Below are 230,686 nucleotides of genomic sequence, written 5' to 3' on the forward strand. Positions count from 1 at the left end.
TCAAACTCTTCAATTTAAGTTTGATTTGCTTAAACAAGTTAAGCGATGCTCATCTGTAAAACGTCATAATGAATTTCATTATGTGTTCACTCGTGAGACTTGATATTTTTTGCGTCCGGAGACGCTGATATCAATCCTGCGAGTGCCCACACAGATTGTCTGATAAATTGTTAAAGAGCGTTGCGAGCAGCGGGTTAACCGCCTGTCGCGAGGTGGCGTATATTACGCTTTCCTCCTTCAGAGTCAAACACTTTTTTCAGCGTTTTCATCCGGCGGGATGAATTTCTTCACTCCCTGCTGAGCCGCCCGCGTTGCCGCTTTGCCGTCTCAGTGGTGGCGCATTATAGGGAGTTATTCGGAGGTGACAAGTGCAAATTTCAACTTTTTTACCGTTCGATTGAAATTTGCACAAAACGACCGTTTTTAGGCCTTTTTAATGCGTGAAGGTAGTTCTGCCAGACTATTAATTACCCAATCCGCCGCGGCTTCACCTTCTGCCGTTACCGGCTTACCGCTACGTACCAACACTTTTGTACCAACACCTGCCGCTTGTGCCGCCTGCATATCTTCTATTTTGTCACCTACCATATAAGAAGAAGCCATATCGATATCCAGATGCTGCTGCGCCGAAAGCAACATGCCTGGCTGCGGCTTACGGCAATCACACTGCTGGCGATATTCTTCTACTGTTGCATCGGGTAAATGTGGGCAGAAATAGATGCCATCCAGATCAACATCCCGATCGGCCAGTGACCAGTCCATCCATTCGGTAAGCTGCATAAACTGATCTTCGGTAAACATCCCCCGCGCAATGCCCGACTGATTGGTCACCAGCACCAGCGCAAAGCCCATCTTCTTCAGCGCCTGTAGCGCTTCGATGGTGCCATCAATAAATTCGAAATTATCGATTTCATGAACATAGCCGTGATCGACATTCAAGGTGCCATCACGATCCAGAAAAATAGCCGGGACTTTGTTCGCCACGTAGAAACTCCTGCTGAAAATGTGTCGCTAAGTATCGCATGATTGCGTATAGCGAGAGAATGGCAGATTGAATGACTTCGATTGATTTAGCCGTCTGGATGCCTTAACATCCATTCAAATTTCGCGCAGCACTGCTGAGCGAAGCCCGATACACCACGGACCATGCAACACGATAATAAATAACCTAATGATTAAACTCGAAAATATCACCAAAGTGTTCCAGCAAGGTTCACGCAGCATTCAGGCACTGTCGAACGTCAGCCTGCATGTGCCTGCTGGACAGATTTATGGCGTCATCGGTTCATCCGGTGCCGGTAAAAGTACATTGATTCGCTGCGTCAATCTGCTCGAACGCCCAACATCCGGTCGCGTACTGGTTGATGGCCAGGAGTTGACCACCCTCTCTTCAGGCCAATTAACACTGGCACGCCGTCAGATTGGCATGATCTTCCAGCACTTTAACTTGATGAACTCGCGCACGGTGTCCGGCAACGTGGCGCTGCCACTGGAATTAGGCAACCTCTCTCGCGAGCAGATTAAAAAGCGCGTAACCGAGTTACTTGAATTGGTGGGTTTATCCGACAAGCATGATAGCTGGCCGGCGAATCTCTCTGGCGGACAAAAGCAGCGTGTAGCGATTGCGCGCGCGCTGGCAAGTAATCCGAAGGTGCTGCTGTGTGATGAAGCCACCAGCGCGCTGGATCCAGCCACAACGCGTTCCATTCTGGAGTTGCTGAAAGACATCAACCGCCGTCTCGGTATTACCATTCTATTGATCACCCACGAAATGGATGTGGTGAAACGCATCTGCGATCAGGTTGCGGTCATCAGCAATGGTGAGCTGATCGAGAAAGACAGCGTAAGCGAAGTGTTCTCACATCCAAAAACACCGCTGGCGCAGCAGTTCATCCAATCCACGCTGCATCTGGATATTCCGGACGACTATCAGCAGCGCATGGCGCCACAGGCCTCCGCCGAAAGCGTGCCCCTGCTGCGTCTGGAGTTCACCGGTAAGTCAGTCGATGCTCCGCTGCTGTCTGAGGCGGCACGTCGCTTTAACGTGAATAACAATATTATTAGCGCGCAGATGGATTACGCCGGCGGCGTGAAGTTCGGCATCATGTTAGCCGAAATGGATGGCAGTGAAACAGATACCCAAGCCGCAATTGCCTGGCTGAAAGAAAATCATGTGAAAGTAGAGGTGCTAGGTTATGTCTGAAGCGATGATGTGGTTACTGACGCGTGGCGTCTGGGAAACGCTGATGATGACCTTTGTCTCCGGTTTCTTTGGTTTTGTCCTCGGTCTGCCGGTCGGCGTGCTGCTGTATGTTACGCGCCCGGGTCAGATTCTGGCTAACAATGCGCTCTATCGCGTGCTGTCAGCGCTGGTGAATATCTTCCGTTCGATTCCATTCATTATCTTATTGGTGTGGATGATTCCCTTCACTCGCGCCATCGTCGGCACGTCCATTGGTTTGCAAGCCGCCATCGTGCCGCTGACTGTTGGGGCCGCGCCATTTATTGCACGTATGGTTGAGAACGCACTGCTCGAGCTGCCAACCGGTTTGATCGAGGCTTCCCGCGCTATGGGCGCCACGCCGCTGCAGATTGTGCGTAAAGTCCTGCTGCCAGAAGCCCTGCCGGGTCTGGTGAATGCCGCTACAATTACTCTGATTACGCTGGTCGGCTACTCTGCCATGGGCGGAGCAGTTGGCGCGGGCGGTTTGGGCCAGATTGGCTACCAGTATGGTTACATCGGCTATAACGCCACCGTGATGAATACCGTGCTGATCCTGCTGGTTGTTCTGGTGTATTTAATCCAATTCTGTGGCGACCGCATCGTGCGTGCTGTGTCCCATAAGTAAGCAAGCAACATCAATAGTCCTCTATTAAGGAAGGGATATGTCTTTTACATTTAAAAAGATTGCCGCTGTGGGTGCTCTGATTGGCGCAATTGCGCTGGCAGGATGCGATCAAAAAGCAAAAGATCCAAACCACATTAAAGTGGGTGTGATCGTGGGTGCTGAGCAGCAGGTTGCTGAAACTGCGGTGAAAGTTGCCAAAGAAAAATATGGCCTCGATGTTGAGCTGGTCACCTTTAACGATTACGTGCTGCCTAACGAAGCGCTGAGCAAAGGTGATATCGACGTTAACGCCTTCCAGCACAAGCCGTATCTCGATCAGCAAATTAAAGATCGTGGTTACAAGCTGGCTATCGTAGCGAACACCTTCGTTTACCCAATCGCGGGCTACTCGAAGAAAATCAAATCACTGGATGAACTGCAGAACGGTGCACAGGTCGCTATCCCGAACGATCCCACTAACCTGGGTCGTTCATTGCTGCTGCTGCAGAAAGTGGGCCTGATCAAATTGAAAGACGGCGTGGGTCTGCTGCCTACCTCGCTGGATATCGTCGGGAACCCGAAAAACCTGAAGATTGTTGAGCTGGAAGCGCCGCAACTGCCACGTTCCCTGGACGATCAGCAAATCGCGTTGGCGGTGATCAACACCACTTACGCTAGCCAGATTGGCCTGACGCCAGCGAAAGATGGCATCTTCGTGGAAGACAAAGATTCACCGTATGTGAACCTGATCGTTAGCCGTGAAGATAACAAAGACGCTGAGAACGTGAAGAAATTTGTTCAAGCCTACCAATCAGACGAAGTGTCTGAAGCGGCCAACAAGATCTTTAACGGCGGTGCAGTGAAAGGCTGGTAATTTTTACCTTTCATGCCATGCAGGGCGGCTTCGGCCGCCCTTTCTTTTGCCATAAATTGCACCTGACTTGTTATTTATTGTCGTCCTTGTTTCAATAACGCCACTTTTTATTACTTGAGGATGTTGCCATGCGTTTTTTACCGCTCTGCTTGTTGGCATTGATGCTAACCGGGTGCGTGCGTGAATATCACCCGATAAGCAGTGCTCCTTCTCGTCCGCAGCAGGCATCCAGCGAGCCAGAACGCAAACCGACACCACGTCCTGCGCCGGTGAAGATTTACACCGATGCGACCGATTTGGTCAGCAATCCGTTCCGCGATTTAGGCGAAGTCTCCGCTGAAGATTGCCAAAGCAGCAGCCAGGATTCACCGCCGAATATCAACACCGCGCGTAAACGCCTACAGATCAGAGCGGCCGGCATGAAAGCCAACGCGGTATTGCTGCATAAGTGCGAAATTGTCACCAGCACGCCGGGATGTTATCGCCAGGCCATTTGCCAGGGCTCCGCCCTGAAAGTCTCCAATCAATGAGTGAGTTTGCCTTCGCGCAAATCGGCGTGATTCGCTCACCGTGGAAAGAGAAATTTGCCGTCCCGCGCCAGCCCGGTCTGGTGCAGGATGGTGGCGGCGAGTTGCATCTGTTGCCGCCCTACAATCAGCCGGAAGCGGTACGCGGTCTCGAAGACTTTAGCCATCTGTGGGTACTATTCGTCTTTCACCAAACGATGGAGGGTGGCTGGCGTCCAACGGTGCGTCCACCGCGCCTCGGTGGCAATGCGCGTATGGGAGTGTTCGCCACACGGTCGACCTTCCGTCCCAATCCCATCGGCATGTCGCTGGTTGAGTTAAAAGGTATTCGCTGCGAGAAGCAGCAGGTGATCTTGCAGCTCGGCAGCCTTGATTTAGTCGATGGTACGCCGGTGGTGGATATCAAACCCTATCTGCCGTTTGCCGAGGCGTTACCGGATGCGCGTGCCGGCTTTGCGCAGGCCGCTCCGGATGCCACTATGCCGGTACGCTTTTCGCCACTGGCGCAGAGCCAGCTTCAACAGCAGCAGAAAACCTATCCCCAGCTGGCGCGGTTTATCACCGACGTGCTGGCGCAGGATCCGCGCCCAGCCTATCGTAAAGGTGAGACGCAGGATCGCGAATATGCCGCGTGGCTCCTCGACTTTAATGTGCGCTGGCGCATTGATGACGCGGGAACCGAAGTGATCGCCCTCGATCCACGCTAAAACTCGCTTTTGAGTGATTGATCTCGCTGGTACACTAGCCGCCAGAAAAATTTTGTCAGTTTCCTTCCGTATAACTGGAATCGTAATCAATGCGTACTACTCAATATCTGCTCTCCACTCTGAAGGAGACACCTTCCGATGCAGAAGTGATCAGCCACCAGCTGATGCTGCGCGCCGGCATGATCCGCAAACTGGCTTCGGGTCTCTATACCTGGTTGCCGACCGGTATTCGCGTGCTGCGAAAAGTTGAAAACATCGTGCGTGAAGAGATGAACAACGCCGGCGCGATTGAGATCTCCATGCCGGTGGTTCAGCCTGCCGATTTGTGGGAAGAGAGTGGCCGTTGGGAGCAGTACGGCCCGGAACTGCTGCGCATTAAAGATCGTCATGAGCGTCCATTCGTATTGGGTCCAACCCACGAAGAAGTGGTGACCGATTTGATCCGCAACGAGCTGAGCTCTTACAAGCAGCTGCCGCTCAACCTGTATCAAATCCAAACCAAATTCCGCGATGAAGTACGCCCGCGTTTTGGTGTGATGCGTTCACGCGAGTTCATCATGAAAGATGCTTACTCGTTCCATACCACGCAGGAGTCGCTGCAGGAAACTTACGACGCGATGTACCGCGCCTATAGCCAAAGCTTCAGCCGCATGGGTCTGGATTTCCGTGCCGTACAGGCCGATACCGGTTCTATCGGTGGCAGCGCCTCACACGAGTTCCAGGTATTGGCGCTGAGCGGTGAAGATGACGTGATCTTCTCCAGCGAATCGGATTACGCGGCCAACATTGAAAAAGCTGAAGCCTTAGCGCCGGCTGGTGAACGTCCACAGGCCACACAGGCGATGACGCAGTTCGATACGCCGAACGCGAAAACCATTGCTGAATTGGTTGAACAACATCAGTTGCCGATCGAGAAAACCGTTAAGACACTGTTCGTCAAAGCCACCGAAGAGAGCGGCCACACGCTGGTTGCCCTGCTGCTGCGCGGCGATCATCAGCTGAACGAAATTAAAGCCGAAAAGCTGGATATCGTGGCTGAACCGCTGGAGATGGCAAGCGAAGAAGAGATTCGCGCATTGTTAGGCGCAGGCCCAGGTTCACTCGGTCCGGTTGGTTTGACTCTGCCAGTGATCGCCGATCGTACCGTGGCGAAAACCAGCGACTTCTGTGCAGGCGCGAACATCGATGGTAAGCATTTGAGCGGCATCAACTGGGGACGCGATCTGCCAGAACCGCGCGTGGAAGATATCCGTAACGTGGTCGAAGGTGATCCAAGCCCGGACGGTAAAGGCACGCTGCAGATTAAACGCGGTATTGAAGTTGGCCACATCTTCCAGCTGGGTACCAAGTACTCCGAAGCAATGAAAGCGGCGGTACAGGGCGAAGATGGCCGTAACCAAGTGATGACTATGGGTTGCTACGGCATCGGTATCACGCGCGTGGTGGCGGCAGCGATTGAGCAGAACAACGATGAGCGCGGCATCATCTGGCCTGCGGCGCTGGCGCCGTTCGAAGTCGCCATTTTGCCAATGAACATGCACAAATCTTTCCGTGTACAACAGCTGGCAGAAGAGCTGTACAACACGCTGCGTGCTAAAGGCATCGACGTAATTCTGGACGATCGCAAAGAGCGTCCAGGCGTGATGTTCGCGGATATGGAGCTGATTGGCGTGCCGCACACCATCGTGATTGGCGATCGTAATCTCGATAACCAAGAGATTGAGTACAAGGCGCGTACCGCCAGCGAGAAGCAGATGATCAAGCAGCACGATATCGTCGACTTCCTGGCGAAAGCCCTCAACAAGTAACACTGAAACGCCTCCGACTGGAGGCGTTTTTTATTGCACTTTCCCGCGCATCGCTTTTACGTTACTGCGCCTTGTTTTGCCTTCCAGCCGCCTCACTTTAGAACCGTGCGTCGGTTTCGTCGCGCGCCGGACTTTTTCCACCGTAGTTAACTCCTGAATCAGATTGATCAACCGCTGCACGGCCGCTTCACGATTCATTTCCTGGCTACGGTGCTCCTGTGCTTTGATAATCACCACACCTTCCGCAGTGATCAAATGATGGCTCGCCGCCAGCAGTCGCTCCTTATAAAACGGCGGCAGCGACGATGCGTTGATATCAAACCGCAGGTGAATGGCCGTAGAGGTTTTATTCACGTGTTGGCCGCCCGCACCTTGCGCACGGATGGCACTAAGCTCTACTTCATTATCGGCCAGTGAAACCGAGCGAGACAGTACAATCATCTGTCACCTGCCGTTTGGTTCGACGTTGTGTCGCGTAATAACCTGTTCATCAACTTAACCTTTTGTGCGCACGCTGAGTGCATGAGACCAGCGCGAAATGTCACTTTTGCTCTTTTCCATGCGTCAAACCCGTGACGACCGGGCTGATTTCCATGAATTTCCTGTGATATAGTCGCCTATCATCCAGAGTATCAAGCTCTGCTGAGGAGGTGTATGTGCAAAAGTATTGTGAGTTAGTTCGCCAGAAGTATGCCGAAATTGGTAGCGGCGACCTTGGGTATGTGCCAGACGCCATAGGTTGTGCGTTGAAGGCTCTCAACGATATTGCCGCTGATTCTGCGCTAAACTCTTCTCTCAGGGAACAAGCAGCGTATGCCGCTGCAAACTTATTGGTGAGCGACTATGTTGACGAATGAAGCCTACAAACCCATCAACTGCGATGACTACGACAACCTCGAACTCGCCTGCCAAAAAAACTGGACGCTGTCGTTAGAGTTAAAAAACGGCGATCAGCTCAAGGCGAAAGCCGTGGACATGGTCTCACGTAAAAACGTCGAGTACCTTGCCGTCGATCTCTCCGGCGAGACCCGCGAAGTGCGGCTCGACCACATCGCCAGCTTCACGCATCCGGAGCTGGGCACCGTCGTCGTTAGCGAAGAGTAAACCCTATCTCGGGCGGGAATCCCATCCCGCCCCCCTCGCTTAAGGCTTTAACGAACTGTAATACGCCGACAAATCTTCCATATCCTGATCGCTCAATCCCGCCACAAATGCTTTCATCACTTCTGCCTGACCGCCGCTGCGTTCGCCTTTTTTGTAGGCCTGCAGTGAATGCAGCAGATAAGGCGCATGTTGTCCCGCGAGATTTGGATAAAGCGGCACCGCGCTTTTGCCCTCCGCGCCGTGACACGCTATGCAGCTTGCCGCTTTTTGCGCGCCGGCATTGACATCACCATCGGCAAACGCCGGCAGCGTCGCAGCGCATAAAAGCGCGGCAATCAAATACTTCATCATTGCTCTCCATTTTATTGTTGTGGTAGCCAAATCGCCTGCCAGCCTTGCGCATTGCCAGCCGCGCCTTCCCGGGTGATAAACAGTCCCGGCGCGCAAATTAACGTCTGGTTGTAGTAAATCAAGGGGATACGTTCACGCTGCCAGGGCGCAACGCCCAACTCTTGCCACAGCTTCTTCATCTCTCGGCCACCGGCGCGCCCCAGCAGGTGATAATAGCCTTGCGCCCTGAAGCGAATATTGATCTCTTCATCCGCATTAGGGTGACGTAACTCAGCAATCTCGCCGTTAGCCTGCAGCATGCCTACACCTGCCGGTAAATCGAGTGGCTGGCTGCGGTCTTGCCAGGTTAGCGAGTGCTGACTCAGAGATGGCTGCGGCCTGAGCCAGTAGAGTTGCTGGCGATAGCGTCGCAGTTCAAAAGCGCCGAAGCGCAGACAAGGTTTAGCATCATCCCGACTGTTAATGACTTCATCGGTGATACGTTTGAGCGCTTCGCGCGCAGGCATCGCGCCGCCCTGTTGAGCGATCCAGCGGCGCAACAGCGCATGGCGGCGCGCTTCGCTCATGTCGAGTAACGGTGGAAAATGCAGTGCGCCATGCGCATCGGTAAGCTGTATCAGCTGTTCAGCCAGCAACTCATCCAGCAGTTGCTCCTGCTCGCCACAGAGTGCTGCACTGCGTGCGCTGGCGGCGCTGAAGTGCGGCCAGCGCGCCTGCAGTAGCGGTAAAACCTGCTGGCGCAGGAAGTTGCGGTCATAGCGGCTATCGGCGTTGCTTTCATCCTCAATCCAGCTGAGCTGGTGCTCGGCAGCATAGTTTTCCAACTGCTGACGGCTGACGTCGAGCAACGGGCGCAGATGCAGACGATCGTCAACGCTGCGCTGCAGCGGCATCGCCGCCAAACCCGCCGGTCCGCTGCCGCGTTTTAATGCCAGCAGCAGCGTTTCCGCCTGATCGTCGAGGTGCTGCGCAGTGAGTAAGTGCTCACCGGGTTGTAGCTGCTGGAACAGCGCTTGATAGCGCGCCTCGCGGGCCGCCGCTTCAATACCGCTATCGCGCCCATCAACCTGCACCTGCAGAACCGCACAAGGAATCTGCCACTGCATGCAAATCTGCTGACAATGTTGCGCCCAGCGATCAGCATTGGGGCTTAAGCCATGATGAACATGTAACGCGCGCACGCGCAGCTGCGGCTGCTGACGTTGCCAGCAAACCAATTGATGCAGCAGCACGGTAGAGTCAAGTCCGCCGCTGAACGCCAGCACATAGCCAGCGTCGGGTGTCAGCAGCGAAGCAAGATGAGATAAAGACATGAGCGCGTTCCGTCCAGGCGAGCCACCGAATTGCGGCTCGCGGCGGACGCTAGTTTACGCCTGATACAGCTCCAGCGGCAAACCGTCCGGATCGGGGAAGAAGGTGCAAGCTTTGCCGGTTAACGCATCGATACGAATCGGTTCGCAGGTCACGCCCTTCTCCGCTAGCGCGGCTATCGACTGCGCGACATCCTCAACGCAAAACGCCAGATGGCGCAGACCGCAGGCTTCCGGTCCGCTGACACGTGGCGGCGGCGACGGGAACGAGAACAGCTCGATAGTGTAAACTCCGTTCAACCCAAGATCGCCTTTCCAGGAATCGCGCTCGGCGCGGTAATATTCACCCAAAAGTTCAAAACCCAGCACATCACAGTAAAACGCCTTACTGCGCTGATAATCGGTGGCAATAATGGCAATGTGGTGGATCTGTTTTATCTGCAGCATAGCGGCTCCGTTTTTCACATAAGCCGCTTACCCTACGTGGCATAAGCGGCGATGGAAAGGGGGGATTATCCTAAGTTAGCGATCGTCTTCATCACGCAACACGCGCACCAAATAGCGGCCATCTTCGGTCAGCGTCGCGCCGTGAATATCGGTTTCGAAGCCCGGATAGTGGCGACCAATGGTGCAGAGCATCAGCAGAAAATCGAGTACTGAACGGCTCTCTTCGGTGATCATCTCACCCGGCATCACCACCGGTACGCCCGGCGGATACGGCAAAATCATATTGGCCGAAATGCGCCCCACCAACTCACGAATATCAACGGTTTCAACCTGGCCTTTTACCTGGCGCTGAAACGCCTGATGCGGCGTCATCTTCATCTCTGGCAGCACGTCGAACGCCTTCAACATCAGGCGCGGCAAATCGTGCTGCAGGATCAGTTGATGAATGCCCTGCGCCAGCGTCTGAATACGCATGTTGCGATAGAAGTCAGGATCTTCGGCATACAGATCCGGCAGCATGTTTTTCACCCGCAGGTTGAGATCGTAGGCACGCTTAAATTCCGTCAACCCGCGCAACACGCTCATCGCTTTGGTTTTATCGATACCGATGCTGAAGAGGAACAGCAGATTGTAGGGCCCGGTTTTCTCCACCACGATACCGCGCTGATCAAGGAACTTCGCCACCAGCGCGGCAGGAATCCCCTCTTCCGCCATGTTACCCAGTTCACTCATGCCCGGCGTCAGGATGGTGACTTTGATCGGATCGAGATACATGTGATCGCGATCGGCATGGGTGAAGCCGTGCCAATCCTCTTCGCCCGGCTGGATGGGCCAGCATTCAGCTTGATCAACCTGCTCCGGCTGCCAGATATCAAAGAACCAGCCGTCGGACTCTTCACGCAAACGCTGAATCTCACGGCGGAAATGCAGCGCGCGTTCGACCGAGCGGTTAATCAGTCGCTTACCCGGATTACCGCGCAACATCGCTGCCGCCGTTTCAATCGATGACACGATCGCATAGCTTGGCGATGTGGTGGTGTGCATCATGTAGGCTTCGTTGAAGGTGTGCTCGTCGTAATCGCCTTTGATGTGAATTAGCGAGGCCTGTGAAAATGCCGCCAGCAGCTTGTGGGTTGATTGCGTTTCATAGATCACTTTGCCTGGAGTACGATCGCCACTCATGCCGCTTTTTCCGGCGTAGATCGGATGGAAGTTAGTGTAAGGCACCCACGCTGAATCAAAGTGGATCGAGGGTACATCCAGCGTCTGCTTGATGAACTGTGTGTTATACAGCAGGCCGTCGTAAGTCGAGTTAGTAATGACTGCATGCACCGGCCAACTGGCGCGCGGCGTGGCGTTAACCTTTTGCTGAATGTTGTCGCGCGTAAATTCACGCTGCGGAATACCGCCGAGAATTCCCAGCGCATTACGCGTCGGCTTGAGCCAAATCGGAATGATGTCGCTCATCATCAGTAAATGGGTCAGCGATTTATGGCAGTTACGGTCAATCAATACCGTGCTGCCGGCGGGCGCCGCGTACATGCCGACGATTTTGTTCGAGGTCGAGGTGCCGTTGGTCACCATGTAGCTTTGCTCTGCACCAAAGGTACGCGCGACATACTCTTCCGCTTCCAGGTGCGGGCCGGTGTGATCGAGTAACGAACCCAGTTCTGTCACCGAGATCGAAACGTCCGCCTTTAAGGTGTTCGAGCCGAAGAAGTCGTAAAACAGGCTGCCAACCGGGCTCTTCTGAAAGGCGCTACCGCCCATGTGCCCTGGCGTGCAGAAAGTGTATTTGCCCTCTTTCACATAATTGAACAACGCTTTGGTCAGCGGCGGTGTGATGTTGTCGATGTACTCATCGGTGTATTGACGAATATGCAGCGCGATGTCATCGGCGGCGCTTAGGGCATACTCAAAGAAGTGCAGCGCCATGCGCATCTCGTTGATACTGACATCCATTTGCGAATGGGTGTTGATGAAGGCATACAGCGGCAGATATTCGTTGAGCTGATTGATATCGCTACACAACGACAGACTGTAATCGTCCCAGTCAAAAATCACCCCGCAGATGCGCGGATTGTGTTCAATCAACTTCAGCAGGTCGCTGGCATTATTGGGGTAGACGGTCTGGAAGCCTTGCAGCTTGAGTGTGGCGTCCAGTTCGCGAATAGGCTGATCTTTATAGAAAGCGCCGTGCGGTCCCATGATCGCAATAATATTCAATGCTCACCTCCTGTGGTGTTGTGGCACTGAATAAGGATAGCGAAAAGCGGACGTGGATAAACCTGGAATGCTCTGCTGTTAAGTTACATCGCTGGCGGCTGGCGGCTGAGGCCAGGAAAGGCCAGCCCGATCGCAAAGAAGGCCTGCATCCATGCAGATCGGCCTCGCCATCCTGGCTCGGACGCTTTGCTCTTCGGGCTGGCCTTTCCTGGCCCTTCCGACATTTTTATTGCTGCAAGTGTGTCGGCTCGCCATTAATGGCGACCAATGCGAATTCACCCATTAACAGGCATAAAAAAAGCGGACCGAAGTCCGCTTCTTCTTATACAGCATCGCTTATCACGCGTAGCCGTAGTTCATCAGGCGCTGATAGCGACGGTTAAGCAACTCTTCGGTGCTCAACACATCGAGATCGGCCAGATCAGCCAACAGCTGCTGCTTCAGACTGGCAGCGATATCCAGCGGATGACGATGTGCACCCCCCAGCGGTTCTGGAACGATGGAATCAATCAGCTTCAGCTCTTTCAGACGTTCAGCGGTGATGCCCATCGCTTCTGCGGCCAATGGCGCTTTATCGGCGCTTTTCCACAGAATCGACGCACAGCCTTCCGGTGAAATCACTGAATAGGTGCTGTACTGCAGCATGTTCACTTTGTCGCCCACGCCGATGGCCAACGCACCACCGGAACCGCCTTCGCCGATTACGGTACAAATCACCGGAATTTTCAGGCCAGACATTTCACGCAGGTTGCGAGCGATCGCTTCAGACTGACCGCGCTCTTCTGCACCGACGCCCGGATAAGCACCCGGCGTGTCGATAAAGGTGATCAGCGGCATCTTGAAACGTTCCGCCATTTCCATCAGGCGCAGCGCTTTGCGATAGCCTTCCGGTGCCGGCATGCCGAAGTTACGACGGATTTTCTCTTTGGTTTCGCGACCTTTCTGATGACCAATGATCATCACCGGACGGCCGTCGAGACGTGCAATACCACCGACAATCGCTTTATCATCGGCATAAGCGCGGTCGCCAGCCAGTTCGTCGAAATCATCAAACGCGTTGCGGATATAGTCCAGTGTATAAGGACGCAGCGGATGACGCGCAAGTTGCGCCACTTGCCAGGCGCCTAAATCGGAGAAGATTTTACGGGTCAGCTCAACGCTTTTTTCGCGCAGGCGCTGCACTTCCTCATCCAAATTAATATCGTGTTTCTCATCCGAACGGCCAATCGATTTTAACGAGTCGATTTTCGCTTCAAGCTCTGCGATTGGCTGTTCAAAATCCAGGTAATTAAGACTCATAATGTTCCTGTTTTAGTCAAACTCCAGTTCCACCTGCTCCGATCCTACTAACGACCGCAAATCGTTGAGTAAACGATCGCTGGGCGAAATTCGCCACGCTGCACCAAAGCGTAGCTTCGCTCGCGCATCGGCTCTCTGATAGTAGAGATGCACCGGAATGGTCCCGGAGCGATGGGGCTCCAGAGACTGGCGGAGACGGTTTAAAAGCTGGTCATCAATTTGCCTGTCCGTCAGCGAGATAGCAAGTCCGCGCGCGTATTTTTCCCGCGCTTCGTCGATGTCCATAACTTCTCGAGCGGTCATTTTAAGGCCACCGCTAAAGTCATCAAAGCTGACCTGTCCACTGACGATCAGGATACGGTCCTTCTCCAGCAACTGCTGGTATTTATCTAACGCATCGGTAAATAACATCACTTCAAGACGACCAGAACGATCGTCAATCGTACAAATACCAATTCGGTTGCCGCGCTTGGTGACCATCACGCGGGCGGCAATCACCAGCCCCGCCGCGACGGTTACTTTACCACGATCTGTTGGATGCATGTCTTTCAGCCGCATGCCGCCAACGTAACGCTCAATTTCTTTCAAATACTGATTAATAGGATGGCCGGTGAGATACAGGCCAAGCGTCTCACGTTCGCCATCCAACTGAACTTGTTCCGGCCATGGCGTAATGCTGGCGTAGGATTTCTCCACCTGCTCCGGCTCTTCCGCCAGCACACCAAACATATCGGCCTGGCCAATGGCTTCGGCTTTAGCGTGCTGATCGGCGGCTTTTAATGCATCGCCAAGCGCACTCATCAATGCTGCACGATGCGGACCCAGACGATCGAACGCGCCCGACATGATCAGTTTTTCCATCACGCGACGGTTGATCTTCTTGGTGTCAGTGCGCGCACAGAGATCGAACAGCTCTTTGAAGTAGCCGCCCTCGTTACGCGCATCAATGATCGCTTCAATCGGACCTTCGCCCACGCCTTTAATCGCGCCAATGCCGTAAACGATCTCGCCTTCGTCATTGACGTGGAACGGATACAAACCTGAGTTGATGTCCGGCGGCAGCACTTTCAGGCCCATGCGCCAGCACTCATCGACCAGACCAACCACTTTCTCGGTGTTATCCATATCGGCGGTCATTACCGCCGCCATGAACTCTGCCGGATAGTGCGCTTTCAGCCACAGCGTTTGATAGGAAACCAGGGCGTAAGCGGCGGAGTGCGACTTGTTGAAGCCATATCCGGCAAACTTTTCTACCAGATCGAAGATTTTCATCGACAGTTCGCCATCGACGCCCATCTTCTCCGCACCGTCCTGGAATACCGAACGCTGCTTCGCCATCTCTTCTGGTTTCTTTTTACCCATCGCACGACGCAACATATCTGCGCCACCCAGCGTATAGCCGGACAGCACCTGCGCGATCTGCATCACCTGTTCCTGATACAGGATAATGCCGTAGGTCGGCTCCAGTACCGGTTTCAGGGTTTCGTGCTGCCACTGAATATCCGGATAGGAGATCTCTTCGCGGCCGTGCTTACGGTCGATGAAGTTATCTACCATGCCCGATTGCAGTGGGCCCGGACGGAACAATGCCACCAGAGCGATCATATCTTCGAAGCAGTCAGGCTTCAGACGTTTGATCAGATCTTTCATGCCGCGCGATTCAAGCTGGAACACTGCGGTGGTTTCCGAGCGCTGCAGCATGTCGAAGCTTTTCTTGTCATCCAGCGGGATGGCAGCGATATCGATCGGCGGCAAACCCTGCTTTTCACGGCGCGGGTTAATCATCTTCAGCGCCCAGTCGATGATGGTGAGCGTACGCAAGCCGAGGAAGTCAAACTTCACCAGCCCGGCGTACTCCACGTCATTCTTATCAAACTGGGTTACCGGGAACTGTCCGTTTTCATCGCAGTACAGCGGCGCGAAATCGGTAATTTTGGTTGGCGAGATCACCACACCACCGGCATGTTTACCGGCGTTACGCGTGACACCTTCCAGCTTGCGCGCCATGTCGATCAGCGCTTTAACCTCTTCGTCTGCTTCGTAGATCTCCGGCAGCTGCGGTTCAGCCAGGAAGGCTTTTTCCAGCGTCATGCCCGGATCCGGCGGGATCAGTTTGGAGATACGATCGACGAAACCATACGGATGACCCAGCACGCGTCCCACATCGCGGATTACCGCTTTCGCCGCCATGGTACCGAAGGTGATGATCTGCGATACCGCTTCACGTCCGTACATCTCGGCAACGTGATCGATAACCTGATCGCGCTTCTCCATGCAGAAGTCGACGTCGAAGTCGGGCATCGACACACGTTCTGGATTAAGGAAGCGTTCGAACAGCAGGTCAAACTCTAGCGGATCAATATCGGTAATCTTCAGCGCATACGCCACCAGCGAGCCCGCACCCGAGCCGCGGCCAGGACCCACGGGGATGCCGTTATCCTTGGACCACTGAATAAACTCCATCACGATCAGGAAGTAGCCGGGGAAGCCCATCTGGTTGATTACGGTGAGTTCAATATCCAGACGTTCATCATATTCCACGCGTTTCTCAGCGCGCTCCGCCGGATCCGGGAAGAGAAATTCCATACGCTCTTCCAGACCTTCACGTGACTTCGCCACGAGGAAGTCTTCGGTGCTCATCTCACCGGTGGGGAACTGTGGCAGGAAGTATTCGCCGAGGCGCACGGTTACGTTACAACGCTTAGCAATCTCTACGCTATTTTCCAGCGCTTCCGGGATGTCCGAGAACAGCTCGCACATCTCCTCTTCACTGCGCATATATTGCTGAGGACTGTAATTGCGCGGGCGCTTAGGATCATCCAGCGTATAGCCGTCATGAATTGCGACGCGGATTTCATGCGCATCAAAATCTTCTTCATTCAGGAAGCACACTTCGTTAGTGGCCACCACCGGTACGCCTTCGGCGATCGCTAACTCAACCGCAGCGTGCAGATAAGCTTCCTCATCTGCACGACCGGTGCGGATGAGCTCGAGGTAATAGCGATTGGGGAAGTGTTCCTGATAGAAGCTCAAACACTGCGCCACCATGGCGCTGTTGCCACGCAGCAGGCTACGACCAACATCACCGCGGCGTCCACCCGACAACAGAATCAAACCTTCGCCTAATTCCAGCAGCCAGTCACGATCGATGATTGGCCCATCGATGCCATAACCGCGCTGGTAGGCACGTGAAATCAGCAGCGTCAGGTTTTGATAACCGGTGTTATTCGCGGCCAGCACGGTGAGTTGCGTCAACTCGTCACCCATCAGTTCACTGGCGACGTGGAAGTCAGCCCCCACAATCGGCTTGATCCCCGCTCCGTGCGCGCTGCCGTAAAAACGCACCAACCCACACAGGTTGATGTAGTCGGTCATGGCAATCGCTGGCATGCCAAGCGCGGCCGCCTTTTTGACTAAAGGTCCGGTTTTCGCCAGACCATCAACCATGGAGTAATCGCTATGGACGCGCAGATGTATAAAACGAGGTTCAGCCATATCAGTTTCCGGTTAAAACAGCGTCAGGCTATTAAAGCGTAGTTGGCTGATGTGCAGCCCGCACATCGGCATCAATCAGGGCGTTACGCACCGGCGCAAAGCTGCGACGATGGTGAGGTGTGGCACCGTGCTGCGTTAGCTTTTCCATATGCAAAGCAGTCGGATAACCTTTGTGCTGCGCGAAGCCATATTCAGGGAATAGCAGATCCAGCTCGGCCATTTCCCGATCGCGCGTCACTTTAGCGATAATCGAGGCCGCACTGATCTCTTTCACCAGGCTATCGCCCTTCACCACTGCCAGCGAAGGCATCGGCAACGCTGGGCAACGGTTGCCATCGATCAGTACGAAGTCTGGCGCAACGGGTAGACCTGCTACCGCGCGCTGCATCGCTAGCATGGTAGCGTGCAAAATATTGAGCTGATCGATCTCTTCAGGTTCAGCACGGCCAAGGCTCCAGGCCAACGCCTTCTCTTTGATCTCGTCATACAACGCCAGACGACGCTTCTCTGACAACTTTTTTGAGTCGGCCAGGCCTGCAATCGGGTTGTCGGGATCGAGAATCACCGCAGCGGTGACAACGGCGCCAACCAGCGGGCCGCGCCCAACTTCATCAACGCCAGCAATCCGCTGCGCGTTGGGATAGATAAATTCAGCCATTGATGATCTCCAGTACCGCATCCGCCGCTTGTTCGTCGGCATTCCAGCGAATCTGTTGATGCAGTTCGGTGAAGGTGTTCAGTAACGCTTCGCGCTCAGGCCCGGCGTGCAGCAAGGGTTCTAACGCCGCAGCTAAAGCTTCAGGTTGGCACTCGTCCTGCAACAGCTCTTTCACCAGTTCGCGACCAGCCAGCAGATTCGGCAGCGAAACATACGGCGTTTTCACCAGACGTTTGGCCAGCCAGAAGGTAAACGGCTTCATACGATAGCCCACTACCATCGGGCATTTCGCCAGCATACACTCCAGCGCGGCGGTGCCAGACGCAAGAATAGCCGCGTCACTGGCCAGCATCGCCTGGCGGCCTTTGCCATCCAGCAAATGCATCGGCAGTTCCGGCGCCACCTCAGCTTTGATCTGCTCAAACTGTTCGCGACGTTTGGCATTGACCAGCGGCACCACGATTTCCAGCGTTGGATAGCGCTGACGCAAAAGTTGGGCAGCGCGCAGGAAATCGGCGCTGAGCATTTCAACTTCTGCACCGCGACTGCCGGGCAATAAGCCGAGGCAAATCGCCTCTTCGTCTATGCCTAACTCGCGGCGCGCCGCCAGTTTATCAGGCTGTAACGGCATCGCATCGGCCATGGTATGGCCAATAAAGCGGCACGGCACGTTGAAGCGATCGTAGAAAGCTTTTTCAAACGGCAAAAAGGCCAGCACCAAATTGGTATTACGGCCGATTTTAAACACGCGTTTTTGACGCCACGCCCAAACCGAAGGGCTGACGTAATGAATAGTGCGAATGCCTTGGCGCTTGAGGCTGCCTTCCAACGTAATGTTGAAATCCGGCGCATCAATGCCAACGAAGACATCCGGCTTGAGTTCGGTAAAGCGCTGCGTGAGGTCGTGACGAATTTTAAGCAAGCGGCGCAAGCGGCCTAGCACTTCGACGATACCCATCACCGCCAGCTCTTCCATCTCGTACCAGGCTTCACAGCCTTCGGCCTGCATCAGCGGGCCAGCCACGCCAACAAAGCGTGCATTGGGATGACGCGCTTTTAACGCACGGATGAGACCTGCACCAAGAATATCGCCGGAGGTTTCTCCGGCGACCAGGGCAATCGTGAGGGGACGCGCTGACATGGATTAACGAATCAATCCACGCGTTGAACGGGCAAAGAAATCATAGAAAGGCTGTACTTCGCTGTGTTGCTTTGCCAGCTCTTCAATCTCTGGTTTCACTTCATCCAGCGTTTTGCCGCTGCGGTACAGCAGTTTGTACGCGTTGCGAATGGCATGCAGCGCTTCTTTGCTAAAGCCGCGACGCTTCAGACCTTCGATGTTAATACCGTACGGCGTTGCATGGTTACCCTGTGCAATAACGTAAGGCGGCACATCCTGCGCGACACCTGAACAACCGCCAACCATCACATGCGCACCAATGGTGCACCACTGATGTACCGCTGTCATGCCGCCAATAATAGCGAAATCATCAACGGTTACGTGACCGCCCAGCGTGGCATTATTGGCAAAGATGCAGCGATTGCCGATCACGCAGTCATGGGCAATGTGCGCATTAACCATCAGCAGGTTATCGCTGCCGACTTTGGTCACATTGCCGCCCTGGGTGGTACCACGATGAATCGTGACGCTCTCACGGATGCGGTTGCGATCGCCAATTTCAACGCGCGTCGGTTCGCCAGCATATTTCAGATCCTGGTTAACTTCACCGATGGAAGCGAACTGGTAGATCTGATTATCTTTGCCGATACGCGTATGGCCGTTCACCACCACGTGTGATTTGAGTACGGTACCTTCACCAATTTCCACATGGGCACCGATAAAGCAGAACGGGCCGATATGAACATTGGCACCGATAATGGCACCTTCTTCAATAACTGAACTGGGATGAATATTGGCGGTTGAATCAATCACTTATTATGCCTCCCGGCTACGGGCACACATCATGGTCGCTTCACAGACAATTTTGCCGTCAACGGTCGCCACGCCTTTAAAGCGCGTCAGGCCACGACGGGTTTTCTCGAATGTCACTTCCATGATCATCTGATCGCCCGGTACTACAGGACGTTTGAAACGGGCTTCATCGATACCGGCGAAGTAATACAGTTCGCCTGGCTCCAGTTTTCCAACGCTTTTAAACGCCAGGATACCGGTCGCTTGCGCCATCGCTTCCAGAATCAGAACGCCTGGGAAAATCGGCTTACCAGGGAAATGTCCCTGGAAAAACGGTTCGTTAACAGAAACGTTCTTAACCGCGCGCAGGTATTTATGCTCTTCAAAATCCAGCACGCGATCAACCAGCAAGAAAGGATAGCGGTGTGGCAGCAGTTCTAAAATCTCTTCAATTTTCAGAGTATGCGTTTCAGTAGTCAAAATACTCTTCCTGTCCTAAAAATCTGATGGCAACAATAACACGGCCTGCACCGATCAAAATGATCTTCCGCAGGCCGCAAATTAGTTCGGGGCGTTTCGCTTTCTTACCATACCTGCTGCCATGTTCGGCTTAACCGACGGTGGAAGAAAGTACACTTCTTGTTATGAAAGCGAGTAGCGTGGGATGCGTTTAGTCGTCTTTGCCGACCTTACGTTCGATGGCTTTTAAGCGTTTGCTTATTTCATCGATGTTCATCACCAGCGCTGCAGTTTTACGCCAGGTTTTGTTGGGTTGCAGTGGAATACCCGACGAGTATACCCCAGGTTCTGTGATGGGGCGCATTACCATGCCCATGCCCGTTACGGTCACTTTGTCACAGATTTCCATATGGCCGTTAATGACGCTGGCGCCGCCAATCATACAGTAACGTCCAATCTTCAGACTACCCGCCATGATCACACCGCCAGCAACTGCGGTGTTATCACCAATGATCACGTTGTGGGCAATCTGACACTGGTTGTCTATGATAACACCATTGCCGATCAGAGTGTTATCCAGCGCGCCGCGATCGATAGTGGTACAGGCACCAATTTCTACCCGATCACCAATCACTACGGTACCCAGCTGCGGAATTTTCACCCAGTTGCCGCGATCGTTAGCATACCCGAAACCATCAGCACCGATTACCGTGCCGGACTGAATCAGACAATCCTGACCAATCTGGATTTCGTGATAAATCGTGACGTTAGCCCACAAGCGTGAGCCGCGACCGATACGCGTCTGCTTACCAACAAAACATCCTGCGCCAATAACGACGTCATCACCCAGCTCAACGCCGGACTCAATCACCGCATTTGCGCCTACCGAAACATTCTTACCCAGCTTAGCAGTTGCATCGATCACCGCGCTGGGCGCGATATTCTGCGCGGGCTGCGGCGTAGTGTCCAGCAGTTGTGCCATGTGGGCATAAGTTAGGTAAGGATTTTTCACCACCAGGGCGGCCGTTTTACACCACTCCAGATCCGCTTCCGTCAGCACCACGGCTGAAGCCTGGATAGTAGCGAGCTGCTCGCGGTAGCGGCTGTTTGCAAGAAAAGTGATTTGGCCAGTTGTGGCGGATTGCATAGAAGCAATGCCGGAGATGACGATATCGCCATCTCCGTGCAATTCTGCATCCAACTGCTGGGCTAAATCAGCCAGTCGAATTGATGACATCAATTATTTAACCTGTTTTACAACGTCAGCAGTGATGTCTTTAGCATCAGAAGAAGAGTACAGCACGGCCTGAGAGTCCAGAACCAGATCGTAACCTTCGCTTTTCGCTACAGACTGCACAGCGGTCTGGATTTTAGCCAGCAGCTTGTTACGTTCCTGCATCTGACGGGTTTGGTTGTCTTTGTCAAAAGCCTGTGCTTTTTGTTCAAAGGCAGCACGCTCAGAAGAAATCTGCTTCTCTTTCTTGGTACGGTCGCTCGCTTTCATGGTCGACGCATTACGCTGCAGATCCTGAATTTCTTGCTGGATCTTCTGCTGCTGAGACTGGAGGTCAGAGGCGCGGCTCTGGAATTCACCTTCCAGTTGCTTAGCAACAGCGGCACGCTGCGGAGACTGCTGGAAAACCTGGCTCAGGTTCACGACGGCAACTTTATCAGCCGCTTGGGCACCCGCAGAAGCAGCTAATGCAACACCCAGAGCAGCAGCACAGAACAACTTTTTCACTATAAACTCCTTACCTCAACGTGTGTGTTTGCAGCGTGTCGCATCTTTAAACGGCACGCGTGCAAGACGGTATTTTCACTTCCTTGTTCAGAGCCTTACCAGGTTTTACCGATGTTAAACTGGAATTGCTCTGACTTGTCTCCCTCGACTTTCTTCATCGGCTGGGCGTATGAGAATACCAACGGTCCTAATGGTGACATCCACTGCAGTGCCACACCGGCAGAGACGCGAATGTTGTTAGGATCGCTGTAGTCCGGCACACCCGCCGCACGTGTTTCTGCGGTGTTCTGCCATTTGGTATCCCAAACGGTACCGGCATCCATAAACACCGAGGTACGCACAGAGTTTGCATACTTTTCGCTCAGGAACGGCGTAGGCGTAATCAGCTCAAGGCTGGCAATCGCCATAGCATTACCCCCTACCGCATCATCTGACTTACAAACCCCGTTCGGGTTGGTCAGATTACAGGTAGATGAGCCATCGTTAAGATATGCAGCTTTAGGACCAATGGTATTGGACTGGAAGCCACGAACCGTGCTTGAACCACCGCCGTAGAAGTTCTCATAGAACGGCATCTCTTTTCCACCGAGTCCGTCACCATATCCAACACGACCACGACCTAATACCACCCACGTACCATCGCGGTTCAGCGGCACATATTGCTGGCTATCTAATGTCGCTTTGTAGAACGCGTTATCAGAGCCCGGAATGGTCACTTTACCGTTCAGGTTGGTACGGTTACCGCGCGTTGGGAAGAAGCCGCGATCTAAGGTGTTATACGTCCAGCCATAGTTGAAGGTGAAATCATCTGCGGAGAAATCGCCTTCATCATTCAGGCCCTGATGACGCCCCACCGAATCAAGATAACGCCACATAGCAATCTGCGGACGCATGTTGGACAGGTCGTTATGTACGTATCCTAAACCAACACGCAGCGTGTTATTTTCATTGACCGGGAAGCCCAGCGTTCCATCGAGACCATAACTTTTGTTGGTATAGTCGGACAGATCCGCGTCATCAGCTTTAAAATCGTTGTAGAACAAACGACCGCCAAGGCTCACACCATCAACCGTAAAGTACGGATCGGTCATGGAGAGCTCAGCATAGGTCTGGTAATCATTTTTGGTACCACTGATGCCAACGGTGTTACCGGTGCCGAGCCAGTTTTCCTGAGTCACGCCAACCTGGAAACTCACTCCACTTTCGGTACCGTAACCGACACCAAAGTTGAAGGTACCGGTGTTACGCTCTTTCACCTTGTAAACCACATCAACCTGGTCTGGTGCACCCGCAACGCGCTGTGTATCAACGTCAACGGTTTCGAAGTAACCCGTACGATTCAGTCGCTCTTTACCTTGATCAACGAGGTCGCTGCCCAACCAGGCACCTTCCATCTGACGCATTTCACGGCGCAGTACTGAATCTTTCGATGTGTCGTTGCCTTCGAAGCGTACCTTACGCACGTAATAACGGTTGCCCGCATCAACGTTGATATGCAGCTTGACGGTTTTGTCAGCATCGTTGATTTCAGGCTGTGTCACGACACGCGGATAGGCGTAGCCATAACGACCCAGCAATTTCTTGATGTCATCTTCCATCTGGGTAACTTTGGTGCCGTTGTACAGCTCACCCGATGGAATTCTGGTCATCTTTTCGATTTCCGCAGAATGGCCCGCCATGCTGCCGTTCACAATCACGCCGGCAATCTTGTACTGATCGCCTTCGTTAATGTTCACGGTGATGTAGATGCCTTTCTTATCTGGCGTCAGGCTCACCTGCGTGGAATCGATATTGAAACGCGCATAACCGCGATCCAAATAGAAGCTGCGCAGGGTTTCGAGATCGCCCGCTAACTTTTGCTTCTGATATTTACGATCGCCCACCACGTTCCACCACGGCACTTCATCACGCAGTGAGAAGCGTGAGATCAGTTCGTCAGAGCTGAAAGCTTTATTGCCGACGATATTGATCTGTTGAATCTGCGCAGAGACGCCCTCCTGGAAGACGAATTTCAGGTCAACACGGTTACGTGGCAGCGGCGTAGCAATCGCTTTGACGCTGGCGGTGTATTTACCGACGCTGTAGTAGAAATCTTCCAGACCCTTTTCAATTGAAGAGAGCGTGGTGCGATCCAGCGCTTCGCCAACGCGCACGCCAGAAGCCTCGAGGTTCTGTTTCAGCTGATCTTCTTTCACCGCTTTGTTACCGGAGAAAGTGATGTTGGCAATGGTTGGACGCTCTTTCACCTGAACAATCAGGGTTGTCCCGTCACGCAGAACCTGCACATCTTCAAAGTTACCGGTGGCGAACAGTGAGCGAATGGTGTTTCTGACATCATCATCATTCACCGTATCACCGACACGTACCGGCATGCTGAGCAGAGCCGCGCCGACGGCGACTCGTTGTAGACCTTCGAAATGAATGTCCTTCACTACGAAATCGTCTGCACCGTAAACGGTGGCGCTGCTAAACAGCAGCGACGCTATGAGCAACTTTTTCATCGCCATCGTTGTTATGCGTTTTCCTAACACATCCCGCACCTGTATGCGTTCCAGCTATTACAGACGAGAGAAATCATTGAAAAGTGCAAGCCCCATTAACAGCACCAGCAAGATTGAGCCAATGCGATAACTAAAGTCCTGAACTCGCTCGGACACCGGTCTACCTTTGATCTTTTCGATCGCCAGAAAGAGCAGATGACCACCATCTAAAACCGGCAGAGGGAACAGGTTAATGATGCCCAGGTTGACGCTGATTAGCGCCAGGAACATCAGGTAATAAATCACCCCGTACTCTGCTGATAACCCGGCACCTTGCGCAATCGAAATCGGCCCGCTCAGGTTATTCAGCTTCACATCCCCGGTTATCAACTTGCCCAACATGGAAACTGTTAGCTTCATCAACTGCCAGGTTTTTACACTGGCTTCGCCGATAGCCGCAAAGGGCCCATATTGCCTTACCGTTTTGTACTCATCAGGCAGTGGAATTACGCGCGGTATAACACCCGCGAAGCCTTCCGCTTCATTGCCCGGTTTCGCTTCCGGCGTGAGCGATAACGCCACAGGTTCGCCGTTGCGCTCAATATCTAGCGCCATGTTTTTGCCCGGGTTATCCCGCACCTGCGCCGCAAAAGTCTGCCACTGTGTTAATGGCTGACCATCGACTTTAACGATCCTATCGCCCGCTTGCAAACCAGCATTGCTTGCCGGCGAGTTTGCCTGAACGTCAGCTAAGGTCGTTTCAATCTGCGGCCCACGTGGACGAATACCTAAAGCGACCACCGGGTCCTGTTTATCAGGCTCAAATTGCCATTCGCGCAAATTTAATTGCTTTTGCTGCGTAGCCTCTTCGCCAAATTGCGAAACAGTAAGCGTGGCATCGCTGTCACCGATTTTACCGATCAGCGCCATACGCACAGCATCCCAATCAGGCGTTTCGATACCATCTACCGCTTTAAGTTCCATGCCGGAGGTAATTTGCGCTTCAGCAGCGACGGAACCGTTCAGAATTTCGCCAACCACCGGACGTACGCCCGGTACGCCGTGGATAAACACCACCCAGTAGGCAAATATGGCAAAGATGAAGTTGGCGATAGGACCGGCTGCAATAATGGAAGCACGCTGCAGCACGGTTTTATTGTTGAAGGCTTGATGACGAAGTTCAGCGGGAACGCTCTCAACGCGTTCATCGAGCATTTTAACGTAGCCACCGAGAGGAATCAGCGCAATGACATATTCGGTGCCCTGGCGGTCGGTGCGCTGCCACAGCGCTTTACCAAAGCCAATGGAGAAACGTTCGACTTTGACACCGCAACGACGAGCGACCCAAAAATGACCAAATTCGTGCACGGTAATCAGCACGCCCAGCGCCACGATAAAGGCGACAAAACTCCAGAGTATACTCAACATCGTCGGCGATCCTCAGAGGGTTTGGAACACCAGCAGCAGCAGGCAGGCAAATACCGGCACCGCAGCTGTTAGGCTATCAATACGATCGAGAATACCACCGTGCCCCGGAATCAAGTTACCGCTGTCTTTAATGCCTGCCTCACGTTTGAACATACTCTCTGTGAGGTCACCGAGTACTGATGCAAGTGTCGCAATGACCGCACAGATAATCAGTGTGCCTGGCGCAACTGAAAGCGGTGCCAATAGCGCAAACAGCCAGGCAATGATGGCAGACGACAGCAGCCCACCAAAGAAACCTTCCCAGGTTTTACCCGGAGAGACTTTCGGAGCCAGTTTGTGTTTACCAAACAGACGGCCAAACATATAAGCACCAGAGTCTGCGCCCCAGACGAGGAACATCACGAACAGTAGCCACCACGCACCCGCGAAGTGGTCGGTATCGTAATGGTATTGACGCAGCGCCATCATGCCCCAGAAAAACGGAATGACGGTGAGAAGGCCAAACACCAGACGCAGCGTACGCGAATTACGCCACAGCGCAGCCGAAGCAGGATAGAACAGCACTAAAAATAGCGCGACAATCCACCATCCCAGCGATGCCCAGAGCGAGCCTTCCATCTGGAATTGATGCAGATTGCGTTGATAGGGTTGCAGGGTGAAGAGCATCGCGGACAGTAACAAACCGCATAGCACGGCCAGCCAGATACGTTGCTGGCGCGTTTTCATGCCCGCAAACTGCCCCCATTCCCAGGCGGCAAGCATGCAGATGATGATAGTGGTGATCGCAAAACCGGACAGTGGTAACCAGAACAGTGCAGCGATCACCAGCGGAATCAAAATTAACGCGGTAATCAGACGAGACTTCAGCAAAGGTTACCCCCAAATTGCTTAGGCGCCGCCTGGTGCAGTACCGCCATAGCGTCGCTCCCGCGTAGAGAATGCATTCAGTGCACCTTCAAAAACGTTTTCATCAAAATCAGGCCAAAGAACATCGGTAAACCAAAACTCAGCATAGGCGATTTGCCACAGCAGGAAGTTGCTAATCCGATGCTCTCCCCCGGTCCTTATCACTAAATCCACTGGCGCCAGCTCCTGCATACACAGATACGGAGCCAGGCTTTCTTCGGTAATCTGGTCAGGACGCAGTAAACCTTCCTGAACCTGTTCGGCCAATTTTCTGGCACCCTGGATAATATCCCAACGGCCGCCATAGTTGGCAGCAATGTTGAGGGTCAGTCCATTATTTTGCTGAGTCAGTTCCTCGGCGCGGCGAATGCGTTCCTGAATACGGTTATTGAAACGGCTGATATCACCAATAATGCGCAGACGCACATTGTGCTTGTGCAGGCTTTTAACTTCGCTGTCGAGCGCCCAGACAAACAACTCCATTAATGCTGTCACTTCCTGAATGGGTCGGCTCCAGTTTTCACTGCTGAACGCATAAAGCGTGAGCGCTTCCAGTTTGTGGCTGACCGCAAAGCTGACAGCCCGGCGTACTGATTTTACCCCGGCTTTGTGGCCTGAAATACGCAGTTTGCCCTGATTTTTTGCCCAGCGACCATTACCATCCATAATGATGGCCACGTGACGTGGCGTGCAGTACGACTCGTCATCGATTGTATTGTGATTGTTGGACGACATAACGCGTAATAATTCCTTTCATCAGAAATGCTGTGGTTTCTGAATACATTGCGCCTGCAGCAAACTCCGGCAAACACGCCAGATGACATCGAAACAATGTCGGGCTGTGAAACGCGAGCGAGCGACTATACCATTTTCACCCAGAGCGAACAAATAGCGGGAACTATCAACCTGCTAAACGAAAGCGTGGCAACAATTCTCTGGCACGAACTCGCGCTAATCGGTCGATCTCCATCACTTCGTCAATGCTGCCCGGCTCCTGACACTTCAGGGAGGCCAGCACTTCGCTGTTGATGGCGGCGATATCGGTAAAGCGAATCTGGTGCTGCAGAAAAGCCTCAACCGCCACTTCATTCGCTGCATTCAGCGTCGTAGTGGCGGCCTGGCCTGCTGCGCAGGCATCAATTGCGAGCTTCAGACAGGGATAGCGCTCGTAGTCCGGCTCGGCAAACGTCAGCGACTTCATGCGAGTGAAGTCGAGCGGCGTCACGCCCGCAGAGATACGTGCTGGCCATGCCATGCTGTGCGCTATTGGCGTTCGCATATCCGGTGAACCCAGTTGCGCCAGTACACTGCCGTCGCAATAACGCACCATCGAATGGATGACGGACTGCGGATGCAGGATCACCTCCATCTGCGCGTCGGTTGCATTAAACAGCCAGCGGGCTTCAATGTATTCAAGACCTTTATTCATCATGGTGGCCGAATCAACGGAGATTTTACGTCCCATTGACCAGTTCGGATGCGCACATGCTTGATCCGGCGACATAGCGGCTAAATCCGCTAATGGCGTGTCACGAAAAGGACCACCCGATCCCGTAAGGAGAATCGACTCGATGCCGTTCCCCTGCAGATCAGCGTACCCCAACTGATGCTGTATGGAAGCGGGTAAACTCTGAAAAATGGCATTGTGCTCGCTGTCGACCGGCAGCAATTGCGCCTGATGTTGACGTACAGCCTCCATAAACAGACGGCCGCATGTGACAAGCGATTCTTTGTTAGCGAGCAGCACCGTTTTACCCGCACGAATCGCCGCCAAAGTGGGCTGCAAGCCGGAGGCGCCGACAATCGCTGCCATTACCTGATCCACCTCATCCAACGCGGCCAGTTCGCAGGCTGCCTGAACGCCGGAGAGCACTTCGGTATTAACGTTGAGTGCTTTCAGTCGCTCACGCAGCGCCTGAGCGGATGTCTCGTCGGACATCGCGGCATAGCGTGGCTGGAATTGCTGGCACTGTTCAGCCATGAGCGCAACGTTTTGGCCGGCAACCAGCGCAGTCACTTGATAAAGTTCAGGATTCGCGGCAATTACCGCCAGCGTACTGGTGCCAATCGAGCCGGTAGATCCCAGCAGAGTTAATCGCTTCATCATGCTATCCCTGTGAAGTCATGGATCGTTCCCGCAACGGCGCCGGGCACAATGTAAAACGCCGCCAGAGTCGACTATCTCTCGTCTCTGAACGGCGTTTTAAAAGTAACTGATGGAATTAGAAGTCCATCAGTTCCTTTTCTTTGTCGGCCAATGCCGCATCAACACTCTTGATGTGCGCATCAGTCATTTTCTGGATTTCGTCCTGCGAACGACGTTCGTCGTCTTCGCTGATCTCTTTGTCTTTCAGCAGCGCTTTGATCTTGTCGTTGGCATCACGGCGGACGTTACGCACAGAGACACGGCCCTGCTCAGCTTCGCCACGTACGATCTTGATCAGGTCTTTACGACGCTCTTCGGTCAATGCTGGCAACGGCACACGAATATCGGTACCGGCCGAGCTTGGGTTCAGACCCAGATCAGACGTCATGATCGCTTTCTCAACCGCAGCGCTCAGCGAGCGATCAAATACGTTGATTTTCAACGTACGTGAATCCTCTACCGTCACGTTAGCCACCTGACGCAGCGGCGTAGGTGTACCGTAGTAAGGAACCATAATGCCGTCGAGCAGTGAAGGCGAAGCACGACCAGTGCGCACTTTGCTGATGTTGTTTTTGAATGCATCCACACACTTTTCCATGCGCGTGTCTGCATCTTTTTTAATGTCGTTAATCACGTTGAAACCCTTGAATTCGGTTGACCTGGCCATTTCCGGGCTAACCGGAAGCGGTATCGATAAACATCGATCATCCTAATTGCTGCGCGATGACAGCGCATCGCGGCAAAAGAATATACCTTATTTTAACCTGCGTCGGGTATTAATGCGTAATCAGGGTGCCTTCTTTTTCACCCATCACTACGCGACGCAGTGCGCCAGGCTTGTTCATATTGAAGACGCGGATAGGCAGTTTATGGTCGCGTGCCAGCGTGAAGGCCGCGAGATCCATCACTTTAAGCTCTTTATCCAGCACTTCTGCATAGCTCAGCTGATCATACAGCGTTGCATCCGGGTTTTTCACCGGATCTTCAGAGTAGACGCCGTCTACTTTGGTGGCTTTCAGTACCACGTCGGCTTCAATTTCGATGCCGCGCAGACAGGCTGCAGAGTCGGTGGTAAAGAACGGGTTGCCAGTACCGGCCGCAAAGATGACGACGCGGTTATTACGCAGCAGACTGATCGCTTCTGCCCAGCTGTAGTTGTCGCACACGCCATTCAGCGGAATCGCTGACATCAAACGCGCATTGACATACGCACGGTGCAGCGCATCACGCATTGCCAGGCCATTCATCACCGTCGCCAGCATGCCCATATGGTCGCCGACCACACGGTTCATCCCGGCCTGGGCCAGACCTGCGCCGCGGAACAGGTTACCGCCACCAATAACCACACCCACCTGGATGCCCAGTTCAACCAGCTCTTTCACCTCTTGCGCCATGCGGTCAAGCACGCTCGCGTCGATGCCAAAACCTTCGGCACCTTGCAGTGCTTCGCCACTCAGTTTTAGCAGGATACGTTGATATACAGGTTTTGCGTTGGTCGCCATGGTCGATTCTTCCTGGAAGATATGATGAAAAGGAGAAGTAAAATCTGATCGATCATCCGCTTAGCAAGCAAGAAAAGCTATTGGGATGAGACTGAAAAGTGCTGCACTAAATTGCAGACAAAAAAGAACCGCCTTGTGGCGGTTCTTTCGGACCATTAAGACTGTTTAGACATTGCAGCAACTTCTGCTGCGAAGTCAGATTCAACTTTCTCAATGCCTTCGCCCACTTCGAAGCGGATGAAGTTGATGACGTCAGCGTTTTTCTCTTTCAACGCCTGGCCAACGGTTTTGCTTGGGTCGATAACGAAAGCCTGACCGGTCAGAGAAACTTCACCGGTGAATTTCTTCATGCGGCCTTCAACCATTTTCTCTGCGATTTCTTTTGGCTTGCCAGACTGCATGGCGATGTCCAGCTGAACCTGGTACTCTTTCTCAACCACATCTGCAGACACGTCTTCTGGCTTAACGAATTCTGGCTTGCTCGCAGCAATGTGCATAGCAATTTGCTTGCTCAGCTCTTCGTTAGCACCGGTAGTAGATACAACGACACCGATACGTGCGCCGTGCTGATAGCTGTTCAGCTCAGTGCCTTCCAGGATAGCAACACGACGGATGTTGATGTTCTCACCGATTTTCGCAACCAGCGCTACGCGTTCTTCTTCGAACTGCGCTTTCAGAACTTCCACATCGGTAACTTTGCCAGCAACAGCTGCATCCAGAACCTTGTCAGCAAACGCCTGGAAACCGCCATCTTTAGCAACGAAGTCGGTCTGGCAGTTTACTTCCAGGATCACCGCGAAGCCGTCAGCGATTTTGGTTTTGATCACGCCATCAGCAGCTACGTTGCCTGCTTTTTTAGCGGCTTTGATTGCGCCAGATTTGCGCATATTCTCAATCGCCAGCTCGATGTCGCCGTTCGCTTCGGTCAGCGCTTTTTTGCAGTCCATCATGCCTGCGCCAGTACGCTCACGCAGTTCTTTTACCAATGCAGCGGTAATATCAGCCATTCCAGAATCCTCGATTCGTCTCTGTGTGTTCACACACTGCCAGAAACTTGTTGCGGAAAATTTACTCTGCCCCGCTCGCTCTGAAGTGAGCGTGACAGACTTAGATAAAATAAAGGGGCCTGAACGGCCCCCTTAACAGATAACATCTGATGTCTAAGGGCTCTTAGAAAGAGCGAACCTTATTAAGCTTCAGCAGCTTCTTCAGCCTGCTCAGCTAGGTCCTGTGAACGGCCTTCGCGCACGGTAGTGGCAACGGCAGTCAGGTACAGGCTTACAGCACGGATCGCATCGTCGTTACCTGGGATAACGAAGTCAACGCCGTCTGGATCAGAGTTGGTATCAACGATAGCAAATACTGGGATACCCAGGTTGTTTGCTTCTTTGATAGCGATGTGCTCGTGATCAGCGTCAACAACGAACAGTGCATCCGGCAGACCGCCCATATCTTTGATACCGCCCAGGCTGTTTTCCAGCTTGGCCAGTTCGCGAGTGCGCATCAGCGCTTCTTTCTTGGTCAGTTTGTCGAAAGTACCGTCCTGAGACTGAGACTCAAGATCTTTCAGGCGTTTGATTGACTGACGAACGGTTTTCCAGTTAGTCAGCATGCCACCCAACCAGCGGTGGTTTACGAAGAACTGGTCGCAGCTCAGAGCTGACTCTTTTACCGCTTCGGCAGCAGCGCGCTTAGTACCAACGATCAGGATCTTACCTTTACGGGAAGAGATCTTTTTCAACTCAGCCAGCGCGTCGTTGAACATTGGCACAGTCTGCTCGAGGTTGATGATGTGAACCTTGTTACGTGCGCCGAAGATGAATGGCTTCATTTTCGGGTTCCAGTAACGGGTCTGGTGACCAAAGTGAACACCAGCCTTGAGCATGTCGCGCATTGAAACAGTTGCCATGATTACCTCTAAAGTTTGATTTGGGGTTGGGCCTCCATGTATCCCATACGACCGACCTCTTTCAAGGCACCCCGGCGTATGTGTCGATACATGTGTGTTTTAGTACACATAATGAGTTTTATGCGTTTCCTGTCAGCCAAACGTCGGTGACAGAGAATCGTCGGCGCGCTTTATACCACAATGCGCAGGAATACGCCAATAGTAGTTAGCGGCAGCAGGCGCAGACAATCGCCATTTGGCAGCCCATTTGCTGGCTGCTAACATGATCGCCACAGAACTCATTATTGTCGAAAATTTCGACGATTGCGGATTAATTTAATGGCTATTTCAATTAAAACCCCTGAAGAAATCGAAAAAATGCGCGTCGCCGGCCGTCTTGCCGCTGAAGTGCTGGAAATGATCGCACCGCACGTGGTGCCTGGTGTTACCACCGGTGAACTCGACCGCCTCTGCCACGAACACATTACGCAGAAGCAACAGGCAATTTCTGCCTGCCTCGGTTATCACGGCTTCCCGAAATCAGTATGTATTTCGGTGAATGAAGTGGTTTGTCACGGAATCCCAAGCGACGATCGTGTGTTGAAAGAGGGCGATGTGGTTAACGTGGATGTCACGGTGATCAAAGATGAGTACCACGGTGATACCTCTAAAATGTTCATCGTCGGGAAACCTACCATTCAGGGCGAACGCCTGTGTCGCGTCACTCAGGAAAGCCTGTACATCGCGCTGCGCCTGGTGAAACCGGGCATTCGTCTGCGTGAGCTAGGTCGGGCGATCCAGCAGTATGTGGAAGCGCAGGATTTCTCGGTGGTGCGCGAATATTGCGGTCACGGTATCGGCAAAGGCTTCCATGAAGAGCCGCAGGTGCTGCATTACGACGCTGACGACAGCGGCGTGGTGCTGCAAGCAGGTATGACATTCACCGTTGAGCCGATGGTCAATGCCGGTGATTACCGCATCCGCACCATGAAGGATGGCTGGACCGTGAAAACCAAAGATCGCAGCTTGTCCGCGCAGTATGAGCATACTATTGTGGTGACAGAAAACGGCTGTGAGATTCTGACGCTGCGTGAAGACGACACCATTCCAGCGGTGCTCGAAAACGTCGCGTAATTATCTCCCTGACAGTACCAGGCCGGCTTATAGCTGGCCTTTTTTATGTGCGTAATGATGAGGCATGTTGATGAGTGGTAGCGTGACCGAAGCAGTACACAAAGGCCTGACCGATTCCCCCGCCAGCTGGCCCGATGAAGCCCTGACGCGCGACAAGCTCAAACAGTATCTTGAGCAGTTTCACCAGCATCTCGGCATCGCGTTTGATGCGGGCACCGATATCGAATCATTGATTGATGCGCGCACATTGTTTATCGATCGCCTATTACGTCGCTTGTGGCGCTTTTTTGGTTTTGACCAGCTGAAAGAGATCGCGCTGGTTGCCGTAGGCGGCTACGGTCGCGGCGAACTGCATCCGCTCTCGGATATCGATGTGCTGATCCTCAGTCGCCAGCCGCTGGACGAAGCCGCCGCGCAGCGCACCAGCGAACTGTTAACACTGATGTGGGATCTGAAGCTGGAAGTCGGTCACAGCGTGCGTACGCTGGAAGAGTGTTTGCTGGAAGGCTTATCCGATCTGACTGTCGCGACCAACCTGATCGAATCACGCATGCTAACGGGTGACGTGGCGCTGTTTCTCGAACTGCAAAAGAACATCTTCAGCGATGGTTTCTGGCCGTCGTCACGCTTCTTCGCCGCGAAAATCGAAGAGCAGCAGGAACGACATCAGCGCTATCACGGCACCAGCTACAATCTTGAACCCGATATCAAAAGCAGCCCCGGCGGCCTGCGCGACATTCATACGCTGCAGTGGGTAGCGCGCCGGCATTTTGGCGCCACGACCATGGATGAGATGGTCGGTTTCGGCTTTATTACCGAAGCGGAACGTAATGAAATCAATGAGTGTCAGGAATTCCTGTGGCGCATTCGTTTTGCCCTGCACTTAACGCTGCCGCGCTATGACAACCGCCTGCTGTTCGATCGCCAACTTACCGTTGCCCAGCGCCTTAACTATCTGGGCGAGGTCAACGAGCCGGTTGAGCGCATGATGAAAGACTTTTATCGCGTCACGCGTCGCATCGGCGAACTCAATCAAATGCTGCTGCAACTGTTTGATGAAGCCATTCTGGCGCTGTCGACGACGGAAAAACCGCGCGCCCTTGATGATGACTTCCAAATCCGCGGTAATTTAATTGATCTGCGCGATCCCACGCTGTTTGAGCGTGAGCCGCAAGCCATCCTGCGCATGTTCTATGTGATGGTACGCAATGAAAATATCAAAGGCATATACTCCACCACGCTGCGCCAGCTGCGCTATGCACGTCGCCACCTGAAACAGCCGCTGTGCCATATTCCTGAAGCGCGTGAAACCTTTATGGCCATTCTGCGTCATCCGGGCGCCGTCAAGCGCGCGCTGGTGCCGATGCATCGGCACAGCGTGCTGTGGGCCTATACGCCGCTGTGGGGCAATATCGTCGGCCAGATGCAGTTCGATCTGTTCCACGCTTATACCGTGGATGAACACACCATTCGCGTGCTGCAGAAGCTGGAGAGTTTTGCCGATGAAGCCACGCGCCCGATGCATCCGCTGTGCGTAGAGCTCTGGCCGCGCCTGCCGCAGCCAGAACTGTTGCTGATGGCCGCGCTGCTGCACGACATTGCCAAAGGTCGCAATGGCGATCACTCTATTCTCGGCGCGCAGGATGCGCTGGATTTCGCCGAATTACACGGCCTGAACTCACGCGAAACGCAGCTGGTTGCCTGGCTGGTGCGCCATCATCTGTTGATGTCTGTCACCGCTCAACGCCGTGACATTCAGGATCCCACCGTGATTCAGCAATTCGCTGAAGTGATGCAGAATGAAAACCGTCTGCGTTATCTGGCGTGCCTGACGGTGTCTGATATCTGCGCCACTAACGAAAGCTTGTGGAACAGCTGGAAGCAAAGTCTGTTGCGCGAGCTGTTCTTTGCCACCGAAAAACAGCTGCGTCGCGGCATGGAAAACAGCCCGGATCTGCGCGAGCGCGTGCGCCATCATCGGCTACAAGCGTTGGCGCTGCTGCGCATGGAGAACCTCGACGAAGAGCGCCTGCACCATATCTGGAGCCGCTGCCGTGCCGACTATTTCCTGCGCCACACGCCGAATCAGCTCGCCTGGCACGCGCGTCATTTAATTCATCACGATCTCAACAAGCCGCTGGTGTTGGTTAGCCCACAGGCCACGCGCGGCGGCACCGAGATCTTTATCTGGAGCCCGGATCGCCCGCACCTGTTTGCGGCGGTGGCTGGCGAATTAGATCGTCGCAATCTCAGCGTGCATGATGCGCAAATCTTTACCAGCCGCGACGGCATGGCGATGGATACCTTTATTGTGCTGGAGCCCGACGGCAGCCCGCTGGCAGCCGATCGCCATCCGCTGATCATCCAGGCGCTGGAACAGGCCATCACGCAAACCGAATGGGTGCCGCCGCGCACGCGCCGGCAGTCAGCGCGTCTCAAGCATTTCAGCGTTGATACCGAGGTCAATTTCCTGCCAACGCACACCGATCGCCGCAGCTATCTGGAGTTAGTCGCGCTCGATCAGCCCGGCTTGCTGGCGCGCGTGGGTGAAGTGTTTGCCGATCTCGGCGTGTCGCTGCACGGTGCGCGCATCAGTACAATTGGTGAGCGGGTTGAGGATCTTTTCATCCTCGCCGATAGCGAGCGACGTGCGCTGGGGGTCGAAATGCGCGATGTGTTGCAACAGAGGTTGACAGAGGCCCTTAATCCAAACGATAAACTCTAATCTCCCCGTCATCATTCAAACCGCAGGGGCGTTGGCTTTCCTCGCTCGACCTGGTCACATACTGATGTATGCTCCCAGGCTCTCGCTGCGTCGCCGCCTACCTGCAGCTTGAATGATTTAGGGGAGATATTTTAATCATGTCCGTATTTACGGACATCCGCTATGACAGAATCAGGAAATAAATATGCAACAGTTACAGAGCGTTATCGAATCTGCCTTTGAGCGCCGCGCCGACATCACGCCATCTAGCGTAGACGGTGCAACCCGTGATGCTATCAACCAGGTTATCGGCCTGCTGGATAGCGGTGAACTGCGCGTTTCTGAAAAGATCAACGGAGAATGGGTAACGCATCAGTGGCTGAAGAAAGCTGTGCTGTTGTCGTTCCGCATTAACGACAACCAGGTGATGGAAGGCTCTGAAACCCGTTTCTACGACAAAGTGCCAATGAAATTTGCTGGCTGGGATGAAGCGCGCTTCAAGAACGCCGGTTTCCGTGTGGTGCCACCGGCTGCCGTGCGTCAGGGCGCATTCATCGCACGCAACACCGTGCTGATGCCGTCTTACGTCAATATCGGTGCGTACGTTGATGAAGGTACCATGGTTGATACCTGGGCCACGGTCGGTTCATGTGCGCAGATCGGTAAAAACGTGCACCTGTCTGGCGGCGTGGGCATCGGTGGCGTGCTGGAACCGCTGCAGGCCAACCCAACTATCATCGAAGATAACTGCTTCATCGGTGCACGTTCAGAAATCGTTGAAGGCGTGATCGTAGAAGAAGGCTCAGTGATTTCGATGGGCGTGTACATCGGCCAGAGCACCAAAATCTTTGATCGCGAAACTGGCGAAATACATTACGGCCGCGTACCCGCGGGTTCAGTGGTGGTTTCAGGTAACCTGCCGTCAAAAGACGGTAGCTACAGCCTGTACTGCGCAGTCATCGTGAAAAAAGTTGATGCTAAAACCCTTAGCAAAACAGGCATTAACGAACTGCTGCGCAGCATCGACTAAGTTTCTTCTGCCGCAAAACTTTCCCAACGGGCCTGTATTCAGGCCCGTAATTTTTTGTTTACACTCCCACCTGAATTACCTGTTTCGCGCCGCGAATTAACACGTGCGTTTATTTTTCAAACAGTTCATAATCCGCGCCAAGTTAACTCCGGTCGCGCACTGTTCATCCCGGTTTTTGTGTCTACAGTTGATTAAGTATGCCGTAAGCGTTCCGGTTGCCGCGTTTCTGCTGCATCCCGAATGATGATGATAGTCCTGCGCGCTCACCCACTCTTAGATGGAATATAAACGCTATGTACGACAACCTGAAAAGCTTAGGTATCAGCAACCCTGACGACATCGACCGTTACAGCCTGCGTCAGGAAGCTAACAACGACATTCTTAAAATCTACTTCCGCAAAGACAAAGGTGAATTCTTTGCGAAAAGCGTGAAGTTCAAATACCCGCGTCAGCGTAAAACGGTTGTCGCCGATCACACCAGCCAGGGTTACAAAGAAGTTCAGGAAATCAGCCCGAACCTGCGTTACGTGATCGATGAGCTGGACCAGATTTGCCAGCGCGACCAGGTTGAAGTGGATCTGAAGCGTAAAATCCTGGCGGATCTGCGCCATCTGGAAAGCGTGGTCTCTAACAAGATCGCTGAAATCGAATCTGATCTCGATCAGCTGACCCGCAACAACCGTTAATTTCGCGCTTTAGATAAGAGGCCAGCTAATGCTGGCCTTTTTTTATTGCTGCTGATAAGGCAGCGAAAGCAGCCAGCTGTCACGCTGCGCCTGCATTACCGCGCCACGCTTGTTATTAGTCCATGTTTCCTGCGTGATCCACCGCTGATAACGCGGCTGCTGCAAGCTGTTGTCGGCCGCTGAAAGCAATGGAATCAAACGTTCACTAACACGATCACGATTTTTCCACGGCCAGACTTTGCTGGCATCGCTGTACGGTGCCATCGCGTCTAGCGCATCCAGCAGCGAACCGCTTTGCTGGCGGCTATGCCATAAATCCCCCAGCCCCGCTTTCCTGGCCAACTGTGCCACTGCGGTCAGCGCCTGCAGATTGAAATAGCTGTAATGGAACGAACGCGTGCGCGCCAGCTCGGCAGGTTGGCTGCCATCGGCGCGGATTTGCAGCGCGATTTTACTGCGCGCCAGCTCAACCATCGCTTTTACCGTCTCACGATCGTCCAAATACCACGCGATCCCCGCCACCTGTGTGCAATACCAACTGCCATGATTATTCGCCGCCGCCGCTTCTTTCTGTGCTAACGGATTGTGCAGCAGCCAGTGCAGATAGTCGCTGAACCACTGCTGCATCGCTTTCTCATCGGAAGGCTGCCAGCCGGGCGCGTGACGCAATAAAGTGAGCGCATCCACCACGCGCGTGGCGAAATAACGCCCGTCCAGAACACCATCGTGGCGGCCCGCAGAACGGCCCGGAATGCCTTGCGCAAAATTAAGGTTGGGATGCATGCGGCTGGAGGGCGTAATGAACCAGTGGCGCATCATCGCCAGCGCTTTATCGGCATAGCGTTGATCGCCGGAGAAGTACCAGGCCAGCGCCAGCGCCTGGAAATCGGCGGTAAAGCGCGCCAGCCGCACGCCATCGCTCTGGTTGTTCTTGCTGGCGGGATTCACTTCCCCATCGCGGCGCTGCCACGGCAGGCCATCAGCTTTGCTGGCGTCCGGCCACCAGTAGGCGCTTAAGCTGAGATAATCCTGCTTTGAACCACTCGGCGGCAGCATACCTTTGTCGGTGACGCTGGGATTAGCATGTTTTAGCGCCCTATCCGCCTGCTGTTGCAGTTGATGCCAGGCTTCGAGCGTCGGCGGCGCAGCCTGCTGCTCAGCGAGTTGTTGTTTAACCCGTTGCAGATCGTTTAAAGAGAGAAAAGCCGGATCATTGGCAAAACTAAGCGCGCTAAACAGCCACAACAACGCAATCCACGCCCTGGTCATTAACTCTGCTCATCCAGTTGTAGCGCCACGTACAGCAGTAGCCGATCGTCAAAGTTACCCAGATCGAGTCCGGTTAGCTCGGAAATACGGTTGAGGCGATACTCCAGCGTATTACGATGAATAAACAGCGCGCGCGCGGTCGCGCTAGGTTGCACGTTGTGGCTGAACCATGCCACCAGCGTACGCCGTAATAAACCGTTGTTATCCATACTTTTTAGTTTCGCCAGCGGGCGCGCCAGCTCATTGGCCTGCCAGCCGCCGCGTAAACTGTCGAGCAGCACCGGCAGCACCAGATCCTGATAAAAATAGCTGCGCTGATCGGGCATGCGTTGTTTACCCACCATCATGGTGGTACGCGCGGTGCGGTACGAGCGTGCAATGCTGCCGGGGCCGGTAAAGTAGTTGCCAAGCGCGATGCGCATGCGCACCTGCCCGCTCTCCTTCATCCGTTGCAGCAGTTGATCCACTCGCCGGCGATGATCGTCCTGATCGTAGCGGCCATGCGCATTGAGCGCCGGCTTGAGCACCACCATTTCGGTCAGCGAAACAATCGCAATCAGGTTGTCGCGTTCCGGCGTAGTCAACAACGTTTGCAGCTGCTGCAGTTCTGACATAGCGCTATCGACGCCAAGTTGACCGCTATCCACTTCCACCACCGCGACCACGCGCGGCTGATTGAGATCGATGCCCAGCCGCTGCGCCCATTCGCTCAGCGCCGGCGATAAGGTTTCACTGCGCACCAGATTCAGCACCAGCTCTTCACGCAGGCGGCTGTCCTGCGCCAGCATATGCAGCAAACGCGCCTGCTCCAGCATCATTTCGGCGGTCATACACACCAGCTCGCCGTAATGACGCAGCGTGGCCGGTTGACCGGTCAAGCCGATTACGCCGACGATATCGCCATCAATGCGCAGCGGTAAATTAATCCCGGGACGCACGCCGTGCAGATGTTTTGCCACCGCCTCGTCGATGTCCACTACGCGACCCTGCGACAGCACCAGCAGCGCGCCTTCGTGCAATTCGCCAATACGCTCACGATCGCCGCTGCCGATGATGCGACCGCGTGCATCCATCACGTTGACATTGCTATCAATAATTTGCATGGTGCGGGCAACAATATCCTGAGCCAGTCGCGCATCGAGATGATAGGTGGCCATCAAACACTCCGGAGGTAAGGACGAACCGACAGAATACGCATCCATTAAGGCGCTGACATTGTGCAACTGCACATAGCCGGAAGGATTATGCGGGATTTGCGGTGGACGTCACATTCAGTACCGGACATTTGCCCAGGCGTAAAAAAGGCGAGCCGAAGCTCGCCTGCCATTAACAACCTTAAACTTACTGCATCAGCAGATACAGGCTGCTATCTCCGCGCTGCACGTTCAGTGCTAGCACTGAAGGCTTGGTGTCGAGCACCTTACGCAGTTCGCCGAGATTAGCCACCGCTTGCTGGTTCACACCGAGGATGACATCACCTTTCTTCAGGCCGATACGCGCCGCTGCGCTACCCGCTTTCACATTATCAACTCGCACGCCTTTCTGGCCGTTTGTGTCGATATTGCTGAGATCGGCGCCTTCAATACCGGTGTAAATGGTGGCGGATTGTACCTTCTCCTGCGAGCTCTGCTGCAGTTCAACCGTGACGTTCACCGGTTTGCCCTCACGCAGCAGACCCAGCTGCAGCTTAGTGCCCACCGGCAGCGAGCCGACTTCAGCACGCAACGCCGCGAAGCTGGTCAGGGCTTTACCGTTCATTGACACCACCACGTCACCGGCTTTCACGCCAGCTTTCGCCGCGGCAGAGTTTGGCAGTACCTGGCTGACAAAGGCGCCGCGCTGCGCATCAACTTTCATCGCTTTCGCCAGTTCGGAGTTAAGCTCGGTGCCCATAATGCCCAGCTCGCCGCGTTTCACCTGACCATATTCCACCATCTGCGCGGTCAGGTTTTTCACCATTGAGCTTGGGATAGCAAAGCCGATGCCGATGTTGCCGCCGTCCGGCGCCAGAATCGCGGTGTTAATACCGATTAGCTCACCGTTGAGGTTAACCAGCGCACCGCCGGAGTTACCGCGGTTAATTGCTGCATCGGTCTGGATAAAGTTTTCATAATTCTCAACGTTCAGGCCGCTTCGACCCAGCGCGGAAACGATACCTGAGGTGACCGTTTCGCCAAGACCATACGGGTTACCAATCGCCACGGTGTAATCACCGACGCGCAGGTTGTCAGAATCGGCAATCTTAATTGCGGTAAGGTTTTTCGCATCCTGCAGCTGAATCAACGCGATATCAGATTGCGGATCTTTGCCGATCACTTTGGCATCGTAGCGACGACCATCGCTCAGCTGAACCTGAATTTTGGTGGCGTTGTCCACCACGTGGTTGTTGGTAACGACATAACCTTTATCTGCATTGATCACCACGCCGGAACCCAGCGCACGGAACTGCTGTTTCTGCGCGTTGGCACCGCCCTCTGCGCCACCACCCTCACCGCCGCCGTTCTGGCACATCGGTGAGCTCTGGAACGGAGAACCGTCCTGGCAGAACGGTGAATTATCACCAAAGAATTGCTGGAACTGCTGAGGCATGCGCGGGGTTTTAACCGTGGTGCTGCCTTCAACGCTGATGCTCACCACGGAAGGCATGACTTTTTCCAGCATCGGTGCCAGGCTTGGCAACTGTTGGCTCGAAGAAGACGCTGTCTCCGCTGCGAATGCACTCACAGGACCCATTGCCGCGCCGAAACTCAGCGCCAACGCCAGCATAATTGTGTTTTTTTTCATTTATCTGTGTCTCTCTAAGAAGTACGGCCAGACCATTGCTGTGGTCGTGATGATGAGATTAAGTTTTTAGCGCGAAGTTCCTAATAAAGTTTTAGGCAAAGGTAAAAAATTGTTCTTCGTCTTTACAAATCCGCGCTTATTCCACCGCCATCAAACGACGATATTCATCCCAGGCATAATTGTCTGTCATTCCACTAATGTAGTCCTGAATCAGGCGCGCACGATAATAACGTTCCCACAACAAACGCTGATATTTATGCTCAACGATTAATGAACGCATGTGTTGTTGATAAGCTTTACGGTGTTTTCCGGAAAGCTTATGAAACAGACGGGTTTCAATCGGATGCTTCGCCAGGAAATCATCGTTCATTAACGTGGTAAATTGCTCATAATCCAGTAACAGCAAGGATTGATATATCTCCAGCAGCCCTTTAATCACGCGGTAGCCCTGCAACTCCAGCTGCTCGACTTCCGGATGATTAAACACCTGCTGCCGTGCAACCGTCTTAAATAAGTTCAGCAAGCGTCCTTCTTCACCGTCATCTTCCAATAATGCATGATTGAAATTGCCTTCGAAAATAGCGGGCAGATTATCGATAAAACGCCGTACCGCATGGCTAACTAATACGTTCTGCACATTAACCCGCAGCGACATAAAGAATTGATCGCTGATACTGCGACGCTTTTTCTGATTGGCCTCTTTCCATGCATCACCGATGGTGCGGCTGAAGACATCACCGTTTTTGACCGTCCCCCAGGCCTCGAGCAAATGCTTATACAGCGTTTCAACATGGAAGATATCTTTTTCCACCGCGTCATCAAGATCGGCGATGCAATAAGAGATATCATCGGCGGCTTCCATTATCCAGGTCAGTGGAAAACGATGATGCTCTTTAATATTTGTCGCGTCACGTAACTCGGCAACATATTCGCGTTCGGATAAGTAGAAACCCGGTTTCTTCATTAACACGCTAAACTCAGCCGGTTTATCACCTTGCCACCACGCTGGTGCGGTATATTTCAAAATACAGGCAACCTGCGCGTAGCTGAGATTAAGTTGCAGCAGCGTATGCACCAGGCGAATCGCTTGCGCATTGCCTTCAAAGTGGCATAAATCCTGGCGGATCATGGCATTTAATTGGTCGAATGCTGAGCGTGCAATATCGTCGCCAACCCCCGCTACCAGCGGATCGACTAATTCAGCAGGCAGGTTATCATCGAACCAATCATTGATCGCCGCTTCACCGAAATGACCAAAAGGCGGATTGCCGACATCGTGTAGCAGACAGGCCATTTCAATCAGGCTTTCAAACGCGCCTTCAAACTCATCCAGCCCATAATTGGCCAGTCCGCCGCCCTGCGTTTTCAGCGCTTGCAGAATCTCTTTAGTGATATAACGCCCGGTTTGCTGCACTTCCAGTGAATGCGTCAGACGCGAACGCACTGCGGCATTGCGTTCCAGCGGGAATACCTGAGTTTTCTGTTGCAGACGGCGAATGGCAGCGGAGTTAATAATGCGTCCACGATCGCTCTCAAAATGGCGGGTAATATAGTATTCCCCTTCGGGATCTTTGCGGCTGGTATAAGGGCGGGTGAAACTGATCTTCTTCCTGAAATTGATCGTCGCCATAATTACCCCTTATTTTTTCGTGAATTCTTCCTCAATCAGCCATGTTAGACTATGCCTCACTTTTGCGGGTTACATCCATTAAATTAGCGAGATTCTTATGAAAGTAGGCATTATTGGCGCGATGGAGCAGGAAGTTACCCTGCTGCGTGACAAAATTGAAAACCGCCAGACACTTACGCTGGCTGGCTGCGAAATTTACACCGGCACGCTGAACGGTGTTGAAGTGGCGCTGCTGAAATCAGGCATTGGCAAAGTCGCTGCCGCGCTGGGTACCACGCTGCTGCTTGAACTGTGCAAACCCGATGTGGTGATCAATACCGGTTCTGCGGGCGGATTGGCATCAACGCTGAAAGTGGGCGATATCGTGGTATCAGATGAAGTGCGTTATCACGATGCGGATGTTACCGCCTTCGGCTATGAACCAGGCCAAATGGCCGGTTGCCCTGCTGCCTTCGCTGCAGATGACAAACTGATTGCGGCCGCCGAGCAGGTTATTAAGCAACTCGATCTCAACGCAGTGCGCGGTTTAGTGGTGAGCGGCGATGCGTTTATCAACGGTGCCGAGCCATTGGCGCGCATCCGTAGCACCTTCCCGCAGGCGATTGCGGTAGAGATGGAAGCCACGGCGATTGGCCATGTTTGCCATCAATTTAACGTGCCATTCGTGGTGGTACGCGCTATTTCTGACGTTGCCGATCAAGAGTCTCATCTCAGCTTCGATGAGTTCCTCAGCGTTGCGGCAAAACAATCTTCGCTGATGGTAGAAAACCTGCTGGCGCAGCTGGCGCGTGGCTAAACATCTTCTGCTCGGGCTATTGCTGCTGTGCAATAGCCTGTTCGCCGCCGCACCACGCGTTATCACCCTTTCACCTCATTTAACCGAGTTGGCCTTTGCTGCCGGCATTACGCCGGTCGCGGTCAGCGCTTTCTCTGATTATCCGGCGCCAGCCAGGGCGCTGGAACAGGTAGCAAACTGGCAGGGCATCAACGTTGAACGTATTCTGCAACTCAAGCCGGATGTGGTGCTGGCGTGGCGTGGCGGTAATCCGCAACGGCAAATCGAACAGTTGCAACGTTTCGGCCTTAAGGTTGAGTGGATTGATCCGCAAACCCTCGATCAAATGATTGATGCGCTGGCCGGATTACAGCAGTGGAGTCCGCAGCCGCAGCAGGCCATTGATGCCGCCCAGACATTACGGGCACAGGAGGTGGCGCTGCGGCAACAGTATCAGCACGGCGCGCCGATAGCGCTATTTTTGCAGTTTGGCCAGCAGCCGCTGTTTACCGCTGCGCGCAACACCATGCAGAATCAGGTAATTGAGTTGTGTGGCGGAAGGAATATTTTCGCTGATAGCGCCGTTAGCTGGCCGCAGGTAAGTCGTGAGCAGGTGCTGATGCGCCATCCGCAGGCGATTGTCATCGGCGGTGACGCGACGCAGGCCGTCAGCATCGCCAAATTCTGGCAGCCGCAGCTTACTGTGCCGGTGATCGCCATCAATGACGACTGGCTGAGCCGCCCCGGCCCACGCATGCTACTGGCAGCGAAACAGCTCTGTGCGAATTTACATCCGGCGAAAAATGACACTAAAAAAGATTAAAGATCCGGCAGAAATTGTCGTTGATCATAATACAAGGCGCAGCGGCCACGTATGCTCTGTGCCCATTTTAGCGCTTAGCGCAATTTTGTCTTCACCAGGAACTATTCATGACCAGAGCTCTGCTGCTGGCCATAGGGCTCGTGATCGCTGCGCCATTGAATGCGGCTACCTCAACCGGCTCTATTGCCGTCACCTTGACGTTATTCTCACGTTGCGATATTTCGCGCCAGAATGAACATACTCTGCCGAGCATTGACTGCGGACGCCACTTTAGCGCGCAACCACGTATTACCGAAAGGGTACTAAAACGCGATGCACAACGCCGCGAATCGGCGCGCTTAGTGACTATTGAGTGGTAGGAATCTGGCTACCAGAATGGCAGCCAGAAGCAGCATTAGATGCTGAAGGAAGAACCGCAACCGCAGGTGGTTTTGGCATTGGGGTTAGTTACGATAAAACGTGAACCTTCCAGACCTTCAGTGTAATCCACCGAACCGCCCACCAGATATTGCAGGCTCATTGGATCAACCACCAGCGCCACACCCTGTTTTTCGATGGTCATGTCGCCGTCATTCATTTGATCGTCAAACGTGAAGCCGTATTGGAAACCGCTGCAACCGCCGCCGGTAATATAAACGCGCAGTTTCAGCTCCGGATTCTCTTCATCAGAAATCAGGTTTTTCACTTTTTTTGCTGCTGCATCAGTGAATTGCAAAGGCAGCGCTGCTAAGTCGTCACTCATCTTTTACTCCGGGTAAACGTCGAGGTCAGAAAACGACCTTAATTTCGCTATTATCTGCCAGCCGTGCAGTGCAATCAAGTCTCAAGCTTGGCAGTGTGTGCCGCCGCATGCGCATGAAAGTATATACCCTAAACTTTAGCGCAAGCCGTTCTTCCCGTAGAATGGCGCCAGATTTTTTCCCGAACAGCAGGAGCAGAACCATGAGTAAGTCAGAAAACCTGTATACCGCAGCGCAACGCCTGATCCCCGGCGGTGTGAACTCCCCGGTACGTGCTTTTACCGGTGTAGGCGGTGTGCCGCTGTTCATCGAACGTGCTGACGGTGCGTATCTGTACGACGCCGACGGCAAAGGTTATATCGATTATGTCGGTTCGTGGGGCCCGATGGTGCTCGGTCATAACAATGCCACTATCCGTAATGCGGTGATTGAAGCCGCCGCACGCGGTCTGAGCTTCGGCGCTCCCACCGAGATGGAAGTGAAAATGGCCGAGCTGGTGTGCGAGCTGGTGCCAAGCATGGACATGGTGCGCATGGTGAACTCCGGCACCGAAGCCACCATGAGCGCCATTCGCCTGGCGCGCGGCTTCACCCATCGCGACAAAATCATCAAGTTCGAAGGCTGCTACCATGGTCACGCCGACTGCCTGCTGGTGAAAGCCGGTTCCGGCGCGCTGACGCTTGGCCAGCCAAACTCGCCGGGCGTACCGGCCGATTTCGCCAAACACACGCTGACCTGCACCTACAACGATTTGAGCACGGTGCGTGCTGCTTTCGAGCAATATCCAGAGGATATTGCCTGCATCATCGTTGAACCGGTGGCGGGCAACATGAACTGTATTCCACCGCAGCCGGACTTCCTGCCAGGCCTGCGCGCGCTGTGTGACGAATTTGGCGCGCTGCTGATCATCGACGAAGTGATGACCGGTTTCCGCGTGGCGCTGGGCGGTGCTCAAGCCTATTACGACGTAACGCCAGACCTGACCTGCCTCGGTAAAATCATCGGCGGCGGCATGCCTGTTGGCGCCTTTGGCGGTCGTCGTGATGTGATGGAGGCGCTGGCACCGACCGGCCCGGTTTATCAGGCAGGTACGCTGTCCGGTAACCCGATTGCCATGGCCGCCGGCTTTGCTTGTCTGTCGCAGATTGCGCAGCCGGGTACGCACAGCACCTTGACCGACTTAACCACGCAGTTGGCAAAAGGTTTGCTGGCCGCCGCAAAGGCAGAGAACATTCCGTTGGTGATTAACCACGTTGGCGGCATGTTCGGTATTTTCTTCACCGATGCTGCTGAAGTGACCTGCTATCAGGACGTGACGCAGTGTGACGTAGAGCGCTTTAAGCGCTTCTTCCACCTGATGCTGGAAGAAGGCGTTTATCTCGCGCCTTCCGCCTTCGAAGCAGGCTTTATGTCGCTGGCGCACAGTCAGGAAGATATCCAACGCACCATCGATGCTGCACGCCGCAGCTTCGCGCAGCTGTAAATGACAAGGGCGCCAACTGGCGCCCTTTTGCTATGCCCGCCGCAGTAACCAGATAAAGTACGGCGCACCGAAGAAGGTGGCCATCAGGCCAGCTGGAATCTGATCCGGAAATGCCAGCATTCTGCCGCACCAGTCAGCGAAGATCATCAATCCCCCACCCAATAAGCCGGCCATCAACACCTGCGGTAATGCACGGCGGAAACCGAGCATGCGCACAATATGCGGCGCCATTAGCCCGACAAAACTCAGCGGCCCGATGGTTAAGGTTGCCGTGGCGGTCAGCGCTGCCGCCAGCAGCAGCAAACTGAGGCGTGAGGTGGTGAGCGCCATGCCCGCCGAACGCGCGGTAGCGCTGCCAAGCGGCAGCAGCGTTAACCAGCGGCTCGCCAGCGGCGCCAGGGCAATCAGCACCACGCCAACCACTGCGCTTTGAACGGCCTGCTGCATGTTGATGTTGTAGGTCGAACCAGAAATCCAGCTCAGTAAGCCGCCCATACGCGGATCGCCGCTCGCCAACAGCACCATCAATAACGTCACGAATGCGCTATTGAGCGCCATTCCCGCCAGCAACATACGCTCTGGCGAGAAACCGCCGCGACTCGCCACCAGCATGATGACCAGCAGCGTGAGTGCTGCGCCAAGTGCGCCAGCCGGTAGCAGCCACGCCACCGCATCGCCCGGCACGAAGAACATCATCACCACCACACCACACGCCGCACCCGAGCTAATGCCTAGCACTTCCGGACTCGCCATCGGATTGCCGGTGAGGCGCTGAATCAGCGCTCCCGCCACGCCGAGCATCATGCCGACGACCAGCGCCGCCAGCACGCGCGGCGCGCGCCACGGTAGCAGCTGCTGTAGCATGTCGCCGCCCACCCACGCAAAGCCGTGTGCATCGCGCCCAAAGGTGATGCCAATCCAACTGAACACGCCAAGAATTACTAATCCGATCAGGCACCAGCGCAACACGTTCTGCCGCTCTGCCGGCACCTTATCGCCCTGATTGAGCGCCGGCGGGACTGAGCCCGTCCGCAAGCGCGGCAAAAGCCACAGCAGAATCGGCACACCGATCAATGCGGTCGCGGTCCCGGTGGACACTTCGCGCCAGTGGCCGGTGAGCCACAGCACGCATTGATCCGCCAGCCACAGCAGCAGCGCACCAATTAGCGGAGCAAGTAACATGCGGCTGATCAGCCGACGTCCACCGAGCAGCTTCGCCAGCAGCGGCGCAAACAGGCCGATAAAGCCGATGATGCCCGCGACATTGACCAGCTGCGCGCTGAGCAGAATGGCCAGCGCCAGCGCAGCAATCCGCGCCGCCGACAGCGCCAGGCCGAGATTTTTCGCTACGCCATCATCCAGCCCCATCAGCGTCAGCGGACGCAGCAGCGCCAGCGCCACCACAAATGCCAGCAGCAGGCGCGGCCACAGCTGCGCCACGTTGTGGCCATCCAGCTGGTTAAGCGCACCGGTGCTCCACAGGAACATGTTCTGCAGCTGATCGTGATTAAAGATGGCGAAAATCTGGTTAACCGAGCCGGCATACAGGCTCAGCACGAGACCAGCAAGAATCAGCGTCACTGGCGAAAGACGTTTCCCCCAGGCGACCCCAAACACCAGCACGCCGACAATCACCGCGCCGCCCATCGCGGCAAACTGCTGCGTTAGCTCGCCACCCGGCAGTTGCCACAGCGTGGCCACGGTAATACCGAGTTGCGCCCCCGAAGAAACACCAAGCGTGGTGGGCTCGGCCAGCGGATTGCGCAGCACCTGTTGAAACAGCAACCCAGCTAAGCCGAGGCCTGCGCCGACCAGCAGCGCCAGCGCCAAGCGTGACAGCAAACTATGATGAAACACCACCTGCTGGATATTGTTGATATCCGGCGCAAACAACGCCTGCGACCACTGATCGATCGGCAACGCGTTACGCAGATTGATAAAGGTTAACGCCAGCGCCAGCAGGAACACGGCACTCAGCAGCGCGACGGGAAAAAGACGATTGCGCATCAGTGCGACTCCAGCGCGTGTTCCAGCACGCGCACAAATTTCAGTGCCGAGTAGGTCGCGCCGTAATACCACACCGCCGGCACGCGCTGAAAACGCTGGGCGCGCACGAACGGCAGCGCCTGCCACAGTGCGGTTTTCATCACTTGCTGCATGTCGCGATCGTTATCGTGATCGAAGCAGATCACCTGCACATTACCGACCTCCGCCAGCCGCTCCAGCCCGACGACCGCACTGCCCCAGAAGTTAGTTTCGCCCTGCCACGCATTGCGCAACCCAAGAATCTCCATCACTTCAAGGAACAGGCTGTTTTTGCCGAAGGTGATGGCATGGCGGCTATCCATCAGCGACATCAGCAATAGCGGACGATCGGCCCAGGGTTTAAGCCGTTCACGCGCCGCCGCCAGCTGCTCGTCAACATCCTGCAGATGCTGCACGGCCTGCGCTTCACGTCCAATACGCGCGCCGAGCGCCTGCAGGGAATGGCGTGCGGTGCTAAGCGGTTTGCCGTCACCGCTGTTGAGATCAAACCCCATGGTCGGAGCAATGCGCTGCAACTTATCCAGCGCCGGACCGTAACCATTGGAGTGCAGAATCAGCGTAGGTTCGAGCTGCGTCATCAGCTCCAGATTGGGTTCGGTGCGCAGACCGAGATCGATAACGCTGGACGGTAGCAGCGGGTCGCCCACCCAAATGTTGTAGTTGTGCATATCGGCTACGCCAAGCGGCGTCACGCCGAGCGCCATCAGCAGCTCGACCGGCAACCACTCCAGCGCCAGAATGCGCTGCGCATCGGGTAGTGCGGCACGCAGTGGCAATGCCGACATCAGAGGAGAGAGCGCCAGCGCCGTCAACAGGCGGCGGCGGGAAATATCTAACATGGCGCGGCCTTAGTAAACGAAACTGACGGGAGCGCCGCCGAGCGGGTGCGGCAAAATTCCCATTGGGATACCGTAAATATTACCCAGCACATCAGCCTGCATGATCACCTCGGGACCACCTTCGGCAATCACTTCGCCACCGCGCAGCGCCACCAGCCGATCGCAATAGCGCGCCGCCATGTTGAGATCGTGCAACACCGCAATCACCGTTAATCCGCGTTCGCGACTAAGACGCTGAATCAGCGCCAGCACATCAACCTGATGGGCGATATCCAGCGCTGAAGTCGGTTCATCCAGCAGCAGGCAGCGGCTGTTCTGCGCCACCAGCATCGCTAGCCAGGCACGCTGGCGCTCACCGCCGGAAAGGCTATCCACCAGTCGACCGGCAAACGGTTTCAATCCCACCAGCGTAATCGCCTCTTCGACACGGTCGCGATCTTCCTGCCCATAACGGCCCAGCGCGCCGTGCCACGGATAACGACCAATCGCCACCAGTTCACGCACCGTCATCCCTTCCGCCGCGGGCAATTGCTGTGGCAGATACGCCACCTGACGCGCAAAATCTTTGCTGCCCCAGTTATCTACCGCATCCTCATTCAGCAATACGCGTCCTTCACTCGCCGCATGGTGACGACCGAGCATCTTCAGCAGCGTGGATTTACCGGAACCGTTATGCCCGATCAGCGCCGTGACTTTGCCTGGCGCAAAAGTAAGAGACAGCGGATGAAGTAGCGTGCGGCCTGGCACACGAAAACTGACGTTATCCAGCCGGAAGGTGGTTTCTGCATGGTGCGGATGCTGCATGATAATCCCTGGTAAATGGGCGCTGTAAGGTCGCCTTAATGGCGACCAGAAACTCAGGTGCGCATAAATGCGCACCCTACAAACGCGTTAGAAGCGGAAAGTCGCGGTTCCGACAATCTGCCGCTCAGCGCCCCAATAGCAGGCGTATTCGCGGTAGCAGCTGGCAACGTATTCACGATCGAACAGGTTATTCACATTCACGCCGATGGTTGATCCCGGCATGCCAAAGCGTGCGAGATCGTATTTCAGCGCGGCATCAACGGTGGTGTAACCGGCAACGTCGAAGTTTTGGTTGGCATTGTCGCCGCTAGCGTACAACCCTTTACTTTCACCCACGTAACGCACGCCAGCACCAACCGTTACGCCAGACAGCGCGGTTTCATGGAAGGTGTAATCGCTCCACAGCGAGGCCATGTGTTTTGGCACCTGCACCGGCGTTTTACCCTTCAGCAGCGTGTCATGGGTGTACTCCGCATCCGTGTAGGAGTAAGCGGCAGTCAGGTTGATATTGGCATTAACTGCCGCTTTGGCTTCTAACTCCACGCCGCGTGAACGAATCTCGCCACCCTGCACGCTAAATTGCAGGCTGTCAGGATCGGCAGTAAGGTTTTTGGTCTTCGTTAGCTGGTAAACCGCACCTGTAATGACAATCGGACGATCTTTTGGCACATATTTCACACCAGCTTCATATTGTTTGGCACGTGAAGGATCAAACGTTTGGCCACTGGATGTAGTACCTGCCGTAGGAATAAATGATTCGCTGTAGCTGAAGTACGGGGCGATACCATTATCAAACACATAGTTCAAACCACCGCGCCAGGTGAAAGCCTGATCGTGATTTTTCTCTTCTGTATTGCCGTTACGGTTTAGCGCTGAGGTCATCGCGTAGTCATAGCGACCGCCCAACGTTAGCACCCAACGATTCCAGTCCATCTGGTCCTGCGAATAGAGGCCCGTCTGTTCCTGACGATTCAGATATTGGTATGGGAAAGGCGTGCCAATATCCGCATCATTGCCGTATTGCGGGTTAATGGCACTGATGGGTGCCGCGCTACCAAAGGCCGCATCGATATCATTGCGAGTACGCTGGTAATCCACTCCCATCAACAATGTATGGTCAACTGCGCCAGTCGCGAACTTAGCTTGTACCTGGTTATCCAGCGCAAACTGATTGAGCTTTTCATTGGAAACCGCTGAACCGCGGGTGATTTGCTGCGTAGCGGGAATAAAGCCATTGCCATAAATACTGCGATAATCCGTTCTCAAATCCGCATAGCGCAGATTCTGTCGCACCGTCCAGGTATCGTTGAAACTGTGCTCGAAGTTGTAGCCCACCATCTTGGTGTTGCGCGAGATCTTGTTGCTGTCTTCGCCTTCATCAAAATTGGTCGGTAACTTATAGCTGCTGCCGTCCGGGCGCGTAATGCCCACCACCGTGCCCTGACGCGGCAGCCAGCCGTAATAACCGGTTTCCGGTTCGTTCTGGAAATAGGTCAGCAGATCGAAACGCGTATTTTCATCCGGACGCCAGCTGAACGATGGCGCGATGGTGTAGCGCTTCTCTTTGTTCATCTCTTGCTGCGCATCGGCGCTGCGTGCCAGGCCGGTCAGGCGATAGCTGTATACGCCATCATCATCCAGCGAGCCGCCAAAATCGAAGCCGGTGGAGAACAGATTGTCAGTGCCCATCTGGAACTGTACTTCACGCAGCGTCTCCTGGGTTGGACGCTTACTCACCAGCGACACCACGCCGCCTGGATTGCTCTTGCCGTACAGTACCGAAACCGGGCCGCGCAACAGCTCGGCGCGTTCAAGGAAGTAGGGATCGATAGCGAACTCAGAGTAGTTATCACCCTGCAGTTTCAGGCCATCAAGATATTGGTTGGTATTGGTTTCGCTGAAGCCGCGAATCGATAGCGCATCGATGACGTTGGAACTGCCACGGTTGCCGGTTAATACGCCGGGCGTGTAGTTGAACGCCCCTTTCACGCTGGTGACGTTTTTCATCGCCATCTCTTCCTGCGTGACCACAGAGATTGACTGCGGGTTTTTCTCAATTGGCGTATCAGTTTTGGTACCGGTGGCGCTGCGTTTGGCGGCGATTGTTGGCGACGGCCCCCACGCTTTTTCCTGCGCCACGCCGCTGCCGCCATCGGCGCTCACGACTACGGTATCTTCGGCCAGCGCCTGTGCGCTAAGGGTGCCCAGCGTTAAAGAGATTAGCCATGCCAGCGGACGACGGGATGAGCTCGGGTGTAAGAAACAAGGATTGGTGTTTCGCGTATTCATAAGTGAGATCTCTCGAAAAAAGTCGATGCAGGCGAATACAAACGAGAATGATTATTATGACGCACGGATTTTAGGCGAAATCCCGTCATAATCGCAACGACTAATGGCATATTGCGGGTCGTTAGCGCCCAGAACGTGCATATCCATGATCGCGCTTAACAAAGGTACAGACGAAAAAAAGGGCGCCGCAGCGCCCTCTGTTTTCTCAGCACACTATTTGCTGCCGAACATATCCTTGATCCAACCTGCAACGCCGTCAGAATCTTTCTGCTCATTCTGTGGCTGCTGCTGCTGTTGCTGCTCTTGTTGTTGCTGCAACTGTTGCTGCTGTTGCTGAACCTGCTCTTGCTGCTGCTGGCACAGCGCATTCGGATCCAGCGACCACACCGGCAGCGAACGCCACGTGCTGCTACCGGTACCGCAGATGAAGTTACCGGCAGAATCGACGTTCATCTGCGTGATATCTTCCGGCGGCGTCAGCACCAGCGGCATCGGCGCCTGGTTGTCGAGATAGCGGCGATAGAGTTGCATCGCCCCGCTCGCGCCATACAGCTTCGAAGTCTGGTTGTTATCACGGCCAACCCAGGTAATCGCCACTTCTTTGCCGTCAACGCCAGCAAACCAGCTATCAATCAGGTCATTGGTGGTACCGGTTTTGCCCGCCAGATGGGCTTTAGGGTAGCGCGCACCCAGCGCACGCGCGGTACCGTGATCCGCCACCTGCTGCATGCTGTAAAGCGTCAGATAAGCGGCCTGCGCCGGTTCAACGCGCTGCGCCTGCGGATAGCTCTGATACAGCACCGTGCCATCTTCAGCAATCACCGAACGCACCGCTGACAGCTGCGCACGGTTACCGCCGCTGGCAATCGACTGGAACGCCTGCGCCACTTCAATCGGCGTCAGGTTCAGGGCCCCCAGCAGCATGGAGGGCACCGGATGCAGCTGATCTTTCGGCACGCCCAGCTTGGTCCAGGTATCCACTACCGCATCCAGACCCAGCGTCATACCGAGGTTAACCGTTGGCACGTTCATCGAGTTGGTTAACGCATCAACCAGCATCACTTTACCGCTGAAGCGACGATCGTCATTCATCGGTTTCCAGATGGTGCCGTTCGGCTGCTTCAGCGCAATTGGTTCATCAGCGATCCAGCTGTTAAGGCGATAGCTGTTCGGCTGGCTGAGCGCCGTCAGGTAGGTTGCCGGTTTCGCCAGTGAGCCAATTGAACGACGCGCCTGCAGCGCACGGTTATAACCGGCAAACTGCGGATCTGCCCCGCCGACCATGGCGCGCACTTCACCGCTAAAGCGGTCAACCACCACCATCGCAGTTTCCAGATCTTTCAGGCCCCGCTGTTTTTTCAGCGTTGGAATACCTTCAACCACCGCTTTCTCGGCGGCATCCTGCGAAATCGCATCCAGCGTGGTGAAAATCTTCACGCCAGAGAGATCTTTCATTTTGTCGCCGAGCTTAGCCTGCAGCTCATTACGCACCATCTGCATAAATGCCGGCTGTGGCGTGATCACGCCGCCTTTCGGCTGCACGCCAAGCGGACGCGCCGACAGCATGTCATACAGCTCCTGATCGATAACATTCTGCTGCTGCAGCAGACGCAGCACCAGATTACGTCGCTCCAGCGCCAGTTTCGGGTTACGCCACGGGTTATACAGCGACGCGCCTTTCACCATGCCGACCAGCATCGCCTGCTGATCGAGGCTCAGCTCATCCACCGGACGACCAAAGTAGTACAAACTCGCCAGCGGGAAACCGCGGATCTGATCGTTACCGGTTTGGCCGAGGTACACCTCGTTGAGGTAGAGCTCAAGAATGCGATCTTTGCTGTAGCGCGCATCCATGATCACCGCCATGTAGGCTTCACGCGCTTTACGCCACAGCGAACGTTCGTTGGTGAGGAACAGGTTTTTCACCAGCTGCTGCGTCAATGTACTGCCGCCCTGCACCGCTTTACCGGCGGTGATGTTGGCGAGGAACGCACGACCAATCGAGTACGGGCTAATGCCGTCGTGCTCATAGAAGTGGCGATCTTCGGTGGCGATCAGCGTGCTGACCAGCAGATCCGGGAAACCGGCGCGTGGCACAAACAGGCGTTGTTCACCGTTCGGCGACTGCAACATGGTGATCAGCCGCGGATCGAGGCGGAAGAAGCCAAAATCGCGGCCGGTATCGAGGTTTTTAATCTCGCTCAGCTCATTGTTGCTAAACGTCAGGCGCGCGTTAATCTGCCCTTCTTTACTGTCCGGGAAATCAAACGGACGGCGCAGCAGATCAATGGTGTTGCCTTTAACGCTAAACTCGCCGGGACGGGTGATGCGCGACACTTCGCGATACTGCGTGCCTTCCAGCAGCGCAATCATCTCTTTTTTGTCGTACGACATGCCCGGTTCGAGGCTGACCATACGGCCATACACGGTTGCCGGCAGTTGCCACACTTTACCGTCAATGCGGCTGCGGATTTCCGAGTCGAGATAGACGCCCCAGGCGGCCATCACCACGACAAAGACCAGGAAGAGCTTAATCAACCAGCCTAACCAACGACGCTTGCCGCGTGGCGGTCGTTTTCCTTTACCTTTACCTTTTGGTGGCACCGGTCCACTCTCCTCATCTTCTTCGTCAAAATCGTCCTGATCGATATCATCATCAAGTTCCCTGCGGCGACCCCGACGCGCAGTGCTGCGCGGCGGCTTTGGCGCTTTTCCTTTGCGCCCAATAGGTTCGCGATCGTTCCCAGACATGCTTTTATTCTCCAGGCATTGCTACGGCAGCGGCCTTTAGTCTACAACTGCTTTCTCGTGCTGCGCATGGCAGAACCCTCTGAATTCGATCCACAGCGTTTCACGATGAAAATTTCTTGGTCCGCCTTGTGGGTAAGGCGTTGGCCGGATCGTCCGGCCACGGATGCTTTGGATAGCGCCCTTTCATCTCTTTCTGCACCTCAGGATAGGCACCGCGCCAGAACGCCGCGAGGTCGCGCGTTATCTGCAGCGGACGGTGCGCTGGCGAAAGCAGTTCCAATACCAGCGGTACGCGGCCCTCTGCCACCGCCGGATTTTGTGCTTCGCCAAACATCTCCTGGATCCGCACCGCCAGCGCGGGAGGCTTCTCGGCATCGTAGCGAATGGGCAGGCGGCTTCCGGTCGGCACAGTGTAATGAGTTGGCAGCACACTATCCAGCCGCTGACGTTGTGACCATGTCAGCAAATGTAATAATGCGCTGACAAGATTGATGCTCTGCAATCCTTTCAGGTCGCGCACCGCGCTCATCTCCGGCAGCAGCCAGCTCTCCAGCGACTCCAGCAAGCTGTCATCATCCAGCTGCGGCCACGCCTCTTGCGGCAGCCACTGCGCCGCACACTGCACCCGCAAGCGTAGCTGTTCAGCGTCCGCTTTCCAGCCCAACACCGACAATCCTTTTTCGCGGATCCAGCGCAGCATCGCCGGATGCAAAATTTCAGCGTCCGGACGCGCCTGCGGTTGGGCTTTTAGCACCAGCGCACCGATAAGTTCGCGTTTCCAGGCACGCAAGGTGCCTTTCTCTTCATCCCACTCCACGTCGGTGCGCTGCTCAACCAATGTCGGGCACTGCTGGCGCAGCGCATCAATCTCCACCGGCAGCGCCAGCAGCATGCGCGCGTCGGCGCTGCTGGCCCCCTGCAGCAGCGTGGGCGCAATCAGCCACTCGTAGCGGCTCAAACCGTCCTGCTCATTGAGCATCGCGCCAATACCGTTCGCCAGCTGATAACGTGCGCTGTCACCGCGTCGCTGCGCCAGACGGTCGGCAAACCCGGCGGCCAGCAGTTGCGGAAACAGATCGGGATTAATCCTGCCGCCGCTGGCGTTGAGGCGTTTTTGCCACTGACGCGCGCGGCGCTGCCAGTGCGATTGCGGATGATTGAGCGCATCACGCAAATCAACGCTGCCGCTGCGCGGCGGATCTTCCAGAATCGCCACCAGCAGCGCGGCGCTGGCGATGGCATCATTGTTTTGCCCGGCGGCGACCAGAATGGCGCTGAGACGCGGATCGCTGCCCAATGCAGCCATTTTGCGGCCACGCGCGTTGAGCTGGTGATTCTCCAGCGCGCCCAGCTGTGTTAAGCGCGCGCATGCTGCGCGCAAATTACGCGGCGGCGGTGCGTCGAGCCAGCTCAGCTGCGCCGCCTCCCGGCAGCCCCACTGCAGCAAGTCGATCTGCAGCGAAGTCAGATCGCTGTTGAGGATTTCAGGTTCGCTCTGCGCCGCAGCCCGCAGCGCCTGCTCCTGCGGCAGCAGATGCAGACAGATGCCGGGCTCAAGACGTCCTGCACGCCCGGCTCGTTGCGTCATTGAGGCCTGGCTGATGCGCTGCGTTTGCAGCCGCGTTACGCCACTGCGTACATCAAACTGCGCCGAGCGTTCCAGCGCGCTGTCGACCACCAGACGAATGCCTTCGATGGTCAAACTGGTTTCCGCGATATTGGTCGCCAGCACCACTTTGCGACGACCTGGTGGAGAGGGCAGAATCGCGCGGCGTTGCGCATCCAGCGAAAGCGCACCATATAAAGGAGAGAGATCAACCTCTTCGCCGACCCGCGCCTCCAGCTCGCGCTTCACGCGCTCAATTTCTGCCACGCCAGGTAAGAACAGCAGCAGCGAACCCGGCTCTTCGCGCAGCAGGTGCGTGACTTCGCGCGCCACCGCTTCTTCAAAGCGTTGCTGACTATTGAGCGAGGCATAGCGCCGCGTAACCGGGAAGCTGCGGCCTTCAGACACCACAAAGGGCGCGTCCGGCAGCAGCTGACGCAAACGCTGATTGTCGAGTGTCGCCGACATCAGCAGGATTTTCAGATCGTCGCGCAGTCCTTGCTGCACATCGAGCAGCAGCGCCAGCGCAAGGTCGGCCTGCAGGCTGCGTTCGTGGAATTCATCCAGAATCACCAGCGAGACATCCTCCAGCATCGGATCGCGCTGCAGCATGCGCGTCAGGATGCCTTCAGTCACCACTTCGAGACGCGTGTTGGCACCGCAGCAGTTCTCTCCGCGCATGCGATAACCCACCGTTGCGCCCGGCTGTTCGCCGAGCAGCTCCGCCAGCCGTTGCGCCACGTTACGTGCAGCCAGGCGGCGCGGCTCCAGCATGATGATGCGGCCGGGCAGTTTGGCATGTTGCAGCAGCTGAAGCGGCAGCCAGGTGGATTTACCTGCGCCGGTCGGCGCCGCCAGCAACACCTGCGGCGACTGCGCCAGCGCGGCCAGCAGCTCAGGCAGCACCTCGCTTACCGGTAACTCACTCAAACTCATCTCCCAAAATGCCTGTGCTAAGATGGCGCGCATTGTAGCACTCTCAAGCGCGGTTTACCGGAGGCCAACCTGGCAATGCAACGTCTGTTTTTTGCTCTTGAACTGCCCGCTCCGCTCCAGCAACAGCTGGTGCAGTGGCGCGCAGATAACTTTGCGGCTGAGGCGGGTAAACCGGTCGAGGCGGCCAATTTGCACCTGACGCTGGCCTTTCTCGGCGAGGTAGGCGACGAGAAATCACGCAAGCTGCAGCTGTTAGCCTCGCGCATTGTGCAGCCTGGCTTTGCGCTGGATTTGGATGATGCCGGACATTGGCCGCGCCCCGGCGTGGTGTGGCTGGGTTGCCAGCGTGCGCCGCGCGGCCTGCTGCAGCTCGCCAGCCTGTTGCGTGCGCAAGCCGCGCGGCACGGTTGTGCGCAAAGTGCGCAGCCATTCCATCCGCACGTCACGCTGCTGCGCCATGCGGCGTCACAGGTCGCGCTACCCGCGCGCGGCTTTCACTGGCGCACCGATATCCATCATTTTGCACTGTTCGCCTCCAACGTGACGCGCGGCCGCACGCGTTATCAGGCGCTGGCCCGCTGGCCGCTACTATCATCAGGAGAGTAAATGCAGTTCGATCCGCCGCTCAAACCCGCCCGCTTGATCGCCCGTTACAAACGTTTTTTAGCCGATGTGATCACGCCGGAAGGCGAAACGCTAACTATTCACTGCGCCAACACCGGTGCGATGACCGGTTGTGCCACGCCGGGTGACACGGTGTGGTACTCAACCTCCGAAAGCGTTACGCGAAAATATCCGCACAGTTGGGAGCTCACCGAGACCCAACAAGGCCACTGGATCTGCGTCAATACGCTGCGCGCCAACCAGTTGGTACGAGAGGCGCTAAGCCACGATGCAATTCCGGAATTATCCGCTTACAGCCACTGCCAGCCTGAAGTGAAATACGGCACGGAAAAAAGCCGAATTGACTTTCTGCTACAAGCGGAGGGTCGATCGAACTGCTATATTGAAGTCAAGTCCGTCACCCTTTTACATCTAGGTAAAGGCTATTTTCCGGATGCCGTGACGACTCGAGGTCAGAAACATCTGCGCGAACTCAGCACTATCGTGGCAGAAGGTCATCGAGCCGTTTTGTTGTTCGCGGTTTTGCATACGGGGATTGAGGACGTTTCCCCGGCACGCCATATCGACGTGCAATACGCAGAACTACTGGAACAGGCGCAGCGTTGTGGTGTAGAGGTGTTAGCGTATCAAGCTCAGATATCACCGCTAAAGATGTTACTAACGCGTCCGATTAACGTAGCGTTGTAATATTTATAGCAATTTGGTGTGCCAGGATTGTTCTCGGCGAGGCGCTGAATACGCGATTCTTCAGAGGCTTGTCAAGCAGTGGTCAGGAATAATTGCCAACCTTGATTGCTTCTGCTATTTATAGCGGCCTGTTTTTTTCCCCTTTATGGGAATCGATAAGCCCTAAATATTTCGGGTTGCAGGAAGATGGCAACAGAATGAATCTCCGGTGCTTACCCACGTAAGTTACGAAGATGAATGAACGCAGCCAGTGCACAAGCAACTTGAAGCATCTAGGGAAGTGCGTGTTATCCAGGAGAAACAACATGCAAGAAGGGCAAAACCGTAAAACATCGTCCCTGAGTATCCTCGCCATTGCTGGAGTGGAGCCGTATCAGGTGAAACCGGGCGAAGAGTATATGAACGACGCCCAGCTAGGTCACTTCCGTAAGATTCTGGAAGCCTGGCGCAACCAACTTCGGGATGAAGTAGATCGCACTGTGTCGCACATGCAGGACGAAGCTGCCAACTTCCCGGATCCGGTCGACCGTGCTGCACAGGAAGAAGAGTTCAGCCTGGAATTACGTAACCGCGATCGTGAGCGCAAACTCATTAAAAAGATTGAGAAAACGCTTAAGAAAGTGGATGACGACGATTTCGGCTACTGTGATTCCTGCGGTGTAGAAATTGGTATTCGCCGCCTTGAAGCGCGTCCGACTGCCGACCTCTGCATCGACTGCAAAACGCTGGCAGAAATCCGCGAGAAGCAGATGGCTGGCTAATGGCCGTGAGCAAACTGTTACCGCACAGCCGGGAAAATCCCTGTTTTCCCGACGTGCGGTACACTTCCAAATGACCGCTTTAACTCCTCCCTGCATTGGGCGTTTCGCTCCCTCTCCTTCGGGTGACCTGCATTTTGGTTCGCTGATTGCTGCGTTAGGCAGTTACCTGAGTGCGCGTGCGCAACAGGGAAGCTGGCTGGTGCGCATCGAAGATATCGATCCGCCACGTGAAGTTCCCGGTGCGGCAACGCGTATTTTGCAGCAGCTGGAACATTACGGTTTGCAGTGGGATGGCGAAGTGCTGTGGCAGTCACAGCGTCATGATGCCTATCGCGCCGCGCTGAGCTGGCTGCAAAGCCATCGTCAAAGTTACTTCTGCCGCTGTACCCGGCGTCGTATTCAGCAATCAGGCGGATTTTATGACGGCCACTGCCGCGATTTGCAGCTGCCGCCCGATAATGCCGCATTGCGCCTGCGTCAACATGCACCCGTTTTCGGTTTTGACGATCGTCTGCGCGGCCATTTACAGGCGGAATCGCAGCTGGCACAGGAAGATTTTATTATCCATCGCCGTGATGGGCTATTTGCCTATAACCTGGCGGTGGTGGTCGATGACCATTTTCAAGGCGTAACGGAAATTGTGCGCGGCGCAGATTTAATTGAGCCGACGGTGCGCCAGATAGCGCTTTATCAGCAGTTCGCCTGGCCGGTGCCGGATTACTTGCATTTACCGCTCGCGGTCAATCAGGATGGCAATAAGCTTTCAAAGCAAAATCATGCGCCCGCGCTGCCAACCGGCGATGCGCGACCGCTGCTGGTGCAGGCGCTGCGCTTTCTCGGTCAACCGGTTTCGCCAGGATGGCAGGATGAATCGCTGGAAAACCTGCTGAAACAGGCCGTCGCGCAGTGGAATATCCGCCTGATTCCGTTGCAGAACGGTCTCAAGCCCGATGAAACGACATCGCCATTCCTAAATGGTTCTCAACAGGCTATGATTAGCCGCTGATTTTATTAACACCCTTTTATCACTGTCGAGGTGTCCCATTTTTACCCGAGTCGCTAATTTTTGCCGGAGAGTCCTCAAGCGTGATGAGGAGGCGCCTGAAGAGGTGGAAGCTGAGAAGAGTCTGATGACCGTCATTCCACGCGAAAGCCACAACATCTCACGCAAAGATATCAGCGAAAACGCCCTTAAAGTGCTCTATCGCCTGAACAAAGCCGGATATGAAGCTTACCTGGTTGGCGGCGGCGTGCGTGATTTGCTGCTCGGCAGCAAGCCAAAAGACTTTGATATCACCACCAACGCCACGCCTGAGCAGATGCGCAAGCTGTTCCGCAACTGCCGCCTGGTGGGTCGTCGTTTCCGTCTGGCGCATGTGATGTTCGGTCCGGAAGTGATCGAAGTTGCTACCTTCCGCGGCCATCATCAGGAAGAGAGCGAAGAAGATCGCAATAGCTCGCAGCGCGGCCAGAACGGCATGCTGCTGCGCGACAACATCTTCGGCAGCATTGAAGATGATGCCCAGCGCCGCGATCTGACCATCAACAGCCTCTATTACAGCGTGGCCGATTTCACCGTCCGCGATTACGTCGGCGGCCTGCACGATCTGCAGGAAGGCATCATTCGCCTGATTGGCGATCCGGAAACCCGCTATCGCGAAGATCCGGTGCGCATGCTGCGTGTGGTACGTTTTGCCGCCAAGCTGCAGATGCGTATTGCTGCAGAAACCGCCGAGCCGATCCCGCGCCTGGCAACGCTGCTGAATGACATTCCTCCGGCGCGTATGTTTGAAGAGTCACTTAAGCTGCTGCAGGCCGGTTACGGCTACCGCACCTATCAGATGATGCGTGAATATCAGCTGTTCCAGCCGCTGTTCCCGACGCTGACGCGGGGTTTCACCGCCGAAAGCGACAGCCTGATGGAGCGCATGCTGGCGCAGGTGCTGAAAAATACTGATACGCGTATTCAAAATGATATGCGCGTTAACCCGGCCTTCCTGTTTGCCGCCATGTTCTGGTATCCGCAGCTGGAATCCGCCGAGCGTATTGCGCAGGAAAGCGGCCTGACCTATTACGATGCCTTTGCCCTGTCGATGAACGAAATTCTGGATGAAGCCTGCCGCGCGCTAGCGATTCCGAAACGTATCACCACTTTGATTCGCGATATCTGGCAGCTGCAGTTGCGCATGTCGCGTCGTCACGGCAAACGAGCGTGGAAGCTGATGGAGCATCCAAAGTTCCGCGCCGCTTACGACCTGATGGCGCTGCGTGCCGACGTGGAAAACAATCCTGAGCTGCAAAAGCTGACGCATTGGTGGGGCGAGTTCCAGGCGGCCGCGCCGGTCCAGCAGAAAACCATGATGACCACGCTGGGCGACGATCCGGCACCGCGCCGTAAACCGCGCCGTCCACGCCGCCGTCCAACCGGGCCACGTCGCGATACCAATAGCGCGCAATGACCCGCGTTTACCTCGCTTTAGGCAGTAATCTGGCCGATCCGCTGCATCAGGTTGATGCAGCGTTGGCCGCACTGGATGCCATTCCGCACACCTCGCGCCTCAAAACCTCTTCGTTATATCGCACGCCGCCGTACGGCCCACCGGATCAGCCCGATTACCTTAATGCGGTGGTGGAACTGGAAACCGCGCTGGCTGCCGAAGCGCTGCTCGATCACACGCAACGTATTGAGCTGGATCACGGTCGCGTGCGTAAAGCTGAACGTTGGGGACCGCGTACGCTGGATCTCGACATCATGCTGTTTGGCAACGCCACGATTAACACCCCGCGTCTCACCGTGCCGCATTACGACATGCACAATCGCGCTTTTATGCTGGTGCCGTTGCTGGAGATTGCGCCGCAGCTGGCGCTGCCAAACGGGCAAGCATTGGCTGAGATTCTTGCCAGGCTGGATCGCAGCGCTATCCGTTTGTGGTCTGAGTAACCCGTAGTACACTGCGCGCATCAGAAAACTCTGGAGTGTGCGATGAAACCGACAACTATCTCCCATCTACGCCAATTCAAAACCAGCGGCCGCAAATTTGCCACGCTGACGGCGTACGATTTTAGTTTTGCCCGTCTCTTTGCCAATGAAGGCATTCAGGTGATGCTGATTGGTGATTCGCTCGGCATGACCGTGCAAGGCCATGAATCGACGTTACCGGTTACCGTCGCGGATATCGCTTATCATACCGCCGCCGTGCGCCGTGGCGCGCCGCAGGCACTGTTGATGGCTGACCTACCATTTATGAGTTATGCCACGCCGGAACACACCTTCACTAATGCCGCGCAGCTGATGCGCGCCGGTGCCAACATGGTGAAGCTGGAGGGCGGCGAATGGCTGGCTGAAACCGTGCGCATGCTGACCGAGCGCGCCGTACCGGTGTGCGGCCATCTGGGACTGACACCGCAATCGGTTAATGTTTTCGGCGGCTATAAAGTACAGGGCCGCGATGAAGCCGCCGCCGAACGTCTGCTGGCTGATGCACTAGCGCTGGAAGCCGCGGGCATGCAGCTGCTGGTGCTGGAGTGCGTCCCGGTGGCATTAGCCGAGCGCGTCACCAAAGCGCTGTCGGTGCCGGTGATTGGTATCGGCGCTGGCAACGTCACCGACGGTCAGATTCTGGTGATGCATGACGCCTTTGGCATTACCGGCGGCCACATTCCCAAATTTGCCAAAAATTTCCTCGCCGAAACTGGCGACATTCGTGCGGCGATTCGCCAATATATCGCCGACGTTGAAGCGGGCATCTATCCAGCCGCTGAACACAGTTTCCAGTAAATCAGGAGATTTGCAGTGCTGATCATCGAAACACTGCCGATGCTGCGTCGTGAAATTCGTCGCTGGCGTCAGGCAGGCAAACGTATCGCGCTCGTCCCGACCATGGGCAACCTGCATGACGGTCATCTGACGTTGGTCGATGAAGCGCGTGAACGGGCCGATATTGTGGTGGTATCCATTTTCGTTAACCCGATGCAGTTTGAGCGTCCCGACGACCTGGCGCGCTATCCACGCACGCTGCAGGACGATTGCGAGAAGCTCAATCGTCACAGCGTCGATGTGGTATTTGCGCCGGCGCCAGCGGAGGTTTACCCGCAAGGTCTCGATAGCCAGACGTTTGTTGAAGTACCGGGACTCTCATCGCTGCTGGAAGGCGCCAGCCGTCCGGGCCATTTCCGCGGCGTCTCCACCGTCGTCAGCAAATTGTTCAATCTGGTGCAGCCCGATATCGCCTGCTTCGGCGAGAAAGATTTTCAACAGCTGGCGATTATCCGCAAGATGGTGGCGGATATGGGCTTTGATATTGAGATCGTGGGTGTGCCAACGGTGCGCGCCAAAGATGGTCTGGCGCTGAGTTCGCGCAATGGTTATCTCACCGCCGACGAACGTAAAATCGCCGCCGGTCTCAGTAAGGTGATGAACAGCATGGCCGAGCGTCTGAGCAATGGCGAGCGCCATGTCGAAGAGATTATCGAGCAAGCGGAAGCGTCGCTGCGCGATCAGGGGTTCCGTCCGGATGGATTAGCCATCTGCGATGCCGCAACCCTGCAAGCGTTAACTGTCGATAGCCAACGCGCGGTGATTTTAATGGCCGCCTGGCTGGGCAATGCGCGGCTGATCGATAATCAGCAAGTGGATCTGACGGAGTAATTTTCCGTCGTTTATTAGCAGCATAATAAGGTTATCCCGCTATGATTCGTACCGTACTTCAGGGCAAACTGCATCGCGTAAAAGTCACCCAGGCAGATTTGCATTACGAAGGTTCCTGCGCCATTGACCAGGATTTCCTCGATGCGTCCGGCATTCTGCAGTATGAAGCCATCGACATCTATAACGTTACCAACGGCCAGCGTTTTTCAACCTATGCGATTGCCGCTGAACGTGGCTCGAAGATCATTTCGGTCAATGGCGCCGCCGCGCGCTGTGCCTGTGCTGGCGATATCATGATCATCTGCTCTTACGTGCAGGTGGAAGATGAAGTCGCGCGCAGCTGGCAGCCGAAAGTCGCCTATTTTGAAGGCGACAATGAAATGAAGCGCCTCGCTAAGGCGTTGCCGGTTCAGGTAGCCTGATACGATAAGGGCGCGGTTTTTAAACCGCGCCCTTGTTATTCGTAGGGTCGCCATTTCTGGCGACCGCGACCATCATTAGGTACGCAATCCCCTGCCACGCTGAATCAGCGTATACACCAGCACGTAAAACACCACGATAAAGGCAATCAGCACCGATAGCGTAAACACCAGCGGCACATCGTTGATGCCGAGGAAACCGTAACGGAAGCCGCTGATCATATACACCACCGGATTGAGCTTCGACACCGCTTGCCAGAACGGCGGCAGCAGCGTCAGCGAGTAGAACACGCCGCCAAGATAGGTTAACGGCGTCAGCACGAAGGTAGGAATCAGGCTGATATCGTCAAAGGTGCGCGCGAAGACCGCATTCAGCAGGCCCGCCAACGAGAACAAAATGGCGGTGAGCAGCAGCGTCAGCGCCACCATCGACCATGAATGCACCTGGAACGGCACGAAGAACAGTGAAATCGCCGTAACCAGAATCCCGACGCACACGCCACGTGCCACGCCGCCACCGACATAACCGGCGATGATGATATGCGTTGGCACCGGCGCCACCAGCAGCTCTTCAATATTGCGCTGGAACTTGGCGCTGAAGAATGACGACGCCACGTTGGCGTAAGCGTTGGTGATCACCGCCATCATGATCAGGCCCGGCACGATAAACTGCATGTAGCTGAAACCGTGCATATCGCCGATGCGCGAACCAATCAGATTGCCGAAGATGATGAAATACAGCGTCATGGTGATTACCGGCGGCACCAGCGTCTGAATCCAGATGCGGGCGAAGCGGTTGATCTCTTTGCTCCAGATACTCTTGAGCGCCACCCAATACAAGTGCGTCATGCTTTCACTCCTGTTTTTCCCTGTGTCAGGCTGACGAACAGCTCCTCAAGGCGGTTAGCTTTATTGCGCATACTCAGTACCTGCACGCCCTGCGCGCTCAGCTGACTAAACACGCTGTTCAGTCCTTGCTCGCGCATCACTTCCACTTCCAGCGTGGAGGTATCCACCAGTCGATACTGGAAGCCCTCCAGCTGCGGCAGCGGACTGCGCGGAGCGAGATCCAGAATGAAGGTTTCGGATTGCAGCTTGGAGAGCAGCCCTTTCATCGACGTGTTTTCCACCAGCTCGCCGCTCTGGATGATGCCGATATTGCGGCACAGCATCTCCGCCTCTTCCAGATAGTGCGTGGTGAGAATGATGGTGGTGCCTTTGATATTCAGCTCTTTCAGGAAACTCCACATCGAACGGCGCAGTTCGATATCCACGCCCGCGGTGGGTTCATCGAGGATGAGCAGCTTCGGCTCATGCATCAAGGCTCGCGCAATCATCAGGCGGCGCTTCATCCCGCCCGAAAGCATACGCGCACGTTCGTTGCGCTTGCCCCACAGATCAAGCTGGTTAAGGTATTTTTCTGCACGCTTGTTGGCTTCGGCACGTTCCACGCCGTAGTAACCCGCCTGATTCACCACAATTTGCATCACGGTTTCAAACGGGTTGAAGTTGAACTCCTGCGGCACCAGCCCGAGCTGACGCTTGGCGTTGACCACATCTTTTTGCAGGTCATAACCAAACACGCGCACGCTGCCACCAGATTTATTCACCAGCGAGCTGATAATACCGATGGTAGTGGATTTTCCGGCACCGTTCGGCCCGAGCAAGGCGTAAAAATCCCCCGCTTCCACGTTGAGATCGAGTCCTTTCAGCGCCTGTACGCCGCCGGGATAGGTTTTGGTCAGCCCGGAAATTTCCAGTGCATATGTCATTGTGAATCCATACCTTATTGTTGTGACATCACAGCCACGTGTAATGATAGTGCGCGCGAACGAAGAGGCATGCGCTGTCGCGATAATAAAGATTGAGAAATCAAAGGAGTTTAGCAGAGAGTCAAGCCAGCCCATAAGCGGTTGGCTCACGGGCTGCGCAGTTTATCGCAGGCTGGGGAGATTAGCCTTGGACGATTGTGCGGTTATTCACCGGTCGGGATAACTTTGCCGATATACGGCAAATGGCGATAACGCTGCGCGTAGTCGATGCCAAAGCCCACCACAAACTCGTCAGGGATGGTGAAGCCGACGTATTCCACGGTGACATCCACTTCACGGCGCTCCGGCTTATCCAGCAAGGTACAAATTGCCAGCGATTTCGGCTCGCGCAGGCGCAGAATTTCGCGCACTTTGCTCAGGGTGTTGCCGGAATCGATGATGTCTTCGACGATCAGCACATCCTTGCCACGAATATCTTCGTCGAGATCTTTGAGGATTTTTACGTCGCGCGTGCTCGACATGCCGCTGCCGTAGCTGGAGGCGGTCATAAAGTCGACTTCATGCGGCACGTCGATGGTGCGGCACAGATCGGCCATAAACATAAAGGAGCCGCGCAGCAAACCTACTAACACCATTTCGCTGCCGCTGTCGCGGTAGTGCTCGCTAATCTGCTTGCCCAGTTCGGCAATCCGGGTTGCGATCTCTTGCTCGGAGATCATCACGTCGACGGTATGTTTCATTGCATGCGTCCAATTACGGTTTTTGGAAAGCCACGAAGTCTATCATAGTCGAGCTGGCGTCTAACGCCGCGCACAGAACGCAAACGATTCCGTGGCGAAATTTATCACGCTGACGTTAACTGTATGGACGAGTCCGCCCCTTCACCGCTTGGTTCTGGAGTTCCTATGACCGCTTCATCCAGTAAAAAAACACAGATTGGTACGCGCGATTTGCACCCGGAAACGCAGATGCTGAATTACGGCTACGATCCGCAGCTGTCGGAAGGCGCGGTAAAACCGCCGGTGTTTCTCACCTCGACTTTTGTCTTTAACAGCGCCGAACAGGGACAGGACTTTTTTGATTTCGTCGCCGGGCGCAAGCAGCCGCCAGAAGGCAAAAGTGGCGGATTAGTCTATTCGCGCTTTAACCATCCCAACAGCGAAATCGTTGAAGATCGGCTGGCGGTCTACGAAGGTGCGGAAAGTGCAGCGTTGTTCTCCTCCGGGATGTCAGCGATTGCCACCACGCTGTTGACGTTTGCCCGCCCTGGTGAGGTGATTCTGCACTCCCAGCCGCTGTACGGCGGCACCGAAACGCTGCTGAGCAAAACGCTACACGATCTGGAAATTAAAGCAGTGGGTTTCAGCGATGGCACCGACGAAGATAAGGTACATGAAGCGGCTAAGCTCGCATGGCAGCGCGGACGCGTGGCACTGATTTTGATTGAGACGCCAGCCAATCCCACCAACAGTTTGGTCGACATCCAGTTAATGCAGCAAGTTGCCGATGTGATTGCGCAGCAGCAAGGTTCACGGCCGATTCTCGCCTGCGACAACACCCTGCTCGGCCCGGTGTTTCAGCATCCGTTACAGCACGGCGCAGATTTGTCGCTCTATTCGCTGACTAAATATGTGGGTGGCCACTCGGATTTGATTGCCGGCGCGGTGCTCGGCAGTAAAGCGCTGGTGAGCAAGGTGCGTTCGCTGCGTAGCGCCATCGGCACTCAGCTTGATCCGCACTCCAGCTGGATGATCGGCCGCTCGCTGGAGACGCTGTCGTTGCGTATGGAGAAGGCGGCCAGCAATGCGGATAAAGTGGCGGCGTTTTTGCGCGAACATACACAGGTAGAAAAGCTGCATTGGCTGCCGTATCTCGATGCAGAGAGCCCAGCCGGCAAAACGTATCAGCGCCAGTGCAGCGGCGCCGGCTCGACCTTCTCATTTGATATTCGTGGCGGACAAGCGGCGGCGTTCCGCTTCCTCAATACGCTGGCGCTGTTCAAGCTGGCGGTGAGCCTGGGCGGCACCGAATCGCTCGCCAGCCATCCTGCCAGCACCACCCATTCGGGCGTGCCGCAGGAAGTGCGGCAACGCATTGGCATCAGCGATGCCACCGTGCGCCTGTCAATTGGTATCGAGCATCCCGACGACCTGATTGAAGATATACGTCTGGCGCTTGAAGCTGCGATTAACTGACGCTAAAGCCCAGCATCATGCCGGTATCTTCATGCTCGAGCAGATGGCAATGCGCCATATAGGCATTCTCAGCGTTGGCGACATAGTTGAAGCGCACCAGCACTTCGCTGCGCCAGCCGTTTACGCTGACAATGTCTTTCCAGCCGGCACGATGCGGCTCCGGCGGCTTGCCGTTTTCTGACAGGATGCGGAATTGTGTGCCATGAATGTGGAACGGATGCAGCATCGCATCGCCTTCGCCGGAGATGGTCCACTTCTCCAGTTTACCCAGTTCCACATTGAACATCGGCTTGGTCATATTGAAGGCCTGGCCGTTGATCTTGTTGCCGTTGTGGAAATCATACGCCGCAGCTTTACCGTGGCTGCCGTGATCCATCGCCATGTCACCATGATCCATCGGCTGCGCGCTGTTACTCATCGCCATGTTGCCATGATCCATTTTCACACCGCCCATGGCTTTGTCTCCGTAGCGATCCATCAGCGCCTGCATGCCTTGCTGATCAAGCTGCGGATCCATCATCAGCTGTAGCCAGCGGCTTTGCAGGCCATCCGTTGCAGGAACCGGTGGCAGATCCACCAGTTTGTCCGGCAGCGTACCGCTGGCCATCACGCGTAGCGGCATGATCTGCACCAGCGGCAAAGGTTGATCGAACGGGGCAAGCGTCATGCCCATCTGCGTAACCGGCAGCGTCACCATGTCGAAGGTTTTGCCATCCGACGTATCCACCATCACCTCAAAACGCTCGCCCGGTAACAACGGCAGGCTCGTCACTTTCACCGGTTCGGCCAGTAAACCGCCGTCGCTGGCGATCACATACAGCGGACGCCGATCGCTTGTCGCGATATGCAGCGAGCGCGCGTTACAGCCGTTGAGCAAACGCAGGCGCAGCCAGCCGCGCGGTACGGCATGCTGCGGATATGGCACGCCGTTGGTCAGCATCAGATCGCCAAACCAGCCCACCGCGGCGCGCATGATATCGAGTTGATAATCGATTTGCGTCCCCGCTTTATTCAGCTGTTTATCCTGGAAAATCAGCGGCACGTCATCTTCGCCCCACTGCATCGGCAGGCGCAGTTTGCCGGACGCTTCATCTTCCAGCAGCACCAATCCCGCCAGACCTTGCGCCACCTGATAGCCGGTTTTGCCGTGTTGATGCGGATGGAACCAGCAGGTGGCGGCCGGTTGATCCGGGGTAAAACTCACCTGACGCGTGGCACCTGGCGCAATGATCCCTTGCGGACCGCCATCAACATCGCCAGGAATTTCCAGGCCATGCCAGTGCAACGTAGTGGCTTCAGGCAGTTGGTTATGAATATTTACCGTGACGTTTTTTTCGCGCTGCAATCTGAGTGCTGGCCCTAACAATCCGCCGTTGTAACCCCAGGTGGGCACCGCTTTGCCGTTCCATTGGCTGCTGCCGGTCATGGCGATCAGCGTGTATTGCCCGCGTGCGTCAGGTTCCAAAATGGAAGGGATCGGCAATAACGGTCGCGTGGCGGCCATTAGTGAGCGGCTCCATAGCGGCAGCGCACCGGCGGCGCTGAGAGCGGCAGTCAACTTTAGAAAATGACGACGTTGCATATTCTTATCCTTGTCGTGAATAAGGGCACAGCGTAAACCTTTACCCTGCGGGAGGGTCAAGTGCTGAAACAGAATGCACTGAGAAAAAGCGCGTGAATGGCCCGAAAGGGCAAATTTAGCGGAATAGCGACAATAACTGTGCTAACGTCAATAAATTGTCCCTTGTTGAGAATCATTATGACGAAAAGCATCAAGATCCTGCTGCTGGCGGGACTCCTTGGCTTCTCCTCCACCAGTTTTGCCCTGAGTGAATCCGAAGCAGAAGATCTCGCCGACCTCACCGCGGTGTTCGTTTATCTGAAGAACGATTGTGGCTATCAGGATTTGCCGGACGCGCAGATTCGTAAAGCGTTGGTGTTTTTTGCCCAACAGAACCGTTGGGATCTGAGCAACTACAGCAACTACAACATGAAGTCGCTCGGTGAAGAGAGCTACAAGGATTTGAGCGGCATCGCCATTACCAACGACAAGAAGTGTAAGTCGTTAGCGCGCGATTCGCTGAGTTTGCTGGCTTACGTGAAGTAATCGGTTCCCCTTCGGTTGGTGCTCGCTGTCCCCCTCCTCTGTCCTCCCCCGCGAGCGGGGGAGGAAGATGCTGCTATATGTGAGTTGGGAGTTGCATGTGGCAGCGTCTCCTTCCCCCGCTTGCGGGGGAAGGCCGGGATGGGGGACAGCCAGCACGATCCAAACCTAAACCGTTAACTCCAGACCAATTCCACGCTCGCGCAGGTCGCGACATACCGCTTCATCCAGACGCGCATCCGTCACCACATCAGTCAGGCTATCAATCGGTGCCGCGCAGTACAGCGACCAGGAGCCGTATTTACTGCTGTCAGCCAGCAGCACCCGGCGGCGCGCATTGGCCAGCAAGTCCATCTTCAATCCGGCTTTATCTTCGGTTGGCGTGGTAATGCCGCGTTCGATACTCCACGAGTTACAGCTGACAAAGGCGATATCCGGATTGATGCTGCGCAACAGGCGACGCCCGTGCTCACCAATACACGACTGGCTGGAATCATCGATGCGTCCGCCAATAATGGTGGTTTCGATCTGCTTAAACTCGGATAAAAACAGCGCGATATGCAGATCGGCGGTGATAACGCGCAGCTTGAGATGCGTTAGCTGGCGCGCCAGCTCCAGCATGGTGGTGCCGGCATCCAATACCACCGCATCACCCGACTGCACATAACGGGCGGCAAACTGGGCAATGGCCTGTTTTTCCGCCAGATTACGCTGCATCTTCTCCAGCGTAGTGGGCTGGTTGGGGATAAAGCGATTGAGCGTGACGCCGCCGTGGCTGCGGCTAATGACGCCCTCCTTGTCCAGCTTAATCAGATCGCGGCGGATGGTCGCCGGCGAGGCGGAAATAGCGCTCACCAGTTGTTCAACGGTGACCAGATTATGACTCTTCAGATAGTCCATAATCTGGTCGAGACGGCTTTGTCCCTTCATATTTCCCTATGCAAGCTGCATCGCGAGTTTAATGGAGATTGCCATGCTCGCAGAGTTCGCTTTACCTGTCCAGGCGATATCAAATGCGGTACCGTGGTCCGCCGATGTGCGGATAAAGGGCAAGCCCGCAGTAATATTCACGCCATCATAGAAACCCAATAACTTCAGTGGGATATGTCCTTGATCGTGGTACATCGCGACCACCATATCGTACTGCCCTTCCTGACACTGCAGGAACACAGTATCGGGCGGGCATGGGCCATGCACATCAATGCCCTGCTGTTTCATCACGTTAATCGCAGGCGCGACGATAGTGATCTCCTCATCGCCGAACAGACCGTTTTCACCGGCATGAGGATTAACTCCCGCCACCGCGATGCGCGGCTTATCGAACCCAACGCGGCGCAGGAAGCTGTCGGCCATGCCGATCACCGTCTGAATGCGTTCACCGTTTAAGGTGTCGAGGAACTTACGCAGCGCGATATGCGTAGTAACGTGAATCACTTTCAGCTTATCGGTGTAGAGCACCATGGCATAGTTTTTAGTATTGGTGAGCTGTGCCAGCAGTTCGGTGTGGCCAGGATACAGGTGACCTGCCGAGTGCAGCGCTTCTTTATTCAGCGGTGCGGTCGCAATGGCGTGTACTTCTCCGGCCAGTGCCAACTCGGTGGCGCGCTTAACACAGCGCCACGCCAGATCGCCCGCCTCTTTCTGCACCACGCCCGGTTTTAGCGCATCCGCATCCGCCAGCGGTTCATCAATCACATTAATAATGCCCGGCGCGAAGTGCGCATCGTTAACCTGATCAAGCACGCGTAGCTCTGCCTGCGGCGTCACATTTAACCCCATCACCCGGCGCAGCGTGTTGGCGCAGCCGACTACGACGGCCGGCACGCCCGCTAAATCACCTTCTGCCAGCGCTTTAATGATGATCTCCGGGCCAATGCCCGCCGGATCGCCCATGGTAATCGCAATAATTTTATTCACTCAACTTCTCCTCAATAAAACGAATGGCTTCTACCAGGGTGTTTTCGTCACCAAAGCCACCTGCTTTGGTCATCACCGGCAGGTGTAATTCACTGTTAAGCAAAACCCCGTGCGGCACACAGCCCGCCACCAGGCCCTGAATCTGGAAACCGCTGGCACCTAATGCCTGCGCCACGGCAATCGCCACATCTCCGCCGGAGAGATAAAGCCCCGCAGGCTGCACCTGACGACAAACGGTGCTGGTTAACTGCGCGAGAAACTGGCAGATGCGTTCGCCTAATGCCTGCCGCGAAACCTGATGCTGCTGGCAGAGTTGCTCAATGTCGTGACGCTGATCGGCATGCTGCGTGGTGCGCAGCACGCAATGCGCGCCATCGTGCAGCGCCTGCAGCATCGCCTGTTGCCATTCGGCGGCTTGCGGCCAGGCAGGCTGGGCAAACAGCTGGCGGATATCAATATCGATAATGCGGATGTCGCGCTGGCTGGCAAGGCGCGCAATTTGCTGCTGCGCCATTGCGCTCATCGAACCCACCACCGCCAGCACCGGACGCGGCCGACGGGCAGCCAGCAGTTCGCCCAGCGCATCGCTCAGGCCTGAGGCTCCGGCCAATAGTGGCCGCTCATCTAGCGCGGCCGCCGCCGCCATTAATAAGGCAAGGTCGGCGTCCTGCTCGATATCCACCACCAGCAACCCCTGTTTGCTCGCCAGTACCTGGGCCAGTTGTGCGTCGCGTACCGTGGCGAGGTCGAGAGTCTCGCCGGGCAAGATGCTCTGCATTTGCAGGCACGTCAGCACATGGCTGCTGGTAACCGGGGTTTTGGGATCGCTGGCGAATTCGGTATCAATCAAACGCTGCTGATCGATCCAGACTTCACCGTTGCGCGTGGTACGCCCCAGTTTCGGCACCGCCGGCACTACCAATGCTAATTTTTTGCCGCTGGCCTGCAGCGCCGCGCTGATTTCCGCACCGGGATTGCCGCGCAGCGTGGAATCGATCTTCTTAAACAGCCAGCCATCGTTGACCATCGCCTGATGCTGCTCCAGCGCTGCAAGGGTGCGACGCGCCGCTTCTTGCGCGTTTACCGCGCGGCTATCGGTGCTGATCACCAGCACATCAGCGCTGCCAGCTGGATGGGGCGTGCTGCTGTCAAACAGCACATGCACGCGCGCTCCGGCGCGTGCCAGCCCGCTGCCCGCATCATTAGCACCGGTAAAATCATCGGCAATCACTAAGACGGGCGTTTTCCATGGCTGTGAAGTCATTTTCTCTCCTTTAGCGGCTACTGCCGTGCTGCAATGATTATATTCAATCATGATTGATTATATGTGAGCAAGATCAAATTAATTGAAATCAATTTGTCCTATAAAATTAGGCACTGAAATGATGGACCTCGCGCTGTTTGAGCAAAATTAATCATTCAGCACAAAAAACGCGATAAGGGTATGTAATGAATATCAACAGCACCGTGATAAGTGGCTTTCAGGCGCTTAATGACCTCAGCTATCTACTACGAGGTAAGAAGAGAGCCCTGCTGGTGACCGATAAGAATATCGAAGGCATTCCGGCGGTTCAGAGGCTGATCGCCCAGCTGCAGCAACAATTGGTTAGCCTGAGCATCGTCAATACGGTGCCGCCAGAGCCAAGCCAGCACGATGTGGCGGCCATTGTCGCTGCGCTACCGGCCACCGATGTCGATCTGGTGATTGGCGTCGGCGGCGGCAGCGTACTGGATGTCGCTAAGCTGCTCTCTATTCTGTGCGTCGCGGACGCGCCAACGCTGGATGCGCTGCTGGCCGGTGAAAAACCGCAGACGCGCACCCCTTCGCTGCTGATTCCCACCACGGCGGGCACCGGCTCGGAAGCCACGCCGAACGCCATTCTGGCGATCCCGGAGAAAGAGACCAAAGTCGGCATAATCACGCCGGTGATGCTGCCGGATTATGTCGCGTTGATACCGGAGCTCACCACCAGCATGCCACCGCATATCGCCTCTTCTACCGGTATCGATGCGCTGTGCCATCTGATCGAATGCTTTACCGCTACCGTGGCGAATCCGGTAAGCGATAACTATGCGCTGATCGGCATGAAAAAGCTGTTTGCCAGCCTCGAAACCACTCTCGCTGAGCCGGATAACCTTGAAGCGCGCCTGAATATGCTGTGGGCATCTTATTATGGCGGTGCGTCGATTGCGCATGCCGGTACCCATCTGGTACACGCCATGTCCTATCCGTTGGGCGGTAAATATCATCTGCCGCACGGTGTGGCTAACGCCATTCTGCTCGCGCCGTGCATGCGCTTTGTGCGTCCAGCGGCGGTGAGCAAATTCGCTCAGGCTTACGATCTGCTGCCCAATGCCGATACATCACTGGATGAAGAAGCCAAATCTCATGCGCTGGTTGAGTACTTCGCCGCGCTGGTAAAACGCCTAAAGCTGCCCGCCAGTCTTGAAGAGCTGGGTATCGGCCCGGATCACCTGCCGTATCTGGTTGAAGCCGCACTCGACGTGCAGCGTCTGATGAAGAATGTACCGATGAAAGTGGGCGCAGATGACGTACGCAACGTCTACCTGACGCTGTTTCCCGCTTTGAGCCACTAAGCATTATCGAGGACAACATGAGTAAGAAAATTCAGGGCGTGTTAACCGCCATCGTTACCACCTTCGATCGCGACGGTGCCTTTAATCCCGTCGCCCAGCGCGAGCAGGTCAAACGCCAGTTAAGTGCTGGCAACGGTATTTTCTGCGGCGGCACCAACGGTGAATTCTTCGTGCTGAACGAGCAGGAGAAGCTGGCGGTGACACAGACTTGCGTCGATGAAGTTAACGGCACCACGCCGGTAGTGGCGCACATTGGCGAAATCTCGACGCGTGAAACCATTCGTCTCGGCAAGCAAGTGGCGAAGCTGGGCGTGGATGCGGTTTCGGTGATTACGCCCTACTTCGTGCCGCTGAAACAGGAAGAGCTGATCGCCCACTATCGCGCGGTAGCTGACGCCATCGATGTGCCGCTGTTCCTCTATAACATCCCGGCGCGCACGGGCAACACGCTCCAGCCGGAGACCGTGCGCACGCTGGCTGCGCATCCGAACATCATCGGCATCAAAGATAGCGCTGGCAGCTATGAAAGCCTGAGCGGTTTTCTGCAGGCGGCAGCAGGCATCGATAGCTTCGATGTACTGAATGGCCCGGATTCGCTGATTCATCAGGGCTTCGTCGACGGCTGTTCGGCCTGTATTTCAGGGCTCGCCAACGTCGCCCCCAAAGAGATCAACGCCATTTGGGCACGCTTCCACGCTGGCGATATCGAAGGTTCTCGTCTGGCGCAGGAAAATGTCACCGGCTTGCGCACCGATCTGTATAGCGTCGGCTTCTCGCCGGCTGCAGTAAAAAAAGCGGTGTCGCTGCTCGGCTTTGACGTGGGCGATAGCCGCTATGCGGTGAGTTTCTCTGCCGATGAAGAGCAGAAAATTCGTCAGATCGTGAATCAATATTTGCAGTAATTACCGGGTGAGCGGCCTGCCAGGGCGCCATAAATGGCGACCCTACGCGTTTTGTAGGGTGCGCATTTATGCGCACCGTGTTAATCGCGGCACCGGCTCTTAGCTGTATTTTCAACATCGGGAAGATTTATGAAAGTCATCTGCACCTCACCGTCGTTTGCTAAATATGAGGCGACGCCCATTGAAACCCTGCAACAACAGGGTTTTGAGCTGATCACCCTGCCCGCCGATGCGCCGCTGAGCGCGCTTGAGCCGCATCTGGCTGATACGGTCGCGCTGATCGTCGCCTTTACCGACGTCAACGAGGCGCTGCTGGCGCTGGCGCCACAGCTGAAAATCGTCTGTAAGCACGGCGTGGGCGTCGACAATATCAATCTGGATGCCACGCGCGCACGCGGTATTTACGTCACTAACGTGCCGGACGCCAACAAACATGCGGTGGCCGATTTCGCCTTCGCGCTGATACTGAATTGCGCGCGCCAGGTAACTCAGGCGGCGATTGAAACGCGCGCCGGACACTGGCCGCGCATTTTTGCCACCGATGTCTACGGCAAAACGCTGGGCATTATTGGGCTGGGCAATATCGGCAAGCAGGTCGCGCTGCGCGCTAAAGGCTTCAACATGCGGGTGATTGCCTTCGATTTTTATCCAGATGAGACATTTGCTGCCGAGCACGGCATCGAATTCGTCACGCTGGATCAGCTGACGGAAACCAGCGATTTCATCACCCTGCATATGCCGCTGACCGACAAAACCCACCACCTGTTTGATGCCGCCCGGCTGAAACGCATGAAGAAGAGTGCCTTCCTGGTCAATGCCTCACGTGGCGGTGTGGTGAATGAGCAGGATCTCTATCAGGCGCTGCTGGATAACGTGATTGCCGGAGCTGCGGCTGACGTGTTCGTGCAAGAACCGCTGACGGAGCATCCGCTGTTCACGCTCAGCAACTTCATTCCCACCGCGCACCTCGCCGGTTACACCGACGGTGCCATCAGCACGATAGGCGAACGTTGCGTGACACAAATCGTGCAGTGCATTTGCCAGGGCGAACGCCCGCTTAACGTGATGAACGGGCTGGAATAATTCGCCGCCTCTCCCTGTAACCCTTTTTTCGAGTGGATAATTATTATGACTAACTCTGCACGCTCGAGTCGTATCCGTTGGTGGATCGCTGGCCTGATGTGGCTGGCCATCGCCATTAACTATATTGACCGCACCGTTCTCTCGGCTGCGGCACCGCATCTGATCAAAGAGCTCGATATCAATCCGGAAATGATGGGCTTTATCATGGCCGCATTCTTCTGGTCTTACGCGCTGCTGCAGATCCCGGCGGGCTGGTTTGCCGATCGCTTCGGCCAGAAAAAAGGCCTGGGAATTGCCGTCGGCTGGTGGTCAATCGCCACCATGGCGATGGGTCTGGCGACCGGCTTTAAATCGCTGCTGGCGCTGCGTTTAGCGCTGGGCGTAGGTGAAGCGGCTGCCTATCCGAGCAACGCCGGCATCACCGCGCGCTGGTTCCCGGACCGCGAACGCGCCACGGTGTCGGGCCTGTTCGACAGCGCCTCGAAGTTTGGGGGGGCGATGGCGATGCCGCTGATTGTGTTTATGATCGCCATGTTCGACTGGCGTCTGACCTTCCTCGCCATTGGTGCATTAGGGTTGTTCTGGGTTATCGCCTGGTACTTTATCTACGCCGAAAACCCGGAAGATCATCAGTCGATCAGCAAAGAGGAAGTGCGCTTTATCCGTGACGGCCAGGCGCAGAAGCATGGCGATAAAAGCGTGCGTCCGATGAAGTGGTACAAGCTGCTGCGCTATCGCAATATTTGGGCGATGTGCATTGGTTTCTTCACCATCAACTACACCTCCTACTTCTTTATCACCTGGCTGCCGACCTATCTGGTGAAAGATAAAGGCATGGATTTCCTCAAAATGGGGATGGTGGCTGCGCTGCCGCTGATTTGCGGCATGGTGATTGAAGTGCTGGCCGGTTGGGCATCGGATCGCATGGTGCATAACAAAGTGCTATCGCTGACCGCCACGCGCAAACTGTTCCTCACCATTGGGCTGTTGATGGCGCTGTGCATCGGCTTTGCGCCGTTTACCGACTCGGTGTTTATGACCGTGCTGCTGCTGTGTATCGCAAAATCAGGCACCACCGTTGCGGCCTCACAGGTATGGGCGCTGCCGGGCGATGTTGCGCCGCAAAACAGCGTATCGATTGTCGCCGGGCTGCAAAACACCGTCTCCAACATGGGCGGTGCCGTTGGCCCGATTATTACCGGCGCCATCGTCGGTGCGACCGGCCACTTCACTTGGGCGCTGGTGTTCTCGGCGGTGCTGGTGGTGATTGGTATCCTTAACTATCTGTTCCTGATGGGCAAAGTTGAACCTATCGTGGATGAGGAACAGGTGACGCACTCCCATTCCGTCGCCAGCGGCGCGGTGCGGTAATCGTCTGGAATGGGATCTTACGACGTAAGGTGCGCATTAATGCGCACCGGTATTACTTACCCGCAATAAACTGCCGGTATGCCGCGATCACCGCGAGAAAATCTTCCACACCACAAAACGACAGGCTCTCTTCGTCGTAATAGGTCATGCCCTCTTCCATGCCGTCATCTTCCAGCGCTAGCTGGTTGGCACGAATCATCACCTCTTCTTCGTCCAGCCACAGCGTGTATTCATGCCCCACACGCTGCCACTGATTAAGGGTACCTTTTACCTGTTGGGCGGCGGCTTCAACCTCATCCAGCAACGGCAGATTGTCTTTGACTTCTTCATTGAACCAGTGACCCACCGCTTCGTGGTCCATCGACATACGCACTTTGACCTGCCCGGTCAAATCACGCAGAAATTCATACTCCATGGGTTTGCCTCATACTGATGACGCGCCGTGCGGCACTGTCTTAGTGCATTTTGTGCGCAGCACGCTGAATAAAGTGGGATCGCGCTCGCATTATGCCTGGAGATGTCAGCGGAAAAAAGCGCATAAAAAAAGGGACGATTTTCATCGTCCCCTTGTTCATCCGGAAAACCGATTAAACGGCAGTCTGGAAGATCACGCTATCTGCTTTGTCAGTGTATTGTCCCAGCTGATCAAAGTTGAGGTAACGGTAAGTGTCTGCCGCGGTCTTATCCACCTGCAGCATGAACTGCTGGTACTCGTCCGGCGTTGGCAGTTTACCGAGCAGTGAAGCTACCGCAGCCAGTTCAGCCGATGCGAGGAACACGTTAGCACCGGTACCGAGACGGTTCGGGAAGTTACGGGTTGAGGTGGAAACCACCGTCGCACCGTCCGCCACACGCGCCTGGTTACCCATGCACAGTGAACAGCCCGGAATCTCAATACGCGCACCGCTCTTACCGAACACGCTGTAGTAGCCCTCTTCGGTCAGCTGTGCGGCGTCCATTTTCGTTGGCGGCGCAACCCACAGACGGGTTGGCAGCTGACCTTTATGGGCATCCAGCAGTTTACCGGCCGCGCGGAAGTGACCAATGTTGGTCATGCACGAACCGATGAACACTTCGTCGATCTTCTCGCCCTGCACGTCAGACAACCAGCGCGCGTCGTCTGGATCGTTCGGTGCACACAGAATTGGCTCTTTGATCTCGGCCAGATCGATGTCGATCACCGCAGCGTATTCGGCATCTGCATCGCCTTCCAGCAGTTGCGGATCGGTCAGCCATTTTTCCATGCCTTCAACGCGGCGTTCCAGCGTACGACGATCGCCGTAGCCTTCAGAGATCATCCACTTCAGCAGCACAATGTTCGAGTTGAGATACTCGATGATTGGCGCTTTATCCAGCTTGATGGTACAGCCGGCAGCAGAACGTTCAGCGGAAGCATCAGAAAGTTCGAAAGCTTGCTCAACTTTCAGATCAGGCAGGCCTTCAATTTCAAGAATGCGGCCAGAGAAGATGTTCTTCTTCCCTTTCTTCTCCACGGTCAGCAGACCCGCTTTGATGGCGTACAGCGGAATCGCATGCACCAGATCGCGCAGGGTGATGCCCGGCTGCATTTTACCTTTAAAGCGCACCAGCACCGATTCCGGCATGTCCAACGGCATTACGCCGGTCGCAGCAGCAAACGCTACCAGACCCGAACCAGCCGGGAAGGATATACCAATTGGGAAACGGGTATGCGAGTCACCGCCGGTACCCACGGTATCTGGCAGCAGCATACGGTTCAGCCAGCTGTGAATGATACCATCGCCCGGACGCAGCGAGACGCCACCACGGTTCATGATGAAGTCAGGCAGCGTATGGTGCGTGGTGACGTCGACCGGCTTCGGATAGGCCGCGGTGTGGCAGAATGACTGCATCACCAGGTCAGCAGAGAAGCCGAGGCACGCCAGATCCTTCAGTTCGTCACGCGTCATTGGACCGGTGGTGTCCTGAGAACCCACTGACGTCATTTTCGGTTCGCAGTAAGCGCCTGGACGGACGCCGTCTACGCCGCACGCACGACCAACCATTTTCTGTGCCAGTGAGTAACCACGGGTGCTGGCGGCAACATCTTTGGCTTGCACGAACACATCGCTGTGCGGCAGACCCAGTGATTCACGCGCTTTGGTGGTCAAGCCACGGCCGATGATCAGCGGAATACGACCGCCAGCACGGACTTCGTCCAGCAGCACGTCGGTCTTCAGTTCGAAGGTCGCCAGCACTTCATCGGTTTCATGATTGCGCACTTCGCCTTTGTATGGGTAAACGTCAATGACATCGCCCATGTTCAGACGATCAACGTCGAGTTCGATCGGCAGTGCGCCAGCATCTTCCATGGTGTTGAAGAAGATCGGGGCGATTTTACCGCCGAGGCACAGACCGCCGCCCTTTTTGTTCGGCACGTACGGGATATCGTCGCCCATAAACCACAGCACCGAGTTGGTGGCGGATTTACGTGAAGAACCGGTACCGACCACGTCGCCGACATAGGTCAGCGGGAAGCCTTTGGTCTGCAGCGCTTCGATCTGTTTGATCGGGCCAACGTTACCCGCATCGTCGGGTTCGATGCCTTCACGGGCGTTTTTTAACATCGCCAGCGCGTGCAGTGGAATATCCGGACGTGACCATGCATCCGGCGCCGGAGAGAGGTCGTCGGTGTTGGTTTCGCCGGTCACTTTGAACACGGTGGTGGTGATTTTTTCAGCCAGTTTTGGACGCTTCAGGAACCATTCGGCATCGGCCCATGACTGGATAATTTTTTTCGCGTGTGGGTTACCCGCTTTGGCTTTCTCTTCGACATCGTAGAAGTTATCGAACATCAGCAGCGTGTGAGACAGGGCTTCAGCGGCAATCGGCGCGAGCGCTTCATCTTCTAACGCTTCAATCAGCGCATGGATGTTATAACCGCCCTGCATGGTGCCCAGCAGCTCAACGGCTTTTTCGCGAGTAACCAGAGGAGAGTGGGCTTCGCCCTTAGTGACAGCTGCCAGGAAACCGGCTTTAACATACGCCGCTTCATCAACACCTGGTGGAACACGATTGACCAAAAGGTCGATAAGGAATTCTTCTTCACCCGCTGGCGGGTTTTTCAGCAGTTCAACCAGCGCGGCCATTTGGGAAGCATCTAACGGCTTAGGTACGATTCCCTGGGCAGCACGCTCGGCAACGTGCTTACGGTATTCTTCTAGCACGACGTTCTCCTCGCTCTCATTGTATAGCTTTCCGGCGCACCCCTTGATGCTGTCAAACAGTAGGGTGAGGTGCCCGGTTCCGCGTGGGGCAGCATAGCAGCATTTCGGCTGATTGTTAATCTGTTTACAAAAAAGCAACATCCGCGCGTTATTTAGCAGGTTCGTCTACGGATTGCGCGCGATCACATAAAAAAAGCAGGCGTTGAAAGCCTGCTTGCTGCATAAACGAGGAGAAACCGATTATCGATCGACCAATATAAACTCGCTGTCGTTATAACGTGCGCCCTGAATATTGTGCACGCTGAACAGCTCATCCAGCGTGGCGACATCAACCCCGCGTAATGTTAAATCGGCGGCGGCGCAGTTCTGTTCCAGATGGGCGATTTTACTGGCTCCGGGAATCGGCACGATAAAATCACCCTTCGCCAGCACCCAAGCCAATGCCAGCTGGGCGGCTGTGGCGTCATAACCTGCAGCCATCACGGAAAGTTGATTCACTAACTTCTGGTTATGTGCCTGCGCATCCTGCTGGAAACGCGGTAAAGAACGACGGAAATCATCTTCGGCTAGCCGCCGACAGGAAGTCGCGGTAAAAGGTTCGCTGGTGCTGGATAACAACGAACGGATTTTACAGGCGGCGCGTGCGGGCGTGGGCATTGCTTTTCTGCATGAAGGCACGGTGCGGGAAGATTTAGAACGCGGCGATTTAATTGAAATATTGGCAGAATTTACTGCGGTTGAAGAAGGATTCTGGCTCTACTATCCAAGCCGTAAATATCTTTCAGCGCCGCTGCGGCATTTATTGATTGGCTTAAAGAAATGAATAACCAATTAAAGCCATCCATTACGCGATCTATTTAAATAGTTAAATAAAAACAAAATGATTAATTATAAATAATTTTTAAAATTAAGGTGAAATAAAATAGGTTTGGCGTAGACTGCCTGCGGGCGCTTGAGGCAATTTGCTTCAAGCTGAAAAGATTGAGGTAGGTTGTGGAGCGTAAAACCGTGCAGTTAATTTTCATTAACCGCACGGGCAAGCGACATACCCTAACACCTGAGAAATGTCAGGGTAGTCGCTTGCTCGTGCTAAATCAAGAGGAACACGACTATGAAGTCAATATTCAGCAAGCTGATTATCAGCGGGCTCATTCTATTAGGATTGTGTCTGGTAAATCGCAGTTCACTCTGTGAATTACGATTACGGATATTCACTGCTGAATTATCGGCTGTTATGGCTTACGAAGCACGACAGTAAAACTTCTTTAGCGGGAGTTCGCTCCCGCTATTCCGGCATTGCGCATGTGTTAGCTCACGCGCCTTTTTTTTATTTCTTTATTTAACCAGAACGACTAATAAAAAACGGCTCCTTAAAGGAGCCGTTAATTTATTCAAAGCGAAAAGTTATTTCTTTTTCGCTTTCGGGTTCGGCAGGTCCGTGATGCTACCTTCGAATATTTCCGCTGCCAGGCCAACAGACTCATGCAGCGTTGGGTGCGCGTGAATGGTCAGCGCGATATCTTCGGCATCACAGCCCATTTCAATCGCCAGACCAATCTCACCCAGCAGCTCGCCGCCGTTGGTACCGACAATCGCGCCACCGATGACACGGTGCGTTTCTTTGTCGAAGATCAGCTTGGTCATACCGTCTGCACAATCAGAAGCGATCGCACGGCCTGAAGCTGCCCACGGGAAGGTAGACACTTCGTAGCTGATGCCTTTCTCTTTGGCTTCTTTCTCGGTCAGACCCACCCAGGCAACTTCTGGCTCGGTATAGGCAATGGATGGGATTACTTTCGGGTCGAAGTAGTGCTTCAGACCGGAGATCACTTCCGCCGCGACGTGGCCTTCGTGCACACCTTTGTGCGCCAGCATTGGCTGACCCACGATGTCACCGATGGCATAGATGTGCGGTACGTTGGTGCGCATCTGCTTGTCGACGCGGATGAAGCCGCGATCGTCCACTTCCACGCCTGCTTTACCAGCATCCAGACCTTTACCATTCGGTACACGGCCAATCGCCACCAGCACCGCGTCGTAACGCTGTGCGTCAGCTGGCGCTTTTTTGCCTTCCATCGATACGTAAATACCGTCGTCTTTCGCTTCAACCGCGGTGACTTTGGTTTCCAGCATCAGGTTGAATTTCTTGCTGATACGCTTGGTGAAGACTTTCACCACGTCTTTATCGGCAGCCGGGATCACCTGGTCGAACATCTCAACCACGTCGATCTCTGAACCCAGCGCTTTGTAAACGGTGGCCATTTCCAGACCGATGATGCCGCCGCCCATAACCAGCAGACGCTTCGGCACTTCTTTCAGTTCCAGCGCATCGGTAGAGTCCCACACGCGCGGATCGTTGTGCGGAATAAATGGCAGTTCGATTGGACGAGAACCGGCCGCGATGATCGCGTTGTCGAAGTTAATGGTGGTTGCGCCACCTTCACCCTCTACCACCAGCGTGTTAGCACCGGTGAATTTGCCGAGGCCAGTAACCACCTTCACTTTACGACCTTTCGCCATACCCGCGAGGCCGCCAGTGAGTTGGTTAATCACCTTCTCTTTCCAGCTACGAATTTTGTCGATGTCAGTTTGCGGCTGGCCAAACACGATACCGTGCTCTTCCAGGGCTTTTGCTTCGTCGATCACTTTGGCGACGTGCAGCAGCGCTTTTGACGGGATACAGCCTACGTTCAGACAAACACCGCCGAGGGTGCTGTAACGCTCAACGATTACGGTTTCCAGACCTAAATCAGCGCAACGGAAGGCTGCAGAGTAACCTGCAGGACCTGCCCCAAGTACCACGACTTGAGTTTTAATCTCTGTACTCATCATGACCTCTTGTTTGATTACCGGCAGTCAGGAGAAAGCTTTTCCCAAGCTATAATGCCCTATATCCGCCGGGACATTTCACCGCGAGAGTTTACAGAATTGTTAACAAACTGCCAACCGCGGCAACATTGAATGCTTACAACAAGGCCGGCTTACGCCGGCCTTGATTAACTTCACATCACCAGACGGCGAATGTCGGACAGTGTGTTGTTGATGATGGTGATAAAGCGCGCACCATCAGCACCGTCGATCACGCGGTGGTCGAAGGAGAGTGAGATAGGCATCATCAGACGCGGCTCAAACTCTTTACCGTTCCACACCGGCTCCATCGCTGACTTGGAAACACCGAGGATAGCCACTTCCGGCGCGTTGACGATCGGCGCGAAGTGCGTAGTGCCCAGGCCGCCAAGGCTGGAGATGGTGAAGCAACCGCCCTGCATGTCGCCCGCGGTCAGCTTGCCATCACGTGCTTTCTTAGAAATCGCCATCAGCTCGCGCGACAGTTCAGTGATGCCTTTTTTGTTCACATCTTTGAACACCGGAACCACCAGACCGTTTGGCGTATCTACCGCCACACCGATGTTGATGTATTTCTTCAGTGTCAGTTTCTGTGCATCTTCAGACAGTGAACTGTTGAAGCGTGGCATCTGCTCAAGAGCAGCGGCAACGGCTTTCATGATGAACACCACGGGTGTGAATTTCACATCCAGTTTACGTTTCTCCGCTTCAGCATTCTGCTGTTTGCGGAAGGCTTCCAGATCGGTGATGTCGGTTTTGTCGAAGTGGGTAACGTGCGGGATAACCACCCAGTTACGGCTCAGGTTGGCACCCGAGATTTTCTGGATACGACCCAGTTCCACTTCTTCGATTTCGCCAAACTTGCTGAAGTCTACTTTCGGCCAAGGCAGCAGACCAGGCAGGCTTCCGCCGCTGGCAGCAGCAGCCGGAGCCGCTTCAGCGCGTTTCACCGCGTCTTTAACGTAAGTCTGCACGTCTTCTTTCAGAATGCGACCTTTGCGGCCGGTGCCTTTGACTTTCGCCAGGTTGACACCGAACTCGCGCGCCAGGCGACGAATCACCGGCGTAGCGTGCACGTAAGCATCGTTCTCAGCGAACTCGCCTTTAGCATCCGCTTTCGCAGGGGCAGGCGCGGCGGCAGGTTTAGCGGCTTCGGCTGCCGGAGCGGCTTCCTGCTTAGCTGCTGGAGCCGCAGCCGGTGCCGCGCCTTCCACTTCGAACACCATGATGAGTTTACCGGTGCTGACTTTATCGCCAGTCGACACTTTCAACTCTTTCACGGTACCGGCGAACGGTGCAGGCACTTCCATTGACGCTTTGTCGCCTTCAACCACGATCAATGATTGTTCAGCAGTAACTTTGTCGCCGACTTTCACCAGAATCTCGGTGACTTCAACTTCATCGCCACCAATGTCCGGCACGTTGACGTCTTTCGCGCCAGAGGCCGCAGGGGCTGCTGCTGGAGCCGTTTCCTGTTTGGCTGCTGGAGCCGCAGCAGGCGCTGCGCCTTCTGCTTCGAATACCATGATCAGTGAGCCGGTATTCACTTTATCGCCGGTGGCGATTTTGATCTCTTTCACCACACCCGCGAACGGTGCAGGGACTTCCATTGAGGCTTTGTCGCCTTCAACGGTGATCAGTGACTGCTCAGCGGCAACGGTGTCGCCCACTTTGACCAGAATCTCGGTAACTTCAACTTCGTCGCCGCCGATGTCCGGTACGTTGACCTCTTTGCTAACCGCAGCAGCGGCAGCAGCTGGAGCAGGAGCGGCTTCCGCTTTCTTCTCTTCTGCTGGCGCTGGCGCCGCTTCTGCGGCACCTTCTGCGTCAAAGATCATGATGAGTTTGCCGGTTTCCACTTTGTCACCGGTTGAGATTTTGATCTCTTTCACCACGCCGGCCTGCGGCGAAGGCACTTCCATTGAGGCTTTATCACCTTCTACGGTGATCAGCGACTGTTCAGCTTCAACCTTGTCGCCCACCTTCACCAGAATTTCGGTGACTTCAACTTCGTCTGCCCCGATGTCCGGCACGTTAATTTCAATAGCCATTACTCTCTTACCTCTTAAGCCAGACGCGGGTTAACTTTATCGGCGTCGATGTTGAACTTGGTGATTGCTTCTGCCACCACTTTCTTATCGATTTCGCCGCGTTTAGCCAGCTCACCCAGCGCAGCCACAACCACATACGATGCATCCACTTCGAAGTGGTGACGCAGGTTTTCGCGGCTGTCTGAACGACCGAAGCCGTCAGTACCCAGCACGCGATAATCGCTGGAAGGTACGTAGCTGCGAACCTGTTCTGCGAACAGCTTCATGTAGTCAGTTGATGCGACAGCCGGCGCCTCGTTCATCACCTGCGCGATGTACGGTACACGTGGCTCTTCGGTTGGGTGCAGCATGTTCCAGCGCTCGCAATCCTGGCCATCACGCGCCAGCTCGGTGAACGAGGTCACGCTGTAGACGTCAGAACCGATGCCATAATCTTTCGCCAGGATCTGCGCGGCTTCACGCACGTGACGCAGGATTGAACCTGAACCCAGCAGCTGCACTTTGCCTTTGCTACCGTCTACGGTTTCCAGCTTGTAGATACCCTTACGGATACCCTCTTCCGCACCCTGCGGCATCGCCGGCATGTGGTAGTTTTCGTTCAGCGTGGTGATGTAGTAGTAGATGTTCTCCTGCGCTTCGCCGTACATACGCACCAGGCCATCTTGCATGATGACCGCCACTTCGTACGCGTAAGACGGATCGTAAGAGATACAGTTCGGGATGGTCAGCGACTGAATGTGGCTGTGACCATCTTCGTGCTGCAGGCCTTCGCCGTTCAGTGTAGTACGACCGGAGGTGCCGCCGACGAGGAAGCCGCGCGCCTGCTGATCGCCCGCCAACCACATCAGATCGCCGATGCGCTGGAAACCGAACATCGAGTAATAGATGTAGAACGGAATCATCGGCAGGTTGTTGGTGCTGTAAGAGGTCGCCGCTGCCAGCCAGGATGAACCTGCGCCCAGCTCGTTGATCCCTTCCTGCAGAATCTGGCCTTTCTCGTCTTCTTTATAGTAAGCAACCTGCTCGCGGTCCTGCGGGGTGTACTGCTGACCGTTCGGGCTGTAGATACCAATCTGACGGAACAGACCTTCCATACCGAAGGTACGGGCTTCATCCGCGAGGATCGGAACCAGGCGATCTTTGATCGACTTGTTCTTCAGCATCACGTTCAAGGCACGCACGAAGGCGATGGTGGTGGAGATCTCTTTATTCTGCTCTTCCAGCAACGGACGGAACTCTTCCAGCGTTGGCATTTCCAGCTTCTCGCTGAATTGCGCCTGACGCGTTGGCAGGTAGCCGCCCAACTTCTCACGTTGACCGTGCAGATAGTTGTACTCTTCAGAGCCTTTTTCGAAGGTCACGTACGGCAGCTCTTCGATTTTCTCATCAGCAACCGGCACGTTGAAGCGATCGCGGATGTAGCGAACGCCATCCATGTTCATCTTCTTAACCTGGTGCGCGATGTTTTTGCCTTCGGCAGTATCACCCATACCATAGCCTTTAATGGTATGTGCCAGAATCAGCGTTGGCTGACCTTTGGTCTCCTGCGCTTTTTTCAGTGCTGCGTAGACTTTCTTCGGATCGTGGCCGCCGCGGTTCAGGGCGAAGATCTCTTCGTCTGACCAATCTTTCACCAGCGCTGCGGTTTCCGGGTATTTACCGAAGAAGTGCTCGCGCACGTAGGCGCCGTCACGGGATTTGAAGGTCTGATAATCGCCGTCAACGGTTTCGTTCATCAGTTGAATCAGCTTGCCGCTGGTGTCCTGACGCAGCAGTTCATCCCAACGACCGCCCCAGATCACTTTGATCACGTTCCAGCCAGCACCGGCGAAGATGCCTTCCAGCTCGTTGATGATCTTACCGTTACCGGTGACCGGGCCATCCAGACGCTGCAGGTTACAGTTGATGATGAACACCAGGTTATCCAGCTTCTCACGGGTGGCGATAGTGATCGCACCTTTGGATTCCGGCTCATCCATCTCGCCATCACCGAGGAAGGCGTATACGGTTTGTGCTGAAGTGTCCTTCAGGCCGCGGTGTTCCAGATACTTCAGGAATTTCGCCTGATAGATCGCCGACAGCGGGCCAAGGCCCATAGAAACGGTCGGGAACTGCCAGAAGTCTGGCATCAGTTTCGGGTGCGGATAAGAAGAGAGGCCGTTGCCATGCACTTCCTGACGGAAGTTGTTCATCTGCTCTTCGGTCAGACGACCTTCAAGGAAGGCACGTGCATAGATGCCCGGAGAGATATGGCCCTGGAAGTAAACCAGATCGCCGCCGTCTTTGTCGCTACGCGCGCGGAAGAAGTGGTTGAAGCACACTTCATAAATGGTCGCGGAAGACTGGAAGGAGGACATATGGCCACCCAACTCCAGATCTTTCTTCGACGCACGCAGCACCGACATGATGGCGTTCCAACGAATTGCGGAACGGATACGACGTTCAAGAGAGGTGTTGCCCGGATAGTCCGGCTCATCTTCAACAGCAATAGAGTTAATGTAGTTGCTGATTGCAGAGGAACCTGCGGCAACTTTCACGCCACCTTTGCGTGCTGCACTCATTACCTGATCAATCAGATACTGCGCGCGCTCAACACCTTCTTCACGGATGACCGATTCGATCGCTTGTAGCCAATCACGAGTTTCGATCGGATCCACGTCATTCTGTAAACGTTCTGACATGGGGTGTATTCCTTATCTGTGTCTAATACGTTGAAATTATCAGGAGCCTGTCTGCTTGTGCTTTGCTTCTGGTTCACAGCACAAGAAGACAGGCCCGTCGTGTTTTCCGCACGTTCGTTGCCGTGCGTTATTCCTTACGTTGCTGTAAACGACGCAGGGAGCGTTCACGACGACTCTGCTCCCGACTTCTATCCAGCAAGATTTCCTCAATGAACGCCAGGTGACGATGAGAGGCCTCGCGTGCTTGTTCTGGCTCACGAGCCACAATCGCCTCGAAAATACTGGCGCGGTGACCGCTCACTTTCGCCAGCATTTCCCGGCGAGCGTAGAGCAATTCAAAATTCTGACGGACGTTTTGTTCCAGCATAGGGCCCATGGAACGCAGCAAATGCAGAAGCACCACATTATGAGCGGCTTCTGTGACAGCGATCTGATACTTCATCACTGCATCGGCTTCGGCATCGAGATCGCCGCTGTCCTGTGCCTGCTGAATGTGAACATGGCAGTCGCGGATGCGCTGCAGATCTTCATCGGTGCCCCGCAGCGCCGCATAATAGGCAGCAACGCCTTCCAGCGCATGGCGGGTTTCCAGCAGGTCAAACTGAGATTCTGGATGTTCGGCAAGCAGCCCGACCAGCGGGTCGCTTAGGCTTTGCCAGAGATTTTTTTGGACGAAGGTGCCACCGCCCTGACGACGCATCAGCAGGCCTTTAGCTTCCAGGCTCTGAATCGCTTCGCGCAAGGATGGACGTGAGACATCAAACTGTTTCGCCAGTTCACGCTCGGGGAGCAGTTTTTCTCCCGGCTGGAGCGTCCCTTCCATAATCAGGGATTCCAGTTGCTGCTCAATTGCATCAGAGAGCTTGGGTTGGCGAATTTTACTGTAAGCCATCTTCCCTTCTTATCAGCCAAACGTCCGGAGTAAATTGGTAATACCAATTGAAAAATGGTGCCGGTAAAGTAACAAAGTATTCACCTTGTGTCTATATGGGCGAGGTCACACTTCAGGGGAAGATCGTAGCAGTGATGCGCTAACTCACCGGGATAGAGTGAAAAATTACTGGGCGGCAACAAATGTTAATGAATTGCACTTTTACCTAACCTTACACTGAGTTAGCGCCGTCAAAACCGTGCAACCATAAGTGAAAGCTATTCGTGTTCACGATTTTTTCGTGGCAGAAATATTGCGACCGGCGCGCAGTGAATGCTGCTGCTTTTTCAGTCATCTCTCAGCACAAAAAGCAAAAGCAGGTGCAAAGCGGCGCGCTTATCACTATTCTGAACGCCGTGGTAGCTCATGCATGCACACAGCACGCCAGATACCGTAAAGAAAAGAGTACATTAGGGTAAACGACCTTACAGTGCGCGCACTGCAGGTGCACAATAACAACATCACGAGGTTTGTATGGAACAACAGCATGGCGACACGCTGCACCGCGGCTTAAAGAATCGCCATATTCAGCTGATTGCGCTGGGCGGAGCCGTAGGTACTGGCCTGTTTCTGGGTAGCGCATCAGTGATTAAATCGGCGGGTCCCGCCGTGATTCTCGGTTATGCGATTGCCGGTTTTATTGCCTTTCTGATTATGCGCCAACTGGGCGAAATGGTGGTTGAAGAGCCGGTTGCCGGAAGCTTCAGCCACTTCGCCTACAAATACTGGGGCAACTTCGCCGGTTTCGCCTCGGGCTGGAACTACTGGGTGCTGTATGTATTGGTCGCCATGGCTGAATTGACCGCCGTCGGCAAATACGTGCAGTTCTGGTGGCCGGACTTCCCCACCTGGGCTACTGCCGCCATCTTCTTTGTACTGATCAACGCCATCAACCTGACCAACGTTAAAGTGTTTGGTGAGATGGAGTTCTGGTTCGCGATCATCAAAGTCGTCGCGGTTATCGGCATGATCCTGTTCGGCGGCTGGCTGCTGTTTAGCGGCAACGGCGGCCCACAGGCTAGCGTAAGCAACCTTTGGGATCAGGGCGGTTTCTTGCCGCACGGCATGGCCGGGCTGGTGATGATGATGGCAATCATTATGTTCTCGTTTGGTGGTCTGGAGCTGGTGGGCATTACCGCCGCAGAAGCCGACAATCCAGAAGAGAGCATCCCGAAAGCCACCAACCAGGTGCTGTGGCGTATCCTGATTTTCTATATCGGCTCACTGGCTGTATTGCTTTCGCTGCTGCCGTGGACGCGCGTAACAGCTGATACCAGTCCGTTCGTGTTGATCTTCCATGAACTGGGCGATGCTTTTGTCGCCAACGCGCTGAACGTGGTGATCCTGACGGCTGCACTGTCGGTCTACAACAGCTGCGTTTACTGCAATAGCCGCATGCTGTTCGGCCTTGCGCAACAAGGCAACGCGCCAAAAGCGCTGTTAAAAGTCGATAGCCGCGGCGTGCCAGTCGCCACCATTCTGGTCTCTGCCGTTGCGACCTTGCTGTGCGTCCTGATTAACTACCTGATGCCAGGTGAAGCCTTTGGTCTGCTGATGGCGCTGGTGGTTTCCGCTCTGGTTATCAACTGGGCGATGATCAGCCTGGCGCATCTGAAATTCCGTAAGAAGAAAGACCAGCAAGGCGTGACCACCCGCTTCAGAGCGGTGCTCTATCCGCTGGGTAACTGGATCTGTCTGGTGTTCCTGGCCGGCGTGCTGGTCATTATGCTGATGACGCCGGGCATGGCGATCTCGGTATGGCTGATTCCGGTCTGGCTGGTGATTCTGGGTATCGGCTACACCATTAAGAACAAACTACAGAAAGCCTAATGTTATTCCCTGCCCGGCACGCTGTTGCCGGGCAGTTCCTCTGATCTGGCTCACACTTTTTCCCGCCCGCGCGTTTTGTCCATCTACCCGACCATTTACTCCCCAGCAGATTACTGATTTTGCACAGATAATTTCTGCTCATCTAGTCGCTGGAGACGATCAATGAAAGGAGCAGCCCTCTCGTTCCGGGAGAAACTGGGATATGGCATGGGCGATGCCGGATGCAACATGATTGGTGGCGCCATCATGCTGTTCCTCAATTATTTCTACACTGATGTGTTTGGCTTAGCCCCGGCGCTGGTCGGCACGCTGTTGCTCTCGGTGCGCGTGCTGGATGCGGTGACCGATCCGATCATGGGCGCCATTGCCGACCGAACCCAGAGCCGCTGGGGCCGTTTCCGCCCTTGGCTGCTGTGGGTTTCCGTGCCCTACGTGCTGTTCAGCGTCTTGATGTTTACCACGCCGGGCTGGAGCTACGACAACAAAGTTATCTGGGCATTTGTCACCTACTTCCTGATGTCGCTGACCTATACCGCCATCAACATCCCTTACTGCTCGCTGGGTGGCGTGATTACCAACGATCCCGGAGAACGCGTGTCGTGCCAGTCGTATCGCTTTGTGATGGTGGGCGTTGCCACGCTCATTCTTTCGCTTTCGCTACTGCCGATGGCCGAGTGGTTTGGTGGCGACAATAAAGCACGCGGCTATCAGCTGGCGATGAGCGTGTTGGCGCTGATTGGTCTGGCCATGTTCCTGTTCTGTTTTGCTACGGTGCGCGAACGCATTCGACCTGCGGCGCCAAGCAATGATGATTTGAAACAGGACCTGCGCGACGTATGGAAGAACGATCAGTGGGTGCGCATTCTGCTGCTGACGTTCTGTAACGTCTGCCCTGGTTTTATCCGCATGGCGGCCACCATGTATTACGTCACCTGGGTGATGGGCCAATCGACGCACTTCGCCACGCTGTTCATCAGCCTTGGCGTCATCGGCATGATGTTTGGCAGCACGCTGGCGAAAATTCTTACCGACCGCTGGTGCAAGCTCAAAGTCTTTTTCTGGACTAACATCGCGCTGGCGCTGTTCTCCTGCGGCTTTTACTGGATCGATCCACACGCCACCGTCGCGGTGGTGATCGCCTATTTCTTGCTGAATATCCTGCACCAAATTCCCTCGCCGCTGCACTGGTCGCTGATGGCCGACGTGGATGATTACGGTGAATGGAAAACCGGCAAACGCATCACCGGTATGAGCTTCTCCGGCAATCTGTTCTTCCTGAAAGTTGGGCTGGCGGTTGCCGGTGCGATGGTAGGTTTCCTGCTGTCGATATATGGCTACGATGCCGGTGCCAAACAACAGGCACCCAGCGCCACTAACGGCATCATGCTGCTGTTTACCGTGATTCCAGGCGTCGGCTATCTGATAACCGCTGGCGTGGTGCGCTTGATGAAAGTAGATCGCAAAATGATGCGCACCATTCAGGCCGATCTGGCACTACGCCGTGCCCATTCACATCACGTATCCCCTATCGCGTCCTCAGCGACTACGCAACCCGGAGAGATCAAATGAGCTGGCCCAATCCTTTTATTACCCAACGCGCCGATCCCTTTATTCTGCGTCACGCGGATGGCTACTATTTTATCGCCTCGGTGCCGGAATATGATCGACTAGAGATTCGCTATGCGTCTACGCTGGCTGGCCTGATTGATGCGCAAGCCGTTACCGTATGGCACAAACCCGATACCGGCCCGTTCAGCGCATTAATTTGGGCACCAGAACTGCACCACATAAATGGGCAATGGGTGATCTATTTTGCCGCCGCGCCGACGCGCGAAATTAAAGATGGGCTTTTCCAGCACCGCATGTATGCGCTGGTGTGCAATGATGCCAATCCGCTCAGCGGCAACTGGCAACCTTGCCGTCGCGTCCACACGCCCATCGACTCCTTCTCGCTGGATGCCACTTACTTCTCGCATCAGGGCAAACACTGGTATCTGTGGGCGCAGAAAGACCCGGCTATTCCCGGCAACTCCAACCTTTATCTCGCCGAGCTACTCAATCCCTGGACATTGAAAAGCGCCCCGCTGATGCTGAGCCGACCTGAGTACGAATGGGAATGCGCAGGGTTTAGCGTGAATGAAGGGCCGGCAGTGATTCAGCACGGTGAACGATTGTTTGTCACCTACTCCGCCAGCGCCACCGATGAAAATTACTGCCTTGGCATCTTAAGCATTGATGTGTCAGCCGATCCGCTTAACATCAGCGCCTGGCATAAATCGGCGCGTCCGGTATTTGCCACCAGTTGGGATAATCAACAATACGGGCCAGGGCATAACAGCTTTACGGTGGATGAGGCGGGGCGGGATGTGCTGGTGTATCACGCACGTAACTATACGGAAATTGAGGGCGATCCGCTGTGGGATCCGAATCGCCATACGCGATTAAAGTACGTTGACTGGCGCGAAGACGGCACACCGGATTTCGGCGTGCCGCCGGCCGATCACACCAGCGTGCCGTAGATGGTCAATAGCGCCACCACCACCACTAGCACCAGAGAAATACGTTTCGCGAGCGCCACCGCAACACGTGGCGTTTCGACTTTATCCATGTGCGGATCGCGTGCCAGCGAGAACTGCGCCAGGCTGGTCAGCACCTGATACTGCGGGCGATGCAGATCGCCAAGCGCGGCAAACCACGCCGGCAGCGCACGCTCGCCGTGCCCGAGTAGCGCGTAAGCCACACCGGCAAGGCGCACAGGAATCCAGTCCAGCAAGTGCAGCAGGCGATCAACGCCAGATTGCGAACGCTGCAGCGGCGAATGGTGTTTCGCCAGCCAACTCTGCCAGGCGCGCAGAAATGCATAACCCACCAACAGCACCGGACCGTAAGGACCGCCAACCACAAACCAGAACAGCGGCGCCAGATAGTAGCGGAAGTTAATCCATATCAGCGCATTCTGCAGTTCACGCAGGAACTCGCGTTCGCTGCACTCAACAGGCACACCGTGAATCAGCGTCAGTTCGGCGGCCATCGCCTGATGGGCTGCTTCATCGTCATGGCTCGCGGCTTTAAGGTAGTTGTGATAGTGCAGCCGTACCGAACCGGCGCCAATGCACAGCAAACCCACCACAATCCAGAACAGCAGTTGCGCTACGCCAAACAGAATACCTTTCAGGCTCCACACCACCAGCCAGACGATCAGCATCGCCATGACGGTCATCAACAGCGTGCGCAGCAGGGAAAAGCGCTGACGTCTCCGGAACAGCGGCTCAAGCCGATGATCCAGTTGCCAATGTTCACCCAGCTTAAAAAGGCGTTCCCAACCTAAGACTAATAACAAGCTAAACAACGTCATACCTGCTCCTGCTGTTTCAGGAATTCTCCTGCCTGATAGACTCTTTATATCGCGGCCAGTCAAACGAGAGCCCCGGATCCGTTTTACGTTCCGGCGCTATATCGCTGTGGCCGGTAATGCGCGACGGCGTCAATGGATAGTGCTGCAATAACAACGCCGTCACCTGTTGCAAAGTGGCATATTGCGCATCGGTATACGGCAGCGTATCGGTGCCCTCCAGCTCAATGCCCATCGAAAAATCATTGCAGCTTTCACGCCCTTCAAATTGTGATACCCCAGCGTGCCAGGCGCGCTGATCGAAAGAGACGTATTGCACCAACTCACCATCGCGGCGAATCAAACAGTGTGCTGCCACGCGTAGGTGGGCGATCTCGGCAAAATAGGGATGCGCATCCGCAGGCAACGTGCCGGTAAACAGCCGATCGATCCACGGCCCGCCAAACTCACCGGGCGGTAAGCTAATGTTATGAATCACCAACAGCGAGGGAACTTCATCATTCGGACGCTGATTAAAGTGGGGTGAAGGTACTTTGCGCGCGCTGGTGATCCAGCCCTCTTCCAGTTTCATGCCGTTAAATCCTCAGCAAAATCAGGCTGAGAATAACATGTTTCAGAGAGCAGACTTGCGACTTAATGCGCCAGCAACCCGGAGTTAAGGATACTAAACATTTCACCTGCAGCAACTGGCAATGGCCGATAAATCAGGCTAAGGTGAGCGCACAAAATCTCGTCTTGTGGAGTGGTAAACCATGGCAACGCGTCGTTACGATCCCGATCATCGCCGTCAGGAATTGATTAAGCGTATTGAGCAAGATATCCCTGAAGCCGTTGCCCGCGCGCTTCAGGAGGACCTGGGCGGCGAAGTGGATGCCGATCGCGATATCACCGCGTTACTGCTGCCAGCCGAGAAGCAGGCTGTGGCGCAGGTAATCACGCGTGAAGTCGGTGTTTTTTGTGGTAAACGCTGGGTGGAAGAGGTGTTTATCCAATTGGGCAATAAAGTGAGCATCAACTGGCATGTTGAAGATGGACAAACGCTGGTTGCCGATCAACTGCTATTTGAGCTCAGTGGCCCGGCGCGCCTGCTTTTAACCGCAGAACGCACTGCGCTTAACTTCGTACAAACGTTGTCTGGTGTGGCTACTGAAGTCAGCCGCTATGTCGCCCTGCTGCAAGGTAGCAACACGCAACTGCTCGACACGCGTAAAACCTTACCCGGCCTGCGTACCGCGCTGAAATATGCGGTGCTGTGCGGTGGCGGTAACAATCATCGCTTAGGTTTGTCGGATGCTTTTCTGATTAAAGAAAACCACATTATTGCCAGCGGCTCAGTGCGCAACGCGGTAGAAAAAGCGCTGTGGCTATCGCCCGATGTGCCGGTTGAGGTCGAAGTCGAATCACTGACGGAACTGCAGGATGCCATTGATGCTGGCGCGGACATCATCATGCTGGATAACTTCAGCCTTGAAATGATGCATGAAGCGGTGGCGCTAACCAATAAACGTGCGCTGCTGGAAGTCTCTGGCAACGTTACCGAAACCACGTTGCCACACATTGCCCAGACCGGCGTGGACTACGTTTCCGTTGGTGCGTTAACCAAGCATGTGCGCGCGCTGGATTTATCGATGCGCTTCCGCGACCTTTAATTCAGCGCCTCCGTCGCCCTTCGTGGCGGCGGTTTTGCGGTATGCCTTCCAAATTTCTGCTAGCTCATCTGTAATCCTGACGATTCTCTGCGCGATGCTTTCCAGACTCGCGCATGCCTGGCTTCCGCTTTTACTCGCCCTTTTCTACCGTAGCGGCTCCACAACAAGGAGCATCACTATGGAAAGACAACGCGGTTTTACCCTCATCGAATTGATGATTGTGATTGGCATCGTCGCCATTCTCAGCGCCATCGGTTTACCGGCCTACCAAAATTATCTGCAACGCGCGGCGCTAACCGACATGCTGCAAACCATGGTGCCGTATAAAACGGCAGTGGAACTCTGTTCGATTGAACGTGGCGGTCCAGCGCAGTGTCAGGCGGGACAGCGCGGCATTCCTGCGGCGAAAGGTTCGCGCTATGTGGCAACGCTGAGCGTGGTCAACGGTACGATCAATCTGACCGGACAAGAGAGCCTTAGCGGATTAGCGGTCGAAATGCTGCCAATTTGGAACGCATCGGATGGCACCATGAGCTGGCAGCGTAGTTGTACCAGTGATAACAGTAGCCTGCGCGATAGCTGTCTTGAACAGTTCCGCTTTGATGACAAGGATGCCAATTAATGGACAATCCAAATGCTGCGTTACAAGCCTTGTGCGCACGTTATCAGGCGGTAATTTTGCAACATGACGCCACGCAGCTGCGCGTGGCGGTAGCAGAGACGCCCGACCCGCTGCTACTGGAAGCATTGCAGTTCGCCAGTCAGTGCAAGGTCGACGTCGAATGCTGGCCTGCGGCACGACTCGAACAATTGCTCCACGAACCTGAAGCCGCTAGCACGCCACGTGAACACGCCAGCGCAGAGTCAGCGATTAACGCGGTGGATCAAATCTTGCGCCAGGCCATCCAGCGTCGCGCATCGGATGTCCATTTCGAACCGCAGCGACATGGGCTGCGCGTGCGTCTGCGCATAGATGGCGTGCTGCATAAACTGCCTCAATCCTCCGAGGCGCAGCCTGCTGCGCTACTGGCACGCTTAAAGATTCTCGGCGGATTAGATATTGCGGAACGACGTTTACCGCAAGATGGGCAGTTTACGCTGGAAATAGACGACAAACTGGCAGCGTTTCGCCTTTCGACATTACCCATCAGTCAGGGCGAAAAGGCCGTGGTGCGTTTGCTGCAAAGTGAAAATAGCGCCATCACACTCGATAAACTGGGGATGCCCGCAGCACAGTTACGCCTGTTGAAAAATGCGCTGGCAAAGCCTCAGGGTTTGATTCTGGTCACCGGCCCCACCGGAAGCGGAAAAACCTTCACGCTCTACAGCGGCTTAAGCGCGCTAAACGTGCCGGAAAAGAACGTGTGTAGCGTGGAAGACCCGGTGGAAATTCCGCTCGATGGCATTAATCAAACGCAGATCCAGCCGCGCAGCGGGCTTGATTTTAATCGTGTGCTGCGTGCACTGCTGCGCCAGGATCCTGATGTCATTATGGTGGGTGAAATTCGTGATGCCGAGACAGCAAGCATTGCCGTTAAGGCGGCACAAACCGGCCATCTGGTCCTCTCCACTTTGCATACTAACTCAACCGCTGAAACGTTGACGCGTCTGCGCCAGATGGACATTCCGGGCTATCTGCTGGGACCTGCTCTGCAACTGGTGGTCGCGCAACGCCTGGTCAGGCGCCTGTGCGTGCATTGCCGTCAGCCGGGGCAAGCTATCGCCCATCTGCCAGGCGACCTCTGGCCTGGCACCCTACAAACCTGGCGAGCGCCCGGTTGCGATCACTGCTTCTCTGGTTATTACGGCCGTCTGGCGCTGTTTGAGATTCTGCCGATAACCAGCAAATTGCAAAATGCTATCTCGGCAGATATGCCGCTAGAGCATTTGCTGGCCATAGCCAATGAGCAAGGATTGAAAACATTACTGGCTGCAGGGCTGGAAGCGGTGAGTCGCGGCGATACCTCTTTTGAAGAGATGCAGCGCGTGGTGGGACTTGGCGATGGCTAATCTCTATCATTTTCGCTGGCATGCGCTTGATACCATGGGCGTATTGCAGGAAGGTGAGTCGCTCAACATCAGCCAGGAAGCCCTACTCAATCAACTTTCCGATCGAGGCATGCTGCCGGTGAGTTGGCAGCGTGGTAAATGCTGGCGCTCACGCGATTGGAAGTGGCAGCAGAAGATCGATCTGGTTAGGCAATTAGCGACGCTACTTAAAGCCGGTTTGCCGCTGGCCGAAAGCCTGATACTGCTGGCGGAAGGTCATCCGCATGCCGGTTGGCGGGTATTACTGAAAGGATTGCAGCGCCGCGTCATTGCCGGTGAACCCTTTTCACAGGCGCTGCAGGAGTGGCCGCAAATCTTTCCACCGCTGTTTCCCGCGCTGATGCAGGTTGGCGAGTTAACGGGCCAACTCGACGAATGCTGTCGCCAGCTGGCGCAGCAGCAAAGCAAGCAGCAATATTTACGGCAAAAAGTTGTGGAGGCGCTGCGTTATCCCTTGTTTATCTTGCTGGTGGCGCTCGCGGTCAGTGCCGGCATGCTGCTGTTTGTGCTGCCGGAATTTGTCTCCGTGTATGCCAGTTTTGATGCTCCGTTGCCCGCTTTTACCGCTGCGGTGATGTCTCTGTCAGAACTTTTGCAAAAAGCCGCACTACCGCTGTCGCTGGTATGCGCCGCGGTGCTGGCAACTGCGCAGCAAACTTATCGACGCTCAGTGCCCTGGCAAAAGCGTACACAGCAATGGCTGTTACGCATGCCGTTGCTATCACCGCTGTGGCGCGGTGGGCAGCTCAGCCAGATTTACGCCATCCTGCAACTTACTCAGCAATCTGGTTTAACGCTGTTACAGAGCCTGCAGGCGGTAGAGGTTACGCTAGTATCGCGTCTGTGGCGTGATGCCATTGTTCAATTGCAACAGCATATCGCTGCGGGTGCACCACTGCATCAGGCGTTACAACAGCATCTGCTGTTTACACCGCTTTGTGCCCAGTTGGTCAGAGTTGGCGAAGAGGCGGGTGCGCTCGATGTGATGCTGGCGCGTCTGGCGGAGTGGCATGAGGCCCAAACGCTGGCGCGGGCTGATGCTCTGGCTGCGTCGCTGGAACCGATGATGATGGTGGTGATTGGCGGGATTGTTGGGACGTTAGTGATAGCGATGTATCTGCCGGTATTTGGCCTGGGTGATGCGATTCGTTAACGGGCACGCGCTGTGCGCGCCCGTTATCTTCGATCAGCGAGTAAACACGCGGTTCTCTTGTTCTGCTACGCGGATAAAGGTGGTGCGCTTAGTCAGCTCTTTCAAACGCTCCGCGCCCACGTAGGTGCAGGCTGAACGCAAGCCACCGAGGATATCTTTCACCGTATCTTCAACGGGACCACGCAATGGCAAGCGTACGGTTTTACCTTCAGCTGCACGGTATTGCGCCACGCCGCCTACGTGACGCTTCATCGCCGATTCGGAGCTCATGCCGTAGAACAACATAAACTTCTCACCCTGATCTTCAACGATGGTGCCCTCGCACTCGTCATGCGCCGCAAGCATGCCACCGAGCATGGTGAAATCTGCACCACCACCGAAAGCTTTGGCAATATCGCCCGGAACCGAACAGCCGCCATCACTGACGATTTGTCCACCCAGACCATGTGCCGCATCAGCACACTCAATAACCGCAGAGAGCTGAGGATAGCCCACGCCGGTCTTCACTCGCGTGGTACACACCGAGCCAGGGCCAATCCCTACTTTGACGATATCGGCGCCCGACAAAATTAGCTCTTCCACCATTTCACCGGTGACGACATTGCCCGCACAGATGGTTTTACCTGGGAAGCTTTCACGCACCCGCAGCAAGAACTGAACAAAGTGCTCGGAGTAGCCGTTAGCCACGTCGATACAGATGAAATTAAGTTGCGGTGATAACGCCAGAATCGCGGATAACTTAGTGAAGTCTGATTCAGATGTGCCTGAGGAAACCATCACATGACTCAGCACCGTCGCCGGGACGCGCTGCACAAATGCCTGCCAGTCTTCTACGCTATAGTGCTTATGCACCGCGGTCAGTAGGTTAAAACTGGCCAGCGCTTCAGCCATAGTGAACGTGCCGACGGTATCCATATTAGCGGCAATAATGGGTATGCCGCTCCAGTTTAAGCCTGAGTGTTTAAACGTGAAGGTGCGTTCCAGTTCAACCTCGGAACGGCTTTTCAAGGTGGAGCGTTTTGGGCGGATCAAAACATCTTTAAAGCCCAGTTTTAAATCTTCTTCAATGCGCATAGCTGATTGTCCTGGTTAGTGAAGACGAACCGCGGTTCGGGTAGCGCTCACGGCTCCAGTGTCGTTATCATACGCGCCATTCCTTGCGCGACAAGACTGCGAATTTCACTTTATTTAGGCTACAATCCCTTAAATTTAGCTGAGAAAAATGATTGTGATCATGCTCTCATCTTGCTGTGGTTAATCACCGCTCACGATATAAATTTTGCGAGAACGCTATGCCTTATACCGTTGCGCTCACCGGTGGCATTGGCAGTGGTAAAACCACTATTGCTAATGCTTTCGCAGCGCTAGGCGTTGATATTATTGACGCTGACGCCATTGCCAGAGAAGTCGTTGAACCCGGCACGCCCGCCTTAAAGGCGATTGCTCAACGACATGGAGAATCCATTCTGACGGCTGAAGGCACGCTCTATCGTGCGCGACTTCGTGAAATTATTTTCCAGCAACCGCAAGAAAAAAACTGGCTCAATCAGTTGCTCCATCCACTCATTAACGCCCGCACACAACAATTAAAGTTACTGGCCACTTCACCTTATGTGCTTTGGGTGGTGCCGCTGTTAGTCGAAAATGGATTACAGCAGCAGGCCGATCGTGTGCTGGTGGTAGATGTGGATACCGCAACGCAATTGCAACGCACTCAACAGCGCGATGGCATTTCACTGAGTCAGGCGAAAAGTATTCTTGCCGCGCAGGCCAGTCGTGAGCAGCGATTAGCCTGTGCGGATGACATCATTGATAACAGCGGTACGCCTGAACAGGTGCTACCGCGCGTTGCTGCTCTTCACCAGCACTATCTAAGTCTGGCAGCAACCGGAAAGGATTAACATCATGAGTACAGTTGTTCTATTCGAACACCCTTTGAACGAGAAGATGCGTACCTGGTTGCGCGTTGAGTATCTTATTGATCAGCTGCATGAAACTGTGCCAGTAAGTGGTTCGGTCTCGGCTCTCGGCGTTTTTCGCATTCTTAGCGATCTCCTGGATATTTTTGAGCGCGGAGATATGCGCACTGAATTGCTAAAAGAGCTGGAGCGGCAGCAGCAGAAGTTACGCGCCTGGCTGGATGTGCCTGGCGTTGACGAACTGCGCGTTAGCAATCTGCGCCAGCAATTGAAACAATACTCTAGCGAATTGATGGCTGCGCCGCGGATGGGCCAACAGCTACGTGAAGATCGCCTGATTGCGCTGGTACGTCAGCGCCTGAGTATTCCCGGCGGCTGCTGTAGTTTTGATTTACCAAGTCTGCACATCTGGCTGCATCAGGACCAATCGGTGCGTGATGTGCAGGTCAATAGCTGGTTAGAATCGCTGAATCCGCTGCGTAATAGTTTAACGATGATTCTCGATTTAGTGCGTCAGTCCGGCGTATTCCGTCATCAAACTAGCCTCAATGGTTTTTATCAGGACAATGCCGAAGGATCCGATTTGCTGCGCCTGCAGTTAATGCTGGAAGATGCGCTGTATCCGCAAGTCTCGGGCCACAAAAGTCGCTATGCCATTCGTTTTCTGCCGTTAGACAGCGAACGGGGTGAGGTGCCAGCCCGACTGAATTTTGAATTAGCTTGTTGTTAGAGGAAGTTATGCCGGAAGAGATTATTACCGTACCTTGTCCCAATTGTCGTAGAGATGTGATCTGGGATGAGTTGAGCCCGTGGCGGCCATTCTGCAGTAAACGTTGCCAGCTGATTGATTTAGGTGAATGGGCAGCAGAAGAAAAACGCATTCCCAGCAACGGTGATCTGACAGACAGCGATGACTGGAGCGAAGAGCAGCAGTAACAAAAAAGTAAGGGGCCAGCAGCCCCTTAACTTAAATCTCGCCGGCCACCAGACGACCTATCAGCTCATGGTTTGCCGGAGGAAATTCATCCGCAACCAAATCCTGCTGTTCAACCCAGCGTTGTGGCTGTCCTTCACGGCCATAAGGCGCACCGTTCCAGCCTTCCACCAGGAAGAAATGCAGCGTAACGCGCAGGTCTTCATAGCTATGATCGGCCAGTCCAATTGCCTTAGCTGAAGTAACGTCTATCCCGGTTTCTTCCATCAACTCACGTTTCAGCGCCTGCTCGGCGGTTTCGTCTTGTTCAATCTTCCCGCCTGGAAACTCCCATTTATTAGCCATATAGGAGCTTGCCGCCCGCTGGGCCAGAAAAATTTGACGATCTGTATTGCGAATGATGCCCACCGCAACCTGCAGGTGTTTCATAAGCTGGATTCCGCTTTTAATAAATGAGCGCTGAGTGTAAATCAGACGTTGCGTGATGTTAACCACTGAGATGAATGTGACGCCATGTGCCGCACAAAAGCCATTGATTAAGACATGTCGTAATGATCGCAACCGGGGATGTTGGGAATACTCGCAGCCACTTTCTTCTGCCAAACCCGATTACCTATGGAATTCAAAGAAACAACGTTTCTGGAACAAAACACGCCGGAACAATTACATACTCTACGCCATCTGGTATTTCACGACCTTCTCACCTTAGACAGTGCTCAGAACACCCTAACCTGGTGGCCTGAACATAAAATCATGCCACTTAACGAAGCGCAAAAACGCTTCTTCTCCTGCCTGTTGCTGCGGATTACCTCAAAACGTCAGATCATCGCGACAGTGTGGAATGAGAGCTATCCAGGCATCAGCGATAATAATTACCATCAATTGCTGTTTCAAAGCCGGGCATTATTCAAACGATTTGGCTTGCCGGATGGTTTGTTGGTCACGCTGCCTTATCACGGCGTACGACTCAACGAAGAGAAGCTAATGGCAATTACGCGCTAAGGCTTAAGCAAAAAAAGGAGCCCGAAGGCTCCTTTTTTATCAGGCCAGACGACCGTGGCACTGTTTATATTTTTTGCCTGAGCCGCATGGGCAAAGGTCATTACGGCCCACTTTCCTTTCGCCACCTTGTGCTGCTAAGGCTTCGGCTGCTGCGGTTGCATCATCAACATGGCTCAGCTGTTGCTGCTGTGCTAAGCGCTCCGCTTCTTCACGACGCTGCTGCTCCATCGCTTCAACTTCTTCTGGCATGCGTACCTGGACTTTGCTCAGGGTACTGATCACTTCGTACTTCAGTGACTCCAGCATTGCCGCAAACATAGAGAAGGATTCACGCTTATATTCCTGCTTCGGATCTTTCTGTGCGTAACCGCGCAAGTGGATCCCCTGACGCAGATAGTCCATCGCCGCCAGATGCTCTTTCCACAGCGAATCCAGCGTTTGCAGCATCACGCCTTTTTCAAAGTTCCGCATCATCTCTGCACCAACCACTTCTTCTTTGGCAGCATAGTTTTCAGCAGCATGGCTCATGATGCGTTCGCGCAGCGTCTCTTCATGCAGATCAGGCTCTTTATCCAACCACTCAGCAATTGGCAGATTCAGATCGAAGTCGTTACGCAGACGCTCTTCCAGGCCCGCGACATCCCACATCTCTTCCAGCGACTGCGGTGGAATGTAAGTATCGATGGTGGTTTTATAGACATCTTCACGGATGCTGTTGATGGTTTCAGATACATCAGACACATCCAGCAGTTCGTTACGCTGGCTGTAGATGGCGCGACGCTGATCGTTAGCAACGTCATCGTATTCCAGCAGCTGTTTACGAATATCGAAGTTGCGACTTTCCACTTTGCGTTGAGCGTTGGCAATTGCTTTGGTCACCCATGGATGCTCAATCGCTTCGCCTGGCTTCATACCCAGTTTACGCATCATGTTTGATACGCGATCCGAAGCGAAGATACGCATCAAGGCATCTTCCATCGACAGGTAGAAGCGTGAAGAACCGGCATCACCCTGACGACCAGCACGACCACGCAGCTGATTATCGATACGACGTGATTCGTGACGCTCAGTACCAATGATGTGCAGGCCACCCGCCGCCAGCACTGCATCATGACGCAGTTTCCAGGCGGCTTTCATCGCCTCAATTTGCTCTTCAGTCGGCTCGTCCATCGCGGCAAGCTCAGCCTGCCAGCTACCGCCCAGCACGATATCGGTACCGCGACCGGCCATGTTAGTTGCGATAGTTACCGCAGCTGGCTGGCCCGCTTGTGCCACGATATCCGCTTCACTGGCGTGGAATTTGGCATTCAGCACGCTGTGTTTAATGCCTGCGCGCGTCAGCTCATTGGAGACCACTTCGGATTTCTCAATCGAAATCGTACCCACCAACACCGGCTGCCCCTTTGCGGTACAGGCGCGAATGTCTTCAATAATGGCATCAATCTTCTCTTTCTCGGTCATGTAGACCAGATCGGCCATATCTTTACGCACCATCGGACGGTTAGTTGGCACCACGATAGTGTCGAGCTTATAGATAGAGCTAAATTCGAATGCTTCGGTATCTGCCGTACCGGTCATACCGGCCAGTTTTTCGTAGATACGGAAGTAGTTCTGGAAGGTGATAGAAGCCAGCGTCTGGTTTTCATTCTGGATTTCCACGCCTTCTTTCGCTTCAACGGCCTGATGCAGGCCATCAGACCAGCGGCGACCTTGCATGGTACGACCGGTATGTTCATCGACGATGACCACTTCACCGTCTTTGACGATGTAATCTACATCACGGGTGAAAAGTGCATGAGCACGCAGTGCCGCCGTAACATGGTGCATCAGCATAATGTTGGTCGGTGAGTAGAGTGACTCGCCCTCTTCCATAATGTTTTGGCTAACCAGCAGCTCTTCAACTTTCACCAGGCCACGCTCGCTCATGTGCGCCTGACGTGCTTTCTCATCGACCCAAAAATCGCCTTCGCCCTGGAAAGTCTCAGAATCTTCTTTCTCCTGGCGGACCAGGTGCGGGATGATCTTGTTAACTTTGGTATACAGTTCAGAACTGTCTTCAGCAGGACCAGAGATGATCAATGGCGTACGTGCTTCATCGATCAAGATGGAGTCGACTTCATCCACCAGCGCATAATGCAGTTTACGCTGCACGCGCTCTTCCGGGCTGAATGCCATGTTGTCACGCAGGTAGTCGAAGCCGTATTCGTTGTTGGTGCCGTAGGTGATATCGGCGGCATAGGCTTCACGCTTTGCCACGGCTGGCATATTTGGCAGGTTAATACCAATGGTCAGGCCAAGAAACTCAAACAGTGCGCGGTTATTTTCGGCGTCACGTTGCGCCAGATAGTCGTTGACGGTCACCACGTGCACGCCTTTGCCGCTCAGCGCATTCAGGTAAGCAGGCAAAGTTGCGGTCAGGGTTTTACCTTCACCGGTGCGCATCTCCGCGATGCAGCGTTCGTTCAGCACCATGCCGCCGATCAGCTGCACATCAAAGTGGCGCATGCCAAATACGCGCTTACTCGCTTCGCGTACGGTGGCAAAAGCTTCTGGAATCAGACTTTCAAGGCTCTCGCCTTTTTTCAGGCGCTCACGGAACAGGTCAGTTTTCGCTTTCAGCTCATCATCGGAGAGCTTCACGAAATCTGGCTCCATCTTGTTGATGATGTCTACCACTTTACGCATACGGCGCAGAGTACGATCGTTGCTGCTGCCAAATACTTTAGTTAACAATTTGATTAACATGATAAATTTTTCTCAATTCAGCCGTGATCTCACGGACTGCAAAATCTAAAACAGGATGCGGAAAAAAGGTTAGCAGTTAAGCTTCGAAAGGTCCGGCGCGGATGCCGTGAATAGCAGCCTGCCAATCAGCAGAAGAGTGGATTTGCGGCTCGCTGTGACGCAGGTTTTGCTGCGGCTCAACGACAGTAAGTGGCTGTGCGGGAGAGGTTAGAAGCGCCTGAAGCGAACCAATCAACGCCAGCTTTTGCGCCGCCAACGGTAAAGCCTGGTTGGCCTCAGCCTGAGCGGGTGGCGTCATGCTAAAGGAAAGGTGGCGTATCACCGTACGAATTGCATGCTGATGCCAATAATCGACGTTAAAATTCGGTCGACGAGCGCTTTCCTGCAAACGAATGAGATGATCGAACTGAACAACATTGCCAACAAATAGGCTGCTGATCGGCGAATCGTTCGCCGTGGGCTCAGAGCTTTGCGCACAGGCAGGCAAGCCCAAACTGGCCGCCACCATCCCCAAAAGGAGATGAGGCCAGAAATAGCGTCTGCCTAATTGTCGCCAGCGTGAGAAAATCCCGATCACAACCCGTCCACAATGCATTGAATAAAGTAATAAAGCTGTCGACTAAAACTGCGTTAACCAGCTTATATGAGCGCCAGATGATAGCACTTATGTGCGGCTTCGACACCAGTGATTAAAGGGCCCACGGCGGAATTCACGTTTTTTTGTATAGCGTTTCACCAGTCACGACAGTGAATTGAGATCGGTTTGGCAGGGTTAGATGCGAGGCAATGAAAACGGCAGGTTCAACTGACCGGAGAGGGTGTCAGCGAAACCTGCCGTTTTATGTCTGACTTAAGCCAGAACTAAATTAGGTGCTTTGAATGCCAGTGGCAGTTCAGCTTCGTCTTCAAAGGTTGCCCATTCCCAGGCTTCCTGCTTCGCCAGAACCGCTTGCAGCAACTTATTGTTCAACGCATGGCCAGATTTAAAGGCGGTAAATGCGCCAATAACATTGTGACCGCACATGAACAAGTCACCGATCGCGTCGAGCATTTTATGACGAACAAACTCGTCTTCAAAGCGCAGACCGTCTTCGTTTAATACGCGGAAATCATCGAGGCCAATCGCACAATCTAAACTACCGCCCAGGCACAGGCCTTTAGACTGCAGATATTCGATTTCACGCATAAAGCCAAAAGTGCGCGCACGGCTGATTTGACGCACAAAGTTCTCAGCCGAGAAGTTGAGCTGATAACGCTGCGAGCTTGAGTCAATCGCCGGGTGCTTGAAGTCGATGGTAAAGTCGAGTGAAAAACCGTTATACGGCTTAATCTCGGCCCACTTATCACCATCTTCAACACGCACCGTTTGCTTAACGCGCACGAATTTCTTCGCCGTGTTCAGCTCTTCGATGCCAGCATCCATCAGCAGATAGACAAAAGGCGCGGCACTGCCATCCATAATCGGGATTTCCGGTGCATCAACTTCAACAATAATGTTGTCGATGCCCAAGCCCGCCAATGCGGCGTTCAGGTGTTCAACTGTTGAAATACGCACGCCTTCATCATTCACCAGGCAAGTACTTAGCATGGTGTCGCGCACATATTTTGCATCAGCCGGGAAATCAACCGGTGGATTCAAGTCAGTGCGACGATAGATGACCCCGGTATTAGCCGACGCAGGGCGTAAGGTCAGCGTGACTTTCTTGCCGGTATGTAAACCGACACCAGTCGCCTGAACAATACGTTTTAATGTCCTTTGTTTGATCATCGCTTTATCTCGCAATATTACCCTTCCGACCGCCAGTATAAATTACCAGCGGGGGAATACTTTAGCACAAAGAGCGGAGAATCCCAATTATCGGGATATTCTTAGTCTGCCTGTTTACGCAGGAAGGCTGGAATATCAAGGTAGTCGGGTTCTTTGCTGGATGATGCTGGTTGCTCATTCACCACTTTAGCTGCAGGCTTCTGTTCCTGCGGCAGTGGCGCCATGCCATGCTGCTGGTAGCGATGATCCATCACAGGTTGAGTAGCCGGTTTGTTGGTCACCAACGTGATTTCTGGACGCTTATCCATGCCAATACCGGTGGCAACTACGGTTACGCGCAGTTCGTCGTTCATCTCTGGATCCAGAGATGTACCGATTACTACGGTAGCGTTGTCAGACGCGAAGGCGCGGATAGTGTTACCCACGGTTTCAAACTCGTCCAGACGCAGGTCGAAGCCGGCGGTGATGTTGACCAACACGCCGCGCGCGCCAGACAGGTCGATATCTTCCAGCAGTGGACTGGAGATAGCCATTTCTGCCGCTTCTTCCGCACGGTCTTCACCGCATGCCACACCGGAACCCATCATGGCGTAACCCATTTCTGACATCACGGTACGTACGTCCGCAAAGTCGACGTTCATCAGTCCAGGACGCGTGATCAGCTCAGCGATACCCTGCACTGCACCTTTCAACACGTCGTTGGCTGCGCCAAACGCATCCAGCAGAGAGATGCCACGGCCCAGAACTTTCAGCAATTTGTCGTTAGGAATAGTGATTAATGAATCGACGTGCTTAGAAAGTTCGGCGATACCCTGCTCAGCAAAAGCCATACGCTTTTTGCCTTCGAAGTTGAATGGCTTAGTCACCACCGCAACGGTCAGGATACCCAAATCTTTTGCTACTTCAGCCACAACTGGCGCTGCACCAGTACCGGTACCGCCACCCATGCCTGCGGCGATGAACACCATGTCTGCACCATCCAGCGCAGCACGCAGTGCTTCGCGATCCTCTTCCGCAGAGTTACGACCCACTTCTGGGTTCGCACCTGCACCGAGACCTTTAGTGATATTGGTCCCGATCTGGATCGTCTGGCCGACCGCTGTCTTACGCAACGCTTGCGCGTCGGTGTTTACAGCGAAGAATTCTACACCTTCGATACGCTCGCGTACCATGTGCTCTACGGCGTTGCCGCCGCCACCGCCGACGCCGATGACTTTAATCACCGCGTCATTGGTTAATTCCATAGGTTCAAACATGATTTCTCTCCGTTATGTGCCTGTCGCCTGGAGATCATAAACATTGCCAGCATGATCTCCTTTTTCAAAAATTAAAACTCTTTCTTCAGCCAGCTGTTGATTCGCTTAAACCAATTGCCCACCGAAGCACGTTTTTCCGTTTCTGCATCACCGTTCATGTGTGACTCTTTGCCGTAATGCAGCAGGCCAACCGCCGTAGAGTAATACGGCTCCTGCGCATAATCCGTAAGGCCGGTGATGTTAAGCGGCTGTCCAATGCGCACTTGCGTGTGAAACACGCGCTGTGCGCAGGCTGCCAAACCTTCAATCTGCGCCGCACCACCGGTCAGCACGATACCGGCTGCCAGATGATGTTTTACGCCCTGCTGGCGCAGCTGCTCCTGTAGTTGCAGAATCTCGTCATTGACCAGATTCAGCAGTTCGGTGTAACGCGGCTCAATCACTTCCGCCAGCGTTTGACGCTGCAGGCTACGTGGTGGACGACCACCCACGCTCGGCACCTCGACGTTTTCGTCTTTGCCGACAATCGAGCCCAATGCACAACCGTGACGCACTTTAATCGCTTCCGCGTCAGTTGGCGGCGTGCCAAAAGCGTAGGCAATATCACTGGTTACCACGTTCCCAGCATACGGGATCACTTTGGTATGACGCAGTGCACCGCCAGTATAGACAGCGATATCCATTGTACCGCCACCGATATCAACAACACAGACTCCCAGCTCACGTTCGTCTTCAGTTAATACTGAGAAACTGGAGGCCAGTCCGGCAAAAATCAGTTGGTCAACTTTCAGGCCGCAACGTTCAACGGCTTTGACAATATTTTTTGCCATATCGTTGTGGCAGGTGATCAAATGTACTTTCGCCTGCATACGCACGCCGGAAAGTCCCACCGGATTCTTGATGCCTTCCTGGTAATCGATGGCATATTCCTGCGGAATGACATGCAGAATACGATGTTCATCACGTACGCGAACGGATTTCGCCGTATGCACCACGTTCTCTACATCATCCTGAGTCACTTCCTCTTCCGAAATCGGAACCATCCCGATTTCGTTCTGGCAACTGATATGTTTGCCCGATAAAGCAAGGTAGACCGATGAAATCTGGCAATCCGCCATCAGTTCAGCCTGATCGATGGCTCGCTGTACGCATTTCACCACCGACTCAAGATCGTTTACGCCGCCTTTATCCATGCCGCGAGACGGGCAACTGCCCACCCCAATAATATTGACCATACCATCGGGCAGAATTTCCCCAACCAGGGCGGACACCTTCGCGGTGCCAATTTCGAGTCCTACTACCAGTTTTCTGTCCGTTGCCTTGATCATTGTGGTTTAGCCTGTGCCTGGTTCTGTTGCTGATTACTGTCCTGTGGCTCAATCGGTGCTGCTGCCCAACCAACTGCGGCGCCGGAGTCATATCGCAAATCGACATAGGTGATGCGCTGATTCTGACTCAGACCCTGCTGCTGCAGATCCGGATAAAGCTCTATAAAACGGTTCAGACGCTTCATGGTATCGCTGCGTCCCAACTCGATGCGCACATCATCACTGGTCACCAACTGCCACGAGCGCCGCGCCGTCATCGACGCGACCTTCAGGGTAAACTTGTTAGCCTTCAACACATCACTCATGGTGTGATAGCCGGCTAACACCTCATTTTCACTGCCTTCCGGGCCATACAGCATTGGCAAGGTTTCTTTGCCAACGTGGCTGGCCGGGACGCTGAAGGAGACGCCATCGGCATCGACCATGTGTGAATCGTTCCAACGTGCGACCGGAACATACTCCACCAGGTTTATCTTCAGCTCATCAGGCCACTGCTTCCGCACACTGACCTGCTTAATCCAGGGTAAACGCTCAATCTGCTGCTGGATGATATCCACGTTCTGCGACATGAATGTCCCCGGTGCACCGAGCGATAAAATGGCCTGGCGAATATCATCATGTGTGGTGTAGTGGGTTTGCCCCGTTACCACCAGTTTTGATAAGGGTAAGCGCGAGGCGTCATTCATCCACTTCAGCACCACAAGGCCGCCCGCCACCATGATGCCCAGCACAATCAGCAGGAACACGATGCCGAACAGTCGTGCACCGTTGCTACGCCCGGAGCGTAGACGCTCCTGAGGTTCGCGATTGCGTACTCGTATCGCCGCCTGAGACATATCAGTCAGCCAGCTCCAGAATACGCGCTACCAATTGAGGGAAGCTGTATCCGGCCTGCTTAGCGCCCATTGGCACCAAACTATGGCTGGTCATGCCTGGCGAGGTATTCACTTCCAGCAGCTGGAAATTACCCTCACCATCGGCCATCACGTCAACGCGGCCCCAGCCGCTGCAACCCAGCGCGCGCCAGGCTGCCCATACCAATTTCTGCAATTCCGCTTCTCGCTCAGCACTTAAACCGCTCGGACAGAAGTATTCAGTATCGTCAGAAATGTATTTAGCTTCATAGTCATAGAACTCGCTGGCGGTTTTAATTCTGATAGAAGGCAGAATTTGTTCACCCACGATGCCTACGGTGTACTCCTCGCCGCTTAAAAAAGCTTCAATCAATACGTCGTCATCATGACGAAATGCTTCTTCTAACGCCGCAGGTAGCGCATCCGCATGGTTTACGCGGCTGATGCCAACGCTGGAACCTTCGCAGCTTGGCTTAACAAACAGCGGTAAACCCAATGCTTGTATGGCGGCAACGGTATCCGCATCCAAACCTTGCTGATGCTGCTGACGCGTGAGCCAGACGAATTTGCCTGACGGCAATCCCCTGCCCTGCCACAGCAATTTACTGCGCAGTTTGTCCATGGTGATGGCAGAAGCCATCACGCCGCTGCCGGTATACGGCAGTTGCAAAAAATCCAGCACCGCTTGTAACGTGCCGTCTTCGCCACCGCGGCCGTGCAGCGCGATAAACGCCTTAGCAAAGCCTTGCTGTTTCAGATCCAGCACCGACACATCACGCGTATCAACAGCATGTGCATCAATGCCCATTTCACGCAGCCCGGCCAGCACGGCCGCACCTGACATCAGCGACACTTCACGCTCTGCCGAGTTACCGCCCATCAATACTGCGACCTTCTCAGTCATGACGCGCCTCCGTCTTAACCGCCGGCTGCAGTTGGCTATCGGCCAGCTTACGTGCAATCTTGCCGATGTTACCTGCGCCCTGAACGATCACCAGATCGTCGCCCGACAGCAACGGTGCCAAAGCATCCGGTAAAGCGTCATGCTCAGAGACCAAAATGGGATCAACCTTGCCACGATTACGAATCGCGCGGCACAGCGAGCGACTGTCAGCGCCCGGAATGGCGGCTTCACCGGCTGGATAAACATCCAGCATCAGCAGTACATCAACCTGCGACAGCACATTGGCGAAATCATCAAAAAGGTCACGCGTACGCGTGTAGCGATGCGGCTGGAACACCATAACCAGCTTTTTGTCAGGCCAGCCCGCACGTGCCGCTTTGATGGTGACATCAACTTCGGTTGGATGGTGGCCATAATCATCGACCAACATCGCGCTGCCCGGGTTGCCATTGACGGCGGCGGTATCAAACTCGCCCAGTACGTCAAAGCGGCGCCCGGTTCCCTGGAAGCTCTCCAGTGCGGCCAGAATCGCGTTGTCTTCAATCCCTTCTTCGCTGGCTACGGCCACAGCCGCCGCCGCGTTTAATGCGTTATGCCGACCGGGCGCATTCAGCGTCACTTTCAGCACCGGTTTATCATGGCGAATCAGAGTGAAATGACCTTGCGCGCCACGCTGTTCGTAATTCTCGATACGTACATCGGCGTCTTCGCTGAAGCCGTATGTGGTAACCTGGCGGCCTACACGCGGAATCAGATCACGAATCACCGCGTCATCAACACACATCACCGCACGTCCGTAGAATGGCAGGTTGTGCAGGAAGTTAATGAAGGTCTGCTTCAGGTTCTCGAAATCGCCTTGATAAGTGTCCATATGGTCGGCTTCGATGTTGGTAACAATCGCCACCATCGGCTGCAGATGCAGGAAGGACGCGTCACTTTCGTCCGCTTCCGCAATCAGGTAACGGCTGCTGCCAAGGCGCGCATGGGTTCCCGCAGCTTTCACTAAGCCGCCGTTGACGAAAGTTGGATCCAGTCCGCCCTCCGCATAAATGCTGGTCACCATTGCGGTAGTGGTGGTTTTACCGTGCGTGCCGGCCACGGCAATGCCGTGACGGAAGCGCATCAGTTCGGCCAGCATCTCCGCGCGACGAATCACGGGAATGCGCTGCTCGCGCGCGGCCACCAGCTCAGGGTTATCCTGCGCTACGGCCGTGGACACCACGACTACGCTCGCATCGGTGACGTTTTCCGGACGATGGTTGAAGTAAATCGTCGCGCCCAGCGCGGCCAAATGCTGTGTCACCGGGTTCGGCGCCAGATCAGAACCGCTGATGTGATAACCTTCGTTCGCCAACACCTCGGCAATACCGCCCATGCCAGCACCACCGATGCCGACAAAGTGAATGTGCCGGACGCGACGCATCTCGGGCACAATAGAACGCAGTTTTGCCAATTGTTGTGTATTCATCTGTTTCAATTACCTGTTTTTCCCGTTTGTACCTGCTGAAGGTACGGGCCAAATCAACTGGCCGATTAATTTACTTCGCGACACGTGCCACTTCATTTGCAACCCGCTCGGTTGCATCGGGAATCGCCACCTGACGGGCTTTCTCTGCCATCGCCAATAATGTGGTGCGATCCCAGTGACGCAGCGTGTCCGCTACTACAGCCGCAGTAAATTGCGGCTGCTCGAAAATTTTGGCTGCGCCCGCTTTTTCCAGCGGCAACGCATTCCAGTACTGCTGACGATCTTTATGCTGGAACGGCACGAAGATCGCCGGTAAACCTGCGGCAGCGACTTCACTGACCGTCAGTGCGCCGGAGCGACAGACAACCACATCCGCCCACGCATAGGCTTCTGCCATGTCATCGATAAATTCGGTGACTTTATGTTGCGGCTGGCCGGCTGCACGATAAGCCTGCTGCACGATTTCCAGTCCGCCTTTACCGGTTTGGTGCCAAACCGTAATCGCTTCGCCCAACTCAGCAGCCACTTGTGGCACGGTCTGATTGAGAATGCGAGCGCCCTGACTGCCACCCACTACCAACACGCGAATCGGGCCAAAGCGTCCGCTCAGTCGCGCTGCCGGTAATGGCAGAGCTAACACATCGGTACGCACCGGATTTCCCACCACTTCGGCGTTAGGGAATGCGCCCGGAAATGCCTGCATCACTTTGGTAGCGATTTTTGCCAGCCACTTGTTGGTGAGTCCGGCAATGCCGTTCTGCTCATGCAGTACCACCGGAATCCCGCAGCTCCATGCCGCTAAACCACCGGGACCTGAAACATAACCGCCCATGCCCAGCACCACATCCGGCTGCCAGTTTTTCATGATGCGACGCGCCTGGCGCCACGCATTAAAGATGCGTACCGGTGCCAGTAACTGCGCTTTCACACCTTTACCGCGCAAACCGCTAATGCGGATAAAATCAATCTCAATGCCGTGTTTCGGCACCAAATCCGCTTCCATTCGGTCAGCGGTTCCCAGCCAGCGAACCTGCCAGCCTTGTTCCATCAGGTGATGGGCAACGGCCAGACCGGGGAACACGTGTCCACCAGTACCGCCTGCCATGACCATCAGCCGTTTGCCACTCATCGAGCACCTCGGGTAAACGCCTGGGCTTTTGCCAGACGCGTTTCATAATCTATGCGCAATAAAAACACGATGGCGGTCGACATGATGATCAGACTCGAACCACCGTAACTGATCAGCGGCAGTGTCAGACCTTTGGTCGGCAGCATACCCGCGGCCGCACCGACATTAACCAGCGCCTGGAAGCTAAACCACACGCCAATTGAGCAAGCGAGGAAGCCTGAGAAGCGCTGATCGATCTCCAGAGCACGGCGACCAATCGACATCGCGCGAAAAGCGACGAAGAATACCATCAACAGCGCCAAAACCACACCGACATAACCCAACTCTTCGCCGATGATGGAGAAGATAAAGTCAGTATGTGCTTCCGGCAGATATTCCAGTTTCTGCACCGAGTTGCCTAAGCCCTGGCCCCAGAACTCACCGCGTCCAAACGCCATCAATGACTGCGTGAGCTGATAGCCGCTACCAAAGGGATCTTCCCATGGATTCCAGAAGGAAGTAACGCGGCGCATACGGTAAGGTTCGGCGATGATCAGCAGCACCACAGCAAAAATGCCGGAGCCAATGATCGCCAGGAACTGCCACATTTTCGCACCGGCGAGAAACAGCATCGCCAGTGTGGTAACAAACAGCACCACCACGGTGCCGAGGTCGGGCTGGGCCAGCAGCAATACCGCCAGCACCACCATCACACCCATCGGCTTACAGAAGCCCCAGAAGTTGTTACGCACCTCTTCCACTTTGCGCACCAGATAGCTGGCGAGATAGCAGAACAGCGTTAATTTCGAGAGTTCAGCTGGCTGAATACGCAGCGGGCCAAGGGCAATCCAGCGCGACGCACCATTTACCGAACTACCCACCACTAATACGATCAGCAGCATCACGACCGAAACCATCAGCATCACGTTGCTGTAGCGCTGCCAGAAATCCATCGGGATGCGCAATGTCACTAGCGCCATACCAAACGCCAGCGCGATATAAAACGCATCACGCTTGGCAAAGTAGAATGGATCTTCGTTCAAACGTTGACCCACCGGCATGGATGCCGAGGTCACCATCACGAAACCGATCAGCGCCAGCCCAAAGGTCAGCCATAGCAGCGTGCGATCGTACAGCACCACCGGCGCATCATCATTGTCGCGTGCGCCCATCACCCAATCGCGTAGGCGCAGTGACAGATAGTTGGCGATACCGGCTCCAGGAATGCGCATCAACTCAACTCCTTCGCCAGCTGCGCGAACTGATCGCCACGCTGCTCAAAATTGCGGAATTGATCGAGGCTGGCGCAAGCAGGAGACAGCAGCACCATATCGCCGGCTGTCACCTGTGCAGCAATTTGCGTCATCGCCTGCTGCATAGTGTCGGTGCGCGTGGCAATCTCCGGGCGCAGCGCCGCTAAGGCATCGCCATCGCGACCAAAGCAGAACAGCTTTACCTTGTCGCCCTGCAGATAGCGCGCCAACGGGCTGAAATCAGCCGACTTACCGTCGCCGCCGAGCAGCAGCCATAACGTTCCTTTTACCTGCAGCCCATTCAACGCCGCTTCAGTGCTGCCGACGTTGGTGGCTTTTGAATCGTTAATCCAGCGCACGCCATTGGCTTCATGCACCAGCTGGAAGCGGTGCGCCAGGCCGGTGAACGTGGTTAAGGCTTTCAGGCTGGAGGCGCGCGGAATGTTCACCGCGTCAGCCAATGCCAGTGCTGCCAGCGCGTTGGTGTAATTATGTTGCCCCACCAACGTCATCTCATCGGTATTCAGGACTTTCTCGCCCTTCGCCCGCAGCCAGGTGCTGCCCTGCTGCTGATTGAGATGATAATCGCCAAGGTTGATACCGAAGCTCACGCAGCGCTGATCAACACCGCGCACCGGCATCGTCATGCCATCGTCAGCATTCACTACGCAGACGCTGGCATTTTCGTAAATGCGCAGCTTAGCCGCGCGATATTGCTGCATGCCCAACGGATAGCGATCCATATGATCCTCGGTAAGATTGAGGATAGTCGCAGCCGCGGCTTTTAAGCTGTGGGTAGTTTCAAGCTGGAAGCTGGACAACTCCAGCACATAGAGCTGCGCTGGCGATTTCAGTAGCGTCAGCGCCGGCAAACCAATGTTGCCGCCAACGCCCACCTGCCAACCTGCTGCGCGGGCCATTTCGCCCACCAGCGTCGTCACGGTGCTTTTGCCGTTTGAACCAGTAATCGCCACAATCGGGGCCTGCGCTTCGCGACAAAACAACTCGATATCGCCAATGATCTCAATGCCAGCATCAGCAGCCTCGCTTAAGGCAGGATGTGCCAGTGCGATACCCGGGCTTGCAATAATCAGATCCGACGCCAGTAGCCAATCGCTGTTGATACCGCCAACATAGCGCTCAACCGAGGCTGGCAGCTTGTCCAGTCCCGGCGGCGAGACACGGGTATCCATCACGCGTGGCGTAACGCCTTGCGCAAGGAAGAAATCAACACAGGACAGGCCAGTAATGCCTAATCCGATGATGACGACTTTTCTGCCCCGATAGTCAGCCATGATTAACGTACCTTCAGCGTTGCCAGGCCAATCAGCACCAGCATCAGCGAAATAATCCAGAAGCGCACGATGACGCGCGGCTCCGGCCAGCCTTTCAATTCATAGTGATGGTGAATCGGTGCCATGCGGAAAATGCGTTGACCGCGCAGCTTGAACGATCCCACCTGCAGAATTACCGACAGGGTTTCTACGACAAACACGCCGCCCATAATCAACAGCAGGAACTCCTGGCGCAGCAGCACTGCAATAGTCCCAAGCGCGCCGCCCAGCGCTAATGAACCGACATCGCCCATGAACACTTGTGCTGGATAGGTGTTGAACCACAAAAATCCGAGCCCCGCTCCGACAATCGCGGTACAGACAATCACCAGTTCACCGGCGTGCCGTAAATAAGGAATGTGCAGATACTCAGCGAATTTGACGTTACCGGTTGCCCATGCCACCAGCGCAAAGCCCGCCGCCACGAACACGGTTGGCATAATTGCCAGGCCATCAAGGCCATCCGTTAAGTTAACGGCGTTACCGGTACCGACAATCACGAAGTAGGCCAACACCACGTAGAACAAGCCCAGCTGCGGCATAACGTCCTTAAAGAACGGCACCACCAGTTGTGTCGCGGGTGTATCTTTGCCAGCGATAAACAACGCGAAGGCCACAGCGAGTGAAATCACTGACATCCAGAAGTATTTCCAGCGCGCGATAAGACCTTTAGTGTCTTTGCGCACCACTTTGCGATAGTCATCAACAAAGCCGATGATGCCAAAACCAACCAGCACCACCAGAACACACCAAACGTATGGATTGGAGGGATACGCCCACATCAGCACCGAAATGGTGATGGAGGTAAGGATCATCACGCCGCCCATCGTTGGCGTGCCACGTTTGCTGAAGTGTGACTCGGGGCCGTCGTTACGCACCACCTGACCAATCTGCAGTTTCTGCAGCCAGGCAATCAGACGTGGTCCCATCCACAGAGAAATGAACAGAGCGGTCAGCAGGCTGACAATGGCGCGGAACGTCAAATATGAGAAGACGTTAAAGCCGGAATAAAATGCGACCAGATGTTCGGCCAGCCAGACTAGCATGTTCCTTTCTCCTGTAAGCTCTGTACTACCTGCTCCATGGCGGCACTACGTGAACCTTTAACCAAAATAGTGATGTCCTGATGTTCGGACAGCAATGTGCGTAAACGTTCAGTCAGCGCGATTTTACTGGCGAAATGCTCGCCTTTGCCGCTATTTTCACCAATCAGCTGACTTAGCGAGCCGGTGCTCAGCACGCGATCGATGCCTGCCGCTTTTGCCGCATCGCCAACCTGGCGATGACAGAGTTCAGCTTCATCGCCCAACTCCGCCATATCGCCTACCACCATCACGCGGAAGCCCGGCATATCGCCGAGTACCTGCGCAGCGGCGGTCATCGAACCCACGTTGGCGTTATAGCTGTCATCCAGTAGCAACTGATTGGCCGCGAGACGAATCGGGAACAGACGACCAGGAACGGGCTGTAAGGTTTTAAGGCCATTTTGAATCGCAGTCAGCGGTGCATCCACTGACAGCGCCAGCGCGGCAGCTGCTAACGCATTGGCGATGTTATGACGGCCCGGCAGTGGCAACTCAACCGCGATATCGCCACGCGGTGTATGCAGGGTGAAGAGCGTGGCATCAGCGCGCAGCACAATATCACTGGCGCGGAATTCGGCATCGGCCATAGGCTGCGGCGAGAAGCGCCACAACGTTTTATCCACAAACTGCGTTTGCCAGTTGGCCAGATCGTTACTGTCGGCGTTAACGATAGCGGTGCCGTGCACCGGCAAGCCGTTAAAGATTTCGCCCTTGGCTTTCGCCACACCCGCTAGCGAACCAAAACCTTCCAGATGAGCGGCGGCAAGGTTATTCACCAGCGCGGTTTCCGGACGCACCAGCGCGGTGGTGTAGGCAATCTCGCCCTGATGGTTGGCACCCAGTTCAATCACTGCGTAGGCATGCTCTTTCGTTAGACGCAGTAGCGTCATCGGTACACCGAAATCGTTATTCAGGTTACCTGCGGTATAGAGCGTCTCGCCGCACTGACGCAAAATTGCGGCGGTCATCTCTTTGACCGAGGTTTTACCGGACGATCCCGTCAGGGCAACCACGCGCGCTTTCGCCTGTTGGCGCACCCATGCCGCGAGTTGTCCGAAGGCAATACGCGTATCGGCCACCACTACCTGCGCGATAGAAATAGGCAATAGCTTACTGACCAGCAGAGCCTGAGCGCCGCTTGCAATGGCATCGCTGGCGAAATCATGAGCATCAAAACGTTCGCCTACCAGCGCAACAAACAGGCTGCCGGCAGTAACTTTGCGCGTATCGGTTGTGACATCGGCAACGGTTATATCAGCGCCGTACAGCTTGCCGCCGCTGATATCAGCGAGGGTTTGCAGAGAAACGGGAATCATGCGACCACCCCCAGCAAACGGGCGACGGTGTCGCGATCCGAGTAATCCAGACGGCGGTTGCCAATGATTTGATAATCTTCGTGGCCTTTACCGGCCACCAGCACGATGTCATCCACACTGGCTTGCATGACGGCGTTGGTCACCGCCTGCGCACGTCCTGAAACGACGCGAGCACGACCCGGGTCGAGCAGGCCGGTGAGAATATCATTCACAATCGACATCGGCTCTTCGCTGCGCGGATTATCGTCGGTGATCACCACAATATCGGAGAATTGCTCAGCAATCGCGCCCATCAATGGACGTTTGCCTTTATCACGATCGCCGCCGCAGCCAAACACGCACCACAGCTGGCCTTTACAGTGCAGACGCGCCGCTTCCAGCGCTTTTTCCAGCGCATCAGGCGTGTGGGCGTAATCAACCACGACTGTGGGTTTTTCTGGCGCGGTGAACACTTCCATACGACCACAAACCGGTAATAATTGCGGTGCGGTGGCAACCAGCGCAGTAAGCGGATAATCCAGCGTTAGCAAGGTAGCCAGTGCCAGTAGCAGGTTGCTAACGTTGAACGCGCCCATCAAACGGCTATCAAACTCGCCGTCGCCCCAGCTGGAGCTGAATTGAATATGTGCGCCGCCGTCGTGATAATTAACCGCCGTGGCTTTGAGCCAGCGGCCATGGCAGCCTGATTGCAAGTTGTCTTCCATGGTTACCGCTACAGCATCGGGCAATTTTGCCAGCCAGCGACGGCCAACCTCATCATCAGCGTTGATGATGGCTGCACCGATTTGATGCTCAGAGAACAGTAGCCATTTAGCGGATTCATAGCCCTGCATATCACCGTGATAATCGAGGTGATCGCGGCTCAGGTTGGTAAATACCGCCGCGGCAAACGGCAACGCTGCCACGCGGTGCTGCACCAGCCCATGTGAAGACACTTCCATCGCCGTCAGGGTTGCGCCCTGCTCGACCAAATCATTCAGAACATGCTGCACATCCACTGCAGAGCCGGTGGTATTTTCAGTTGCCACCAGTTGACCGTAAAGGCCATTTCCTACCGTGCCCATCACGGCGCCGGCTTCACCCAACAGATTGGCCCACTGCGCCATCAACTGCGTGGTGGTGGTTTTACCGTTGGTGCCGGTAACACCAATTAACTTCAGTTTGCTCGCAGGCTGCTGATAAAAGCGCCCGGCCAGTGCAGAGAGACGCTGCTGCAACTGCGCCAGATAGATAACCGGGACGCCGTGCATCTCGCGGATATCACCATCGCTGGCCTCACCTTCGGCTTCGGCAATCACCGCTGCCACACCTTGTGCAATAGCCTGTGGAATAAAACGACGTCCATCAGCATGATGGCCCGCCACGGCGATAAACAGATCGCCAGCAGCCGCAGCGCGGCTGTCCAGTGTCATGTCACGGAGTGGACGCGCCGGCGCACCCGGCACCCATGGGGCCAGTAAGTCGCGCAGGTTACGATCTGTCACTTGATTCCTCACTTCTATTCTTCACCAACTCGTTCTTATCAACTGTTGGCAGCGCATCAGGTTCAATGTTCATGGTACGCAACACGCCGCCCATGATGGCGCCAAACACCGGTGCTGAAACCGCACCACCATAATATTTACCGGCTTGGGGATCGTTGATCACCACCACCAGCGCAAAACGAGGACGGCTGGCAGGTGCAACGCCAGCGGTGTAAGCAATGTATTTGTTGACGTAGCGTCCGTCCGGTCCAACTTTCTTGGCGGTACCGGTTTTAATGGCAATGCGATAGCCCTTGATGGCGGCTTTAACCCCACCACCGCCTGGCAACGCAACGCTCTCCATCATGTGCATCACCGTTTTCACCAGGTCTTCCTGGAAAACGCGTTCACCTGCCACTGGCGGGTCAACTTTGGTGATCGACAGCGGGCGATTGATGCCATAGCTGCCAATGGTTGCGTAGACTCGCGCTAACTGTAACGGCGTTACCATTAGCCCGTAGCCGAAAGAGAAGGTGGCCCTCTCTATGTCAGACCACCGTTGTTTTTGAGGGTATAAGCCACTGCTTTCCCCGACCAGCCCCAAATTGGTCGGTTTACCCAAGCCAAAGCGCGCATAAGTATCTACAAGCGCTGAGGAGGGCATCGCTAACGCCAAACGTGAAACCCCGACGTTACTCGACTTCTGTAAAACCCCGGTAAGGGTCAATTCGTTATAGCGCGCCACATCTTTGATCTCATGACCATTAACGCGGTACGGCACGGTATTCAGGACGCTGTTTTCTTTCACCACACCACGCTGTAAAGCCGTCATCACCACCATGGGTTTCACGGTAGAACCTGGCTCGAAGATGTCAGTGATGGCGCGGTTACGCATCACATCTTTCGGCGTGTTGCTAAGATTATTCGGGTTGTAAGCGGGACTGTTCGCCATTGCCAGCACTTCACCGGTATTCACATCCACCAATACGGCAGTGCCCGATTCGGCTTTGTTGAAGGCCACGGCGTTATTCAGTTCACGATAAACCAGCGCTTGCAGACGCTCATCAATGCTCAGCGTTAGGTTATGCGCCGCACGGCTATCAACCGAAGAGATATCTTCAATGACGCGACCGTTGCGGTCTTTACGCACGGTACGTTCACCCGGTGCGCCAGTCAGCCATTTATCGAAGCTCTTCTCGATGCCCTCAATGCCCTGTCCATCAATGTTGGTGAAGCCAATCAGGTGCGCAGTAACCTGGCCCGCCGGATAGTAGCGACGCGACTCTTCACGCAGATAGATGCCCGGCAGCTTAAGTTTTTTCACATACTCGCCGATTGCCGGATTGACCTGACGCGCCAGATAAATAAAGCGCCCTTTCGGGTTGGCATTAACGCGTGCTGCGAGTTGATCAAGCGGGATTGATAACGCATCAGACAATGCTTTCCAGCGGCTATCCAGCGATACGCCGCCGTGCTCAGTCAGTTCTTTCGGATCGGCCCAGATCGCATTCACCGGCACACTCACCGCCAGTGGACGACCCGCACGATCGCTGATCATACCGCGCGCCGTTGGCACCGACTGAACGCGCAGCGAGCGTAAATCGCCCTCTTTCACCAGCTTATCGGGGTTGATCACCTGCAACCACGCTACGCGCGACAGCAGTCCACCCAGCGCCAGTAAAATACACCCGCACAGTAACGCAAAGCGCCAGCTTACAAAGCTGGCCTTATCTTCTTGTTTTTTTAACTTCAGCGTTTTACCTGCGCCACTCATTGAGTTCTGCGATTCCTTATTTCTGCACCACAATATTTTCCTGTGAAGGATCAACATGCTGCATTTGCAGTTTATCGGTTGCTATCCGCTCTACGCGGCTGTGATCGCCAAGGGCGTTCTCTTCAAGAATGAGGTTGCGCCACTCGATATCGAGCGCATCACGCTCCAGCACCAGCTGTTCACGCTGCGCTGTCAGCAGGCGCGTCTTATGTGTGGTCGTCACGACCACGACGGAGGACACTAGCACCGCAATCAGCAGTAACAGTGGAATCTTGCCAAAACGCAGCAGGTCTCCACCGATAACGCCAGGCAGGCTGTGACGCTCGTTGCCAATCATGACGCTGTTCTCTCCGCGATACGCAAAACAGAACTGCGTGCACGTGGGTTTTCGTTCACTTCAGCTTCACCCGGAATCAGCTTGCCAAGCGTTTTGAGTTCACGACCGCCTAACGCTTTGAGCTGCGACTCGGTCATTGGGATGCCGGCTGGCACCTGTGGACCGCGGCTCTGATCGCGCATAAAACGCTTCACTAAGCGATCTTCCAGCGAATGGAAGCTGATGATCGACAATCTGCCGCCGGGAGCGAGAACAGACAGCGCACCTTTTAGTGCGGTATCGATCTCTTCCAGCTCGCTGTTGATCCAAATACGAATCGCCTGGAAGGTACGCGTTGCCGGATGCTTAAATTTGTCTTTCACCGGCATCGCAGCAGCGATAACGGTGGCCAACTCTTTGGTGCGTGTCATGGGCTGCTCGCGATTGCGTTCTACGATGGCACGCGCGATACGTTTACCGAAACGCTCTTCACCGTAGGTTTTAATCACGAAAGCGATATCCGCTTCTTCCGCACTCATTAGCCATTCAGCTGCTGATTGCCCACGCGTTGGATCCATACGCATATCCAGCGGTCCGTCACGCATAAAGGAGAAGCCGCGTTCGGCATCATCCAGCTGTGGTGACGAGACGCCTAAATCCAGCAATACGCCATCAATTTGGCCGGTCAGACCGCGCTCTTCGACATATTCCGCCAGCGCCGAAAACGGCCCGTGGACGATGGAGAAACGGGGATCGTTTATCTCAGCAGCTGCGGCTATCGCTTGCGGATCGCGATCAATCGCGATCAGTTGTCCTTTCTCGCCAAGCTGTGAAAGAATTAAGCGCGAATGACCGCCGCGACCAAAAGTGCCGTCAATGTAAATGCCGTCTTCCCTGATATTGAGGCCGTTAACCGCCTCATCCAGCAGCACTGTGGTGTGTTTGAAATTTTCCTGCATAGCTATAGCGACAAGTCCTGCAACCGCTCAGATAAAGGCTCCTGAGCCGACTGTTCTGTGTCAATATCGTCCTTAACTTGTTGATACCAGGTCTGTTCATCCCACAGCTCAAATTTATTGAACTGTCCAACCAGCATCACTTCTTTGGTCAGGCCCGCGTGTTGTCGCAGCGTATTCGCTAACAACAAACGGCCCGCATTATCCATCTGACACTCACTGGCATGCCCTAACAGCAGTCGCTGTACGCGACGCTCTGCAGGATTCATGCTGGATAAGCGAGACAGCTTTTTCTCAATGATTTCCCATTCGGGCAGGGTATAAAGCAGCAGGCATGGCTGGTGGAGGTCAATGGTGCATACCATTTGCCCCTGAGACTCTGCGACAAGCAATTCACGATAGCGTGTTGGTACTGCTAATCGCCCTTTACTGTCGAGATTGACTAACGTTGCTCCACGGAACATGCCAGCCTTACCCCTCAATCACCCGTTTTCACCACTTTATCCCACTTTTTACCACGAAACGAGTTTACGGAGCCGATGAAATCCTTGTCAAGCCGCAACGGCAAGTGAATATCACTATTTACAACGGGTGAAATTAATTGGAGACGGGAATAAAGCGACATGGAGCGGCAAAATTAAAATTAACCTGATGAATAGTGGAATAAAAATTTCCGCGAAATATAAATTGGCGAAAAATAAAGCGCTTTAGCGCTGAAATATATTTGCCCTGCGTTCTGCGACAGCGGCTGCATTTTAGGGGATTTCTGAAAGGAAGCCCAGCAGCTTCGCGCCAGCTCTGCTATGACTCGTTGATGAACATGTAAACAAATAAGAAAAGTTAACAGGTTTAAATTGTTAGCTGTGGTGACGATAATTTACGCTTTTTTACCCCGGCAGGTTCTTGAGAAATATCTACTGGTTAAATTAAAAGGGGCAGCGAACTGCCCACAATTTCATTTTGCGCGGCGACTTAATTGTCCACGGCGGAATAAATTTCGGCGGATGCGCGTTAAACCAGGCTTCGGTTTGCGTGGCTCATCCAGCGAGGCTAATACTAACTCCAGCACACGCTCGGCGACATCGCGGTGACGCTGACCCACTGCCAGTACCGGGCATTCCAGGAAATCGAGCAATTCATGATCACCAAAGGTAGCAATTGCCAGATCGGTTGGCAGGCGACCATCGCGCTTAAGCGTAATGTCCATCACGCCCTGTAATAGCCCAAATGAGGTGGTGAACAGCGCGTCCGGCATAGGATGATCTTCGAGGTAGCTTTCAAACAGCGTTGCCGCGGCGGCACGATCGAAGCTATTACAGTAAATGTAATCGATAGGGCGCTCGTCATCCTTCCACGCATCGCGGAAGCCCAGTTCGCGCAGGAAACTCACTGAAAGCTCAGGCAGTGCGCCAAGGAACAGCACATTTTTCACCGGCAGCTGACGCAATTCAGCCGCCAACGCTTGGGCATCATCCTGATCGGCTCCTACCACGCTGGTAAAGTGTTCACGATCCAGCGCGCGGTCCAGAGCGATAATCGGTAAGGGATCATTGATCCATCGCTGATAGAACGGGTGCTCTGGCGGTAATGAGGTAGAAACAATGATGGCATCGACCTGACGCTGCAGCAGATGCTCAATACAGCGCATTTCGTTATCGGGCTGATCTTCCGAGCAGGCAATCAGCAGCTGATAGCCGCGCTGTCGCGCCTGACGCTCCAGATAATTTGCAATGCGGGTGTAACTGGTGTTTTCCAAATCGGGGATTACCAGACCAATAGAGCGCGTCCGGCCGGCACGCAGCCCAGCCGCAACGGCATTGGGGTGATAATTGTGTTCACGCACCACCGCCATGACTTTTTCGACGGTTTTTTCGCTGACACGATACTGCCGCGCTTTGCCATTTATTACATAGCTGGCCGTAGTGCGCGACACGCCTGCCAGGCGCGCAATTTCATCCAGTTTCACGATGACACCTTAATTCTGTTAAGCCAGCGCTGGCGAAAATATCCGCAGATTAGCTATGGATAAAACATTTGTAACATCTAACCGCAGAAAACTACGCTGAGCAACCGCTTTTCTCCAGCATCCTGGTTGAGCGCATAAAATAAAAAAACCCGGCATTTCGCCGGGTTAGCACTGAATGTGATCTTTTCTCTGCGTTATTAACGCATAACGCGATCGCCGCGTGACACACCAACGATTCCTGAACGCGCCACTTCAACAATTTCCGCTACATCACGTACAGTGTTGAGAAACGCATCAAGTTTATCGCTGGTGCCCGCCAGCTGAACCGTGTAAAGCGTCGGCGTCACATCGATAATCTGACCACGGAAAATTTCCGCGCTGCGCTTCACTTCTTCACGACCGTAACCGCTGGCCTGAATTTTCACCAGCATGATCTCGCGCTCTACATAGGCGCCCTGCCCCAGTTCGCTGACGCGTAACACGTCCACCAGCTTATGCAGTTGCTTCTCGATCTGCTCCAGCACTTTCGCGTCGCCAACCGTTTGGATGGTCATGCGGGATAACGTAGGATCATCGGTGGGCGCTACAGTCAGGCTTTCAATGTTGTAGCCACGTTGCGAGAACAGTCCCACGACACGGGACAATGCGCCGGATTCATTTTCCAGCAGAACCGATAAAATACGACGCATAATTAAGTCCTCTCCGTTTTGCTCAGCCACATCTCATCCATCGAACCACCCCGAATTTGCATCGGGTAAACGTGCTCGCTGCCGTCAATATTCACATCAACAAACACCAGACGCCCTTTCGCCAGCGTGTCCAGCGCCAGCTGAAGCTTCTCTTCCAGTTCGGCAGGATGTTGAATCGCGATGCCGACGTGGCCATAGGCTTCAGCCAGACGGACGAAGTCAGGCAGCGATTGCATATAAGACTGCGAGTGGCGGCCGGAGTAAATCATGTCCTGCCACTGCTTAACCATGCCGAGGAAGCCGTTGTTGAGGTTCAGCACCAGCACCGGCAAATCGTATTGCAGTGCGGTTGACAGCTCCTGAATGTTCATCTGGATACTGCCATCACCGGTCACGCAGATAACCGTTTCATCCGGCAGCGCCATCTTCACACCCAACGCAGCGGGCAGGCCGAAGCCCATGGTGCCCAGGCCGCCGGAGTTGATCCAACGACGTGGTTTGTCGAACTGGTAATAAAGCGCAGCGAACATCTGATGCTGGCCCACGTCAGAGGTGACGTAAGCGTCACCTTTGGTCAAACGACAGATGGTTTCGATCACCGCCTGCGGCTTAATCTTGTCGCTGGTGCGATCAAATTCCAGGCACTTACGGCTACGCCAGCCATCAATGGTTTGCCACCAATCGCGCAAGCTATCAAGCTCCTGCTTCGCATCGCTTTGCGCCAGCAGCTCAAGCATTTGAGTCAGCGTCTGTTTTGCATCACCGACAATCGGAATATCCGCGCTAACGGTTTTGGAGATTGAGGTCGGATCGACATCGATATGCATGATGGTGGCATTCGGGCAGTACTTCGCCAGATTGTTGGTGGTGCGATCATCGAAACGTACGCCAATACCGAAAATCAAGTCGGCATTGTGCATAGTCATGTTGGCTTCGTAAGTGCCGTGCATACCCAGCATCCCGACACTCTGACGATGCGTGCCAGGGAACACGCCCAGGCCCATTAACGACATAGTTACCGGGATATTCAGTTTTTCCGCCAGCTGCAGCAGTTCAGCTTCACAGCCAGACATGATCGCGCCACCACCCGCGTAAATCACCGGCTTATGGGCCGCTAATAACGTTTGCAATGCGCGCTTAATCTGTCCTTTATGGCCCTGGATGGTCGGATTGTAGGAGCGCATGCTCACCGTTTCCGGCCATACGTATGGCAACTTATTGGCAGGATTGAGGATATCTTTAGGTAGATCGATTACCACCGGTCCCGGACGACCGCTCGCTGCCAGCCAGAAGGCCTTTTTCAAAACGGTTGGAATTTCTTCGGTATTTTTCACCAGGAAGCTGTGCTTCACCACCGGACGGGAGATGCCGACCATGTCGCACTCCTGGAACGCATCGTAGCCGATCAGCGAAGAGGGCACCTGGCCCGACAGAATTACCATCGGAATGGAGTCCATATAGGCCGTTGCGATACCGGTGATCGCGTTAGTGGCGCCCGGACCGGACGTCACCAGCACCACCCCAACCTCGCCCGTCGCACGCGCAAGGCCATCGGCCATATGCACCGCGCCTTGTTCATGACGCACCAATACATGGTCAATACCACCGACCGTTTGCAGTGCATCGTAAATATCGAGCACCGCTCCGCCCGGATAGCCGAATACCTGCTTAACGCCCTGATCGATTAACGAACGGACGACCATTTCGGCTCCTGACAACATCTCCATTTTCTGCCTCCAGGCTTGAGGGACTGAATCCACTGACGTTCGCGTTTCCCGCACGCCACTGATATCCGGCCCCCGCTTGCCAATTAAGATCAAAACCTTATGTTTATGCTCAGAAGACGGCGTTCATTTCCGCCTTCCAGGTACAGGGAATCTACTTGAGTTAATTCTTTTAAGAGTAGGTCGATTACCATAACCGCAGACTACGCAGCCTGCAAACGCCAGCATGCCACCTCAGGCTCTATCCGGCAATTAAGGCACTAACGCGTGATTATCGCCTGGGAGGATTAAACTAATGCTTTGTCATAACCACAGAGGATAATGCTGGCTAAGCAATTATTTGCAGTGTGTTATAAGAAATATGATTTTCATATTGCCTGACCACTCAGTCCACAATCTTTTGGGCTAATTACTTTCTGGCTTGATTATCTTTAAAATGGCTTAATCACATCACATTCCTCTATACAACAAGCCAAATCTTGTTTTGGATTCAGAGCGCACTAACTAACTAAATCAATATATTTCAACGCATTAAAATAAAATCCATTCTCTAAAGTATTTTTTAAGCGTAGGGTTTTGCTTATCCTGTAGCTAATTTATGTCATTGCTCTGCGCAGCCGAAAAATCCCAGCAGATCGCCCTTCTGGCTTCACTGAAATACCCTTGCACTTAGGGTTGACTTGCTACGTCAATTCCAGTACCAATATGTGCAGCACACAATTTACGAGGTTTGACTCATGTTTCATTCTTTCCGCCTACTCGGTCTACTACTAAACGCATCCAGTTTGCGCGGTAGACTCGTGGGCGGAATCAATAACTGATTCGAACCTGCAGAAGTTTAAGAAACCCGCGCCAATGCGCGGGTTTTTTTATGCTCGTAGCACCGGCAAAGTTAATGCATAAGGAAGATTACGATGAGCCAGCAAGTTATTATTTTCGATACCACTCTGCGTGACGGCGAACAGGCTTTACAGGCCAGCCTGAGTGTTAAAGAAAAACTGCAGATCGCTCTGGCATTGGAACGTATGGGCGTGGATGTGATGGAAGTGGGCTTCCCGGTTTCCTCTCCAGGCGATTTTGAATCCGTACAAACCATTGCTCGTACCATTAAAAATAGCCGCGTCTGCGGACTGGCACGCTGCGTTGAGAAGGACATTGACGCCGCATACGAATCATTGCGTGTCGCTGAAGCGTTCCGTATTCACACCTTCATCGCCACTTCGCCGATGCATATCGCCACCAAGCTGCGCAGCACGCTGCCGGAAGTGATTGAACGTGCAGTACACATGATTAAACGCGCCCGCAACTATACCGACGACGTTGAGTTCTCCTGTGAAGACGGCGGCCGCACACCAATCGACGATCTGTGCCGCATGGTTGAAGCGGCTATCAATGCCGGCGCCACCACGATTAACATCCCCGATACCGTCGGCTACACCTTGCCAGGCGAATACGCCAACATCATCGGCCAATTGGTCGCACGCGTGCCAAACATTGATAAAGCCATTTTGTCTGTTCATACCCACGATGATTTGGGCATGGCGACCGGCAACGCCATCGCCGCGGTATTGGCCGGTGCGCGTCAGGTTGAAGGTACGCTGAATGGTCTGGGCGAGCGCGCGGGTAACTGTGCGTTGGAAGAAGTAATCATGGCGATTAAAACCCGCCAGCAGATTATGAACGTGCACACCAATATCAATCATCAGGAAATCTACCGTACCAGCCAAACGGTAAGCCAAATCTGCAACATGCCGATTCCGGCTAACAAAGCGGTAGTTGGTTCTAACGCCTTCGCCCACTCATCCGGTATTCACCAGGATGGCGTGCTGAAGAATCGTGAAAACTACGAAATCCTGACGCCAGAATCTATCGGCCTGCACAAAATCCAGCTGAATCTGACCTCACGCTCGGGCCGCGCCGCCGTCAAACATCGCATGGAAGAGATGGGTTACAAAGAGTCCGATTACAATCTGGACACCTTGTACGATGCCTTCCTCAAACTGGCTGATAAGAAAGGTCAGGTCTTCGATTACGACCTGGAAGCGTTGGCCTTCATCAACAAACAGAATGAAGAGCCGGAATACTTCCAGCTGAACGAATTCAACGTGCAGACAGGTTCCAGCGTCACCGCCACCGCGTCTGTGCAGTTGGGCTGTGGCGAAGAGACCAAAGCCGATGCCGCTACCGGTAATGGCCCGGTTGATGCCGTTTATCAGGCTATCAACCGCATCACCGGCTTTGAAGCTGAACTGATGAACTACAAGTTGACCGCGAAAGGCCACGGCGAGAACGCGCTGGGTCAGGTAGATATCGTCGTCAACTACAACGGCCGTAAATTCCACGGCGTTGGCCTGGCGACCGATATCGTCGAATCATCCGCTAAAGCGATGGTAAATGCGTTGAACAATATTTGGCGTGCTAAGCAGGTGGAAAAAGAACTGCAGCGTAAATTTAAAGATCAGAAGGAAACGGTGTAACTATGTCTAAGTCTTCTCATATCGCGGTATTGCCAGGCGACGGAATTGGTCCGGAAGTGATGGCGCAGGCCATGAAGGTTCTCGACGCAATTCGTACGCGTTTCGACATGCGTATCACCACCAGCGAATATGATGTTGGCGGTATCGCCATCGATCGTCATGGTGAACCGTTGCCACCGGCCACCGTTGCCGGCGCAGAACAAGCAGATGCGATTCTGTTTGGCTCGGTAGGTGGCCCGAAATGGGAACATCTGCCACCTGCTCAGCAGCCAGAGCGCGGTGCGCTACTGCCGCTGCGTAAGCACTTCAAGCTGTTCAGTAACCTGCGCCCCGCCGCGCTGTATAAAGGTTTAGAAGCTTTTTGCCCGCTGCGCAGCGATATCGCCGAGCGTGGTTTCGATATCCTGTGCGTGCGTGAACTGACTGGCGGCATCTACTTCGGTCAGCCGAAAGGTCGCGAAGGCAGCGGCCCGCATGAGCGCGCCTTTGACACCGAGGTTTATCACCGCTTTGAAATCGAGCGCATTGCCCGCATCGCCTTTGAATCTGCCCGCAAACGTCGCAACATCGTCACCTCAATCGATAAAGCCAACGTCTTGCAGACGTCAGTCATGTGGCGCGAAATTGTCAATGAAGTGGCAAAAGATTATCCGGATGTGCAGCTGAGCCACATGTACATCGATAATGCCACCATGCAGCTGATTAAAGATCCATCACAGTTTGATGTGCTGCTGTGTTCTAACCTGTTCGGCGACATCCTGTCTGATGAATGCGCGATGATTACCGGTTCCATGGGCTTGTTGCCTTCCGCCAGCCTGAACGAAGAAGGTTTCGGCTTGTTTGAGCCCGCGGGCGGTTCTGCACCTGATATCGCCGGTCAGAATATTGCCAACCCGATTGCCCAGATTCTGTCGCTGTCACTGCTGCTGCGTTATAGCCTGAATGCGGATGACGCTGCCGCTAGCATTGAACGCGCCGTGAGCCGCGCGTTGGAAGCGGGTTATCGCACCCGTGATTTAGCCGGTGACGGCAAAGCCGTGAGCACAGATGAAATGGGCAGCATCATTGCCGGTTTTATCGCCGAGGAAAAATAATAAAATGAAAAGCTTATACCAGAAGTTATTTGATGCACATGTCGTTCACGAAGCGCCAAAAGAAACCCCGTTACTGTATATCGATCGCCATTTGATCCATGAAGTGACGTCACCGCAGGCCTTTGATGGCCTGCGTGCGCACGGCCGCAAAGTGCGTCAACCGTCAAAAACCTTCGCCACCATGGACCATAACGTTTCGACCCAGACCAAAGACATCAATGCGTCTGGCGAGATGGCACGTATTCAGATGCAGGAGCTGATCAAGAACTGTGCTGAGTTCGGCATTCAGCTGTATGACCTGAATCACCCGTTCCAGGGCATCGTGCACGTGATTGGGCCGGAACAAGGCATGACGCTGCCGGGCATGACTATTGTCTGCGGCGACTCCCACACCGCCACCCACGGCGCGTTCGGTTCGTTGGCCTTCGGTATCGGTACCTCTGAAGTTGAGCATGTGTTTGCCACGCAAACCCTGAAACAGGGTCGTGCGAAAACCATGAAGATTGAAGTGCTGGGCGAAGCGGCGCCGGGCATTACCGCTAAAGACATCGTGTTAGCGATCATTGGTAAAACCGGCAGCGCTGGCGGTACCGGTCACGTTGTTGAATTCTGTGGCCCAGCGATTGAAGCGCTGAGCATGGAAGGCCGCATGACGCTGTGTAATATGGCGATTGAGATGGGTGCCAAAGCGGGCCTGGTCGCACCGGATGACACCACCTTCAACTACCTGAAAGACAAACAGTTCGCACCGAAGGGCGAGCAGTGGGAACAGGCGGTTGCTTACTGGCGCACGCTTAAGTCTGACAACGATGCGAAGTTTGACAGCATTGTCACCCTGCACGCGGAAGATATTGCCCCGCAAGTTACCTGGGGCACCAACCCTGGCCAGGTGATGGCGGTGGATCAAGCGATCCCGAATCCACAATCGTTTGCCGATCCGGTTGAGCGCGCCTCGGCCGAGAAAGCGCTGGCTTACATGGATCTGCAGCCGGGCATTAAACTGACTGACGTGGCGATCGATAAAGTGTTTATCGGCTCCTGCACCAACTCACGCATTGAAGATCTGCGCGCCGCTGCCGCCATTGCTAAAGGTCGCAAAGTGGCGCCAGGCGTAGTAGCGATGGTGGTGCCAGGTTCGGGTCCAGTGAAAGCGCAGGCCGAAGCCGAAGGTCTGGATAAAATCTTCCTCGAAGCCGGTTTTGAATGGCGCTTGCCGGGCTGCTCCATGTGCCTGGCAATGAACAATGACCGCCTGAATCCAGGCGAGCGTTGTGCATCCACCAGCAACCGTAACTTTGAAGGTCGTCAGGGCCGTGGTGGACGTACTCACCTGGTCAGCCCGGCGATGGCCGCGGCGGCTGCCGTAACCGGTCGCTTTGCCGACATTCGTGAATTGACTCAGGGAGCATAAGCCATGGCGAACAAATTTACTCAACACACCGGCATTGTGGCGCCACTGGATGCGGCTAACGTCGATACCGATGCCATTATTCCGAAGCAGTTTTTGCAGAAAGTGACGCGCACCGGCTTTGGCGCGCACCTGTTCCACGATTGGCGTTTTGAAGATGATGCCGGCACCGTCCCCACCGCCGGCTTCGTGCTGAACAAGCCGGAGTTCAAAGGCACCAGCATTTTGCTGGCGCGTGAAAACTTCGGCTGCGGATCTTCACGTGAGCATGCGCCCTGGGCGTTGACCGACTTCGGTTTCCATGTGGTGATCGCACCAAGCTTCGCGGACATCTTCTACGGCAACAGTTTCAACAACCAGCTGCTGCCGGTGAAGCTGAGTGATGAAGAAGTGGATGAGATGTTCAAACTGGTCGCCGCGCAGCCGGGCGTTAGCTTCACGGTGGATCTGGAAGCGCAGACAGTAACGGCGGGTGAGAAAACCTACAGCTTTGAAATCGACAGCTTCCGCCGTCACTGCATGATCAACGGCCTCGACAGTATTGGCCTGACGCTGCAACATGAAGCGTCGATCTCCAGCTACGAAACCAATCAGCCCGCGTTCTTACGCTAAGGCAATAAGGGCGACATTCTGTCGCCCTTCTCTTTTCTATCGATGCGGAACATCCCGCACGCGTGACGCCAATCCCAGCGCCAGCACCGCTAACCCCAACGCCAGCCAATAAACCGACTCATGACCAAAGCGCTCGCTCATGGTGCCCTGAATAATACCCGCGATAATCATGCCGGTGGAAATCGACGTCGTGAATAAGGTGGTTGCCGCGCCTGCCCGTCCTGGCATCAAATCCTGGAACCACAGCATGCCAATTCCGGCGATGATGCCGATAAATGCCGCATTGAACAGCTGCAGCACCATCAGCGCAGTACGCGACTGGAACATCACCAGTCCGAGATAAAACACAATTCCCGCCACCAGCGCCAGCAGCATCAGTTTGCGTTTGCCCAACCGCCGCGCGTAATGTCCGGCCAGCAGCATAATCGGAATCTCCAGCCCGGCGGCGGTGCCCATCAATAATCCCGCCAGCTTCTCCGGCAGGCCGAGCGTTGAGCTGATATACAGCGGCATATCGATGATATACATGGTGTTGCACGCCCACATGGTGACGGAGGCAATAAACAGCAGCCGCACCTGGCTATCTTTCCACGGGCTAAGCTGCGTCAGCACCTCTTCAGGCGACGCCACCACGCGCGGTACCGAAGGCAAGGTGCGCCAGATCAGCAGCATGCTCAGCAGGAAAATCCCCGCCGCGACGCAAAACAACGTGGTGAAGCCATAATTGAGCGCCAGCGCAAACGACAGCGGCGGCCCAATCACCCATGCCAGCGACAGCTGCGCACGCATTACCGAGCTGAACATCACCACTTCACGCGCCGATTGATCGGCATATTCACGCGCGAGGGCGAATACCTGCGGAATCGACACGCTGGCCAGCGCAGACAAAAACACCCCCAGCGTCACCAGCGTTAAATAGTGACGGTTGAAAGCAAACAGCAGCGCATTGAGTGTCGCCATCAGGCAGCAGAAAAGAATCAGATTGCGGCGATCGCCTCGATTATCGGATCGCTTCGCCATTAACAGGCTGATGACAATGCCGGCTATCGCATTGATGGTAAAGAACAAGCCCACCCAAAACGGGCTAACCTGCACTTCACGCGTCAAAAATAGACTCAGCGTTGGCGCCTGCAGCGCCCCGGCCACGCCCGTCATAAATGACACCACCATAAAAGAGAGATAGACCGGATTGATGCGACGTTGACGCGTTAACAGCGATTTCATGCAGAAATCCCTTTGCGGATAAAAAACGGCTAGAGAAATGAGGGTAGAAAATTCTACAGCAAAACGAAAAAAGCCAGCAGATAAAGCGCTGCTGGCGGTGAAAATGCACCCTACTCAGAAAGAGGTTCCACGTTGGCGGAACCGCTGGCAGAGCGCCATTCATTACTGAATGCCTCCCGCTCTTCCATTGCCGGGCAGTATGCCTCTAATATGAGGCAGGAAAAACTGAGCGATTCTGAGAAGGAGTTCCCCTTTTATGTCCTCTTCACGTCTGCAGCAGCAATTCATCCGCTTATGGCAAAGCTGTCAGGGGCTGGATCAGGAAACCACCCTGAACGAGCTGGCCGATCTGCTGCACTGCTCGCGCCGTCACATGCGTAATTTACTCAACGCCATGCAGAACGAAGGCTGGCTGATTTGGCAGGCGGAAGCCGGACGCGGCAAGCGTTCGATGCTGAGTTTTTGCTATACCGGGCTGGCGCTGCAACAGCAGCGTGCCGAGGATCTGCTGGAACAAGATCGCATCGAACAGCTGGTCCAGCTGGTGGGCGACAAAAATCAGGTCCGACAGATGATCGCGGCACATTTAGGCCGCAGCTTCCGTCAGGGCAAGCATATTCTGCGCGTGCTCTATTACCGTCCGCTGCCCAATCTGTTGCCCGGTTCGCCGCTGCGCCGCTCAGAAACCCATCTGGCACGCCAAATTTTCAACGGCCTGATGCGTATAAATGAGGAAAAGGGGGAAATCGAGCCCGATATCGCGCACCATTGGCAGCAAACTTCGCCGCTGCATTGGCGCTTTTTCCTGCGCCCGGCCATTCGCTTTCATCATGGCCGCGAACTGGAAATGGAGGATGTGATTGCTTCGCTGGAGCGCGTGCGCAGTCAACCGCTGTTTTCCCATATCGAAAAGCTGCATTCACCTGCCCCCTGGACGCTGGATATTCACCTAAGCCAGCCGGACGATTGGCTACCGTGGCTGCTGGCCAGCGTCAGTGCGATGATCCTGCCACGCGAATGGCAGACGCTACGCCACTTTGCCCGTCAGCCGATTGGTACCGGCCCCTACAGCGTGGTGCGTAATCAGCAAACGCAGCTGAAAATTGCCGCCTTTGATGATTACTTCGGCTATCGCGCCTTGATCGACGATGTATCGATTTGGGTGCTGCCGGAGATCAGCGACGAGCTGGTGTATGCCGGCGTAAAACTGCAGGGCGAAAACGCCGATGAGAAATCGGAAGAGAGCCGCCTGGAAGAGGGCTGCTATTTCCTCCTGTTTGATCAGCGCTCACACCTGGGACAAGATGCGCACTTCCGCCGCTGGGTGAGCTATTTATTCAATCCTATCGCCCTGCTTAATCATGCTGGCGTCGGCTATCAGCGTTACTGGTTCCCGGCCTATGGCCTGCTGCCGCGCTGGCATCATCGTCGCGACCTTACGCCTGCCGAGAAACCAGCCGGCTTAACCCAATTCACGCTCAGCTGGTACAACAACCACGTTGAGCATGAAGGTATCGCCAACGCCCTGCGTCCGTTACTGGCGCAGCAAGGTGTTGAGTTGATTACGCGCGAAGTCAGTTACGAGGAGTGGTTCGAGGGTGAAGGCGAGAGTGATATCTGGCTTGGTAGCGTCAATTTTACCCTGCCGCTGGAGTACGCGCTGTTTGCTCAGCTGTTCGAACTGCCTTTGATGCATCATTGCATCCCGATTGACTGGCAAGCCGACGCGGCGCGCTGGCGGCAGAAAGCTTTACCGCTGGCGGAGTGGAGTAAACAGCTGATCGACAGCGACTATCTGCACCCGCTTTTCCATCATTGGCTGCTACTGGAGGGGCAACGCAGCATGCGCGGCGTGCGGCTGAATACGCTCGGCTGGTTTGACTTCAAATCCGCCTGGTTTGCGCCTCCGGAGCTGTGAGCATCGCGCCGGCGCAGTTTTGTAAGGTGCGCATTCATGCGCACCGGGAAGCGTGGCACCAGACTTCCAGCCGGTGCTCCTTTCGCGCTGTCATATAAATGTCTAGAATGAGCCGTTCTCAACGGGGTGCCTTATTTTGTGGCTGAGAAAGACCCGTCGAACCTGATCCGGCTAATACCGGCGTAGGGATTTGAGATGCCCACTCCTCAGATCCTTTGCGACTCAACCTTATCTTCTCCTCAAGGAGCGCAAAGTGTTAAACAAAGTTTTGCCTGTGTTGTTGCTGGTTGCGGCACCGGTTTTCGCTGCCAAACCGGTTCTGACAGTTTACACCTACGACTCATTCTCTGCCGATTGGGGTCCAGGTCCGGCGGTCAAAAAAGCCTTTGAAGCACAGTGCGGCTGTGAACTGAAATACGTCGCGCTGGAAGATGGCGTGTCGCTGCTGAATCGTGTGCGTATGGAAGGCAAAAACAGCAAAGCCGATGTGGTGCTGGGCCTCGATAACAATCTGGTGCAGGCAGCGGAGAAAACCGGCCTGTTTGCCAAAAGCAGCGTCGATACCAAAGCGTTAACACTGCCGGATGGCTGGCACAACGACACCTTTATCCCGTTCGATTACGGCTACTTCGCCTTCGTCTACGATAAGAACAAGTTGAAGAATCCGCCTAAAAGCCTGCAGGAGCTGGTTGAGAGCCCGGAAAAATGGCGCGTGATTTATGAAGATCCGCGCACCAGCACGCCGGGTCTTGGCCTGCTGCTGTGGATGCAGAAAGTCTATGGCGACAACGCGCCCGATGCGTGGCAGAAGCTGGCGCAAAAAACCGTTACCGTCACCAAAGGCTGGAGTGAAGCCTACGGCCTGTTCCTCAAAGGCGAAGGCGATTTGGTGTTGAGTTACACCACCTCTCCGGCTTACCACATCATCGAAGAGAAGAAAGAGAACTACGCCGCGGCCGAATTTAGCGAAGGCCACTATTTACAGGTAGAAGTTGCCGCGCAGCTGGCCAGCAGCAAACAGCCACAGCTGGCGCAACAGTTCATGCAGTTTATGGTGTCGCCGGCTTTCCAGCAGACCATTCCCACCGGCAACTGGATGTATCCGGTGATTAAAAGCGAGTTGCCTGCCGGTTATCAATCGCTGCAGGTCCCCGCCAAAGCGCTGCAATTCACGCCAGCGGAAGTAGCCGACCATCGCGCTGCATGGATCAGCGCATGGCAACGCGCCGTTAGCCGTTAATGCCTGGCTGGTTGATTCCCGGCAGTGCGACCGCGCTGCTGCTGTGCGCGGTCGCACTGCTGTCCTTTGGCGCTTTAGTGATGGTCGCGCCGGCCACTGACTGGCGCGCGCTGCTCAGCGACAGCTACCTGCACCACGTGCTGGCCTTCTCCTTCAAGCAAGCGCTGCTATCGGCGCTGCTGTCGGTGCTGCCTGCCATCCTGCTGGCACGCGCGCTCTATCGCCGCCGTTTCCCCGGTCGTAATCTGCTGCTGCGTCTGTGTGCTATGACGCTGGTGCTGCCGGTGCTGGTGGCGGTATTTGGCCTGCTGAGCGTTTACGGCCGCAGCGGCTGGCTGGCACAACTGTGTGCGACACTGGGATTCGACTACCACTTTTCGCCGTATGGTTTGCAGGGCATTCTGCTGGCGCACGTGTTCTTTAATCTGCCGCTGGCAACGCGCATGCTGCTACAGGCGCTGGAGAGCATCCCAGGCGAGCAGCGACAATTAGCCGCGCAGCTCGGCCTGCGCGGCTGGAATCTGTTTCGACTGCTGGAGTGGCCGTGGCTGCGCCGCCAGATTCTGCCTACAGCGGCACTGATCTTTATGCTGTGCTTCGCCAGCTTCGCCACCGTGCTGGCGCTGGGCGGCGGACCGCAGGCCACCACGCTAGAACTGGCGATCTATCAGGCGCTGAATTTTGATTATGATCCTGGCCGTGCGGCACTGCTGGCCCTGCTACAGCTTGGCTGTTGTTTATTATTGGTACTGCTGAGTCAGCGCTTTAGCAAAGCAATTCCCACTGGCAGCCAGAGCATTCGCGGCTGGCGCGACCCGCGCGATTCATGGCATGCGCGTTTTACCGATACCGTGTTAATTGGCATGGCGCTGCTGCTACTGTTGCCACCGCTGGCGGCGGTGGTGGTCGATGGCCTGCGTGGTGGCGTGGCCGGTGCATTGCAGCAATCAGCATTGTGGCAAGCCACCTTTACCTCGCTGCGTATCGCGGTCGGCGCCGGTGTACTCTGTGTGGTGCTGACCATGATGCTGCTGTGGAGCAGCCGCGAATTGCGCCAGCGTCAGAAAATGATCGCCGCGCAGGCCATGGAACTCAGCGGCATGCTGATTCTGGCGATGCCGGGCATTGTGCTGGCGAGTGGATTTTTCCTGCTGTTCAACGCCACCGTTGGCCTGCCGCAGCGCGCCGATGGCTTAGTGATTTTCACTAATGCGCTGATCGCCATTCCCTATGCGATGAAAGTACTGGAGAATCCCATGCGCGATATCAGCACCCGTTATGGCCAGCTCTGTTCCTCACTCGGCATCTCAGGTTTTAACCGCTTACGACTGATTGAGCTGCGCGCGCTGAAACGTCCGATTGCGCAGGCGCTGGCGTTTGCCTGCGTATTGTCGATCGGTGACTTTGGCGTCGTCGCGCTTTTTGGCAGCGCCGATTTCCGCACGCTGCCCTTCTATCTTTTCCAGCAGATCGGTGCCTATCGTGGTGCGGATGGTGCTGTTACCGCACTGCTATTGCTGTTGCTCTGCTTGCTCCTCTTTACGCTGATGGAAAAATTACCGGGCCGCCATGCTGACACTGAATAACCTCACTTACCTTTATCAGCATCTGCCGATGCGCTTCAGTTTTGCGGCGCAGGCGGGTGAACGCCTGGCGATCCTTGGTCCAAGCGGCGCGGGCAAAAGCACCTTGCTGAGTCTGATTGGCGGCTTTTTAGCGGTAAACCAGGGAACGCTGGTGATGAATGGCGTGGATCATACCCACAGCGTGCCGTCCGCGCGGCCGGTGTCGATGTTGTTCCAGGAGAACAACCTGTTTCCGCACCTGACGGTGCAGCAGAACATGGCGCTGGGTTTACATCCCGGCCTGAAACTCACGCGCGCGCAGCAGCAACAAGTCACTGACATTGCCGAACAAACCGGCTTGCAGGAGCTGCTGACGCGCTTGCCGGGACAGCTTTCCGGTGGCCAGCGTCAGCGCGTGGCACTGGCGCGTTGCCTGCTGCGCAATCAGCCTATTTTGCTGCTGGATGAGCCGTTTTCGGCGCTTGATCCGGCGCTGCGCGGTGAGATGCTGCAGCTGGTGCGTTCGGTATGTGAAACGCGCAATATCACGCTGCTCATGGTTTCGCACAGCCTGGAAGATGCTCAGCAGATTGCGCCGCGCAGTTTAGTGATCGTCGATGGGCGCATCTATTGGGACGGCAGCACGGAGAGTTTGATTCGGGGTGAAAGCACAGCAGCCGCCATCCTTGGCGTGCAACCGCGTTAAGCGAAGAACACTTTCCACAGCAGGTGGCGGAAGATCGGCATCATGGGATGGAACTGGATCGCGATAAACGCGCCCAGCCCGATCGCTGCCGCCAGCGGTGCCAGCCAGCGCAGGCGCGCAGTCGGCAGATACTGGGTTGCCCAATCGACGGTTTTCCCACTGCGCCACCAGCGCCACAGCAACCAGCCACCGATCCATAGCAGCAGCGCCACCAGCAACAGCAGCCATTTGAAGCTGCCGCCCTGCGCGGCCTGCGGTACATCAATCGCCACGCCCGCCAGAATGCCCGGCATCAAATAAGCCGGCGGCCAAAGAATGCAGCCAATGAGATTCGGTGGCAGGAACTTGCGCACCGGCAGTTCCAGCATACCTGCCGCTAACGGAATCAGCGGACGCGTCGGACCGACAAAACGCCCCACCAGAATGGTGAACATGCTGTGTTGATGCAGCGCGTGCTCGGTTTTATCCAGCAGCCCCTGATATTTTTTCAGATATTTCCAGCGATGCAGCGGACCCTGAAACTTCCAGCCGATGCCATAAGAGACCCAATCGCCGACTAAACAGCCGATGAATCCGGCCGCCCACGCAGGGTAAAGGCCAATTTGTCCACTTCCTACCAGCGCCCCAAGGCTGGCCATTAATACCGTGCCCGGCAACAGCAATCCCACGAATGCCAGTGACTCAAGAAAGGTCACCAGCGCAACGGCGATCAGCGCGTACTCCAGCGATTGCGAAAACAGGTGTTGAATCCAGGCTTCCATAAATATCCTCTGCGGAATATAGAGGCTGGATTGTCCAGAGCGCGTGCGCCAGCGTCAAGGCAAGAATTGTAGGCTTTTCCGTCATCCTTCAAATGGTAGGTGCGTTGGCTGCGTTCGCTTACCCCGGTCACTTACAGGTGTAAGCTCCCGGGGACTTACGCCAGAGATCCAAATACACTGTATAAACATCCATGTTATACTGAATATAATTCATTCTCCGGAGTTAACGTGACCGATCCGCGCGCAGGTTTTCTGCTTACCCGACATTGGCGAGATACGCCGACTGGCAGCGAAGTGGTGCTGTGGCTGGCGACAGACAGCGGCCCGCAGCGGCTGGTGCTGCCTGCTCAGGAATCGGTGGCGTTTATCCCGGAAGCGTTTCGTGCGCAAACCGAAGCGCAGCTGCACGATGAGCGCCATATTCGTTTGCAAACGCTTGAACTGAAAGATTTCCGCCGCCGCCCGGTTTTTGGCCTCTATTGCCGCAGCAATCGCCAACTGCAAAACCTCGAAAAGCGTCTGCGCGAGAACGGCATTCCGGTCTATGAAGCCGATATCCGCCCGCCGGAACGCTACCTGATGGAACGCTTTATCACCGCGCCAGTGTGGTTTAGTGGCGAGGCGCGCGGTGACAGCGTAGTTAACGCGCGCCTGAAGCCACATCCTGATTATCGTCCACAGCTGAAATGGGTTTCGCTGGATATCGAAACTACCCAGCATGGCGAGCTTTATTGTATTGGGCTGGAAGGCTGCGGCCAGCGTCAGGTCTACATGCTCGGTCCGCCCAACGGCGACGCTAGCCCCCTCGATTTCGAACTCATCTATGTGGATAGCCGCCCGCAGCTACTGGAGCAGCTCAACGCCTGGTTCGAGCAACATGAACCGGATGTGATTATCGGCTGGAACGTGGTGCAGTTTGACCTGCGCGTATTACAGAAGCACGCCGATCGCTACGGCATTCCGCTGCGTTTAGGGCGTCAGAAGCAGGCTTTAGAGTGGCGCGAGCACGGCTTCAAACCCGGCGTGTTCTTCGCGCAGGCCACTGGCCGCTTGATTATTGATGGCATTGACGCGCTCAAATCCGCTTTCTGGGATTTCCCCTCTTTCAGCCTTGAAGCGGTCTCGCGCCAGCTGCTGGGTGAAGGCAAAGCTATCAATAATCCATGGCAGCGCATGGAGGAGATCAACTGGCGCTTTGCCAACGATAAACCGGCGCTGGCGAAATACAATCTTAAGGATTGCGAGCTGGTAACGCGCATCTTCCAGCACACCGCCATCATGCCGTTCCTGCTGGAACGCGCCACGGTAAATGGGTTAGCAGTGGATCGTCACGGCGGTTCGGTGGCGGCGTTTGGTCATCTCTATATTCCACGCATGCACCGCGCTGGTTTTGTCGCGCCGAATCTCGGTGAAGTGGCGCCTGAAGCCAGCCCCGGCGGCTATGTAATGGATTCGCGCCCCGGCCTGTACGACTCGGTGCTGGTGCTGGATTATAAAAGCCTCTATCCCTCTATTATTCGCACTTTCCTGATCGATCCGGTTGGGCTGGTAGAAGGTCTGGCGCATCCGGATGATGCCGATTCTGTCCCCGGCTTTCGAAATGCACGTTTTTCCCGTGACACGCACTGCTTACCGGCAATCGTTGAGCAGATTTGGCAAGGACGTGAAGCCGCTAAGCGCGACGGCAATAAACCGCTGTCGCAGGCGCTGAAAATTATTATGAACGCCTTTTACGGCGTGCTCGGTACCAGCGCCTGCCGCTTTTTCGATCCGCGTTTGGCGTCGTCAATTACACTGCGTGGCCACGCCATCATGCAGCAAACGCGCGAGCTGATTGAAGCGGAAGGCTTTGACGTTATTTATGGCGATACCGATTCCACCTTTGTCTGGCTAAAAGGCGCGCACAGCGAAGAAGATGCGACGGCGATTGGTCGCAGCCTGGCCGAGCACGTCAACGGCTGGTGGCAACAGCATCTGCAAGCGACTTATGGACTGGCGAGCGCGCTGGAGCTGGAGTATGAAACGCACTTTAGCCGCTTCCTGATGCCGACGATTCGCGGTGCCGAACAGGGCAGCAAAAAACGTTATGCCGGTATGATCCGCAGCGACGGCGGCGAGCGGCTGGTGTTTAAAGGACTTGAATCCGTGCGTACCGACTGGACACCGCTGGCGCAGCAGTTCCAGCAAAACCTGTATGGCCGTATATTCCGCGGTGAGCCGTGGCAGGATTATATTCGCGAGACGGTGGCACAGCTGCTGGCGGGCGAGCTCGATGAGCAACTGATCTACAAAAAACGGCTACGTCGGGCGCTGAAAGATTACGAACGCAATGTGCCGCCCCACGTGCGCGCCGCGCGCCTTGCCGATGAGCAAAATCGTAAGCTGCAGCGGCCGCTGCAATACCAGAACGGCGGCTCCATTCGCTATGTGATGGCCACCTCTGGTCCTGAACCGTTGGAGGCGCGCAACACGCCGCTGGACTACGATCACTACGTTAGCAAACAGCTACAACCGGTGGCTGATGGCATTTTACCGTTCGTCGGTGATGACTTTGCTACACTGATTACTGGGCAACTGGGGCTTTTTTGACAGGTGACGAATGCCTTGCCATCCAGTACCATAGCGCCCTTCCTGATTCTCACCGCACACACAATCTGACCAAACACCCGTTTGGCGGTTGCGTATTGCCTGAGTGCAGGTGAACTTCTTTATGGCATGTAAGAGAGTCGAGCAAAAAATATATGGTTTTTACACTGGGTCAGCGCTGGATTAGTGATACGGAAAGTGAACTGGGACTGGGCACGGTTGTCGCGATTGATACGCGTATGATTACCATGCTGTTTCCGGCAACCGGCGAAAACCGCCTGTATGCACGAAATGATGCTCCGGTTACCCGTGTAATTTTCAATCCGGGTGACACCATCACCAGCCATGAAGGCTGGCAGATGTGCGTCGATGAAGTCCGCAACGAAAACGAGTTAATGACTTACATCGGCACGCGTCTCGATAACGAAGAAACCGATGTGGTGATGCGTGAAGTGATGCTGGACAGCAAACTGGTGTTCAGCAAGCCGCAGGATCGCTTGTTCGCCGGTCAGCTCGACCGTATGGATCGCTTTGCGCTGCGTTTTCGTGCGCGTAAATATCATAGTGAGCAATATCGTTTGCCAATCAGCGGCCTGCGCGGTATGCGCACCAATCTGATCCCGCATCAGCTGCACATCGCGCACGATGTTGGCCGTCGCCATGCGCCGCGCGTCCTGCTGGCGGACGAAGTGGGCCTGGGTAAAACCATTGAAGCCGGGATGATCATCCAGCAACAGCTGCTGGCCGGTCGCGCTGAACGCGTGCTGATTGTGGTGCCGGAAACGCTGCAACATCAGTGGCTGGTAGAGATGCTGCGTCGCTTTAACCTGCGCTTTGCGCTATTTGATGACGACCGCTATACCGAAGCCCAGCATGACAGCGATAACGCTTTTGAAACCGAGCAGTTAATTATCTGTTCGCTCGACTTTGTACGCCGCAATAAACAGCGTCTTGAACTGCTGGCGGACGCCGAATGGGATCTGCTGGTGGTCGATGAAGCGCACCACCTCGCGTGGAGCGAAGACGCGCCGAGCCGTGAATATCAGGTCATCGAGCAGCTGGCAGAGAAAACAGCTGGCGTGCTGCTGCTGACCGCAACGCCGGAACAGCTCGGCTTAGAGAGCCACTTTGCCCGTCTGCGCCTGCTCGATCCGAATCGCTTCCACGATTTTGGCCAGTTCGTTGAAGAGCAGCAGCATTATCGCCCGGTAGCAGATGCCGTCAGCTCGCTGCTGGCCGATCACGCCATCAGCAAAGATGAAATGAATCTGATCAACGATTTGATCGGTGAACAGGATATTGAGCCGCTGCTGCAAGTGGCCAATAGCGATCGCGACGGCAAAGAGGATGCGCGTAAAGAGCTGGTCTCAATGCTGATGGATCGCCACGGCACCAGCCGCGTGCTGTTCCGTAACACCCGAAACGGTGTAAAAGGCTTCCCGAAACGCGAGCTGCACCAGATTCGCCTGCCGCTGCCGGCACAGTATCAGACCGCGATTAAAGTCTCCGGCATCATGGGTACGCGAAAAAGTGCAGAAGAGCGCGCACGCGACATGCTGTATCCCGAGCAGATTTATCAGGAATTTGAAGGTGAGAGCGGCACCTGGTGGAACTTCGATCCGCGCGTTGAGTGGCTAATGGGCTATCTCACCAGCAACCGCAAAGAGAAAGTGCTGGTGATCTGCGCCAAAGCGGCCACCGCGTTGCAGCTGGAGCAGGTGCTGCGTGAGCGTGAAGGTATCCGCGCTGCAGTATTCCACGAAGGTTTGTCGATCATTGAACGCGACCGCGCAGCCGCCTTCTTCGCCTCTGAAGAGGATGGCGCGCAGGTGTTGCTGTGCTCGGAAATCGGTTCAGAAGGCCGTAACTTCCAGTTCGCCAGTCGTCTGGTGATGTTTGATCTGCCGTTCAACCCGGATCTGCTGGAGCAGCGTATCGGCCGTCTCGATCGTATCGGCCAAATGCATGACATCCAGATTCTGGTGCCGTGGCTGGAGAAAACCGCGCAGGCGGTGCTGCTGCGCTGGTATCACGAAGGTCTGGACGCGTTTGAGCATACCTGCCCAACCGGCCGCGCCATTTATGACAACGAGTACAACCAGTTGATTGAATACCTCGCCGCGCCGGAAAATCCGCAGGGGCTGGATGCGTTCATCACCGAAAGCCGCAAGCAACATGATGCGCTGAAATCGCAGCTGGAACAGGGCCGCGACCGCCTGCTGGAGCTCAACTCCAACGGCGGTGAAGCGGCGCAAGCGTTGGCGAATGCCATCGGCGAACAGGATAATGATACCGATCTGGTTAACTTTGCGCTGAACCTGTTCGATATCGTCGGCATCAATCAGGAAGATCGCAGTGATAGCCTGATTGTGCTGACGCCATCCGATCACATGTTGGTGCCTGATTTCCCAGGCTTGCCGGAAGACGGTTGTACCGTGACCTTCAACCGTAATCAGGCGCTGTCGCGCGAAGATACTCAGTTCATTACCTGGGAACACCCGCTGATTCTAAATGGTCTTGATCTGATTCTTTCGGGCGATACCGGCAGCTGTGCGCTGTCGCTGCTGAAGAACAAGGCGCTGCCGGTGGGTACGCTGCTGGTGGAGATGATCTATGTGGTTGAAGCACAAGCGCCGAAAAGCCTGCAGCTCACCCGCTTCCTGCCGCCAACGCCAGTGCGTTTGCTGATGGATCGTGCCGGTAACAACCTGGCCGGTAAAGTTGAGTTCGAAAGCTTCAACCGCCAGCTGAATGCGGTGAATCGTCATACTGGCAGCAAGCTGGTGAATGCCGTGCAACAAGATGTGCACGAGATTCTGACCCAGGCGGAGAAAGTGATTGTGCCGGAAGCGCAGGCGATTATCGCGGCGGCGAAAGTCGAAGCCGAAGAGAAGCTGGGTTCAGAACTGTCACGCCTCGAAGCGCTGCGCGCTGTTAACCCCAACATCCGTGATGATGAGGTTGAAGCGCTGGAAAGCAATCGCGAGCAGGTGCTGGAAAGCCTGAGCGATGCGGGCTGGCGTCTTGATGCGCTGCGCCTGATCGTCGTGACGCACCAATAATGTTCAGGACCGCGACATCATGCTGATGGAAGCCTACAACCCGCCGCTCGAGCCCTGGCTGCATATTCTCTATCAGGACGAGCACATTATGGTGGTGAATAAACCGAGCGGGTTGCTGTCAGTGCCGGGCCGTCTTGAGGAGCACAAGGATAGCGTGATGACGCGCATCCAGCGTGATTTCCCGCAGGCGGAATCGGTGCATCGTCTTGATATGGCCACCAGCGGCGTGATAATCGTGGCCCTGAATAAAGCGGCAGAGCGTGAACTCAAGCGCCAGTTTCGTGAGCGCGAGCCCTCTAAGTATTATGTGGCGCGTGTTTGGGGACATCCGGCGGCAGAAGAAGGGTTAATCGATCTGCCGCTGATTTGCGACTGGCCGAATCGGCCGAAGCAGATGGTGTGTTTCGAGAACGGCAAGGCGGCGCAAACGGAGTATCAGGTGCTGGAGTACGAGGCGACTCACAGCGCGCGCATCAAGCTGAAGCCGATTACCGGACGTTCACATCAGCTGCGTGTACATCTGCTGGCGCTGGGGCATCCGATTCTCGGTGACCGCTTTTATGCGCACCAAGAGGCGCTGGCGATGGCCCCGCGTTTGCAGCTGCATGCCGAATCTCTGACGATTACCCATCCGGCGTTTGGTAACAGTATGACGTTTAGGCAGCCGGCGGATTTTTAGTTTCTTCCCTCACCCCAACCCTTGCCCGCACGCGGTAGAGGGTTGGGGTGAGTGGATTTGCAGATAAAGCACAGAACCTTAACATCGCAATAAACGGTTCCCTCGCCCGCTTGCGGGAGAGGGCTAGGGTGAGGGAAAAACAAACTTACTTAAACCCCTTCTCCTTACGAATCAAATCGTAAGCCGCCTGGATTTCCTGCGCTTTCTGTTTCGCCATCTCCATCATCTCTGGCGGTAATCCTTTCGCCACCAGTTTATCAGGATGATGCTCGCTCATTAGCTTACGATAAGCGCGTTTGATGGTGGTGCTATCATCGCTGCTTTTCACGCCCAGCACGCTACAGGCATCTTCCAGCGTGGGCCCGCGTTGGGTCTGCTGATACGCACCGCCGTAGGAAGAACCGCCGCCGCCAAACTGCTGCCCGCCCTCCATCATGCGCAGGAACTGATCGAACTGCGCGCGCGAGATGCCTAGCTCTTCCGCAATGACATACAGCACCTGACGTTCGTTGGGATGCAGTGAACCATCGGCGAAAGCGGCCTGGATCTGGATTTCCAGAAACATACGAATCAGATCGAAACGGCCAAAACAGGCGCTGCGTAGCTCGCGCAGTTTATTGCGCAGCGGATAGTCGCTCTGCTTGCCTTCGCGAAACGCACGCTGTGCAGCGCTGCGCGCATCACCATGCAGCTGCATACGATCCATAAATAAGGAAGCAATCTGGATATCCGCTTCGGTAACGCGCCCTTTTGACTTGGTCAAATGGCCCATCACCTGGAAGGTGGTACTGAAAAACAGTGTCTGTCGCGCCTGGTTATTGGCGAAATATCCCTGCCCTTTTACGCTGCGCACTTTGTCAAACATGTGACCAATGATCAGACCCAGTACAATGCCCCAAAAGCCCGCCCCGGAAAATATACCGAGTGCCAGACCAATTACTTTTCCCCAGTAGCGCATAAACTCCTCAATTCGCCATGCTTGCGGCTGAAAATTGCATTATCATACCTGTCATTTATCTCAGCGCCTAACGGCAACGCGGACAGAAAAGGATTAACACTGGCGCAACGCCGGGCAGTAAGTTAGTCTCTGACCGGATTGTCGGCATGATGCCAGTTTTCATGGAATTATCGAAACCGCGTATGAAAAAACGTATACCTACCTTGCTGGCTACCATGATTGGTGCAGCGCTTTATAGCCAGTCATCACTTGCCGACGATCTGATGTCGCAGTGCATGCTGGGCGTGCCGAGCTACAACCGCCCGCTGGTTAATGGCGATACCAATTCGCTGCCGGTCACCATCAATTCTGATTCAGCCAAAGGCAATTATCCGAATGACGCGGTGTTCACTGGCAACGTCGATGTGCAACAGGGCAATAGCCGCTTGCGCGCTGACGAGATGCAACTGCATCAGCGTCCGCAAGATGGGCAAACCACGCCGGTTCGCACCGTGGATGCGCTGGGTAATGTGCACTATGACGACAACCAGGTCATCCTCAAAGGTCCGAAAGCCTGGTCAAATCTGAACACCAAAGACACCAACGTGTGGAATGGTGATTATCAGATGGTTGGCCGCCAGGGCCGCGGCGATGCCGATCAGATGAAACTGCGCGGTAACAATCGGTACACCATTCTGGAAAACGGCAGCTTCACTTCCTGCTTGCCGGGTTCCAACAGCTGGAGCGTGGTCGGTTCCGAGGTGATTCAGGACCGCGAAGAAGAAGTCGCGGAAATCTGGAACGCCCGCTTTAAACTCGGCAATGTGCCAGTGTTCTACAGCCCCTATTTGCAGCTGCCGATTGGCGATCGTCGCCGTTCCGGTTTCCTGATCCCGAATGCGAAGTACGGTAGCAATGACGGCTTCGAATTCATGTTGCCGTACTACTGGAACATTGCACCGCAGGCCGATGCCACTATTACACCGCATTATATGGAAAAACGCGGTCTGCAATTGCAGAACGAATTCCGCTATCTGACGGTGTTTGGCGCAGGCTTGATGGAGCTGGACTACCTGAAGTCAGATAAGCAATACGACAACGATAAAGCGGTGCGCGGAATCGCAGAGAATGACAGCTCCGATCGCTGGTTATTCTACTGGCGTCATGCGGGCGTTTACGATCAGCACTGGCGCTTTAACGCCGACTACACCAAAGTCAGCGATCCTTATTACTTCAACGATCTTGAGTCGAAGTACTACAGCTCAACCGACGGTTACGCCACGCAGAAATTCAGCTTTGGCTATGCGGACACCAACTGGGACGCTACGCTGTCGAGCAAAGACTTCCAGGTCTTCGGTACGACCAGCAATCGAAACGTCTACCGAGCGCAGCCGCAGCTCGACCTAAACTTTTATCAGAATGATATTGGACCGTTCGATGGCCGCGTCTATGCGCAGGCGGTTAAATTCACCAACGTGAATAGCCGCATGCCTGAAGCGACACGTTTGCACATCGAGCCAACGCTGGATCTTCCGCTGTCAAATGGCTGGGCAAGTCTGGATACCGAAGCAAAATTCCTCGCTACCCATTACCAGCAGGATGAAGTTGATTACTACAACACTTCAATTAATACCGCCGGTGATAACCAGCTGAAGAACTCGGTCAATCGTACCCTGCCGCAGTTCAAAGTGGATGGTCGCTTAGTGTTTGACCGTGATATGGATTGGGAGCCAGGCTACACCCAGACGCTGGAACCACGTGTTCAGTATCTTTACGTCCCGTATCGCAATCAAAGCGATATCTATCCATACGACTCAACGCTGCTGCAAACCGACTACACCGGTCTGTTCCGCGATCGTACTTATAGCGGCCTCGATCGTATCGCTTCGGCGAACGAAGTGGCGACCGGTGTCACCACGCGTATTTATGATAACGATCTGGTTGAACGTTTTAACGTTTCTGTGGGTCAAATCTACTCGTTTACCCCGTCTCGTACCGGCGTAAACCAGACAAATAAAGAAGATGACACCGGCAGCCTGGTCTGGGCCGGCGACACCTACTGGAAAATCAGCGATCGCTGGGGCGCGCGTGGCGGACTGCAATATGACACCCGCCTTGATGACGTATCGCAGGGTAATGCGGTAGTTGAGTATCGTCAGGACGCCGACCGTATGGTGCAGCTGAGCTATCGCTACAGCAGCCCGGAATATGTGGCACAGGCCCTGAACAACTCAAACCTGGTGACTAACCCGATCTACAAAAACGGGATTTCACAGGTGGGTACCACTGCCAGCTGGCCGATTGCAGATGCCTGGTCACTGGTGGGCGGTTACTACTACGATACGCGCAACAGCCGTCCTGCTGAACAAATGGTCGGACTGCAGTACAGCTCGTGCTGCTATGCCATTCGTCTGGGTTACGAACGCAAGATCAACGGTTGGGAAAACAACGACAGTAAGTATGACAACCAAATCTCATTCAACATTGAGCTGCGTGGTCTGAGTTCCAACTATGGCTTAGGCACCAATCAAATGCTGCGTCAGGGCATCATCCCTTACCAGCGCGCTTTCTGATGTTGTGATATTTGACAGGCTATCCCGCAGTGCGGAAACAACAATGGATAAAGTATGAAGAACTGGAGAATGCTGATTCTTGGTGTGGCGATTACCGCTAACACTGCGTTCGCAGCCCCACAAGTGGTTGATAAAGTTGCCGCAGTCGTAAATAACGGCGTGGTACTCGAAAGTGACGTTGATGACATGATGCGCACCGTGAAATCACAGGCGCAGCAGGCAAACCAGCAGCTCCCTGATGACAACACATTGCGTCATCAAATCCTTGAACGCCAGGTCATGGATAACATCATTCTGCAAATGGGTGAAAAAGCAGGCGTGCAGATTAGCGATCAGCAACTGGATCAGGCTATTCAAAACATTGCCGCACAGAATCGCATGAGTCTTGATCAGCTGCGTAGTCGTCTGGCTTACGACGGTATGAACTACAACGTCTATCGCGCGCAGATCCGCAAAGAGATGATGATTGCCGAAGTGCGTAATAACGAAGTGCGTCGCCGCGTCACCATCCTGCCGCAGGAAGTGGACACGTTGGCCGCTCAGGTCGGAGCGCAGAACAGCCAAGGTACGGAACTGAACATTAGCCAGATTCTGCTGCCACTGTCAGAGAACCCAACGCAACAACAGGTTGACGATCAGGAAACGCTGGCGCGCCAATTGGTTGCTCAGCTGAAAAGCGGTGCTGACTTCGGCAAACTGGCCGTCACTTACTCAGCCGATCCACAAGCGCTGAAAGGCGGCAACATGGGTTGGGGCAAAATCGAAGAGCTGCCAACGCTGTTCTCGCAGGCGCTGAGCACGGCGAAGAAAGGCGATATCGTCGGCCCAATCCGTTCAGGTGTCGGCTTCCATATCCTGAAGGTGAACGATCTGCGTGGCGAGAGTAAAAACATCTCCGTGACTGAAGTACACGCGCGCCACATCCTGCTGAAACCGTCACCGATTCTGACTGACGCGCAGGCTCAAGCGAAGATCGAACAGATCGCAGCCGACATTCAAAGCGGTAAAACCACCTTCGCCGCAGCGGCCAAGCAGTTCTCTGACGATCCGGGTTCTGCCAATCAGGGCGGCGATCTTGGCTGGGCATCACCGGAAATTTACGATCCGGCATTCCGCGATGCACTGTTGAAACTGCAGAAAGGCCAGGTGAGCCAGCCAGTTCACTCCTCCTTCGGCTGGCATCTGATTCAGCTGCTGGATACGCGTCAGGTCGATAAGACCGATGCTGCGCAGAAAGAGCGCGCCTATCGTATGCTGTTCAACCGTAAATTCGCGGAAGAAGCGCAAACCTGGATGCAGGAACAGCGCGCCAGTGCTTACGTGAAAATTCTGGATAACAATGGTCAGTAATTATCGTGTAGCGATCACTCCCGGCGAACCCGCCGGGATTGGTCCCGACCTCACCGTTCAACTGGCGCAGCAAAACTGGCCCGTTGAATTGGTGGTCTGCGGCGACGGCGAGCTTTTGCGCCGTCGCGCTGCTTTATTGGGTTTACCGCTGACGCTGCGCGACTATCAGCCTGGCGTCGCGGCACAACCGCAGCAGGCCGGTACCCTTACGCTACTGCAAGTGGATACCGCGCAGCCCGTCACCGCTGGTGAACTGTGCGTCGCTAACAGCCACTATGTGCTGGAAACGCTGACGCGCGCCTGCGATGGTTGTCTGAAGGGTGAATTCGCTGCGCTGATTACCGGGCCAGTACATAAAGGCGTGATCAACGACGCGGGCATCCCGTTTACCGGTCACACCGAATTTTTCGCCGATCGCGCCGGTGGCGATTTAGTGGTTATGATGCTGGCAACTGAAGAGTTGCGCGTCGCCTTAGCCACGACGCATCTGCCGTTGAAAGATGTGTCTGCAGCAATTACTCGCGACACGCTGCATGAAGTGATCACGATTTTGCATCGCGATCTTCAGCTAAAGTTTGGTTTGCCAAATCCGCATATCTTCGTCTGCGGCCTCAATCCGCATGCCGGCGAGAGCGGCCATATGGGCCGTGAAGAGATTGATACCATTATTCCGGCACTCAATGAGCTGCGTCAGCAAGGCATCCAACTCACTGGACCACTGCCAGCGGATACGTTATTCCAGCCGAAATACCTGCAACATGCCGACGCAGTGCTGGCGATGTATCACGACCAGGGCTTACCGGTGCTAAAATTTCAGGGGTTTGGCCGGGCGGTAAATATCACGCTTGGCCTGCCCTTTATCCGGACTTCTGTCGACCACGGCACCGCGCTTGAATTAGCCGGACTGGGTCAAGCGGAACCGGGCAGCTTTATCACGGCGCTTAATCTCGCCATCACTATGATCAAGAGCAGTAATGAATAATCGCGTCCATCAGGGGCATTATGCCCGTAAACGTTTCGGGCAGAACTTCCTGAACGATCAGTACATTATCGACAGCATTGTCTCCGCCATTCATCCGCAAAAAGGCGAAGCCATTGTGGAAATTGGCCCCGGCCTTGGTGCGTTAACCGAACCGGTAGGCGAGCGTCTGGATGAGCTGACCGTTGTCGAGCTGGACCGCGACCTTGCCGCGCGTCTGCAAACTCACCCGTTCCTCGGCCCTAAGCTGACCATCTTCCAGCAGGATGCGATGACCTTTGATTTTTCTGCCCTGGCGCAGGAGAAAGGTCAGCCGCTGCGCGTATTTGGCAACCTGCCGTACAACATCTCCACGCCGCTGATGTTCCACCTTTTCAGCTATACTGGTTCGATTAAAGACATGCACTTCATGTTGCAGAAAGAAGTGGTGAATCGTTTAGTCGCCGGTCCAGGCAGCAAAGCTTATGGTCGTCTGAGCGTGATGGCGCAGTACTATTGTCAGGTTATCCCTGTGCTCGAAGTGCCGCCTGAATCGTTCACGCCGCCACCGAAAGTAGATTCGGCCGTGGTGCGTTTGGTGCCTTATACGCAGCCACAGCATCCGGTGAGCGATATTCGTCTGCTGAGCCGCATTACCACAGAAGCCTTTGGTAAACGCCGTAAAACGCTGCGCAACAGCCTTGCTCATATGTTTGCGGCTGGTGCGCTGGATCAATTAGATATCGATGCCTCACTGCGTGCAGAAAACGTTTCTGTGGCGCAATATTGCCAACTGGCAAACTGGTTGAGCAAGCATCAGGCTGAAAACCCGGAGAATTGAGTGCATGAGTGAACTGGCCCGCGTCTGTATCCATGTACATAGTCAGTATGTGGAGTCGCAATCCTTGCCCGACGAGGATCGCTACGTGTTTGCCTACACCATCACCATCCGCAATCTAGGGCGCAGCAGCGTACAGCTGCGCAGCCGCTATTGGCTGATCACCAACGGTAACGGTCGCGAGACTGAAGTCCAGGGCGAAGGCGTGGTCGGCGAGCAGCCGCACATCGCGGCCGGCGGCGAGTATCAATACACCAGCGGCGCGATTCTTGAAACGCCGATGGGCACTATGCAGGGTCACTATGTGATGATCGATGAAGCGGGCGAAGAGTTCCACGTCGAAATTCCCGTGTTCCGACTTGCGGTGCAAACCCACATTCATTAATCCTCCTCCGCCCGGCCCGTCCGGGCGGCGCGTTTTAACCGGACTGACAATGAGTACATACCTGATTGGCGATATCCATGGCTGTTATGACGAGCTTCGTGCGCTGCTGGCGCAGGTCGATTTCGATCCGCAGCAGGACACATTGTGGCTCACCGGCGATCTGGTGGCGCGCGGGCCCGGCTCGCTCAATGTGTTGCGCTATGTGAAATCGCTGGGCGATTGCGTGCGCCTGGTGCTGGGCAATCACGATCTACACCTGCTGGCGGTGTTTGCCGGTATCAGCCGTAATAAGCCGAAAGATCGCCTGACGCCGCTGCTGGAAGCCGATGATGCCGATGAACTGATCAACTGGTTACGTCGTCAGCCGCTGCTGCAGGTAGATGAAGAGAAGAAGCTATTAATGGCGCATGCCGGGATTACACCGCAGTGGGATCTGGAAACGGCGCAGTTATGCGCGCGCGAAGTAGAAGCGGTGCTTTCCAGCGACAGCTATCCGCTGTTTCTCGACGCCATGTACGGCGACATGCCAAACAACTGGACGCCGGAGCTTAGCGGGCTGGCGCGCCTGCGGTTTAGCACCAATGCGCTAACGCGCATGCGCTTCTGCTTTCCAAATGGTCAGCTGGATATGATTTGCAAGGAATCCCCGGAATCTGCACCACCGCCGCTGAAGCCGTGGTTTATGGTGCCGAGCAAGATCGACAGCGACTACACGCAGATTTTCGGTCATTGGGCATCACTGGAAGGAAAAGGTACACCGGAACACGTAATTGGTCTGGATACCGGTTGCTGCTGGGGCGGAACACTGACGCTGTTGCATTGGGAAACCAAACAATATTACGTGCAAGCCTCGAATCGTGAACAGGCGATGGCGGAAAGCGCCGCCAGCGCACATCCACCGTTAAGCGATACGCCGTAATTAAAAAACCCCGCTTTAGCGGGGTTTTTTATTGGTCACCTGAAGGCCAACCCTACTTACGGCGATCCAGAATCTCAAAGCAGTAGCTGTGCGAGTTCTGCTCGTCGGCATCGTGGAATTCGCTAAAGGTTGATTGCCACTCATCCGGCTCATAATCCGGGAATTGCGTATCCCCTTCCACTTCCGCGTCGATATGCGTCAGATACAGACGATCTGCGCGCGCCAGCATCTGCTCGTAAACGCGTCCACCGCCAATCACCATCATCTCTTCTACATCGCCCGCAGCTTTCACCGCCTCTTCCAGCGAGGTCACCCAGGTTACGCCATCATGGTTGCCAGGCTGGCTGCTGACCACAATATTAAGACGTCCAGGCAGCGGACGGCCAATGGATTCAAAGGTCAGGCGGCCCATAATCACTGGCTTATTCAGGGTATTACGTTTGAACCACGCCAAATCTGCTGGCAGATTCCATGGCATGGCGTTTTCCATACCAATAATGCGATCCGTTGCCAGTGCCGCGATCAGACTAATCATGTTAAAAGACCTACTGGAAAAAATTGGCGCCATCATACGTAAAGGCGAAACTTTCGTCGATAGGCCGACCCCGCTATTTGCGTAAAGCTCCGATGCCACCGCACTTTTGTTATTGGACAGAGTTTTACACCGACTTTCCCAGCAATAGCGGGGAGAGGCGCCAGAAATTGCTGGCGAGGCGGCACAACTCAGCACGAATCCGTGGACACTCGGTATGGCAGTGTAAAGAAAAACGCACTCTGTGCGCCAAAAGAAAACGGCTCCCGCAGGAGCCGTCAAGACGATTTAGAAATCGTAGCGCAGACGCACCAGGTTGACGTTACCCAGTGATTTGTCGGTGCTTGAGGTGATGACATATTCGTAATCAATACGGAAGCCGTAGTCGAGTTGTGCGCTCACGCCAACCCCATTATCGATACGTTTGTAATCACGTCCGTTGACGAACTCCAGACGGTCACCCATGAAGTAAGGCTGAATTGATTTCACCGCATACTGACCGATTGGGAATTTGTAACCGGCAAAATATTCAATACCCCACGCGTCATCCGCGAAGTAGTTGTTTACCGTATTACGTTTGGTTGGAGAGAAGTTTTCATACCAACCCGCTCCTGCTGACAGCGTCCAGTTATCAGGCGTCCAGCTCAATGCGGTACCGTAGATATTCTGGTCGTAGCGCTTGCTGTCACCATTGCCTGGATTACGGATATCTGCGCGGGTGTAGTTCCACGCGGTTCCCCATGCCAGATCTTTGGTGATGTGATAGTTCACACCCAGCGATCCGCCGCCTTTACGCTTGTAGCGTAGGCCGTTACCCGGCAGGAACTCGTTATCTTCAAACAGATAAGATGCATACACATCTGCATCGCCGAAGGTGTTTTTGTACTTCAACATTTTGCGCGAGCGATATGAACCATCGTAATCGCCATTGATACCGTTGCCTGGGCCCTGAGCCAACATGTCATAGTCCCAGATATCGGTCTTCGCGCCCACTACATCGTAGTAAACGCTGTTCTGCTGACCAAAGTAGAGCTCACCCAACGTGGCACTTTTGAAGCCCGTGTAAAGCTGGCGACGGGTGGTATTGTTGGCGCCATCAGCATGATGATTGTCCCAACCCCACCAAGCCGGGAAGTTAACACCCAGCTCGTAGTAACCGACCCAGCTTACGTCATCAAACAGGTAGTAATTCGCAGTGAAGCGGAAACGTGAACCGCCATCATAGCCATTACGTTTATAGGATTGGTCGTTTACACCATTCTGGTGCTGGAACTGCGGACGAATACTGCCGCCCACTTTGAAGTCGAGACGGCTGAGCGGATCGCCCGCCTGGGGATCCTGCTTGAGTAAAGTAATTTCCGCCTGGCTGGCGAGTGGCGCCGCTGCGAGTAACGCAGCAATAGCGCTGAGAGTGAAAGCACGCATTTGCATTTTTTATATCCCAGTTAAGGTGAGCGCTCTATTGGTGAGCGAGCGAAATAGTACGGTGCGCTTACTGGGTTCTTATTTATAATTTTGTGCGGATATTCCGAGGTGTAACTTTTTCCGCATCAACTGATAAAAGTTATGTCAAATCTAAAGAATTTTAACGTATAAGCATTTCCATATTGCAGCAAAATGACAAAATAAAAACGGCTCCCGAAGGAGCCGCTTATTTTAGCTAACGAACTGATTAGCCTTTAATTTGCGCATGCATTTCCTGCACGGAAATCACCTGCTCGGTGGGATCCGCATTCAGCGCCATCGCGGTAGCAAAACCGCCATTTAGCGTAGTGTCGTAATGCACTTTATATTGCAGTGCGCTGCGACGAATCAGCTTAGAGTCTTCAATCGCCTGACGTCCTGCAGTGGTGTTCACGATGTAAGCATATTCGCCGTTCTTCAGACGATCCTGAATGTGCGGACGACCTTCATGCACCTTGTTCACCAGACGTGGATTAATGCCAGCTTCGCCCAGTACCACTGCGGTGCCGTGCGTCGCATCCAGCTCGAAACCAAACTTCTGCAGCTTCGCCGCCAGGTCGACGATACGTTTCTTATCGCCTTCACGTACTGACAACAGTGCACGGCCGGTTTTCTTCATATTGCTCTGCGCGCCCAGCATCGCTTTCGCAAAGGCTTCTGCGAAGGTTCGACCAACGCCCATCACTTCACCGGTAGAGCGCATTTCAGGGCCGAGAATCGGGTCAACGCCTGGGAACTTGTTGAACGGCAGCACCACTTCTTTTACCGAGTAATACGGAGGAATCACTTCTTTGGTGACGCCCTGCTCCGCCAGCGTTTTGCCGGCCATTACGCGCGCCGCTACTTTCGCCAGCGCCACGCCGGTGGCTTTCGACACAAACGGTACGGTACGTGCGGCACGCGGGTTAACCTCAATCAGGTAAACCTCGTTGTCCTTCACCGCAAACTGCACGTTCATCAAGCCGCGTACGTTCAGCTCAAAGGCCAGTTTCTCTACCTGCTGACGCATCACGTTCTGAATTTCAGTGCTCAGTGTGTAGGCTGGCAGTGAACATGCGGAGTCACCGGAGTGCACGCCTGCCTGCTCGATGTGCTCCATAATGCCGCCAATCAGCACACGCTCGCCGTCGCAAATCGCATCAACATCCACTTCAACCGCGTCGTCGAGGAAACGATCCAGCAACACCGGCGCATCGTTAGAGACCGAAACCGCGGTCTGGAAGTAGCGCTTCAGGTCGATTTCATCGTAAACGATTTCCATCGCGCGGCCGCCCAGCACATAAGAAGGACGTACCACCAGCGGATAGCCGATACCGGCCGCTTTTTCTACCGCCTGCTCCAGCGTGGCAACGGTGGCGTTCGCCGGTTGCTTCAGATTCAGGCGATCAACCGCCTGCTGGAAACGTTCACGGTCTTCTGCACGGTCAATGGCATCCGGGCTGGTACCAATCACCGGCACGCCGGCCGCTTCCAGCGCGCGCGCCAGTTTCAGCGGAGTCTGACCGCCATACTGCACGATGACGCCTTTTGGTTGCTCAATGCGCACGATTTCCAGCACATCTTCCAACGTGACCGGCTCGAAGTAGAGGCGATCTGAGGTGTCGTAATCGGTCGATACGGTTTCCGGGTTACAGTTAACCATGATGGTTTCGTAACCGTCTTCACGCAGTGCCAGCGCCGCATGCACGCAGCAGTAATCAAACTCGATACCCTGGCCGATACGGTTTGGACCACCGCCCAGAATCATAATTTTTTCACGATCCTGATTTGGATTGGCTTCGCACTCCTCCTCGTAGGTTGAGTACATATACGCGGTATCGGTGGCAAATTCAGCGGCGCAGGTATCGACGCGTTTGTAGACCGGGTGCAGATTAAACTGCTGACGCAGCTTGCGAATTTCGCCTTCTGAAACGCCGGCCAGCGTGGCCAGACGCACATCGGCAAAGCCTTTACGCTTCAGGGCCCGCAGGAATTCAGCATTCAGCGAGTTCACGCCTTCGCGCTCAACCTGCTCTTCCAGACGCACCAGCTCTTCAATCTGTACCAGGAACCAGCGGTCGATGTTGGTGAGATTGAACACGCCATCCACCGACATGCCGGCACGGAAGGCATCGGCGATGTACCAGATACGGTCAGAACCGGCATCTTTCAGTTCACGGCGAATGCGCGTCAGTGCTTCGGCATCGTCCAGGCTGACCTTCGGGTCAAAACCGTTGGCGCCCACTTCCAGGCCGCGCAGCGCTTTCTGCATCGATTCCTGGAAAGTACGGCCAATCGCCATCACTTCACCCACTGATTTCATCTGCGTAGTCAGGCGATCGTTGGCGCCAGCAAACTTCTCGAAGTTGAAACGAGGAATTTTGGTCACGACGTAGTCGATAGAGGGTTCAAACGACGCAGGCGTTAAGCCGCCGGTGATGTCGTTCATCAGCTCATCGAGGGTGAAGCCCACCGCCAGCTTCGCTGCCACTTTTGCAATCGGGAAGCCGGTAGCTTTCGATGCCAGCGCCGACGAACGGGACACGCGCGGGTTCATTTCGATAACGATCATACGGCCATCTTTCGGGTTCACCGAGAACTGGACGTTAGAACCGCCGGTTTCTACACCGATCTCACGCAGTACCGCCAGCGAGGCGTTACGCATGATTTGATACTCTTTGTCGGTCAGGGTTTGCGCTGGCGCCACGGTGATCGAGTCACCGGTGTGGATGCCCATCGCATCGAAGTTTTCGATTGAGCAGACGATGATGCAGTTATCGTTTTTATCACGCACCACTTCCATCTCGTACTCTTTCCAGCCAATCAGCGACTCGTCAATCAGCAGCTCATTGGTTGGTGACAGATCCAGACCGCGCTCGCAAATCTCTTCGAACTCTTCGCGGTTATAGGCGATACCGCCGCCGGTGCCGCCCATGGTAAAGGAAGGACGGATGATGCACGGGAAGCCAACGTCTTCGGCCACCGCCAGCGCTTCTTCCATGTTGTGCGCAATACCGGAACGCGCTGTGCCCAAACCAATGCTTTTCATCGCTACGTCGAAACGGCGGCGATCTTCGGCTTTGTCAATCGCATCGGCGGTGGCACCAATCATGGTGACGCCGAATTCAGCCAGCACGCCTTGACGCTCCAGCTCCAGCGCACAGTTCAGCGCAGTCTGGCCGCCCATGGTCGGCAGCACCGCATCCGGGCGCTCTTTTTCGATAATTTTGCGTACCACTTCCCAGTGAATCGGCTCGATGTAGGTGGCATCGGCCATTTCCGGGTCGGTCATGATTGTGGCCGGGTTCGAGTTCACCAGAATGACGCGGTAACCCTCTTCGCGCAGCGCTTTACACGCTTGCGCACCGGAGTAGTCAAATTCACATGCCTGGCCGATTACGATCGGGCCAGCGCCAAGGATCAGGATGGATTTTATGTCTGTACGTTTTGGCATCGTGGGCTCCTGATTACTTCGCGTTAGAACGGTAAGCTTCAATCAGTTCGATAAAGTGATCGAACAGCGGCGCCGCGTCGTGCGGGCCTGGGCTCGCTTCCGGATGTCCCTGGAAGCTGAAGGCCGGTTTGTCGGTGCGATGAATGCCCTGCACGGTTTTGTCGAACAGCGACACATGCGTCACGCGCAGATTCGCTGGCAACTGGCTGTCATCAACCGCAAAACCGTGGTTCTGGGCGGTAATCATCACGGTATTGTTATCGAGATCTTTCACCGGGTGGTTGCCGCCGTGGTGGCCGAGCTTCATCTTGATGGTTTTAGCACCGCTCGCCAGCGCTAATAACTGATGGCCGAGGCAGATGCCGAACACTGGAATGTCCGTGTTCAGGAACGTCTGAATCGCGTTAATGGCATAGTCGCACGGCTCAGGATCGCCAGGGCCATTCGACAGGAAAATACCGTCTGGATTAAGTGCCAGCACCTCGTCTGCCGGGGTTTGTGCCGGTACCACCGTCAGGCGGCAACCGCGATCCACCAGCATGCGCAGGATATTACGCTTAGCGCCGTAATCATAGGCCACCACATGGAACGGCAGCGCTTCCGCGCTTTTCTGCTCCGGCAGGTCGCCTTCCAGCGTCCAACTGCCCTGCTGCCATGCGTAGGTCTCTGCGGTGGTGACTTCTTTCGCCAGATCCATCCCTTTCAAGCCCGGGAACGCCTGCGCTTTCTGTAGCGCCAGTGCGGCATCCGGATTATCGCCCGCAATAATGCAGCCACTCTGAGCACCTTTCTCACGCAGCAAACGGGTCAGTTTGCGCGTGTCGATATCGGCGATACCGACGATGTTATTGCGCTGCAGGTAAGCTGACAGACTCTCTTCACTGCGGAAGTTGCTGGTAATCAGCGGCAGATCGCGAATAACGAGGCCTTGAGCATGGATTTGGCTGGATTCTTCATCGGCGGCGTTAACGCCAACATTGCCGATATGGGGATAAGTGAGGGTAACGATTTGGCGAGAATAGGAAGGATCAGTGAGGATTTCTTGATAACCGGTCATTGAAGTGTTGAAAACAACTTCTCCCACTGCCGACCCCGTTGCCCCGATGGCCCGACCGTGGAATTGGGTTCCGTCTTCCAGAACCAAGAGCGCTGACTTAATCAAAACATCCTCCAGGGAATAAACAGTCACAATATTTGCATATTAATTCAAAAGCAGTGCCAGAATCAATGCAAAACCCGCCTGAGTACTCGAATTTTGGCAAATTGCGCGCATTCTAATGATCGACCCGCAGCTTGTCTACACCATGTGGCTATTTTTTTGTATATTTCGGGCAACTGAATGTTAAAAACGGGGAAAGGCGACAAAAGAGCGTGATAACTCGGAAAAATAATCGGTTGCCTGACGGCAATAATAACAAAGTGGTGCTAGCACGCATAAATTTTTGACCAAATGGTCAAAAATGGACTTAAGCAGGCTGATAAACACTCAAAAACCGCGATAAATAAAGACTTCATAATCAATATACAACAAGATGGTTATTTATAGATAAAATAAAGGGCAATGAAAACATTGCCCTCGTCAATCAAGGTCTTACCGATTGAAATAACCACATCACGATGGTTCACAACACTCACAACATCGATAAATCCAGCACGTCACGCATGTCATAAAGGCCAGATTTGTTGTTCTTAAGCCAGCTTGCAGCCTTAACCGCGCCATTTGCGAAGGTCATGCGGCTGGAAGCCTTGTGGGTAATCTCTACGCGCTCGCCGATATCCGCAAACATCGCAGTATGTTCGCCCACGATATCGCCGGCGCGCACCGTAGCGAAACCGATGGTTTGTGCTTTACGCTCACCGGTATGGCCTTCACGGGCATACACCGCATGCTCGTCCAGCTTCCAGTTCATGGCATCGGCAATGGCTTCGCCCATTGCCAGCGCGGTACCTGATGGTGCATCAACTTTATGACGGTGATGCGCTTCTACAATTTCAATATCCGCGTAGTCACCCATCACTTTCGCTGCCTGCTGCAGCAGGTTTAGCACCAGATTGACGCCAACGCTGAAGTTGGCGGCAAACACGATACCAATCTCTTGCGCAGCCGCGCGAATCGCTGCTTTACCCGCCTCATCAAAACCGGTGGTACCGATCACCATCGCCTTTTTGTGCTGGCGGCAAAACGCCAGATACTCCAGCGTGCCTTCTGGGCGGGTGAAGTCGATTAAGACATCGAAATCATTGCTCACCTGATGCAGATCGTCGGTGACGATCACGCCGGTTTTGCCGATGCCCGCCAACTCCCCCGCATCAACACCCAACAGCGAGGAACCGCTGCGCGCCAATGCGGCACCGAGCACCACACCTTCCGCCTGCTGAACGGCCTGAATCAAATTGCGTCCCATGCGACCCGGCGCACCAACGATAGCAATGCGGATTTCACTCATAATTATTCATTCCTGATACAAATCTATGCATATAAAGCGTAAACAGGTTAACGGTCAGATAACCGTCACGCCACAATAATAAAGGGATAATAAGAATTTTATGCCAGCCGCGAAACATTATCAGTAAAAGCAATCCCGCATGCTGGAAGTGGGATTTTAGGTGGCGACAGACAAAGAAAAGGCCGAACAATGTCGGCCTGATTTTTACTGTGGCGCGAAGCGCTTACTGCACGTTGCGTACGTCGACGCGCAGCTCTTTCGGTACTTCAAACACGATGTTCTCTTCGCGACCAATCAGCTCAATGGCTGCTTCTCCGCCGAGCTCACGCAAACGCTGGATTACCTGCTGCACCAGAATATCCGGCGCTGATGCTCCCGCGGTGACGCCGATGATCTGCTTATCTTTGACCCACTCTTCCTGGATGTCATCCGCTGAATCAATCAGCTTCGCCAGCTTGCCAGCACGCTGCGCCAGTTCCGCCAGGCGATTAGAGTTAGAGGAGTTTTTCGACCCCACCACCAGCACCACTTCAGCATCACGCGCCAACACGCGTACCGCTTCCTGACGGTTAGTGGTGGCATAGCAGATGTCATCTTTACGTGGACCGATAATTGCCGGGAAGCGCTGACGCAAAGCATCAATCACGTCCGAGGTATCATCGACGGAGAGCGTAGTCTGCGTCATAAAGCACAGATTGCGCTCATCTTTCACGTTCAGCTTAAACACATCTTCCGGTGATTCCACCAGATACATGCCACCGTTCGGATTACTGTATTGGCCCATGGTGCCTTCCACTTCGGGATGGCCCGCGTGACCAATGAGGATCGCTTCGACACCTTTGCGGCTGGCGCGCGCGACTTCCATATGCACTTTGGTCACCAGCGGACAGGTGGCATCGAACAACATGGTGAGATTACGTGCTTTGGCTTCGGCGCGAACCGCTTGTGAGACACCGTGCGCCGAGAAGATCAAAATCGCGTTGTCTGGCACTTCGGCGATCTCTTCAATGAAGATGGCGCCGCGCTCGCGCAGGCTGCTTACCACGTAGCGGTTATGCACCACTTCGTGACGCACATAGATGGGCGCGCCATACATCTCCAGCGCGCGCTCAACGATGCTGATGGCGCGATCGACGCCTGCGCAGAAACCGCGCGGGTTAGCTAACAGGATTTGCATCGTTGCCCTCCAGCACCGGATCAATCTCCAGCACTTCAATGTCGAACTGAATGCGTTGACCCGCTAGCGGATGGTTGAAATCCACGGTGATCGAGTCGCCGGAAACTTCACGAATCACACCCGGCATTTCGCTGCCGCCTCGACCGCTAAACAGCATAATGGCACCCACTTCCGGCTCGCCCGCATCGTTAAAGTCACGGCGCGAGAAGTACTGAACCAGATCCGGACTGGTGCCACCAAACGCATCTTCCGGTTCCAGCGTAAACGCGTGCTTATCGCCCACTTTACGCCCGATCAGCTGCTGTTCCAGCGCGCCCGACAGGCTACCATCGCCCAGACGGAACAGCGCAGGTTTGCCGTTGGCGCGCGTGGATTCAGCTGTCGAACCATCTTCCAGCTTCAGCGTGAAATGCACCAGCAACGCGCTATCGCGCTGAACTAAGTCTGTCATCTTTTATTCCTTAGCCGGTTTGCCGTTCGGGCTGAGAAAACCTTCCAGCACCACCAGCGCCGCGCCGATGCAGATGGCACAGTCAGCAATGTTAAAGGTCGCGAAGTGCCAGTCTCCGACATAGAAGTCGATAAAATCGACCACAAAGCCGTGATATGAACGGTCAAACAGGTTACCTAACGCCCCGCCAATAATCAGCGCGTAGGCAATATTGGTTAATTTGTTCGTGGCCGCATTGCGATACATCATCACCAGCAGCGCCACCACGATAGCAACGGCGATACCGGCAAAGAACCAGCGCTGCCAGCCGCCTTTGTCGGCCAGGAAACTGAACGCCGCGCCATAATTGTGCGCGTAGAACAGGTTCAGGAACGGCATCAGCGGCTGCGTTTCATGCAGCATCATGTTGTTGATGATCCACATCTTGCTGCCAAAATCGATGGCGATCACCACCAGCACCAGCCACAGCCAGCGCAAACCAGTCGAAGAGAGCGCTTTACTCATCAGGCAAATTTCCGCTGTTCGCCATTGCCGGCGACGTTGGTGTAGCAACGACCACACACTGCAGCATGCTCCGGATTCTGGCCAACGTCAGTAGTGTAATGCCAGCAGCGCGGACATTTCTCGCCTTCTGCTTTGTGCAGCGCAATTTTCAGACCTTTTAACAGCTCGCTCTGCTGCGCTTCATCGCTGGCCGTGGCGTAATCCGCTACGGTCGCACCTGAGGTTAGCAGCACAAAACGCAGCTCATCGCCCAGCGCCTGCAGCTTGGCTGCCAGCTCGGCATCTGCGTAAAGCGTGACCGTGGCTTCCAGCGCACCACCGATGCGTTTATCACTACGCGCTTGCTCAATGACCTTGTTCACTTCGCCGCGAACTTTCAGCAGGTCATCCCAATAAGCGTCGTTCAGCGCTTCGTTCTCCGCCAGACCAAACAGACCCTGGTACCACTCTTCGGTGAACACGTATTTCGCACGCTCGCCCGGCAGATAGCCCCAGATTTCGTCAGCAGTGAAGGACATGATTGGCGCCATCCAGCGCACCAGCGCTTCAACGATGTGCCACAGTGCGGTTTGGCAGCTGCGACGCGCCAGGCTGTCACCTTTCGCGGTGTACTGACGATCTTTGATCACATCAAGATAGAACGAGCCCATTTCGATGGAGCAGAAGTGCATCAGGCGCTGCACCACTTCATGGAAATCATAGTTCTCGTAGGACTGCACGATATCCTGCTGCGCTGCCAGCGCGCGGCCGACCGCCCAGCGATCCACCACCACCATCTCTTCCGGCTTAACGCAATCGGTCGCCGGGTTGAAGCCAGCAAGGTTAGCCAGCAGGAAACGCGCGGTGTTACGGATACGACGATAGCTGTCTGCGGCACGTTTGAGGATTTCGTCGGATACCGCCATCTCACCGGAGTAATCGGTTGAGGCGACCCACAGACGCAGAATGTCCGCGCCCAGCTTATCCATCACGTCCTGCGGTGCCACGGTGTTGCCGATAGATTTCGACATTTTGCGACCCTGACCATCGACGGTGAAGCCGTGCGTCAGTACCTGACGATAAGGCGCTTTGCCTTTCATCGCGGTAGAGATCATCAGAGAAGACATGAACCAGCCGCGATGCTGATCCGAACCTTCCAGATACATATCTGGCGTGTGACCACCAAACTCTGCACGCGCATCAACGACCGCGTAGCTGGTTGATCCGGAGTCGAACCAGACGTCTAAGGTGTCTGGCACTTTAACGTAGTGGTCAGCGTCGTCGCCCATCAGGTCACGCGGGTCGAGATCCCACCACGCCTGGATGCCGTCCTGCTCAACCCGTTTGGCGACTTTTTCCATCAGCTCCAGCGTATCTGGATGCAACTGCTCGCTCTCTTTATGCACGAACAGCGCCATCGGCACGCCCCACGTACGCTGACGTGAGATACACCAGTCTGGACGGTTAGCGACCATCGCTTCGATACGCGCCTGGCCCCAATCAGGGATCCACTGCACGCCTTTGATCTCTTTCAGCGACTGCGCACGCAGACCTTTCTGATCCATGCTGATGAACCATTGCGGCGTGGCACGGAAGATGATCGGCGTTTTGTGACGCCAGCAGTGCGGATAGCTATGCAGCAGTTTTTCAACGTGCAGCAGCGCACCTTTCTCTTTCAACAGCTCAACGATCATGTCGTTAGCTTTAAAGACGTTCACACCATCCAGCGTTGGATAAGTGCCTGGCAGATAGGCGCCGTCCGGACCAACCGGATTGGCGGTCTCCAGACCATATTTCTGACCGATGACATAGTCATCCGGGCCGTGGCCTGGCGCGGTGTGTACCGCACCGGTACCAGCTTCCAGCGTAACGTGCTCACCCAGAACCACTTTAGATTGGATCTGCTCAAGGAACGGATGCTGGAACAGCTGCAGCTCCAGCGCAGCGCCGTTGCATTCGCCCAGCACTGTCCAGTCGCTAATGCCAGCGCGCTTCATCACGCTCTCAACCATCTCTTTAGCGAGGATCAGGCTGCGGCCTTCAATCTGCAGCAGCTGGTATTCAAATTCCGGATGCAGCGAGATCCCGCGGTTGGCCGGCATGGTCCACGGCGTGGTGGTCCAGATAACCAGAGAAACCGGGCCTTCTGAAGCGGTGACGCCAAACTTAGCGCGTACTGCGTCAGCATCAACGGCATTGAACATCACGTCGATGGAGGGTGAGGTTTTGTCGTAGTACTCGACTTCCGCTTCGGCCAGCGCTGAGCGGCAATCCATACACCAGTGCACCGGCTTAGCGCCTTTGTGCAGATGGCCGTTGCCGATGATTTTACCCAGTGCGCGGATGATGTTGGCTTCTGTCTGGAAATTCATCGTCAGGTAAGGACGATCCCAGTCGCCTAATACGCCGAGACGGATGAAGTCATTTTTCTGACCTTCAACCTGTTCAGCCGCATATTGACGGCAAGCTGCACGAAATTCAGCCGCGCTCACCTTCTCGCCCGGCTTGCCAATCATCTGCTCAACTTTGTGTTCAATCGGCAAGCCGTGGCAGTCCCAGCCTGGAACGTACGGCGAGTCATAGCCCGCCATGCCTTTCGACTTAACGATAATGTCTTTCAGAATCTTGTTAACTGAGTGACCGATATGAATGCTGCCGTTCGCATAGGGAGGGCCATCATGCAAAATAAAGGTTTTTTTCCCTTTTTTGGCTTCGCGGATGATGCCGTACAGGTTGTCATCATACCAACGTTGCAGCATTCCCGGTTCGCGCTTGGCCAGATCGCCACGCATCGGGAACCCCGTTTCCGGCAAATTCAGGGTAGATTTATAGTCACTCATCAGATTCTCGATTCCGTATTTCGGTCATTAAACCGGTGTTTTTAGCCCAAAGAATTGGCGGGCCGTCACCACATCTTTCGCAATTTGTTCTTTCAACGCGTCCAGCGAAGCGAAACGCTGTTCATCGCGAATCTTCTGTTTCAATACCACGTCAATGTGGCGTCCATAGAGATTCATATTTGTGTCGAGCAGGTGAACTTCAAGCTGCTGACGTAAACCTTTTACCGTAGGACGCGTACCAATGTTGGCCACGCCCGGCAGCGGCTGCTCACCAAGGCCCAAAACTTCAACCGCAAACACGCCTTTAACCGGCGTAACGGTACGACGTAAAGGGAGGTTAGCAGTAGGAAAACCGATGGTGCGCCCCAGTGCATCACCGTGCACGACGCGACCTGAGATGCTGAACGGATGGCCCAGCAGCGCTTCGGCTTGCGCGAAATCATCCTGCGCCAGCGCCTGACGTACCGCCGTGCTGCTGATGCGCTTGCCGCTGTCACAGTAAGTCTGGGTGCTGATGACCTCGAAGCCATACTCCGCACCGGCTTTCTGTAATAGCAGGAAATCCCCCTGGCGACCAGCGCCAAAGCGGAAATCATCGCCCACGGCAAGGAACTTCACGTTCAACTTGTCCACCAGCAATTCAGCAATAAAACTCTGCGCCGAATGCGCGGCGAAGCGGCGATCAAAACGCACGCACAACACCGCATCAACACCGGCTTGCTCAAGGTATTTCAGCTTTTCACGCAAACGTGTAAGGCGCGCCGGGGCTTTATCGCCGGCAAACAGTTCAAGCGGTTGTGGCTCGAACAGCATCACCACCACCGGCAGATTGCGTTGACGTCCTTCGGCAATCAGCTCCGCCATCAAAGCCTGGTGGCCGCGATGTACGCCGTCAAAATTGCCTATGGTCAGGACGCAGCCGCGATGCTGCTCTTTCAGATTGTAAATACCGCGGATAAACTTCATGGCTGACTCAAACCGGTGGAAATCGGCGGATTATACCCTTGAATGGCGTTTAGGTTAACCCGTATACGTGCCTTTCCTGCTTCTGGAGCGGCTTATTCCACGCGTGGCCAGTTGCTTAGCGAGGATCTGAAGATTTTTGCTGCGAAATACTGTATTCAACGCCGCGTTGCTGGTAGAATCCTGCGCCATCAATTACGTAATCGAGTGTTGTTTTTAAAACGACGCTTATTTGCACAAATCCATTGACATAAGAAGGCGCAAAAGGCATAGTCCTCGGCCTTTGATTTGTCCATATAGATCACATTTGGGAGTTGGACCTTGGCTAATATCAAATCAGCTAAGAAACGCGCCGTAACATCTGAGAAACGTCGCAAGCATAACGCAAGCAACCGTTCAATGATGCGTACTTTCATCAAGAAAGTATACGCGGCTATCGCAACAGGCGACAAAGCTGCTGCGCAGAACGCATTCAACGAAATGCAACCACTCGTGGACCGTCAGGCTGCTAAAGGTCTGATCCACAAAAACAAAGCTGCACGTCATAAAGCAAACCTGACTGCACAGATCAACAAACTGGCTTAATCGCCCGTCTGTTCATCGCTTTGTAAAAAGAACCGGCGCTTAGCCGGTTTTTTTATGCCTGTTATTCGCGGGTAAATAGCGCGCTGAAATCGCGATTGCAAATACGCTGCACGGCCGGATGCTGAATCATCCTTTCAGCAAAAATGACGTGATACTCCTCCATCACCGCATCCAAACGACCAATCTCCCTGATAGCATCATCACGATAAATGCCGTCGCCATAAAGCGTGGGAGCCACGAATATCGCGTTGTTAAGCGCGCCAAATGCCTTCATTAAGGCCGCATCATCAAACTCACCCAGAATCTCGACCTGCAAGCCCTGGCTGTGAATCCAGTTCAGCAATTTGCGCCCCAGCATCGAACGACGACCAGGGATCAGTAAGCGGCGCTCTTCGAGGCAGGCGGGAAAAGGCTGCGCCGGTACAGGTGTGTTGCACCAGAAACTGATTGGACACTCGCCCAGCTTCACCGAAAACAGCCCTTCCTGCTGGGTAGAATCAATAGGACAATCGGAGAGGATCATATCCAGCTTATGTTGGCTAAGCTGCTCCAGCAGCATTTCGTGTGTCGATTCAAAGCAGCGCAAATGAATTCTCTCTTCTGCCACCACCGCCGCCTCAAGCACTTTACTCACTAACTGCTTCGATAGCGCATCCGCCACGCCGACATCAAACAGCAGATGTGACTCTTTGCGATAGTTAACGATATCGAGCATTTCCTGGCTCAGCATGAACATACGATCGGCATAACGAAATACCAGCTGCCCCAATTCACTGGGCACTAATCCGCGCCCCTGACGACGAAACAACACCCCGCCGAGCTGCTCTTCCAGTACTTTAATTTGGCCGGTGACAGTTTGTGGCGCCAGGCACAGCACATCCGCTGCACGCACCACCGAACCGGTTTTACACACCTGCCAGAAATAGTAGAGATGATTAAAGTTGAGCTGATTCATTGGCAAAAAAGGAGGCTTTCGCCTCCTTCCTCTATTAACGCAGTTTAATCCGCAGCAGCGTGTAACCAATTACCGCCGAGAGCAGTGAGCCGCTTAGAATGCCCAGTTTGGAGAAGGTCACCAGTTGCTCGTGGGCAGCATCAAAGGCCAGTGAACTGATAAAGATCGACATGGTAAAGCCGATACCGCACAACACACCAATCGCCATGATATCGCGTATCGTGGTGCCCGCTGGCAGTACCGCCAGCCGCCACTTCACCGCCAACCAGCAGAACAGCGTAATCCCCAGAGGTTTACCTATCAGCAAGCCCAGAATGATACCCAGCGGCTCTGGCGACAGCGCATCCATAAAGGTGATACCGCTCAGCGAAATCCCCGCATTTGCAAAAGCGAACAGCGGCAGAATCAGCCAGTTTACCCACGGCATCAAACCATGCGCCAAATGTTCGGCCGGTGAATGCCCGTTCTTCTCTTCCAGCGGTATAAAGAAGCCCACAACGACGCCCGCCAGGGTAGCGTGTACGCCAGATTTCAGCACCGCAGTCCACAGCACGATGCCGACCAGCATATAGATTGCGATGTTGCGTACGCCACAGCGATTAAGAATCGCGAGTAGCACAATGGCACCCGCCGCTACGCTCAAGGACATCACAGACAGATCGCTGGTGTAGAACAGCGCGATAATCACGATGGCGCCGAGGTCATCAATAATTGCCAGCGCCATCAGGAAAACTTTCAGCGCGGTCGGTACGCGGCTGCCTAACAATGCCAATACGCCTAAAGCGAAGGCGATATCGGTAGCAGTTGGGATCGCCCAGCCATTACGTGCGATAGGATCGCCATGATTCAAGGCAAAAAATATCAGCCCCGGCACAACCATACCGCCGAGCGCAGCAATCACCGGGAAAATGGCGCGATCGCGGCTAGCGAGTTCGCCGGTAATCAGTTCACGTTTCACTTCCAGACCGATGACCAGGAAGAACAACGCCATCATCGCATCGTTGATCCACAGCAGCAGGTCTTTACTGATATCTAATGCGCCGAAGCGAATCTGTACCGGTTGCGCGAGAAACGCTTGATAGCCTTGAGCGGTCTCCGCGCTGTTAGCCAAAATCATTGCCGCGACGGCAGCCAGAATCAGCACTAAGCCATTACTGGCATCGCTGGCAATAAAGCTTTTCAATAAGCTTCGAATAGAACGGGGTTTGTTCACAACTCCTCCTGAGTAGAGACATTTGGCTGAGAAGTGTAACGATTCAAACACCTCGTTAAAAGCAGCTTATGTCTCGTTTAATGCTCGATAATACCGAGCCTTTGCGATGACGTTTTTGGCGTACATCAAGTGATGGGCAAAATTGAGCATATATCAGGAGTGACGCGTGAGTGGCGAAACATAAAAAAAGCGGAGAGTTTCCTCTCCGCTTTTTAACCCTGCCCGGCAAACTTAACGGGTTAGGTCATCAAAGAATTTTTTTACGCCGTCAAAGAAGCTCTTAGAGCGCGGGCTATTTTTCTCACCGCCAGCACCGCCAAAGCTCTCCTCCAGTTCACGCAGCAGCGCTTTTTGCTTGTCGTTAAGGCTAACAGGCGTTTCCACCACCACACGACACAGCAAATCACCCACCGCGCCACCACGCACCGATTTCACGCCTTTGCCGCGCATGCGGAACAGTTTGCCGGTTTGCGTTTCAGAAGGCACTTTCAGGTTTACGCGACCATCCAGGGTTGGCACTTCTATCTCGCCACCCAATGCAGCCATGGCGAAGTTAATCGGCACTTCGCAGTACAGGTTGTTATCTTCACGCTCAAAGATCGGGTGTTTTTTCACCGACACCTGAACGTAGAGATCGCCTGCCGGTGCGCCGTGTTCGCCTGCTTCGCCTTCGCCGCTCAGACGAATGCGATCGCCGGTATCCACGCCCGCAGGGATTTTCACCGACAGGGTTTTACTGCGCTCAACACGACCGTGACCATGACACGCATTGCACGGATCTTTGATCACCGAACCGCGACCGTGACAGGTTGGACACGCTTGCTGCACTGTGAAGAAGCCCTGACGCATCTGCACCTGGCCCGCGCCGTGACAAGTTTGACAAGTCTGCGGTTTGGTGCCCGCTTTCGCGCCGCTGCCGTGGCAAACATCACACTCTTCCAGCGTAGGAATGCGGATCTCTTTGGTCACGCCGCGTACCGCTTCTTCCAGCGTTAGCTCCATGTTGTAGCGTAAATCGGCGCCACGTGAGGCACGCTGACGGCGGCCACCACCAAAGATATCGCCAAATACGTCGCCAAAGATATCGCTGAAATCAGCACCGCCGCCGCCGAAGCCACCGCCGCCACCCATACCACCTTGTTCAAAGGCCGCATGACCGTATTGGTCGTAGGCTGCACGCTTCTGCGCATCGGTCAGAATTTCGTAGGCTTCTTTGATTTCTTTAAATTTCGCTTCGGCTTCTTTATTGTCCGGATTACGGTCCGGATGGTATTTCATCGCCAGGCGCTTATAAGCCTTTTTGATTTCACGCTCATCAGCGGATTTAGAGACGCCTAAGATCTCGTATAAATCACTCTTAGCCATATTTGTTCTGCCCTTAACATGATCGCACGGGCGTGGAGAGATCTCCTACGCCCGTGCTGGTTTCAACGGCTGTCAGGCCAGCCGTCGCGCCCGGTCAGGGGCAATTATTTTTTGTCTTTAACTTCTTCGAATTCAGCATCGACAACGTCGTCATCTTTCTGTGCAGACGCATCGCCTGCATCAGCTGATTGACCTTGCTGCTGTGCCAGCTCCATCAGTTTGCTGGACACTTCCATCAATGCCTGCATTTTGGCTTCGATTTCAGCTTTGTCTTCGCCTTTCAGCGCCGTGTTCAGCTCAGTCAATGCCGCTTCGATCGGTGCTTTATCATCGGCAGACAGTTTGTCGCCAGCTTCATCTAACTGCTTACGCGTGCTGTGCGAAATCTGATCGCCCTGGTTACGGGTCTGAACCAGCTCTTCGAACTTACGGTCAGACTCGGCGTTAGCTTCCGCGTCACGCACCATTTTTTCGATCTCTTCTTCGTTCAGACCAGAAGAAGCCTTGATGGTGATCTTCTGCTCTTTACCGCTGTTTTTGTCTTTCGCCGACACGTGCAGGATACCATCCGCATCGATATCGAAGGTGACTTCGATCTGCGGCATGCCGCGCGGTGCAGACTGAATACCGTCGAGGTTGAACTGGCCCAGTGATTTGTTATCACCAGAACGCTTACGCTCACCCTGCAGCACGTGAATGGTCACGGCAGACTGATTGTCTTCAGCAGTCGAGAACACCTGGCTGTGCTTGGTTGGGATAGTGGTGTTCTTGCTGATCAGCGACGTCATCACGCCACCCATGGTTTCGATACCCAGCGACAGCGGGGTCACGTCCAGCAGCAGAACGTCTTTTACTTCACCAGCCAACACGCCACCCTGAACCGCAGCACCTACAGCAACCGCTTCATCCGGGTTCACGTCTTTACGTGGCTCTTTACCAAAGAACTCAGTGACTTTGGCCTGAACCATTGGCATACGCGTTTGACCGCCTACCAGGATGACATCGTTAATGTCAGAAACTGACAGACCGGCATCCTGCAGAGCAACTTTCAACGGCTCGATAGAACGCGCAACCAGATCTTCAACCAGTGATTCCAGCTTCGCACGAGTCACTTTAATGTTCAGGTGCTTAGGACCGGTCGCATCCGCCGTGATGTACGGCAGGTTAACGTCGGTCTGCTGCGCTGAAGACAACTCGATCTTGGCTTTCTCTGCGGCTTCTTTCAGACGCTGCATTGCCAGTGGATCGTTGTGCAGATCGATGCCCTGATCTTTCTTAAATTCTGCCACCAGATAGTTAATCAGACGGCTATCGAAGTCTTCACCACCAAGGTGGGTATCACCGTTGGTTGCCAACACTTCAAAGGTTTTCTCGCCATCAACTTCATCGATCTCAATGATTGAGATATCGAAAGTACCACCGCCCAGGTCGTAAACAGCGATGGTGCGGTTGCCCTGGCCTTTATCCAGACCGTAAGCCAGTGCCGCTGCGGTTGGTTCGTTGATGATACGTTTTACTTCCAGACCCGCGATACGGCCGGCGTCTTTGGTTGCCTGACGCTGTGCATCGTTGAAGTAAGCCGGTACGGTAATAACCGCTTCAGTTACTGCTTCACCGAGGAAATCTTCCGCGGTTTTCTTCATTTTTTTCAGCACTTCAGCAGAGATCTGCGGCGGTGCCATTTTCTGGCCTTTAACGTCCAGCCATGCGTCGCCGTTGTCAGCGCCGATGATTTTGTAAGGCATGATTTTAATATCACGCTGTACTTCTTCGTCCTGGAAGCGACGGCCAATCAGGCGCTTAATCGCGAACAGGGTATTCTGCGGGTTGGTCACAGACTGACGTTTAGCCGGTTGACCAACCAGAGTTTCGCCATCCTGTGCATACGCAATGATCGACGGCGTGGTGCGATCGCCTTCGGCGTTTTCCAGCACGCGCGCTTTACCACCATCCATAACCGCAACACATGAGTTGGTTGTACCCAAGTCAATACCAATAATCTTACCCATCTAAACATCTCCCACTTAAATTCTTTGCCAATTAGGGTTGTGAAACAGAGATGCGGTCAAACTGACCACTTTCAACTGCTGAAGCAGGCTTTTTTTGCTGCCTCACAACGCTCGATGACAAGTAAATGGGGCCGGTTCGATGCGCATCAAGGGTTAAAACTAAAAAAAATTTCATTCTCTGGTCGATTAAGATCAAAGTTGGCCAAAAACAGGCCGCTTATTATGCAGCGCCACGCGGCCCCGGCGGCTTGCGTGGCTAAAAAAACTAACAACATTTAAACGCTGCTTCTGAGGAATTATGAGCAACACCACGCTGGCGAATCCCGCTCCGTTGGGCCTGATGGGATTTGGTATGACCACCATCCTGCTTAACTTACACAACACCGGCCTGTTCGCTATGGATGTGATCATCTTGGCAATGGGCATATTTTACGGTGGCATCGCGCAAATCTTTGCCGGGCTGCTGGAGTATAAAAAAGGCAATACCTTTGGTTTGACCGCGTTCACCTCGTACGGCAGCTTTTGGTTAACGCTGGTGGCAATTCTGCTGCTGCCAAAGCTTGGGTTAGCGTCCGCAGCCGACGGCCACTTCCTCGGCGCCTATCTCGCGCTATGGGGCATTTTCACTGCATTTCTGTTCTTCGGCACGCTGAAGTCACCCAAAATGCTGCAGTTCATCTTTGCCAGCCTGACGCTGCTGTTTGCCCTGCTGGCGATAGGTCATCTGACCGACAACGCGGGCTTGCTGCGTTTTGCCGGCTGGATTGGCATCATTTGCGGATCGAGCGCCTTCTATCTGGCGATGGGCGAAGTGCTGAACGAGAAATTTGGCCGTACGGTCCTACCGATCGGCGAATAAATGTGGCAAGAGAAGAAAAACAACGCGGAGCCTATTGGGCTCCGCGTTGTTTATTATGACGAGTGCAGCGATATATCTAACTGCGCATGCTGTTGACGGCTATCGCGCCACAGCCAAATCCCCACCATGAAACCAATGCCTGCCAGCGCCAGCACATACCACGCGGGTGCCATCGGCGTCAGGCTCATCATCAGCGTAACGCTAATCGGCGTCAGTCCGCCAAAAATCGCGTAAGCCACGTTGTATGAGAACGAGATGCCGGTAAAACGCACCGCGGCCGGGAACGCGCGCACCATGACAAACGGCACCACACCCACCACGCCGACGCTAAAGCCCGCTAAGCCATACCAAACAAATAGCATTTCGGGCGTGCTACCTAATTGATGGAAGAAATTCCAGCTACCCATCGCCAGCAGTAATGAACCGACCATCAGCGACCGCGCTGCGCCGAAGCGATCCACCAGCCATCCGGCGATAACGCAGCCCAGCAGCAGCATAATAGTGGCGAAACTGTTGGCTTGCAGGCTGAGCGCCGCGGGGATGCCGTGCTGTTTCTGCATCAGCGTCGGCGCCATCAAAATCACCACCACAATGCAGGCTGACAGCAGCCAGGTAAGCAGCATCGAAATCACAATGCCGCGCTTGTGGCTGGCGAGAATAGTTTGCAGCGGCATTTTTTCCGCCAGCGCTTTACGCTGCTGCATCTGCTGGAACACCGGCGTTTCGTGCAGCCAGCGGCGTAGATACATCGCCAGCAGGCCAAAAATCCCGCCAAGGAAGAACGGAATACGCCAGCCGTGATCGCGAATGGCAGCCGGTGAAAGCGTGGTATTCAGTACTGTTGCCACCAGCGAACCCAGCAAAATGCCGGCAGTTAAACCGGCTGTCAGCGTGCCGCAGGCGAAACCGATGCGTTTCTCAGGAACATGTTCGGCAACAAACACCCACGCGCCGGGTACTTCACCGCCGATGGCCGCACCCTGCAGCACACGCATCAGCAGCATCAACAGCGGCGCGGCGATGCCGATGCTGGCATAAGTTGGCAACGCACCCATCGCCAGCGTGGGCAGCGCCATCAACAGAATACTCAGGCTAAACATCTTCTTGCGGCCCACTTTGTCACCAAAGTGCGCCATGATAATGCCGCCTAATGGGCGCGCCAGATAGCCGGCGGCAAAGATGGCGAACGTCTGCACCTGCCGCAGCCATTCAGGAATGTCGGGCGGAAAGAACAGTTCGCCAATCACCGCGGCAAAGAAAACGAAAATAATGAAGTCGTAGAATTCTAGCGCCCCGCCAAGGGCGGCCAGCGACAGGGTTTTGTAATCCTGTCCGTTGAGTCGACGCGTTGCGTGCGTATCCATAATCCAGCGGTATCCAGAGGCTAAACATACGTTATGTAAAGATTGGATTACTATACCGTCAATATTTTGCCACACCAGCGCCGCTGGATTTTATGCCTGAAAACGCCGTTTTTTAGTTATTTGTCTCACGACGGGCACTTTTAGGGCGAAAAGCTGCTACCACTGCATCATGCGTTTCAACATACGGCCCTTCCAGAAGCTGTAAACAATAAGGTACAGAGGCAAAAATCCCCGGCACGTTGACCGTTCCATCTTCCGCTTTCACGCCTTCCAGCGTCTCTTTAATCGATTTCGGCTGGCCCGGCAGATTCAGGATCAGCGACTGCTTGCGAATCACGCCAACCTGACGAGACAGAATTGCCGTTGGCACGAATTGCAGGCTGATTTGGCGCATCTGCTCGCCGAACCCGGGCATTTCCCGATCGGCGATGGCGAGTGTCGCATCCGGCGTCACATCACGTCGTGCTGGCCCGGTGCCGCCGGTGGTAAGCACCAGATGACAGAACAGCTCATCGACCAGTTCGCAGATCGCCTGCTCAATCATCGGCTGTTCATCTGGCACCAGACGCGTTTCGATTTCAAATGGCGTGACAAGCGCGGTGGCGAGCCAGCTCTCTAACGCCGGAATGCCCTGATCCTGGTAGATGCCGTTGGCAGCACGATCGGAAACGGAAATTAATCCAATACGTAAAGTATCCATAGAGTTATCGCTGTGGTTGGCTGCATGGCAGCAAATGGCATGAGATGTAAAAAGGATAATACAAGAAGCGAGGGAAAAACGTAAAACCGTGACAGCGGGTCGCTGCCACGGCATATCACCTTACAGCAGTTCGGCGATCATCTTCTCAAGTTTGCCCTGATCGATGGCAAAGTTGCGGATACCTTCAGCCAGTTTAGTCACGGCCATTGGATCCTGGTTGTGCTGCCAGAAGAACTCAGCTTCAGTCATCTTCGCTGGACGCGCTTTCACTTCGCCGCTGTAGCTCAGTTTGCGTTCAACCGTACCTTCGCTCTCCGCCAGCTCTTTCAGCAGACCCGGAGAGATGGTCAGACGGTCACAGCCAGCCAGTTCGATGATTTCGCCGACGTTACGGAAGCTGGCGCCCATCACCACGGTTTCATAACCGTGCTGCTTGTAATAGTTGTAGATTTCAGCCACAGACACCACGCCTGGATCTTCGTGTGCTGCGTACTCTTTCTTATCAGTGTTCTGCTTGTACCAGTCGAGGATACGGCCCACAAATGGTGAGATCAGGAACACGCCCGCTTCGGCACATGCACGCGCCTGCGCGAAGGAGAACAGCAGCGTCAGGTTGCAGTTGATGCCTTCTTTTTCCAGCTGCTCAGCTGCACGAATGCCCTGCCAGGTTGAGGCCAGCTTGATCAGGATACGGTCATTGCTGATGCCAGCATCGTTGTACAGTTTGATCAGGCTACGCGCTTTAGCGATGCTCGCTTCGGTGTCATAAGAAAGGCGCGCATCAACTTCAGTCGAAATGCGACCTGGGATCAGTTTGAGAATTTCCAGACCAATGTTGACGGCCAGCTTGTCTGAAACCAGCGCCAGCTGATCTTCTTTGTTGCTGCTCTGCTGACGTGCCCAGCTAATGGCTTCGTCAATCAGTTTGCGGTATTCAGGGATTTGAGCGGCGTTGAGAATCAAAGAAGGGTTCGTGGTAGCGTCCTGCGGCTGATACAGTTTCATCGCCGCGATATCACCGGTGTCGGCGACCACAGTAGTCAGCTGACGCAAGGAAGTAAGTTTGTCCGTCATGGTTCTCTTTCTCTTAGGTTGACTGTCAGGGTGTAAAAGGCTGTTGCGATAATATCACGCGCAAGTGACGGCGCAACACCACGAAGTGCCCTTTACGATAGCGCTAACAAATGGCAGTGATTTGCCGATCTCTGCGGCTTTTTTGCTACACTCCCTGCGACATTTTCCCTTCAATTCCCTGATAAACCTGCGGGTCAACGAGGACGTAAACGATGCTGATGGTAATCTCGCCAGCGAAGACACTGGACTATGAAAGCCCGCTGGCGACCCAACGCTTTACCCAACCGGCGCTGTTAGAAAAATCACACCAATTAATTGACGTTGCGCGCGATCTTTCACCGGCGCAAATCAGCTCACTGATGAGCATCAGCGACAAGCTGGCGCATCTGAATGCCGAGCGTTTTAACCAGTGGCAGCCGCCCTTCTCGCTGGATAACGCACGTCAGGCGATTCTGGCCTTTAAAGGTGATGTGTATACCGGTTTGCAGGCAGAAACCTTTAGCGATGGCGACTTTGAGTTTGCCCAGCAGCACTTGCGCATGCTTTCCGGCTTATACGGCTTGCTGCGTCCGCTCGATTTAATGCAGCCCTATCGTCTGGAGATGGGGATTAAGCTGGCGAATCCGGCCGGGAAAGACCTTTACGGCTTCTGGGGCGATCTGCTGACAGAGAAGCTCAACGAGGCGATTGCTGAGCAAGGCGATGAAGTGCTGATTAATCTGGCATCCGATGAGTATTTCAAAGCCATCAAGCCGAAGAAACTCAATGGCGAATTGATCAAGCCGGTGTTCCTCGATGAGAAGAACGGCAAGTTTAAAGTCATCAGCTTCTACGCCAAAAAAGCGCGTGGTTTGATGAGCCGCTATGTGATTCAGAATCGCCTGACCAAGCCAGCGCAGTTGAAGAAATTCGATGTGGATGGCTACTTCTTTGATGCGGCAGAAAGCAAAGATAACGAGCTGGTGTTTAAGCGCCGCGAGCAGAAATAGTTTAGCAAGCGCTGCCCTGGATTGTGCTCGCTGCCCCCCTCCTCGGTCCTCCCCCATAAATGGGGGAGGAAGATGCTGCAATATGTGAGTTTGGAAGCTGCATGTGGCAGCGTCTCCTTCCCCCGCTTGCGGGGGAAGGCCGGGATGGGGGACAGCGAGCACTTACCCCAGTCAGCACTTACTTCAGCAAAAACGCCCGCAGCTCAGCGAAATCGCCTTTCAGATTGTGTGACAACAGCGGCAAATCGGCACGCTCGGCCAGCTCTTTCGGCAGTGGCAGATCCTGGCCCAGAATCTCATCCACGCTCTCTTTAAACTTCGCCGGATGCGCAGTCCCGAGGAACAGGCCATATTCGCCCTCCTGCAGGTTATCGCGCAGCAGACGATAGGCAATTGCCGCATGCGGTTCAGAGATGTAGCCAATCTCCGCCAGCTCGCGCATGGTGGATTGGGTGGTTTCATCTGAAACCGCGCCGTAAGCCAGATCGGTTAAACGCCAGGTTTTGCGGCGGAACAGCTCTTCCACGCGCGGCCAGTTGTTCGGCTGGCTGACATCCATCGCGTTCGACAGCGTTGCCACCGTCGCGTTTGGCTGCCATGCACCGTTGCCGAGGAAGCGCGGCACCGTGTCATTGGCATTGGTCGCAGCGATAAAACGCTTGATCGGCAGACCGAGTGATTTCGCCAACAGGCCCGCCGTCAGGTCACCGAAGTTTCCACTTGGTACGGAAACCACCAGCTGATTACGCTGCTCTTGTGGCAGTTGCGCCACCGCTTCGAAGTAGTAGCAAATCTGTGCCAGCAGGCGACTGATGTTGATCGAGTTCGCCGAGTTCAGGCCAATCGCCTTTTTCAGCTCTTCATCATCAAATGCCTGTTTCACCAGCGCCTGACAGGCATCGAAATCGCCCTCAACCGCGATGGTTTCGATATTCCCGCCCAGCGTACAGAACAGTTTCTCCTGCAGCGGGCTGATTTTGCCCTGCGGATAGAGAATCACCACGCGCACGTTCTCCATGCCGTAGAACGCATGCGCTACCGCGGCACCGGTATCACCGGAAGTCGCGGTAAGAATGGTGATCTGCTCATCCGCGCCGCTCACATACGAGAGCATCTGCGCCATAAAGCGGCCACCGAAATCTTTGAACGCCAGCGTCGGTCCGTGGAACAGTTCAAGGCAAGCCACATCCTCGCTAACCTTCGCCACCGGAGCCGGGAAAGCGAAGGCGTTTTTCACGCGCTCGGCCAGCTGATGCGCGGCAATTTCATCACCAATATAGGCAGACAGAATTTTGCTACTGCGGCTGACGAAATCCATCTCCAGCATGGCATCGATATCGGTCAGTTCGAATTCCGGCAGTTCGAGCGGGAAAAACAGCCCTTGCTGCGAGCCGAGGCCCTGTTTAACCGCCTGAGCAAAACTGACCTGCTCGTTGTGATCCTTAAGATTGTAGAGTTTCATGCGTTATCCCAATTTACGTGCGCCAGCCGTATCAAGACGGCAGATGTGGACGAAACCTTCTTCATTCTGCAGATAGTGCTGGCTCAGCCAGTCCGCCATCCGCTGTGCCGTTGCCATCTCGTTGCAAACGGCGAAAAGTGTCGGGCCAGAACCCGAAATGCCGCACGCCAGTGCGCCAATATCCTGTGCGGCTTTACGCGCATCGGCGAAACCCGGCAGCAGTTTGGTACGATACGGCTCAGCGATAACATCCTGCATAAGTTTAGCCGCAAGCCCAGGCTGACGCGTATGACAGGCGTGAATAAAGCCCGCCAGCAGGCGACCATGCTTGATGGCATCCTCTTTGCGATATTGTGCTGGCAGAATGGCGCGCGCTTCGGCGGTGGAGACTTTAATCCCCGGATAGGCCATCACCCACAGCCATTCGTCAAAGCACGGCACGTGCTGGCTGATAATGCCGTTCTCTTCAATCATCAGCTGCACGCCGCCGAGGAAGCATGGCGCGACATTATCAAAGTGTACGCTGCCGGAAATACGTCCTTCCAGCTCGCCCATCAGCGCCAGCAGTTCAGTATCATTCAACGGTTTGCCGCAGAATTCGTTCATCGCCATCAAGCCGGCGACCACTGAGCAAGCGCTCGAACCGAGGCCAGAACCGATCGGCATATTTTTTTCCAGCGTCATCGCCACCGGAACTTGTTTGCCAATCGCCTGGCAAAAACGCTCCCAGCACTGATAAACGATATTCTCCTGCGGATTGCTCGGCAGTTTGCTGACAAAGCGCCCGGAGTTCACCAGGCTAAAGCTGTCGGCGGCTTCCACGGATACGCAGTCGCCCAGCAAGGTGCCATCCACCGGCGAAACCGCCGCGCCAAGCACATCAAAGCCGACGCTGACGTTACCTATCGAGGCCGGTGCATAAATTTTTACCATCATCAAACTCCCAACTTCCACGACAGCGTACGCAGCAGGTCAGCAAACACGCCCGCTGCTGTGACATCATTCCCGGCGCCATATCCACGCAGAACCAGCGGGATTGGCTGATAGTAGCGGCTGTAAAATGCCAGCGCGTTCTCACCGTTCTTCACTTTGTACAGCGGATCGTTGCCGTCCACCGCATCAATCTTCACTTTGCAGACGCCGCCCTCTTCGATCGCGCCGACGAAGCGTAATACTTTACCTTCGTCACGCGCTTTGGCAACGCGCGCCGCAAAGGCGTTATCCAGCTCCGGCAGGCGTTCCATGAATTGTTCAACGTCGGCGATATCCGTCAGGCTGGTGGGCAGCAGTGGTTCGATATCGATATCGCTGAGTTCCAGCTGATGCCCGGCTTCGCGCGCCAGAATCAGCAGCTTACGCGCCACGTCGGTGCCGGAAAGATCGTCACGCGGATCCGGTTCGGTAAAGCCCATCTCACGCGCCATTTTAGTGGCTTCTGACAACGAAACGCCTTCATCCAGTTTGCCGAAGATGAAGGAGAGCGAGCCAGAGAGAATACCGGAGAACTTGATCAGCTCATCACCGGCATTCATCAGGTTTTGCAGGTTTTCGATCACCGGCAAACCGGCACCGACGTTGGTGTCATACAGGAATTTACGGCGCGATTTCGCCGCTGCAGCGCGCATCTGCTGGTAGTAATTCCATGAAGAGGTATTGGCTTTTTTGTTCGGCGTAACCACATGGAAACCTTCGGCGAGGAAATCCGCGTACTGATCGGCGACCGCCTGGCTGGAGGTACAATCGACGATCACCGGATTCAGCAGGTGATACTCTTTCACCAAACGAATCAAGCGGCCGAGATTGAACGGCTCTTTGGCTTCGCTCAGTTCCGCCTTCCAGTTGCTGAGATCGATACCGTGCACGTTGGTTAACAGTGCACGCGAGTTGGCGATGCCGCACACGCGCAGATCGATATGCTTCTGTTTCAGCCACGTTTGCTGACGGTGCAACTGATCGAGTAGCGCCGCACCGACACCGCCAACGCCCACCACAAACACTTCAATTACCTGATCGGTGGCGAACAGCATCTGGTGCACCACGCGCACGCCGGTGGTGACTTCATCGTTGCTCACCACCACCGAGATAGAACGCTCAGATGAGCCCTGAGCAATCGCCACGATATTGATATTGGCGCGTGCCAGCGCCGAGAAGAATTTGGCCGAGATGCCGCGCAGCGTGCGCATGCCATCGCCCACCACCGAGATCACCGCCAGCTGTTCCAGCACGTCCAGCGGATCGAGTAAGCCATCTTTCAACTCCAGATAGAACTCCTCTTCCAGCACGCGACGCGCCCGCGCCTGATCGCTTTGCGGTACGCAGAAGCTGATGCTGTATTCCGAAGAGGATTGGGTGATCAACACCACCGAAATGCCGGTGCGGGACATCGCCGCGAACACGCGCGCCGCCATGCCCACCATGCCTTTCATACCCGGGCCGGAAACGTTAAACATCGCCATGTTATTCAGGTTGGTGATGCCTTTCACCGGATTTTCATCCAGCTCGCCTTCGCCACCGATCAAGGTGCCCGGCGCTTGCGGATTGGCGGTGTTTTTGATCAGGCAGGGAATCTGGAACTGAGCGATAGGCGCGATGGTGCGAGGATGCAGCACTTTGGCGCCGAAATAGGAGAGCTCCATCGCTTCCTGATAAGACATCGATTTCAGTAAGCGGGCATCAGGCACCTGACGTGGATCGCAGGTGTAGACGCCGTCGACGTCAGTCCAGATTTCACAGCAGTCTGCGCGCAGGCAAGCGGCCAACACGGCGGCAGAATAGTCAGAACCGTTACGGCCCAGCACCACTAATTCGCCCTTCTCATTGCCAGCGGTGAAACCGGCCATCAGGATAAAGTGATCGGATGGGATCTGGCTGGCGGCGATGCGACGTGTGGATTCGGCAATATCCACGGTGGATTCGAGGTAATGACCAACCGCCAGCAGTTTCTCCACCGGATCGATAACGGTCACCTTGTGGCCGCGCGCCTGCAGCAGCGCTTCCATTATGGCAATCGACAGCTTCTCGCCACGGCAGATGATGGCAGCGTTGACGGCGTCCGGACATTGGCCCAGCAGGCTGATGCCGTGCAGCACTTGCTTCAGCTGCGCAAACTCCAATTGCACGCGGGTTTTCAATCCATCGAAATCAAAGCCCGGCTGTGCATCATGCAGGCCTTGTAGCAGGTCGGCGAAAATACGTTCGGCATCGCTGATATTCGGTAACGTGTCCTGACCGCTGATGGTTTTCTCAATCATCGCCACCAGATGATTGGTAATTTTCGCTGGTGCAGAGAGTACGGTCGCAACCTGTCCCTGTTGTGCATTGCTTTCCAGAATGTCCGCCACGCGGAGAAAACGATCCGCATTGGCTACTGAGGTTCCGCCGAATTTCAGCACTCGCATAGTTGAAGCTCTCCTGAATTTTTGCCGAAAAAAAAGCCCGCACTGTTTAGGTGCGGGCTTTTTTCTTTGTTTTTCCTGTATGCGTCAGCCCGCACCGTTACCTGTGGTAATGGTGGTGGTAATAATAATTGTGGTGTTCAGGCTGAGTTTACGCATTTAGATTTTTTTCTGTCTGTCTTTGTCTTGTCCGTCTGCCTTCCAGAAGTAAAGCAAAGGGCACATTAAGTCAACGAATTTGTCCTAAGCACACGGACGCCACGGCTGCGCAGTAGTGCGCTTGCTGGCACAAATCGTATCGGGATCGTTCATAAGAGGCTGCGATTTCCACGATCAGTCACTGCCAACTCAGGATTTATCCGAGCAATTATCTATAAGTTTTTTTTCTACATCGTGTAACAAGCGATGCAGCATAGCGCTGTCGCGCTGTTCCAGCAGGCCAATACGCTGGTCGATCCAGTCAGCCATTTTGATGTCATCGCTGACATCCAGCTTCGCCAACAGCTGATGGAAACGCTCACGCAGCGCCTGCAGTTGATGCGCGTTTGCCGCTTCGGCAGGTTCGGCCGCAATTTGATTCAGCGCTGACAGCTGATAGCAATAGACCATCACGGCCTGGCCGAGGTTAAGTGATGGATAGTCATTTGCCATCGGAATGCCGGTCAACAGGTCAACCTGCTCCAGCTCCTCATTGGTTAAACCGCTGTCCTCACGGCCAAAAACCAGTGCGATGCGGCTCAGCCATTGGCGCTTCTCTTGCAGGATATTTTCCACCTGCGCCGGCGTAGCGTAGTAGCGGAACTTCGCGCGGCTGCGCGCGGTGGTCGCCACCGAGAAATCGACATCCTTGAGCGCCTCGCTCAGCGTGGCATAGGTTTTCACGTTATCAAGTATCTCGCCGGCACCGTGTGCCACACGTCGTGCAGCGGGGTCCTGCCAGGCATCGCTGGCGACAATACGCAACTCGCTAAATCCCATGGTTTTCATGGCACGGGCAGCCGCGCCGATATTTTCCGGACGGGCGGGAGAAACAAGGATTAAGGGGAAATGCATGATTTTTCCATCGGACGGTTAACAACGCGCTTTATGTTGGCATGCAGCAGAAAAAATACCAACCACGGCGATAAGAGAAAATAAGATGTTAACGATGTTAAAACAGCGGGAAATCTCCATGTAGAGTAAATTAGCAGGCATAAGCAAAATTATAGGACTTAATTTATATAAAACCCTTTTCTTTCAATTTATTGAAATATAAATTCCTGCGCGTTTAACTTTTGCTTCTATAAGGGATAAATGTAGCAAAAATGCTGCATTTTGTGAGCTAAACTAGCAATCCTGGAGAAGTTTTTCATAAAAGTGTTAACGTGCTACACTTGCATTTGATATAAGTCAACGAAGCGTTGTTTTTATGCTTATCGGTTGTTGTTGGTGCTGTTAGGTTGCTGTTAATACGGTTAGGATGAGCGCCTGTCCGATATTCTCGGGGCGCGCAAATATCCATCCTGACTGGCTGAGCTAACACTGAAGTTGACGTAGATGGATGGTGTATTCCGAAGATTATTTCGTATACCGGTTGCCGCAAATAGCGTAACCGACGTACGCCCTGTTTTCGATTTGTTGGCAAATTTTAGGTAGCGAAACATGCAGACCCCGCACATTCTTATCGTTGAAGACGAACTGGTCACGCGTAACACCCTCAAAAGTATCTTTGAGGCAGAAGGTTACGTGGTCTATGAAGCCACCGACGGCGCCGAAATGCATCAGGTCCTGACGGAGAACGACGTCAATCTGGTGATCATGGATATCAACCTGCCAGGTAAAAACGGTTTGCTGCTGGCACGCGAATTGCGTGAACAAGCAAACGTTGCGCTGATGTTCCTGACCGGTCGTGATAATGAAGTGGATAAAATCCTCGGTCTGGAAATTGGTGCCGATGATTACATCACCAAACCCTTCAACCCACGTGAGCTGACGATTCGTGCGCGCAATTTGCTGTCGCGTACCATGAATCTGGCCATGCCGAGTGAAGAGCGCCGCCAGGTTGAAAGCTATCGCTTTAACGGCTGGGAGCTGGATATCAATAGCCGCTCACTGATCAGCCCGAACGGCGACCAGTACAAGCTGCCGCGCAGTGAATTCCGCGCCATGCTGCACTTCTGTGAGAATCCAGGCAAAATTCAAACGCGTGGTGACTTGCTGAAGAAGATGACCGGCCGCGAGCTCAAGCCGCATGACCGTACCGTGGATGTCACCATCCGCCGCATCCGCAAGCATTTCGAATCCACGCCAGATACGCCAGAAATCATCGCCACCATTCACGGCGAAGGTTACCGTTTCTGCGGCGAACTGCAGGACTAAGTTTTGAAAGGAAAAACGCCCGTCAGGGCGTTTTTTTATGCCTGTATTAATGCCACGGCATGATCGGCACGGCACTTAGCGCATTCTTCGGCGAGCCGTCGACCACCTTATCTGAGTAACTCAGATACACCAGCGCATGACGTTTCTGATCGAAGAAGCGCACCACCTGCAACTTCTTAAACACCAGTGAAGTGCGTTTTTTAAATACCACTTCGCCCTGCGACTTGCCTTGTGCGATTTTATCGCTAAGCTCTACCGGCCCAACCTGTTGACAGGAGATGGCTGAGTCGGACGTGTCTTCCGCCAAACCTAATCCCCCTTTGATACCACCGGTTTTTGCCCGGCTGATATAACAGGTTACATTTTTTACATCAGGGTCATCGAAGGCTTCGACCACGATCTTATGATCGGGGCCAAATATCTTGAACACCGTGTCAACTGAGCCGATCTCTTCAGCCTGAACGCCAGCGCTGAACACATAAGTTGCCAGCGTGATTATAAGAATACGAGCTATTGTCATTGAGTTACCATTGCCAATCGAATAGATGAGAATGTAATGTACTGTCAATTGAACACAGAACCAAACCTAAACGGGTTTTAACCCGCATTGACTTAGCACACTCGATTAGCAAACCGCCCCCACGCTTTTGTGCATTTCGTGCTATTATTCGACGACTTCATAGTTGCGCCACCAGAGAGTTATGAGGATGTTTTATGGACCAAGCCGGTATCATTCGCGATTTGCTTGTCTGGCTGGAGAGCCATCTGGACCAACCGCTTTCATTAGATAACGTTGCGCAGAAAGCAGGCTATTCCAAGTGGCACCTGCAGCGGATGTTCAAGGAAGTAACCAGCCACGCAATTGGCGCGTATATCCGCGCGCGTCGGCTGTCGAAAGCCGCGGTGGCGTTACGCCTGACCAGCCGCCCGATCCTTGACATCGCTCTACAATATCGTTTCGATTCACAGCAGACCTTTACCCGCGCGTTTAAAAAGCAGTTCAACCAAACGCCCGCCTGGTATCGTCGCTCATCGGAGTGGAACTCGTTCGGTATTCGCCCGCCGATTCGCCTGGACGATAGCAGCCTGCCGGAAGCGCAGTTTGTCACGCTGCCGGAAACGGTGTTGGTCGGCCAGACGCAGAGCTACTCTTGCACGCTGGAGCAAATTTCCAGCTACCGCGATGAGATGCGCATGCATTTCTGGAAGCAGTTCCTGCTGGAAACCGACACGGTGCCGCCGGTGCTATACGGCCTGCATCAGGTGCGTGCCAGCCATGAAAAGGATGATGAGCAAGAGATTCTGTACACCACAGCGGTGCCCGCCGATCAGCTGGCGAAGAGTATGCAATCGAATCAAAGCGTGGTGGTTGAAGCCGGTGATTACGTGCAGTTTACTTACAACGGTGCACGCAGTGCGCTGGGTGAGTTCATCCTGTTGCTGTACGGAACCTGCATGCCAACGCTCGGTTTAGTGCGTCGTCAGGGACAGGATATCGAGCGTTTCTTCACCCACGGTGGCAAGAAACGCAGCGAGCCGCCAGCGGAAATCCGCTGCGAATACCTGATTCCGATTCGTCCGCAAACAAATCACTAAAAACAAAATGCCGTCATCATGACGGCATTTTTATTTAGCTCAACGCTGCAATTCATCCAGCGCGGGGGCATCCAGATGCGAAACATCGCCCGCCGTTTCGACTACCCAGCCAGCCGCCAGCCAGGCGCTTTGCTGATGATCCACACGCGAAATCGAGCAGTTGCGCAGACGCAAACGACGTTCTGCATGCGCAGGTAAGCCGAGAATGGTGCTGACCAGCACGCCAAGCGCCATGCCGTGGCTGACAATCAGCGGACGGCTGCCAGCTGGCAACCCCAGCAGCGCATTCAGCGCTTCGTGCATACGCGCCGCCATCTCCGCCATCGATTCGCCACCCGGAATACGGCCCGCTGTGGTGCCGTCCACCAGCGTTTTACGCCAGTTTTCCTCTTCTTCCGTCAAGCCATCGAGCGGACGTTGTTCCAGGCAGCCCATGTTGAGCTCACGCAGACGCGCGTCGAGCGTAACGGTGCAGCCACACGCGTCGGCGATGATCTCCGCCGTGCGACGTGTACGTCCTAAATCGCTGGCAATCACGTGGGTAATGCCCAGCGATTTCACGCGCTCGCCAACCTGATGAGCCTGCTGCTCACCTTTTTCCGTTAACGGGCTGTCAGACTGCCCCTGAATGCGTCGCGCCGCATTCCATACCGTTTCACCGTGACGAACAAGATAGACCTGTAGCATGCTTAATTTCCGTTATACTGCGACAAATTTGCCTCGAGGGTTCAAACAATTATGTACCATGTTGTCGCAGCCACCATCAACCCGGCAAAAATTCGCGCGATTGCTCAGGCGTTCAACGACGTTTTCGGCGAAGGATCCTGCCACATTGAAGGGGTCGAGGTCGAGAGCGGCGTCGCAGCTCAGCCACTTAGCGATGTCGAAACGCGAACTGGCGCACGTCAACGCGTAGCGAACGCCCGTCAGGAGCGTCCGCAGGCGGATTATTGGGTGGCGATTGAAGCGGGCATTGAAGGCGATTGCGCCTTTGCGTGGATGGTGATTGAAAATGCGCAGCAGCGCGGTGAATCGCGTTCGGCCAGCTTTACCCTGCCGCCGATCGTCGTAGCAGGCTTAGCCGCCGGACGTGAACTCGGTGACGAGATGGCACGCCTGACCGGCGTAGAGAATATCAAACACAAAGGTGGCGCGATTGGCGCCTTTACTCACGGCCTGCTAAGCCGCTCCAGCGTCTATCATCAGGCGTTGATTCTGGCGCTGTGTCCGTTTACGCATCCGCTTTACAATCAGCGTTAATCGCGTCCCAGACGCGCTTCCAGCCAGCGTTTCAGCTCTGGCGGCGCTTCTTTCAGGCTATTTGAACCGCGCGTTATCGTAGCGATACCCACGCCCAACTCATTCTTCAGTTCACGCTGGCTCATCTCACCGTTCATCAGCTCTTCGATAATGCGCAAACGCGTGCCGAAGGACTCACGTTCATCCGGCGTCATCATCAGCTGTAGCAACGGCAGCGCCACGCCATCGGCAAAGGCGTTTTGCATCAGTTCGATAAAACGCAGCCAGTTATCTTCAACAGGCTGAGCCGATTCCGGCTGGGAAGAAAGGGGTTGGCTCATGAAGGACTTCCGTACTCATTAACGAGTACGGAAGCATAGCACAGTCAATACTGGCGATTCCACTCACTGTCAGCGAGAATCTTATCCGGCTTGCCCATGAAGTAGCGATAATAGGCATCGTAGGCCAGCACGTTTTTCACGTAGCCACGCGTTTCTGAGAACGGAATGGTCTCGATAAACGCCACCGCATCCAGATTCCCCCCGCTGGTTTTCTGCCAGCTGCGCACGCGTCCCGGCCCTGCGTTGTAAGCCGCCGAGGCGAAGATGCGGTTCTGACCGAACTGCTGATAGACATACTCCAGATACTGGGTACCGATCTGAATATTGGTCTGCGGATCCAACAGTTGGCTGCTGTTCACATAGCCGGGAATGTTATACATCTTCACGGTATGCGTCGCCGTGCCGGGCATGACCTGCATCAAGCCGCTGGCGCCCACCGGTGAACGCGCCTTCGGATTCCACGCGCTCTCCTGACGTGAAATCGCCATCGCATAACTCGGTGGAATGCCTTTGTCGCTGGTGTATTGCTGATACAGATTTTGCCACGCCAGCGGGAAGCGCTCTTTCAGGCTATCCCACATTTTCGCGGTAATGGTGGCCTGCACGCTGAGATCCCACCAATCCTGCTCGTTAGCGTAACGCGCCAGCATCTGCTGCTGGGAATGGGTTTTACTGGAGATCAGATTGGCCCATTCGCTGCGCGCCAGGTTATCCAACCCCCAGTACATCAGCTCGCGCACGCGCGCCATCTCCGCGCCCTGCACCACGCTATTATCAGCTGCCGGCGCTTTATCAACCTGCAACGGATACTCCACGCCAAGACGTTGCGCCGCCACCATCGGATAGAAGCCGCGCGCCTGCATCAACTTACGCAGAATGTCGTTCGCTTCCTCTTTGCGGCCCTGCGAAATCAGCAAATCGGCCTGCCAGTATTGCCACTCATCTTTCTCTTTGGCTTCCACCGGCAAACGCGCGATCCAGGTATTCAGCCCGCGGCGATCGTTCTGGCTCAGCGCCAGACGAACACGGCGCTCCACCAGCGCGGTGGATTCGCTGTTCATCACTACCGCATCACGCCAGCGCGCCTGCTCGTTAGTGAGATCCGCGCCCATCATGCGCCATACCACCGTCTCTTTCAGATCCTGCTCATCGGCCTGGCTCATCTTCTGCGCCTGCACCAGTTGCGGAATCATCATGCGCGCGTTGTCCATATCCTCACGCGCCACGCGGGCGAAGGCATAGCTGGTCGCCATGCGGGTGAAATCAGTGGGGCCCATGCTGCTGGCAAAGGTAGTGACGGTTTGCGGATTCTGCTGCAGCGCAATCAGCGCGCTGGCGGTGGTTTGATAATCCGCTGGCAGCATTTTCGCCAGATAATTCACCAGGCTATCGTTACCGGCTTTCATCGCCAGACGGATACGCTCCAGAATGGTGATCGGCGAGAGCTGCCCGCTGGCTTGCCAGACCGAGAACAGCTTGTCACAGTCATTCGGCAACGCGGTGCCGCGCAGCCAAATCTCTTTGGCCCCGGCAAACGCCGCCTGCTGTTGCCCGGTGGCCCATTTGGCGTAATACCAGTTACAGCGCGCCTGCACCGGTTTCGGCTCATCCGGGCTGAAGCTGAGCACGCCTTGCCAGTCCTGACGATTGGCCAACACATTCACAAAGCGTGTTGAGAGCGAGCGCGCCGGCGGCAGCGTAGGATACTGTTGAATAAAATTCTTCACCGCCAGCGGCGTCTCTTGATCGAGATCCTGCGCCAGCAGCCGGTATTGCAGATACGGGTAGAGCGGGTAATCCTGCAGCGTCGGCATCAGCTGCGTCACCTGGTCCATCTGTTTATTATCCCAGGCTTGCTTGATTTGCGCATAGCGCTGCCGCTGCTGATCCAGCGAATCGGCCCATGCGCTGCTGGCCGTGCTGACCAGACAGATCCCTAGCATCCAGTAACGCCACTTCTCCATTACGCTCTCCTCTCAGTGCTGCGATCCAGCTCATGCCAGACTTCCTTCATGCTAACCAGGCCAACCGTCTCTTGCCATGTTCTTCACAAAATTTACGCTCGCGCACCGCCATTGCACAGCGCTTGCGCCGCCGTTGTGCAATTTATCATCAGAAAAACGTATTACACATCAATTAACTACGCGCTTTCATTGGCTTACAAAAATGGCACGCGCTTTGCTCTGTTGAATTCCATCTTGTATACCAGTTGGAATTCACTCATGGCATTGACCTTTGGCTTTACGCTCCAGGATTGGCAACGCAGTTACCAACAGGATCCACAGCAAATTACTTCCCTGCTGGCAACACATCTCGACGCAATCGACGCGCAGGATAACGCCTGGCTTTATCTCGCCACACCCGCGCAGCTGCAGGCACAAATTGAGCCGCTGCTGGCGAGTTATCAGCGCAATCCGGCCGCGCTGCCGCTGTTTGGCGTGCCTTTTGCGGTGAAAGACAATATTGATGTCGCCGGCTGGCCGACCAGCGCCGCCTGCCCCGCCTTCACCTACACCGCCGCCGCCGATGCCTTTGTGGTGGCGCAGCTTAAAGCCGCAGGCGCGGTAGTGATTGGCAAAACCAACCTCGATCAATACGCCACTGGCTTAGTCGGTACGCGTTCGCCATTTGGCGCGGTGAGCAACACTTTCAATCCGGATTACGTCAGCGGCGGCTCCAGTTCCGGTTCCGCTTCGGTACTGGCGCGCGGACTGGTGGGCTTCTCACTCGGAACCGATACCGCCGGTTCGGGCCGCGTACCGGCCGGTTTCAACAATATCGTCGGCCTTAAGCCCACCAAAGGCTGGTTCTCCGCCAGCGGCGTGGTGCCGGCTTGCCGGCTCAATGACACCATTTCGGTGTTCGCGTTAACGGTGGAAGATGCCTTCGCGGTGGCCACGGCGGCGGGCGGCTATGACGCCGGCGATGCCTACTCGCGCAGCAATCCGCACAGCGCGCCCGCCAGCTTCAAAGCGCAGCCTGATTTCGCCATTCCCGCCACGCCGGAATTCTTCGGCGACAAACTGGCCGAAGCGGCATGGCTGGCGGCGCTAGAGCAACTGCAGGCAGGTGGCGCGACGCTGCACCCGATTGATTTCTCCGTGTTCCACCAGCTGGCCGAACAGCTCTATTACGGCCCGTGGGTCGCCGAGCGTACCGTGGCGGTGGGCGAGATGATCAATCGTCCGGAAGAGATGGATCCGGTGGTATTCGGCATTGTCAGCAGCGGCCTGAAATACAGCGCGGTCGAAGCCTATCAGGCGGAATACCTGCGTGCCGAGCTGACGCGGCAAATTCAGCAAACGCTGGCGCAGTTCGACGCGCTGGTGGTGCCCACCTCGCCAACCATCCACACGCTGGCCGAAATGCAGCAGGAGCCGGTGCTCTACAACTCGCAGTTCGGCACTTACACCAACTTCACCAATCTTGCCGATCTCAGCGCGCTGGCGCTGCCGGCCCCCTTCCGCACCGATGGTTTACCGGCGGGCATCACGCTGATTGCGCCCGCCTGGCAGGATCGTGCGCTGGCCGGTTTTGGTGTGCGCTGGCAGCAGCAGATGGCGCTGCCGCTCGGTGCCACCGGCAAAGCGCCGCCAGCGGAATCTGCCACCTTGCCGCTTTCTGCCGATCACGTACGCGTGGCGGTGGTAGGCGCTCATCTCACCGGTATGCCGCTCAACTTCCAGCTGACGACGCGTCAGGCGGTGCTGGTGGAAGAGACGCAAACCGCCAGCAACTACCGCCTGTTTGCTCTGCTCGATGGCCCAATTAAGAAGCCGGGCCTGCTGCGCGGTGAGAGCGGCGCGGCGATTACCGTCGAGCTGTGGGATATCCCGCTGGCACGCTTTGGCGAGTTCGTGGCGGAGATCCCCGCCCCGCTCGGCATTGGCTCGTTAACGCTGGCCGACGGCCGCAGCGTCAAAGGCTTTATCTGTGAACCGGCGGTGCTGTCGCAGGCGCTGGAAATTACCGAATTTGGCGGCTGGCGCAACTGGCTGGCTTCTCAGGGGAGTAAATAAGCATGTTCAGCACCGTTTTGATTGCTAACCGTGGCGAAATCGCCTGTCGCGCCATCCGTACCTTAAAACGCCTCGGCGTGAAAAGCGTCGCCGTCTATTCCGATGCCGATCGCAACGCGCGCCACGTCAAAGAAGCGGATGTGGCGATCGCGCTTGGCGGTGACAAAGCCAGCGACAGCTATCTGCGCATCGATAAAATCCTCGCCGCCGCACAGGAAACCGGTGCCGAAGCCATCTGGCCGGGCTACGGTTTCCTCTCGGAAAGCCTGCCGTTCGCCGATGCCTGTGAAAAAGCCGGTATTGCCTTCGTCGGCCCCACCGCGCAGCAGATTGGCGAGTTTGGCCTGAAACACCGCGCGCGTGAATTAGCCGCCAGCGCTGGCGTGCCAATGACGCCGGGCACGCCGCTGCTGAGTTCGCTGGACGAAGCCTTAAGCGCCGCCGACAGCATCGGTTATCCGGTGATGCTGAAAAGCACCGCCGGCGGCGGTGGCATTGGTCTGACGCGCTGCGCCGACGCCGACACGCTGCGCAATGCGTGGGAGAGCGTGCGCCGTCTTGGCGAGCAGTTCTTCAGCGATGCGGGCGTGTTTTTAGAACGCTGCATTGACCGCGCACGCCACGTGGAAGTACAGATTTTTGGCGACGGCAGCGGCAAAGTAATTGCCCTCGGCGAACGCGACTGCTCGCTGCAGCGCCGCAACCAGAAAGTGGTGGAAGAAACGCCGGCACCTAATCTGCCGCAGGCAACGCGTGAAGCGCTGCTCTCATCGGCGGTGCGCCTTGGCGAGCTGGTCAACTATCGCAGCGCTGGCACGGTGGAGTACATCTACGACGCCGAGCAGGATGCCTTCTACTTCCTCGAAGTGAACACCCGCCTGCAGGTGGAACATCCGGTCACCGAATGCGTCACCGGTCTCGATCTGGTTGAGTGCATGCTGCAAGTCGCGGCGGGCGATGCCATCGACTGGGCGCGTCTGCAGCAGGCGCCGCAAGGCGCCTCGATTGAAGTGCGCCTCTACGCTGAAGATCCGTTGAAAAACTTCCAGCCCAGCCCCGGCGTCTTAACCGGCGTCTGTTTCCCGGACGATGTGCGCGTCGATGGCTGGATCGCTACCGGCACCGAAGTCTCGGCGTTTTACGATCCGATGGTGGCCAAACTGATCGTGCATGCCGAGACGCGTGAAGCGGCGTTAACGAAAATGCAGCAGGCGCTCGACGCCACGCAGCTGCACGGCATCGCCAGCAACCTCGATTATCTGCGCCAGATCGTCGCCACCGAGGCCTTCCGCAGCGGCAAGGTGTGGACACGCTTCCTCGACAGCTTCACGCCATCCGCCAGCGTGATTGAAGTGCTGCAGCCCGGCACCTTCAGCAGCATTCAGGATTTTCCTGGCCGCCTTGGCTATTGGGATATCGGCGTGCCGCCATCCGGCCCGATGGACGATTTCGCCTTCCGCCTCGCCAACCGCATTGTCGGCAACCACGACAGCGCCGCGGGCCTCGAATTTACCCTGCAAGGCCCGACGCTGCGCTTCCATAGCGATGCGGTGATCGCCCTGACCGGCGCCGATTGTGCGGCCGATATCGATGGCGAAAGCATCGCCTACTGGCAGCCCATCAGCGTTAAAGCAGGGCAAACCCTGACGTTAGGCCGTGCGCAAAGCGGCTGTCGCACCTATTTAGCGGTGCGCAACGGCTTTGACGTGCCGGAGTATCTCGGCAGCCGCTCAACCTTCTCGCTCGGCCAGTTTGGCGGCCACGCCGGACGCACCTTGCGCGTCGCCGATATGCTGCCGATCTCCCAGCCGCAGCTGGCGGCCTGTACCACGCCCGCGCCGGTCAGCGCACCGCAGGCGCTCGATCATGCATTGGTGCCGCACTACGGCAGCGAATGGCGCATCGGCGTGCTGTACGGACCGCACGGCGCACCGGATTTCTTCACTCAGGCGGCAATTGATGAGTTCTTCGCCAGCGACTGGCAGGTGCACTACAACTCCAACCGCCTCGGTGTGCGCCTGGTTGGTCCGAAACCGACATGGACGCGCGCCAACGGCGGCGAAGCCGGTCTGCATCCGTCCAACGTACATGACTGCGAATACGCCATTGGCGCGGTGAACTTCACCGGCGACTTCCCGGTGATCCTGACGCATGACGGCCCAAGCCTCGGTGGCTTCGTCTGTCCGGTGACCATCGCCAAAGCCGAGCTGTGGAAAGTCGGCCAGGTGAAACCGGGCGACCGCATTCGCTTCCATCCGATTAGCGCTGACGAAGCGGTGGCGCTGGAAAAAGCCCAGGCGCACAGCGTGGCCACCCTGCGCAGTGCCCATGCACCGGCTTTTGCGGTGCCCTCTTTAGCGGCCAGCGCTATCGGTTCCGCCACCCTGCTGGCGGCGTTACCGGCCACGGCGACCACGCCAGCGGCGGTGTATCGCCAGGCGGGCGATAAATATGTGCTGATTGAGTACGGCGATAACGTGCTGGATCTGGCGCTGCGTCTGCGCGTGCATCTGCTGATGAATGCGCTGCGTGAACGCGCGGTGCCGGGCGTGGAAGAGCTGTCGCCCGGCGTGCGCTCTCTGCAGGTACGTTACGACAGCCTGATCCTCAGCCAGAAACAGCTGATGCAGTTACTGCTGGAGCTGGAGAGCGGATTGGGCGATGTCAGCCAGCTGAAAGTGCCGTCACGCATTGTCTGGCTGCCGATGGCGTTCGAAGACAGCGCGACGCTGGGCGCGGTGGAGCGCTACAAAGAAACCGTGCGCGCCAGCGCGCCGTGGCTGCCGAACAACGTCGATTTTATCCAGCGTATTAATGGCTTAGCCAGCCGTGAAGCGGTACGCGACACGATTTTTGATGCCAGCTATCTGATTCTCGGGCTCGGCGACGTCTATCTCGGCGCGCCGTGCGCAGTACCGATCGATCCACGCCATCGCCTGCTGAGCTCCAAATACAGCCCGGCGCGCACCTTCACCGCCGAAGGCACCGTTGGCATTGGCGGCATGTACATGTGCATCTACGGCATGGACTCGCCGGGCGGCTATCAGCTGGTGGGCCGCACCCTGCCGATCTGGAACAAGTTCCTCAAAAACCCTCAGTTCGCCGCTGACGAGCCGTGGCTGCTGCACTTCTTCGATCAGGTGCGCTTCTATCCGGTCACCGAAGACGAACTGACGCAGCTGCGCGATGACTTCCGCGAAGGCCGTGCCACGGTGCGCATTGAAGAGACGGTATTCGATTTCGCCGCGCATCAGCAGTTCCTGGCCGATCACGCCGCGTCGATCGGCGAATTCCGTCAGCGCCAGTCGGCCGCCTTCGAACAGGAAGTGACGCTGTGGGCGCAGGAAGAGCAGAACGCGCCACTCACCAGTGTTGAGACGCTGGAGGTGGCGGAAGCCGACGATGATGCGCTGGCGGTGTGCGCCGATATGAACGGCAATATCTGGAAAGTGCTGGTACAGCCGGGCGACGTGGTGGAAGCCGGTCAAACGCTGATCATCGTGGAAGCGATGAAAATGGAACTGGCAATTGTCGCACCGCAGGCAGGCCAGGTGAAACGTATTGCCTGTCAGGCAGGACGTCCGGTGAGTCCGGGCGATGCCCTGCTTTGGCTGGAATAAGGAGACTGCATGAACACGAGCCCGCGCAGCAAAGGCCGCCCTGAGGCATTGGCCGAGAAGGTCTATCAGGCGCTGAAACAGGACATTTTTGAATTCCGTCTGATGCCGGGCGACCGTTTCAGCGAGAACGAAATCGCCGATCGGCTGGAAGTCAGCCGCACGCCGGTGCGTCAGGCGCTGTTCTGGCTGGAGCGCGAGGGCTACGTCGAAGTGTGGTTCCGCAGCGGCTGGCAGGTGAAGCCGTTTGACTTCGAATATTTCGAAGAGCTGTACGACTTCCGCACCGTGCTGGAGTGCGAAGCGGTGCGCCGCTTGTGCGCCCTGCCCGCCGTGCAGTGTGCGCAAACCCTGACGGCACAGAAAAGCTTCTGGATCGATGCGCTACCGCTGGCCGATGGCAAAGCGGTCTCCGCGCAGGATGAAGCTTTTCACATGGCGCTGGTGGCGGCCGCTGGCAATCAGGAGATGGCGCGCATCCACGCCGAACTGACCGAAAAGATTCGCATCATTCGCCGTCTCGATTTTACCCGCGACGACCGAATGGAGGCGACATACCGAGAGCACGCTCAGATTTTACGGGCGATTTTCCAGCAACAGACCGAGGAGGCGCAGCGCATATTAACCGACCACATCGCCGTCAGTAAGGCAGAGGTCAGAAAGATTACATTGCATATGTTACAGCAGGCTCGACTTCAACCCATTGAATAAAAACATAAACACAGTTAGGGGTTTATTGATGAAAAGACGTTCGTTGCTCAAGGCTTTCGCGCTCTCTGCCTCTGTTGCCAGCATGGGTTTTGCCTTCGCGGCACAGGCTGCTGACACCATCAAGGTGGGTATTATGTCCTCACTCTCCGGCACCATGGCGATCTCCGAAACGCCGCTGAAGGATGTGGCGCTGATGACTATCGATGAGATCAACGCCAAAGGCGGCGTGCTGGGCAAAAAGCTGGAACCGGTGGTGGTGGATCCCGCCTCCAACTGGCCGCTGTTCGCCGAAAAAGCGCGTCAGTTGCTGACGCAGGATAAAGTGGCGGCGGTGTTTGGCTGCTGGACCTCGGTATCGCGCAAATCGGTGCTGCCGGTGTTTGAAGAGCTAAACGGCCTGCTGTTCTATCCGGTGCAGTACGAAGGCGAAGAGATGTCGCCGAACGTGTTTTACACCGGTGCTGCGCCTAACCAGCAGGCGATTCCGGCGGTGGAGTACCTGATGAGTGAAGATGGCGGCAGCGCTAAACGCTTCTTCTTGCTGGGCACTGATTACGTTTATCCCCGCACCACCAACAAGATTCTGCGCGCCTTCCTGCACAGTAAAGGGGTGCAGGATAAAGACATCGAAGAGGTCTACACGCCGTTTGGTTACAGCGATTATCAGACCATCGTTTCCAACATTAAGAAGTTCTCTGCCGGTGGCAAAACCGCGGTGATCTCCACCATCAACGGCGACTCCAACGTGCCGTTCTACAAAGAGCTGGCGAATCAGGGCATCAAAGCCACCGATATTCCGGTGATCGCCTTCTCGGTGGGTGAAGAGGAGCTGCGCGGTATTGATACCAAACCGCTGGTTGGTCAGTTAGCGGCGTGGAACTACTTTGAGTCGGTGGATAACCCAACCAACGCCCAATTTGTGAAGGATTATCGCGCTTACGCGAAAGCGCATAACCTGCCGAACGCCGACACCGTGGTAACCAACGATCCGATGGAAGCGACCTACGTTGGCCTGCACATGTGGGCGCAGGCGGTGGAGAAAGCCGGCACCACTGATGTAGACAAAGTGCGCGCGGCGATGGCGGGCCAGACCTTCAAAGCACCAGACGGTTTCACTCTGACCATGGATAAAACCAACCACCATCTACACAAGCCAGTGATGATTGGCGAAGTGGAAGAGAACGGCCAGTTCAACGTGGTGTGGCAGACCGAGCAACCGGTGCGCGCCCAGCCGTGGAGCCCGTACATCGCGGGTAACGACAAGAAGCCCGATCATCCGGTGAAATCAACGCAGTAATTGGGTGCTCGCTGTCCCCCATCCCGGCCTTCCCCCGTTAACGGGGGAAGGAGACGCTGCCACATGTAATTCCTTAACCAACATATGGCAGCGTCATCCTCCCCCATTTATGGGGGAGGACCGAGGAGGGGGACAGCAACATCAATCTCAAACCACCTCCTTCAGGGCCAGAACCATGACAATTCGCCGTTATCTCTGCTGTCTGCTGTTACTGCTGCCCTGGCTCGCCCAGGCGGGCGATGGCGCAGACTTCGCGGCCGCCAGCCGCACCCAACAAGCCACGCTGCTGCAACAGTGGGCCGCCGCGCCGCAGGCTAGCCGCTTGCCGCTGCTGCAGGCGCTGCGCAATGAAACCGTGGTCATCGACCAGAAACAGCAGCCGTTCAGCAAACAGGGCGATACGTTGCAGCCGCTCGATAGCGCGCAACAGCCCGCTGGCGACAGCAAAAAACTGTTTATGAATAACCGGCTGCGCGTATTGGTCGCCAGCGCCCTCGCCGCTCATCAGCTGGTGAGCGACGATGCGACGATCCGCTTACGTGCCGCGCAACAACTGCAAAACGATGGCGTAGCCGATATGTTGCCGCTGCTTGAGCAGCGCCTCGCCAGCGAAAAAGATGCACAGGTCCACACCGTGCTGCTGATGGCCGCCGCTAACCTGCAACTCGCCAGCCCGGATGCGGCGCTGCGCCTTAAAGCCGTGACGCTGCTCGGCGAATCCAGCGATCCCAACATGCAGGCTAGCCTTACTCGCTTAACCCAGGCCAGTAATGAGCCCGATGCTAAAGTCCGTGAAGCCGCCGCCACCAGCCTGAAGCAGATTAAACAGCGCCTGATGTGGGGCGATCTGATCGGACAGGCGTTTACTGGCCTGTCGCTCGGTTCGATTTTGCTGCTGGCGGCACTCGGTCTGGCGATCACTTACGGCCTGCTGGGTGTGATCAACATGGCGCACGGCGAAATGCTGATGCTCGGCGCCTACGCTACCTGGTTTGTGCAGAGCCTATTCCAGCAGTTCGCGCCGCAGTGGCTCGCCTGGTATCCGCTGCTGGCGCTGCCGGTGGCATTTCTGGTTACCGCCTGCATGGGCATGCTGCTGGAGCGCAGCATTATCCGCCATCTCTACGGACGTCCGCTGGAAACCCTGCTCGCGACGTGGGGCATCAGCCTGATGCTGATTCAGCTGGTGCGTATGCTGTTTGGCGCGCAGAACCTGGAAGTGGCCAACCCGAGCTGGCTCTCCGGCGGTCTGCAGCTGCTGCCGAATCTGGTGCTGCCGTACAACCGTATCGCGGTGATCCTGTTCGTGTTTGCCGTGCTGAGTCTCACCTGGCTGCTGCTGAATAAAACTCGCCTTGGTCTCAGCGTGCGTGCCGTGACGCAGAACCGCGCCATGGCTGATTGCTGCGGCGTACCCACCGGACGCATCGATATGCTGGCCTTTGGCCTCGGTTCTGGCATCGCCGGACTCGGCGGCGTGGCGCTGTCGCAGTTGGGCAACGTCGGGCCGGAGCTGGGTCAGGGCTACATCATCGACTCCTTCCTCGTGGTGGTGCTGGGCGGCGTCGGCCAGCTGGCGGGCACCGTCGTGGCGGCGTTTGGCCTCGGCATTCTTAACAAAGTGCTGGAACCGCAGATAGGCGCAGTGTTGGGAAAAATCCTCATCCTCGTGCTGATCGTGCTGTTTATCCAGAAACGTCCGCAGGGCCTGTTTGCCTTTAAAGGGAGGGTGATTGACTGATGAGCCAGCCAATGACGTTAACTATCGCGCGTAAGGCGCCGCGCCTGACCCTCAGCCTTGGTGTAGTGATCACCGCGCTGCTGCTGGTGCTGCCATTCTGCGCCCTGCTGCCTGCCGCCCATCCGCTGGCGATCTCCACCTACACGCTGACGCTGGTCGGCAAAATCCTCTGTTACGCCATCGTCGCGGTAGCGCTCGATCTGGTGTGGGGCTACGCCGGTTTGCTGTCACTCGGTCACGGCCTGTTCTTCGCGCTCGGCGGCTATGCGATGGGCATGTATTTAATGCGCCAGGCCTCCGGCGACGGCCTGCCGGCGTTTATGTCATTCCTTTCGTGGAGCGAGCTGCCGTGGTTCTGGGCGGGCACGCAGCATTTTGCCTGGGCGCTGTGCCTGATCATGCTGGTGCCGGGCCTGCTGGCGTTGGTGTTCGGCTTCTTCGCCTTTCGCTCAAAAATCAAAGGCGTCTACCTCTCGATCATGACGCAGGCGCTGACCTACGCCGGCATGCTGCTGTTTTTCCGCAACGAAACCGGCTTCGGCGGTAACAACGGGTTTACCGGCTTCACCACGCTGCTTGGCTTTAACGTCACCGCTACCGGCACGCGCATCGGGCTGTTCGTTGCCACGGTGCTGCTGTTGCTGGTGAGTCTCGGCATCGGCTTCGCGCTGGCGCGCAGCAAATTCGGCCGCGTGCTGACGGCGGTGCGCGATGCGGAAAACCGCCTGATGTTTGTCGGCTACGATCCCAAAGGCTTCAAGCTGTTTGTCTGGACGCTCTCGGCGGTGCTGTGCGGGCTGGCGGGCGCGCTGTATGTGCCGCAGGTCGGCATTATCAACCCGAGTGAAATGTCGCCGACCAACTCGATTGAAGCCGCAATCTGGGTGGCGTTAGGCGGACGCGGCACTTTGATTGGACCGCTACTGGGCGCGGCGATCGTTAACGGCGCCAAGAGCTGGTTTACCGTCGCCTTCCCGGAATATTGGCTGTTCTTCCTCGGCCTGATGTTTATCCTGGTCACGCTGTTCCTGCCGCGTGGTGTGATTGGCCTGCTGCGCCGGAGGCGTGATGACTGAACAACTGTTTACCCAACCCCATCCGTCGGATCGCCATCGTGAACAGACCGATCCGGTGTTGCAACTGGAGAAGATCAACGTGTCATTCGACGGTTTCCGCGCGCTAACCGATCTCTCACTGAAGATCGGCGTCGGCGAACTGCGCTGCGTGATCGGCCCCAACGGCGCGGGTAAAACCACGCTGATGGATGTGATCACCGGTAAAACCCGACCGGATAATGGCCAGGTGATCTACGACCAGGATACCGATCTCAGCAAAATGTCGCCGGTGGAGATCGCGCGTGCTGGGATCGGACGCAAGTTCCAGAAACCCACGGTATTTGAAGCGCTCACGGTGTTCGAGAATCTGGAAATCGCGCTGAAAAATGACAAATCGGTGTGGGCCAGCCTGCGCGCCCGGCTGAACGGCGAGCAGCAGGATCGCATTGATGAGGTGCTGAAGCTGCTACGACTCGGCGGCGAACGTCAGCGCCAGGCCGGTTTGCTGTCGCACGGCCAGAAGCAGTTTCTGGAAATCGGCATGCTGCTGGTGCAGGACCCGCATTTGCTGCTACTGGATGAACCGGCGGCGGGCATGACCGACGCCGAAACCGAGTACACCGCCGAGCTGTTCCGCAGTCTCGCCGGCAAGCATTCGCTGATGGTGGTTGAGCACGACATGGGCTTTGTTGAAACCATTGCCGATCACGTGACCGTGCTGCATCAGGGCCAGGTGTTGGCCGAGGGATCGTTACGCGAAGTGCAGGCGGACGATCGGGTTATCGACGTTTATCTGGGGCGCTAACATGCTGCAAGTCGCGGAACTGAATCAATATTACGGCGGCAGCCACATTCTGCGCGGCCTGTCGTTTGAGACTAAACCGGGTGAAATCACCTGCCTGCTGGGACGCAACGGCGTGGGAAAAACCACGTTGTTGAAGTGTTTGATGGGGCTGATTCCGGCCAAATCCGGCGAGATTCGCTGGCAGGACAAAGTGATTAACGGCCGCAAACCGCACCAGCGCGTGCAGGCTGGCATCGCTTATGTGCCGCAGGGGCGTGAAATCTTCCCGCGTCTGACGGTGGAAGAAAATCTGCTGATGGGGCTGGCGCGCTTTTCCGGCGCGCAGGCCAAAGCGGTGCCGGAGGAGATCTACCAGCTGTTCCCGGTGCTGCGTGAGATGAAAGCACGACGCGGCGGCGATTTGTCGGGCGGTCAACAGCAGCAACTCGCGATTGGCCGCGCCCTCGCCTGTTCACCAAAGCTGTTGATCCTTGATGAACCCACCGAAGGGATTCAGCCCTCGGTGATCAAGGAGATCGGCGCGGTGATTCGCCAGCTGGCGCAGCGCGGAGATATGGCGATCCTGCTCGTCGAGCAGTTTTACGATTTCGCCGCCGAGCTGGCCGACAGCTATCTGGTGATGTCACGCGGTGAGATCGTGCAGCGCGGTGCCGGATCAAGCATGGAAGCCGACGGCGTGCGGGGATTGGTGGCGATTTGATTGCGCCGTTTATTCGTAGGGTGCGCATTTATGCGCACCTGGAAATCTGGTCGCCATAAATGACGACCCTACTGTTTAGTTACAAAATGCCGGTCTCGACGCTGAAATGGCGCTGCTCGCCGGGTGCCAGTTCAATCAACGTTCCCGCGCGCTGCGCCGCCTTGAATCCTTCCGGGCGGCAGGTGGCTGGCAGCACATAGGCCGCGACCTGCTGATCGCGGTTATGCAACAGCCAGCGCGTGGCGTGCGGAAACTGCTGACTGGAGAAGCGCGTCATCAGGGCAAAACCCTGCGGCGAGTGCAGCTCGAACTGCACCTCATCGCCATACTGCTGCAGATCGTCGGCGAAGAACACGATCTCTGGATCGCACATCTCCGGCTGATCCAATGGCTGAAACGCCTGTGGATCGGCAGCCAGCCGATCGGTATAAGCGCGCCACTGCGGCGTTGGCTTCACGTGTGCCGGGATCGAGGTGCGCAGCTGGAACGCATCCGTCGGGATCGACTGCTGGAAACGTCCCTGCTCAACCCACGCGCTGTTGAGATGGCACATGTACTGCAGCGGCATCGGCGCACCGGCCAGATTAGTGACGTTCATCTCAATGTGCAGCCTTGCCGCATTGGCCTCAAGCCGCACCGCAGGCGCGGCAAGATAGTGATGGCCGAAGCCCTTCACATACTCGGTTTCGCCCTCCAGCGATAGGCGATCGTGTTCCAATACAATCCACGCGCTGTCCATGCGCGCGCAGGCCATTTCGCCATGCAGCGGATGGTCATCCTCGGCGGCCGGGCAGCCGTTGGCCAGCAGTCCGGAGTGGAAAGCAAAACAGCCGTAGGTATCAATTATCGAACTGCCGAGCAGCGGCTGCTTAAAGCTGTGGCCCATGGTCAGCGCATGGCCATCAAAGTTGGCGTCCCACACCATCTGGCCGTAAAACGGCAGCACGATCACCGTGCCGCGTGGGTTGCTGATGCGCACCGCTTCGACGCCCGCTGGGAAGCGAAACAGCTCGACGTGGAACGTCTCGTTGCGCAGCAGCGTGCTCGGCGTTGCATGGAACTGCTCCCGACGTAACGGTAAACGGGTTTTCATGGCATCTCCTCGACTAAACGACCAGCCGCTTCAGCCTGCTTTTTATGGCGCAGTTCGCCCCAGAAGAAGTAACCCACCCAGGCAAAGCACAGCAGCGAAACGCCAAACGCCAGCTGCATCGATCCCAAATGATCGGAGACGAAGCCCTGCAGCGCCGGAATGAAAGCAGCACCCACAATCGACATCACGATAAATGCGCCCGCCACTTCGGTGTATTTGTTATCGACGGTCGCCAGCGTACCGGCATAGATGGTCGCCCAGCAGGGCCCAAACAGCGCGCTGACAAAGATCGCGGCATACACGGCGGTAAAGTTCGGCACAAACATCACCCATGCCAGCGTGATCACACCGAGCACCGAGTAGGCAATTAACACTTTTTCTGCCCGGAAACGCGTCATTAGGAAGTTGGCAACAAACTTACCAATGAAGAAGCCGATAAAGCTATAAATCATAAAGTTAGAAGCATGGCGCTCATTGGTTGCGCCGAGCGTCAGCGCCAGACGAATGGTGAACGACCACACCGCCACCTGCATACCGACATACAGGAACTGCGCGACGATGCCGCGTTTAAAGTGACGATTGGTCGCCAGATAGCGGAAGGTCTCGCCCAGCGACGGCAAGGATTTCCCGCTGCTTTCCGGCTTACAGCGCGGATAGCGGGTGAACAGGAACAGCAGCATCACTACCACCAGTACCATGACCAGATATTTGTACGGTTCCAGCGTGTGTTCCAGCATGGTGAGACGGAACGCGTGCGCCTGTTCAGCGTTCATGCCGGCCAGCTGGCTTTCCAGACTGTCGCCCTCCTGGAACACCAGATATTTGCCCAGCACGATGCCCATTAAGGCGCCAACCGGATAGAACGTCTGGCTGATGTTGAGGCGCAGCGTGGCGTGATCGCGATGTCCAATCATCGAACTATAGGTATTCGCAGCGGTTTCGAGGAAGCTCAACCCAATAGCGATAGCAAAAATCGCCGCGAGGAACATGGTGTAGGTCGCCATGTGTGAAGCCGGATAGAACAGCACGCAGCCGACGATATACAGCGCCAGCCCCATCAATATCGCCAGTTTGTAGCTGGCTTTGCGGATCACCAGCGAAGCCGGGATGGCGATCAGGAAGTAGCCGCCGTAAAACGCACTCTGCACCAGCGCACTGGCGAAATCGCTCAACGCGAATACGCTTTTAAACTGGGTGATCAGAATGTCGTTCAGACTCGCCGCACAACCCCACAACGGGAACAGGCACGAGAGCAAAATGAACTGGAACAGCGGCGTTTTATTCAAATAACCATCAGGTTGCTGAACAATGCTCGGTTGCATAACTCGACCTCAATTAACGTTGAGAAAACGCTGGAAGGTTTCCGCGTCGGGATAGGAGCGCTGCGTGCCGCGACCGGTCACGCTGCAGGCGGCATAGGCGGAGGCTTGCGCCATCGCGCCCGCAATATCACCGGTTTTTACCAGCTGGTGAGCGAAGCAGCCGATAAAAGCATCGCCCGCACCGCTGGTGTCGACGGCTTTTACCGCCGTAGGTGCAACGTGGTGCAGCTGGTCGCCAGACATCCACAGCGAACCGCGTCCGCCGAGCGTGATGATCAGGTTTTTCAGCCCGCGATTCAGCAACGATTGCCCCGCCAGCTGCACCTCTTCATCGCTGTTAACCGGCATGCCGGTCAGGATCTCCAGCTCGGTTTCGTTCGGCATGAAAAAGTCGCATTTGCAGGCGTAGTCGATGTCCAGATTAGCCACGGCAGGCGCCGGATTGAGGATCACTTTGATTTCGTGCTGGCGGGCAAAATCAATGGCGTAATAGACCGTTTCCAGCGGGATCTCCAACTGCAGGATGATCAGTCGACAGCTTTTCAGTGCGTCGGCAGCGGCATCAATATCCGCCGGTTTCAGCTGCTGGTTGGCGCCTTTAATGATCAAAATGCGGTTCTGTGATTGATCGTCAACGAAAATCGGCGCCACGCCGCTCGAGGTGCCGGGCGCGGTGGTGACAAAACGTGTATCGACGCCTTGCTGTTGCAGGTTGGCCACGGTGTTGGGTGCAAACAGGTCGTCGCCCACTTTGCTGACCATCATCACGCTGCCGCCCAACTTCGCTGCGGCCACTGCCTGATTAGCACCTTTGCCGCCACAGCCGATGGCGAAGTCAGGCGCTTCCAGCGTTTCGCCCGCTTTAGGCAACTGATTGGTATAGGTAATGAGGTCGACCATGTTCGACCCAATAACCGCGATGTCCATTGTGCTCTCCTGGTGAATTTTTAACTTTATAATGTTATAAAAATCACAATATCAGGTTAATAAAGTTAATTATGTGATAAATTTCACACCTATGAGCGCTGATAAAAAGCCGTCCTCACGCCACTTATTCATGATAAAGAATGTTATTATTCTAACATTGCAACATCATTGAGCACGCCGTCTGGCGCTGAGCGCAGCGGCGGGATTGAAACGAAATGGCAGGATGGCGTGGCGTTTGCGGGCCGATCTCATTACAGGTAAGATTGAAAACCGGCCTGCTGAATACGTCGCAAATCATTAAAATCTGTGAGATTTATCGTGATTTTTGACCAGGCAACTTCGACTTCAGGATTAATTACGCAGAGATGATCATGGAAACCCGGCGCGACGAACGTATTCACAAATTAGCTCAGGCGCTAAAACGCACCGATAAACTGCACCTGAAAGATGCGGCACAGTTGCTGGGCGTGTCGGAAATGACCATCCGCCGCGATCTTACCGAACCGGCCTCAACGGTGGTGCTGCTTGGCGGCTATATCGTTAGCGATCCTAAAAGCCATGCCGGACACTATTTCATCTCCGATCAGCACGGACAAAACGCCGCACGTAAACAGCGCCTGGCGCAGGCTGCAGCGGATCTGATCGGTGAAAATGACACGGTGTTTTTTGATTGCGGCACCACGCTGCCCTACATCGTCGATGCGATCCCCGATACCTTGCCGTTCACCGCGATTTGTTGCGCGATGAACACCTTCCTGGCGCTGAAGGAGAAACCGGCCTGCAACGTGATCCTCAGCGGCGGCGAATTCCATGCCGATAACGCGCTGTTCACGCCGATTGGCGCGCATTCGATCCTCGACGATCTCTGCCCGACGCTGGCCTTTATTTCGGCGGCGGGTATCGATCAGGAGCAGGGTGCCACCTGCTACAACATCAACGAACTGGCGATGAAGCACCACGCGATGCTGCGCGCCCGTCAGCGCGTGCTGGTGGCAGACAGCAGCAAGTTCGGCAAAGTGCTGCCAGCACGGATTGGTGAGCTGCGTCGCTTTGATTTGTTGGTGAGCGACAGCGCACCGGAACCGGCGCTGAAGAACTGGCTGGCGCAACATAACATCCCACTGCGCCTGCCATAAGATCATAGTTCCTGTATTTTCAATAATCGGCTCACGATCCATACCCTAAATAATTCGAGCTGCAGCAAGGCGGCAAGTGGGTTCATCCCCAGTCACATACATAAGTATGTGACTGGGGTGGACACACGCAGCCAACGCCGCTGCAGCTCGAAGTATGACGGGTATGAATAAAAGGGGAAAACGGCTAAACTTCTGCATCAGTAGTCCACCACTCACAGACCAAAAGGCTCAATACAACGTGGCTCAATTCGTCTATAGCATGCATCGCGTCGGCAAAGTCGTTCCGCCGAAGCGTCACATCCTGAAGAATATTTCACTTAGCTTCTTCCCTGGAGCAAAAATCGGCGTCCTCGGCCTGAACGGTTCGGGTAAATCGACGCTGCTGCGCATCATGGCCGGTATCGATACCGATATCGAAGGGGAAGCACGCCCACAGCCGGGCATCAATGTTGGCTATCTGCCGCAGGAACCGCAGCTCAACCCGGAACACACCGTGCGTGAATCCGTGGAAGAAGCGGTTTCCGAAGTGGTGGGTGCGCTGAAGCGCCTTGACGAGGTTTATGCGCTGTATGCCGATCCGGATGCCGATTTCGACAAGCTAGCCGCCGAACAGGGTCGTCTGGAAGAAGTGATCCAGGCGCACGACGGGCATAACCTCGATACGCAGCTGAATCGTGCGGCAGATGCGATGCGTCTGCCGGATTGGGATGCCAAAATCGCTACGCTCTCGGGTGGTGAACGCCGCCGCGTCGCGCTGTGCCGTCTGCTGCTGGAAAAACCAGACATGCTGCTGCTCGACGAACCGACTAACCACCTGGATGCGGAATCCGTGGCGTGGCTTGAGCGCTTCCTGCACGACTTCGAAGGTACCGTTGTGGCGATCACGCACGACCGTTACTTCCTCGATAACGTCGCAGGCTGGATTCTGGAACTGGACCGCGGCGAAGGTATTCCGTGGGAAGGTAACTACTCTTCCTGGCTGGAGCAAAAAGATCAGCGTCTGGCGCAGGAAGCTTCTTCTGAAGCCGCTCGTCGCAAATCGATTGAGAAAGAGCTGGAGTGGGTGCGTCAAGGCGCGAAGGGCCGTCAGTCTAAGGGCAAAGCCCGTCTGGCACGCTTTGAAGAGCTGAACAACACCGATTACCAGAAGCGTAACGAAACCAACGAACTCTTCATTCCACCGGGTGCGCGCCTTGGCGACAAAGTGCTGGAAGTGACCAATCTGAAGAAATCGTATGGCGATCGCGTACTGATCGACGATCTGACTTTCTCGGTACCGAAAGGCGCGATTGTCGGCATTATCGGTCCGAACGGCGCGGGTAAATCGACCCTGTTCCGCATGATGTCAGGTCAGGAGCAACCGGATTCCGGCACCATCGAGCTGGGCGAAACCGTCAAGCTGGCGTCAGTGGATCAGTTCCGTGACGCGATGGACAATTCCAAAACCGTGTTTGAAGAAGTTTCTGGCGGCCAGGACATCATGCGCGTGGGCAACACCGAGATGCCAAGCCGTGCTTACGTTGGTCGCTTCAACTTCAAAGGCACCGATCAGGGCAAACGCGTGGGTGAGCTGTCAGGCGGTGAACGCGGTCGTCTGCACCTCGCGAAACTGCTGCAAGTGGGCGGCAACCTGCTGTTGCTCGATGAACCGACCAACGACCTCGACATCGAAACCCTGCGCGCGCTGGAAAACGCCCTGCTGGAATTCCCAGGCTGTGCCATGGTGATCTCGCATGACCGTTGGTTCCTTGACCGTATCGCCACGCACATCATTGACTATCAGGATGAAGGCAAGGTGGAGTTCTTCGAAGGTAACTTTACCGAGTACGAAGAGTACAAGAAACGCACCCTCGGCGCCGACGCGCTGGAGCCAAAGCGTATCAAGTACAAGCGTATGACCAAGTAATTGTTATAACGTGAAAAAGGCGCCGACTGGCGCCTTTTTTATTGCTGAATTAGCTGCCTAACATCTGCTTCACCAACTCCACACAGCGCAGGAATCGCGCATCGTAGTCATCCTCTTTAACGTGGACAAACTCGATATTATTTTCGCGTAGCATGGTGACCAGCATGGTCTGGAATTCACGGCGATCCATTGAGCTGCCGAGGCTGCGTAAACCATCCGCCACCCACGGCACGTTATTCTCCAGCAGAATCACCAGATCGAAACGGTACTCATCAATCAACGCCTGCACAAACGGATGCTCGCGCCCTTCATACTTAAGGCAAAATGCCTGCGTGGTAATGAAATCGGTATCGATAAAGGCGACTTTGCTGGCGTATTTCACCGCGAAATCGATGTACTGCGCCTGTCCCAGCGCGATTTTGTCGTAGTCGGAATATTGCAGCGCCATCTCATCGCCGCCGAGGTGCGAGAAGACATAGTCGCGGCCATATTCCCACGCGCTGGTGGTATTGAAGATGTTGGCCAGCTTATTCACTAGCGTTGATTTACCGCTCGATTCACCGCCCAACACCGCTACGGTGCGCACGAAGAACGGCTTCACTTCGGTAGGAATATATTCCCAGTAGCGGAACGGATCCTGACGAATCTGGCCGCCGCTGATGTTCATAAACGATCGGTTGGGATCGACAACCACCGCCGGAATGCCGAGGTGCTGCTCATACATCGCGGCATCAGGCTCTTCACTGGTGTAAACACAATTCGGCTCAATGCCCTGCTCAGCCAGAAACGTTTTAACGCCGCCGCTCCACACATCCCAGCCGTGCGGATAAGGTTCGATGCCCTCTTCGTTGAATGAGTGAATACGGATATTTTTCTGGTATTTGAAGGTTTGCAGCAGCCAGCGTAAACGATCGCTGATGGTCGGCTGCTGCGACATGGCGCTGTTTTCAAACAGTTCACGATCGCGCGGATCGTCGTGACCCATGATGATGTGCAGTTCATCCACCTGGCTGCAGGCGCGTTGGATCAAATAGATGTGACCGGTGTGCAGCGGATAAAATTTACCGAACACCACGCCAACGGTTTTGTCTCGGCGCGGAAATTCCAGGCCCAGAAAACGGTGCAATGCTTCCAGCTTCTGCGCACTGGGGCTTTTAATTTTGGCGTTGAGCAGCTGGCTTAAGTAGCCTTTGGTCATTCCGCTGGCGTCGGCAACCTGCTGCAGCGTGTGGCCTTGCTGGCGAATGGCTGTTTTCAGGTAGTCAAACGATGACATTTAGTGCCTCCTGCGTGGAATAAAGGGCGGTGCGGCCTTTAAGACGGTGCGCATAAATGCGCACCCTACGTACGTAGGGTCGGCATTCATGCCGACCGGCAAAACTTACAACTCATCCAGAATCGCCAGCGCATCCGCCAGCTTCTTCGCGCTATACACCTTCATCCCTTCTACCGGCTTCTTCGGTGCATTGCCGGCCGGGACGATAGCGCGCTTAAAGCCGTGCTTCGCCGCTTCGGAAATACGCTCCTGACCACTCGGCACCGGACGAATTTCGCCCGCGAGCCCCACTTCGCCAAAGATAACCAGATCCTGCGGCAGCGGACGATCGCGGAAGCTCGAGACCATCGCCATCAGCAGCGCCAAATCGACGCTGGTTTCGGTGACTTTCACCCCGCCAACCACGTTGACGAACACGTCCTGATCCGCCATCTGCAAACCACCGTGGCGATGCAGCACCGCGAGTAAGATTGCCAGGCGATTCTGCTCCAGACCTACCGCTACGCGGCGCGGATTACCCATCATTGAGTGATCGACCAGCGCCTGAATCTCCACCAGCAGCGGACGCGTTCCTTCCCACAACACCATCACCGAACTGCCCGAGGTGATCTCATCACCGCGTGACAGGAAGATAGCCGACGGATTGCTCACTTCGCGCATGCCCTGCTCGGTCATGGCGAACACGCCGAGCTCATTCACCGCACCGAAACGGTTTTTGTGGCTGCGCAAGGTGCGGAAACGCGAATCGGCATCACCATCCAGCATCACCGAACAGTCGATACAGTGTTCCAGTACTTTCGGACCGGCCAGCGAGCCATCTTTGGTGACATGGCCGACCATAATGATCGCCACCCCGCGCGTCTTGGCGAAGCGCGTTAGGTACGCGGCGGTTTCACGCACCTGTGCCACGCTGCCCGGCGACGACTGGATCTCCGCCATGTGCATCACCTGGATTGAGTCGATCACCATCAGTTTCGGCTGCTCCTGCTCGGCGATCAGGCAGATCTGCTCAATGCTGGTTTCCGACAACATATTCAGATTTTCGGTCGGCAATCCCAGACGATGGGCGCGCATCGCCACCTGTTGCAGCGACTCTTCGCCAGTGACGTACAGGGTTTTCATCCCTTCCGCCAGCTTACACATCACCTGCAGCAGCAGCGTCGATTTACCGGCACCCGGATTACCGCCAATCAAGATGGCGCTGCCCGGCACCACGCCGCCGCCCAGTACGCGGTCGAACTCTTTGAAACTGGTAGAGAAACGTGGCAGCGCTTCAAGACTGATCTCCGACAGCTTCTGCACGCGGCTAACGCCCGCGTTGCCGCCGGCATAACCGCTCAGACGCTCGTTACGCGCTGCCGCAGGCGAGGCGGCAATGCGCACCTCGGTGATGGTGTTCCATGCGTGGCAGGCGCTACATTGCCCCTGCCAGCGTGGATAATCAGCGCCGCATTCGTTACAAACGAAGGCGCGTTTTGCCGCTTTGGCCAAATCAAATCCTCAGTTAACGCTCTTCGTGAATCAGGCTGCCGGTCAGGATGCAGAACACCCCCATCAGGTCAGCATGGCGGATGATGATTTCCGTCTGCTCATTCACTTTAGGTTTAGCATGATAGGCGATACCCAGCGCCGCGGTTTTAATCATCGGCAGATCGTTAGCACCATCGCCAATCGCCACGGTTTGTTCCGGGGCGATGTCAAAGCGTTGGGCCAAATCATTCAGGGTATCGGCTTTAAATTGGGCATCGACAATCTGTCCCAGCACCTGGCCGGTCAGCTTGCCGTCGCGAATTTCCAGCTCATTAGCGACTGCTGCTGCCAGATGCAGCGTCTGGCGCAAATAGTCGGCGTAGAAAGTGAAGCCACCCGAGGCGATCGCTACCTGCCAGCCCAGCGCCTGCAGTTTCTGCACCAGCGTGGTTAAGCCTGGCATCAGCGGCAGCGCATCGCGCACCTGCATCAGAATATTGGCATCGGCGCCCGCTAAGGTGCCCACGCGCTCGCGCAGGCTGGCTTTGAAATCCAGCTCGCCGCGCATCGCGCGTTCGGTGACTTCCGCCACCTGCTCGCCGCAGCCCGCCAGTTTGGCGATCTCATCAATGCACTCAATCTGGATGGCGGTAGAATCCATGTCCATCACCAGTAAACCTGGCGTTTTCAGATGCGGAATTTTGCCGAGCGGTGCCACATCGAAACCGGCTTCATGCGCCAGTTTACTAGCACGCGGCGTCAGCGAACCGGCTAACCGTACCACCTGATACTCATCGACATTCCAGGCGCTGACGATCACCATCGCCGCACCGAGCTTGTGCTGATAATCGGTCAGTTTTTGTTTATCGAGTCCGCGCCCATACAGCAGCCAGCCAGTCCGACCAGCACGGTAATCCAGCGGCATGACTTCATCACCGCTGAGGGAAAGGGGTAAACCCGGCCAAAGTGAGACATCGGCGGGCAGATCGCACCAGGTAAGACGATTTGGCATTACAGCTCCTGTAGGGACAACAAAACCACGCAAGAGGCTACCTTGTCTGCGCGGGTTCTGGCAACATAATTGCCAGCCTTTCTGCTGTTACATCACACGGGTTTCTGATGGTCAAAACCGCACTGAAATTTCGCCTGCATCGCACGGTGATTGTTCTTATCTCGCTGGCTCTGTTAGTGGTGCTGATGCAAGGCGCATCCTGGTTTAGCCTCGGCCATCAAATGGCCCGCTCTGAACAAGTGGAAGAGCTGGCGCGCACCCTGACCAAACAGGTGGCGTTTAGCCTCAAACCGCTGATGGATAACAGCGACGATAACCGCACGCAGATTGCCGCGATCCTCAACCAAATGACCGACAACAGCCGCATTCTTGATGCCTCGGTTTACGCCGATGATGGCAGCCTGGTGGCGCACAGCGGTGAGGGCATTAACGTACGCGATCGCCTGTCGCTGGATGGCAAACGCGCTGGCAGCTACTTTAACCATCAAATTGTGCAGCCGCTGGAAGGCAAAGATGGCCCGCAAGGTTTTCTGCGTGTGACGCTGGATACTCATGTACTGGTGACCGAATCACGCCAGGTGGATAACACCACTAACATCCTGCGTCTGATGATGTTACTGGCGCTGGCCATCGGCATTATCCTGACGCGAACCCTGTTACGCGACCGCCGCACCCGCTGGCAGCAATCGCCGTTCCTGCTGACGGCGAGCCGCACGGTGAAAGAGGATAATGAGAAAGAGGAAGAAGAAGCAGCGGCATCAGAGACAGAAAAAGGGCGTTAAGCCATTTTGTGCAACGTCACCTGCATCGCCTCCAGTTGCTGTAATGCCTGCTCGGCGATGCTGCGGAAGTTCTCGCTGAACGCAGCATCAGCTTCAATCGCCTGCCAGTAGGTTTTTGCCATCACGCTGGCTGCGCGCCATATCGTTGCGGGCAGCGTGAAGTCCAGCGTCATTTTAACCTCATCGCGCATATGCCCCTGAGAATTGGGTGCCAGTGCCATTGGCAACATGTCGTAAGCCGGTGTCAGACTGAAACGTTCATCATCAGTAAAAAATGACAGATTGCCCGCGTGCATATCACTATTGGCAATTAAGCGCCCAAATGCCCATTGCAATGTCCCACGCTCTACTGCTGCAGTATCAATACGCTGCTGATGCTGCAACTCACGCAATGCGCCGGGCCAAAATTGCTGCTGACCGATAAATTCAGCGCTTATCGCTTCGAGTGAACTCATGCAGCGACGACCGCGCTGAGTGACGCGATCAAAACGCTGCACCTCAAGAAATAATTGTCCTTCAGTGTCAATCAGTTGACTATGTGCGGCAGGTAACCCGGCTGCTTGCATATGTTGCAATGCGAGATGCTCAGCACGTAATAAATCACGCCAGCGTTCAGCATTTTCGCTTTGACGTGCCACTGTGAATTTCACCAGACAATGGCGCTCGCCATTCGCCGTTGCGGCATAGCCAAGGAATTTGGGTTGTTCACCACCGGCAGAGGATCCCGGTTCATCACCACTCAGCGCCTGTTGCGCCAGCTGCGGATAGCGCACGCTTTTTTGCGCTTCGCTGATGGCTTGCGGTGCGGGCTGTTGCAGCCAACGCTGATATGTTATGTCACCAACAATAAAAGCACCCGGCATATCAATCCCGCCGTTCGCCAGCGCCATCAGGCACTGCTCGTCACTCCAGAGACGAATATCGTCAGTCAGCCCGAGCTGTGACGCAAATTCCCGGCCCCATTGTCGGCCCAGAAAGCCTTGCGGACGCATCTCCTGCAGGAACCACGGTAAGCCATCGTAAAAGTGGCCTTGACCGTGCTGGTCCAGATGCAGACAACTGCCCTGCGGCCAGGTTGGTAACAGAGTGCCTGCGGACGTTGACTGGCCTTCAGCAGAAATGCGGTACAGCGGGAAACGGTTTTCACCACGGATAGGCCGCAGCAACGCATAACGTGTCGCACGCGCTTTACCCCATTTCACAATCTGCGGCTGCTGCCGCAGCTGGCGTGAAAGTGTAGCCTGGCTGATAGGCAATCGAGCCAGCAGATCCGCTGCGCTAAGCGGCCCTTCCAACAGCAAACTTTGTATATCAGCCATTGCCGTCACCTTGCCGAATGAATAGATTCGTGAATAGATTTATGCATAGATAATAACATAAAAAAAGCCCGCACAGCGGGCTTCTTAGCATCATCATGAGGTTAACGATGAATAGATACTTTAACCTTCAGTAATTAACGCTTCCAGCTCGGCCAGCGTTTTTACCTGCCAGGTTGGCGTGATCTGTTCTGGTAACGGACGCGTGCCGTGATCGATCCAGCAGGTCTTCAGGCCAGCATTCATGCCGCCGAGAATGTCCGATTCCGGTGTATCGCCGACCATCAGTACGCGGCTACGATCCGGGTTACCGAGCAAGGCCAGGGTATGATCAAAAATCGCCACGTCCGGTTTCGGCACGCCGACTTGCTCAGAAATCACCAGCGCATCGAAAACATCACGGAATCCCGTGCGTTCCAGGCGCGCCTGCTGCAGCGCGGTGAACCCGTTGGTGATGATGGCAATCTTCACTTTGCCCTTCAGCGTCGCCAGCAGATGTGCAGCGCCCTCCAGCGGCAGGCAGATATCGGCCATCGCACTGAGAAAATCGCTGTTGAGCACTTCCGGTGCCACGCTAAGTTTTTCGCCCCACAAGGTGAAGCGACGCGTTTGCAGCTGCAGCGCCGAAATGGTGCCGTTCTGATAATCCACCCACAGCGGTTTGTTGATCGCCTGATAATCGCTGTAATCCTGCGCGCTGAACTGCACGTCATATTGCGCGAACATACGCTGCAAACCGGCATAAGCATCAAAATGGAAAAGCGTGTCGTCTGCATCAAACAGGATGCAGTCCCAATCGTTTAGCATGGTGCTCCTTAAAGCGTTAGCGCCATAATGATGGCATCTTCTCGTCCGCTGGCAGTGGGATAATAGTTAGGGCGTACGCTGACTTCGTGGAAATCCAACTGCTCATACAGGGCAATCGCCGCCGTATTTGAGGCGCGCACTTCCAGCCACAGCGTCATCACGTCGCGCTGCTCGAGCTCAGCAATCAGATGCTGCAACAGTTGGCGTGCATAGCCGCGACGCTGGAAATCAGGATCTACCGCAATGTTGAACAGCGATGCTTCATCCAGCACCACTTGGGTGATGGCGAATCCGGCCAGCTTACCGTCGGATTCAATACGGTAATTCACAAAACGTTCGCCTTGATTGCTGGCAAACGTCTGTTCGCTCCACGGAAAGGCATGCGCGCGGCGCTCAATCGCCAGCAGCTGCGGCTGGTCTTCAGGGGTGACTAAAGAGATGGCTATCATGGTTACACATCTGTTGCCACAGGGCGCGTTTTGCCGCGCCGCTGCTGATCAGTTCATTGAAAACGGCGGTGGTGAAAGTTATGCCGTTAAAGGGATGTTCGCTCTCGACGCCCAGCAGCCAGCCGGCGCAGTCAACCTGCTCCGGCAGCATTTGTAGCTGCTCTGGCGTCAACGCCATCACCTGCGCAGGTTGGATATTCAGCGCGCGCAGCACGTCGCGAATCAGCGGTTCTTGCAGCGTTGGCGCCTGTTCGGCCACCAAGACTAAACGCGTGTCGGGTAAAAGCGTGACGGCAATTTCCCCTTGCAGCACGCGCGGACGCCGCAGCTGATACTGCGTGATCCCCATTTGCTGTAGAAGCCAGTCGCGCCTTGTGCTCATGCTATTACCCGTTATGCTGCCAGAATGCGACGCTATGCTAGCAAACCCATCGAACATGCGCCAACAAAGCACTATAATCGCCGCTCTGATTTAACAGGAGTGCTCCATGTCTGCTTTTACCCCGGCCAGCGAAGTGATTCTGCGCCACAGTGATGAATTTACCGCCCGCAACGTGTTGTTCGCTGGCGACCTGCAGGATGACCTGCCCGCCCAGCTAGAAACCGCGTCAAGCCGCGTGCATACCCAGCAATATCATCACTGGCAGAACCTTAGCCATCGCCTCGGTGAACGTGCGGTTTACAGCATGGTTGCCACGGCTGCAGATGTTGAAGGCTGCGATACGCTGGTCTATTACTGGTCGAAAAACAAACCCGAAGCGCAGTTCCAGCTGCAGAACCTGCTGTCACTGCTGCCGGTTGGCTGCGATATCTTCGTGGTGGGTGAAAACCGCAGTGGCGTGCGCAGCGCCGAAGGCATGCTGGAGGCGTGGGCGACACTGGAGAAAGTCGACAGCGCGCGCCGTTGTGGCCTGTATCACGGTCGTCTCGATAAGCAGCCAAGCTTTGACGCCAGCGGCTACGGTAATACTTATCAGCTCGACGATCTCACCATCCACACTTTACCAGGCGTGTTCAGCCGCGATGGTCTGGACATCGGCAGCGATCTGCTGCTCTCCACGCTGACGCCGCACTTCCGTGGCAAAGTGTTGGATATCGGCTGTGGCAGCGGCGTGCTGGCGACCGTGATGGCCAAAGTGTCGCCGCGCGTGCGGTTGTGGCTGTGTGATGTCCATGCCGCCGCCATTGAAGCCAGTAAAGCGACGCTGGCGGCGAACGAACTCGAAGGTGAAGTGTTTGCCAGCAACGTGTTCTCTGACGTGACCGGCCGTTTTGACATGATCATCTCCAACCCGCCGTTCCACGATGGTCTGCAAACCAGCCTGGAAGCGGCCAACACGCTGATTCGCGGTGCGCTTAAGCATCTAAACAGCGGTGGCGAACTGCGTATCGTGGCCAACGCCTTCCTGCCCTATCCGCAGATTCTGGATGAAACCTTCGGCAACCACGAAGTGCTGGCGCAAACCGGCCGCTTCAAAGTGTACCGTGCCGTGTATGGTCGCGGTGCCAAAACGCGTTAATCCGCGATAATACCAGCGCGACGGCAGAAACGTTGCTTTTTACAGCGATCGTTTTGCCGTCGCGAAATATGTGTTGACGCAATGAGTAAAATCTCTAAAATGCGCCTCCGTGGTTAGCAATACTTTAGAGTGTTGTTAGTTTGCGATGGTGGCGGAATTGGTAGACGCGCTAGCTTCAGGTGTTAGTGTTCTTACGGACGTGAGGGTTCAAGTCCCTCCCTTCGCACCAAACTAATAATCACACAGTTTATATCGTACGCACTGAGCGATGGTGGCGGAATTGGTAGACGCGCTAGCTTCAGGTGTTAGTGTTCTTACGGACGTGAGGGTTCAAGTCCCTCCCTTCGCACCAATGCGATGATATAAACAGACAACTAAGATGCGATGGTGGCGGAATTGGTAGACGCGCTAGCTTCAGGTGTTAGTGTTCTTACGGACGTGAGGGTTCAAGTCCCTCCCTTCGCACCAACAGTTGTCACTCCTTCCCGGCAGTAAATTCCCAAAAAGATTTTTCCAACGAACTTCACGCTCTTAGCGTGATGTTGTCGTTTCTGCGATTTATCAGATAACGTGGAAATTGACCGACACCGCCGCCAACCCGCCTGCCAGCGCCAGGCATGAAGGCAGCAACAAATAGTGACGCAGGCGATGGTGAAACAGCATCACCACGGTCAGCAGCAGCGCTACGATCATCACCACGCGCCATTGGCTGAAACTCGGTTCCCATAACGCGAAAATCGGCATCGCTGCGCAAGGTAGTAACACGCCCCACCCGCTGTCCAGACGTTTACCCATTATCCAGCTCACACCCCATAAGCCGCAGGCGGCCATCATCGCCATGATCATCGCGCAACCCTCAAATGATAAATATTCGTATTATCATATGATAATATTTCTCATCTTGCAGCGAATTTTTTATCACAAGCCATCCCGGATGACAGAATTACTGGAAAATGCTAAATTGCCGCCGATAACAATATCGCCAACACAACAATAACGTGCTCTCTATTCGGATATTATCTCTTCCGGGTAGCGCTTTGATATATCAGGGCTGTCACGAGAATAATAATGAAATTACAATCTTATGATGAGTTGAAACACAGTAAATATCGGCTGTCGCTGATGCTATTTTTGTTTCTCAATGTCGCCGTTTCGCTTTTTTGCCTGCTGCCGATTTTAGGCAGTGATAGCCCGGTACGATCGCTGCCGGTGGCGCTGGTTGCGGGCTTCAGCAGCACGCTGCTGATTATTTGCTTAATGGCGCCAAAACAAAAATTACCGCTATTAAATCCTGTCGCTTTTATATTAGGGGCGCTGTGGGCATGGCATATTAACCACAGATATCATCTGGTCTTCTATTTTGATGGCAGCTTTCTCATTATCAGCTTGTTAAGCGTGTTCTTTATCAGCGCCATTGCCTTAAGTGATTATTTGATCGCATTTTGTTTACACATCACGCCACCGGTTTTAACTGTACTGTTATTGGATGATGGTCAGCATTTAATGATGATCTTATTCACGATTATGCTGCCGTTAATCGGTTTTTCACTGCACCATTTAATGCGTCGCCGCTTTGATACCTTTACCCGTCGTCTGGTGAGCCAGCTGTACGAGGAGAAAGAGAGTTTCAGCGATTTGAGCATGCTCGATCCGCTTACCGGTTTGTATAACCGCCGTGGGCTAAAAAATCGCCTCGATACCATTATGGAAAACCACGCGGGCAGCCACTTTGTGCTGCTGCTGGATATCGACCACTTCAAGGCTTACAACGACAATTACGGCCATGCGATGGGCGATCAGGCGCTGGCACGTGTCTCTGTGGCGATTCGCGATGCCGTGCGCTCGCGCGATGTCGTGACACGTTACGGAGGCGAAGAATTTCTGGTGCTGATGACCAACGTCAACGCCTCAATTGCGATGAAGCTGGCGGAGCGAATTCGTCAGTACGTCGTGGATTTGGAAATTCCCCACCGCTTCAATGAGAAAGTCTCGACGCACGTCACCATCAGCGCTGGGATTGCGCCGATCTTTGCCGACGATTTTGACCAGGCGGTTGCTAACGCCGATCGCGCGCTGTATGTGGCGAAGAATCAAGGACGTAACACCATTCTGGCGTGGGAAGATTTGCCTGCGCGCTCGCAAGCGAGCTCCGATCTGACATAACGTTATATCTGGCCGGTGCAGAAATGTTGTGCAACAAACCGGGAACGATTATCATTTGTCTCTCGATTCCCGTTATCACTCAGGACCGGCATGGCCATCATCACGCGTCAGGATCATCGCTTCAGCGAGCATCCACTGATCTTTATGCAGAGCGATCGCAGTTTAGCGAGTGCGCTGGAAGATCTGATGCGCGAGCAACGTAGCTATATGCTCGACAACCTTAAGCTTGGCCAACCGGCCCCTGCCGGAACGCTAACGCTTGCTGAGTGGTCAAATCCCATCAATTATCGTCTCCTGACGCAGCGCTACAGCGACTATCTCTATCGCGATCACCCCGATATGCCGCAGGAAGCCAAGCCGCTGCAGTCGCTGTGGGCACAATGGTATTTTGGTCTATTGCTGCCGCCGCTGATGCTGGCACTGCTGCAGGAGCCGCGCGCGCTGAACTGCGCGCCGCATCTGATTCACGTTGAGTTCCATGAGAACGGTCATCCCTGCGCCTTCTGGTTGGATGTGCAGGAAGATGAAGACGCACGCTACCTCAGTGCGCAGCAGCGTATCGATCGTTTAATTCAGCAATGCTTGATCCCGGCGGTCAACGGCATGACGCAGCATGGCGACATCAACGCCAAACTCATCTGGAACAACATGGGCTTTTCGTTTTACTGGTTCCTCGGTGAGCTGAAAAACCAACTGCCTGAACACACGGTGTTGCAGCTGGAGCAGGCGCTGTTTTTCACTAAATCCCTACTGGATGGCAGCGATAACCCGCTGTATCGCACCATGATCCCACGCAATGGTGAAATGGAGCGGCGCAGTTGCTGCCAGCGCTACCGCATTCCAGACGTTGAACGCTGTGGTAACTGCACGTTAAAAGCGGTGTAGCGATCGCGCATTCTGTTACAGATTCTCCTTTTCTCCCGTTTACAGTTTTCCAGCCTTGTGGCAGTTTTTATGCTCTGTTTTTATCGGAGAAAAAAATGAGCCTGGAGTCGGTACGGCAATTCTTAGCCGAACATGCACCGGATATCGATATCATTGAGATGCCGGAAAGCACCGCCACCGTTGAGCTGGCCGCACGCGTTCATGGCGTTACGCCTGGGCAAATCGCCAAAACCTTATCGCTGAAAGTAAAGGATTCTATCGTGCTGATCGTGACGCGCGGCGATGCGCGTCTTGATAACCGCAAGCTAAAAGCCGCTCTCGGCGCGAAGGCGCGCATGTTAAGCGTGGATGAAGTGGTGAACTGGACCGGGCATCCGGTCGGCGGCGTCTGCCCGTTTGGGCTGGAAAATCCGCTGACCGTTTATTGCGATGTGTCGCTGCGCAGTTTCGACGAAGTGCTGCCGGCAGCGGGTTCGATTCACAGCGCGGTACGCATTGCGCCGCAGCGCATGGCAGAGCTCACTGCGGCAAAATGGGTCGACGTCTGCGAGGCGCTTTAATGCGATTCGCGCGCGGCAGAACCGGATATTTCGATGCCGCGCGTCTCCCGACCAAACGCCACAAACACGCAAATCAGCACCGCTACCGTCCCGGCGACAATCGCCATGCCCAGACCATAGTTACCGCCGTGCGCCTCGGCAATGCGTGACTGCAAGGTCGCATTGACAGAGGCGAGCAAATTCCCCAGCTGATAAACAAAGCCCGGCAGCACCGCACGCGCGTTGGCAGGCACCAGTTCGGTGAGATAGGTCGGCACCACACCCCACGCGCCCTGCACCATAAACTGCATCAGAAACGCGCCGATGCCGATCATCCACGAACCGCTCGAGAAAGCCCAAAGCGGCAGCACCGGTAGCGCAAGGAATGAAGCCAGAATAATGGCTTTCTTGCGACCAATACGTTCCGACAGCGCACCAAAGGTAATCCCACCCAACATCGCCGCAATATTGTAGCTAATGGCGATAATGCTGACGGTGTGCGGATCAAACTGGTGCTGCACCTTCAGGAAGGTAGGATAAAGATCCTGGGTGCCGTGACTGAAGAAATTAAAGCAGGCCATCAGCAGCACCATGTAAATGCAGAGTTTCCAGTGCTGACGGATAATCGGCAGTAACGCGGTGCTCTCTTTGCGCTCGCGCGCCGCCAGCCATACTGGCGATTCCGGCACTTTGAAGTAGATGAACGGCAGCAGCAGAATCGGTAATGCGCCAATCAGGAACATCCCGCGCCAGCCAACCGTTTCGAAGAACAGACCGAAAATCACCGACGCCAGCAGGTAACCGCACGGATAACCCGCCTGGAAAATGCCTGACATCAGGCCGCGCGAACGATCGGGAATAGTTTCCAGCGCCAGCGACGACGCCACGCCCCAAATCCCACCCATCGCTATGCCGTAAATCACGCGGAAACCGAGGAAAGCCGCGAAGCTCGGAGACCACGCAGACAGCAGCTCAAACAGCGAGAACATCACGATATTGAGCATCAGAATGGGTCGGCGACCATACTTTTCGGCCAGACGACCAAACAGTAACGCACCGATCGGGCGAACCGCGAGGGTAAGCATGATGGCCAGTGAAACATCGGAGACGCTGGTGTGAAAATACTGGGCGAGATCGCTAAGTACAAACACCAGAATAAAGAAGTCGAACGCATCCAGCGTCCAGCTCGCGAAACTGGCAAAAGCCACGTTGCGCTGGGTCGCAGTCCAGTTGAACATGTTGGTATCCTGTCTGATTAGCTTCCGGATCGTTGGCCGGATTTATTGTAGAAGTTACCGCGCGAATAATTTCACGGGTTACTAATATGTTAACCATTTGTATATAGCATGTCAGATAGGCGGGCTGTGGCGGGAATTGTCAGCGAGTGATTCGCGGTGTAAAAAAGCGTGTCATGTTGTAGAGGAGATAGCCATAAAGGGCGCCCCCCCTGGGACAGCGTAGGGTGCGCATTTATGCGCACCTGGAAAACGCTTCAGCGTTGCAATTGATTAAACGCCTTTTCAATCATCTCCAGCAGCAGCGAATTATTGACGGTTTGCATCACATGCACCAGCGCGCCGGTTTGCTCTGGCACGCCAATATCCAGACGCAGCGGCGCGCGATAACGCCAGCTTTTCCCGCGCGTTGCGCCAGGGCGCAGTTCAATATCCACGTAATAATCAACGCCGTCGGCCACGCGCTGATTGAGCAACCAGGCCACCACCAGCGCATCGTGAATCCAGCATCCCGGCAGGTGACGGGTACGAATCGAATAGTCGATCCACGGACGCAATGTCTCACGCACAAACTGCGGCAACGGGTGCGGATTAGCGGTGATGCGGGTGAGGTCCTGCTGGGTCATCAACGTTTGCGTCGTGGCATCCATCGGCACCAGCGTGATGGTGGCACCGCTGTGCAGCACCTGATGCGCCGCTTCCGGATCGAGGCCAAAATTGGTGTCTTTGATGTAATCATCGAGCGCGAACACGCCGCCCATGATGACAATCTCCGCCACCGATTCCGCCATTTGCGGGTAACGCTGTAGCGCCAGCGCCACGTTGGTTAGCGGGCCAATCGCCACCAGAGTAAATTCGCCGGGATTGTCACAAATCAGCTGTCCCATCACCCCAGCCGCATCATGTCCATCGGCTGGAATGCGCTGCGGCTGGCGAACGCCGTGCCACAGTTCCCCGAGCTTTTCATCGGCAACATGGTCAAGACGCGCACGCCAGGGGGCTGGATCTTCACGCAATGCCTGCAAGGCGCCCTGCACCACCGGAATGTTAAGCCCCAGGCGCTGCAGCAGATCTTTTGCTACCTGCGCTCCAACCGCACTCGGCGTGTTGCCCGTCACGGTAGTGACCAGCTCAAGCGACAGCGAAGGTGAGGCCAATGCTAACGCCAGCGCCAGACCATCATCGGTGTTAGCGCCCGCAATGCCGTTTCCCGGATCACAATCAATAATTAGTCTTTTCATAATGTTATAGTTTTATTCTGCTTGAGAGAGCTGACAGCCACAGGACTCACCAATTTCTAACTGGTGGGGGAATTCCGCCAGCTTCGCGTCGCCATCCCAGTTTTTGAGCATGGCAATCGCACTACGCGCCATATCGCGCAGCGGCTGACGGACGGTGGTCAACGTCGGCACATGAAACGCCGACTGATCGGTACCGTTAAAACACACCAGCGCGACATCCTGCGGCACGCGCAGTCCATGTTCCGACAGCGCACGAATACAGCCAATCGCCTGGCCTTCATTACTGGTAAACAACGCACGTGGCATGCGACCGCTTGCCACCATGCGCTGTGCGGCGTCATAACCGCCCTGCCGCGTGTAGTTCGCGGGGAAAATCATCGCTTCATCCGCCGGCAAACCCTGCTGCGCCAGCGCATCGCGCCAGCCCTGAATACGATCCTGCGCGTTTAGCATGTCCAGCGGGCCGCTGATCATGCCAACCTGCTGATAACCGTGACTGAGCAGATGCGCGGTGACCTGACACGCCGCTTCGCGTTCATTAACGCGCAGCATGTTGACGCCGGGACGCGGTTCAATACGATCCAGCATCACCAGTGGCGTTCCGCTGGCCTGAATCACATCGATATAGGGATGGCGATCAACGCTGTTATAAAACAGGCCATCAACCTGACGATTTAGCAGGCCCTGAATGATCTCCAGCTCGCGCTTGCGATCGTCACCTGCATCGCCCAATAGCATGACGTGGCCGTGATTCATCGACTCCTGCAACAGCATGTGCGCCATCGAGGCAACAAAGGGGTTACCAATGTTCGGCACCACTAAACCAAAGGTTTTGGTGCTGCCGGAAGCCAACGCACGCGCCACCGCATTCGGGCGATAGCCGGTCTGTTTAATCGCCTCCAGCACGCGCTGCCGCGTGGCTTCTGCCACCGGGCGTGGACCGTTATTGATCACGTAACTGACCACCGCCACCGAGGTCCCGGCAACTTTTGCCACATCGGTGCGCGTCACATTTCCGGTTGGAGATTTCGCCATTCCTTTGCCCCTGCGTAAATGCCATTGGCCGGGAGCGCCGGCCAATGAGGTGATGTTTTACGCGATCCTGCTGGTCAAATTGCATCTTCCGGCAGATTGAGATCGCGTCCGCGCGTTTCCGGAGCCACAAAGGTGGTAAGGAAACCGATGCTGGCCATCGCAGTGAAGTACACCGCAATCGGCCACCAGTGTCCGGTGAACGACAACAGCGCCGCCGCCACTAACGGTGCGGTGCCTCCAGAAAGGATAGACCCTAGCTCTTTGGCGACGGCCATCTTGGTGTAACGACGTTTAACGCCAAACATCTCGACGCCCCACGCCGCCTGCACGCCAAAAATACCCAGCGATGCCAGCGCCATACCCACCACAATCACCGCGATAACAATGGTAGGATCGCGGCTATCCATCAGGCTAAAGGCCGGCCAGGCGTAGAACATCAGTAACAGGCAGAAGCAGCGATAGGTTATACGGCGGCCAAAACGATCCGACAGCCAACCCGCAAAAGGAATGATCAGGAAGCCCAGCAGCGAGGCGATAAATACCGCCGTGGTGGGGACCGATTTGTCGAGCATCAGCACTTTCGCCACGTAACCGACAATAAAGCCCTGCGCCAGATAAGAGGGGCCGTTCTCGCCAATACGTAATCCCACCATGGTCCAGAAGGCGCGGCTGCGCTGCCAGAAGCTGCGGGTGTCCACCTCTTCCTGCACCTGTGCCAGCGTCGCGCTGCGCTCAGCCTGTAACTCTGCCTGCTGGCGTTCAAACACCGGCGTTTCGCGCAGATGGCGGCGGATCCACAATGCCACCACCGCAATCAGCACGCTGCTGAGGAACGGAATGCGCCAGCCCCACTCCAGCAAACTCTCTTTGTCCATCTGGATTACCGCCAGCCACACCAGCGAGGCGATAAGCGTGCCGCTGTTCGAACCCAGCGCAATCACCGATGACACCAGACCGCGACGTTCAACCGGTGCATATTCGCCTAGCATCACGGTCCCGCCAGACAGCTCTGCGCCGGCGCCGAGCCCCTGCGTAAAGCGCAGCAGCACCAGACACGCCGGTGCCCACACGCCAATGCTGGCGTAGGAGGGAATCAGGCCAATTAATGTGGTAGAAGCGCCCATCAGAATGATGGTGGCGATCATCACCGTTTTGCGGCCTTTACGATCGCCGATCCAACCAAACAGCAACGCGCCAATCGGGCGGGCAATGAAGCCAACGGACCAGGTAGCAAAACTCGAGAGTAAGGCGATGGTTGGCGTGGCTTCGGGGAAGAAGACGTCACCAAAGATGATGCCCGCAGCGAGGCCATAAAGGGCAAAATCCGCATATTCCATCGCGGTGCCGAGCCAGCAGGAGAAGGTGGCGCGCCAGAAGTCTTTGCGGCCAGCAGTGGTTTCAAGCCGCGCATCGGCAGCAGAGGAGGCGTTGAGTGCGCTTTGTTGCGAAACGGAGTGATGTACCGTCATGACCATTTCCCTGAGAGAGGTAAAAACAGCAAACGCCCTTCCGTGGGTCAGTTCCCTTGCAACAAGCGGAACTCCCCGGTGGCGACGTTCAGTAGGCAAACCTGGATGAAAAATCAGTAATGAATTCCCTGGTGTTGGAATTCGCTTCTTCGCCTGTTTCCGTCGATGTAATTTTC

200 protein-coding genes, 3 tRNA genes, 1 riboswitch and 1 other annotated feature are annotated in these 230,686 nt (G+C 55.1%); of the genes, 86 read left to right on the top strand and 117 right to left on the bottom strand.

Going from position 1 to position 230,686, the window contains the following annotated elements; all coding sequences use genetic code 11:
• Positions 1 to 423 precede the first annotated feature (423 nt).
• Positions 424 to 984 carry a D-glycero-beta-D-manno-heptose 1,7-bisphosphate 7-phosphatase gene (gene gmhB, locus WFL93_RS13865; protein WP_336778389.1) on the bottom strand — a complete coding sequence of 187 codons (561 nt, stop codon included), beginning with the start codon at positions 982 to 984 and terminating at the stop codon, positions 424 to 426.
• 187 nt (positions 985 to 1,171) lie between these two features.
• Here gmhB and metN point away from each other — a divergent pair, with 187 nt between their 5' ends.
• The 6 genes from metN (at position 1,172) to proS (ending at position 6,744) form a co-directional block, all read left to right on the top strand.
• Complete coding sequence (gene metN / locus WFL93_RS13870; protein WP_007893965.1) at positions 1,172 to 2,203, top strand: methionine ABC transporter ATP-binding protein MetN; 1,032 nt, start codon at positions 1,172 to 1,174, stop codon at positions 2,201 to 2,203.
• Positions 2,196 to 2,849, top strand: a complete 654-nt coding sequence (locus WFL93_RS13875; protein WP_007893963.1) for a methionine ABC transporter permease MetI — start codon at positions 2,196 to 2,198, stop codon at positions 2,847 to 2,849. Before metN ends, WFL93_RS13875 begins: the two co-directional genes overlap by 8 nt.
• 37 nt (positions 2,850 to 2,886) lie before the next feature.
• Positions 2,887 to 3,702, top strand: a complete 816-nt coding sequence (locus WFL93_RS13880) for a MetQ/NlpA family lipoprotein (RefSeq protein WP_007893960.1) — start codon at positions 2,887 to 2,889, stop codon at positions 3,700 to 3,702.
• 128 nt (positions 3,703 to 3,830) lie between these two features.
• Positions 3,831 to 4,232: an Rcs stress response system protein RcsF gene (gene rcsF, locus WFL93_RS13885; protein ID WP_007893958.1), complete on the top strand. Its 402-nt coding sequence runs from the start codon at positions 3,831 to 3,833 to the stop codon at positions 4,230 to 4,232.
• On the top strand, positions 4,229 to 4,936 hold the full coding sequence (gene tsaA, locus WFL93_RS13890) for a tRNA (N6-threonylcarbamoyladenosine(37)-N6)-methyltransferase TrmO (protein ID WP_007893955.1): 708 nt from the start codon (positions 4,229 to 4,231) through the stop codon (positions 4,934 to 4,936). Before rcsF ends, tsaA begins: the two co-directional genes overlap by 4 nt.
• 89 nt (positions 4,937 to 5,025) lie before the next feature.
• A complete protein-coding gene (gene proS / locus WFL93_RS13895; protein ID WP_007893952.1) occupies positions 5,026 to 6,744 on the top strand; it encodes a proline--tRNA ligase in 1,719 nt (572 codons plus the stop codon).
• A gap of 30 nt (positions 6,745 to 6,774) precedes the next feature.
• Here proS and arfB read toward each other — a convergent pair whose 3' ends face one another.
• Complete coding sequence (arfB, locus tag WFL93_RS13900; protein WP_007893949.1) at positions 6,775 to 7,185, bottom strand: alternative ribosome rescue aminoacyl-tRNA hydrolase ArfB; 411 nt, start codon at positions 7,183 to 7,185, stop codon at positions 6,775 to 6,777.
• A gap of 215 nt (positions 7,186 to 7,400) precedes the next feature.
• Between arfB and WFL93_RS13905 the strand changes: the two genes are divergently transcribed.
• Together WFL93_RS13905 and rof are read left to right on the top strand one after the other, a co-directional pair.
• Entirely contained in the window at positions 7,401 to 7,601 is a 201-nt protein-coding gene (locus WFL93_RS13905; RefSeq protein WP_036622231.1) for a YaeP family protein, read from the top strand.
• Positions 7,588 to 7,848, top strand: a complete 261-nt coding sequence (rof, locus tag WFL93_RS13910) for a Rho-binding antiterminator (protein ID WP_007893946.1) — start codon at positions 7,588 to 7,590, stop codon at positions 7,846 to 7,848. The genes WFL93_RS13905 and rof overlap by 14 nt, the downstream gene beginning before the upstream one ends.
• 39 nt (positions 7,849 to 7,887) lie before the next feature.
• On the opposite strand, the gene WFL93_RS13915 is transcribed toward rof, so the two are convergent.
• The 21 genes from WFL93_RS13915 to rpsB all read right to left on the bottom strand — a co-directional run bounded on the left by WFL93_RS13915 (position 7,888) and on the right by rpsB (position 32,117).
• The gene (locus WFL93_RS13915) at positions 7,888 to 8,196 is read right to left on the bottom strand and encodes a c-type cytochrome (RefSeq protein WP_336778525.1); all 309 of its coding nucleotides are present in this window, start codon (positions 8,194 to 8,196) and stop codon (positions 7,888 to 7,890) included.
• 14 nt (positions 8,197 to 8,210) lie between these two features.
• Positions 8,211 to 9,512 carry a tRNA lysidine(34) synthetase TilS gene (gene tilS / locus WFL93_RS13920; RefSeq protein WP_336778390.1) on the bottom strand — a complete coding sequence of 434 codons (1,302 nt, stop codon included), beginning with the start codon at positions 9,510 to 9,512 and terminating at the stop codon, positions 8,211 to 8,213.
• A 54-nt stretch (positions 9,513 to 9,566) separates the two neighbouring features.
• Entirely contained in the window at positions 9,567 to 9,956 is a 390-nt protein-coding gene (locus WFL93_RS13925; protein WP_007893941.1) for a VOC family protein, read from the bottom strand.
• A gap of 75 nt (positions 9,957 to 10,031) precedes the next feature.
• Positions 10,032 to 12,182, bottom strand: coding sequence for a lysine decarboxylase LdcC (locus WFL93_RS13930; protein ID WP_336778391.1), 2,151 nt, complete (start codon positions 12,180 to 12,182; stop codon positions 10,032 to 10,034).
• Between the two features lie 339 nt (positions 12,183 to 12,521).
• Positions 12,522 to 13,481, bottom strand: a complete 960-nt coding sequence (gene accA, locus WFL93_RS13935) for an acetyl-CoA carboxylase carboxyl transferase subunit alpha (RefSeq protein ID WP_049851497.1) — start codon at positions 13,479 to 13,481, stop codon at positions 12,522 to 12,524.
• Between the two features lie 12 nt (positions 13,482 to 13,493).
• A complete protein-coding gene (dnaE, locus tag WFL93_RS13940) occupies positions 13,494 to 16,976 on the bottom strand; it encodes a DNA polymerase III subunit alpha (protein WP_007893933.1) in 3,483 nt (1,160 codons plus the stop codon).
• Positions 16,977 to 17,007: 31 nt separating this feature from the next.
• Complete coding sequence (gene rnhB, locus WFL93_RS13945; RefSeq protein WP_336778392.1) at positions 17,008 to 17,634, bottom strand: ribonuclease HII; 627 nt, start codon at positions 17,632 to 17,634, stop codon at positions 17,008 to 17,010.
• Positions 17,627 to 18,775 (bottom strand): lipid-A-disaccharide synthase, encoded by a 1,149-nt coding sequence (lpxB, locus tag WFL93_RS13950; protein ID WP_180823095.1) that lies wholly within the window; start codon positions 18,773 to 18,775, stop codon positions 17,627 to 17,629. The genes rnhB and lpxB overlap by 8 nt, the downstream gene beginning before the upstream one ends.
• A gap of 3 nt (positions 18,776 to 18,778) precedes the next feature.
• Entirely contained in the window at positions 18,779 to 19,567 is a 789-nt protein-coding gene (gene lpxA / locus WFL93_RS13955) for an acyl-ACP--UDP-N-acetylglucosamine O-acyltransferase (RefSeq protein ID WP_007893926.1), read from the bottom strand.
• A 3-nt stretch (positions 19,568 to 19,570) separates the two neighbouring features.
• Positions 19,571 to 20,026 carry a 3-hydroxyacyl-ACP dehydratase FabZ gene (fabZ, locus tag WFL93_RS13960; protein WP_007893924.1) on the bottom strand — a complete coding sequence of 152 codons (456 nt, stop codon included), beginning with the start codon at positions 20,024 to 20,026 and terminating at the stop codon, positions 19,571 to 19,573.
• Between the two features lie 190 nt (positions 20,027 to 20,216).
• Positions 20,217 to 21,242 carry a UDP-3-O-(3-hydroxymyristoyl)glucosamine N-acyltransferase gene (lpxD, locus tag WFL93_RS13965; protein ID WP_007893922.1) on the bottom strand — a complete coding sequence of 342 codons (1,026 nt, stop codon included), beginning with the start codon at positions 21,240 to 21,242 and terminating at the stop codon, positions 20,217 to 20,219.
• Positions 21,243 to 21,245: 3 nt separating this feature from the next.
• Positions 21,246 to 21,746 carry an OmpH family outer membrane protein gene (locus WFL93_RS13970; protein WP_007893920.1) on the bottom strand — a complete coding sequence of 167 codons (501 nt, stop codon included), beginning with the start codon at positions 21,744 to 21,746 and terminating at the stop codon, positions 21,246 to 21,248.
• 95 nt (positions 21,747 to 21,841) lie between these two features.
• On the bottom strand, positions 21,842 to 24,253 hold the full coding sequence (gene bamA, locus WFL93_RS13975; protein ID WP_049851495.1) for an outer membrane protein assembly factor BamA: 2,412 nt from the start codon (positions 24,251 to 24,253) through the stop codon (positions 21,842 to 21,844).
• A gap of 51 nt (positions 24,254 to 24,304) precedes the next feature.
• Positions 24,305 to 25,654 (bottom strand): sigma E protease regulator RseP, encoded by a 1,350-nt coding sequence (rseP, locus tag WFL93_RS13980; protein ID WP_336778393.1) that lies wholly within the window; start codon positions 25,652 to 25,654, stop codon positions 24,305 to 24,307.
• A gap of 12 nt (positions 25,655 to 25,666) precedes the next feature.
• Complete coding sequence (gene cdsA / locus WFL93_RS13985) at positions 25,667 to 26,524, bottom strand: phosphatidate cytidylyltransferase (protein ID WP_007893911.1); 858 nt, start codon at positions 26,522 to 26,524, stop codon at positions 25,667 to 25,669.
• Positions 26,525 to 26,542: 18 nt separating this feature from the next.
• Positions 26,543 to 27,295, bottom strand: coding sequence for a (2E,6E)-farnesyl-diphosphate-specific ditrans,polycis-undecaprenyl-diphosphate synthase (gene ispU, locus WFL93_RS13990; RefSeq protein WP_007893909.1), 753 nt, complete (start codon positions 27,293 to 27,295; stop codon positions 26,543 to 26,545).
• A gap of 166 nt (positions 27,296 to 27,461) precedes the next feature.
• Entirely contained in the window at positions 27,462 to 28,664 is a 1,203-nt protein-coding gene (gene ispC / locus WFL93_RS13995; RefSeq protein WP_180823093.1) for a 1-deoxy-D-xylulose-5-phosphate reductoisomerase, read from the bottom strand.
• Positions 28,665 to 28,782: 118 nt separating this feature from the next.
• Entirely contained in the window at positions 28,783 to 29,340 is a 558-nt protein-coding gene (gene frr, locus WFL93_RS14000; RefSeq protein WP_036622239.1) for a ribosome recycling factor, read from the bottom strand.
• A gap of 142 nt (positions 29,341 to 29,482) precedes the next feature.
• The gene (pyrH, locus tag WFL93_RS14005) at positions 29,483 to 30,208 is read right to left on the bottom strand and encodes a UMP kinase (RefSeq protein ID WP_007893903.1); all 726 of its coding nucleotides are present in this window, start codon (positions 30,206 to 30,208) and stop codon (positions 29,483 to 29,485) included.
• A gap of 155 nt (positions 30,209 to 30,363) precedes the next feature.
• Positions 30,364 to 31,215, bottom strand: a complete 852-nt coding sequence (tsf, locus tag WFL93_RS14010; RefSeq protein ID WP_007893899.1) for a translation elongation factor Ts — start codon at positions 31,213 to 31,215, stop codon at positions 30,364 to 30,366.
• Between the two features lie 182 nt (positions 31,216 to 31,397).
• Positions 31,398 to 32,117 carry a 30S ribosomal protein S2 gene (gene rpsB / locus WFL93_RS14015; RefSeq protein WP_007893898.1) on the bottom strand — a complete coding sequence of 240 codons (720 nt, stop codon included), beginning with the start codon at positions 32,115 to 32,117 and terminating at the stop codon, positions 31,398 to 31,400.
• 318 nt (positions 32,118 to 32,435) lie between these two features.
• On the opposite strand from rpsB, the gene map reads away from it, so the two are divergent.
• The 4 genes from map to WFL93_RS14035 all read left to right on the top strand — a co-directional run bounded on the left by map (position 32,436) and on the right by WFL93_RS14035 (position 37,650).
• Entirely contained in the window at positions 32,436 to 33,230 is a 795-nt protein-coding gene (gene map, locus WFL93_RS14020; protein ID WP_007893897.1) for a type I methionyl aminopeptidase, read from the top strand.
• Positions 33,231 to 33,300: 70 nt separating this feature from the next.
• A complete protein-coding gene (glnD, locus tag WFL93_RS14025) occupies positions 33,301 to 35,955 on the top strand; it encodes a bifunctional uridylyltransferase/uridylyl-removing protein GlnD (RefSeq protein WP_049851492.1) in 2,655 nt (884 codons plus the stop codon).
• 184 nt (positions 35,956 to 36,139) lie between these two features.
• On the top strand, positions 36,140 to 36,964 hold the full coding sequence (gene dapD, locus WFL93_RS14030; protein WP_336778394.1) for a 2,3,4,5-tetrahydropyridine-2,6-dicarboxylate N-succinyltransferase: 825 nt from the start codon (positions 36,140 to 36,142) through the stop codon (positions 36,962 to 36,964).
• Positions 36,965 to 37,257: 293 nt separating this feature from the next.
• Positions 37,258 to 37,650: a DUF3461 family protein gene (locus WFL93_RS14035; protein ID WP_007893894.1), complete on the top strand. Its 393-nt coding sequence runs from the start codon at positions 37,258 to 37,260 to the stop codon at positions 37,648 to 37,650.
• Between the two features lie 42 nt (positions 37,651 to 37,692).
• Here the strand turns inward: WFL93_RS14035 and WFL93_RS14040 are convergent, their stop codons facing one another.
• The 4 genes from WFL93_RS14040 to dgt all read right to left on the bottom strand — a co-directional run bounded on the left by WFL93_RS14040 (position 37,693) and on the right by dgt (position 43,333).
• The gene (locus WFL93_RS14040; RefSeq protein ID WP_336778395.1) at positions 37,693 to 38,919 is read right to left on the bottom strand and encodes an alginate lyase family protein; all 1,227 of its coding nucleotides are present in this window, start codon (positions 38,917 to 38,919) and stop codon (positions 37,693 to 37,695) included.
• Entirely contained in the window at positions 38,919 to 40,076 is a 1,158-nt protein-coding gene (locus tag WFL93_RS14045) for a CdaR family transcriptional regulator (RefSeq protein ID WP_007893890.1), read from the bottom strand. Before WFL93_RS14045 ends, WFL93_RS14040 begins: the two co-directional genes overlap by 1 nt.
• 184 nt (positions 40,077 to 40,260) lie before the next feature.
• Positions 40,261 to 41,703, bottom strand: coding sequence for a serine endoprotease DegP (degP, locus tag WFL93_RS14050; RefSeq protein ID WP_049851489.1), 1,443 nt, complete (start codon positions 41,701 to 41,703; stop codon positions 40,261 to 40,263).
• Positions 41,704 to 41,839: 136 nt separating this feature from the next.
• Complete coding sequence (gene dgt / locus WFL93_RS14055; RefSeq protein WP_007893888.1) at positions 41,840 to 43,333, bottom strand: dGTPase; 1,494 nt, start codon at positions 43,331 to 43,333, stop codon at positions 41,840 to 41,842.
• A gap of 97 nt (positions 43,334 to 43,430) precedes the next feature.
• On the opposite strand from dgt, the gene mtnN reads away from it, so the two are divergent.
• The 3 genes from mtnN (at position 43,431) to WFL93_RS14070 (ending at position 45,290) form a co-directional block, all read left to right on the top strand.
• Entirely contained in the window at positions 43,431 to 44,129 is a 699-nt protein-coding gene (mtnN, locus tag WFL93_RS14060; RefSeq protein ID WP_049851487.1) for a 5'-methylthioadenosine/S-adenosylhomocysteine nucleosidase, read from the top strand.
• Positions 44,122 to 44,931, top strand: a complete 810-nt coding sequence (gene btuF / locus WFL93_RS14065; RefSeq protein WP_336778396.1) for a vitamin B12 ABC transporter substrate-binding protein BtuF — start codon at positions 44,122 to 44,124, stop codon at positions 44,929 to 44,931. The genes mtnN and btuF overlap by 8 nt, the downstream gene beginning before the upstream one ends.
• 107 nt (positions 44,932 to 45,038) lie before the next feature.
• Complete coding sequence (locus WFL93_RS14070) at positions 45,039 to 45,290, top strand: hypothetical protein (RefSeq protein WP_007893885.1); 252 nt, start codon at positions 45,039 to 45,041, stop codon at positions 45,288 to 45,290.
• 35 nt (positions 45,291 to 45,325) lie between these two features.
• Here the strand turns inward: WFL93_RS14070 and erpA are convergent, their stop codons facing one another.
• Positions 45,326 to 45,673, bottom strand: coding sequence for an iron-sulfur cluster insertion protein ErpA (gene erpA, locus WFL93_RS14075; RefSeq protein WP_007893884.1), 348 nt, complete (start codon positions 45,671 to 45,673; stop codon positions 45,326 to 45,328).
• A 200-nt stretch (positions 45,674 to 45,873) separates the two neighbouring features.
• Between erpA and hemL the strand changes: the two genes are divergently transcribed.
• Positions 45,874 to 47,154, top strand: coding sequence for a glutamate-1-semialdehyde 2,1-aminomutase (hemL, locus tag WFL93_RS14080; RefSeq protein ID WP_336778397.1), 1,281 nt, complete (start codon positions 45,874 to 45,876; stop codon positions 47,152 to 47,154).
• Positions 47,155 to 47,184: 30 nt separating this feature from the next.
• Here hemL and fhuB read toward each other — a convergent pair whose 3' ends face one another.
• From fhuB to hrpB, 6 genes are all read right to left on the bottom strand, one after another.
• Positions 47,185 to 49,161 (bottom strand): Fe(3+)-hydroxamate ABC transporter permease FhuB, encoded by a 1,977-nt coding sequence (fhuB, locus tag WFL93_RS14085; RefSeq protein ID WP_336778398.1) that lies wholly within the window; start codon positions 49,159 to 49,161, stop codon positions 47,185 to 47,187.
• Positions 49,161 to 50,039, bottom strand: a complete 879-nt coding sequence (gene fhuD, locus WFL93_RS14090) for a Fe(3+)-hydroxamate ABC transporter substrate-binding protein FhuD (protein ID WP_336778399.1) — start codon at positions 50,037 to 50,039, stop codon at positions 49,161 to 49,163. Before fhuD ends, fhuB begins: the two co-directional genes overlap by 1 nt.
• Before the next feature lie 9 nt (positions 50,040 to 50,048).
• Entirely contained in the window at positions 50,049 to 50,843 is a 795-nt protein-coding gene (gene fhuC / locus WFL93_RS14095; protein ID WP_007888799.1) for a Fe3+-hydroxamate ABC transporter ATP-binding protein FhuC, read from the bottom strand.
• 87 nt (positions 50,844 to 50,930) lie between these two features.
• Positions 50,931 to 53,132, bottom strand: a complete 2,202-nt coding sequence (fhuA, locus tag WFL93_RS14100; protein WP_336778400.1) for a ferrichrome porin FhuA — start codon at positions 53,130 to 53,132, stop codon at positions 50,931 to 50,933.
• A gap of 213 nt (positions 53,133 to 53,345) precedes the next feature.
• Positions 53,346 to 55,883, bottom strand: coding sequence for a bifunctional glycosyl transferase/transpeptidase (gene mrcB, locus WFL93_RS14105; protein WP_336778401.1), 2,538 nt, complete (start codon positions 55,881 to 55,883; stop codon positions 53,346 to 53,348).
• Positions 55,884 to 55,983: 100 nt separating this feature from the next.
• Entirely contained in the window at positions 55,984 to 58,458 is a 2,475-nt protein-coding gene (gene hrpB, locus WFL93_RS14110) for an ATP-dependent helicase HrpB (RefSeq protein ID WP_336778402.1), read from the bottom strand.
• A 36-nt stretch (positions 58,459 to 58,494) separates the two neighbouring features.
• Here hrpB and thpR point away from each other — a divergent pair, with 36 nt between their 5' ends.
• The 9 genes from thpR (at position 58,495) to panD (ending at position 65,567) form a co-directional block, all read left to right on the top strand.
• Entirely contained in the window at positions 58,495 to 59,031 is a 537-nt protein-coding gene (gene thpR, locus WFL93_RS14115) for an RNA 2',3'-cyclic phosphodiesterase (RefSeq protein ID WP_336778526.1), read from the top strand.
• A complete protein-coding gene (gene sfsA, locus WFL93_RS14120; protein WP_336778403.1) occupies positions 59,032 to 59,736 on the top strand; it encodes a DNA/RNA nuclease SfsA in 705 nt (234 codons plus the stop codon).
• Positions 59,737 to 60,041: 305 nt separating this feature from the next.
• Positions 60,042 to 60,497, top strand: a complete 456-nt coding sequence (gene dksA, locus WFL93_RS14125) for an RNA polymerase-binding protein DksA (protein ID WP_007888770.1) — start codon at positions 60,042 to 60,044, stop codon at positions 60,495 to 60,497.
• 70 nt (positions 60,498 to 60,567) lie between these two features.
• Positions 60,568 to 61,503: a tRNA glutamyl-Q(34) synthetase GluQRS gene (gene gluQRS, locus WFL93_RS14130; RefSeq protein WP_336778404.1), complete on the top strand. Its 936-nt coding sequence runs from the start codon at positions 60,568 to 60,570 to the stop codon at positions 61,501 to 61,503.
• 37 nt (positions 61,504 to 61,540) lie between these two features.
• A complete protein-coding gene (pcnB, locus tag WFL93_RS14135) occupies positions 61,541 to 62,956 on the top strand; it encodes a polynucleotide adenylyltransferase PcnB (RefSeq protein ID WP_235440736.1) in 1,416 nt (471 codons plus the stop codon).
• Positions 62,953 to 63,438 carry a 2-amino-4-hydroxy-6-hydroxymethyldihydropteridine diphosphokinase gene (folK, locus tag WFL93_RS14140; protein ID WP_007888765.1) on the top strand — a complete coding sequence of 162 codons (486 nt, stop codon included), beginning with the start codon at positions 62,953 to 62,955 and terminating at the stop codon, positions 63,436 to 63,438. The genes pcnB and folK overlap by 4 nt, the downstream gene beginning before the upstream one ends.
• Positions 63,439 to 63,480: 42 nt before the next feature.
• On the top strand, positions 63,481 to 64,275 hold the full coding sequence (gene panB / locus WFL93_RS14145) for a 3-methyl-2-oxobutanoate hydroxymethyltransferase (RefSeq protein ID WP_336778405.1): 795 nt from the start codon (positions 63,481 to 63,483) through the stop codon (positions 64,273 to 64,275).
• Positions 64,276 to 64,290: 15 nt separating this feature from the next.
• Positions 64,291 to 65,145: a pantoate--beta-alanine ligase gene (panC, locus tag WFL93_RS14150; RefSeq protein WP_049851474.1), complete on the top strand. Its 855-nt coding sequence runs from the start codon at positions 64,291 to 64,293 to the stop codon at positions 65,143 to 65,145.
• 41 nt (positions 65,146 to 65,186) lie between these two features.
• The gene (gene panD, locus WFL93_RS14155) at positions 65,187 to 65,567 is read left to right on the top strand and encodes an aspartate 1-decarboxylase (RefSeq protein WP_007888760.1); all 381 of its coding nucleotides are present in this window, start codon (positions 65,187 to 65,189) and stop codon (positions 65,565 to 65,567) included.
• 75 nt (positions 65,568 to 65,642) lie between these two features.
• Here panD and WFL93_RS14160 read toward each other — a convergent pair whose 3' ends face one another.
• The 3 genes from WFL93_RS14160 to hpt form a co-directional block, all read right to left on the bottom strand.
• Positions 65,643 to 66,413: an ABC transporter permease gene (locus WFL93_RS14160; RefSeq protein ID WP_336778406.1), complete on the bottom strand. Its 771-nt coding sequence runs from the start codon at positions 66,411 to 66,413 to the stop codon at positions 65,643 to 65,645.
• Complete coding sequence (locus WFL93_RS14165) at positions 66,410 to 67,336, bottom strand: ABC transporter ATP-binding protein (protein WP_049851473.1); 927 nt, start codon at positions 67,334 to 67,336, stop codon at positions 66,410 to 66,412. The genes WFL93_RS14160 and WFL93_RS14165 overlap by 4 nt, the downstream gene beginning before the upstream one ends.
• Positions 67,337 to 67,539: 203 nt before the next feature.
• Positions 67,540 to 68,076 carry a hypoxanthine phosphoribosyltransferase gene (gene hpt, locus WFL93_RS14170; protein ID WP_007888744.1) on the bottom strand — a complete coding sequence of 179 codons (537 nt, stop codon included), beginning with the start codon at positions 68,074 to 68,076 and terminating at the stop codon, positions 67,540 to 67,542.
• A gap of 165 nt (positions 68,077 to 68,241) precedes the next feature.
• On the opposite strand from hpt, the gene WFL93_RS14175 reads away from it, so the two are divergent.
• Positions 68,242 to 69,531 (top strand): cystathionine gamma-synthase family protein, encoded by a 1,290-nt coding sequence (locus tag WFL93_RS14175; protein WP_336778407.1) that lies wholly within the window; start codon positions 68,242 to 68,244, stop codon positions 69,529 to 69,531.
• Here WFL93_RS14175 and cueO read toward each other — a convergent pair.
• Complete coding sequence (gene cueO, locus WFL93_RS14180; protein WP_336778408.1) at positions 69,524 to 71,113, bottom strand: multicopper oxidase CueO; 1,590 nt, start codon at positions 71,111 to 71,113, stop codon at positions 69,524 to 69,526. The two genes, WFL93_RS14175 and cueO, sit on opposite strands and share 8 nt — an antisense overlap.
• 177 nt (positions 71,114 to 71,290) lie before the next feature.
• Between cueO and WFL93_RS14185 the strand changes: the two genes are divergently transcribed.
• Positions 71,291 to 71,638, top strand: a complete 348-nt coding sequence (locus WFL93_RS14185; RefSeq protein WP_007888732.1) for a YacC family pilotin-like protein — start codon at positions 71,291 to 71,293, stop codon at positions 71,636 to 71,638.
• A gap of 165 nt (positions 71,639 to 71,803) precedes the next feature.
• Here the strand turns inward: WFL93_RS14185 and WFL93_RS14190 are convergent, their stop codons facing one another.
• From WFL93_RS14190 to dtnK, 3 genes are read right to left on the bottom strand one after another with little or no spacing between them, the layout of a single operon-like run.
• Positions 71,804 to 72,565, bottom strand: a complete 762-nt coding sequence (locus tag WFL93_RS14190) for a DeoR/GlpR family DNA-binding transcription regulator (protein WP_007888729.1) — start codon at positions 72,563 to 72,565, stop codon at positions 71,804 to 71,806.
• Positions 72,566 to 72,571: 6 nt separating this feature from the next.
• The gene (locus WFL93_RS14195) at positions 72,572 to 73,552 is read right to left on the bottom strand and encodes a D-threonate 4-phosphate dehydrogenase (RefSeq protein WP_180823073.1); all 981 of its coding nucleotides are present in this window, start codon (positions 73,550 to 73,552) and stop codon (positions 72,572 to 72,574) included.
• Positions 73,545 to 74,816 carry a D-threonate kinase gene (gene dtnK / locus WFL93_RS14200; protein ID WP_336778409.1) on the bottom strand — a complete coding sequence of 424 codons (1,272 nt, stop codon included), beginning with the start codon at positions 74,814 to 74,816 and terminating at the stop codon, positions 73,545 to 73,547. The genes WFL93_RS14195 and dtnK overlap by 8 nt, the downstream gene beginning before the upstream one ends.
• Positions 74,817 to 75,001: 185 nt before the next feature.
• Between dtnK and WFL93_RS14205 the strand changes: the two genes are divergently transcribed.
• The 4 genes from WFL93_RS14205 to WFL93_RS14220 all read left to right on the top strand — a co-directional run bounded on the left by WFL93_RS14205 (position 75,002) and on the right by WFL93_RS14220 (position 79,506).
• Positions 75,002 to 76,150 carry an iron-containing alcohol dehydrogenase gene (locus WFL93_RS14205; RefSeq protein ID WP_336778410.1) on the top strand — a complete coding sequence of 383 codons (1,149 nt, stop codon included), beginning with the start codon at positions 75,002 to 75,004 and terminating at the stop codon, positions 76,148 to 76,150.
• 17 nt (positions 76,151 to 76,167) lie between these two features.
• Complete coding sequence (locus tag WFL93_RS14210; RefSeq protein WP_336778411.1) at positions 76,168 to 77,052, top strand: dihydrodipicolinate synthase family protein; 885 nt, start codon at positions 76,168 to 76,170, stop codon at positions 77,050 to 77,052.
• Between the two features lie 129 nt (positions 77,053 to 77,181).
• Positions 77,182 to 78,135, top strand: a complete 954-nt coding sequence (locus tag WFL93_RS14215; RefSeq protein ID WP_336778412.1) for a phosphoglycerate dehydrogenase — start codon at positions 77,182 to 77,184, stop codon at positions 78,133 to 78,135.
• A gap of 45 nt (positions 78,136 to 78,180) precedes the next feature.
• Positions 78,181 to 79,506 carry an MFS transporter gene (locus WFL93_RS14220; RefSeq protein ID WP_336778413.1) on the top strand — a complete coding sequence of 442 codons (1,326 nt, stop codon included), beginning with the start codon at positions 78,181 to 78,183 and terminating at the stop codon, positions 79,504 to 79,506.
• A 52-nt stretch (positions 79,507 to 79,558) separates the two neighbouring features.
• Here WFL93_RS14220 and yacL read toward each other — a convergent pair whose 3' ends face one another.
• From yacL to WFL93_RS14235, 3 genes are all read right to left on the bottom strand, one after another.
• Positions 79,559 to 79,921 (bottom strand): protein YacL, encoded by a 363-nt coding sequence (gene yacL / locus WFL93_RS14225; protein WP_007888696.1) that lies wholly within the window; start codon positions 79,919 to 79,921, stop codon positions 79,559 to 79,561.
• A 172-nt stretch (positions 79,922 to 80,093) separates the two neighbouring features.
• Positions 80,094 to 82,691 (bottom strand): bifunctional aconitate hydratase 2/2-methylisocitrate dehydratase, encoded by a 2,598-nt coding sequence (gene acnB / locus WFL93_RS14230; RefSeq protein WP_336778414.1) that lies wholly within the window; start codon positions 82,689 to 82,691, stop codon positions 80,094 to 80,096.
• A gap of 240 nt (positions 82,692 to 82,931) precedes the next feature.
• The gene (locus WFL93_RS14235; protein WP_336778415.1) at positions 82,932 to 83,309 is read right to left on the bottom strand and encodes an aldo/keto reductase; all 378 of its coding nucleotides are present in this window, start codon (positions 83,307 to 83,309) and stop codon (positions 82,932 to 82,934) included.
• On the opposite strand from WFL93_RS14235, the gene WFL93_RS14240 reads away from it, so the two are divergent.
• Positions 83,296 to 83,514: a LysR substrate-binding domain-containing protein gene (locus tag WFL93_RS14240; protein ID WP_336778416.1), complete on the top strand. Its 219-nt coding sequence runs from the start codon at positions 83,296 to 83,298 to the stop codon at positions 83,512 to 83,514. The two genes, WFL93_RS14235 and WFL93_RS14240, sit on opposite strands and share 14 nt — an antisense overlap.
• A gap of 288 nt (positions 83,515 to 83,802) precedes the next feature.
• On the top strand, positions 83,803 to 83,949 hold the full coding sequence (locus WFL93_RS24300) for a Hok/Gef family protein (protein ID WP_007888693.1): 147 nt from the start codon (positions 83,803 to 83,805) through the stop codon (positions 83,947 to 83,949).
• Positions 83,950 to 84,095: 146 nt separating this feature from the next.
• Here the strand turns inward: WFL93_RS24300 and lpdA are convergent, their stop codons facing one another.
• From lpdA to pdhR, 4 genes are all read right to left on the bottom strand, one after another.
• Positions 84,096 to 85,520: a dihydrolipoyl dehydrogenase gene (gene lpdA, locus WFL93_RS14245; protein WP_007888688.1), complete on the bottom strand. Its 1,425-nt coding sequence runs from the start codon at positions 85,518 to 85,520 to the stop codon at positions 84,096 to 84,098.
• Between the two features lie 173 nt (positions 85,521 to 85,693).
• On the bottom strand, positions 85,694 to 87,589 hold the full coding sequence (gene aceF / locus WFL93_RS14250; protein WP_336778417.1) for a pyruvate dehydrogenase complex dihydrolipoyllysine-residue acetyltransferase: 1,896 nt from the start codon (positions 87,587 to 87,589) through the stop codon (positions 85,694 to 85,696).
• A 14-nt stretch (positions 87,590 to 87,603) separates the two neighbouring features.
• On the bottom strand, positions 87,604 to 90,270 hold the full coding sequence (gene aceE / locus WFL93_RS14255; RefSeq protein ID WP_007888685.1) for a pyruvate dehydrogenase (acetyl-transferring), homodimeric type: 2,667 nt from the start codon (positions 90,268 to 90,270) through the stop codon (positions 87,604 to 87,606).
• A gap of 127 nt (positions 90,271 to 90,397) precedes the next feature.
• Entirely contained in the window at positions 90,398 to 91,162 is a 765-nt protein-coding gene (pdhR, locus tag WFL93_RS14260) for a pyruvate dehydrogenase complex transcriptional repressor PdhR (protein WP_007888684.1), read from the bottom strand.
• A 513-nt stretch (positions 91,163 to 91,675) separates the two neighbouring features.
• Between pdhR and aroP the strand changes: the two genes are divergently transcribed.
• The 3 genes from aroP (at position 91,676) to WFL93_RS14275 (ending at position 95,550) form a co-directional block, all read left to right on the top strand.
• Positions 91,676 to 93,031, top strand: coding sequence for an aromatic amino acid transporter AroP (aroP, locus tag WFL93_RS14265; protein ID WP_336778418.1), 1,356 nt, complete (start codon positions 91,676 to 91,678; stop codon positions 93,029 to 93,031).
• A 162-nt stretch (positions 93,032 to 93,193) separates the two neighbouring features.
• On the top strand, positions 93,194 to 94,600 hold the full coding sequence (locus WFL93_RS14270; protein WP_336778419.1) for an MFS transporter: 1,407 nt from the start codon (positions 93,194 to 93,196) through the stop codon (positions 94,598 to 94,600).
• On the top strand, positions 94,597 to 95,550 hold the full coding sequence (locus WFL93_RS14275) for a glycoside hydrolase family 43 protein (RefSeq protein WP_336778420.1): 954 nt from the start codon (positions 94,597 to 94,599) through the stop codon (positions 95,548 to 95,550). Before WFL93_RS14270 ends, WFL93_RS14275 begins: the two co-directional genes overlap by 4 nt.
• On the opposite strand, the gene ampE is transcribed toward WFL93_RS14275, so the two are convergent.
• Positions 95,532 to 96,386, bottom strand: a complete 855-nt coding sequence (ampE, locus tag WFL93_RS14280) for a beta-lactamase regulator AmpE (protein ID WP_336778421.1) — start codon at positions 96,384 to 96,386, stop codon at positions 95,532 to 95,534. The two genes, WFL93_RS14275 and ampE, sit on opposite strands and share 19 nt — an antisense overlap.
• A gap of 16 nt (positions 96,387 to 96,402) precedes the next feature.
• Positions 96,403 to 96,954 carry a 1,6-anhydro-N-acetylmuramyl-L-alanine amidase AmpD gene (gene ampD, locus WFL93_RS14285; protein ID WP_007888669.1) on the bottom strand — a complete coding sequence of 184 codons (552 nt, stop codon included), beginning with the start codon at positions 96,952 to 96,954 and terminating at the stop codon, positions 96,403 to 96,405.
• Positions 96,955 to 97,135: 181 nt separating this feature from the next.
• On the opposite strand from ampD, the gene nadC reads away from it, so the two are divergent.
• The 4 genes from nadC to hofC all read left to right on the top strand — a co-directional run bounded on the left by nadC (position 97,136) and on the right by hofC (position 101,234).
• Positions 97,136 to 98,032, top strand: a complete 897-nt coding sequence (gene nadC, locus WFL93_RS14290; RefSeq protein ID WP_336778422.1) for a carboxylating nicotinate-nucleotide diphosphorylase — start codon at positions 97,136 to 97,138, stop codon at positions 98,030 to 98,032.
• 178 nt (positions 98,033 to 98,210) lie between these two features.
• Positions 98,211 to 98,654 carry a prepilin peptidase-dependent pilin gene (ppdD, locus tag WFL93_RS14295; RefSeq protein WP_336778423.1) on the top strand — a complete coding sequence of 148 codons (444 nt, stop codon included), beginning with the start codon at positions 98,211 to 98,213 and terminating at the stop codon, positions 98,652 to 98,654.
• Positions 98,654 to 100,042 (top strand): type II secretion system protein GspE, encoded by a 1,389-nt coding sequence (gene gspE / locus WFL93_RS14300; protein ID WP_049851456.1) that lies wholly within the window; start codon positions 98,654 to 98,656, stop codon positions 100,040 to 100,042. The genes ppdD and gspE overlap by 1 nt, the downstream gene beginning before the upstream one ends.
• Positions 100,035 to 101,234 (top strand): protein transport protein HofC, encoded by a 1,200-nt coding sequence (hofC, locus tag WFL93_RS14305; RefSeq protein ID WP_336778424.1) that lies wholly within the window; start codon positions 100,035 to 100,037, stop codon positions 101,232 to 101,234. The genes gspE and hofC overlap by 8 nt, the downstream gene beginning before the upstream one ends.
• A 33-nt stretch (positions 101,235 to 101,267) precedes the next feature.
• Here the strand turns inward: hofC and WFL93_RS14310 are convergent, their stop codons facing one another.
• Positions 101,268 to 102,308 (bottom strand): GMP reductase, encoded by a 1,041-nt coding sequence (locus WFL93_RS14310; RefSeq protein WP_049851454.1) that lies wholly within the window; start codon positions 102,306 to 102,308, stop codon positions 101,268 to 101,270.
• Positions 102,309 to 102,526: 218 nt separating this feature from the next.
• Here WFL93_RS14310 and coaE point away from each other — a divergent pair, with 218 nt between their 5' ends.
• The 3 genes from coaE to yacG are packed head-to-tail and all read left to right on the top strand — an operon-like array spanning position 102,527 to position 104,089.
• Entirely contained in the window at positions 102,527 to 103,135 is a 609-nt protein-coding gene (gene coaE, locus WFL93_RS14315; protein WP_049851453.1) for a dephospho-CoA kinase, read from the top strand.
• A 4-nt stretch (positions 103,136 to 103,139) separates the two neighbouring features.
• A complete protein-coding gene (gene zapD, locus WFL93_RS14320) occupies positions 103,140 to 103,883 on the top strand; it encodes a cell division protein ZapD (RefSeq protein ID WP_007888650.1) in 744 nt (247 codons plus the stop codon).
• 8 nt (positions 103,884 to 103,891) lie between these two features.
• The gene (gene yacG, locus WFL93_RS14325; RefSeq protein ID WP_007888648.1) at positions 103,892 to 104,089 is read left to right on the top strand and encodes a DNA gyrase inhibitor YacG; all 198 of its coding nucleotides are present in this window, start codon (positions 103,892 to 103,894) and stop codon (positions 104,087 to 104,089) included.
• Positions 104,090 to 104,120: 31 nt separating this feature from the next.
• Here the strand turns inward: yacG and mutT are convergent, their stop codons facing one another.
• Positions 104,121 to 104,516, bottom strand: a complete 396-nt coding sequence (gene mutT, locus WFL93_RS14330) for an 8-oxo-dGTP diphosphatase MutT (RefSeq protein WP_007888646.1) — start codon at positions 104,514 to 104,516, stop codon at positions 104,121 to 104,123.
• 186 nt (positions 104,517 to 104,702) lie between these two features.
• On the opposite strand from mutT, the gene WFL93_RS14335 reads away from it, so the two are divergent.
• Positions 104,703 to 105,089, top strand: a complete 387-nt coding sequence (locus WFL93_RS14335) for a winged helix-turn-helix domain-containing protein (RefSeq protein WP_007888644.1) — start codon at positions 104,703 to 104,705, stop codon at positions 105,087 to 105,089.
• Between the two features lie 39 nt (positions 105,090 to 105,128).
• Here the strand turns inward: WFL93_RS14335 and secA are convergent, their stop codons facing one another.
• The 21 genes from secA to ilvI form a co-directional block, all read right to left on the bottom strand.
• Positions 105,129 to 107,834, bottom strand: coding sequence for a preprotein translocase subunit SecA (gene secA / locus WFL93_RS14340; protein ID WP_180823057.1), 2,706 nt, complete (start codon positions 107,832 to 107,834; stop codon positions 105,129 to 105,131).
• A 76-nt stretch (positions 107,835 to 107,910) separates the two neighbouring features.
• Positions 107,911 to 108,411, bottom strand: coding sequence for a secA translation cis-regulator SecM (gene secM, locus WFL93_RS14345; RefSeq protein WP_336778425.1), 501 nt, complete (start codon positions 108,409 to 108,411; stop codon positions 107,911 to 107,913).
• A gap of 273 nt (positions 108,412 to 108,684) precedes the next feature.
• Positions 108,685 to 109,602, bottom strand: a complete 918-nt coding sequence (gene lpxC / locus WFL93_RS14350) for a UDP-3-O-acyl-N-acetylglucosamine deacetylase (RefSeq protein WP_336778426.1) — start codon at positions 109,600 to 109,602, stop codon at positions 108,685 to 108,687.
• 101 nt (positions 109,603 to 109,703) lie between these two features.
• Entirely contained in the window at positions 109,704 to 110,858 is a 1,155-nt protein-coding gene (gene ftsZ, locus WFL93_RS14355; RefSeq protein ID WP_007888638.1) for a cell division protein FtsZ, read from the bottom strand.
• A gap of 71 nt (positions 110,859 to 110,929) precedes the next feature.
• A complete protein-coding gene (gene ftsA, locus WFL93_RS14360) occupies positions 110,930 to 112,186 on the bottom strand; it encodes a cell division protein FtsA (RefSeq protein WP_007888634.1) in 1,257 nt (418 codons plus the stop codon).
• On the bottom strand, positions 112,183 to 113,022 hold the full coding sequence (gene ftsQ / locus WFL93_RS14365; RefSeq protein WP_336778427.1) for a cell division protein FtsQ: 840 nt from the start codon (positions 113,020 to 113,022) through the stop codon (positions 112,183 to 112,185). Before ftsQ ends, ftsA begins: the two co-directional genes overlap by 4 nt.
• Position 113,023: 1 nt before the next feature.
• Positions 113,024 to 113,944, bottom strand: a complete 921-nt coding sequence (locus WFL93_RS14370; protein WP_336778428.1) for a D-alanine--D-alanine ligase — start codon at positions 113,942 to 113,944, stop codon at positions 113,024 to 113,026.
• Positions 113,937 to 115,412 carry a UDP-N-acetylmuramate--L-alanine ligase gene (gene murC, locus WFL93_RS14375; RefSeq protein WP_007888621.1) on the bottom strand — a complete coding sequence of 492 codons (1,476 nt, stop codon included), beginning with the start codon at positions 115,410 to 115,412 and terminating at the stop codon, positions 113,937 to 113,939. The genes WFL93_RS14370 and murC overlap by 8 nt, the downstream gene beginning before the upstream one ends.
• Positions 115,413 to 115,482: 70 nt before the next feature.
• On the bottom strand, positions 115,483 to 116,541 hold the full coding sequence (gene murG, locus WFL93_RS14380; RefSeq protein WP_049851448.1) for an undecaprenyldiphospho-muramoylpentapeptide beta-N-acetylglucosaminyltransferase: 1,059 nt from the start codon (positions 116,539 to 116,541) through the stop codon (positions 115,483 to 115,485).
• Positions 116,538 to 117,752, bottom strand: coding sequence for a cell division protein FtsW (ftsW, locus tag WFL93_RS14385; protein WP_007888617.1), 1,215 nt, complete (start codon positions 117,750 to 117,752; stop codon positions 116,538 to 116,540). Before ftsW ends, murG begins: the two co-directional genes overlap by 4 nt.
• Entirely contained in the window at positions 117,752 to 119,068 is a 1,317-nt protein-coding gene (gene murD, locus WFL93_RS14390) for a UDP-N-acetylmuramoyl-L-alanine--D-glutamate ligase (RefSeq protein ID WP_049851447.1), read from the bottom strand. The genes ftsW and murD overlap by 1 nt, the downstream gene beginning before the upstream one ends.
• 2 nt (positions 119,069 to 119,070) lie before the next feature.
• Positions 119,071 to 120,153, bottom strand: a complete 1,083-nt coding sequence (gene mraY / locus WFL93_RS14395) for a phospho-N-acetylmuramoyl-pentapeptide-transferase (protein WP_007888613.1) — start codon at positions 120,151 to 120,153, stop codon at positions 119,071 to 119,073.
• On the bottom strand, positions 120,147 to 121,508 hold the full coding sequence (gene murF, locus WFL93_RS14400) for a UDP-N-acetylmuramoyl-tripeptide--D-alanyl-D-alanine ligase (protein WP_336778429.1): 1,362 nt from the start codon (positions 121,506 to 121,508) through the stop codon (positions 120,147 to 120,149). Before murF ends, mraY begins: the two co-directional genes overlap by 7 nt.
• Positions 121,505 to 122,992, bottom strand: a complete 1,488-nt coding sequence (gene murE / locus WFL93_RS14405; protein ID WP_007888606.1) for a UDP-N-acetylmuramoyl-L-alanyl-D-glutamate--2,6-diaminopimelate ligase — start codon at positions 122,990 to 122,992, stop codon at positions 121,505 to 121,507. The genes murF and murE overlap by 4 nt, the downstream gene beginning before the upstream one ends.
• On the bottom strand, positions 122,979 to 124,745 hold the full coding sequence (locus WFL93_RS14410) for a peptidoglycan glycosyltransferase FtsI (protein WP_180823050.1): 1,767 nt from the start codon (positions 124,743 to 124,745) through the stop codon (positions 122,979 to 122,981). Before WFL93_RS14410 ends, murE begins: the two co-directional genes overlap by 14 nt.
• A gap of 16 nt (positions 124,746 to 124,761) precedes the next feature.
• Positions 124,762 to 125,082 carry a cell division protein FtsL gene (gene ftsL / locus WFL93_RS14415; protein ID WP_007885016.1) on the bottom strand — a complete coding sequence of 107 codons (321 nt, stop codon included), beginning with the start codon at positions 125,080 to 125,082 and terminating at the stop codon, positions 124,762 to 124,764.
• Positions 125,079 to 126,020, bottom strand: a complete 942-nt coding sequence (gene rsmH, locus WFL93_RS14420; RefSeq protein ID WP_049851444.1) for a 16S rRNA (cytosine(1402)-N(4))-methyltransferase RsmH — start codon at positions 126,018 to 126,020, stop codon at positions 125,079 to 125,081. Before rsmH ends, ftsL begins: the two co-directional genes overlap by 4 nt.
• Positions 126,021 to 126,022: 2 nt before the next feature.
• Positions 126,023 to 126,481 (bottom strand): division/cell wall cluster transcriptional repressor MraZ, encoded by a 459-nt coding sequence (mraZ, locus tag WFL93_RS14425; RefSeq protein WP_007885013.1) that lies wholly within the window; start codon positions 126,479 to 126,481, stop codon positions 126,023 to 126,025.
• A 491-nt stretch (positions 126,482 to 126,972) separates the two neighbouring features.
• Positions 126,973 to 127,983 carry a catabolite repressor/activator gene (gene cra / locus WFL93_RS14430; RefSeq protein WP_007885012.1) on the bottom strand — a complete coding sequence of 337 codons (1,011 nt, stop codon included), beginning with the start codon at positions 127,981 to 127,983 and terminating at the stop codon, positions 126,973 to 126,975.
• A 197-nt stretch (positions 127,984 to 128,180) separates the two neighbouring features.
• Positions 128,181 to 128,672 (bottom strand): acetolactate synthase small subunit, encoded by a 492-nt coding sequence (ilvN, locus tag WFL93_RS14435; RefSeq protein WP_007885011.1) that lies wholly within the window; start codon positions 128,670 to 128,672, stop codon positions 128,181 to 128,183.
• A 2-nt stretch (positions 128,673 to 128,674) separates the two neighbouring features.
• Entirely contained in the window at positions 128,675 to 130,399 is a 1,725-nt protein-coding gene (ilvI, locus tag WFL93_RS14440; protein WP_180823049.1) for an acetolactate synthase 3 large subunit, read from the bottom strand.
• 734 nt (positions 130,400 to 131,133) lie between these two features.
• Here ilvI and leuL point away from each other — a divergent pair.
• The 5 genes from leuL to leuD all read left to right on the top strand — a co-directional run bounded on the left by leuL (position 131,134) and on the right by leuD (position 135,987).
• Complete coding sequence (gene leuL, locus WFL93_RS24305; RefSeq protein ID WP_099686952.1) at positions 131,134 to 131,217, top strand: leu operon leader peptide; 84 nt, start codon at positions 131,134 to 131,136, stop codon at positions 131,215 to 131,217.
• A gap of 93 nt (positions 131,218 to 131,310) precedes the next feature.
• Positions 131,311 to 132,873, top strand: coding sequence for a 2-isopropylmalate synthase (gene leuA / locus WFL93_RS14445; protein ID WP_007885009.1), 1,563 nt, complete (start codon positions 131,311 to 131,313; stop codon positions 132,871 to 132,873).
• 2 nt (positions 132,874 to 132,875) lie between these two features.
• On the top strand, positions 132,876 to 133,967 hold the full coding sequence (gene leuB, locus WFL93_RS14450) for a 3-isopropylmalate dehydrogenase (RefSeq protein ID WP_007885003.1): 1,092 nt from the start codon (positions 132,876 to 132,878) through the stop codon (positions 133,965 to 133,967).
• 4 nt (positions 133,968 to 133,971) lie between these two features.
• Positions 133,972 to 135,378: a 3-isopropylmalate dehydratase large subunit gene (gene leuC / locus WFL93_RS14455; RefSeq protein ID WP_336778430.1), complete on the top strand. Its 1,407-nt coding sequence runs from the start codon at positions 133,972 to 133,974 to the stop codon at positions 135,376 to 135,378.
• A 3-nt stretch (positions 135,379 to 135,381) separates the two neighbouring features.
• Positions 135,382 to 135,987: a 3-isopropylmalate dehydratase small subunit gene (leuD, locus tag WFL93_RS14460; protein ID WP_007885001.1), complete on the top strand. Its 606-nt coding sequence runs from the start codon at positions 135,382 to 135,384 to the stop codon at positions 135,985 to 135,987.
• 36 nt (positions 135,988 to 136,023) lie between these two features.
• Here leuD and WFL93_RS14465 read toward each other — a convergent pair whose 3' ends face one another.
• Positions 136,024 to 137,211 (bottom strand): MFS transporter, encoded by a 1,188-nt coding sequence (locus tag WFL93_RS14465; protein ID WP_007884993.1) that lies wholly within the window; start codon positions 137,209 to 137,211, stop codon positions 136,024 to 136,026.
• Between the two features lie 256 nt (positions 137,212 to 137,467).
• On the opposite strand from WFL93_RS14465, the gene sgrR reads away from it, so the two are divergent.
• From sgrR to thiQ, 4 genes are all read left to right on the top strand, one after another.
• Complete coding sequence (gene sgrR, locus WFL93_RS14470; RefSeq protein ID WP_007884992.1) at positions 137,468 to 139,129, top strand: HTH-type transcriptional regulator SgrR; 1,662 nt, start codon at positions 137,468 to 137,470, stop codon at positions 139,127 to 139,129.
• Between the two features lie 112 nt (positions 139,130 to 139,241).
• Positions 139,242 to 139,336, top strand: a riboswitch (TPP riboswitch).
• 46 nt (positions 139,337 to 139,382) lie between these two features.
• A complete protein-coding gene (thiB, locus tag WFL93_RS14475) occupies positions 139,383 to 140,369 on the top strand; it encodes a thiamine ABC transporter substrate binding subunit (protein ID WP_336778431.1) in 987 nt (328 codons plus the stop codon).
• Complete coding sequence (gene thiP, locus WFL93_RS14480; RefSeq protein WP_336778432.1) at positions 140,369 to 141,955, top strand: thiamine/thiamine pyrophosphate ABC transporter permease ThiP; 1,587 nt, start codon at positions 140,369 to 140,371, stop codon at positions 141,953 to 141,955. The genes thiB and thiP overlap by 1 nt, the downstream gene beginning before the upstream one ends.
• Positions 141,939 to 142,640, top strand: a complete 702-nt coding sequence (gene thiQ / locus WFL93_RS14485) for a thiamine ABC transporter ATP-binding protein ThiQ (RefSeq protein ID WP_336778433.1) — start codon at positions 141,939 to 141,941, stop codon at positions 142,638 to 142,640. Before thiP ends, thiQ begins: the two co-directional genes overlap by 17 nt.
• Here thiQ and WFL93_RS14490 read toward each other — a convergent pair.
• A complete protein-coding gene (locus tag WFL93_RS14490) occupies positions 142,637 to 143,401 on the bottom strand; it encodes a DedA family protein (RefSeq protein ID WP_007884988.1) in 765 nt (254 codons plus the stop codon). The two genes, thiQ and WFL93_RS14490, sit on opposite strands and share 4 nt — an antisense overlap.
• Before the next feature lie 228 nt (positions 143,402 to 143,629).
• On the opposite strand from WFL93_RS14490, the gene polB reads away from it, so the two are divergent.
• From polB to rluA, 3 genes are all read left to right on the top strand, one after another.
• Positions 143,630 to 145,990 (top strand): DNA polymerase II, encoded by a 2,361-nt coding sequence (gene polB, locus WFL93_RS14495; RefSeq protein WP_336778434.1) that lies wholly within the window; start codon positions 143,630 to 143,632, stop codon positions 145,988 to 145,990.
• Between the two features lie 152 nt (positions 145,991 to 146,142).
• Positions 146,143 to 149,049, top strand: a complete 2,907-nt coding sequence (rapA, locus tag WFL93_RS14500) for an RNA polymerase-associated protein RapA (RefSeq protein ID WP_336778435.1) — start codon at positions 146,143 to 146,145, stop codon at positions 149,047 to 149,049.
• A gap of 19 nt (positions 149,050 to 149,068) precedes the next feature.
• Positions 149,069 to 149,728, top strand: coding sequence for a bifunctional tRNA pseudouridine(32) synthase/23S rRNA pseudouridine(746) synthase RluA (rluA, locus tag WFL93_RS14505; RefSeq protein WP_336778436.1), 660 nt, complete (start codon positions 149,069 to 149,071; stop codon positions 149,726 to 149,728).
• A 145-nt stretch (positions 149,729 to 149,873) separates the two neighbouring features.
• Here the strand turns inward: rluA and djlA are convergent, their stop codons facing one another.
• Positions 149,874 to 150,686 carry a co-chaperone DjlA gene (djlA, locus tag WFL93_RS14510; protein WP_007884983.1) on the bottom strand — a complete coding sequence of 271 codons (813 nt, stop codon included), beginning with the start codon at positions 150,684 to 150,686 and terminating at the stop codon, positions 149,874 to 149,876.
• 182 nt (positions 150,687 to 150,868) lie between these two features.
• Between djlA and lptD the strand changes: the two genes are divergently transcribed.
• The 6 genes from lptD to apaH are packed head-to-tail and all read left to right on the top strand — an operon-like array spanning position 150,869 to position 157,688.
• Positions 150,869 to 153,238, top strand: a complete 2,370-nt coding sequence (gene lptD, locus WFL93_RS14515; RefSeq protein ID WP_193372766.1) for an LPS assembly protein LptD — start codon at positions 150,869 to 150,871, stop codon at positions 153,236 to 153,238.
• 54 nt (positions 153,239 to 153,292) lie between these two features.
• The gene (surA, locus tag WFL93_RS14520; protein WP_007884980.1) at positions 153,293 to 154,588 is read left to right on the top strand and encodes a peptidylprolyl isomerase SurA; all 1,296 of its coding nucleotides are present in this window, start codon (positions 153,293 to 153,295) and stop codon (positions 154,586 to 154,588) included.
• Positions 154,578 to 155,570: a 4-hydroxythreonine-4-phosphate dehydrogenase PdxA gene (gene pdxA, locus WFL93_RS14525; protein ID WP_007884978.1), complete on the top strand. Its 993-nt coding sequence runs from the start codon at positions 154,578 to 154,580 to the stop codon at positions 155,568 to 155,570. The genes surA and pdxA overlap by 11 nt, the downstream gene beginning before the upstream one ends.
• Positions 155,563 to 156,387 carry a 16S rRNA (adenine(1518)-N(6)/adenine(1519)-N(6))-dimethyltransferase RsmA gene (rsmA, locus tag WFL93_RS14530; protein WP_007884976.1) on the top strand — a complete coding sequence of 275 codons (825 nt, stop codon included), beginning with the start codon at positions 155,563 to 155,565 and terminating at the stop codon, positions 156,385 to 156,387. The genes pdxA and rsmA overlap by 8 nt, the downstream gene beginning before the upstream one ends.
• 4 nt (positions 156,388 to 156,391) lie before the next feature.
• Positions 156,392 to 156,769: a Co2+/Mg2+ efflux protein ApaG gene (gene apaG, locus WFL93_RS14535; protein ID WP_049851435.1), complete on the top strand. Its 378-nt coding sequence runs from the start codon at positions 156,392 to 156,394 to the stop codon at positions 156,767 to 156,769.
• Positions 156,770 to 156,818: 49 nt separating this feature from the next.
• On the top strand, positions 156,819 to 157,688 hold the full coding sequence (gene apaH / locus WFL93_RS14540; protein WP_007884973.1) for a bis(5'-nucleosyl)-tetraphosphatase (symmetrical) ApaH: 870 nt from the start codon (positions 156,819 to 156,821) through the stop codon (positions 157,686 to 157,688).
• A gap of 52 nt (positions 157,689 to 157,740) precedes the next feature.
• Here apaH and folA read toward each other — a convergent pair whose 3' ends face one another.
• The 10 genes from folA to ribF all read right to left on the bottom strand — a co-directional run bounded on the left by folA (position 157,741) and on the right by ribF (position 171,481).
• Positions 157,741 to 158,223, bottom strand: coding sequence for a type 3 dihydrofolate reductase (folA, locus tag WFL93_RS14545; RefSeq protein ID WP_049851433.1), 483 nt, complete (start codon positions 158,221 to 158,223; stop codon positions 157,741 to 157,743).
• Between the two features lie 285 nt (positions 158,224 to 158,508).
• Complete coding sequence (locus WFL93_RS14550) at positions 158,509 to 159,651, bottom strand: porin (RefSeq protein WP_007884966.1); 1,143 nt, start codon at positions 159,649 to 159,651, stop codon at positions 158,509 to 158,511.
• Between the two features lie 241 nt (positions 159,652 to 159,892).
• On the bottom strand, positions 159,893 to 163,117 hold the full coding sequence (gene carB, locus WFL93_RS14555) for a carbamoyl-phosphate synthase large subunit (RefSeq protein ID WP_007884964.1): 3,225 nt from the start codon (positions 163,115 to 163,117) through the stop codon (positions 159,893 to 159,895).
• Between the two features lie 13 nt (positions 163,118 to 163,130).
• Positions 163,131 to 164,279 (bottom strand): glutamine-hydrolyzing carbamoyl-phosphate synthase small subunit, encoded by a 1,149-nt coding sequence (gene carA / locus WFL93_RS14560; protein ID WP_336778437.1) that lies wholly within the window; start codon positions 164,277 to 164,279, stop codon positions 163,131 to 163,133.
• 469 nt (positions 164,280 to 164,748) lie between these two features.
• The gene (gene dapB, locus WFL93_RS14565; RefSeq protein ID WP_336778438.1) at positions 164,749 to 165,564 is read right to left on the bottom strand and encodes a 4-hydroxy-tetrahydrodipicolinate reductase; all 816 of its coding nucleotides are present in this window, start codon (positions 165,562 to 165,564) and stop codon (positions 164,749 to 164,751) included.
• Positions 165,565 to 165,787: 223 nt separating this feature from the next.
• Positions 165,788 to 166,741 (bottom strand): 4-hydroxy-3-methylbut-2-enyl diphosphate reductase, encoded by a 954-nt coding sequence (gene ispH, locus WFL93_RS14570; protein ID WP_007884958.1) that lies wholly within the window; start codon positions 166,739 to 166,741, stop codon positions 165,788 to 165,790.
• Positions 166,722 to 167,192: an FKBP-type peptidyl-prolyl cis-trans isomerase gene (gene fkpB, locus WFL93_RS14575; RefSeq protein WP_007884956.1), complete on the bottom strand. Its 471-nt coding sequence runs from the start codon at positions 167,190 to 167,192 to the stop codon at positions 166,722 to 166,724. The genes ispH and fkpB overlap by 20 nt, the downstream gene beginning before the upstream one ends.
• Positions 167,193 to 167,195: 3 nt before the next feature.
• Positions 167,196 to 167,696 carry a signal peptidase II gene (gene lspA, locus WFL93_RS14580; protein WP_007884955.1) on the bottom strand — a complete coding sequence of 167 codons (501 nt, stop codon included), beginning with the start codon at positions 167,694 to 167,696 and terminating at the stop codon, positions 167,196 to 167,198.
• Positions 167,696 to 170,515: an isoleucine--tRNA ligase gene (gene ileS, locus WFL93_RS14585; RefSeq protein WP_336778439.1), complete on the bottom strand. Its 2,820-nt coding sequence runs from the start codon at positions 170,513 to 170,515 to the stop codon at positions 167,696 to 167,698. Before ileS ends, lspA begins: the two co-directional genes overlap by 1 nt.
• 27 nt (positions 170,516 to 170,542) lie before the next feature.
• The gene (gene ribF / locus WFL93_RS14590; RefSeq protein ID WP_007884953.1) at positions 170,543 to 171,481 is read right to left on the bottom strand and encodes a bifunctional riboflavin kinase/FAD synthetase; all 939 of its coding nucleotides are present in this window, start codon (positions 171,479 to 171,481) and stop codon (positions 170,543 to 170,545) included.
• 318 nt (positions 171,482 to 171,799) lie between these two features.
• Here ribF and rpsT point away from each other — a divergent pair, with 318 nt between their 5' ends.
• Entirely contained in the window at positions 171,800 to 172,063 is a 264-nt protein-coding gene (gene rpsT, locus WFL93_RS14595) for a 30S ribosomal protein S20 (protein ID WP_036619798.1), read from the top strand.
• Positions 172,064 to 172,124: 61 nt separating this feature from the next.
• Here the strand turns inward: rpsT and nhaR are convergent, their stop codons facing one another.
• The 4 genes from nhaR to dnaK all read right to left on the bottom strand — a co-directional run bounded on the left by nhaR (position 172,125) and on the right by dnaK (position 177,605).
• Positions 172,125 to 173,018: a transcriptional activator NhaR gene (nhaR, locus tag WFL93_RS14600; RefSeq protein ID WP_336778440.1), complete on the bottom strand. Its 894-nt coding sequence runs from the start codon at positions 173,016 to 173,018 to the stop codon at positions 172,125 to 172,127.
• A 34-nt stretch (positions 173,019 to 173,052) separates the two neighbouring features.
• Positions 173,053 to 174,231, bottom strand: coding sequence for a Na+/H+ antiporter NhaA (gene nhaA / locus WFL93_RS14605; RefSeq protein ID WP_049851428.1), 1,179 nt, complete (start codon positions 174,229 to 174,231; stop codon positions 173,053 to 173,055).
• Positions 174,232 to 174,462: 231 nt separating this feature from the next.
• Positions 174,463 to 175,596 carry a molecular chaperone DnaJ gene (dnaJ, locus tag WFL93_RS14610; protein WP_336778441.1) on the bottom strand — a complete coding sequence of 378 codons (1,134 nt, stop codon included), beginning with the start codon at positions 175,594 to 175,596 and terminating at the stop codon, positions 174,463 to 174,465.
• Positions 175,597 to 175,700: 104 nt separating this feature from the next.
• Positions 175,701 to 177,605: a molecular chaperone DnaK gene (gene dnaK / locus WFL93_RS14615; protein ID WP_049851427.1), complete on the bottom strand. Its 1,905-nt coding sequence runs from the start codon at positions 177,603 to 177,605 to the stop codon at positions 175,701 to 175,703.
• 298 nt (positions 177,606 to 177,903) lie between these two features.
• On the opposite strand from dnaK, the gene satP reads away from it, so the two are divergent.
• On the top strand, positions 177,904 to 178,464 hold the full coding sequence (gene satP / locus WFL93_RS14620) for an acetate uptake transporter (protein ID WP_049851426.1): 561 nt from the start codon (positions 177,904 to 177,906) through the stop codon (positions 178,462 to 178,464).
• A gap of 53 nt (positions 178,465 to 178,517) precedes the next feature.
• On the opposite strand, the gene WFL93_RS14625 is transcribed toward satP, so the two are convergent.
• From WFL93_RS14625 to tal, 3 genes are all read right to left on the bottom strand, one after another.
• A complete protein-coding gene (locus tag WFL93_RS14625; RefSeq protein WP_336778442.1) occupies positions 178,518 to 179,828 on the bottom strand; it encodes an MFS transporter in 1,311 nt (436 codons plus the stop codon).
• Between the two features lie 112 nt (positions 179,829 to 179,940).
• Positions 179,941 to 180,528 (bottom strand): molybdopterin adenylyltransferase, encoded by a 588-nt coding sequence (gene mog, locus WFL93_RS14630; RefSeq protein WP_336778443.1) that lies wholly within the window; start codon positions 180,526 to 180,528, stop codon positions 179,941 to 179,943.
• 120 nt (positions 180,529 to 180,648) lie between these two features.
• Positions 180,649 to 181,602 carry a transaldolase gene (gene tal, locus WFL93_RS14635; RefSeq protein ID WP_007884940.1) on the bottom strand — a complete coding sequence of 318 codons (954 nt, stop codon included), beginning with the start codon at positions 181,600 to 181,602 and terminating at the stop codon, positions 180,649 to 180,651.
• A gap of 212 nt (positions 181,603 to 181,814) precedes the next feature.
• On the opposite strand from tal, the gene yaaA reads away from it, so the two are divergent.
• Entirely contained in the window at positions 181,815 to 182,591 is a 777-nt protein-coding gene (gene yaaA / locus WFL93_RS14640) for a peroxide stress protein YaaA (protein WP_007884939.1), read from the top strand.
• Between the two features lie 178 nt (positions 182,592 to 182,769).
• Here the strand turns inward: yaaA and thrC are convergent, their stop codons facing one another.
• The 5 genes from thrC to WFL93_RS14660 all read right to left on the bottom strand — a co-directional run bounded on the left by thrC (position 182,770) and on the right by WFL93_RS14660 (position 188,501).
• Positions 182,770 to 184,053, bottom strand: a complete 1,284-nt coding sequence (thrC, locus tag WFL93_RS14645) for a threonine synthase (RefSeq protein ID WP_007884938.1) — start codon at positions 184,051 to 184,053, stop codon at positions 182,770 to 182,772.
• A 3-nt stretch (positions 184,054 to 184,056) separates the two neighbouring features.
• Complete coding sequence (gene thrB / locus WFL93_RS14650; protein WP_007884937.1) at positions 184,057 to 184,986, bottom strand: homoserine kinase; 930 nt, start codon at positions 184,984 to 184,986, stop codon at positions 184,057 to 184,059.
• A 2-nt stretch (positions 184,987 to 184,988) separates the two neighbouring features.
• Positions 184,989 to 187,451 (bottom strand): bifunctional aspartate kinase/homoserine dehydrogenase I, encoded by a 2,463-nt coding sequence (thrA, locus tag WFL93_RS14655; RefSeq protein WP_336778444.1) that lies wholly within the window; start codon positions 187,449 to 187,451, stop codon positions 184,989 to 184,991.
• A 26-nt stretch (positions 187,452 to 187,477) separates the two neighbouring features.
• Positions 187,478 to 187,600 (bottom strand) — a sequence feature (Thr leader region).
• Positions 187,536 to 187,607 (bottom strand): thr operon leader peptide, encoded by a 72-nt coding sequence (thrL, locus tag WFL93_RS24310; protein ID WP_071531027.1) that lies wholly within the window; start codon positions 187,605 to 187,607, stop codon positions 187,536 to 187,538. (Overlaps the previous feature by 65 nt.)
• 189 nt (positions 187,608 to 187,796) lie before the next feature.
• Positions 187,797 to 188,501 (bottom strand): tRNA/rRNA methyltransferase, encoded by a 705-nt coding sequence (locus tag WFL93_RS14660; RefSeq protein WP_336778445.1) that lies wholly within the window; start codon positions 188,499 to 188,501, stop codon positions 187,797 to 187,799.
• A gap of 588 nt (positions 188,502 to 189,089) precedes the next feature.
• Here WFL93_RS14660 and arcA point away from each other — a divergent pair.
• Complete coding sequence (gene arcA, locus WFL93_RS14665; protein WP_007884933.1) at positions 189,090 to 189,806, top strand: two-component system response regulator ArcA; 717 nt, start codon at positions 189,090 to 189,092, stop codon at positions 189,804 to 189,806.
• A 46-nt stretch (positions 189,807 to 189,852) separates the two neighbouring features.
• Here arcA and creA read toward each other — a convergent pair whose 3' ends face one another.
• Positions 189,853 to 190,326, bottom strand: coding sequence for a protein CreA (gene creA, locus WFL93_RS14670; RefSeq protein WP_007884931.1), 474 nt, complete (start codon positions 190,324 to 190,326; stop codon positions 189,853 to 189,855).
• Positions 190,327 to 190,520: 194 nt separating this feature from the next.
• Between creA and robA the strand changes: the two genes are divergently transcribed.
• Entirely contained in the window at positions 190,521 to 191,402 is an 882-nt protein-coding gene (gene robA / locus WFL93_RS14675) for an MDR efflux pump AcrAB transcriptional activator RobA (protein ID WP_007884929.1), read from the top strand.
• Between the two features lie 39 nt (positions 191,403 to 191,441).
• Here robA and gpmB read toward each other — a convergent pair whose 3' ends face one another.
• Positions 191,442 to 192,089 carry a 2,3-diphosphoglycerate-dependent phosphoglycerate mutase GpmB gene (gene gpmB / locus WFL93_RS14680; protein ID WP_336778446.1) on the bottom strand — a complete coding sequence of 216 codons (648 nt, stop codon included), beginning with the start codon at positions 192,087 to 192,089 and terminating at the stop codon, positions 191,442 to 191,444.
• A gap of 51 nt (positions 192,090 to 192,140) precedes the next feature.
• Here gpmB and yjjX point away from each other — a divergent pair, with 51 nt between their 5' ends.
• On the top strand, positions 192,141 to 192,662 hold the full coding sequence (gene yjjX / locus WFL93_RS14685; RefSeq protein WP_007884926.1) for an inosine/xanthosine triphosphatase: 522 nt from the start codon (positions 192,141 to 192,143) through the stop codon (positions 192,660 to 192,662).
• Here the strand turns inward: yjjX and trpR are convergent.
• Positions 192,659 to 192,982 (bottom strand): trp operon repressor, encoded by a 324-nt coding sequence (gene trpR, locus WFL93_RS14690; protein ID WP_007884925.1) that lies wholly within the window; start codon positions 192,980 to 192,982, stop codon positions 192,659 to 192,661. The genes yjjX and trpR overlap by 4 nt on opposite strands.
• A gap of 44 nt (positions 192,983 to 193,026) precedes the next feature.
• The gene (gene sltY, locus WFL93_RS14695) at positions 193,027 to 194,946 is read right to left on the bottom strand and encodes a murein transglycosylase (protein ID WP_336778447.1); all 1,920 of its coding nucleotides are present in this window, start codon (positions 194,944 to 194,946) and stop codon (positions 193,027 to 193,029) included.
• Positions 194,947 to 195,204: 258 nt separating this feature from the next.
• On the opposite strand from sltY, the gene atzF reads away from it, so the two are divergent.
• The 8 genes from atzF (at position 195,205) to urtE (ending at position 206,927) form a co-directional block, all read left to right on the top strand.
• Positions 195,205 to 197,001 (top strand): allophanate hydrolase, encoded by a 1,797-nt coding sequence (gene atzF / locus WFL93_RS14700; RefSeq protein ID WP_336778448.1) that lies wholly within the window; start codon positions 195,205 to 195,207, stop codon positions 196,999 to 197,001.
• Positions 197,002 to 197,003: 2 nt separating this feature from the next.
• The gene (gene uca / locus WFL93_RS14705; protein WP_336778449.1) at positions 197,004 to 200,621 is read left to right on the top strand and encodes an urea carboxylase; all 3,618 of its coding nucleotides are present in this window, start codon (positions 197,004 to 197,006) and stop codon (positions 200,619 to 200,621) included.
• A 9-nt stretch (positions 200,622 to 200,630) separates the two neighbouring features.
• On the top strand, positions 200,631 to 201,329 hold the full coding sequence (locus WFL93_RS14710) for a GntR family transcriptional regulator (protein WP_007884920.1): 699 nt from the start codon (positions 200,631 to 200,633) through the stop codon (positions 201,327 to 201,329).
• A 28-nt stretch (positions 201,330 to 201,357) separates the two neighbouring features.
• Positions 201,358 to 202,626 (top strand): urea ABC transporter substrate-binding protein, encoded by a 1,269-nt coding sequence (gene urtA, locus WFL93_RS14715; protein WP_007884919.1) that lies wholly within the window; start codon positions 201,358 to 201,360, stop codon positions 202,624 to 202,626.
• A gap of 175 nt (positions 202,627 to 202,801) precedes the next feature.
• Positions 202,802 to 204,367, top strand: coding sequence for an urea ABC transporter permease subunit UrtB (urtB, locus tag WFL93_RS14720; RefSeq protein WP_336778450.1), 1,566 nt, complete (start codon positions 202,802 to 202,804; stop codon positions 204,365 to 204,367).
• On the top strand, positions 204,367 to 205,443 hold the full coding sequence (gene urtC, locus WFL93_RS14725) for an urea ABC transporter permease subunit UrtC (RefSeq protein ID WP_336778451.1): 1,077 nt from the start codon (positions 204,367 to 204,369) through the stop codon (positions 205,441 to 205,443). Before urtB ends, urtC begins: the two co-directional genes overlap by 1 nt.
• Positions 205,436 to 206,227 (top strand): urea ABC transporter ATP-binding protein UrtD, encoded by a 792-nt coding sequence (gene urtD / locus WFL93_RS14730; RefSeq protein WP_049851417.1) that lies wholly within the window; start codon positions 205,436 to 205,438, stop codon positions 206,225 to 206,227. The genes urtC and urtD overlap by 8 nt, the downstream gene beginning before the upstream one ends.
• Position 206,228: 1 nt before the next feature.
• Positions 206,229 to 206,927, top strand: a complete 699-nt coding sequence (gene urtE / locus WFL93_RS14735; RefSeq protein ID WP_336778452.1) for an urea ABC transporter ATP-binding subunit UrtE — start codon at positions 206,229 to 206,231, stop codon at positions 206,925 to 206,927.
• Between the two features lie 79 nt (positions 206,928 to 207,006).
• Here the strand turns inward: urtE and WFL93_RS14740 are convergent, their stop codons facing one another.
• Genes WFL93_RS14740 through rbsK form a run of 3 tightly spaced genes read right to left on the bottom strand, consistent with a single transcriptional unit; the run spans position 207,007 to position 210,269 of the window.
• Positions 207,007 to 208,020: an aldose 1-epimerase family protein gene (locus tag WFL93_RS14740; protein ID WP_336778453.1), complete on the bottom strand. Its 1,014-nt coding sequence runs from the start codon at positions 208,018 to 208,020 to the stop codon at positions 207,007 to 207,009.
• Positions 208,017 to 209,342 carry an L-fucose:H+ symporter permease gene (fucP, locus tag WFL93_RS14745; protein WP_007886874.1) on the bottom strand — a complete coding sequence of 442 codons (1,326 nt, stop codon included), beginning with the start codon at positions 209,340 to 209,342 and terminating at the stop codon, positions 208,017 to 208,019. The genes WFL93_RS14740 and fucP overlap by 4 nt, the downstream gene beginning before the upstream one ends.
• 9 nt (positions 209,343 to 209,351) lie before the next feature.
• Positions 209,352 to 210,269 (bottom strand): ribokinase, encoded by a 918-nt coding sequence (rbsK, locus tag WFL93_RS14750; protein WP_336778454.1) that lies wholly within the window; start codon positions 210,267 to 210,269, stop codon positions 209,352 to 209,354.
• A gap of 371 nt (positions 210,270 to 210,640) precedes the next feature.
• On the opposite strand from rbsK, the gene deoR reads away from it, so the two are divergent.
• Positions 210,641 to 211,405, top strand: coding sequence for a DNA-binding transcriptional repressor DeoR (gene deoR, locus WFL93_RS14755; RefSeq protein ID WP_049851550.1), 765 nt, complete (start codon positions 210,641 to 210,643; stop codon positions 211,403 to 211,405).
• A 238-nt stretch (positions 211,406 to 211,643) separates the two neighbouring features.
• A complete protein-coding gene (gene ettA, locus WFL93_RS14760) occupies positions 211,644 to 213,311 on the top strand; it encodes an energy-dependent translational throttle protein EttA (RefSeq protein WP_008101764.1) in 1,668 nt (555 codons plus the stop codon).
• 49 nt (positions 213,312 to 213,360) lie between these two features.
• On the opposite strand, the gene nadR is transcribed toward ettA, so the two are convergent.
• The 3 genes from nadR to serB form a co-directional block, all read right to left on the bottom strand.
• On the bottom strand, positions 213,361 to 214,587 hold the full coding sequence (gene nadR / locus WFL93_RS14765; protein WP_007886868.1) for a multifunctional transcriptional regulator/nicotinamide-nucleotide adenylyltransferase/ribosylnicotinamide kinase NadR: 1,227 nt from the start codon (positions 214,585 to 214,587) through the stop codon (positions 213,361 to 213,363).
• A gap of 105 nt (positions 214,588 to 214,692) precedes the next feature.
• The gene (gene radA, locus WFL93_RS14770) at positions 214,693 to 216,078 is read right to left on the bottom strand and encodes a DNA repair protein RadA (protein WP_007886867.1); all 1,386 of its coding nucleotides are present in this window, start codon (positions 216,076 to 216,078) and stop codon (positions 214,693 to 214,695) included.
• 13 nt (positions 216,079 to 216,091) lie between these two features.
• The gene (serB, locus tag WFL93_RS14775; RefSeq protein ID WP_007886866.1) at positions 216,092 to 217,069 is read right to left on the bottom strand and encodes a phosphoserine phosphatase; all 978 of its coding nucleotides are present in this window, start codon (positions 217,067 to 217,069) and stop codon (positions 216,092 to 216,094) included.
• Positions 217,070 to 217,176: 107 nt separating this feature from the next.
• On the opposite strand from serB, the gene WFL93_RS14780 reads away from it, so the two are divergent.
• The gene (locus WFL93_RS14780) at positions 217,177 to 217,851 is read left to right on the top strand and encodes a YtjB family periplasmic protein (protein WP_336778455.1); all 675 of its coding nucleotides are present in this window, start codon (positions 217,177 to 217,179) and stop codon (positions 217,849 to 217,851) included.
• Here the strand turns inward: WFL93_RS14780 and yjjJ are convergent.
• From yjjJ to WFL93_RS14800, 4 genes are all read right to left on the bottom strand, one after another.
• On the bottom strand, positions 217,848 to 219,170 hold the full coding sequence (gene yjjJ, locus WFL93_RS14785; protein WP_336778456.1) for a type II toxin-antitoxin system HipA family toxin YjjJ: 1,323 nt from the start codon (positions 219,168 to 219,170) through the stop codon (positions 217,848 to 217,850). The two genes, WFL93_RS14780 and yjjJ, sit on opposite strands and share 4 nt — an antisense overlap.
• A 120-nt stretch (positions 219,171 to 219,290) precedes the next feature.
• Entirely contained in the window at positions 219,291 to 219,974 is a 684-nt protein-coding gene (yjjG, locus tag WFL93_RS14790) for a pyrimidine 5'-nucleotidase (protein ID WP_049851411.1), read from the bottom strand.
• Positions 219,975 to 219,982: 8 nt separating this feature from the next.
• The gene (rimI, locus tag WFL93_RS14795; RefSeq protein ID WP_336778457.1) at positions 219,983 to 220,423 is read right to left on the bottom strand and encodes a ribosomal protein S18-alanine N-acetyltransferase; all 441 of its coding nucleotides are present in this window, start codon (positions 220,421 to 220,423) and stop codon (positions 219,983 to 219,985) included.
• Positions 220,395 to 220,805: a DNA polymerase III subunit psi gene (locus WFL93_RS14800; RefSeq protein WP_036620286.1), complete on the bottom strand. Its 411-nt coding sequence runs from the start codon at positions 220,803 to 220,805 to the stop codon at positions 220,395 to 220,397. The genes rimI and WFL93_RS14800 overlap by 29 nt, the downstream gene beginning before the upstream one ends.
• Before the next feature lie 106 nt (positions 220,806 to 220,911).
• On the opposite strand from WFL93_RS14800, the gene rsmC reads away from it, so the two are divergent.
• From rsmC to WFL93_RS14820, 4 genes are all read left to right on the top strand, one after another.
• Positions 220,912 to 221,943, top strand: a complete 1,032-nt coding sequence (gene rsmC, locus WFL93_RS14805; protein WP_336778458.1) for a 16S rRNA (guanine(1207)-N(2))-methyltransferase RsmC — start codon at positions 220,912 to 220,914, stop codon at positions 221,941 to 221,943.
• 142 nt (positions 221,944 to 222,085) lie between these two features.
• Positions 222,086 to 222,172 (top strand) — tRNA-Leu (locus WFL93_RS14810).
• 36 nt (positions 222,173 to 222,208) lie between these two features.
• Positions 222,209 to 222,295 (top strand) — tRNA-Leu (locus WFL93_RS14815).
• A 29-nt stretch (positions 222,296 to 222,324) separates the two neighbouring features.
• Positions 222,325 to 222,411, top strand: a tRNA-Leu gene (locus WFL93_RS14820).
• Between the two features lie 93 nt (positions 222,412 to 222,504).
• Here the strand turns inward: WFL93_RS14820 and WFL93_RS14825 are convergent.
• Positions 222,505 to 222,789 (bottom strand): DUF1435 domain-containing protein, encoded by a 285-nt coding sequence (locus WFL93_RS14825; RefSeq protein WP_336778459.1) that lies wholly within the window; start codon positions 222,787 to 222,789, stop codon positions 222,505 to 222,507.
• A gap of 222 nt (positions 222,790 to 223,011) precedes the next feature.
• Between WFL93_RS14825 and WFL93_RS14830 the strand changes: the two genes are divergently transcribed.
• From WFL93_RS14830 to WFL93_RS14840, 3 genes are all read left to right on the top strand, one after another.
• A complete protein-coding gene (locus WFL93_RS14830) occupies positions 223,012 to 224,106 on the top strand; it encodes a GGDEF domain-containing protein (protein WP_049851408.1) in 1,095 nt (364 codons plus the stop codon).
• A 90-nt stretch (positions 224,107 to 224,196) separates the two neighbouring features.
• The gene (gene fhuF, locus WFL93_RS14835) at positions 224,197 to 224,991 is read left to right on the top strand and encodes a siderophore-iron reductase FhuF (RefSeq protein WP_336778460.1); all 795 of its coding nucleotides are present in this window, start codon (positions 224,197 to 224,199) and stop codon (positions 224,989 to 224,991) included.
• A 95-nt stretch (positions 224,992 to 225,086) separates the two neighbouring features.
• Positions 225,087 to 225,551 (top strand): YbaK/EbsC family protein, encoded by a 465-nt coding sequence (locus tag WFL93_RS14840; protein WP_049851406.1) that lies wholly within the window; start codon positions 225,087 to 225,089, stop codon positions 225,549 to 225,551.
• Here the strand turns inward: WFL93_RS14840 and WFL93_RS14845 are convergent.
• The 4 genes from WFL93_RS14845 to WFL93_RS14860 form a co-directional block, all read right to left on the bottom strand.
• Positions 225,548 to 226,768, bottom strand: coding sequence for an MFS transporter (locus tag WFL93_RS14845; RefSeq protein ID WP_336778461.1), 1,221 nt, complete (start codon positions 226,766 to 226,768; stop codon positions 225,548 to 225,550). The two genes, WFL93_RS14840 and WFL93_RS14845, sit on opposite strands and share 4 nt — an antisense overlap.
• A gap of 254 nt (positions 226,769 to 227,022) precedes the next feature.
• Positions 227,023 to 228,006 (bottom strand): nucleoside hydrolase, encoded by a 984-nt coding sequence (locus tag WFL93_RS14850; RefSeq protein WP_049851404.1) that lies wholly within the window; start codon positions 228,004 to 228,006, stop codon positions 227,023 to 227,025.
• 12 nt (positions 228,007 to 228,018) lie between these two features.
• Complete coding sequence (locus WFL93_RS14855) at positions 228,019 to 229,041, bottom strand: LacI family DNA-binding transcriptional regulator (RefSeq protein WP_336778462.1); 1,023 nt, start codon at positions 229,039 to 229,041, stop codon at positions 228,019 to 228,021.
• 74 nt (positions 229,042 to 229,115) lie between these two features.
• Complete coding sequence (locus WFL93_RS14860) at positions 229,116 to 230,510, bottom strand: MFS transporter (RefSeq protein WP_336778463.1); 1,395 nt, start codon at positions 230,508 to 230,510, stop codon at positions 229,116 to 229,118.
• Between the last annotated feature and the right edge of the window lie 176 nt (positions 230,511 to 230,686).

Source organism: Pantoea sp. USHLN256 (assembly GCF_037149875.1).
Lineage (GTDB): Bacteria > Pseudomonadota > Gammaproteobacteria > Enterobacterales > Enterobacteriaceae > Pantoea > Pantoea nemavictus.

Bases quoted from the DNA above. Each gene is read 5' to 3' on its own strand.
- metN (WP_007893965.1), top strand. From the start codon at position 1,172: ATGATTAAACTCGAAAATATCACCAAAGTGTTCCAGCAAGGTTCACGC.
- WFL93_RS13875 (WP_007893963.1), top strand. From the start codon at position 2,196: ATGTCTGAAGCGATGATGTGGTTACTGACGCGTGGCGTCTGGGAAACG.
- WFL93_RS13880 (WP_007893960.1), top strand. From the start codon at position 2,887: ATGTCTTTTACATTTAAAAAGATTGCCGCTGTGGGTGCTCTGATTGGC.
- rcsF (WP_007893958.1), top strand. From the start codon at position 3,831: ATGCGTTTTTTACCGCTCTGCTTGTTGGCATTGATGCTAACCGGGTGC.
- tsaA (WP_007893955.1), top strand. From the start codon at position 4,229: ATGAGTGAGTTTGCCTTCGCGCAAATCGGCGTGATTCGCTCACCGTGG.
- proS (WP_007893952.1), top strand. From the start codon at position 5,026: ATGCGTACTACTCAATATCTGCTCTCCACTCTGAAGGAGACACCTTCC.
- arfB (WP_007893949.1), bottom strand. From the start codon at position 7,185: ATGATTGTACTGTCTCGCTCGGTTTCACTGGCCGATAATGAAGTAGAG.
- rof (WP_007893946.1), top strand. From the start codon at position 7,588: ATGTTGACGAATGAAGCCTACAAACCCATCAACTGCGATGACTACGAC.
- WFL93_RS13915 (WP_336778525.1), bottom strand. From the start codon at position 8,196: ATGAAGTATTTGATTGCCGCGCTTTTATGCGCTGCGACGCTGCCGGCG.
- tilS (WP_336778390.1), bottom strand. From the start codon at position 9,512: ATGTCTTTATCTCATCTTGCTTCGCTGCTGACACCCGACGCTGGCTAT.
- WFL93_RS13925 (WP_007893941.1), bottom strand. From the start codon at position 9,956: ATGCTGCAGATAAAACAGATCCACCACATTGCCATTATTGCCACCGAT.
- accA (WP_049851497.1), bottom strand. From the start codon at position 13,481: ATGAGTCTTAATTACCTGGATTTTGAACAGCCAATCGCAGAGCTTGAA.
- dnaE (WP_007893933.1), bottom strand. From the start codon at position 16,976: ATGGCTGAACCTCGTTTTATACATCTGCGCGTCCATAGCGATTACTCC.
- rnhB (WP_336778392.1), bottom strand. From the start codon at position 17,634: ATGGCTGAATTTATCTATCCCAACGCGCAGCGGATTGCTGGCGTTGAT.
- lpxB (WP_180823095.1), bottom strand. From the start codon at position 18,775: ATGTCAGCGCGTCCCCTCACGATTGCCCTGGTCGCCGGAGAAACCTCC.
- lpxD (WP_007893922.1), bottom strand. From the start codon at position 21,242: ATGTCATCAATTCGACTGGCTGATTTAGCCCAGCAGTTGGATGCAGAA.
- bamA (WP_049851495.1), bottom strand. From the start codon at position 24,253: ATGGCGATGAAAAAGTTGCTCATAGCGTCGCTGCTGTTTAGCAGCGCC.
- rseP (WP_336778393.1), bottom strand. From the start codon at position 25,654: ATGTTGAGTATACTCTGGAGTTTTGTCGCCTTTATCGTGGCGCTGGGC.
- ispU (WP_007893909.1), bottom strand. From the start codon at position 27,295: ATGTCGTCCAACAATCACAATACAATCGATGACGAGTCGTACTGCACG.
- ispC (WP_180823093.1), bottom strand. From the start codon at position 28,664: ATGAAGCGATTAACTCTGCTGGGATCTACCGGCTCGATTGGCACCAGT.
- pyrH (WP_007893903.1), bottom strand. From the start codon at position 30,208: ATGGCGACCAACGCAAAACCTGTATATCAACGTATCCTGCTAAAACTG.
- tsf (WP_007893899.1), bottom strand. From the start codon at position 31,215: ATGGCTGATATTACCGCTGCATTGGTAAAAGAACTGCGTGAGCGTACT.
- rpsB (WP_007893898.1), bottom strand. From the start codon at position 32,117: ATGGCAACTGTTTCAATGCGCGACATGCTCAAGGCTGGTGTTCACTTT.
- map (WP_007893897.1), top strand. From the start codon at position 32,436: ATGGCTATTTCAATTAAAACCCCTGAAGAAATCGAAAAAATGCGCGTC.
- glnD (WP_049851492.1), top strand. From the start codon at position 33,301: ATGAGTGGTAGCGTGACCGAAGCAGTACACAAAGGCCTGACCGATTCC.
- dapD (WP_336778394.1), top strand. From the start codon at position 36,140: ATGCAACAGTTACAGAGCGTTATCGAATCTGCCTTTGAGCGCCGCGCC.
- WFL93_RS14035 (WP_007893894.1), top strand. From the start codon at position 37,258: ATGTACGACAACCTGAAAAGCTTAGGTATCAGCAACCCTGACGACATC.
- WFL93_RS14040 (WP_336778395.1), bottom strand. From the start codon at position 38,919: ATGACCAGGGCGTGGATTGCGTTGTTGTGGCTGTTTAGCGCGCTTAGT.
- WFL93_RS14045 (WP_007893890.1), bottom strand. From the start codon at position 40,076: ATGGCCACCTATCATCTCGATGCGCGACTGGCTCAGGATATTGTTGCC.
- degP (WP_049851489.1), bottom strand. From the start codon at position 41,703: ATGAAAAAAAACACAATTATGCTGGCGTTGGCGCTGAGTTTCGGCGCG.
- dgt (WP_007893888.1), bottom strand. From the start codon at position 43,333: ATGGCGACGATCAATTTCAGGAAGAAGATCAGTTTCACCCGCCCTTAT.
- mtnN (WP_049851487.1), top strand. From the start codon at position 43,431: ATGAAAGTAGGCATTATTGGCGCGATGGAGCAGGAAGTTACCCTGCTG.
- WFL93_RS14070 (WP_007893885.1), top strand. From the start codon at position 45,039: ATGACCAGAGCTCTGCTGCTGGCCATAGGGCTCGTGATCGCTGCGCCA.
- erpA (WP_007893884.1), bottom strand. From the start codon at position 45,673: ATGAGTGACGACTTAGCAGCGCTGCCTTTGCAATTCACTGATGCAGCA.
- hemL (WP_336778397.1), top strand. From the start codon at position 45,874: ATGAGTAAGTCAGAAAACCTGTATACCGCAGCGCAACGCCTGATCCCC.
- fhuB (WP_336778398.1), bottom strand. From the start codon at position 49,161: ATGCGCAATCGTCTTTTTCCCGTCGCGCTGCTGAGTGCCGTGTTCCTG.
- fhuD (WP_336778399.1), bottom strand. From the start codon at position 50,039: ATGTTAGATATTTCCCGCCGCCGCCTGTTGACGGCGCTGGCGCTCTCT.
- fhuC (WP_007888799.1), bottom strand. From the start codon at position 50,843: ATGCAGCATCCGCACCATGCAGAAACCACCTTCCGGCTGGATAACGTC.
- fhuA (WP_336778400.1), bottom strand. From the start codon at position 53,132: ATGAATACGCGAAACACCAATCCTTGTTTCTTACACCCGAGCTCATCC.
- mrcB (WP_336778401.1), bottom strand. From the start codon at position 55,883: ATGTCTGGGAACGATCGCGAACCTATTGGGCGCAAAGGAAAAGCGCCA.
- hrpB (WP_336778402.1), bottom strand. From the start codon at position 58,458: ATGCGCGCCATCTTAGCACAGGCATTTTGGGAGATGAGTTTGAGTGAG.
- sfsA (WP_336778403.1), top strand. From the start codon at position 59,032: ATGCAGTTCGATCCGCCGCTCAAACCCGCCCGCTTGATCGCCCGTTAC.
- dksA (WP_007888770.1), top strand. From the start codon at position 60,042: ATGCAAGAAGGGCAAAACCGTAAAACATCGTCCCTGAGTATCCTCGCC.
- gluQRS (WP_336778404.1), top strand. From the start codon at position 60,568: ATGACCGCTTTAACTCCTCCCTGCATTGGGCGTTTCGCTCCCTCTCCT.
- folK (WP_007888765.1), top strand. From the start codon at position 62,953: ATGACCCGCGTTTACCTCGCTTTAGGCAGTAATCTGGCCGATCCGCTG.
- panB (WP_336778405.1), top strand. From the start codon at position 63,481: ATGAAACCGACAACTATCTCCCATCTACGCCAATTCAAAACCAGCGGC.
- panD (WP_007888760.1), top strand. From the start codon at position 65,187: ATGATTCGTACCGTACTTCAGGGCAAACTGCATCGCGTAAAAGTCACC.
- WFL93_RS14160 (WP_336778406.1), bottom strand. From the start codon at position 66,413: ATGACGCACTTGTATTGGGTGGCGCTCAAGAGTATCTGGAGCAAAGAG.
- WFL93_RS14165 (WP_049851473.1), bottom strand. From the start codon at position 67,336: ATGACATATGCACTGGAAATTTCCGGGCTGACCAAAACCTATCCCGGC.
- hpt (WP_007888744.1), bottom strand. From the start codon at position 68,076: ATGAAACATACCGTCGACGTGATGATCTCCGAGCAAGAGATCGCAACC.
- WFL93_RS14175 (WP_336778407.1), top strand. From the start codon at position 68,242: ATGACCGCTTCATCCAGTAAAAAAACACAGATTGGTACGCGCGATTTG.
- cueO (WP_336778408.1), bottom strand. From the start codon at position 71,113: ATGCAACGTCGTCATTTTCTAAAGTTGACTGCCGCTCTCAGCGCCGCC.
- WFL93_RS14185 (WP_007888732.1), top strand. From the start codon at position 71,291: ATGACGAAAAGCATCAAGATCCTGCTGCTGGCGGGACTCCTTGGCTTC.
- WFL93_RS14190 (WP_007888729.1), bottom strand. From the start codon at position 72,565: ATGAAGGGACAAAGCCGTCTCGACCAGATTATGGACTATCTGAAGAGT.
- dtnK (WP_336778409.1), bottom strand. From the start codon at position 74,816: ATGACTTCACAGCCATGGAAAACGCCCGTCTTAGTGATTGCCGATGAT.
- WFL93_RS14205 (WP_336778410.1), top strand. From the start codon at position 75,002: ATGAATATCAACAGCACCGTGATAAGTGGCTTTCAGGCGCTTAATGAC.
- WFL93_RS14210 (WP_336778411.1), top strand. From the start codon at position 76,168: ATGAGTAAGAAAATTCAGGGCGTGTTAACCGCCATCGTTACCACCTTC.
- WFL93_RS14215 (WP_336778412.1), top strand. From the start codon at position 77,182: ATGAAAGTCATCTGCACCTCACCGTCGTTTGCTAAATATGAGGCGACG.
- WFL93_RS14220 (WP_336778413.1), top strand. From the start codon at position 78,181: ATGACTAACTCTGCACGCTCGAGTCGTATCCGTTGGTGGATCGCTGGC.
- yacL (WP_007888696.1), bottom strand. From the start codon at position 79,921: ATGGAGTATGAATTTCTGCGTGATTTGACCGGGCAGGTCAAAGTGCGT.
- WFL93_RS24300 (WP_007888693.1), top strand. From the start codon at position 83,803: ATGAAGTCAATATTCAGCAAGCTGATTATCAGCGGGCTCATTCTATTA.
- lpdA (WP_007888688.1), bottom strand. From the start codon at position 85,520: ATGAGTACAGAGATTAAAACTCAAGTCGTGGTACTTGGGGCAGGTCCT.
- aceF (WP_336778417.1), bottom strand. From the start codon at position 87,589: ATGGCTATTGAAATTAACGTGCCGGACATCGGGGCAGACGAAGTTGAA.
- aceE (WP_007888685.1), bottom strand. From the start codon at position 90,270: ATGTCAGAACGTTTACAGAATGACGTGGATCCGATCGAAACTCGTGAT.
- pdhR (WP_007888684.1), bottom strand. From the start codon at position 91,162: ATGGCTTACAGTAAAATTCGCCAACCCAAGCTCTCTGATGCAATTGAG.
- aroP (WP_336778418.1), top strand. From the start codon at position 91,676: ATGGAACAACAGCATGGCGACACGCTGCACCGCGGCTTAAAGAATCGC.
- WFL93_RS14270 (WP_336778419.1), top strand. From the start codon at position 93,194: ATGAAAGGAGCAGCCCTCTCGTTCCGGGAGAAACTGGGATATGGCATG.
- WFL93_RS14275 (WP_336778420.1), top strand. From the start codon at position 94,597: ATGAGCTGGCCCAATCCTTTTATTACCCAACGCGCCGATCCCTTTATT.
- ampE (WP_336778421.1), bottom strand. From the start codon at position 96,386: ATGACGTTGTTTAGCTTGTTATTAGTCTTAGGTTGGGAACGCCTTTTT.
- ampD (WP_007888669.1), bottom strand. From the start codon at position 96,954: ATGAAACTGGAAGAGGGCTGGATCACCAGCGCGCGCAAAGTACCTTCA.
- nadC (WP_336778422.1), top strand. From the start codon at position 97,136: ATGGCAACGCGTCGTTACGATCCCGATCATCGCCGTCAGGAATTGATT.
- ppdD (WP_336778423.1), top strand. From the start codon at position 98,211: ATGGAAAGACAACGCGGTTTTACCCTCATCGAATTGATGATTGTGATT.
- gspE (WP_049851456.1), top strand. From the start codon at position 98,654: ATGGACAATCCAAATGCTGCGTTACAAGCCTTGTGCGCACGTTATCAG.
- hofC (WP_336778424.1), top strand. From the start codon at position 100,035: ATGGCTAATCTCTATCATTTTCGCTGGCATGCGCTTGATACCATGGGC.
- WFL93_RS14310 (WP_049851454.1), bottom strand. From the start codon at position 102,308: ATGCGCATTGAAGAAGATTTAAAACTGGGCTTTAAAGATGTTTTGATC.
- coaE (WP_049851453.1), top strand. From the start codon at position 102,527: ATGCCTTATACCGTTGCGCTCACCGGTGGCATTGGCAGTGGTAAAACC.
- zapD (WP_007888650.1), top strand. From the start codon at position 103,140: ATGAGTACAGTTGTTCTATTCGAACACCCTTTGAACGAGAAGATGCGT.
- yacG (WP_007888648.1), top strand. From the start codon at position 103,892: ATGCCGGAAGAGATTATTACCGTACCTTGTCCCAATTGTCGTAGAGAT.
- mutT (WP_007888646.1), bottom strand. From the start codon at position 104,516: ATGAAACACCTGCAGGTTGCGGTGGGCATCATTCGCAATACAGATCGT.
- WFL93_RS14335 (WP_007888644.1), top strand. From the start codon at position 104,703: ATGGAATTCAAAGAAACAACGTTTCTGGAACAAAACACGCCGGAACAA.
- secA (WP_180823057.1), bottom strand. From the start codon at position 107,834: ATGTTAATCAAATTGTTAACTAAAGTATTTGGCAGCAGCAACGATCGT.
- lpxC (WP_336778426.1), bottom strand. From the start codon at position 109,602: ATGATCAAACAAAGGACATTAAAACGTATTGTTCAGGCGACTGGTGTC.
- ftsZ (WP_007888638.1), bottom strand. From the start codon at position 110,858: ATGTTTGAACCTATGGAATTAACCAATGACGCGGTGATTAAAGTCATC.
- ftsA (WP_007888634.1), bottom strand. From the start codon at position 112,186: ATGATCAAGGCAACGGACAGAAAACTGGTAGTAGGACTCGAAATTGGC.
- ftsQ (WP_336778427.1), bottom strand. From the start codon at position 113,022: ATGTCTCAGGCGGCGATACGAGTACGCAATCGCGAACCTCAGGAGCGT.
- WFL93_RS14370 (WP_336778428.1), bottom strand. From the start codon at position 113,944: ATGACTGAGAAGGTCGCAGTATTGATGGGCGGTAACTCGGCAGAGCGT.
- murC (WP_007888621.1), bottom strand. From the start codon at position 115,412: ATGAATACACAACAATTGGCAAAACTGCGTTCTATTGTGCCCGAGATG.
- murG (WP_049851448.1), bottom strand. From the start codon at position 116,541: ATGAGTGGCAAACGGCTGATGGTCATGGCAGGCGGTACTGGTGGACAC.
- ftsW (WP_007888617.1), bottom strand. From the start codon at position 117,752: ATGCGCATTCCTGGAGCCGGTATCGCCAACTATCTGTCACTGCGCCTA.
- murD (WP_049851447.1), bottom strand. From the start codon at position 119,068: ATGGCTGACTATCGGGGCAGAAAAGTCGTCATCATCGGATTAGGCATT.
- mraY (WP_007888613.1), bottom strand. From the start codon at position 120,153: ATGCTAGTCTGGCTGGCCGAACATCTGGTCGCATTTTATTCCGGCTTT.
- murF (WP_336778429.1), bottom strand. From the start codon at position 121,508: ATGATTCCCGTTTCTCTGCAAACCCTCGCTGATATCAGCGGCGGCAAG.
- WFL93_RS14410 (WP_180823050.1), bottom strand. From the start codon at position 124,745: ATGAGTGGCGCAGGTAAAACGCTGAAGTTAAAAAAACAAGAAGATAAG.
- ftsL (WP_007885016.1), bottom strand. From the start codon at position 125,082: ATGATTGGCAACGAGCGTCACAGCCTGCCTGGCGTTATCGGTGGAGAC.
- rsmH (WP_049851444.1), bottom strand. From the start codon at position 126,020: ATGCAGGAAAATTTCAAACACACCACAGTGCTGCTGGATGAGGCGGTT.
- mraZ (WP_007885013.1), bottom strand. From the start codon at position 126,481: ATGTTCCGTGGAGCAACGTTAGTCAATCTCGACAGTAAAGGGCGATTA.
- ilvN (WP_007885011.1), bottom strand. From the start codon at position 128,672: ATGCGTCGTATTTTATCGGTTCTGCTGGAAAATGAATCCGGCGCATTG.
- ilvI (WP_180823049.1), bottom strand. From the start codon at position 130,399: ATGGAGATGTTGTCAGGAGCCGAAATGGTCGTCCGTTCGTTAATCGAT.
- leuL (WP_099686952.1), top strand. From the start codon at position 131,134: ATGTTTCATTCTTTCCGCCTACTCGGTCTACTACTAAACGCATCCAGT.
- leuA (WP_007885009.1), top strand. From the start codon at position 131,311: ATGAGCCAGCAAGTTATTATTTTCGATACCACTCTGCGTGACGGCGAA.
- leuB (WP_007885003.1), top strand. From the start codon at position 132,876: ATGTCTAAGTCTTCTCATATCGCGGTATTGCCAGGCGACGGAATTGGT.
- leuC (WP_336778430.1), top strand. From the start codon at position 133,972: ATGAAAAGCTTATACCAGAAGTTATTTGATGCACATGTCGTTCACGAA.
- leuD (WP_007885001.1), top strand. From the start codon at position 135,382: ATGGCGAACAAATTTACTCAACACACCGGCATTGTGGCGCCACTGGAT.
- WFL93_RS14465 (WP_007884993.1), bottom strand. From the start codon at position 137,211: ATGAAATCGCTGTTAACGCGTCAACGTCGCATCAATCCGGTCTATCTC.
- sgrR (WP_007884992.1), top strand. From the start codon at position 137,468: ATGTCCTCTTCACGTCTGCAGCAGCAATTCATCCGCTTATGGCAAAGC.
- thiP (WP_336778432.1), top strand. From the start codon at position 140,369: ATGCCTGGCTGGTTGATTCCCGGCAGTGCGACCGCGCTGCTGCTGTGC.
- thiQ (WP_336778433.1), top strand. From the start codon at position 141,939: ATGCTGACACTGAATAACCTCACTTACCTTTATCAGCATCTGCCGATG.
- WFL93_RS14490 (WP_007884988.1), bottom strand. From the start codon at position 143,401: ATGGAAGCCTGGATTCAACACCTGTTTTCGCAATCGCTGGAGTACGCG.
- rapA (WP_336778435.1), top strand. From the start codon at position 146,143: ATGGTTTTTACACTGGGTCAGCGCTGGATTAGTGATACGGAAAGTGAA.
- rluA (WP_336778436.1), top strand. From the start codon at position 149,069: ATGCTGATGGAAGCCTACAACCCGCCGCTCGAGCCCTGGCTGCATATT.
- djlA (WP_007884983.1), bottom strand. From the start codon at position 150,686: ATGCGCTACTGGGGAAAAGTAATTGGTCTGGCACTCGGTATATTTTCC.
- lptD (WP_193372766.1), top strand. From the start codon at position 150,869: ATGAAAAAACGTATACCTACCTTGCTGGCTACCATGATTGGTGCAGCG.
- surA (WP_007884980.1), top strand. From the start codon at position 153,293: ATGAAGAACTGGAGAATGCTGATTCTTGGTGTGGCGATTACCGCTAAC.
- pdxA (WP_007884978.1), top strand. From the start codon at position 154,578: ATGGTCAGTAATTATCGTGTAGCGATCACTCCCGGCGAACCCGCCGGG.
- rsmA (WP_007884976.1), top strand. From the start codon at position 155,563: ATGAATAATCGCGTCCATCAGGGGCATTATGCCCGTAAACGTTTCGGG.
- apaG (WP_049851435.1), top strand. From the start codon at position 156,392: ATGAGTGAACTGGCCCGCGTCTGTATCCATGTACATAGTCAGTATGTG.
- apaH (WP_007884973.1), top strand. From the start codon at position 156,819: ATGAGTACATACCTGATTGGCGATATCCATGGCTGTTATGACGAGCTT.
- folA (WP_049851433.1), bottom strand. From the start codon at position 158,223: ATGATTAGTCTGATCGCGGCACTGGCAACGGATCGCATTATTGGTATG.
- WFL93_RS14550 (WP_007884966.1), bottom strand. From the start codon at position 159,651: ATGCAAATGCGTGCTTTCACTCTCAGCGCTATTGCTGCGTTACTCGCA.
- carB (WP_007884964.1), bottom strand. From the start codon at position 163,117: ATGCCAAAACGTACAGACATAAAATCCATCCTGATCCTTGGCGCTGGC.
- dapB (WP_336778438.1), bottom strand. From the start codon at position 165,564: ATGAGTGAAATCCGCATTGCTATCGTTGGTGCGCCGGGTCGCATGGGA.
- ispH (WP_007884958.1), bottom strand. From the start codon at position 166,741: ATGCAAATCCTGTTAGCTAACCCGCGCGGTTTCTGCGCAGGCGTCGAT.
- fkpB (WP_007884956.1), bottom strand. From the start codon at position 167,192: ATGACAGACTTAGTTCAGCGCGATAGCGCGTTGCTGGTGCATTTCACG.
- lspA (WP_007884955.1), bottom strand. From the start codon at position 167,696: ATGAGTAAAGCGCTCTCTTCGACTGGTTTGCGCTGGCTGTGGCTGGTG.
- ileS (WP_336778439.1), bottom strand. From the start codon at position 170,515: ATGAGTGACTATAAATCTACCCTGAATTTGCCGGAAACGGGGTTCCCG.
- ribF (WP_007884953.1), bottom strand. From the start codon at position 171,481: ATGAAGTTTATCCGCGGTATTTACAATCTGAAAGAGCAGCATCGCGGC.
- nhaR (WP_336778440.1), bottom strand. From the start codon at position 173,018: ATGAATCAGCTCAACTTTAATCATCTCTACTATTTCTGGCAGGTGTGT.
- dnaJ (WP_336778441.1), bottom strand. From the start codon at position 175,596: ATGGCTAAGAGTGATTTATACGAGATCTTAGGCGTCTCTAAATCCGCT.
- dnaK (WP_049851427.1), bottom strand. From the start codon at position 177,605: ATGGGTAAGATTATTGGTATTGACTTGGGTACAACCAACTCATGTGTT.
- satP (WP_049851426.1), top strand. From the start codon at position 177,904: ATGAGCAACACCACGCTGGCGAATCCCGCTCCGTTGGGCCTGATGGGA.
- WFL93_RS14625 (WP_336778442.1), bottom strand. From the start codon at position 179,828: ATGGATACGCACGCAACGCGTCGACTCAACGGACAGGATTACAAAACC.
- mog (WP_336778443.1), bottom strand. From the start codon at position 180,528: ATGGATACTTTACGTATTGGATTAATTTCCGTTTCCGATCGTGCTGCC.
- tal (WP_007884940.1), bottom strand. From the start codon at position 181,602: ATGACGGACAAACTTACTTCCTTGCGTCAGCTGACTACTGTGGTCGCC.
- yaaA (WP_007884939.1), top strand. From the start codon at position 181,815: ATGCTGATGGTAATCTCGCCAGCGAAGACACTGGACTATGAAAGCCCG.
- thrC (WP_007884938.1), bottom strand. From the start codon at position 184,053: ATGAAACTCTACAATCTTAAGGATCACAACGAGCAGGTCAGTTTTGCT.
- thrB (WP_007884937.1), bottom strand. From the start codon at position 184,986: ATGGTAAAAATTTATGCACCGGCCTCGATAGGTAACGTCAGCGTCGGC.
- thrA (WP_336778444.1), bottom strand. From the start codon at position 187,451: ATGCGAGTGCTGAAATTCGGCGGAACCTCAGTAGCCAATGCGGATCGT.
- WFL93_RS14660 (WP_336778445.1), bottom strand. From the start codon at position 188,501: ATGCATTTCCCCTTAATCCTTGTTTCTCCCGCCCGTCCGGAAAATATC.
- arcA (WP_007884933.1), top strand. From the start codon at position 189,090: ATGCAGACCCCGCACATTCTTATCGTTGAAGACGAACTGGTCACGCGT.
- creA (WP_007884931.1), bottom strand. From the start codon at position 190,326: ATGACAATAGCTCGTATTCTTATAATCACGCTGGCAACTTATGTGTTC.
- robA (WP_007884929.1), top strand. From the start codon at position 190,521: ATGGACCAAGCCGGTATCATTCGCGATTTGCTTGTCTGGCTGGAGAGC.
- gpmB (WP_336778446.1), bottom strand. From the start codon at position 192,089: ATGCTACAGGTCTATCTTGTTCGTCACGGTGAAACGGTATGGAATGCG.
- yjjX (WP_007884926.1), top strand. From the start codon at position 192,141: ATGTACCATGTTGTCGCAGCCACCATCAACCCGGCAAAAATTCGCGCG.
- trpR (WP_007884925.1), bottom strand. From the start codon at position 192,982: ATGAGCCAACCCCTTTCTTCCCAGCCGGAATCGGCTCAGCCTGTTGAA.
- sltY (WP_336778447.1), bottom strand. From the start codon at position 194,946: ATGGAGAAGTGGCGTTACTGGATGCTAGGGATCTGTCTGGTCAGCACG.
- atzF (WP_336778448.1), top strand. From the start codon at position 195,205: ATGGCATTGACCTTTGGCTTTACGCTCCAGGATTGGCAACGCAGTTAC.
- uca (WP_336778449.1), top strand. From the start codon at position 197,004: ATGTTCAGCACCGTTTTGATTGCTAACCGTGGCGAAATCGCCTGTCGC.
- WFL93_RS14710 (WP_007884920.1), top strand. From the start codon at position 200,631: ATGAACACGAGCCCGCGCAGCAAAGGCCGCCCTGAGGCATTGGCCGAG.
- urtA (WP_007884919.1), top strand. From the start codon at position 201,358: ATGAAAAGACGTTCGTTGCTCAAGGCTTTCGCGCTCTCTGCCTCTGTT.
- urtB (WP_336778450.1), top strand. From the start codon at position 202,802: ATGACAATTCGCCGTTATCTCTGCTGTCTGCTGTTACTGCTGCCCTGG.
- urtC (WP_336778451.1), top strand. From the start codon at position 204,367: ATGAGCCAGCCAATGACGTTAACTATCGCGCGTAAGGCGCCGCGCCTG.
- urtD (WP_049851417.1), top strand. From the start codon at position 205,436: ATGACTGAACAACTGTTTACCCAACCCCATCCGTCGGATCGCCATCGT.
- urtE (WP_336778452.1), top strand. From the start codon at position 206,229: ATGCTGCAAGTCGCGGAACTGAATCAATATTACGGCGGCAGCCACATT.
- WFL93_RS14740 (WP_336778453.1), bottom strand. From the start codon at position 208,020: ATGAAAACCCGTTTACCGTTACGTCGGGAGCAGTTCCATGCAACGCCG.
- fucP (WP_007886874.1), bottom strand. From the start codon at position 209,342: ATGCAACCGAGCATTGTTCAGCAACCTGATGGTTATTTGAATAAAACG.
- rbsK (WP_336778454.1), bottom strand. From the start codon at position 210,269: ATGGACATCGCGGTTATTGGGTCGAACATGGTCGACCTCATTACCTAT.
- deoR (WP_049851550.1), top strand. From the start codon at position 210,641: ATGGAAACCCGGCGCGACGAACGTATTCACAAATTAGCTCAGGCGCTA.
- nadR (WP_007886868.1), bottom strand. From the start codon at position 214,587: ATGTCATCGTTTGACTACCTGAAAACAGCCATTCGCCAGCAAGGCCAC.
- serB (WP_007886866.1), bottom strand. From the start codon at position 217,069: ATGCCAAATCGTCTTACCTGGTGCGATCTGCCCGCCGATGTCTCACTT.
- WFL93_RS14780 (WP_336778455.1), top strand. From the start codon at position 217,177: ATGGTCAAAACCGCACTGAAATTTCGCCTGCATCGCACGGTGATTGTT.
- yjjJ (WP_336778456.1), bottom strand. From the start codon at position 219,170: ATGGCTGATATACAAAGTTTGCTGTTGGAAGGGCCGCTTAGCGCAGCG.
- yjjG (WP_049851411.1), bottom strand. From the start codon at position 219,974: ATGCTAAACGATTGGGACTGCATCCTGTTTGATGCAGACGACACGCTT.
- rimI (WP_336778457.1), bottom strand. From the start codon at position 220,423: ATGATAGCCATCTCTTTAGTCACCCCTGAAGACCAGCCGCAGCTGCTG.
- WFL93_RS14800 (WP_036620286.1), bottom strand. From the start codon at position 220,805: ATGAGCACAAGGCGCGACTGGCTTCTACAGCAAATGGGGATCACGCAG.
- rsmC (WP_336778458.1), top strand. From the start codon at position 220,912: ATGTCTGCTTTTACCCCGGCCAGCGAAGTGATTCTGCGCCACAGTGAT.
- WFL93_RS14825 (WP_336778459.1), bottom strand. From the start codon at position 222,789: ATGATCATGGCGATGATGGCCGCCTGCGGCTTATGGGGTGTGAGCTGG.
- WFL93_RS14830 (WP_049851408.1), top strand. From the start codon at position 223,012: ATGAAATTACAATCTTATGATGAGTTGAAACACAGTAAATATCGGCTG.
- fhuF (WP_336778460.1), top strand. From the start codon at position 224,197: ATGGCCATCATCACGCGTCAGGATCATCGCTTCAGCGAGCATCCACTG.
- WFL93_RS14840 (WP_049851406.1), top strand. From the start codon at position 225,087: ATGAGCCTGGAGTCGGTACGGCAATTCTTAGCCGAACATGCACCGGAT.
- WFL93_RS14845 (WP_336778461.1), bottom strand. From the start codon at position 226,768: ATGTTCAACTGGACTGCGACCCAGCGCAACGTGGCTTTTGCCAGTTTC.
- WFL93_RS14850 (WP_049851404.1), bottom strand. From the start codon at position 228,006: ATGAAAAGACTAATTATTGATTGTGATCCGGGAAACGGCATTGCGGGC.
- WFL93_RS14855 (WP_336778462.1), bottom strand. From the start codon at position 229,041: ATGGCGAAATCTCCAACCGGAAATGTGACGCGCACCGATGTGGCAAAA.
- WFL93_RS14860 (WP_336778463.1), bottom strand. From the start codon at position 230,510: ATGACGGTACATCACTCCGTTTCGCAACAAAGCGCACTCAACGCCTCC.